Below are 228,841 nucleotides of genomic sequence, written 5' to 3'. Positions count from 1 at the left end.
CCTGGCCGCGCTTGCCCGGGGTGTGGTTGAACGCTATGCCGACCGGGCACTGGCCGCGGGTGTGGACCTGGGTTACGACGGCCCGGATGAAGGCGTTCAGATTCAGGGAGACCCGCAACTATTGCGCGAGGCGCTGGGCAACCTGGTGGACAATGCACTGCGCTATGGCGCCGTGCGCGGCGTGATCACGCTGGGGGTGCGCAGGGATGCCGACGGTGTGCAGGTGTGGGTGGACGATGATGGCCCCGGCATCACCGAAACCGAGCGTGGACGTGTCACCGAACGCTTCTATCGTTCCAGCAGCGAAGGCGACGGGTGCGGACTGGGGCTGGCGATCGTGGCCGAGATCGCGCAGCGGCATGGCGCGATGCTGGCGATCGATACCGCCCCCATCGGCGGCGCACGGGTCAGCCTGCGGTTCGCCTGACATCTACAGAACACCCCCCTGTAGAGCCGAGCCCACGCTCTGCTGCCGTTGGCGGCGTACCTGGATAGGCGCCAGCCTTGGTTGGCGCCGTTGATCTCCCGCGTGCCAACCAAGGTTGGCACCTACCAAAGCGGGGTTCCTCGGTAGGCATGCTCCAGTAGCGGCCAATCCTGGTTGGCCCCCACCACAAGCGGGGATCCCCGCATGCCAGCCATCGCCACATCACCGGCTCATCGAATATGGCGCCTGCGCACCCTGCCCCGGCCAGTCCTTGTTCGCTTCAGCCTGCATGCTGAAGCGCAGTTCGCCGCCGGCCAGAATCTCGTCGTGGCGCAGGAAGGTGCGCTGCAGCGGCTTGCCGTTGAGGTTCACACTGCCTACATAGGTGTGCTTGTCATCCAGACCATCGGCCACGATGGTGAAGGTCTTGCCGTTGGGCAGGCGCATCGCGGTCTTCGGCAGGAACGGCCGGCCCAGGATGTACTCCCCCGAACCCGGCGCCACCGGGTAGAAACCCAGCGCGGTGAACACATACCACGCCGACATCTGGCCCACGTCGTCATTGCCGGCCAGGCCATCGGGCCGGTCGGCGTACTGGGTGTCCATGATCTGCTTCAGGCGCGCCTGCGTGCGCCACGGCTGGCCGGCGTACGAGTACAGATACGCCACATGGTGGCTGGGTTCGTTGCCGTGCGCATACCAGCCGATCAGGCCGGTGATGTCTTCCATGTGCGCGAAGATCGACGGATCCACCTTGGCGTTGAACACGTCGTCCAGCCGCGCCAGCAGTTTGTCACTGCCACCGTGCACTGCGGCCAGGCCGGCCACGTCCTGCGGCACGTACCACGAGTACTGCCAAGCGTTGCCTTCGGTGTAGTCGGTGCCGTAGCCGCTGGCACTGGGGTCGAACGGGGTGCGGAAGCTGCCATCGCGCTTGCGCGCGCGCATGAAGCCGGTGTCCTTGTCGAAGGCGTTGCGCCAGTTGCCGGCGCGCTTGTCGAAGGTTGCCGCCACATCGGTCTTGCCCATCGCCTGGGCCATGCGCGCGATGGTCCAGTCGTCGAACGCGTATTCCAGCGTCTTGCTGGCCGCTTCGCCTTCTTCATCAATCGGCACGTAACCCAGCTCGCGGTACTGCGCGATGCCGTCATAAGGGCCGTAGTTGGCGGTCTCCACCATCGCCTTCAGCGCCTTGTCGGCATCGAAGCCACGAATGCCCTTCACGTAGGCATCGGCGATCACCGGCACGGCGTGGTAGCCGATCATGCACCAGTCCTCCAGCCCGTGGAACGACCACACCGGCAGCATGCCGTAGGGGCTGTGCTGGTGGTGGGCCAGCATCGAATTGATGAAATCGCTGTTGCGCTTTTCCGGCTGCACCAGGGTCAGCAGCGGGTGCAGCGCCCGGTAGGTGTCCCACAGCGAGAACGTGGAATAGTTGGTGTAGCCCTTGGCCTGATGCACGGCATTGTCCGGGCCGCGGTACTGGCCGTCGGCATCCATGAACAGCGTCGGCCCCAGCATCGTGTGGTACAGCGCGGTGTAGGCGCTGCGCCGCGCGTGTTCCGGCGCGTCGATATCGAGCACCGACAGCGCCTGGGTCCATTCCTGCTTGGCCTGCGCGCGCACGCGGTCGAAATCGAAGTCGGCCACTTCGGCATCGAGGTTGGCGATGGCACCAGCCTCGCTGACCGGCGAAATCGCCACCTTCACCACCAGCGGTGCATCCAGCTTGCCGAAGTTGAAGGTGCCGACCAGCTGCCGGCCCTCGATCTGCGCACGCTGTGCCGGGTCCTTCTCGCCCGGCGGCGGGAAGCCCTTGTAGACGATGTCCTGCTCGGTGTTGTGCAGCGCGTGGCCCGACAGTGGGCGCGAGAAGCGCATCGCGAAATACAGCTGTCGGCCCGGCGCCCAGCCACGGGTTTCACGGAAGCCGGTCACGGTGCCATCAGCACGCACGCGCACCCGCGACCACAGGATCTTGCCCGGGTAGTCGTACATGCTGGTGCGCATGTCCAGCAGCACCTTGGCCTCGGTGCCCTTGGGGAAGGCATAGCGGTGCACACCCACGCGCGCACTGGTGGTCAGTTCGGCGCGCACCTTGTAGTCGTCCAGGGTGACCGCGTAGTAGCCCGGCTCGGCCTTCTCGTCGTCGTGGCGGAAGCGCGAGGCATAGCCGCTGCGAGGTTTTTCTGGATCACCGCGCTCCAGGCCGGGCGTGCCGGTGAACGGCATCACCAGGATGTCGCCCAGATCGGAATGCCCGGTGCCGGAAAAATGCGTGTGCGAGAAGCCGACGATGCTGCTGTCGTCGTAGCGGTAGCCCGCAGCCCAGCCGTAGGCCTTCTCGCGCGGCTGGATGCGCGTGTCCGGGCTGAGCTGGACCATGCCGAACGGCACCGTCGCACCCGGATAGGTATGGCCTTCGCCGCCCGTGCCGATGAACGGGTCGACGGAGGCGTAGGCGCGTTCTGCGGCGGATTTCGGCGGTGCCGCCAGGGCCGCGCCGGAGGCGAGCATCGCGGTAGCGGCGACAGCGATCAGGAGACGACGGTCCAGCATGGGCATCGGCATTTGGATCGATTCAGGTGGTAGTCAGATCCTAGCACCGGGCCTGCCCTGTCGCATGCTGCAGTGCAGCCGTCGGAAACGGCACGATGCTTTGCACGTAATTGCATGGCCGGGCGGCGAATCGCCTCGTAGCCTTGCCGTTTCCATAGTCCTGATAGGTGCCTATGCGCCAATGGATGTCCATACACGCACCTTTGAAAGTCCATGCCTTCAGAACGGCAGAAACCGAAACGAACCATCAATTGGTGAACAGCGCCGTGACCTGCACAGGATGGCGACGCAGCGGATATCCCGCTGCCGGGATTGGAACCCCGTTTTGAGCTTTGGGATCTGCTTGCCGTGACTACGGCGGGCGGTGCGCGGCGGCCGCATGGCCCTCCGGCTTTTCCCAAAGCTCAGCCGAAGTTCCAACCTCGCATCGCCCGCCACCCTTGCGGTGGCCTTTGCTTCCCAAGGAGTTCCCGCATGACCCAACGTCCGCTCAGCCCGGCCATGGAGTCACTGTTCCAGCGCATCGAGCATGCGCTCAACAGTGCCGAAGGCATGGCCATCCTCATCGGCGAGCAGTACGGCCGCGAGCCGAAGCCGCCCGCACCCATGGGCTACAACGCCAAGCAGATCGCCAATGCGATGGTCATGCTGAGCCAGCATGGGCGTTGCCTGCTGCAGGAATTGCGCGCGGAAGCGCAGAAGGTGACGTATCACTGAGGCCGCAGAGGGGAGAGCCGGGCATGGACTCGGCTCTACAGCAGAGTGATCGCCCCCTATGCGGCCAACGCCTTCTGGATATCCGCCAACGGTGCGTTGGTCAGGTCCTTTGCGATATCGCCCAGCAGGCGCGCCTGGACCTCCTTGTGCAGCAGCGGCCGGATGCGGCCCAACGTGGTCGGGTCGGCCACCAGCACCAAGTGGGCGTAACGGTTGTTCAGGGCGTCGTCGTTGAGCTGCTCGGCCACCTGTTTGGCGAAGGTGGCTTCGTTGAGCTGCGACACGGACATATCCTTCGGCACGGCACCGGCCGGGCCCTGCCCCGATACGCCCTGCGCGCTGATGTCCTGCAGGCGCAGTTCGCCTTCCTGCTTCAAGGTGAGCTCGCGATCGCTGCCCACGTTGGTGAACACACGGGCCGAGCCGCCATCGGCGACGACAATCAGGGTTCCTTCGGGAATGGTACGGGCCATTGCAATCTCCAGCAGACAGTGGATGTGGGGTGAGCTCCAGCCTAGGCAGCACGATGTAAGCGCAACGCGCACGGCCTGTGATGCACGCCTCGCAATCTTCAACCGGGGCTAAATTCGCGCGTTGCGCGGCCGCTATGGCCTGCATCTTCGCGAGGTACGTCTGTGTACGCTGGCTCCGTGTTCCCCGTTTCCCTTGCCACCAGCGTGGCCATTGCCGGCTGTGCCGGTTGCATCCATCAGTTCCTGCGCGGCGAGCCGCTGCTGGCATTGGCCATTGTGTTTTCGATGCTGGCCGTGGTGGGCGCGGCGTTGGTCAGCCGGCGGCTGACGGTGCCGGCTTGGCTTGCGTTGGCCGGCACGGTGCTGGGCATGGTGGCCCGCGCGGGTTGATTCAAGCGTGCGAACCCAGGTTCGCACTCACCAGAGCGCTTGGCTGCACCCACCACACTTCCCTGCGGTCAGTCGTGCGCGCTGTTCAATTCCATGGCGCGCATCACGATGGGCTTGGCCCAGTCCGGGGTGTGCAGCAGCTCAGCCACGGACTCCGGGTACTGCAGCCGCCCGTGTTCCATCGCCAGCACCGGCAGCGGCTCGACGCAGCCTTCGGCGTCGGCCGGGGCGCTGTTGTCGTAGACGTGCAGCTCGGCCAGATACGGCAGCAGATCCAGCAGGTTCTCGCGTGCCGAATCGAAGCGGGCGTGGATCTTCTCCACGGGGATATCGTGGCCGCCCGCCGCCACCCGCGCGGCGACACGGGCGATGTGCAGCTCTACGGTTGCCAGGCCGCAGAACCAGATGGCCACCTGGTGGTGATCGCAGGCCTCGCGCAGCAGGCGCGGAATGGTGTTGCCGCCCAGCGTGGTTTCGAACGCGAAGTCGCTGCCCTCGGCCATGGCCTGGCGCAGCCGCCGGGTGCCTTCCTGCCACGCCTCGGCGTTGGCCTCGGCCAACGGCCAGCCGGCCTCGACCAGGCGACGGGTGAAGCTGTCGGGGTTGAACCAGGCCAGGCCGTCGGCTTCCAGCCAGGTGCCCAGCAGCGAACTCTTGCCGGCGCCATTGACGCCGGCCAGTACCAGGATCCGCCCCATCGGTCAGAGCGGGCGGCCGAGGGCCACCTTGCGGCCGCGGCGGATCGGCTTGCCCAGCACCTTGCCCAGGCCCTGGCCGCGCTGCAGCCCGGCCAGGGTCTGGTCGAACTCGGTGCGCAGGCGCAGCAGTTCCTCGCTGCGCTCATCGGCATCGCCACCGGCGGCCTTGGCCAGCAGTTCCTGGTAGGTGCGGATGTCCACGATCACCGCTTCGGGGTGGTTGTGGTTGGTGATGACCAGCGCCTGCTTCTCGCGCACGGTACGCATCAGGCTCGGCCAGCCACGGGTCTTCACCGACGAGGCAGGGGCCTTTTCCAGGCCAGGCAGGTCCAGCGGAAGGGTCATGGCACGGCTCCAGGCGGGAACGATTGAGCCCATTATGCCCAATTTGGCCAAATTGGGGATAAATGCCCCATTCCCCCTGCCTCAGCCCCCAGACCGGGCCTGCGGGGCGTCGGTCTGCAGCAGGCTGCCGCGTTCCCGCAAGGGGAAGCCGATGCGGGCATCCAGGCCCTGCGGCCCGAAGCGCAACTGGCCGCTGCCGGCCAGCTCGTACGGCACCCGCTGCTCGATCAGAGCCCGGCCCAGGCCACGCTGGCGCGGCAGCGCCCAGCCCTCCACCTCGGCATGGCGCTCGCACCAGTGCAGTTCCAGCCAGGGCTCACCCTGCCGCTCCTGCAGCCGCCAGCTCACCTGGATGCGGCCGTCTTCATGGGCCAGCGCACCGTGCCGCAGCGCATTGCTGGCCAGCTCGTGGATGGCCAGGGACAACACTTCGGCCGCCTTTGGCGGCAGCAGCACATCCTCGCCCTGCAGCTGGCAGGCCGCCGCCGCAGGCACCTGCGCGGCGATCTCCTGCTCCAGCATGCCGCGCAGGCAGACGCCGGCGTTGGCACCGCGGGTGAGCAGGCTCTGCGTGCGCGCCAGCGACATCAGGCGCCCACACAGCCGGTCGGCATACTCATCCACGCTGCCGACCGATTCGCGGGTGCGCCAGGCGATGGCATGGATGGTGGACATGATGTTGCGTACCCGGTGCTGCAGCTCGGCCAGCAGCACCGACTGGCGCTCGGTTGCGCGCTTGAGATCGTCGATGTCCACGGCGATGGCAAACACGCCGCTGACCTCACCGTCTGCATCACGCAGCGGCGCGGCCGCGACCCGTGTCCAAAGGGTGCGGCCATCATCATGCAGGAACTGGAACTCCAGCCCCGGCACCACAGTTTCGCCGCGCATTGCCCGCGCAATGGCGAAATCCTGCGGTTCGATCGGTGTGCCATCGGCATGCCAGCCACGCCAGCGGTACTGGTTGGCGGTGTCGGCCGAGGGCACCTTGCCGGTGGGCAGGTAGGCACGCATCTGATCGTTGGTCAACTGTATGTGGCCCTGCAGATCGACGATGCACAGGCCCACCGGCAGTACCTTGAAGGCCAGTTCCAGGCGCCGTTCGCTCTCGCGCCGGCGCTGCTCCTCGCGTTCGCGCGCCGCCAGCGCCTGATGCGCGGCGGTGGTCTCGAACAGGGTCACCAGCACCCCACAGATGCGCCCTTCCCCGCCACGGATCGGGCTGCAGGTCAGGGTGAACCAGCGGTCCTCCAAACGGCCCTGCCGCGCCAGCGGAAAGCGCTTGTCCTCGAAGGTGAGTGTTTCGCCCTGCCAGACGCGCGTGTAGAGCGGGCCATTGATGTGCCACACCTCCGGCCAGCATTCGCGGGCTGGCTGGCCGAGCCCCGCAGGGTGGCGGTCGGCCAGGATCTCGGCATAGCCATCGTTGTACAGCTGCACCAGCTGTTCGCCCCACAGCACGATCATCGGGAAGCCGTGGGCGAGCATCAGATCGACCGTTGCGCGCAGATGCGGCGGCCAGTGCTCGATGGCGCCCAGCGGCGTGCTGGACCATTCGTGCTGGGCAATGCGTGCGGCCATGCCGTCGCGGCGCGCGCGCCGATGCAGCGGTGCGGGCATCGACGCCCGCAGGCCGTCGATATGTATGTCATCGCTACGGCGTGCCATGCGCTGCGATCAACGCACGCCCGCAGGCACCTGCGGAGCTGCCACCAACCCGGCCAGCTGCTGGACCAACGCCTCGATGTGGTAAGGCTTGGTGCAGCGCGGCGCCGCCGCGAAGCGGCTGGGCAGATTGTCGTCGTAACCGGAGGTGAGCAGGAACGGCGTGCCGGCTTCGACCAGGCGATCTGCCAAGGGATAGACCTGTTCACCTCCCAGGTTGATGTCAAGCAGGGCCACGTCGATGGGGTGGGTATCGACCAGCTGTCCCAGCGCCTGCAGATCACCGGCCGGCCCGACCACCTGCGCCCCTTTCAGTTCCAGGTAGTCCACCAGGAACATCGCGATGGCGAACTCATCCTCCGCCACCAGCACACGCAGCCCTTTCAACCCGTCCGCTGTGTTCCCTGCATCCCGCACGCGCCGCACTCCTCGGTACCCGCGGCCTGTCGCGCCGCAACGTGGGCAGGATGCGCGAACTGGACTACAAGGGCGCGTGACGACCGACGAAGATCACGCCCACGGCGCATTCACTCAAGGCACGCAGACAGCTCAGAACGCACGCTCCCACTTCAGGCTGAACAGGCTGCGGTCATGGCTGTACAGCCAGCCGACGTTGCTGTCGATACGGGCATAGCGCAGGCTCAGGCTCGGCACCAGGCCCGCCACGGCCAAGCGCTCGCTGCGCACGATGGCGATCAGGTTCTGTTCGTCGTCCTGTCGGCGCGCCTCCAGCAGCGGGCTCCAGGCGTGGTAGTCACGTTGGCGCAGCGAAACGAACACGGTGGCGGTGGTGCCGCTCCACTGGCGTGCCGCGCCCAGCCGCACGCCGCGCTGGCGGTAACCGTTGGCGTCGGCGGCGGCATGACTGTCGGTCAGGTCCACGCCGGCAAACGCGGTCCAACGCGGGTTTAGCGCGCCGAACCAGGTCGCATACAGCGCGGCCAGCTCACCATCGTAGTTGTCGGCCAGGCCCGGCTGCCGATAGCGCTGGCGCTTCCAGTCGGCCTCCAGTTTCAGCAGGCTGCGGGCATCGAGTGCGTACTGCCACTCGCCATGCACGCCGCTGCCGCCCTGCAGGGCGTGGTTGCCCAATGCCTGGTAGTCGTAGCTGGGCGCCAGCAGCACGGTGTGCCGCGCACTGCGCCAGCTGTACCCCGCCTGCACACTGGTGTTGAGTTCGTTGTAGGCGCTGTGCCCGCGCCACACTTGGCCGAACGCGAGCCCACGCACGTACAGGCCATGGTGGCCGGCCAGCGCCCAGCGCCGCTCCAGGCTGGCATCGTAATCCAGGCCGACGGCGTGCTGCGCCTTCGGCAGTGTGCGTTCGATGATGCAGTTGTCGCCCACGCCGAACAGGCAGGTGCGGCTGGCCGAGCTGCGGTTGATGTTGTCGCTCCAGGCAGGCCCGGCCGCGAGCGCGCCTTTCCAGCGCTGGCGCGCCTGCAACGCGGCCAGATAACCATCGACCCGTGCGCGCACGCCGGCAGTGGCCGGATCGTCGCTGTCGATGCCGGCCGCGATCGCCGCGAACAACGCCGCCGCCTCACGGTCGCGCTGGTCCTCGGCGTAGACGCGCGCCAGTTCAAGCCGGGCCGGCAGGAAGTCCGGCTGCGCCTCCAGCAGGGCTTCATACTCGCGTGCGGCACCGCGATGGTCACCGGCCACGCGGGCCAGCGCGCCCTGTGCGTAGTGGCGCAGCAACGGGTCGTGCCCGGGCAGTTCGATGTACTCGCTCAGGAACGCTGCGGCGGCCTGCCATTGCTGGTGCTGCAACGACAGGTACAGGGCCTGGCCGAGGTCGTCGATGGTGCGCTCCACGCGCATCGTCTGGCCGTCGATGGTGATGGTCGGGCGCTGTGATTCAGCCTGTTGCAGGCGCTGCTGGTCCTGCTGCTGATGGCGCAGTTCGCTGCCCTGTTCAAGCACACGACGCAGATCGTCCTGCTGGGCGCGCACATCGGCGGCGGCCAGCAGCAGGACGAGAAGGAAGATGGGATGGCGCATGGTCGATCCGTGATGATGCATGCAGCGGGCCGAAGCAGGGACTGGCGGATCGCGGCTTGTCCCTGCCCTGCCCCGTCAAGGGCGTGGCGATCAGTTCTTGCTGCCGCCGAAGGCGGTGTCGTACTGGCTGTTGCCGGCGAAGGTAGCGATGCCGGCCAGGGTGGCGGCGTTGGCGCCGAAGAACTGGCCTTGGGTGGTGCCGGTGACCGAGCCGTTGGCGGTGGCCGAGCCGGCGAACGAGGCGTTGGCGCTGTTGATGGAGGCATTGACCGCAACCGACAGGCCGCCGCCGCTGATGCCACCGGCCAGCGTGCCGTTGCCGAAGTTGGCGCGGAAGGTACCTGACAGCAGGTTGCTGCCGTTGAACTTGTTCAGGCCCGCCACGCTGTAGGTGGCCACGCCGGCCGGCAGCGTGGTGCCGGTGCGGTCACCGACGAAGTAGACCTGGCGGTTGTTGAAGCCACCGGCGGCGCCAGCCTTGGACCACTCGCCGAACCACACATCGCCGCTGCCGACCTTGACGAAGTTGAAGTGGCCCATGCCCGAGTGGCTGCCCGGCGCGCCGGTGATCGGCATGGCCAGGGTGCGCACGGTGGTGCCGTTGACCGTGGTCGGCACCGAGTAGGCCGACAGGCCCTGGAAGTCGACACGGCGGGCGCCGGAAACGGTGCCGACGCCGATACCGGCCTTGCCGGCCGAGTGCGGGCCACCGTTGACCTGGGAATCGCCGACGGCCACATACAGCTCGGCGTCGGTCACCGGGCTGGCGGCACCGACGATATCGGCAGCCTGCGCGGCACCGGCCAGGGCAAAGGTGACTGCAACGGCAAGCACCGAACGGGAGATCATCTTCATGGTATTGCTCCTTGGGTTGTGGGAACTACGGGTGAAACACTTGAACGCGGAAGGTCAGAAGCGCGCGGTGACGCCGAGCTTGATCGTGCGGCCCGGCGCCGGCAGCGTGGAGCGGGTGGCCGGGTCGACGTAGTAGCGGTTGCCGATGTTGCTGCCGACCAGCTCCACGCTGGCGTGCTCGGTGAAGCGCCAGCGCGCATAGGCATCGACGGTGGTGATGTTGCCCCAGGTGAACGGCACGTTCTGCCAGAGCAGGCTGCTGCCGCCGGCCAGCAGTCGGTCGCGGTAGGCCTGCAGGTCCGGGTTGTCGTGGCGCCGGTAGTGCACGATGCGGCTGCCCAGCTCCAACCGCTCATCGAACAGGCGGGTGCCCAGCGACAGGTTCACCGACAGTTTCGGAATGGCCTGGGTCAGCAGGTAGCCACCGACGAAACCATCCTGCACGCAGTTCGGAACCAGTCCACGGTTGGCATCGAGCAGCACCGCGGTGCTTTCGTCGCACACTTCATTTTCCAGCGTGCGCGCGATGCCCAGGTCGGTGAAATAGCGGCGGTTGTCGAAGCGCGCCTGCAGCTCGATGCCGCGGATGGTCTGCTTGTCGATGTTGTCGAACAGGAAGTACGCATCACGCTCGATCACATCGCGGGTCTTGTGCACGTAGTAGGACAGCTTGACGTCGGCGTCGGCGGTGTTGCCGAAGAGTGCGGACAGGTTGTGCACGTAGGCCAGCTCGTAGTTGTAGGCGTGTTCCGGCTTGAGCGCATGCAGCGGGTTGAGACTGCTGGAGAAGGCGATGGTGCTTTCGAACATGCTCGGGAAGCGCACCGCCTCGCTGTAGCGCAGGTAGACACGTGCGGCCGGCGACAGGTTTACCGTAGCCGAGAAGCTGGGCAGCCAGGCATGGTCACGAAGGCGTTCGTTGCGCCCGTCCACCGGTCGCGACTGCAGGGTGCTGCCGATGCTGCAGACCAGGTCGCTGCCCGCGTAGAGCGGCAACGCACCGGGAATGCCCGCCACCTGGCCATTGAGGCAGGGGTTGGTGGCACGGCTGTAGTTGCCATCGGCATCGGGCTGCCAGGCGATGCGGTGCTCCACCGCCTGGGGGGTTTCGTAGTAGGCCAGCAGGCCACGCAGCGAATCATCGACGAACCAGCCCATGCCGATGCTTTCCCAGAACTCGCGCTCGGATTCCAGCGCATCGATCTGCGCCTGCAGGCTGGCCGGGCGTTCGGGCAGCTCGTTGGTCCGGTAGGTTGCTTCCTTGCTGCCCACGCCCTTGGTCAGCAGCTCCGGATGCGCCTGCAGGAAGTCGTCGAACGCCCAGTAGCGGCTGTAGCGCACTCCCGCATTGAGGGTGAGGAACTCGAACGGGCGCCATTCCAGGTTGAGGTAGCCCTCGCCTTCCTGGCGGCGGCCGGCACGCGGGAACATGCGCCAACCATCGGAAGGACCGAAGTACGGGTCACGCGAGCCTAGCTTTTCGTACTGCCAGTTGCCGCCCACGGTCAGATCCAGGGTGGAATGCAGGGCGAAACGGTTGCTCAGGGTCAGGCCGGTGCGGTCGTTGCGCGCATTGGCAAGCGCGGTGTTGCGCAGGATCGGGCTGGCGTCCGGGTTCCAGGCCGGGTTGCCCGGCGCGAAGTTCGGAAAACCGCCTGCGGTGTAGGTGTCGCTGTCGGTCTCGGTGCGCCACAGGTTGGCGTACAGGTCCAGCCAACGGCTGCCGGCTGGCTGGAAGCGGTATTCCAGGTTCCAGGCATCGGAGGCGACGCGGCTGAGCGGCCACTGGATGCGGCCGTAGTCCGGCGCCGACAGGATGCGCGAGGGCATGATCTCGCCATAGTGCGACAGCGTTCGCCGCCATGTGGCCTTCAGCTGCTGGTCGTCGTTGATCTGCCAAGTGCCCTTGAGCAGCCACGATTCCTGTTCGCTGGAAGTGTTGGGCACCTCATCACCGGGCTTGAAGTAGCGCGCCAACGTGGTGATGTAGTCGATGCCCTGGTACTCGTACTGCTCGCGCGGGTCCTGGTCGTAGTAGGCGCTACCCTTGCTGCCGGAGAAGTAGTTGCCACGCTTGCGCCAGGCATAGGCCGCCATCAGGTCGACGGTGTCGCCACGGTAGCCGAGCGCCAGGCGCCAGGCCTGGTCCTCACCGTCGAAGGGACTGTTGCCACTGCGCGACTTCACCGGCACCACCAGGGTGCGGTCGTCATAGGGCGAGGCCGGCGAGCCCTGCGGGAAGCCGGATACCGTGCGGTAGTCTTCGCCGGTGTGCAGGCGTGGCAGGCGCGGCGCCACTGCATTGCTGCTGCCTTCGATCTTCAGCTCCCCGCCGAAGCGCTCGCCGGCGGCCACGATGTCATCGACATCGATGGTCTTGATCACCAGCGCACCGCCGATCCCGCTGTGCACATCGCGCACCAGCCCTGGCCCCTTGATGACCTGGATGCCACCAATCAGGTTGGGATCGATGTAGTTGCGGTTGCTGACCCCGTTGTAGCCGCGCCAGACGGTGAGCGCCTGTTCGCCACCATCGATGCTGACCGGCACCCGCCCCGGCCCCTGGATGCCACGGATGTTGATGTCCAGCGCGCCGCTGTTGCGTGCGTCGCCACTGAACACACCGACCAGATCCTTGACCACGTCGGCCGGATTGGAGCCGCGATAGCGCTCCACCCGGTCACGCCCCGAGTACGCCGTGGTCAGGTCGAGCGCGAACACATCATCGTAGCCACGCCGATCGCGGGCCTCGCCCCCCTCCGCTTGCAGGCGACCGGCCACGTCCAGTGTGTCGGTCACCCGCACCCCCTCCCCCTCGGTTGCCTCCGCAGCCGCGCGCAGGCTCCAGGTGCCATCGATGCCGCGCTGCGCGCGCACCCCGCTGCCGCGCAGCAGCTGCTGCAGGGCCTGCATCTGGCTGTACTCGCCGTTCACCGCGCTGGAGCGGCGGCCTTCCACCAGATCGCTGCGGAACACCACCTGCACGTCGGCCTGGCGACCGAACGCCCGCACCGCGTCGGCCAAGGGTTGATCCGGAATGGCGTACGTGCGCAACGGCGCGACGACCGCCGGTTGCGCCTGCGCGCTCGGCACCCAGGCCATCGGCAGCAGTGCGGTGGAGATGGCCAGGGCCAGAACGGTGGCGCGACGGTGACAGGCAGATGCCGTAGACGGCATGGACAGGAACTCCTCAAGCGGGGCGGAACCACGGGCAGATCCGCTGCCGGCGGTGGGTCTGGCTTGAGGAGAAACGGTGTTTCGCTCTGGCTATACCTATATAGACAGCGGGGTGTGGCGGCTGCCCACGGTTTTTTCATGTTTTTTCATGCGGCCGATTCGTCCACGCTCCGCCCCAATCACCACAGCACCATGGCACCGCCTGGCAGGCGCTGCACACGCAGGCCGGCCTGCGCGGCCACGGCATCGATGGCGGTCTCCGGCTGCTGCACATGGAACAGGCCGCTGACCCGCACCTGCGCACCCTGCCCGCCCAACACCCACACCGGTGCACGGCGATAACGCGCCAGATCGGCGATGGCCAGCGCGGCAGGGCGATCATCGATGGCCAGTTCGCCACGGCGCCAGGGCGCGATGTCCTCCGGCACACGCTGCTGCACCGGCAGCAGCCAACGGCCGTCACGGAACGTCCGCGCCTGCCCGGCGTGCAGGCGCTGAGCGCTGCCGTCGCCCGGACGCACCTCGACCACGCCTTCGCTGACCTCGGTACTGACGCTGTGGCCGTGCAGGGACACGCTGAACGCCGTGCCGATATCGTGGACCTGGCCGCCACCGGCCTCGACCCGGAACGGCCGCGATTCATGCGCCACCTGGAACCAGGCCTGGCCGCGCAGCAGGCGCAGGCGGCGCTGCCCACCGTCGAAGTCCAGCGCCAGCGCGGTGCCCGCATCCAGCACGGCGGTACTGCCGTCATCCAGCTGCACCACACGTGGGGCGTCGCTGCTGCGCAGGTCACTGCGCGCCAGCAACAACGCGTGCGGTGCCGCTGCGACCATCAGGACCACCGCAGCCGCGCTGGCCAGCAGCCAGGGCAGCCGACGACGCGACGCGATCGCGCGCAGGCCCCGGTCATCGGCAGTCAGCGCCGGCAGCGCCGCCAGCACATCGGGCCCGGCGGCATCGAGCCGCTGCCAGAACGCCTGTTGCTGGCGCCAGGCCTGTGCATGCTGTGGATCAGCCTGCAGCCAGCGCTGCAGGGCTCGTTGCTGGCGATCGGGCAGCGGGCCTGCACTGCACCGTATCACCCAGCGCAACGCCTGCCTGGCCTGACGCGGCGAGGGTTCGGACGTGATCATGGTTGTGGCCTGCCGCACCACGAACGGGTGCGCCTTCCTGTTGTGACAACGGCGGGGGCCATCTGCCCACGGCAATCTTGGTTCATGGGCGTGCTCCCTGCTGGTGCTGCTGGATCAGCAGCGCCGCGCGCAGCACGTACTTGCCGACCACGCTCTTGGAAATGCCCAGGCGGGCGGCGATCTCGCGCTCGCTCAGGCCCAGGTAACGGTTGAGCACGAAGCACTCGCGCACCTGCGCCGGCAAGGCAAGGATGGTCCGGGTGATCTCGCGCAGCTGGGCCTGGTCCAGCGCGTGGGCTTCGCCATCGTGGCCGGCATCGGCCATGTCAACGGCGTACTCGGCCATCGCACGCCGCTCGCGGGCGTCGGCCTGGCTGCGGTTGAGCGCGTGGTGGTAGGCCATCCGGTACAGGTAGCCGCGCGGCTCCAGGATCGGCGGATCGCCGGGCACGCTGCTGGCCTTCAGGTACAGGTTCTGCAGGGTGTCCTCGGTACTGGCCGGGTCGAGGTAGCGTGCGATGAAGCGTGACAACGCACGGCGCTCGCGGATCAGCAGTTCGACCAGCGCCAGGGCATTGGGAGACATAGGTGCCAAGGCCGGACCGGGGAATGATGGGCGTGATGGCGACGGTCCGGAGGTGGATTGTGGGCCGCGCGGCCGCAGGCGGCAAGCAACGCCTTGTAGAGCCGAGCCCATGCTCGGCTGTTGTACGCCAACGGCAGCCGAGCATGGCTCGGCTCTACAGTGGATCCACGCCACGCATGGATGGGGGCCTACGGCTCGTCCAACGCTTCGAAACGCTCGACGAGTCAATCGGTCAACGCGCCACTGGCTGCACGGCCGGCATCCAGTTCTCGTACGATCGTACCGAGTGAGCGCCGTCGAGCACGGCTCGACGCTACAGACAGAAGGAGACCCCGATGGCTTACGCACGCGTTGTTTCGACCGCCGACAATTACCTGCACCACATCAGCAATGGCAGCTTCGATGTGGACGCGGACGAGCCCGCCTCACTGGGCGGCCAGGGCAAGGGCTTCGCGCCCTTTGATCTGTACCTGGCTTCGCTGGCGGCCTGTACGGCCATCACCCTGCGCATGTACGCACAGCGCAAGGGCTGGGACCTTGGCGAGTTCCATGCCGAACTGCGCTCGGAGCGCGACGCCGACGGACGCTTCCACGTGCACCGCGTGCTGCACGCCAGCGCCGAACTGAGCGATGCGCAATGGCAGCGCTTGCTGGAGGTGGTGGAGAAGACGCCGGTGACGCTGGTGATGCGTGAGGGTGCGCGCATCACCAGTGAGCGCGGGGCGACCGCGTAGCCCCATCCACGCATGGCGTGGATCCACTGTAGAGCCGAGCCCATGCTCGGCTCCGCAGCATGCCGCCGGGCATGGGCTCGGCTCTACAGGCCGCTCAGCGCCGTGAGTGCAGCACGGTGCGCTGGCGCATGGCGTTGAATTCCTGTTCCACCTGCTGGATGTCCTCGGCCTGGAAGCCGGCCGCATCCAGCAGCTGATCGGCCGCCGCAGCTGCCAGCGGATCGTCGTCACGCTGGCGCCAGCAGCGCGCCGGCAGGAAATAGCCCACTTCGCTGCGCCCGCGCATGATCACCACCGGCCGGCCCGCATACAGCAGGAACTCCGCCAGGTGCTGGCGCAGGCCCTCCACCGAGACGTAGGCCGGGCCGATGCCCAGCGACTGGCTGGACGGCTCGGGACTCTCGAACAGTTTGCGACGGCTCATCCACTCCTCCTTTTGAACAACGCGTGGTCTCCTCTCCTTAGACGGGCGCATCGCTGCGCCCCCGCCACGTGCCACGTGACCGCCATCACGCCCGCTGTCTAGAACCCGGTGTTGAACTCCAGCTGGAAAACATCGATCGACAGCGGCGCACCGGACACCTCCTTGGCCGCCATCCACTTGCCGCTGATCCAGCTGCGCGCATCCAGCGCGTAAGCGCCGCCCACGTAGTAGCCGCGCGCATTGGTGCCACCCAGGTGGAAGTTCGGATCGTTGTAGGCATCGGGCAGCGCGTCGGCCTCGATCCGCTTGTAACCCAGCAGCGCCTGCCACTGGCCCTTCTCCCTCAACTCGGTGGCGCCGAAGGTGGCCTGCAGCATCCACGCGGTATCGCCACTGCGGAAGGTATCGATACTGGCGGCACCGCCGGCACCGTAGTTGTTGACGATGCCATTGTTGGCGCGGTTGAACATCGCCTGCTTGTCGTAGGCAAGATTGCGGATATAGTCGCCGTCCAGGCGCAGTCCGACGCCCTGCGCCAGCTGCGTATCCCAGCGCAGGTTCAGCGTGGCCAGGCGGAATGCCGACGCCAGACCGACGTACTGCGGGGTGGGCGTGTTGGCCGGATCCAGTGGGTTGCGCGCGATGTCGCGGATCAGCATCAGGGTGTTGCCCTTCTGCATGAACGCCGGTCGCGACCAGTCGGTATCGCAGCCGTCGGCGCCGGCATACAGCAGGCACGGTGAGGACAGCCGGCCGCTGATGTTCTTGAAATCGTAGTAGCCGACTGCGGCGCGCAGGGCATTGTCTTCATTGAAGCGCCAGTTCACGCCCACCTGCGCGCCCGACAGCCACTTGTTCTCGTTGGGTGTCTTCACCTGGTTGCGGTTCGGCGCATTGTCGGAGGTGTACTCCAGCGGGACCACCGCAAGATTGCCGAACACATCGAGATCACCGCCGTCGAAGTCGTACTTCAGGTTGGCGGCCAGCCCATCGAAGTTCAGATCGTTGGAGAACAGCGTGTCGCTGGTCCAGAACGGGTTGCCGAAGCGACCACCCCGCACCGTCACCCAGTCGGTCGGGCTGTAGGCCAGCCACGCCTGGTCCAGCCACACGTCCTTCTTGCTCAGGCCGCCGCCCAGCTGTTCGGTGGTCGATACCGGGCCGTTGCTGCTGCCGCTGGCCAGGCGTACGCCGGCGGTGGTGTGCTGGCCGATGGTCGCCTCGATACCCAGGCGGGCGCGGATGCGCCACAGGTTGCGGCGGTCCTGGCGGGTGTTGAGCAGCGGCGGCAGCTGCAGGTTGGTGTTGGTGTTGGTATCGAAGCCGCTGCCGGAGTTGATCGCCGCCCAGTTGCTCACGATGTCGCTGTTGCGCTCGGAGTAGAACCGCGATTCGCTGCGCACGCGCATGTCACCGGTAACCTTGATCCGCTTGGTCCACTCGGCCACCTCGTTGGGTGCTGCCCAGCCTTCCGACTTCGCCTGGGCCATCACCTCCTGGCGCACTTCATCGCGGATGCCATCGCGCACGCTCTGCGGCACATAGGGCACGCGTACATCGCCGGCCTCCAGCGCCACGCCGCCGCTGGCGGGGGCTCCACTGGTGGCTGCAGTGCGTTGTGCCGCAGCGGCTTCAGCCTCAGCCTGCACCAGCAGTGCCTGGCCGTCTTCCGGCTTCAGCGCACCGCTGGCGATCAGCCCCTTGATCAGCTTGACCATGGTGGTCTCGGCGGCCATCGCACCAGCCGGGGCGGCCAGGCTGAGCAGCACGGCGCAGCACAGCAGCGCCCGTCGGGCCGGCCGCGGGCGGCGGGAGTCGGTACGTGCGCGGTGGTGGTCGTTCATCACGGTTCTCATCGAAAGAAGGGAAATCACGGAAGTCGGGAATCAGGCGCCGGGACGGCGGCCCTGGATCAGCACGCGTGCGGGGAAATCGAGCGAGGGCGGCGGCGCCTGGTCGACCTTGCCGATGCGGCGCAGGGCGTCGAGCACGGCCGCGTCGGCCTCCTCGTTGCCACTGCCGCGCACCAGCTCGACCTTTTCCAGGCGGCCGTCCGCGCCCAACCAGACATTCACCTGCAGCTGGAACGCCAGCCGCTTGACCTTGTCGTCGCGCGAGATCGCCTGCTGCATGAGGTAACCGAGGTAGCGACCATAGGTGGCATTGCCGGCGCCACCGCGGCCGACGCCGGATGAACCGCCGCCACTGCCGGACTGGATGCCGAAGTTGTCACCGCCGGCCTGCGCGTCGGCGTTCATCGTCACCGGGTCGGCGTTGTCCGGCGTCGGCGTGGGCTCTTCAGCCGGCGTCGGCTGATCCAGCGGTTCCGGCTCGGGCATCGTTTCTTCCGGCGGTGTCTCCGGTTCCGGCGGCCTCTCCGGCGGCGGCGGTGGCGGCGGAGGGGGTGGCGGCAGCGCCAGCATTGGCGGCTGCACCACTGGCCGGCGCGTGCTGGCGGTGTCCTTGAACAGCAGCCACCACACCGCGATGCCAAGCACCAGCAACGCGACCAGCACCAGCGCGACGGTCACCAGCAGCTGGCGACCGCGCATGCCGGGCTCTGGCCGAGGGGGTTGATGGGCGGTCATGCCTCAGCCCTGTGCCTTGCCGGTGACCAGGCCGACCTGGGCCAGCTCCAGCCGGCGCAGCAGGTCCAGCACCTCGACCACGCGGGCGTACTGCACCTGTGCATCGCCGCGCACGATCACCGGAAAATCCGGCGCGGTCGCGCGCTCGGTGCGCAGGCGGTCCTCCAGCTCGGCCATCGTCACCGGGTACGCATCCAGAAACACCTGGCCGCTGGGGTCGATGGTGATCGCCTTGGTCTTGGGCTTCTCCAGTGCCACGCTGTTGCTGGCCTTCGGCAGGTTCACCTCGATGCCGGGAATGGAGGCGTTGCTGGTCAGGATGAAGATCACCAGCACCACCAGCAGCACATCGACGAAGGGCGTCACGTTGATGCCCTTCTCGCGCTTCTTGATGCCGAACTTCGCCTTCTGGCCCATGGCGCGCCCCTCAGCCCTGGACCGCGGCGGGGCCGCGCCCGTCCTGCTCTTCGGCCAGGCGTGCGGCGAACTCATCGATGAACACCGCCATATCGGCGCCGATCGCCTCGGCGCGTGCGCCCAGATAGTTGTAGCCGAACAGTGCCGGGATCGCGACACCGAGGCCGGCCGCCGTACACAGCAGCGCCGCGGCCATGCCCGGTGCCACCGAGTTGATGTCCACCGCGCCGGCCATCGCCGCCACCACGAACACCAGCATGATGCCGATCACGGTACCGAACAGGCCCACGTACGGCGCACCTTCGATGGTGGTCGACAGCCAGTTCATGCGGCGGGCCATCGCTTCCTGCTCGCGCACCATCACCGCATCCATCGAGGCGCGGATCGCGGCGATGGTGGCCCCACTGAGGTAGCCACTGTTGCCGTCGCGCTGATGGCGCTGCTGCATCTCATCAATGGCCACCTGGTAGATGCGCCACAGCGAACCGTCGTGCATCGCAGTGGGCGCCTTGCCCTGGCGATCCATGTCGGACAGGGTGCGCAGCGGCACGCCGGACAGCTTGCCAAAGCTCTCGGTGAACACCGCATTGGCCTTGCTGGTGCGGCCGAAGTGGCGGCTCTTGGCGATCATGATCGCCCACGACAGCAACATCATCAGGCCAAGGATGGCGACCACCACCCAGGCATCGAACGGCATCGCCTTGAGGATGAAGGCGAAGTGGCTCTGTCCGGCCGACTGTTCGTCGGCGCCGTAGCTGATCAGGCGCGAATCGGCCCCCTGCGCGGTGGCATCGGCCAGCAGCAATGCTGCCGGACGCGCGACCCGCGAGATGCGCAGCTCATCCAGCGCGCCTTCGAAGTTGGCCAGTGGCTGCGTCGCGCCGGGCGCGTCGGCACCCAGCACCGGGGCGGTGGACAGCGCCGGAAGATCACCACTGAGCTGCGCCACCACGCGACCGTTGAGATACAGCTGCACGGCGCCCTTCTCTGCGGTGATGGCCACGTGCGCCCACTGCCCTTCCGGAATCGGTTGCGCCGGCGTGCTGCGCTGGCCATTGAGCTGCACGAACGGCACCCGGTTGTCGAGGCCCAGCACCAGCTCGGACGCGCCGTCACGGCGGGCGTAGATGGCTTGTGCAGCGTTGTTGCTGCCCGGCTTGATCCAGGCCGAGACGGTCAGCGGTGCGCCCGCCTCCTGTGCCAGCGAGGCGCTGGCCGGCAGCGGCAGCGGCCCGGTGCCCAGCTGCACGCCACGGCCGATCACCGAACCTTCCGCCGGCGGCGCCACCGCACCGGCATTGTTGCCGTAGGCGGTGGTATCGCGCGCCGGGGCATTGGCCTCGGCAAAGTGGTAGACCAGCGTGTAATCCGGGTCGAACACCTGCTGGCCGTTGCCGCTGGCCGGGGCCTTTTCGTTGCCGTAGTACATCCAGATCGTCTGCGGCACGGTGGCGCTCAGCGCCGGCACGTCCACCCAGACCAGGGCAAGGCCCAGCGTGGGATCGAACTGCTCAATCTGGTGGGCCAGCACGGTGCGGCCATCGCCCGAGACGAAACGCAGGTCGTTGCCCGCATCCTGGGTGCCGTCGAAACCGAAGTTGCCGGTATGCAGGCGCAGCAGCAGCGGCGTGCGGCCCGGGTCACCGGCCAGGCCCGCGCCCTGCGGGCCAGCGTCGACGGTGATCGGCTTGCGGTACTTCCATTCGGCCTGCCACCAGTTGGCATCGGCCGCTGTGGCGGGCAACGCGACCAGCGCGGCCAGCAGCAGCAATACTCGGGAAAGCAAACGGTCCATGCGAAGGGTCTCCGGAGAACGCATGTTCAAGGAAAGGGTCAGTAGCTGGTGCTGATATTGAAATGCAGGCGCGGGTCGTCCTTGCGCGTGACCGGGCCATCGGCGTAGGGCCAGGCGTAGTCCAGGCGCAGTTGCAGGTGCTCGCCCAGGCGCAGCTGCGCGCCCAGGCCGACCGAGGCCAGGTTGTACTTGTCACGCTGCTCGGGCAGCGGCTGACGCAGGCGCAGGTACGCCGCATCAGCAAAGCTGTAGACGCGCAGATCGGTGCCGCTCCACAGCGACCACGCCGGGGTGCGCCATTCCAGGCTGGCCAAGCCGCCGTAGTCGCCGATCGCCTCGGCCGACAGGTAACCGCGCACGGTGTACATGCCGCCGGCGGCGAACTGTTCGGCCGACACCAGCGGCGCGTCGGTCACCTGCAACGAGCCGCGCGCGTACCACTGCCAGTCACTGCCGAAGGTGTGGGTGTTGGCCACATCGGCCTTGAACGCCACGAAGCTCGGGTCGGCCCAGTAGCGCTTCTGGCCGAACGCGGTGGCATCGCTGCCATAGCCGAACAGGCGCCGGGTGCCGGCCACCAGCTGGGTATTGATGCTCAGCTGATCGTGCTCGCCCTGGCGCACACCGACGAAGCCCAGGGTGACCGGGGCGTACTTCAACGGCGTCTTCAGGCTGTCCTTGCCCATCTGCGTATCTTCTTCGGTGTCCTTGAAATCCACACCGAGGCTGAGCTGGCGCCACCACTGGCTGCTGCCGGCCAGGCGGTAGTTGAGCTTGAGGCCGATCGAATGGCCGTTGCCGATCACATTGGTGCCGGTGCCGGTACCGACCTGGCCGCCTGCATTGAGCACGCGGCTGTCGGACTTATAGCCGGACGCCTCCAGGCTCCACGGCGTGCCCTCGAACGGCATCGTGTATGACGCCGAGAACACCTTGGCCTGCGTGGTATCTTCCGGCGCCATGTAGACGCTCACGCTGGCACTGTGGCCGCGCTTCCACAGATTGTCGTAGGCCAGCGACGCGCTCAGCCGCAGCTTCTCGGTGTCGGCGCTGTGGTCGTTGTTGAGGGCCGCACTGGCGCGCCACGGCGACTTCTCCTCCACCTGCAGATCCACGTCCATCGTGCCCGGCACCTGGCCCTCGCGCACCAGCGGCATCACCTGGCGGCGTCCGCCTTCGTTCAACGCGGTCAGTTCCTTCTGCGCCTGGTCGAAATCCGGCACCTTGCCCTCGGCCAGCGCAGGCACGCGCTCGCGGATGCGGTCGGGGGACTCATGCTTCGTGCCCACCACGCGCAGCTGGCCGATCGGGGTCTGCTGCACTTTCAGCAGTACCACGCCGCCACTGACCTGCTGTTCCGGCAGCTCGACCTGGACCGACTGGTAGCCGGCCTGCTGGTACAAGGCGTTCACCGCATCGCGCGCCTTCTCGACATCGGCCAGCGTCTTGCCAGGGCCCAGGAACGGCTCCACCGCGCGTTCGATCTGGCGTGGGTCGAGTACCGTGTTGCCACGCACGATGTACTCGTTGATGTTGACGCTGGGCGCCGGCGCCACGTCCTGCGCAAGCAGTGGCAGCGGCAACGCGGCCAGGGCCAGTACCAGCGGATGCAGGCGCAGCGTGAGGCGGTCGGCTCGGCACGGAACAGGAGTCATCGAAGGCATCGCGTCGTATCGAAGGGAATGGCCAGGGAGCGGCGCGTGGGTCTACCAACAGGACGTGTACGCCGCGTCAAAGCCGCCAACAGTTTTGTGACAGCACTGTCATCTTTTGACAGCGCCGAAACGCCTGCCGGCGGACCCTGCCTTCGCCACACGTCTTCATTGCAGAACGTCAATTGCTGCGGGAGATTCGAGATGCGTGAATCGTTGATGGCGTGCCTGCGCGCCGCCCTCTCCCTTGCTCTGCTGCTGTCGCTGCCGTCGGCTCGCGCCGATGAGACGAAGAAGCAGGAAGACGCCGCGCCCTGCATCGAAGTGCAGGTCAACGGCGAGCGCGTCCCGGCGTGGGAGTGCCTGCAACGCAAGCTGGCCCCGACTGCGAACGCGGCCAAACCGGCAACGCTGCCCGAGGCCGAACGCGTGATGCACTTACCGGGAAACCAGCGCATGCAGTACAACCTGGAAGGCACGCGGCAGCGCATGGGCGATGCCTTTGGTCGCTCGGTAGTGCCGCAGCGACCTGCGCGCTGAACCATCGCTCGGCAGGAGTCTGTAGCGTCGAGCCATGCTCGACTGTTCTCGCAGACGCAGCCGAGCGTGGACCCGGCTCTACCGTGCGGCCGGCACGATGCCATCGGTCGGCATCGGGGGCAGCCCAGGCACCGGTAGACTGCGTGACTGCCCGGCCTGTGTCAGTTCCACGTTACTGGCGCTGACGCTGGCCAGCACCGTAGACGGGCCCAGCCGTTGCCCAGGCGCGTAGGCCTCGGCGGGCCGGCCATCCACCGAAAGCAGCGCCAGCGGCGCGTGGTCGCCGGCCATTACGCCCAGCACGACAACGTCGGTCTGCACCGCGCCCGGTGAAAGCAGCCGCACCAGCGGCATGCTTGCAGCCGCATCGAAGGCGGGCCGTGCGGGAGGCCCGGCGTGCGCTTCGCTGGCGGCGGCGGCCGCTACCGGCGCGGCCAGGGTCACGCCCCAATAGACCACCACCGCCAGCAGCAGCGTGGCTGCCAACAGGGTCAACACCCGATTACGATCCCAGCGCTTGCCATCCATGTTCCGCACCGTCGCCACCTTCGTGTATGCCCACGCTAGCAGCTGCCGCTGACGCTTTTGTTTCATCATGGGCGCGTACGCTGCCAAGCGTCGGCAAGGACAGGAGGCGATGTCGATGCAGCGCATTCCGCGCGGCTTCACCCTGCTGGAACTGATGGTGGTGCTGGTGATCGTCGGCATCTGCACGGCCGGCATCGGCCTGGGGCTGGGCAGCCTGCTCGACCCCAGCCGCCAGCTGCGGCAGGAGGCTGAACGGCTCGCGCAGCGCCTGCAGGTGGCGCGCGACGAGGCCCGTATCGATGGCAGGGCCCTGCGCTGGCAGGCCGATGCCTCCGGCTATCGATTCAGCCGCCGCGATGGCTTCCGCTGGGGGGACGTGCAGCGCGACGATCTGCTGCGGCCGCAACGCTGGCAGACGGCAGGCGTCACGGTACAACCCACTACCGCCATCGAACTCAGCCCGGAATGGATCGGAGTTTCCTGGGAACTGACACTGTCGCTGGACGGCCGCAGCGTGCGTCTTCGTGATGATGGCAGCGGACAGTTGCAGGTCATGCAATGAAGCGGAATGCGGGCGGATTCACCTTGATTGAAGTACTGATCGCACTGGCGATCGTTTCGATCGCGCTGGCCGCGGTGATGCGCTCGGTGGCCGTGGCCACCGACGATCAATCACGCTTTCGTGATCGCCGCCTCGCGCTGCTGTGCGCGCAGGATCGCTGGCAGGAACTGCGCCTTTCCGGGCAGGTGCCGCAGCAGGGGCAGCAGCGCTGCGTGCAGGGGCGTGGCAGCTTCCTGGTGCTGCAGCAGCTGGGGCCGGGAGCGGACGGGCAAGCGCAGCTGGAACTGAGCGTGGTTGCCGAGGATGCGCCGGCGCAGGCGCTGGCACGGCTGCAGCTGCCGTGGACATCGCCGCCATGAGACGTCCTGCCGGCGGGTTCACCCTGATCGAGGTGATGATCGCGATCACCATCATGGGCGTACTGGCACTGATCTGCTGGCGCGCGCTGGACAGCGTGGCCAGCAGCGACCAGCGTCTGCGCCAGGCCGATGCCGAGACCACCACCGCGTTGCGGGTACTGCAGCAGTTCCAGCGCGACATCGAAATGCGCGCGGACGACGCGCTGATGAACGGCGCGGTGCGCCCTGCGGACCAGCCGCAGCGGCTGCTGCCACCTTCGCTGGCGAGCGAGCGGCATCCGGATGGCAGCTTCGCGCTGGAGATCACCCGCAGCGTGGGCAGCGACGGGCTGCGCTGGCAGCGGGTGCGCTGGTGGCGGCAGGGCAACACGTTGTGGCGGGCCAGCGGTGCAGCCACCGACCGTTATCCTCTGCCGGCACCGGAGCCTTCGAAGGGCATTGCCGTGGCGCGCGATGTACAGCGGTTCGAACTGCGTGCCTGGCAGCCCGGTGCGGGCTGGGCGGTGTTGCCGGGCCAGGCTGAGGTGTTGCCCGCCACCGGGCTGGAACTGCGGCTGGGGCTGCGCGATGGGCGTGGGCCGTTGAGCTACCGGCGGGTGTTGGCGCTGTAGGATTCTTCCCTGGCAACGCCTCCACGCATGGCGTGGATCTACCTCCCTCCTGCCGCCGGGCGCACTCCTGCACCCGGCGGCGCCCTGTCGGTGGTCCTCACCGCCGATGGCCGCTCCCTGCCCTCCGTGCCGTCCTGGCTGGGGCCGCTGCCGTTCCGTGGCGGCTGGCCCGATGCTGCGTGTTCCTGCAGGTTGGTCGCATCCACGCAGGGCGTGGATCTACCGGCGCTGCGTGCCCTCCTCGGGGTTCGCCTGCGGGAACTGGAAGGCGCTGTTGCTGTCGTAGCCGCTGCTGACCTGGGTGCCGCGCGCCGGTGGAGCAATGCTGCTTGTTCCGCCGCCAAAGCCCAGAATCTGCACGCTGATCACCGACGGCTGGTTGCGCCGCGCATCATCCTGGCTCTTGCGCATCACGTCCTGTGCGGCCTGGCTGGCGCTGTTGGCGGCCGCACTGGCCGAGGCCAGCGCGTTGACGTTCACCGTGGCCAGCACCGGCAGGCCCTTGCTTTGGCCCTGTACCTGGATGTTGGCGGCGTTGAGCACCTGCAGCGCGGCAAGGTTGATGTTGCCCGACACGCGGATGCCAGCCTCGCCTGCATCGATGGTGCCCAGCGGTGCGATCAGGTCGACGTCGCCCGGCGGCACTTCGGCAATGGGATTCAGGGTCGCGATGCCTGCACCGCTGGCCGGGGCCTGCGGCGACAGGATCACGTTGCCCCAGCCGTCATAGACGCGACGCGGTGGCGTGTACAGCAACGTGGTCTGCGAACCACGACCGGCATTGATGTCACCCTGCTCCGACCAGGCCAGGATGTCTCCGCCGAACGTTGTCATCACCCGCGACAGCCCCAGCAGAACGCTGTCCTGGCTGAACAGCCGGATGTCACCCTGCCCCTGCGTCACCAGCCCGGCACTGGCCGGTGGCACCACACCCTGCACACCGACCACGATCTGCCCGCCCGGTGCCATCAGCTCGATGTTGCCACCGGCTTCGGTACGCACGCCCGAACCGCCGTACATCACGATGTCGCCGGTACGCTGGACCGATGCGCCCGTGGCAGCCTTGTCAGGCATCAGCGTGGCGATCGCTTCGCGACCGCGCAGGTAGGAACCCGAACGCGGGCCTTCGGCATCGGTGTATTCGCGCCCACCTTCACGCAGTTCAGCGTAGTAGACCTGGCGCAGGAAGATGCGCTGCTGTTCCTTCGGCAGCCGGTCGAACGCTGCCAGGGCCTCGGCGCCCTCCACAACTGATCCGAAGCGCTGCTGCAGCCACTGCCTCAACTCCTTGTCGTAGATCTTCACCGCCTTGCCCGGCTGTGAGGCCAACGACTGCGAGGCATCGGCGAGGTTGGCCGGATCCAGGTAGCGGGTGCGCACTGCGTCGAAATCAATGCCCTGGTTGCCCGCCGTCAAGGCAATGCTTGCGCCCGGGCGCGTATCGCCCTGCACGATGCCGCCCAGGCTGACGATGCTGCCCGCCTCCTCCTGGCGCAGCTGGCGACCGGCGCTGACCTCGACATTGCCCGGGCCGGCCACCGTCAGGTTGCTGCGGATGATGTCCCGGCCTGCCTCGATCCCGCTGATATCGGTACCGCTGGTGTTGAGCGCGGTGACATCGGCGCCGATGACATCGCGGCCGGCGCGCAGCCGTACCGCCGAACCCGCCTCAAACCAGTCAAATACGGTACGCCCATCATTCTGGCCATTGCGCGAGAGCTGCCGCCTGCTGCCGCTGCCCAGCCCGATGATATCGCCGGCCACGGCATAGAACCGGCTGACCGCAGTCGGCGTAGCCGGCAACAACGCACCCAGCGCGGTATTGGGACCGAACGCGAAGTACGGCAGCACGGTGCCGGGGCTGGCCGCATTCCCATCGACGGATACATTGCTGCGCACGGTTCCGGCGTTTCCGGGACCCTGCGCGATGAAGCCGGGATCGAACGGGCCCGGGATGCGGGCATCACTGCTGGAGCGCGCGATCTGTGTCGCCCGGTTGGCAGCCAGGATCGATCCTCCCGCCAACACCTCCAGCCGCCCCGACGCCGACGGCGCCAGCAGGATGACGTCCTGGGCATCGGGCACACTGCTGCTGCGCAGATTGGCGAGATTGATGTTGCCGGAGGCCGCAATGGCGGTGAACCGGGAGGGATACAGCCAGTAGTTGAGATAGATGTCGCCATTGCTGGCGTTGCTCTCAACCACCTCCCTGGCCTGGTTGCTGCCGCTCGCATGCTGCGTGCCCACCAGGCCCGGCGAGAGATTGCCGCCGGCGGAGAACAGGTCCAGCGCGGTGCGCGGCGTCCATAGCGAGAACCAGCTTGTGCCAGACGCGCGGCTGCCATCATCCAGCACGATGGTGTTGAAATTGGCCACGGGAACCCGGCCTGGATCGGCGGCACTACCCAGCACCACGTCACCGCGCGCCTGCAACTGCGCGGTTGAGTCGCCCAGCACCAGCACCGGTCCGGCCATCGCAACCGGGCTGTCGGCCACCAGCGGATCCTTCAGGCCCAGCTGCCCATAGCTGGCCTGGACGGCACTGAGGCCACCGATGCGCGCAGCGTCGATGCGGGTATTGCCACGAACATTGGTCACCACGCCATTGACGTCCAGGTCCTGCTGATCCGATGTGCTGCCACGACTGCTGGCACGCAGGCCCGGATTCAGTGCCCCCGCGCTGCGCAGGGCCATGTCACCACCGCCGGTGACATGCAACTGGCCATCGACCACACGCCCGGTTGATCCGACCGCGACCGAAAGCGCACCCGAATGCGGCGAGATCTCGTACCCCAGCGCGTTGCCCATGCTGTCCAGCATGCCCATATGGCGGCCTGCGTCCAGGCTCAGATTGCCGCCCCCCAACGTGCCGAACCCGGTGAAGCCCACCAGGCGGGGGGTTGCGTCCAGTTCGGGCCTCACCGTGCTGTAGGTTCCGAAGTTGATCCACCAACTGGTCGGCGTCTGCACGACACCACCGGTGGTGCCCGACCCCTGCCGCCACAACCAGTTGCCCACCGCTGCGCTTGAGTGGCCAGCCTGGTCGCGCTGGACCGTGCCCGATTCCGCGCGGAAGCTCCATGTATCGCCGATGATGTCGCGCCCCGCCTCGATGCGCAGGTTGCCACCCTGGTCTGGATACCACGCCTGATAGCTGGCGAGGGCCGCGTCGTAGGCCCCGGAGGCCTGGGTCGAACCGAGCAGCACGGTGTTCTCCGGCTTCGGCGCACGCGCCGCATTGAAGCGCGGATCGCTGCCATCGCCCAGATGGGTGGGCGTACCTGCGGTGTAGACACCGAAGCCGGATTTCATGCGCACGTCCTGCGCCGCCAGCAGCGCCAGGTCTCCCTTGCCGGTACGCAACACGCTCCAGGCCGGCGAGCCCAGGCGCTTGCCGTAGGTGGTGACTTCGGTAAGCGTGCCGCCGCCGTAGCAGTAGCCGGTAACCGCACAGATATCTTCCTCGGACATGCCCATCTCGGCGCCAAGTTCCGATGCAGGCCTGCCGACCCAGGACTCGTCGCCCCACCACATCAGTGAACCCTCCTTGTCCACCAGGCGTGGCGCCGCGCCGCAGAACGGCCCCAGTTCGCAGATGTCACCTTCGGCGACACCGAGCATTTCCGCCGCCTCCCGCGGCGACTTGCCGACCAGACTGTCGTCTCCCCACCAGAACAGCGAACCTTCCAGGTTGACGACACGATCGCCTTTCCATTCCGTCGTGGTGGTCACCGTACCGATGGTGCTGTAGTGGCTGTCGGCGAGCACGATGCTGCCGTCACTGCCCCAGCGGCGCGTGCGCGGATCGGCAGACGCCGTATCTGCACCGGCCACCGCGGTCAGGTCCCATGACGTGGTCCCTTCGGGCAGCATCGCGGCCAACGCCCAATTGCGCCCCTGTCGGCCGCTGGCGTCGGCCACCCGCAGCTTCACCGGAGCGTCGCCAGCCAGTTCCACCTTGGTCATCGAGGGGATGATGGCACCGGCATGCAGATCCAGTGCGCCAGAAAGCTTCATTGCAATGGGCAGTGCGACACCGGCCGGCCACACCTGTGCGGCCACCGGCGCCGGCGTGCGCAGGCGGAAGCCGGCACCCAGCTGTGCGCCTGCCTGCAGGGTAAGCGCCTGGGCCAGCACGGTGCCTGCTGCCAGCACCTGGCCGCCATCGGTGGTCACCGCCGCTCCCAGCACACTGCCGGCGGGCAGCGTGAGCTCTGCCGACAGCGTCATGGCCGCCGGCAGCACCGTACCGGACGGCAAGGTCAGCGCCTGGAACGGCAGCGCGTAATTCAGTGTCGCTCCGGCGCGGAACTCGGTGCCACTCTGAAGCTTGACCCCCTCGCCGGGCACGATCAGATCGCCGCCAAATGCGGTGTTCGGCGAGCCTGCGCTGCGCCCTTCCAGCAGCATCCAGCCGTCTTCATCCGGGTTGGCAGGCGGCGGCGCGAATCCGTCGTTGATGCTGCCATAGACGTTGATATCGCCCTCGGCACGCAGCACCAGCGCTGCCGACTCGCCGAATCCACGGCGTGCAGGATTGAGACGGTTCGACTGCGGTCCGTAGCGGTAGCCGGACAGATCGATATCGCCGGCCACCACCAGGTCACCACGCGGATTGTCGCTGCTGCTCCGCGCCACCAGCTGCACACCGGGGCGCAGGCGGTAGCTGCCCAGGGCGGCGGTGCGCTGCTGCAATCCGGTATTGGCCAGCGCGGCGTTCATCCACAGGCTGTTGTCCGGGTCCACCACCGTATCCAGCCATTGCTGGTTGATCACCTGCGGACGATGGCCGTGCACATCTGGAGCGCTGGCCAGCGGCGCCGAATCGTAGCTGCGGAAGGCGTTGACCTGGAGGTCGCCGGCACCGGCAATGCGGATGCCGCTGGCCACCTCGATCGCTGCATCGTTGCTGCCCACGCGGGGCACGTTGAGCTTGACGCTGCCGCGTGCGCGGCCGTCGTTCCGGCCCGGGCCGCTACCGGTGGCCACCGAAGTGCCGGCGCGCAGGTCCATCGAGGCCGCCGCACCCAGCTGCAGGCTGCCGTTGGCCGAGGTCAGTTCGATCATGGCCCGGTTCGGGCTGTCGATGATCTTGCCGTAGCTGTCCACGCGCAGGCCGCTGCCATGCGCATCCAACGTGCCATCGATACGCAGCACATCGCGGGCCGACAGGCGGATGCTGCCGACCTGTTCGCCACTGGCATCGATGCGGCCCGAGACCTGCAGGCTGCCGCCATCGACGCTGATATCGACATTGCGGGCTTTCACCTCATCGCCGATCAGCAGGTCGCCTTCACGCAACTGGAAGGTCCGGCCACCGGTGATGCCACCGGCGGTAAGCCGAGTGTTCAGGCCGGAGAAGTCCTGCAACTGGCGTGCACGCAGCACCAGCTCGCCACCGTCGTAGGGCACTTCGGTGCCACCGGCGTCGTAGCGGCCGCTGGCGCCGCCCAGCAGGATCCCGGCCAGATCGACGCGGCCGCCCTGCGGGCCCAGCGCAGCGACAGTCAGGCGGCCGCCGCGGTTGTTGCGGGCGGACAGGTCGATACGCGACCCGGCGTCGGCAACGATGTCACCTTCGCGGCTCGTCAGCGCCACGTCGCCGCCCCAGCTGTACTTGTCCACATCGAACAGGGTGACCTTGCGTCCGGCCATGTCCAGCACCGCGTTGCTGCCAAGCGCCACGTCCTGGCGGGCATTGGCTTCGAACCGGCCGGACGCCAGCGCCACCCGGCTGTCGATGCCGATCCGTTCGGCCGTTATCGACAACTCCGCACCCAACGCATCGCTGCCCGCGGTCGCCGCAGCACCGCGCAGCTGCACCGTTCCGCCATTGCGGATGGCCAGCTGCGCACCCGCGTTGCCGGTCAGCAGCGGGGTGACGATATCCAGCGCGCCGCCGCTGAACTGCCAGCCGCTGCCTGCCACGTAGTCGCCCTGGCGCTGGAAGACGTCCAGGCTGCCCTTGCCGGAGAACAGCATGCGATCCGACGCCGCCAGCGTAACGCCGGCGAAGCCGAGCACCTGGCGATCTGCGGCCACCGACGAGCTGGGCCGGGTGAAGGGCGCACGCCCCAGCTCCAGCACCCGCGTACTGATCTCCAGCTGTCCTTGGCCAAGCCGCCCCACCATCGCCTCGCCGGCCGGTTGGGTCTGCTCACCGCCGGCCAATGCGGTGCCGGCCAGCGTACCGTCCCAGACCAGCGTATCGGCGAAGATGCGCGCGCGATCGGTAGCGCTGCCGTAACCGTGGATGGCCGGTGCGCCCAGCACCAGGCTGCGCAGGCTGCTGCGACCGGTTGCGCCCTCACGGGTGTCCAGGTCCACGCTGCCGAAGACGTTGATGGCATCGCGCGCAGTCAGGCTGAGCGCCTCCAGCGCCGGCGCGCCGGTGGCGGTGTTTCCGCGCAGCAACCGCTGCAGCACCTCCTGGTTCATGGTCATGCCAGCCGGCAGGCCACCGGCCGCCGTTGCCGCCGCAATGGCTTCGGCGCTGCCGAGATTGAGGGCCGACATGCCCAGGCCGAGCTGGCGCGTGCCATAGCTCACCGCGTCGCCAATGTTCAAGGCGCCGTCGGTGACCACATTGATGCTGCCTGCCGACAGCAACCGGGTCTGGCCATTGCAGCCCACCACGCATCCGCCGATGTCGATCGCCACCGGACCGGCGGCAGTGCCGCCCTGCGCACTGAGCGCCGTCAAGCGCTGGTTCGACACGGCAAGCAGGCCGCCCGACACCAGATAGGGCGCCGTGGGCTGCACAACGAGCGAGGGATCGGCCGCGGTCAAGGTATCGATCGAAGCACCCTGCTCGACCAGGATTCCCTTGCCCCCGAACGCGGCCGACAGCAGCACTTCCTGCGCCGTCAGGTTGACGCCGTTGCGCACCACGATGTGCTGCGCGCTGCCCTCCAGCGAATAAGTCGTCGCGTCACGCCGCAGCACGCCGCCGATCAGCATCGTTTCCGGGCGGAACGCATTGAGCGCCGAATCGAAGAGGGTGGCGCCGCTGCCGCTGCCGGCACTAGCGCCCTGGGTGGCAATCTCCAGCATCGCCTCATTGGAAGCGAGCAGATTGACCGAAAGGGTGCCGCCCCGTCCGTCATTGCTGCCGGCGTTGAAGCGTGACACGCCCTGGAAGTTCGCGGCCGGCACGCTGGAACGTCCGGCGCCATCGCCCAGCACCAGATTGAGGTTGCCCGCGTCCGTTGGCCGCCAGCGCAGCGCTTCACCACGCCGCTCGGCCACGCCCTGTACGAACGCGCTGTAGGGGGTCTCGTTGTAGCTGGCATGGCGGCGCACCACATCCGCCGGCGTCAGCACCAGATCGGTGAGCAGCGATGAGACTGCACCACCCAGGCTCTGCGCCTGGTGTCCACTGACGCGCCAGGAGCCGGTGCCGGTGGCCACGGGCTGGCGGCTGCCAACGGCGCTCTCAGCCCCGACTTCGACGCGGAACGCGCCCTTCTGCAGTGCGTAGCTGGCCGGCAGCAGCGTGTAGGTTCCCGCCGGGAGGCCGGGAACCCCGGCAGGAATGACAATCAGCTGGCCAACGCGCGGATCGGCGCTGCTGTCAGCGATCGCCTGCGGCGCCTGCGTGCCCGAGCGTCCCGGCATGATCGCGTAGACCGCATTGTCACTGCCGCTGAAGCGGTAGCGCGGGTTCGCGTCCGCCAGCGCGTGCCGCAGGATGTCCACCGAACCGCCTCGCCCGGCCACGAATGCGGCACCGGACAGCTCGCCGCCGCCAGACACGTCCAGCACGCTGCCCGCCACGCCATTGAAGGCGTTGGCCACGATGTCGATACCGATCGGGATGTTGGTCGAGCCGGGGCCCAGTACATCGAAGTCGGCACCATTGCGGCGCCAGCCCACACCATCGACGGTGCCGCCAAACGGCAGCTGCAGGCCCGCTCCGCTCACCGACGTCACGCTGCCTGCAAGCAGGTCGACGCGGCCGGCCACATTGGCGTTGAACTGCCGGCCACCGAGCTGCACACGGCCCCACGGTGCCTGCACATTGCCGCCCTGCCCCACCGTCGCCGCCACCAGCTCCAGGCTTCCGAACGCAGAGTCCGGTGCCGGTTGCGCGCCGCCTGCAACGCCATGGATGCGCAGCACGGCGTCGGGGTTCTGCCAGAACGGCTCGCCCGAAGGACCGATGTCGGGCACGCCGGCCACGATGCGTCCCTTGGCCCGCGCCGCCGGGTACAGGCGTGCGGCGCTGATGTCGATCGAACCCGGGCTTGCCAGCGTGGAGACCAGTGAACTGCTGGCGACCGGGGCCAGCATGCGGATGTCACCGCTGCTGCGCAGCGCGACCTGATCGAAGCCCGCCAGCCAGGTCACATCGCGCAGGTCGATCAGATCGGCGCCCACCTCCAGGCGATGCTGCCGGCCGGAGTCGAGGGGCGCCTCCAGCGGGCGCAACGTGCCTTCGCCGGCCGGTTGCCACCAGCGGCCCTGCGCAAGGCGGACATACGGCGCGGCCAGTTGCAGGTGGCCGCCCTCGCTGCCACCCGGGACGAAGCCGAGGTAACGCTCGTTCAAGCCCTGGATGCGCAGGCTCTGGTCCATGCGCAGATTGACATCCCCCTGCGTACGGATGTCACCGAACAGGGCCAGATGATCGAAACCACCGGCTTCGATCTGCTCCACCGACAGTGCCGCATGTCCGTATTCCAGGCGTGCGGGCAGGTCTGCCGCCTGCGCGGCGTGCTGGGTCAGTGAGATCACCCGCGGTGCCAGCACGTCCTTGCCGTTTGCCGCCCTGCCGTAGGTGCCACCACCGAAGGCAACCCCCAGGGTGCCGCCGCGCGCGCCGTCGCCGCCGGCCGCGGCGTCCAGTTCACCCTGCAGGTACAGGGCATTGCCGGTGCGCAGCACGATGCTGCCGCCGTCGCTGTCCACGCGGGTGCGCCCGCTGCCATCGATATCGAGCAGCGCCGAGGTACCGGAGGCATCCAGCCGCGCCCCACGCTCCACCACCACGAAGGTATCGGGCGGCAGGTGGCGTACGTTGTCCTGGTCTTCCCAGTCCAGCGCGCCCCCGATCTCGATCGTTCCGCCCTTGCGCACCTGCCCGCGCAACGTCCCGCGCGCGTCGGGCAGCGAAACGGTATCGCCACTCACGTCCAGCAGTGCGCCACCGGCGATCGTCCACTGGCGCTCGCGGCGTGCATCGCCACGTACACCGGACGGATCAAATGCCTCGTCCAGGCGGATGCGACCGCCGGCCGCCTTCAGACGGCCGGCCACGCTCAGGTTGCCGGCGCTGAACAGTTCGATCGACTGGCCCGGGTCGACCTCGATCCTGGCGCCCTTGCCAACGCGCAGGTCGGCCGTGGACAGCAGATGCCCCGCGCGCAGTGTCAGGCTCGCGCCGCCGCGCTGCGATACGCGACCACTGCTCGGATCGGCCTCGTACAACGATGGCGTCCAGGCCTGCACGCCCTGCTCGCGGGCCAGGGCCTGCGCTGCGCCGTCGGCCAGGCGCAGCCCAGGTCGCTCCACCTGCAGCTGGGTGCCCTGTTCAACCGTCAAGCCGTTGTGACCGGCGATGTCATAGCCGGCGAAGCCGCTGTTGAACAGCGCTGCCTGCAATCGCAGCGAGGCTGCCGATGCATCCGTGCCAGCCGCGCCGATGGACACCGCACCGCCGGTTGCCAACGTGAAGTTGCCGCAGCCATTACCAAGCGCGCTGAAGCGCGCGCCCTGGCCGAAGCGCAGCCGGCCGCTGCCGTCGGTGGCGACCTCGGTGCTGGCCGCGAGCAGACTGACGCTGCCGCCCTTGCCGACGCGCCCCTTGCCGTTGGCATCGATCGCGCCGCCGGCATCGACCAGAATCGTCGCTCCCTCGCCCACACCGATGTCGTGGCTGCTGTTGAAGCGCACCTGTCCGCCGTCGATCCACGCCTGTGCCGGACCGCCCTCCGGCGCTGCAAGCGCGTTGCTCCAGCCACCGCCAAGATCAATCCGCGCGCCCGCCGCAACGTCCACCGCGCCGCGCCCGGACCTCAGCAGCGCCGTGGGCCCGCCAAGCGCCGCAAGCAGGTTGCCGGCGTCCACCTGCCCGCCGGCAATCTGCACCGTTCCACCGAAGCTGACGCGGCTTGCGGTGAGTCCCAGCCGGCCGCCTTCCTGCAACCTGAGCGTGCCATCAAGGTCGATACGGCCCGCCGAAGCGAGGTCCACCTGCCCCCAGCGCTGGGCGCTCAGCATCTGACTGTCCAGCCACACCGTATTGCGCTGTGCTTCCGCGATCGGCGCCTGCAGCGTCCACGGCCGGGGGTCGGCCTGGATCTCTCCGATGCGGACATTCGAATCGAACACCGCACTGCGACCGGTGTTGTCGAAGCGCCCGAGCCACAGCTGGGCGTTGCGGGCCGCGGCCGTCTGCGCCTGCGCGTACCCGTCCTGCACCGGGTCGGGGCGGCGCGTCTGCTGCAGGCCCTGGAAGGCCGCCGTATCCACCTGGCCCTGCAGCACCGCTGTCGGCGCCGAGATCAGCAAGCGGCCAGCATCGCGTCCCACGGTGTACCCATTGTCGAAGCGTTGACCGGGGGCGACCAGCGGGTTGCGGAAGGATTCGGTGACGCCCCAGCGCTCCTGCTTCAGTTCGTAGCCCTGGTACAGACCGTCGTACAGCATCTCCGCCGGTGCATCGTCAAGGCGGTACAACTGGCCATTACGGCCACGCAGCCAGCTCTGCTGCACCACACCGGACTGCACGTCCAGGCTGCCACCGGCCAGATTGATGCGTGAACCGGCGTGGCTGACCACTTCCTTGCCTGCCAGCTGGACGGTGCCGCCCTGCGCCGCCCATTCGCTGATCGAATGCCCCTGATTGTCCAGGTAGCCACCCACTTCCAGCAGGCCGCCACCGGCATACCAGCGCGTGCCTTCATAGCCACCGGTACCGGCGGCGACTTCGGTCAACTGGCGGCGGTCGATCCACACCTCGCTGCTGATCAGCTTGCCGCTGTCACGGTTGTCGGGCGAATCGCGCAGCTCGTTGCCCTGCACCTTCACCTTGACGTTGTTGCTTTCCATCGCCACCTGCACGCCCACCGCACCGGAGACGTCCACGCGCGCGCCATCATCCAGATAGCTGCGGCGGCCGGCGTCGGCGATCACCTGGCCGCCGGTGGCCACTGCCAGCGAGCCGGCCTGGAAGTTCACATCGCCGCCGGAGACGACTTCGATGCGGGATTGCTCGCGGCGGTCCTGCAGGCGCGAGAGATTGTCGAAGGTGCCACTGTTGCTGGCACCGCGAAGCTTGTCCTGCTCGGCCGACTCCTTGATGAGGGCATCGCGCTGGCTGTCCAGCGCCGTGCTCTTGCGATCGTCTTCCAGCAGCACGGCCGTAGTCGAACCGGAAGCCAGGGTCACGCGGCCCGCCGCATCGGACGCCGAGTTCAGCAGGTGTACGGTGCCGCGCTGATTCAGCGTAGTGGTGGCAACCGCAACGCCGGCCTGTTCCACCGTGCGACCGGCCAGCGTGATGTCGCCCTCGCGGGCCTGGATCACACCGCTGTTGCGAACGCTGCCGGCCGTGCTGTCGGCGACGAAGCGCGGTGCGATCTCGTTGCCACGGGTGGTCGATGCAGTGTTCTGCGCCGTGCCCGCGCCACGGCGGATCACGAAACTGTCGCCGGAGGCAAGCTGGGTCTGGCCCTTGCGCGTCTCGATCTGGCCCGCGTTCTCCACGCTGTGGCCGGCCAGCAGCACGTAGCCACCGCCCCGCGTTGCCGTGGTGGGTTCGTGGGTGGTGATGCGTGCACCGCGTTCGACCATGACCTTGCCCAGGGCGTCGGTCAGCGCCGAGGTGTTCGCGTCGGCACTGTACAGACCCTGCTCACGGAACTGCGCGTCGCTGATGCGCGCCGCCGCCGCCACCAGGTTGCGGACATTGACCTGGCTGGTGTTGCCGAACACCACGCCATTGCGGTTGGCAACGAACACGGTGCCATTGGCCTTCAGCAGGCCAAGGATCTGGCTGGGCTGTGCGGCGGGATCGTTGACCCGGTTCAGCACGGCCCAATCGGCGTTCTGCAGGAAATTCAGCGTGGTGTTGCCACCAATGTTGAAGGTTTCCCAGTTCAGGATCGCCTGATCGGCGGTCTGCTCGATGTTGACCAGCACCCGCCCGTCGGCCGCCTGCGACTGGATCGCTTCGCGGGCATTGATCCAGCCACGCGTCAACGGATTCTCGTCAACCTTCAGGCCATCCTTGCCCAGGCCATCGGCCACTACGAAGCCCGCCTCGCGGCGCGTCTGCCGTGCCTGCTCCTGCAGGCGCTGCTGCAGGGCAATGGCTTGCGCGGCCGTGCCGAGGTTGTCAATGGACTGCTGCAGCTTCTGCCGCGCCGCATCCTGCTGCTGCGCGGGCAGCTGGAACTGGATCGGCACGCCATTGGGCATGCGCCCGCTCTGTGCCGCCGCGCCCTGCGCCGCACCGCGTTCGGCGAACCAGCCGGGGCTGAACGCCTGCTGGGCCTGGCTGGCCGGGGCCACCACGCTGCCCAGGGCCACGGCAACGGCCCAGGCCATCGGGTGGCTGCGCCACAGGGCAGCAGGGAAGCGGGCGGTGGGCGAATGCGGGTGCGACATCGGGGACCTCGTCAACCTGATGGGCCGCGTCGGCGGCGGCGTATACGGATGGGCCTGCGCCAGGCACGCCCTGCACCCCATAGACGGTGCTGGCGGCGTGAAGGCGACATGCCCGTCACTGTCATGCGGCGGACATACGCAGAAGGCGCCGGCATTGCTGCCGGCGCCCTTCTGCATCTCCTGCAACTACAGAAGCAATTGCAGTTACAGCGGACGACCGATGCCCGAGCAGGTGCTCGGATTGTTCACCGCACCGGCATTGCTGGCGGTGGCGAAGCGCGTACGGACGGCATCACGCCAGGCCTTGGTCAGCGGAATGAACTTGTGCGCGCGGATCGCGTCGTCATTCGGGCCCTTCTCGACGCCGTTGGCATCGACGACGCTGCCGTAGTGACGGGCCAGGAAGGCACGCACGTTGGCGCCCACAGTGCCGTTCTTGTAGCACTGGCCGAACACGAAGTTGGTGTAACCGGCAATCGGATAGCCCGCGTTCGGGTTGCCGAACACCGGCACCCAGTTCGCCGGGTTCTCGGCAGCGGCACCGGTCGGCGGCGCAGCGGTTTCCAGCGTGGCCTGCACGCTCACTTCATCCGGCGAGAAGCCCTTGACCTTGGCGATCCTGGTGGCATCGGTCAGGCTCGGGATCACGTCCGGACCGACGTAGCCGACGCGGCCGTCAACGGCATAGACGGCGTTGTACAGCGAGGTGCCACCGGTGGCCGGTGCGGCGATGAAGTTCGACGGCACGGTGGTGAACAGGTTGGCGAAGGTCGACTGTACCGAGAATGCCGGCACGCCGTTGGTCAGCTTCAGGTTGGTGCCCGACACGTCAGCCGGCTGGCAGGCGCTGGTCAGGAAGCGGCTCAGCAGTTCGCTGGTGCCGCTGCTTTCGCCGCGGTAGACAACCTGGATGGCGCCGGTACGGCCCAGGCCCGCCAGCTGGCTCCAGTTGTTGATCTTGCCGGAGAAGATGCCGCAGATCTGGGTGACCGACAGGTCAACCGCCGAACCGGCCTTGTTGAACGGAATGGTGACCGAGGTGGCGACCGACGGGATCTGCACCAGTGCGCCATAGCGGTTGGCATCGCCGGACACGTTGTAGGTGCTGTTGTAGGTGCTCAGCTCGGTGCCGCTCAGCACCGAGTCGCTGCCGGCGAAATGCACGGTGCCGGTGGCCTGGAACAGGCTGGAGTTGTTTTCCAGGAAGGCCTTCTTGCCGGTGCCCGAACCGGTCACGGCGTAGCTGAAGTTGGCCGGCAGGATGCTGTCGGCCTGGCCCTTGTACAGGTCGGCCGGCAGTGAGGCGCCGCCGCCGGTGACGGCGGTCTGGGCCGAGGCGGCACCGGCGGTGGCCAGCAGCGCGGTGGCAACCAGCGCGGCCAGGGTCTTGTACTTGTTCATGATCTTCTCCTGAAGGGTTTACTGCGAAGGTGAAACACCAAGGGAGGAACGGTCACTACACGCCTGCTGCCGCCGAGGGCCTCCCAGCCCACTCTGCGGCGACGTGGCTATGCTGGTCCGCGCCGATGACAGGCCGCTTAAGAAACCTGTGGAGGACCGGAAAAAGGTGTGGAGCTTTGTGTGGAGAATCGAAAGCGTGGCGACATGCCAACCGTGACTGTCGTGACGGGTAGCGTCCCGCGTCGACTGTGTAGAGCCGACTGTTGGTCGACTCGCGCGCGAAGCGCAGGCCTTTGACGCCATCTGCGCATCATTGCACCAGCTGGTTCATTTCCATGATCGGCATCAGCACCGCCAGCACGATGGTCAGCACCACGCCGCCCATCACCAGAATCATGGTCGGCTCCAGCAACGCGGTCAGTGCCATCGCACGGCGTTCGATCTCGCGCGAGATGGTCTGTGCGGCGCGATCCAGCAGCGATGCCAGCGCGCCGGTCTTCTCGCCGCTGGCCACCAGATGCACCAGGATCGGCGGATACACCTTCTGCACCTTCAACGCCGCGCCCAGTGCCGCGCCTTCGCGCACCCGCGTGGACACGTCATCGGCGCAGCGCGCCAGCAATGCATTGCCAAGTGTCTGCCGTGCCGCCTCCAGCGCACGCAGCAGCGGCACACCGGCATCGAGCAGGATCGCCAGCGTCGAGGCAAAGCGCGCACTGTTCACGCCCAGCACGAAGCGCCCGATCATCGGCACCCTCAGCAGCAGCGCATCCCAGCGCAGGCGCAGCTCGGGCCGGCGCAGCGCCAGCCGCCACGCCACCACCAACGCGGCAAGGCCCAACCCCATCCACACGCCCCAGCTGCGTACGAATGCGCTGGCCGCCAGCATCACCTGGGTCAGCATCGGCAGCGTCTGCCGCGCCTGCACGAACGCGGTCACAACCTGTGGCACCACGTAGCTGAGCAGGAAGATGACGATGGCCACCGACACCAGGCTGATCGCCGCCGGGTAGATGAACGCGGTCAGCACCTTGGCCTGCAGCGCGTTGCGCTCTTCGATGTAGTCAGCCAGGCGCTCCATCACGCGCGCGAGGTCGCCGGAGTCTTCGCCCGCACCCACCAGTGCCCGATAGATCGGTGGGAAGTCGCGTGGGCGCGCCGCCAGTGCTACCGTCAAACGCTGACCTGCACGCACGTCGGCGCGCACAGCGGTGAGCGCCTGGGAAACATGCGGGCGTTCGGCCTGTTCGATCACCACGCTCAACGCCGCTTCCAGGGGCAGGCTCGCCGCCAGCAGGCTGGCCAGCTGACGCGTGGCCCAGGCCAGCTCGCTGGCAGACAGCCGTCGCGCGCCCCAGCCGGCACCGGCACCGCGTGCCGCGCTCACCTGTACCGGCGTCAGTCCACGCCCGCGCAGCAGCTGGCGAGCGCCGCGCGGGCTGTCGGCATCCAGTTGCCCCTTCTCGATGCGCCCCTGTGCGTTGGCCGCCTGATAGTCGAACAGTGCCATGGCCGCCTCAGCCGTCGCCGGTGACGCGCAGGATTTCTTCCAGCGTGGTCACCCCGCTGTCAACCCAGCGCTGGCCGTCCTCGCGCAGATTGCGCATGCCGGCACGCCGCGCCGCCTCGCGCAGCGCGGGCTCGCCCTGCCCTTCATGGATCAACGCACGCACACGCTCATCCACCACGAACAGTTCGTGGATGCCGGTGCGGCCGCGATAGCCACTGTTGGCACACGCCGGACAGCCCACCGCACGCCACACCGTGCGGCCCTCGTCATCCACCTCGGCACGCCGGCACTGCACGCACAGCCGCCGCACCAGCCGCTGCGCCAGCACGCCGCGCAATGAAGAGGCCAGCAGGAACGGCTCCACCCCCATGTCGGCCAGACGGGTTACCGCCGAGATTGCATCGTTGGTGTGCAGCGACGCCAGCACGCCATGGCCGGTCAGCGATGACTGCACCGCAATCTGCGCGGTTTCCAGGTCACGGATCTCGCCGATCATGATGGTGTCCGGGTCCTGGCGCAGGATTGCGCGCAGCGCGGCGCCGAAGCTCATGCCGATACGCGCATTGACCTGGATCTGGCCGATACCGGCGAAGTCGTACTCCACCGGGTCTTCTACGGTGAGGATGTTGCTGGTGCTGCTGTCCAGCTGGCCCAGCGCGGCGTACAGCGAGGTGGTCTTGCCGCTGCCGGTCGGCCCGGTGACCAGCACGATGCCGTGCGGTTGCCGGATCAACCCGGTGAATGTGGCCAACGTATCGTCGGCCATGCCCAGGCGCTGCAATTGCAGGCGGCCTGCGTCCTTCTCCAGCAGGCGCAGCACGGCGCGCTCGCCGTGCCCGGTCGGCACGGTGGAGACACGGATGTCCAGCGGCCGGCCGCCGAGCCGGATCGCGATGCGCCCGTCCTGCGGCAGTCGCTTCTCGGCAATGTCCAGGTGGGCCATGATCTTGATGCGCGACACCAGCGCTGCATGCAAGGCGCGGCGCGGCTGCACCATGTCGCGCAGCGTGCCGTCGACGCGGTAACGCACCACCGAATGGGTCTCGAACGGTTCGATGTGCAGGTCGCTGGCGCCGTCGCGCGCAGCCTGTGCCAGCAGCGCGTTGATCATGCGGATCACCGGCGCGTCGTCCTGCGCATCCAGCAGATCGGTCACCTCCGGCATGTCCTGCATCAACCGGTCCAGATCCACTTCACTTTCGGCGGCACCGACCACCGCTGCGGCATCGCCACCGTCACGGTACTGCTCGCCCAACCGCTGCTGCCATGTGGCCGTGTCCAGCGCCTGGAATGGCAGCGGTCCGTGGCGGCGACGCAGCTCGGCCACCGCCCACGCGGCGGTGTCGGCCGTGCCCAGCAGCACGGCCTCGCCCCCCGCTTCGGCCAGCATCACGCCATGGCTGCGCACCCAGGCGTACGGCAGTGGCGCGGGCGCGCTCACGGCCCGATCACCAGTTCCGGGGTGTAGCCCAGCCCGCGCAACTGCTGCAACGCCGGGTCCAACCTCGCCGGATCACGCGGCAGGCGCACCCGCAGGCGCTGGCCCGTTTCACCCGGCGTGGCCTCGGCATAGGCCTGCAATCCCAGCGCCCGCACCTGCGCCACGCCTTGGCTCGCGCGTGCCGGGTCCAGTCCCTGCGCAAACTGCACCAATTGCGCATCGCCGTCGCCGGCCGGATACAGCGCGGCCAGGCTGGTGTTCTGCAGCGGCTGGCCCTGGCCATCGCGCGCGTTGCCCTGGCCGAGCACGGACAGATCCTGCGGCGGCAGCTGTGGCGCCGACAATGCCGGCAACGCCCAGCTCTGTATCGGCTGCGCACCCGCCTGTGCGTTGCGCATGTAGTCGTAGCGGTCGCGGGTCAAGCGCTGCCCGGCGGCCGGGTCGCGCACCACGTGCGGGCGCAGGAACACCATCAGATTGGTCTTGGCACGCTTGCGGGTGTCACTGCGGAACAGCGCCCCCAACACCGGGATCTTCCCCAGGCCCGGCACCGCATCGCGGCCATGGCTGACGCTGTCTTCCAGCAGGCCACCGAGCACCATGATCTGGCCGTCGTCCAACAGCACGCTGGTGTCCAGTGCGCGCTTGTTGGTGATGATGCCGGCCGTACTGTTCGCGCTCTGCGCATCGATGCTGCTGACTTCCTGGTAGATGTCCAGCTTCACCGTGCCGCCTTCGGAGATCTGCGGGCGCACGCGCAGCTTCAGGCCCACGTCCTCGCGCACGATGGTCTGGAACGGATTGTTGCTGCCGCCGCCGCCATCGGTCACGTAGCGGCCGCTGACGAACGGCACGGTCTGCCCCACCATGATGCTGGCTGCCTCGTTGTCCAGCGTCATCAGGTTGGGAGTGGACAGGATGTTGGCGCCGCCCTTGCTCTGCAGCGCATTGGCCAGGGCCTTCATGTTGAGGATCTGGCCGACCCCGGGCAGGTTGACGGTGCCGTCGATCACGCCGATCTTCAGGCCATCCTTGGGCAGCACGTCCAGGGTGGTGCGCGCGGCGGTGTTCAAGCCGCTGCCACCGGTGGCGCCACCGAAGTGGGTACCGCCGAAGGCGCGCCCATTGCCCAGCATCCACTGCACGCCCAGTTCGGCCGCGTCGGTCTGGTTGACCTCCACGATCAGGCTTTCCACCAGCACCTGCGCGCGGCGCTGGTCGAGCTGGTCGATCACCCGGCGCAGATTGCGGTACACCGGTTCCGGCGCCGAGATCAGCAGCGTGTTGGTGGCCACATCGGCCTGCACCGAGATGCCGTTCTGGCTGAAACCGGTGCTTCCGGCATCGATCGGATCACGCCGGTTGGGATCCAGCCGCTGTGATTCCAGCGCATTTCCCCCGCTCTTTGCCTGCTGTGGCTGCGTCGGCTGTACCGGCGGGGTGCGGCCGGCGTCGCCGGGCAGCGGCGTGACGCCTTCGGTGCTGCCCATCGCCGGCGCATCACTCTGCCCGGCCACCACCCCACGCAGCACGCCAGCCAGCTGGTTGGCCTGGGCGTTGCGCAGATAGACCACGTGCAGGTTGCCCGACTCGTCCTGCGCGCGATCCAGCTTCTCCACCAACTGCCGGGCCAGGCGGGTGCGGCCAGGGCTGCTGGAACGGAGCAGCACGCTGTTGCTGCGCGGATCGGCCATCACCACCACCTTCTGATTGGTTTCGGCCCCCTGCGCATCCAGCAGCGGCGCGACCATCGCCGCCACATCCACCGCGATGCCCTGCTGCAGCTTGACCACGTCGGTGTCCATGCCGGCCGGGGTATCGACGCTGGCGATCACCCGCGCGATGCGCTCAAGGTTGTCCGCATAGTCGGTGATCACCAGCGTGTTGTTGCCCGGATTGGCGGTGATCGGATTGTCCGGGCTGATCATCGGTCGCAGCACCGCCACCAGCGCGCCAGCATTCTCGTAGCGCAGCGCGAAGGTGCGTGTGACGATCTCACCGCCCGCGCCGCCGCCCACGCGTCCGCCCAGCAGCTTGGCGTCGGCCTGCGGCACCACCCGGCTGACGCCGCCGTTCTCGACCACGGCAAAACCACGCATGCGCAGCGCCCCCAGCAGCAGCCGGTAGGCCTGGGTACGGCTGACCGGGCCGTCGGAAACCACGGTCATCTTGCCGGTCACGCGTGGATCGACCAGGAACTGGCGGCCAGTGAAACGGGCCGCCATGCGCAGCACGCCTCCAATATCGGTATCGACCAGGTTCAACTGCACAGGCTCATCGTGGGCGTCCTGCGCCCATGCCGACGCCGGCGCGTGGGCCATGCCCACGATCAGCGCCAAGGTAGTGCTCCAGGCAAGGCTGCGCATCGCCCTCATGGATGGCCACCGGTAGCGAGCGCCATCACGATGTTTCCGGAAATCCGTGCCGCCGGCATGTTCGCATCCCCTGTGCGTGTCAGTTGCAGCTGCTGAAGCTCGATGGCCGGGTCGGCCAGCAGCGGCAGCAGCCAGTTCCACAGCGCGTCGGCGGGCACGGCCTGCACCTGCAGGTGCCAGCGCCCTTCACGCGCTTCGATGTGCAGGCCGTCGGCAAGACCGGCCACCTTGATGCCATTGCGCAGCCCCGCCAGCGTCGGGCGCTGGCCCTGTGCCTGTTGCTGGCGCTCGCGGGCTCGCAGCAACGGAGCCAATGCACGGGCCTGTGCCTGCAAGCGCGGCAGCTCGGCCTGCCAGTGGCTGCGCTGCTTCAGCAGCGGCTCCAGCCAGAACGACCAGAGCCCTGCGGCCAGCAGCGCCACCACCATCACCCCCAGCATCAGGCGCTCGCGCGGTGGCAGGCGCTGCCAGCGCTGCGACAGGCCGGCCAGCCAATCACCGAAGCGCGCAGCACGAGTGGTCACTGCCCGCCTCCGCTCACGCGCAGGCGTCCACTGCGCTCACGCGCCAGCTGCAGGCCCTGCGCCTGCGTCGCCTGTTGCCACTGCTCCAGCCGCTGAGCGTCGTCGGCCACGGCCTGCGCATCGGCATCCAGTTCCAGTTCCAACTGCCCGGGTTGGTAGTGCAGGCCACGCACCCGCCCGGCCAGCGCCGGGATCGCCTGCAAGGTGCTGGCCGCCTGGCGCTGCACCGGCGGCAATGGCACTGCCGGCAGCGGCACCGCCAACGCCCGCCGCGCCTGCAGCACCGGGTCCACCACCTCGGTGATCTCCGGGAAGTGCGCACTGAGCTGCCGTGCCATGTCCTGCTGCAGCGCCTCTCCTTCGCTGCGCCAGCGCGACACCTGCAACTGCAGGCCAAGCGCTGCCAGCAGCATCGCCGCCAGCGCCAACCCGATCGCCAGCCGCGGCGACTGCCGAGCGTCGCCGGGCAAAGGCAGAGACCAGCCGGGCAACGGTCCACACGCCTGCTGTGGCTGCCCGACCGCCGTTGCCGGCAGCGTCGTCGGCCATGCCGATGGCACGCTGCCGATCCATTGCACCGTGTGTGCACCGGTCTGCTGAAGGCGCGCGGCCAGCGCCTGCATCACCGCCGCCGCGTCACGTCCGCCACACCACTGCACGAAGCCGCGCTCGCGCCCGCTGCGCACCAGCAGGTGTTCACCACAGGCCTGCAACGTGGCCTGACCCGGCGCCCACGGCAGCAGCAACGGCGTGGGATACAACGCACGCAGCTGCAATCCGCTGGCGGCCAGCACCTGCTGGGCCTGCATGACTGCCTGCTGGCCAAGCCAAGCCACCGGCACCGTGCCATCGACGGCCTGGCTGCCATGCGCCAGCGCCACGTCCTGCAGGTCATCGAGCAGCATCGCTTCCACTTCGCCGTGCAGCGCCGCTTGCAGCCGGCGCCCGGACAGCGGCGGCAGCGCCAGCTCCAGCAGGATCAGATCGTGCGCATCGAGGCAGGCCAGCACCTCGCCCCGCGGGTGCCGCTGGCCCAGCACCGCCAGGGCGTCACAGCCATGCGCCAGCACCTCGCCTTTGCGCATCAACGCCCACGCCACCGGACTGTCGCCACGCAGCTGTTCCAGCACCGGCAGGCGTACCCGTAGCTGAGCGTTCATGCACCGATCCTCGTCCACACCCGCTGCACGCGCACCCCGTCATCCCGGTACTCGCGCCAGATCAGCGCGCGGAACTCGACCGCACTGCCGTCGGCCTGCACCTGGCCGACCGCAAGAAACCATTCACTATGGATACCCAGGGGAAGCATCGCCATCTGTTCGTCGCTCAGTTGCAGTCGGTTGGCGATGTCGCCACGGTTGAGCAGCCAATGGCCACCATCGCGGTCGCCCAGCAAGGCCTGCAGCCGCCCGCGCTCGACGCCGGGCGCAACGGCCTGCAGCACGCTGATGTCACTGGTATTGGCGTTGATCAGCGTTTGCGCCGGCAGTACCACCGTGCGCCGCGACAGCGCCTGCACGACCGTCGGGTCGGAACCGGCCAGCGCCTGTTCGATCAGCGACTCACGTGGCAACGGCGCCTGGGCCTGCATATCACCATCACGCAGGCGCGCCTGGATGTAGTCGGCAGCGCTGCCGCACGCTCCCTGCCCCAGCCCCTGGCTGCTGCACAGCGCCACGAACGCACGGCGCGCGTCGGCATCGGTCTGGCCGTGCGCGAGCAGGTTGCGCAGGTTGAACAGCGACTGCGCGTCGACCAGCTGCAGCTGCACCGGCAACGGCGCCTGCAACTGCAACGGGCGCGCCCACCGGCCACTGCGGACCGTGGTCAGCTGCTCGCGCACATCCTCACGCAGCTGCTGCGCGGCGCGCTCCAATGTGGCATCCACCGCCATGCGCACCTGCGCGCGCAGCTGGTCGCCACGCAGCGCGCGCAGCTGGGCGGCCTGGCGGGTCAGCAGGGCGGTGGCAATCACCGCCACCAGCGCCACCACCAGCATCGCCACGATCACCGCCATGCCGCGCTGATGGGCAAACCGAACCGAACGCTTCCGGGGTGACATCGACCCGCCTCACAGCTGCCAGGAGCCGATGTCCGCGTTTCCGGCGTCGCCGCCGGGCTTGCCGTCCGCGCCCAGCGAAAAGACGTCGATATCGCCGTGGCTGCCGGGAACCTGGTACTGGTACGGATGCCCCCAGGGGTCATTCGGCAGCCGGTCGAGGTACGGCGTGGCCGACACCGCGCCACTGCCCTGCGGTGGCTTCACCAGCGCCTGCAGGCCCTGTTCGGCACTGGGGTAGCGCCCATTGTCCAGCTTGTACAGTTTCAACGCCTGCATCAGGGCGGCAATGTCCTGACGCGCTGCCACCATGCGCGCCTGATCGGGGCGATCCATCAGGCGCGGCACAATCAACGCGGCCAGAATGCCGATGATCACCACCACCACCATGATCTCGATCAGACTGAAACCCTGCTGCCGCGCCCTGCGGCCACCCAACTGCCTTGCCATTGTTCCGCCCTCGTCATCCTGGAAGAGACCGCTGCACCATGGTCAGCGGTGCATGTGTCAGTACGATAAACATCCGCCTGCAATTCGCTGCGCAGGTGCCTGCGCTGGCGTGCCACGCGCACGCTGGGGGCACACCGCCTCCAGCAGATGCGGTGAAACGGCGGCCAGCGCGCTGTCGATGCAGTCGCGCAGCAGTGGCTGCGTGCAGGCGTGCAGCAGACGCACACACTGCATCGGCGACCAGGCCGTGCCGTGGTCGAGACCGATGAACTGCCGGTAAGCCTGGTGGTAGCGCAGGTCGTCGTACACGCGCTGCGCGCTGTCCAGGCCCTGAAGCATCACCAGCAGTGCAGCTCGCTGCAGCGTGCGCGGGTTGCCTGCCTCAAGTGGCAGAGCGCTCATGGCCGCGTCGGGCCAAGGGTGCAGCTGCAGATCGAGGGCACTGCGCAGCGCCATCAGCGGGTGCGAACTGCTGTCCAGTGTGGCCCAGCGTGCGGCATCGGCCCAGGCGTCACTGGATAGCACCCAGACCCACGGGTGGCCGTAACGCTGCACATTCAAGGGCGCGTGCCGCGCCTGCTCCAGTGACTGGCTCAGGTGGCGATCCAGTTCCAGCATGCTGATCCTGCGACTGTCTGCCATCGGCGTCGCCTGTGCTCCGCGACGCGGATGCGCCGTACTCTGGAGAAGACGTCAGCAAGGCAGGTGAAGCGACAGCGCAATCGCAGCGGTGTGCGTTGGGTGGCGATTCATCGGTACTGTCACCGCAACGTCATCCGCCTGCAGGCTTCGCGCTCCAGCCGTGGCGCATCGCCACCGCAGCGGCGCGCCAGCATCGCCACATCACTGCGGGCGGCGAACGCGGCCAGCGCATCGGTCATGCCTGCGTCGTCGCAGCACGCCGCCATTGCAACGCGCAGCGCTGGCAGCTGCCATCGGTCCATCACGCCACGGGAGCCGGCCACGAACCAGTGCCACAGCCGATGGTGCAGCACCTGCTCGTGCAGCTGCGCCAGTGTGTCGACGCCGTGCATGCCTGCCAGCAGCAGTGCGCGGGCAAGCGCTGCGGGCGGCAGCACACCGCCTTCAGCCAGCGGCAAGGCCTGTTGCTGAAGGCGCAGCAGCATCCCCAACGGATGCGACTGGGGATCGAAGTCCAGCAGTACCGCCTGTTGCTGCCACAGCGCGTCGGACACTACGCACACCCATGGCGAGCCGTAGCGATGCACCATCAATGGCCGTCGTTGCGTGGTTTCCAGCAACGCCGACAGATTGCGGCGCAGATCCAGCACACCGATGGTCTCGTTGCGCATCCTTGGCCTCCCTTGCTTGCAACAACCGTCCGCGGCGCGCACGGCCAGCGTCTTCACCTAACCAAGGACGGCAATGCCACCTGGAAAGCGACGCAGATCCAGCGACATCGTCAGCCGCAGCTGCTCCAGCGCCGCCTCCGGATCATCAATGCGGAAGCGGCCGCTGACCGGGGCACGCGCCAGCGCCGACCCGCCCAGCAGCACCTTGCCACGTCGATAGCGGTTGATCTCGTCGACCACCTCGCGCAGCGGTGCGCGGCGGAACACCAGCATGCCTTCGGTCCAGGCACTGGCTTCGGACGCCACCGCTTCAGCCACAACCCCGCTGAGGCGCTCGTCATACCGGGTCTGCTGACCGGCCTGCAGTTGCAGGCGGCCCTGCGGGTGTTCGATGCGGACCGTACCCTGCAGGCAGGTCACCCGCACCTGGGCGTTGGTGTTGCGCACGTCCAGCCGCACCGGGCCGTCATCGACGATCACGCACCCCGGCCCGGCGAACAAGGCCAGGTGCAGGCCAGCCCGGGTCTCAATCGCGGCCTGTCCCTGCACCAGTTCGAAGCCTTCACCTTGTGCGTCAGCGCGACGGCGCAGGCTGCTCTGCGTATCCAGGTCGATCTTCAGCTTCGGCGAGGGCGCGAACTGCAGCCGTTCACCGGTGCCGGTGTGGAAATCGGCGGTCATCGCCGTCACCGACGGCCACAGTCCCAACGGTGGGCGGATCGCCGCCACCACCACCAGACTGGCCGGTGCGGAGATGGCCGCACCGAGGAACGCGCGGCGGCTCCAACGCTGCACCTGGGTGGGAGCCACCGGCTGGCGCGCGGCCGCCGGCAGCTGCTCCCCGGCCAGTCGCACCTGATCCCATTGGCGGCGCGCGCGGCCGAACGCCTCGCGATGACGCGGGTCGGCCTCGCACCACGCGCGGAACCTGCGTCCATCGGCAGCGGTCGCTTCACCCGAGGTCAACCGCACCACCCACGCGTGGGCCTGACGCTCGACGGCATCCAGCGGGCGTTGCGGGCGATCGTCAGCGTCCATGGGGGCTCATGCCGGACCCGCACGCTGCGGGGTTCTGCTCGGCGTCAAAGTGTAGACGGTTGCCGTCGCTCAGAACCGCACCTGGCGCCCCTGCCCATTGCGCTCGGCCAGGTAATCCTGGGCCGCCTTCAGCTCGCGCTGCACCAGCCGCAGCGACACGCCCAGGTGGTCGGCCACATCGCGCTGCTGCAGGCCATCGACGCGGATCGCCAGCAGGATGCGGCGGCGGCGCTCGGGCATGCGCTGCAGCAGGCCGACCATGTCCTCCAGCGCGAAGTCCAGCTCGGCCGCCTGCGCCGGGCCCGGCGCCGGGTCGGCCATGTCCATCAGCGTGTCCACCTCTTCCAGGCTCAGCAGGCGGTGGTCGGCGCGCTGGCGGTCGATCACGGTGTTCATCGCCATGCGCAGCAGGTACGCCGCCGGGTTCTGTACCGCGTCCAGACGATCACGGCGCGCGCTCAGGCGCATCCAGGTGTCCTGCAGCGCGTCGCCGGCCAGCTCCTCCGAACCCAGCTTGCGCACCAGCCGGCGCTTCAGCTCGTCGTAGGCCCCCAGAAGGTGATCCATCAGGTCAACTGCCCCAGCCGTACCGTTGCTCATGTTCGAATCCTTGAAATCATGGAAGGGGCAAGCGCCGGCCACAGTCGTGGTCGGTGCCGGAAGGACGGATCTGCAGCGTCACCGGCTGCGGCAGCGCGGCGGCATCGGCCGCCACCACCAGGCCCTGCAGCGCCTGCAGCAGCCGCGCGTCACGGCGGGAACTGCCACTGCCGGACACCAGTTCGGGCGCCTGCACCCGGCCTTTGCTGTCGACACCGAAGCGCAGCGTCGCAGCGTAGGGGCCAGGGGAGATCCAGGGGTCATCACAGAACGCTTCACGCAAGCGCTGCTGCAGGCCGCCGTAACGGCGCCGGCGCTCGGCCTCGCCAAGCCCGCCGTCGAAAACTGCGTCGGCCATCGGCTGCGAACCCCGTCGCAGCACCACGCGCTGCTCACCGATCACCTCGGCCTCGATGCCCGAATCCTGCAGCAGGGCCAGCAGCGCGGGCAGCGGCGCCAGGCTGGCGCGCAACGCATGGCTGCTGCGGCCTGCGGCAAGATCGCCCGGGTACATCACCGACCACCCGCTGATGACGCTGAAGCGCTCGATGGCCTGTTCCAGCGGCTGCGCGGGCATGTCGTAGGCGTGAACCGCGTCCTGCGCGACCGCAGCGGCAGAGGCCAGCAGCAGCCATCCGGCGATGGCCAGCCTCCACGTTCTGATCGCACGGTGTCCATTCAGCCCCCTGACGTAGAACACATGACCCTCGGCAGCGACAGCAGCTGCAAGCGGGACACACCGTACCGGGGGCACATGTCATTGCGATGACTGCCGCCGGCGGCCAACGATCAGGCCAGGCTCCCCGGAGCCAGTCACGCATCTCAACGAATCGAACAGGCCTGCGTCCGCGCCTGGGATCAGATCGCGGGGAACCGTCGAAGGCGGGGGGGGGGCGGTGCACCCCTGCCAGGCGCCCCCTCAGAGCGGCAGCTGGGTGGTCTGCTTGATCCGCTGCATCGGGATCTCGGTCTTGGTGTTCTGCACCCCGGCGATCCGATTCAGGTGCTGCATCTGGAACTGGCGGTAGGCGTCGAGGTCGGCCACCGCCACCCGCAACAGGAAGTCGCAGTCACCAGCCATTAGATGACATTCAAGCACTTCCGGGAAAGACTTGATGCTGTTGATGAAGTGGTTGGTGGTGTCCTCGTCCTGCCCGCGCAACCACACCCGCACGAACACGGTGAAGCCACGGCCCACCTTGGCCTCGTTCAACAACGCCACATAACGGTCGATATAACCGCCCTCCTCCAGCAGCCGCACCCGGCGCAGGCAGGCCGAGGGCGAAAGCCCCACCTGGCGGGCCAGTTCCAGGTTCTGCAGGCGGCCGTCGCGCTGCAGGGCATCGAGGATGCGGCGATCCAGATTGTCGAGCTGGTAGTGCATGGCATTTCACTCGTGGCCGGATGGGCCGCATGGAATGCCAATATTCCTCAAAGTAATGGCAGCAACGCAACCCGATTTCGCGAACGGACCGCTAGCATGGGCCATCCCCACTTCGTTGCTGCTTCATGGACGCCCGTACCACCCTCCCCCTGCCGGATGCCGCCTGCGATACCGCCCCGCGCGCCGAATTCCTGCGCGGCCTGCGCGCCGCCGTGCCGGTGATGATCGGCTTCATTCCCTTCGCCCTGGTGCTCGGCGCCCAGGCCGCCCAGAAAGGCCTGAGCGCACTGGAAGTGCCGCTGATGACCGGCCTCAACTTCGCCGGCGGCTCGGAATTCGCCGCCGTTGAACTGTGGACCTCGCCGCCGCACATCGCGCTGATCGTGGCGATCACCGCGCTGGTCAACAGCCGCCATCTGTTGATGGGGGCCAGCCTGGCCCCGTTGCTGCAGCACCTGCCGCGCCGCCGCGTGCTGCCGGCATTGTTCTTCATGTGCGACGAGAGCTGGGCGCTGGGCGTGGCCGACGCACGCCGCCGCGCCCTGGGTTTCAGCCTGGCCTACTACCTGGGCGTCTCGGCCGGCCTGTACACGGTGTGGGTGGCCTGCACCGCGCTGGGCGCGATCATCGGCCCGATGCTGGGCGATATCCACGCCTATGGCTTCGACATGGCCTTCCCCGCCGTGTTCCTGGTGCTGCTGCGCGGCATGTGGCAGGGCATGAAAGCGGCGCGGCCGTGGCTGGTGAGCCTGGTGGTGGCCGCTGCCACCTACCTGCTGATCCCGGGCGCGTGGTACGTGGCCAGCGGTGCACTGGCCGGCCTGGCCGCTGCCTGGCTGCTGGCGGAGGACGCGGCATGATCTTCAACGGACTGATCCACTGGACCTCGGTGCTGACCATCGTACTGATGGCCGCCGCCACCTACCTCACCCGCATCGTCGGCTTCCTCGCGCTGCGCAACCGCACGCTGAGCAAGCGCGCGGTCACCGTGATGGAAGCCGCGCCAGGCTGCGTGCTGATCTCGGTGATCGCCCCGGACTTCGTCGCCGACAAGCCGGCCGACCTGGCCGCGCTGGCGATCACCCTGCTGGCCGCCACCCGCCTGTCGATGCTGCCGACCGTGCTGATCGGCGTGGTCTCGGCGGGTGTGCTGCGCTACCTGATGGGCTGAAACGCTCACCCCACCTGTAGCGCCGAGCCCATGCTCGGCTTTCGCGAACCGCAGCCGAGCATGGGCTCGGCCCTACAGATCGAATCTGCCCTGCGACACCGCGTCGCAGCCCATCGCGCCACCCGCTTGACCAATATCAAAACGCCCGCCGCCGTGCGGGCGTATCTCTATGCAGGACCCGAACACGCCGGCGTTTCCGGCCTCCACAAGGACCCTGCGATGAGCTACACCCCCGACAACGCCCAGCTGCTGAATGCCCTGCAGAACGTCATGGTGATCTCCACCACCGACCTGCAAGGCAACATCACCTATGCCAACGACCTGTTCTGCACGCTCACCGGCTTCGCCCGCGAGGAGCTGATCGGCCAGCCGCACAGCATCGTGCGCCACCCGGATGTGCCCAAGGCGGTCTACAAGGACATGTGGGACACCATCAAGGCCGGCAAGATCTGGACCGGCATCGTCCCCAACCTCGGCAAGGGCGGCGTGCTCTACGTGGTCGATACCACCGTGCAGCCGCTGTTCGACACCGAGGGCAACATCGCCTCCTACATCAGCATCCGCCGTGTAGTGAACGACCTGATGCAGAACTACGACCTGGTCGAGTTCAGCAAGGACAAGTTCGACGACTTCTACGAGGCAGCGTGAACGCCCTGCCAGCACACTCGCCCATCAGCCGCCTGCTGGTGGGCTTCGCCTCCGAGTCGGGCAATGCCCGCGCCCTGGCCCAGCGCCTCGGCGCGGGCCTGCAACCCCATCAGCCGCAGGTGCTTGCGTTCAACGACATCGATGTGGCCAGCCTCGGCCAGGGCGATGTACTGCTGGCGATCTCCAGTTCGTTCGGTGACGGCGAACCGCCGGCCAATGGCGAACAGTTCTTCGAAGCCCTGCGGCAGACGCCGACCCTGAACGGGCTGCGCTACGCCGTGTTCGGTCTGGGTGACACCGGCTACCCCCGCTTCTGCGGCTTCACCAAGGCGCTGGACAACGCACTGAGTGAGCGCCAGGCGCAACCACTGCTGCGCCGCGTGGACGCCGACCGCGGCTACGAGCAGTTCTTCCAGCAATGGCAGCCGGTGCTGGGCCAGGTGCTGCAGGGCGACCTGGGCGCTGGTCGTGACCTGCGCCTGCAGGTCACCGCCTATGCTGAAGACAACGCCTTTGCCGCGCGCGTGCTTGAACGCCGCCGTTTGAACAGCAGTGACCCTGGCGCCTGGCATCTGCAACTGGATATCGCCGGCAGCGGCATCGCCTACCGCGCAGGTGACACCCTGCATGTGGTGCCGGAGAACGACCCTGCGCTGCTGCAGGGGCTGGCGGACTGGTACGGTGATGCCAGCGCCGTGGCCACGCTGCACGACCGCGAACTGCGCCTGCTGGGCAAGGGTGTGCTGCGCGAAGTAGCCAAGCTCGGTGGCAGCGAGGAGCTGAAGGGCCTGTTGAAGGTCAGCCAGAAGCGCGAGCTGGAGGCCTACCTGCACGGCCTGGACCTGCTGGATGTGCTGCACGACCACGCCACCCCGGACAGCCTGCCGCTGGCACGCCTGCGCGAGCTGCTGTCGCCGTGCCTGCCACGTGCCTATTCGATCGCCTCGCACCCGCGCGACGGCCAGCTCAGCCTGTGCGTGCGCGAGGTGCGCTACACCCTGCGCGGTCGCGAACGCTGCGGCACCGCCACCGGCAGCCTGCTGCATGGCGGCACGCATGCCCGCGTGTACTGCCGTTCCAATCCCGACTTCCATCTTCCTGATACGGATGAAGCGCCGTTGTTGCTGGTCGGTACCGGCACCGGCATTGCACCGCTGATGGGCCTGATACAGGAAGTGCAAGCCAATGCCGGCCAACACGAGGTGCATCTGGTGTTCGGCGAGAAGCATCGCGCGCACGACTTCCTGTACCGCGAGCAGCTGCAGGACTGGCAGGCAGGCGGTGTGCTAGCCGGCCTGCATACCGCGTTCTCGCGCGATGGTGCCGAGAAGGTCTATGTGCAGCATGTGCTGCAGCAGCGCGCTGGCGAGGTGCGCGACGTGCTCGCCCGAGGTGGGCATCTGTACCTGTGCGGCAACAAGCGCCATCTGGAAAGCGCGGTACGCGACGCCATCAATGCCATCGGTGATGAAGGACGGTGGGATGAGCTGCGCAATGAAGGCCGCATCCATTGCGAGCTGTATTGACGTGTCCATGGGGTAGAGCCGGCCGCTGGCCGGCTGTCCACGATTTCCCGGTTGCCGGCCAGCGGCCGGCACTCCCCGCCACCGCTCAGCCGCCGACGATGCGACCGTCCACCACTCGCGCCACCTGCTGGCCGAACATCGCCACGTCCTGCGGGTCGTGGCTGATCAGCAGCAACGGAATGCCCGTCTTGTCCAGCACGGCGGCCAGTTCCTGGCGCAGGTGGTCGCGCAGGTCATGGTCCAGCGCAGCGAACGGCTCATCCAGCAGCAGCGCCTGTGGCTGCGTCACCAACGCCCGAGCCAGGGCCGTGCGCTGGCGCTGGCCGCCAGATACCTGCGAGGGCAACAGATCGCCCACACCGTCGATGCGGAACGCCCGCAACCATTGCTCCGCGGCATCGAACCGCTGCGCGGGGCGCGGATTCAACACGCCCTTCCGCAGCCCGAACGCCACGTTCTGGCGCACGCTCAGATGCGGGAACAGCGCGTAATCCTGGAACACATAGCCCAGCCGCCGGCGCTGCGGCGGCAGATCGACACCACGGGCCGCATCGAACAGGGCGTGGCCCTGCAGGTGTACATGCCCCTGGTCAGGCCGCAGCAATCCCGCCACCGCCTTCAGGGTCAGGCTCTTGCCGGCACCAGAGGGGCCGCACAGCACCACCTGCCGCTGCGTGCACTCCAACGCCACGTCCAGCACGAACTCCTGGCCCGCAGCCCGCAGTCGACGCTGCACCCGCAGATCAAGCCACATCGCGCAGCTCCCGGCGGCGTCCGCCCACCAGCCGCGCAGCCAGCAGCAGGATCACGATGCAGACCACGGAAGTCAGGATCACCAGCGCATTGGCCCGGCCATCCTGACCGGCCTGCACCGCCTCATAGATCGCAATCGACAGCGTCTGTGTGCGGCCGGGAATGCTGCCGGCCACCATCAGCGTGGCGCCGAATTCGCCCATCGCACGTGCGAAGGCCAGCAGCAATCCAGCAAGGATGCCGCGCCAGGCCAGCGGCAAGGTGATGCGGAAGAACACCGCCGCCTCGGAAACCCCCAGCGTGCGCGCCGCCTGCTCCAGTTGCCCGTCCACTTCTTCGAAGGCCGCCCGCGCCGGCTTGAATACCAGCGGCAATGACGCGACGGCGGCGGCAATCACCGCCGCCTGCCAGGTAAATACCAGATTGATGCCGAACCACGACTGCAGCCACGCACCGATCGGGCCGTTGCGCCCGATCAGCACCAGCAGGTAGTACCCCAGCACCGTCGGTGGCAGCACCATCGGCAGGGTCAGCAGCGAATCCAGCAGCTCGCGCCCGGGGAAGCGACGGCGGGCCAGCAACGCGCCCAGCGCCACGCCCAGCACCAGATTGATCGCGGTGGCCCATCCGGCCACCTTCAGCGACAACCCCAGCGCACTCCAGTCCAGATCCATGCCTCAGGGCTTGCCGAACCCATGCCGGGCCAGGATTGCCTGGCCCGGTGCCGAGCGCACGAAAGCGGCGAAGCGTTTCGCCTCCGCCGGCTGCGCGCTGGCCTTGATCACCGCCAGCGGATAGGCGATACGCCCGGCCACCGGCACCGCGAAGGCGCGGCGCACACGGTCGGGCATCGCCTGCGCATCGGTGGCGTAGACGAAGCCGGCGTCGACCTCACCGCGTGCCACATAGTCCAGCGACTGGCGCACGTTCTGCGTGGTGATGGCCTTGCCCTGCACTGCCGGCCACAGCCCAGCCGCTTCCAGTGCACCCTTGGCATAGCGGCCGACCGGTACGCTGTCCGGGTTGCCCAGTGCGACGCGTTGCACGCCGGTACCGGCCAGGTCCTTCAACGTGCGCGGCGCCGCTTTCGCCTGTGGCGGCACCACCACCCAAAGTGCATTCACCGCAAACACCTCGCGGGTGCCGGCGGCCAGCAGGTCCTGCTGCTGCGCCTGGTCCATCGTGGTCTCATCGGCCGAGGCGAACACATCTACCGGCGCACCGCGGCTGATCTGCTGCAGCAGCACCCCGGAGGCGGCGAAGTTGAAATCCACCTTGGTGCCCGGGTGCGCCTTCTCATAGGCCGTGCCCAGCTCACGGAAGCTCTCGGTCAGGCTCGATGCCGCCGACACCGTCAGCTCGGCCGCCCACGCGGGCATCGCAGCCAGCATTCCCAGCAACAACAGTCCCGCGCGCTTCATGGTCGGCCCCTTGGCTGTCTCGTCAGTCCGGATCGGATTCCCTGGCCACGGCCAACGCCGCCAGCCGTTCGGGTTGCAGCAACAGCATCTCACGTTGGTTGACGGCAATCACACCTTCATCGCTCAGCCTGCGCAACACCCGGCTCACGGTTTCCGGCGCCATCCGAAGGTAGTTGGCAATCTCGGTCCGGGCCATGCTCAGGTTGAAGCGGGTGGCCGAGAAGCCACGCCGCGCGTAGCGCTGGGAAAGATCCAGCAGGAACGCCGCCATGCGTTCCTCGGTGCGGTGGTTGGCGGCCAGCGTGGCGACCTTGCCGATTTCGGCACTGAGCAGGCTGAACAGCCGTGCCTGCAGTCCCGGCATGCGCGTGGCCAGCAGGCTCAGCCTGGGAAACGAGATCCTGCACAGATACACCGTATCCAGCGCCACCGCGTTGCAGGGGAAACGCGCGCCATGGATGGCATTGAGCCCGATCACCTCGCCGGGCAGGCTGAAACCCAGCACCTGCTCGTTGCCATGGCTGTCGTCGACGAAGGTCTTGACCATGCCCGCACGCACTGCCGCGATCGAGTCGAACGGATCGCCGGCACGGAACAGGTAGTCACCGGCCTGGAACGGCCCCACGTGGTCCACCAGCACATGCAGCTCACCCAGCGCGGTCTTGTCGTAGCCCTGCGACATGCAGGCATCGGAAAACGCGCAGGTGCTGCAGAAATGCAGTGCGTCGCCATCATCGGCCGCCGCCGGGTTCGGCGTGGCCGCTCGGGGCAAGGAAGGAGCAGGTGGCTTGAGAGGCATTGCAGCAACGCAGGAACGAAGGACACCATCATACGACAGCGCCGCACCGCCCCCTGTGCAGCGCGCACCTACTCCGGCGTGGGCTCTGGTCGCCGATGCGGACCACGCTGGCGCACGCTGTCGCGCACGTCCACGTCGAACTGCAGTTGCAGCAGGCTTTCGTCATCCAGCGCGATGCTGAAGCCCAGGCCGTCGCGGCAGGGCAATCGCTGCGCCAACGCCTCGACCTCTGCACGCGGCAACACCAGCCGGCAGAACGTGCCACCGTCGAGCAGCACCGCCTGCTCCCCGGCATGCAGCGACAGCGCCACACCCCAGCCACCACTGCCGCCGAAGCGGGTCAGGTTCTCCAGCGACTCGCCGGCCAGCAATCGTGCCAGATCCTGTTCATCCACGCGCAGGCGCATCGATTGCTGTTGCAGCTGGACTTTCATGGTGCGATGGACTCCCACTCCGACGGGGTATTGCAGTTGAGCAGCAGGGCGCGATCCTCCGCCGCAAGGGGCAGCCGGGTCACGCCCAGGTGCTCCTGCAGCGCGCGCAGTGAACGGCGCGCAGTGGGATCTTGAATCAGTTCCTGCAGCACGCGTCGGCAATGATCATCGATCTGCAACCGCATCGGCAACGGTTCATCGGCAAACACCGTGCAGGATGTGCTGGTTTCCACGCGTAGTCGTTGCAGCAGCGCCGCGCACAACAGCGGCGTATCCACCGGCACCACCCAGGCGGGCCCATCCGGCATCTGCATCGCCACGCTGTAAAGCCCGCCCAGTGGACCGCAACGCGCGACGCTGTCCGGTACGCCACCGAAAGCCGGGTAGTTGCCACTGATCCAGACCCGTCGTGCGCCGGCCTGCAGCAGCAGGGTCTGCATGTGTTCCAGCAGGGCGCGCCCCTGCCATGGCAGCAGCGCCTTGTCGCGCCCCATGCGGGTGGACAGGCCACCGGCCAGCACGATGCCGTCGATGGTCCCGCTCACGGCAGGGCCCCATCCACGCATGGCATGGATCTACTGGCGTCAGGGGCTGTGGCTGTGGCTGTGCGCATGCGCCGGCCCGTCGTCCGCGTGGCACAGGCTGCAACCCTCGCTCCACGCGCTGTCGCCGTCCACGTAATGCTCCTGCTTCCAGATCGGGCACTGGTGCTTCACCGCCTCGATCAGCTGCCGGCAGGCGCGAAACGCCTCATCGCGGTGTGGGCTGCCTGCGGCCACCACCACCGCCACATCACCGATGCCAAGCCGGCCCTGGGCATGGGCCACATACAACTTCAACTTCGGGCCGAAGGTGGCCTCCACCTCGGCGGCCAGGCGCTTGAACTCATTCAGCACCAACGGCTCGAACAGATCGTAGGTAATGCCGGTCACCGCGCGCCCAACGTTGACGTCGCGCACCTTGCCGATGAACACATCGATGCCACCGAATCCCGGATCGGACACCGCAGCAATGCCCTCGGCCGGATCGATCGCGGCCTGCGCGCGGTCCACCACCCTGGCGATGATCTTCTCGCTCATCGCTCAGCCCCCACTGACCGGAGGCAGGATCGCCACTCGGCCATCGTCGGGCAGCGCCTCGTGGTCGCGCAGCACGCGTTGCTGGTCGGCGAACGCCGAATAATCCAGCAGGCCGGCGCGAAACGCTGGCCAGCGCACCGGCAGCAGTTCACGCAGTGCCTGGCGCAGATCGGCCACGGTGCCACCGCTCACGTCCACCGCAATCTCGCGCCGGGCGTCCAGATCGGAAAACGCACCGAACAACTGCACTGTCACCTGTTTCATCACGACTCCTGGCCTACCAGCCGCACCGGTTCGTGGTGGCCCCAGCCCTGCACACGCACGTAAGTGCCGGCGCGGGCCAGGTCACCGTCAGCCTCCAGCACCACCCAGGCATTGGCCTGCAGCATGGACATCAAGCGGAACGATTCCTGCCCGGACAGCACGCGCGCACTCAACCGCCCCTGTGCATCCACCTCCACCCGCGCCCGCGCGTGGAAGCGCAGACCCGGCGGCTTGCGCACGTCGGCCTGCAGCGGCAGCTGCAACACCGTTTCCGGGGCCAGCCCCAACAGGCGGCGCAGCACCGGCTCGACGAAGAAGCGTTGGCCCACGGCCGCCGATACCGGGTTGCCCGGCAGGCCGAAGTACAGCGCGCCATTGGGCAGCACCGCAAACAGCAGCGGCTTGCCCGGACGGATCGCCACCTTGTGGAAGACGATGCGTGCGCCACGCCCACGCAACGCATCGGGAATGAAGTCGTAGCGACCGGCCGAAACCGCGCCGGTACTGATCAGCAGCTGCGCGCCAGCGCCCAGCGCCTCATCCAGCACCGTATTGAAGGTGGCCTCGTCGTCGCCCACCGTGCCCTGCCAGACCACCGCAGCACCGGCCGCCTGCAGGCGACCGACCAGGTAGGGCCGGTTGCTGTCACGAATCTGGCCCGATTCCAGCGCCTGCGCCGCTTCGGTCACCAGCTCCTTGCCGGTGGCGATCACCGCCGCCTGCGGCTGCGCCACCACCGCCACCTGGCCCACGCCGAGCGCGTGCAGCAGCGTGCGGGCATTGATATCCAGCGTCTGCCCCGCCTGCAGCACGCGATCACCTGCACTCACATCCTGGCCGCGCAGGCGCACGTTCTGGCCCGGCTTCACCGTTGAGGTCAGTGCGATGCGGGTCGGTCGGCCCGCTTCGCTTGCAAGGATCTGCACATTCTCGACCGGCACCACCGTATCCAACCCGGACGGCATGCGTGCACCGGTCATGATTTCCCAGGCACCCTCGCCGCCTTCGGCGCTGGCATCACCGGCGGCCTGCCAGCCCTGCACCGCAAATTCGGTACCCGGCTCGAACACCCGGCCTTCGGCGCGCAGCGCAAAGCCATCCATTGCCGAGTTGTCGAACGGCGGCAGCGACTGCGCACTGTGGATGTCACTGGCCAGGATGCGGCCCGCCGCCTCATGCAACGGCAGGTGCTCGGCCGGCAGCGGCGTGGCCGCGTCCAGCAGATGCTGCAACGCTTCACTGTAGGCAATCATGCCGCGCTCCCATCGGCGTGGCCACCGCCATCGACCATCGCCAGTGCGTGACCGAGCACCGGCGCCAGGATGTCCAGGCACTGTGCCGCCGCCTTCGGGCTGCCCGGCAGCGCGAACACCAGCATGCCACCCAGCTGCACCACCTCGGCACGGCTCAGCCAGGCCATCGGCGTGTGCTGCGCACTCAGCGCGCGCACCATCTGCGCCAGGCCATGCACCGGCCGCGCGTTCAACGAACGCAGCGCCTCCGGGGTCAGGTCACGTGGGCCCAGACCAGTGCCGCCGGTGCACAGGCACAGGCGCACGCCCTGGCCCGCCAGCGCCTGCAATCGGCTGGCCAACGGCTCGATGCCATCGGGCAGCACTTCGTTCGCCACCACTTCTCCGCCCATCTTCTGCAGGCCGGTCACCAGCGTCGGGCCGGATACATCTTCATAGGTGCCATCGGCGGCGCGGTCGCTCAGGGTGATCACCGCGCACCTGGCTCGCTCAAGGCCCTTCGGCGCGCGCGGCTTGAAACGCGCGCGCTCGGCCTCGTCCATGCCCTCGGGGTGCAGCCAGACGCCGCGTTTTCCACCCTCCTTGAACAGCAGGCGGATGCCTTCGATGCGCAGCGCCGGTTCCATCGGCTTGCTCAGGTCATACAGCGTCAGCAGCGCCGCGTTGACCCCGGCCAGCGCCTCCATCTCCACGCCGGTGCGCGCCTCGCTGGCGCACTCGCACCACACGCGGATCGCCTGCCGTTCCGGCACCGGCGCGCAGAACACCTGCACCAGTTCCAGCGGCAACGGGTGGCACAGCGGCATCAGCATCGAGGCCATCTTGGCGCCCTGCAGGCCGGCAATCTCGGCCATCACCAGCGCATCGCCCTTGGGCAGGCGGCGCTCGACAATCAGCGGATACGCCACCGGCCCGGCATGCAGTTCGCCCACTGCCACCGCGCGGCGGCGGGTGATGCGCTTGTTGCGCACATCGGCCATGTGAAACGCCGCATTCCATTCCCCACTCATCGTGTTGCTCATCCTCCGATGGAGGCCAGATGCGGGGTCAACCCGGTCTGGCCCTGGTGCAGGCCATGCCCGGCCGCCTTCAGGCCAAGCTGGGTGGTGATGCGCGCCAGCAGCGCGTCATGGTCATCGTCGTTCTGCAGCAGCGGCCGCAGCGGCACGCCGAACTCACCGAACAGGCACAGCCGCAGGTCACCCTTGGCGGTCACCCGCAGGCGGTTGCAGCCCTTGCAGAAGTCACGCGAATACGGCGCGATGATGCCAATGCAGCCGCGATGGCCCGGATGGCCGAACTCGCGCGCCGGGCCGGCGTCGGCCGCGCGCGGTCGTTCGTGCCAGCCGGCCGCCAGCAGCTGCTCGATCACCACGTCGGCGCGCAGGTGATGCCGCTGGAAATAGGCCTCGTTGTCGCCGGTGCGCATCAGTTCGATGAAGCGCACGCTGAAGGGGCGCTCGCGCAGGTAGTCCATCCACTGCGGCAACTCATCATCATTCAGGCCACGCAGCAGCACCGCATTGAGCTTGATCGACGGCAGGCCCAGTGCCTGCGCCAGCGCCAGGCCCTGCTCGATTTCCGGCAACCGGTCATGCCCGGTGATGGCTGTGAAGCGCTCGCGCTGCAGGCTGTCCATGCTCACGTTCAACGCAGTCAGCCCGGCCCGGTGCCAGCCCGGCAGGCGCCGCGGCAGCAGCGTGCCATTGGTGGTGATGGCCACCTTGGCGATGCCCGGCACCGTCGCCACGGTAGCAATGATCTCGTCCAGATCCTTGCGCAGGCTTGGCTCACCGCCAGTCAGGCGGATCTTGCTCATGCCCAGCGCGGCAAACGCACGTACCAGGCGCGCGATTTCATCCACCTGCAGGAAGCGCGGGCGGCCGTCGGGCTGGTAACCGTCGGGCAGGCAGTAGCTGCAACGGAAGTTGCAGGCCTCGGTAAGCGACAAGCGCAGGTACGGGAAGCTGCGTCCGAAGCTGTCGGTGAGTTGGCTCATGGCTGTTCCACCTCCTGGCACCACCCTGCAGCCTGCCCCCTGAACGGGTTGTCGACCCCAGTGCGCAGAGTGCGCTGGGGCGTCGAAAGCGTCAACCCGGGGAGCACCCGGCTGAATTGGGATGCTTTGTCGCTATCGACTCGGCTGGGCCGCCGCACCGTCCGCCACGATCACGACACCTGTCGCAGATACCCGAGCACACAGGGATGCCTGCGCCAGCCAGTGCTGTCAGCACTCAACAGTGTGGAACAATGCCAAACGCGTCTTCAATCAGAACCATTTTGCAACTCTCCTGATGGGCATGGGACCGCATCGGGGGTTCAGATGGCACGCCACCGAAAACGGGTGGCCGGGTTTCGAATCCCGAGTTGGTCCTGAGTGATTTGCGCTTGCCAGCCGGCGTCCACGTTCCGTGACACCGGCTGGCAATCCGTCTGCCGGCCATGGCGGGCGGTGCGTTGGGGGCGTTCGCGCCCACCGGCTTGGGACCAACCCGGATTCGAACCACGTACCGCCCGCCACCCTCCGGGTGGCGGCTACCGATTGCCTTGCACGGAGCCTTGCCATGAACGAACCGGACCTGCCCTATCCGCGCGCCAGCCACCACCCGGCCGACGCGGACCCATCAGCCGCCCCCGCAACGCCCGCTGACAGCAATACCTTCCTTGGCCATCTGAACCGCATCCGCTTCGGTGCGGCCGCCGACGGCCAACCGTGGCCGGAACGCTACCTGCTGCCCGGGCGCCGGCTGGCGCTGGCCGACGCCGACTGCGCATTGGCTGGCCTGCGCGTGGTGCACGAACTGCTGTTGGCCGCCGAGCGCACCCGGCAGAACGGCGAACCCGACCAGTACGTGGGCGACCGCGTGATGGAAGGACTGAAACAGGCGGCCCTGGCACTGGGTGCGCAGGCGGTGGTGCGGTTGCAGCCCGACCCCTAGCAGCCAGCCCCCAATGCAACATGTCGCAATTGCCGCGATTTGCCCGCGCGCCCGCACCGCCTGAAGACGAGGTCGTCTGCACTATGCGGAGGCGCGCGGGCCTTTTGCGTCAGAACCTGCAGTCCTTCCGGTTACCTGCCGGACAATACCGCCGGGGCTGCCCTGTTACCCAGGCGGCAGTCCTCGCCCATATTGGTTGCCGGGATGGAGTGATCAAACCGCAATGCCCATGCTCAAGTACTTCCGCACTTCACTTGTTGCAGCCGCCTGCTGGATGGCCATTGGCACTGCACATGCGACTCAACTCGTGGAAGGACGGGCCGAGATCGCGCTGATCAATGGCACTCCCGCGATCTGCCTGCCGAAGGACGCGCCGCGGTCGTTCGCAGTGTCCAGCGTACTCTTGATGGAGAGCCAGTCATTCCCGCCGGGAATGTGGAGCATTCGCCTGAAAGAAGGCGCCAGGCCCATCAGGCTCGGGCCAGGACAGTGCTTCCCCTATGGCTCGGTGCCCGAGGGCTACCAACTCGAACCACGGGGCGTGAACAGCCGCCCCCTGAGGCTTGAAACGAACAATGGCTACTACTTCAGAATCAGCCGAGGAGGAAGGTTGTGGAGCATCTCGCAGATTGGATACTACTCAGCCGACTTCAGTATCAAGGAAGCCGCGAGTGGTTCCGTCAGGGTGCGGAGCGTATCGGTGTGTGCCAATGCCAGCAGATGAGCCACATTGCTGCTGACCGCAGCCAGCGTCTGCCCGCCACGTGTACTGCAAGAGAATGACGATGACACGAACGCCTGCGTCCCTGCTCGCACTGCTGCTACTCATGGGCTGTAGTCACACCAGAGACTACAGCCTGTCGCCCACCACAGACGCGGGAATGGTCAGCGTCACGGTCAAGGTACCCAACGAGCTGGTTGCCGCCGACATGAAGGTGGTCTACCGCTCAACGACCTGCACGTCGACCTTTTATTCGATGCTGGATGGAGAGCGTTACACGCGCGACAACTATACGCGACTGGTTCTACAACCTGTGCGCCTTGCAGACACGGACATCTACAAAGCGACGCTTGCCATTGATGGCGGCGGGGCCTGTCACTGGCGGCTCATCAGTGTGGATTTTGGCGTGCAATATGCAACCCCCTCCGCGTTTGGTGAAGGTGTAACTCAGGGTTGGGGGGGCAGGATCACCGTAAGATTTGATTCGATGGGTTCGCCTTATGGCCGGCGCGAGTCCAAAGTGGATCGCGACCTGTCGATCCGCAGGGACTATTACCCTTGGTTGAGCGAACGGTTCCCAGGGGGCCATATCAAGACAATCGCCCTCACAAGCCGCAGCCCTCACTTGGTAATTTATGCAACAGAGAATGCGCGCAGCGTGCATTTCGAACCCGTTCTACATCCGCAGTTCCTTACCCGATCCGTGGCCCCCAAGGTCAAAGCCAAAGGCAACAAGACGATCTACTACTACCCAGATGGCAGCAATGCGTTCGAGCCCTATCAACCGAATTTCCTGAAGCTCGAAGCGATCAGGATAGCTGCCGAGGCACAGTCTCAGGGCGGTTAACGCTTCTCACGGGCTCTCCTTGCTCAGCCACTCCTAGACACGGGGCCGGATTCCCGGCGCAATAGAAACGCGCTTGCCCGGCTGCAGTGGATCGGGCACCCGCATCCCGTGGTCGGCCTCTGGGTACACCCAGTAATCCAGATTGCTGCGGCCACGGGAGAGGAAGGCGACCATCGCGAAGTCGGTGTTGATAATCGGCGCCTTGTCGTCATCGCCGCCCTGCACCAGCAGCAGCGGGATCTCGAGTGCCAGCATGTCATCCACCACCGCATGCGTACCGAACCCGGACCAGCGCCGGTTGGTCTCACCCATGAAGGCCTGCTCCAGCCCAAGCGGATCGGCATGGATCGCCTTGATGGCGGCGAAGACCCCCTCGACGGATGCCTGCGCCTGGGCGCGGGAGATCTCGCCACGTTCGGCACGCAGCCGTTGCTCGATGATGAAATCGTGATACTGCGGCAACGCCAACCCGCCCCACCCCACGGCCTTGTCCGCGCGTGCCAGGCCCGCCACCGCAAAGACGTACTGCGCGCCTTCGGAGCCGCCAATGATCACGATCTGGTCGACCCTGTCCCCAAGGGCGCGACGTGCCGCAGCAATGGCCAGCACCGTGCGCGCGATCAGGCTGTCGCGCGAGAGACCAGCACGGTAGGCGGGGCCATCCAGCGGAACCGGTCGCCCCTTGGCCGGCTCCAGGCGCATGTCCGCCGAGAACGGGATGCCAGGCTTGTCGACCAGCAGGAAATGCGCGCGATCGCGGAATGCGAACAGATCGCGCGGGAAACTGGTTCCCCGGCGGCCGTCGCTGAACTGCTGGAAGTGCGGGAACGCCCCGGAGCCGGGTAGCCACACCACCAGAGGCCCCTTCTGCTCCGCATTGACGTTGTCAAGATGCCAGCCGATTTCACCCAGCACCGGATCGCTCAGCATGTGGCTGTCGAACTGCTGCGGCGTTGCCGCCGCCATCGCCATCGCCGGGCCTGCCGACACCGCCAGCATCATTGCCAGAATCAACCGCATGCCTTCCTCCTGTTGGCCGTTGCACCGGCAACCGTTGTGGCGACGCTGGTACATCCAGGCCCGGCGGAACCGGGCCTCAGCGCCGGGATCGCCTCTTCTTGCCCCGCTTGCGCCCCCGCTTCGGGGCAGGTTGCGTGCTCAGTCCTTCGGACAGAGCGGTACGCCCAGCCAGCAATGCACCACCAAACATCGCCATCGCCGAAGCCACTTCGTAGGCCCGCCAACCGAAGTACTGGCTGATGGCAAATCCAATCCCACACAGCCTTCCACATCGCGTACTGCCCGGGCCCATACCATAGACCAGCACCAGCACTCCCCCCACAATGCACAGCGCCGCCAAGGCCAGGCACGCAACGAAGATGAAAGGTCGGTGGTTACGCATGCGCTTGCGTCGGTTTCCCGGTGTGAGGGCCAGTGCAACCAGACAGCCAACCGACAGGGAGCTTCCGGCTCCCACATCATCCTGGACAGTTGCCTCCTTGCAACGCAGGCACCCATCATCCCTGCACGCCGCGCCCGACGTCAACGCGCCGGCACTGTTGAAGCCACACTGTTCCGGACCAGGCCTCCGTGCTAGCGTGCGCCGGCAATCGCTTCATCTGGTGCACGGATGCGCAGGCGCACCTGTCCATGTTGATGCGCCTGCATACCCGTCCTCATCAGTATGGACATGCCGATGCCCAGTAAATATGCGCGCTTCGCCACCCTTGCTCTCTGCCTTTCCGTCTGCCTGCCCGCCTACGCCGCACAGAATGCGCCTGCGGATATCCACGCCATCGAGCAGGTCGTGGAGTCCTTCCGCACCTCGCTGATCAACAAGGACAAGCCGACCTACATGGGCCTGTTCTTCTCGGACAAGCCGGAAGACATCGGCTGGCAGTTCGTGTCCGAGGACGTGCGCCTGCAGGACATCCGCAAGGGCAAGCCCGATGCGATCAAGGCACGGCAGATTCCCGCCAACAACTTCATCGCGCTGATCGACGGCGCCGTCGCGTCGCCGAAGCCGAGGGAGGAAAAATTCTTCAATACAAAGATCGAAACCGATGGTGACGTGGCTTCGGTGTCCTTCGACTACAGCTTCCATGACGACGGCGAGAAGACCAACTGGGGCAAGGAGCTGTGGCAGCTGATCCGCACCGAACAGGGCTGGAAGATCTTCTCGGTGGTGTACTCGATCCGCGATTCGCGCAGCCCGGCCGGGTAAACGGCCTGCGGCCATCCGACGATTTCCCGACGCACGCCTGTCCATGCTGGTGCGAGGTCATTCATCGCAAGGTCGGCATGCAGCCCCCTCATCCCAGGGACAGCGGCAAGTACCCGCACGGCAGGACCGGGCTTGCCCGCATCCTGCACACGCTGATCCACTCACGCGACGGCTTCATCGCCACCTTCCGTGGCGAAGCCGCGTTCCGCCAGCTGTTGCTGCTGCACGCACTGTTGATGGTCGCCGCCTTTGTGCTCGACATCAGCACCGTCGAACGCGCGGTGGTGCTGGCCGTGTGTTTCATCAGCCTGCTGGTGGAGCTGCTCAATTCAGCGATCGAAGCGGTGGTCGACCGCATCTCGCTCGATCATCACCCGCTTTCCAAGAACGCCAAGGACATGGGCAGCGCCGCGCAGACCACCGGACTGCTGATGGTCGGCGCAGTGTGGGGCGTGATTCTGCTGGGCTAGACCACATACACGCCGGGCATCGCCTGGCGCTACCGATGCGGCAATGGCTTACTGCGCGGCCAGGGCGAAATCCAGGCCCGCACACACCGCCGCCACCTGGGCGTCGTTGCATTCCTGCGGGCTGGTACGCGGGCTGTCCGGGTAGACCTCGGTGGTGGTGGCAAAGCGCGCGTCGGTGAAGCCGGCGCAGGCGCCGATCGAACGCGACTCGCCCCATACCACGCCCGGCGACTGCAACGGCAGGCCGACCAGGTTGCCCTCGGCATCGGCCGGGGCGATGTGGGTGACCGGCGCGACCGCCGCGATCAGCGCCTTCTGGAACTCGGCCTGCGGATCTTCGCTGTTGCCGATCACGTAGAAGCCATCGGGAATGGTGTCGCGCTCGAACGGCTTGCCGTCGCGGGCACAGCGTGCCGGGTCGAACTCGTGCAGGTCGCTGTCGGTGGTCTCGTGCAGGTCCAGGTGCACCAGCAGGTTCGGCTTGCGCTCGGCCACCCAGCGCATCAGCGCGGCGGCCTCTTCGATCAGGCCACCGTCACGGAAGCTGCGGTTCGGATCGATCGCATCCGGGTTCCAGCGCTGGATGCGCTCGTAGCCCCAGGGGCTGACGCACGGCGCCACGATCAGGTTGAGCCGGCCCAGGTAGCGCTCGGCCTGCTGTTCCAGGAACTGCAGGGCACCATGCACGCCGCTGGTCTCGTAGCCATGCACGCCGCCGGTAATCAGCACGGCCGGCAGGGCCGGGTTCCAGTCGTGGTTGACCACGGCAAACAGCGGGTAGTGGTCCGGGGCATAGTCCAGCTGGCCATACTGGATCACGTCGAAGACGCTGTCGTCCAGGCGCTCAAGGGCCGCCACCACGTCGTCGTGGTAGCTGCGCTGGCGCTGCTGGCGGGCCCGCCACTGTGCGCGTTCCGCATCGCCCCAGGGCTGTCCGGGGGTGCCGATCGGATAGAACTGCGCAACAGTCATGGGGTACTCCAAGGGTCGAACGGGTGGGTGCAGCCGGTCATTCTAAGCCTTGTCGCGCCTGCGGGTGCTGCCTTGCCGACGCCCCTTCATCCAGCCGGGGTCATCTGGTTGTAAAATCAACGGTTTTTGGCCCCTCACCCCTTGATGGCGAACGCAGCGCAGCCGGTCCTGGGTGGACCGGAGTTCCTCCGCCTGCTCGCCCGTCTCAGCGACGGCGCGATGCCGGCCAGCAGTCCCGCCCTGACCGATCGCCTCGGCCAGTGGGTGGACTGGAGCCGCGCCGTGGCCCTGTCCGGGGCCCTCGGCGGACGCCTGCCCGAGCCCGGCGAGGCCACCGAGGCGGTCGAGGATGTGCTGGCCGACTGCGCCCAGGCCCAGGCCAGCCTGCGCGCCTCAATCAGCGAGGATGCCGAGGCCGAGCGCCTGCTTGACCTGGCCGAGGCCGCCGCCGCGCCCAACTTCGCTTCGCTGCGGCAGCGCTACCGGGTGCTGCAGCAGGCCATCCAGACCGCCACCGGGCGCCTGCGCGGGCGCCTGCGCGACCAGCTGGTACAGGCGTCGCCGGAACAGGCCCGGCTGGCCGAAGTCGACGCGGTGATGGAGCAGACCCTCACCCCGCGCGAACACAGCCTGCTGGCCACCGCGCCGGCCGTGCTCGGCGCCCGTTTCGAGCGCGTGCACGGCCAGCCCGGCTGGCGTGCGGCCTTCCGCCACGACATGCGCACGCTGCTGCTTGCCGAGCTGCAACTGCGCTTCCACCCGATCGAAGGGCTGCAAGACGCCCTGCGCTCCCACTGACCGGAACACCATGTCCAGAACTGCTTTCCATGTCGTTGTCTTCCTTGTCGGCCTGCTGGCCGTGTGCTGGATCGGCATTGGCTATGTGTCGGTGCATCCCCTGGGTGCGGCGGTGGCGGCGATCATCGCGGCCTGCTACATCGCCGGCGGCGTGGAGCTGTACCGCTATCGCCAGGCCAGCAACGGCCTGCGCAGTGCACTGAGTGATCTTTCCGCTGCGCGGGAAAGCCTGGCCCCCTGGCTGGAGCGCGTGCCGGTGGGCCTGCGCAACGCCGTGCGCCTGCGCGTGGAGGGCGAGCGCACCGCCCTGCCTGCACCGGTTCTGACCCCGTACCTGGTCGGCCTGCTGGTGCTGCTGGGCATGCTCGGCACCCTGCTGGGCATGATGGATACCCTGCGCGGCACCGGCCTTGCCCTGCAGAGCGCGACCGACATGGCCGCCATCCGTGGCTCGCTGGCCTCGCCGGTGCAGGGCCTGGCGGTGGCGTTCGGCACTTCGATTGCGGGTGTCGCCAGCTCGGCCATGCTCGGCCTGCTGGCCGCCCTGCTGCGCCGCGACCGCCTGCAGGCCGTGCAGCAGCTGGACCGCGCCATTGCCGGCGACCTGCATCCGTACTCGCAGGCCTGGCAGCGCGCCGAATCGCTGCGCCTGCTGCAGGCGCAGTCCGCTGCGTTGCCGGCGCTGGTGGACCGCGTGCAGGCGATGACCCAAACCTTTGAACAGCACAGCACGGCCGCCAACGAGCGCCTGCTGGCCGGCCAGGCCGAGTTCCTGACCCAGAGCCAGGCGCTGCAGGAACGCCTCGCGCTGTCGTTGCAGCAGTCGCTGCGCGAAGGTGCCGAAGCCAGCGCCGCCGCCATCGGTGGGGCGCTGCAGCCGATGGCCGAAACCACGCTGGCCGGCCTGGCTCACCATGGCGAAGCGCTGCACGCCCGTGTCGAGCAGGCCGTGCAGGCACAGCTGGCCGGGCTGGCCGATGGCTTCGAGCGCAGCCGCGTGGCCACCGAAGCCAGCTGGGCCAAGGTCGTGGGCGAACAGACCCAGGCGCAGCAGACGCTGGTCAGCGATCTGCGGCAGCACCTGCAGGGCTTCAGCGAGAGCCAACGCACGCAGGCCGACGCACTGGTCGCGCGCCTCGGCGAGCGCCTGCAGGCCGATGCCAGCGGCAACGCCGAGGCCTGGCGCAGTGCCGCCGAGCAGCAGCAGGCGCTGAACAGCGCGCTGGTCGAACGCCAGCAACAGGCCCTGCTGGCCGCCAGCGAGCAGCTGGACGAGCGTGCGCAGGCGCTGCTGCAGGCACTGGACGAACGCCATGCCGCCAGCCAGTCGCTGCTGCAGGACCACGAGCAGCGGCGCTCGCAGGACTGGCAGGCCGCGCAGGCCGCCGCCGCGACCGCACATGCCGAGCTGCAGGCCAGCCTGGACCGCCGTGAACAACAGCGCCAGGCGCGCTGGGACGCGGTCAGCGCCGAACTGCAGCAGGCGCACGCCACGCTGCATTCGCAGTTGCAGGCCGGCGATGAGCAGCGCCTGCAACACTGGAGCGACGCATTGCAAGCCATTTCCCGCGATCTGGCCACCCAGCAGCAGCAGGTCTGCGACACCCTGGCAGCGACCGCGCAGCAGATCGGCGACAACGGCCGCGCGCAGGCCAACGCCACCCTCGCCGAAGTCTCCACCCTGCTGCAGACTGCCGCCGAAGCGCCGAAGGCCGCCGCCGACGTCATCAATGAACTGCGCAGCACGCTGTCGGAAAGCCTGGTGCGCGACAACGCGATGCTGGAAGAACGCGGCCGCCTGCTGGCTACCGTGCAGACCCTGCTTGATGCGATCAACCACGCCTCGCACGAACAGCGCACCGCGGTGGACGCGCTGGTCGGCGGTTCGGCCGAGCTGCTGGAACGCGTCGGCAACCGCTTCACCGACCATATCGCCGCCGAGACCGGCAAGCTTGATGGCATCGCCGCAGCACTCAGCGGCAGCGCCGGCGACGTGGGCCAGCTGGCTGGCGCCTTCGGTGAAGCGGTTGCGCAGTTCGGCAGCGCCTCCACCGAGCTTTCCAGCCGCCTTGAACTGATCGGCGGTGCGCTGGACGCCTCGCTGGCGCGCAGCGACGAACAGCTGGCCTACTACGTGGCACAGGCACGCGAGGTGGTCGACCTGAGCCTGCTGTCGCAGAAGCAGGTGATGGAAGAGTTGCAACAGCTGGCCACGCGCCGCGGCAAGGCCGGCAGCGCATGAGCGACGAGCTGGAGGTCGATGGCGGCTCGCACGCCCCGATCTGGGCCGCCTTCGGCGACCTGATGTCGGTGCTGCTGGGCGCATTCGTGCTGATCCTGGTCGGCGTGGTGGCCGTGCAGCTGGAACTGTCGCAGCGGCTGGACCAGGAAGTGAAGCAGCGCCAGGCCGAAGCCAAGCGCCTGCAGACCCTGGAACAGGCACTGGCCGGCCCGCTCGCCGCCGGCCGTGTGACCCTGGTTGATGGCCGCATCGGCATCAGCGGCAGCGTGCTGTTCGCATTGAACTCGGATCAGCTGCAGCCGGAAGGCCAGGAACTGCTGCGCAGCCTGGCCGCTCCGCTGGCCGCTTACCTGGGCAGCCGCGAGGAGATCCTGATGGTCAGCGGCTTCACCGATGACGCACCGGTGCGCGAAGGCAATCGCCGCTTCGCTGACAACTGGGAGCTCTCCGCGCAGCGCTCGCTGACCGTGACCCGCACCCTGATTGCCGACGGCGTACCCGCCGACGCCGTGTTTGCCGCCGCGTTCGGCAGCGAGCAGCCGGTCAGTTCCAACGCCAGCGAGGACGGCCGCGCACGCAACCGCCGCGTCGAGATCGCGCCGATTCCCAAGCCAAAGGCGCCGGATGGCAAGTAAGCCGCCCGCATTGGAAGACCTGCGCGCCCTGGTACGCGATCTCGATGCGGGATCGCGCGCCTTGGCGCATTACCCGCAGGTGCCGATGCTGGCGCAGGCACAGCGCGAATGGTCCGAGCTGCGCAGCGAACTGCAGGTGCGTCGCTCGCTGCGCGCCGAAGCCCCGGCCGACGGCGGCCCGCTGAATTCGGCGGTGCTGGTGCAGCGCATGCTGGACACGATGCAGGCGACCAGCCCCGGTTACCTGCGGCATTTCATCGATTACGTCGACACCCTGTCGTGGTTGCAGGCGCTGCAGGACGGCGCCGCCAGCGGCGCTGATACCGCCAAGCCCAAGCGCACGCGCAAGCCGCGCCAGACGCCGAAGGGGTAGTGCCGTCGCGTGCCATTGTAGAGCCGAGCCATGCTCGGCTCAGGCCAGAGACAGCCGAGCATGGGCTCGGCTCTACAGGTCAGCCCTCGCAACGGATGAACATGTCACCAGACAGTCATCTGTCTAGCGCACCATTTTCACGTTGGCCCACGGCGCCTGCAGCGCTGCCGGTCGCATCGGCTGTCTCCCCTTTTGAACTCCATGAGCTCCGCACCCACGCGGTGGCTCTTGCCTGCCTGAGTGTCGGTAACATGACCAAGACTTTGTTGGCCGCTGCGCTGTCCATTGCGCTTGCCCCCGCGGCCTGGGCGCAGGATGCTGCCCCGACCTCCAGCAGCACCTCCGCTACTGAACTGGACGCCGTCTCAGTGATCGGCAGCGGCGAAGCGCGCCAGGTGCAGCGCATCACCCGCGAGAACCTCGACATCCTGCCGCCAGGCACCAGCCTGCAGAAGACCCTGAACCTGCTGCCGGGCGTCAACGCGCAGTCGGCCGATGCGCTGGGCACCAATGAGCAGTCGATGACCCTCAGCCTGCGCGGCTTCAACTCCACCCGCCTGGGTTACACCCTGGACGGCGTGCCACTGGGCGATGGCGCATACAACAACTACAACGGCCTGACCATCAACCGTGCACTGATCAGCGAGAACATGGCCGGCGCCGAACTGGCGGTGGGCATCGGCAGCCTCGGTACGCCGTCCACCAGCAATCTCGGCGGCACGATCTCCTATACCTCCGACCGCCCGGCGCAGGAACTCGGCGGGCGCGTGGTGCAGACCTTCGGCAGCGATGCCAACCGCCGCACCTTCGTGCGCGTGGACAGTGGCGAGTACAACGGTTTCTCCGGCTACGTCTCTGGCATGAACGCGGTCTCGGACCTGTGGAACGACCAGACCGCCTACAACCAATCCATCACCAGGCAGTTCAATGGCAAGGGCGTGTGGAACTTCGGCCGCGGCCAGATCACCGGTTTCGTCGATACGTCGCGCACCACCCAGGCCGACTACTTCTATTTGTCCAAGGACGAGATGTCGCGCGGACTGGGCTGGGACTGGGGCGGCTACGCGCCGGACTGGAACAAGGCGGTGGCCAAGGCCTACTGCAATACCGCCAGCTTCAATGCGAAAAAGTGCGACAACAGCGGCCCGGACAAGGATGCCGACGGCGCCTTCACCGCCGGACAGATCCTGCGCGATGACAACCTCTACTACCTGGCCGGTGACTTCTTCCTGGCCGATGGTTTCAGCCTGCGGGCCCTGGCCTACCACCATGACGACCGCGGCGAAGGCCACAACTGGAACAGCGGCGCGTGGTCGAACAAGGGCACCGCGCAGGAAATCCCGATCATCTTCCGCAACACGATCTATACCATCGACCGCGATGGCGGCACGCTGTCGTTCGATTGGGAACTGGGCGCGCACCGCATCGAGGGTGGCGTCTGGTACGAGCGCAACACCAGCAGCGCCGAACGCTACCAGACCGCCGTGGACGGCCCGCGCGACCTCAGCGGCATGAACACCCTGCCCTCCGATGTCGGCGTGTTCGCCCAGCGCACGCGTTGGAAGACCCATCAGTTCTTCCTGAAGGACACCTGGCGCGTGCTCGATGATCGCCTGACCCTGGAATTCGGCGCCAAGAGCCCGCATGCCACCTCCGACGCGCAGGCGCTGCCAGGCGATGCGAAGACGCCGATCTCGCCGACCTCCAACAATCAGTTCGCCACCGGCTCGCTGAAGGCCAGCAAGGATTTCCTGCCGAGCGTGGGTGCCAACTTGCGCCTGGCCGAGCATCACGAAGTGTTCGCCAGCTACGCCGAAAACATCGCCATGTTCCAGGGCGGCTTCAAGCTGGGCCCGCAGGCGGTCAGCCAGGCCACCTGGAACGCGCAGGGCAACCTGAAGCCGGAAGAATCGCGCTCTCTGGAAGCGGGCTACCGCTTCGTCACCGACACCCTGCAGGCCTCGATCGCCGCCTACAACGTACGCTTCGACAACCGCCTTCTGCAGTACAACCCCTGCGACTCGCGGCAGCCGGTCGGCCCGACCTGCGGCAACCGCTTCTACAACGTGGGCGGCGTCGACAGCCGTGGCGCCGAGCTGACCGTGCTGTGGACCCCGAACGAGCACTTCAGCTGGTACACCTCGGCCTCGCTGAACCGTTCGACCTATGCGTCGAACTACGTGCAGGCCGGCGTCGAACAGCAGATCAAGGGCAAGATCCAGACCGATACCCCCAAGCAGCTGCTGGCCACCGAGATCACCTGGCGCGACAACGGCTGGTTCGCCAGCCTGCGTGGCAAGTACACCGGCGAGCGCTTCTACACCTATACCAATGACCAGGGCTTCGGTGGCTTCACCCTGTTCGATCTGGCCGGTGGTTATGACTTCGGCCAGTTCAGCTTAGCCAAGGGCGTGCGTCTGTCGTTCAATGTGACCAACCTGACCAACAAGCGCTACGCCAGCAACCTGGATTCGAGCGTGTTCGCACCGAGCGATCCGGCCGGCAAGCTGTACGTGTTCCATGCGTCGGCACCGCGCCAGGTGTTCGGTACCCTAGACCTTCGCTTCTGATCGACGGCCGGGAGTCCACTGATGCTCGCAACCGCCCTGCTGCTGGCCACATTGTCGGCCAGCGGATACTCCGCCCCGCATGAGGCCAGCGGCGCGCCGCCGCGCGCCCTGCAGCTGGGCGGTCGCACCTATGTGGACAAAGGCCTGGTTGCAGCCGGGCGACTGCCGGCGGGCACGCTCGACTTCCTCGGCGACACGCTGGGCTCGTTCTCGTCGCTGGCGGTACAGCCCGGCACCTGGAAACGTACCGCCAACGGCTACGAGGGCGTGCTGTGGACCCTGCCCGACCGTGGCCGCAACGATCCCGAGGCCGGCTTGTTCTACGACTACGCCGGCCGCGTGGAGCGCATGCAGCTGCGTATCGACACGACGCAGGGCAAGGCCGGTGCGCTGGGTAGGCTGACGATGGTGCCGGACAAGGGCGTTGTGCTGAAGGACTTCAACGGTCAGCCATTCACTGGCGCCGACCCGGGCGACCACACGATCACCCAGCGCGAGGTGGTGCTGCCCTCGCCGGCCAACGGCCCCGGTGCGGGCAAGGTCTCGCTGGATGCGGAATCGCTGCAATTCACCGCAGACGGCCATTTCTACATCGGCGATGAGTACACCGCCAACGTCTACTACTTCGATGCACAGGGCCAGCTGCAGGGCGTGATCGTGGCACCGCCGGCGATCAGGCCGCAGCGCGATGGCAAGCCGGCGTTCGGCTCGCTGGCCCCACCGCAGAGCGGGCGCCGCAACAACCAGGGCGTGGAAGGCATGGGCTTTTCGCCCGATGGCAGCCGGCTGTTCGTGGCCCTGCAGAGCGCGACGATGCAGGACAGCGCACAAGGTAATGCCGCAGGCCGCATCAATACCCGCGTGCTGGTCTACGACGTGACGTCCTCGCCTACGCCGCAGCAGCCGATCGGCCATTACGTGATGGCCCTTCCGGCCTACGCCCACGACGGCAACGGCAAACTGGACCGCACCGCCGCGCAGAGCGAACTACGCGCCTTGGACGCGCACCGCTTCCTGCTGCTGGCCCGCGATGGCAATGGCCTGGGCAAGGACAGCGATGATCCGATCGTCTACAAGTCGGTGCTGCTGGTGGATGTGGCCGGTGCCAGCAACCTGGCCGGCTCCCCGTATGAAACCGCCACCACATCGCTGCTGGCCGACCCGACCGGCACCGCGTTGAAGCCGGAGATCATGCCCGCGCGCAGCGACGAACTGCTGAACCTGCTCGACCGACCGCAGCTGGCGCGAGCCGGGCTGGATCTGGAAACCCGGCGCGGCCCGCACGACGGCCTGCTGTCGGAGAAGTGGGAGGCGATGGACCTGCTGCCGGCGCTGGACCCGCAGCATGCGAACGATGTGCTGCTGCTGATCGGCAACGACAACGACTTCATCGCCCGTCATTGCCGCATGCAGGGCGAGGTATGCGACAGCGCCTACGACAACGACAACCGCGTACTGGTGTACCGCCTGACCCTGCCCTGACCGCCCACCAGGATTCACCCGCCATCTCCCGGTAGTGCCGGCCGCTGGCCGGCATCACAGCAAACGGATACTCCCCGATCGCTCCGGTCCGCCCCTCGCCGCGTGGTCAAAAGAAGATCCCGGAAATTTGACTGATTCTGCCGGCCAGCGGCCGGCACTACCTGCAGTCACCCGCCCTTCCTCGGTAGTGCCGGCCGCTGGCCGGCATCAAACCAAACCGACCATGCAAACGGATACTCCCCGATCGCTTCGGTCGGCCCTCACGGCGTGGTCTAGGGAGATACCGGAATACCGGATGAGGTTGCCGGCCAGCGGCCGGCACTACCTACAATCACCTGCCCTCCCTCGGTAGTGCCGGCCGCTGGCCGGCATCACAGCCAAGCCGACCATGCAAACGGATACTCCCCGATCGCTTCGGCAAGCCCGGCCCTGATCGGATTCCCCATGATGTACAGGGCCTGCCGCTCAAGCGACTCCGCGGCCCTCAGCGCGTGGTCGTAATAGCCGGACTGCCATACCACACCCCGACGATCGGCCAGCCGGTTCAATGCCAGCGAGCTGAAGGACTTGAGCCGGCGCGCAACATCGGCCAGGTTCGCAGACGTCAGCTCCAGCATCCAATGCACGTGATCCGGCATCACCACCCAGGCCAGCGACCGTGCAAGCCCTCGTTGCTCGATGTAGTGGAATTGATCGATCACGCAACCGGCGGTGGCTTTGCTTGCAAAGAGCCGGCGACGCTGATGCGTCGTTGTGGTCAGAACGTAGGCCTGGTCGATGATCGAATGACGGCCCAGGCGTAGGCGATGGCTGCTCATGGCCCATGGTGGATCGGACGAATGGGCTTGAGTGTCGGGGCGGGCCTTGTTGGAGGCAGGGAGATGCCTGAAAGCTGGATGAGGTTGCCGGCCAGCGGCCGGCACTACCGGCATCTGTGGGTTGCCGGCCAGCGGCCGGCACTACCGACATGTGTGGGTTGCCGGCCAGCGGTTGGGCACCGGCGGATGTTGCACGGTCAGGGTTCAGCCGCGCAGGGTGGCGCCACCGTCTACGTACAGGTCACTGATCGCCACATGGCCGGCCTGCTCGGACAGCAGGAACATCACCGAATGGGCGATGTCTTCGGGCGTGGCCAGCTTGCGCAGGGGAATGCCGGCCTTGTAGGTCTCCAGGTTGCCGGCGATCACCCGCTCGGCGCCGTGCGCGTCCTGCCACATGCCGGTCTGCATCGGGGTCAGCGTGGAACCCGGTGCGACGATGTTGCAGCGGATGCCGAGCGGCGCCAGCTCCAGCCCGAGGCAGCGCGTGAACATGGTCGCTGCCGCCTTGGACGCGGCGTAGGCCGCCATGCCGTGCCGGGGCACCCCGGCAGCGTTGGAGCTGACGGTCACGATGGCCCCCGCACCGCGCGGCGACATGACACGCGCCAGTGCACGCCCGACATGGAACACGCCATCGGCATTGACGGCGAACACGCGATGCCAGTCGGCATCCGACGTCGCTGCCACCGCGCCCACATGCAGCACCCCGGCCACGCTGGCGGCCAGCTGGATCGGCCCGATATCGGCCTCCATGCGGTCCACCAGTGCATCCACGGCCGCGCTGTCGGTCACGTCCAGCGCGAAAGCCTGCACGCGCGCTCCGGCCACGGCAGGCACTTCGCGATCAGTCGCCACCACCGTGCATCCGGCCTCGGCCAACAGCCGCACCAAGGCCTCGCCGATGCCACCGGCAGCACCGGTCACCAACGCCACGCGGCCTTCAAAACCGGTCAACTGCATGTTGCGATCTCCTGTTGTTCATCCCATTGGCGCAGACGCGCCGACAACCACGGCGCCAGCTGCGCCACCGCATCGCGTCCGGTCAGTTCGGCATGCAGGAACGGCAGTTCCAGCGCCTGCACCTTGTGCGCGTGTGCACGCCACAGCGCCGACTGCAGCTGCGGCCGCGCCTGGTGATCGCGACCGGCGCGAACATGCACCAGGGTGCCGATGAATGGCCGGTGGTGATGTTCGCGGATCAGCCGGTTGGTGCCGGTCACCGCACGCACTACGCCGTCGAGCACCACATCCGGCAGGCTGCCCAGCGCACTGCCGCCGCGACGCAGGAACGCCAGGATGCGCTCACGGCTGTCCAGTTCCGGATGCGCGTCGGGGTCGTGCCCGGCGATGGCCAGCAGCGCACGCAGCGCTGCAATCGGGTCCGGTTCGGGCTCGGCCCGCCAGCACTCGCTGGGATAGGCGTCGAGCAACACCAGCTCACCCACCTCGCGACCGATCTCGTGCAGGCGCACCGCCATCGCCTGCGCCAGGATGCCACCCACCGACCAGCCCAGCAGATGCACTGGCCCGTGCGGCTGCAACGCAATCACGCGCTGCACGTAGTCGTTGGCCATCGCCTCGATGCTGCCAGGCAGCGGCTGCTGTGCGTCCAGGGCCGGCGATTGCAGTCCATACACTGGACGCGCCGGTTGCAGCGCGCGCGCCAGGGTGCGGTAGTTCCAGGCGATGCCACCGGCCGGGTGCAGCACGAACAGCGGTGAAGGCTCGATGGCGTCGGTCGCGGCCAAGGCGATCACCGGCCCCAACGCGTGGTCGGCCAGCGCCGGGGGTTCGGCGATGCGTACAGCCAGCGCGGCCACAGTCGGCTGCGCGAACAATGCGCCCAAGCCAAGATCACAGCGCCAACGGTGTTCAATGGCCAGCAACAGGTGCACCGCAGACAGCGAATCGCCGCCCAGGCTGAAGAAGTCGGCGTCGACCGCTACCGGCTCGGCGCGGCCCAGGGCCTGGGCGAACAGGCCCGCCAGCTCCCGCTCCAGCGGTGTACGCGCGGCCAGCCCAGCCACCGCCTGCTGCGGGGGTTTCGGCAACGCGTTGCGGTCCAGCTTGCCGTTGGCGGTCACCGGCCAGTGATCCACGCCCACGACGGCCGATGGCACCATGTAGTCCGGCACGCGTGTGGCCAGATGGCTGCGCAGCACCGCCGCGTCGGCCAGCGCGGCCGGCACATAGGCCACCAGCCGCGCATCGTTGGGCGCATCGTGGCGCAGCAGCACTTCCACCCGGTCCATGCCCGGCAGCTCGCGCAACGCCGCTTCAATCTCGCCCAGTTCAATGCGCAGTCCACGCAGCTTCACCTGATGATCGCTGCGGCCGAGATACTCGACCGCGCCATCGACACGCCAGCGCGCCACGTCGCCGGTGCGATAGATGCGCTCGCCCGGCTGGAACGGATCGGCGAGGAAGCGTTCGGCGGTCAGGTCGTCGCGGCCCAGGTAGCCACGCGCCAGCTGCACGCCGCCCAGATACAGGTCACCGGGCACGCCCACCGGCAGCGGTTGCATCCGCGCGTCCAGCACGTACAGGCGTGTGTTCCAGACCGGGAAGCCGATCGGCACCGGCCGTGACCGATCCTGCGAAGATGCAGGCCAATAGCTGACGTCCACGGCCGCTTCGGTCGGGCCATACAGGTTGTGCAGTTCGGCCTGCACACGCGCGTGGAAGCGATCGCGCAGCGAGGCGTCCAGCGCCTCGCCGCTGGTGAACACCCGGCGCATCTGCAGGCCGTGGGAGGCCGGCGCCGCCAGGAAGGCATCCAGCATCGACGGCACGAAATGCGCCGTGGTGATGCCTTCCGCCCTGATCAGTCGCGCCAGCTCGGTCGGATCACGATGCGCATCCGGCGCAGCGATCACCAGCGTGGCACCGCACAGCAGCGGCAGGAAGAACTCCCATACCGAGACATCGAAGGTGGCCGGCGTCTTCTGCAGAATCCGGTCGTCGGCGCGGATACCGTAATGCTCGCGCATCCACAGCAGACGGTTGACGATGGCGCGGTGCTCGATCACCACGCCCTTGGGTTCGCCGGTCGAGCCGGAGGTATAGATCACGTAGGCCGCATCATCGGGTGCCGGGTCGGCCCAGGGCGCGGCAAAGCTCAGCGCGGTCCATCGCTCCGGTACAAGAACCGGCACGCCGGGCATGCGCATCTGTGCGTCCGCCACGGCAAGAACACAGGCCGGCTGCGCAGACGCAAGGATGCGCGCCAAGCGCTCATCGGGGTGGGCAAGATCCAGCGGCAGGTAGGCCGCCCCCGCGCGCAGCACCGCCACCAGTGCAATCACCAGTTCCAGCGAACGCGGCAATGCCACCGCCACCACGCTGCCGGGGCCGACGCCCGTCGCACGCAGCTGTGCCGCCAGTGCGAAGCTGCGCGCTTCCAGCGTGGCATGGTCCAGCGCCGTTTCGCCGAACACCAGCGCGGGCGCCTGCGGATCGCGATCCATGCCCTGCTGCAGCAGTTCGACCAGCGTAGTCTGCGGGAGTGCGCGCGTGGTGGCATTGAAGCCGAACACAACCTGTTCTGCCTCTTGGTCGGTGGCCAACGGCACCGTTGTGATGCTTTCCGACACAAGTGCCGTCGACACGAAATGCAGCAGCCGCGCCGCATGCGCTTCCACATCCTCGCGACTGTAGAGTGCGGGATTCGCTTCGATCTCCAGATCCAGCAACGTCTGGCCGTCGCCGCGGAAGCCCAGCGTCAGATCGTCAACCGGGCCGGTACACAGCACCTCCAGCGTCGCCTGTACACCCGGCAGCGCCAAGGGTTTGTAGAACGGCTGCACGTTCACCATCGGGCCGTGCAGGCGCTGCTGCGCGCCGACCAGGCCCAGATCGCGGCGCAGCTGCTCACCCCGGTAACGACCATGCTTGCGACTCTGGCTGAGTTGCCGGCCCAACGCGAGGGTGAAGGCCTCGACGCTACCCTCGCCGGCTGCCACACGCAGCGGCAATACGTTCATCACCATCGCCGGCACCCGCGCCGACGCGCTGCCGAGGCGGCTCATGTAGGGCACGCCCAGCACCACTTCGTCGGCCGCGCTCATCCGCCTCAGGTACTCAGCCGACAGCGCAGCCAGCACATCCGGCCAGGGTTGCAACCAACCTGCCGACACCTGCAGCAGGCGCTCACGGAACGCCGCCTCCAGCGGCTGCACCCAGCGCAGCGCGTCGCTGCTCGCCTCCAGCGGTCCGGCCAGGCCAGCGCCAGCCGGGGCGCCCTGCATCTGCTCGCGCCACCACTGCCCAGCGGCTGCACGGCGTGGATCGGCCCGGTAAGCGGCATCATCGGCCAGCACCGCTGCCAGTCCTGGCAGCGGCTCACCCGCACGACCGGCGTACAGCGCGCAGACGCGATCGGTGAACAGCGCCATGCCGTAGCCATCGGCGGCAAGGTGGTGCACGCGCAGGTACCAGACCCAGCGCTGCCCGCCCAGGTCGAACAGCACCTGCTGGCTGATCCGGTCGCGGGTTGGATCGACCGCACTGAGCCGGTCAGCCTGCATCAACGCACGTGCCACTGACGCGGGCTGGGCCTCGGCCGATACATCACGTACCGAAAGCCGTGGCACGTGCGCCGGCTCATGCCACTGCACGGGCTGGCCATCGGCACGCTCGGCAAAGCGCAGCGCGAAGGCCTCTGCCTCGGCCGCCGCCTGGTCGACCGCCGCAAGGAACGCCGCCACATCCAGCGGCCCGTCGATCCACACCGCATGGGCAGTGTTGAAGGATGGATTGTCCGGCGCCAGCCGCTGCGCGAACCACAGTCCGGCCTGCGCCTCGGTCAACGCCACCGGTGTGGCCAGCGCAACGGCATTCATGCGTTCTGCGACGCCTGCAGTGTCTGCACCACACCCCACCACTGGCGCAGCGTGGTGTGCTCGGCCAGCTGTGAGAACTCCAGCGGCAGGCCGGTGTTGCTCCAGGCCAGCACCAGGCCGAGCATGCGCATTGAGTCCAGGTCCAGATCCATCAGGTTGTCGTCGTCACCGATCTCGGCCGGCATGCACTCCAGCACCCGCGCCACATCGGCGCGCATGCGCTCCAGGTCCAGCGCTTCACCCGTGGCCGCCATCACAGAACCTCCAGCAACTGGTCGGTGGTCATCGGCACACCGCTGGTGCGCGCGATCCAGTGCAGCGCCTGATCATGGTCGGCACGCGAGAAGTCGGCCACCGCATCGGCGGCAATGAACGCTTCGATGTCGCGCTGGAAGGCCTCCACCACCGTCGCGGTGCAGCCGATGTGCGCATACACACCAGTCACCAGCAGCTGGTCGCGGCCACGAACCCGCATCAGCGTTTCCAGGTTGCTGCGCTGGAACGCGCTGTAGCGGTGCTTGACCAGCACATGCTCGCCCGGCTGCGGTGCCAGCGCTTCGATGATCGGCTCGTGGTCGGCACTGCGGCGCATGCCCGGGCCCCACAGGTCAGCCTGCAGGCCACGGTCACGACGATCCTGGTCGCCGTGCTGGGCGGTATAGAACACGGGAATGGCGTGCGCGCGGCAATGGGCCAGCAGTCGCGCGATGTTGCCCACCGCCGGCCGCAGCGGCGCGTTGCCGGCGTCGAACGCAGCCAGGAAGTAGCGCTGCATGTCATGCACCAGCAGCGCGATGCGATCACGCTGCGGGCGCCACGGGCCGCGTGCCGGCGGCAGTTCGGCAGCCGTCGGCAGGGGATAATCGGTAATACGGGGCAGCGCCATCAGCGCGTTCCTCCTGACTGTTGCAGATGACGCGCGCGCAGCTGCGCGCGCAGTTCGCGGCGGCTGATCTTGCCAACCGCAGTGGTATCGAAACTGTCGACGAAGACGATCTGGTCGGGCACCTTGAACGCGGCCAGGCCACGCCCGCGCATCCAGGCCTTCAGCGCCGGCGCCTTGAACGGCTCGCCCTGCGGTATCACGAAGGCACAGCTGCGCTCGCCCAGGTACTCATCGGGAATGGAGACCACGGCGGCGTCGAACACGCCAGCGTGGGCCAGCAGGTGGTCCTCGATCTCCTCGGCGGAGATCTTCTCGCCTGCGCGGTTGATATGGTCGCCGGCACGGCCCTGCACCACCAGGTAGCCACCGGGCAGCTGCTGCACGCGATCACCCGTGCGGTAGAAGCCGTCGTCGGTGAACGCGCGTGCGTTGGCTACCGCATCGTTGTGGTAGCCACGGATGGTGTACGGACCACGGGTCAGCAGATGCCCGACCTCGCCTTCGGCGACCGGCTGGTCGTGGTCATCGACCACGCGCACTTCGTCATGCTCGCTGATCGGCCGGCCCTGGCAGGCCACGATCAGGTCTTCCGGATCATCCAGCCGGGTGTAGTTGACCAGGCCCTCGGCCATGCCGAACACCTGCTGCAATGTGCAGCCAAGACCCTCGATGACCCGCCGCGCCGCCTCCGGCACCAGCTTGGCACCGCCCACCTGCAGCACCTGCAGGCTGGACAGGTCGTGCTTGGCGGTGGCTGCGGCCTGTGCCCACAGCAGCGCCAGCGGCGGCACCAGGCCACAGCAGGTCACCCGCTCGCGGGCGATCAACGGGAACGCCGCGTCCGGGCCCGGACCGGGGCTGAGCACCACGCGGGCGCCGGCGTACAGCGCGCCGAAGAAGCCCGGCGAACTCATCGGGAAATTGTGCGCGGCCGGCAGCGCGACCAGGTACACGCTGTCGCGGTCGATGCCGCAGATCGCGTTGCTGGCGCGGAACGAATAGATGTAGTCGTCGTGGGTGCGCGGAATCAGCTTGGACAGGCCGGTACTGCCACCAGAAATCTGCAGGAAGGCCACCGACTGCGGGTCCGGGTCGGCTGGCAACCGGGCGCGGTCGCCCTGCAGGGCATCCAGCGCGGTGAACGCCTGTGCATCGCCATCGATCACCACCTCGCGTATCGCCGGCACTGCGGCCTGCAATGCCTGCGCCAGCGCCCGGTGATCGAAGCCATCGTGCAGGTCGGTGGTGATGTAGGCACTGGCCTCGGCCTTGCGGGCGAAATGCACCAGTTCGGTGATGCGGTGGGCGGGCAGCGCGTACACCGGCACCAGGCCGGCGCGGAACAGCCCACAGACCGTGGCGATGAATCCTGCCGTGTTGCCCAGCTGCACCAGCACCCGCTCACCCGGCTGCAACCCGCGTTCCAGCAGGCCCGCGCCGATACGCCCGGCTTCGTGCCAAAGCTGCGCATAGCTCAGGCGCACGTCGCCGGCGACGACGGCGATGTCATCGGCATAGCGCTCGGCACGTTCGCGCAGGAAGCCCGGGAAGGTTTCGCCGCGCCAGTGGCCGGCCTCGCGATAGCGCGCCACCAGGGGCTCGGGCCAGACCTGCTGCAACGGCAGGCGGGAGGAAACGTTCGGTGTGTTCATGCGGCGGGCTCGATCGCGGGCGCTGTGTCATGCACGCCCAGTGCGTTCAACAGGGCAGCGAACTTCGCTGCGGTTTCGGCCACTTCGGCCTCCGGCTGCGACTCGGCAACGATGCCGGCACCGGCGTACAGGCGCAGCTGGGTGCCCTGCAGCCGCGCACAGCGGATCGCCACGTACCAGTCGCCGTCGCCTTGTGCATCCAACCAGCCCACCGCGCCGGCATAGAAGCCACGCGGCACCGGCTCCAGTTCGCGGATACGCTGCAGCGCGGCCGCACGCGGCGTGCCGCAGACCGCCGGCGTGGGATGCAGCTGTGCCAGCAACTCGGCGGCCGAGGTCTGTGGATCCTTCAGCGTCGCATGGATGCGGGTGCCCAGGTGCCACATGCTGGCCGTGGCGTGCAGTGCGGGACGAGGTTGCGCGTCGATGTGGCGGCAGTACGGTGCCAACCCATCGACAATCGCCTCGACCACGTGGCGGTGCTCGTCGTGATCCTTGGCCGAGGCCAGCAGCGCCTGTGCCGCGCGCTCGTCTTCGGCGGCATCGGCACTGCGTCGCGCCGAACCGGCCAACGGATGCGACAGCAGCTGGGTGCTGCGCTTGCGCAGCAGCAGCTCCGGCGTCGCCCCCACCAGCCAGGCCGGGGCCTGACCCAGCTCCACCGGCAGCGGCACCGCATAGGTCGCCACCGAAGGATCGGCACCCAGCCGCGCCAGCAGTACCTCCGGTGACAGCGCATGGCGGGTGTGCGCCAGCAGGCTGCGCGCCAGCACTACCTTGTGCAGATCGTGTTCCGGTGCGCGCAGCACCTGCACCGCGCCCGCCACGGCCGCCGCGTAGACCTGCGGCGCTGGCTCGGCCCGTAGCGTACCGTCCAGCGGCGGTGCTGCCTGCGGCTGCAACGGCAACGGCGGCAGCAGGCGTTCGGGCTGGTACAGCGCATCGTCGGCGCGCGGCTCGAAGGGCACCGCACCGACCAGCAGGCCCGGCCCACCGCGCTGTTGCGCGAAGAACGTGCTGGCACGTTCGGCCAGCGTCGCCAGCGCCCCAGCGGGCAGTGCCGCGCGGCAACCACGCGCATGAACATGCTGGCCGGCGTGGTGCAACAGGAACAACGAGGCGTCGTCCGAGGTTTCCAGCAGCGCTGGCACAGCCTCCGGCCACGCGCCCTGCATCAGGGAATCGTTCATGCGGTCTCCTTCATCCGATGCGCTGCGGCCAGCGCGCACAGCAACAGCAACAGCGCGCCCACCAGCAGGTAAGGCAGGCTCGGCCCGCCGCGATACAACAGCGTGCCGAGCATCGGCCCGGCCACCATGCCCAGGCCCTGGGCGGCGGCCACGGTACCGGCGGCGGCGCCTTGCTCCTGTGCCTGCACCGCATCGGCAGCCAGCGCCTGGAACGAGGGGAATACGAAACCCATGCCGAAGGCCGCCAGCGCGTAGGCCGCCGGCAACTGCCAGGCCTGCTGCACGCCCGCCACCGAGGCGAAACCGATGCCGGAAGTCAGCGCGCCCAGGATGATCCAGCGGCGCGGGTGCACGTCCAGCTTCATCACCAGCGCCTGCGCCAGGATCAGGCCGACGCCGACTGCGGTGAGCGCGATGCCCGCCATGCGCGCACCGGCTGCTGCATCAAGTCCCAGACGGTCGATCGCGAAGAAGCCGACCGTGACCTGCGCGATGGTCACCGAGACCATGGCGATGAACGCCGCCAGCTGCGGCAGGCGCAGGCGTGGGTCGAGGCGGCGCATCGGTGGACGGCGCGGCGCGGACGCGCCAACCACCGGTTCGGTGGCCGGCAGCCGCCAGGCCAGCAGGGCCAACGCCAGCAGCGGCAGCAGTGCGGCCACATACAGCGCCAGGGAAAGATTGGTATAGGCCAGCCAACCGGCCGCGGCCGGGCCCAGCACCATGCCCAGCGCGTTGGCGCTGCCCAGCCGGGCCAGGAACCTGGCACGTTGCCCGGTCGGCGCCTTGTCAGCGATCAGCGCCGCGGCCGTGGGCGGCACCGCGGCGTAGAACAGGCCGATCAGGCCGCGCGCGCCGACCAGCACCAGCACCGAGACCAGCACCGGCGGCACCGTCTGCAGGGCCACATCGATGAACACCGCCAGCGCGATGTAGACCACGGTGTAGGCGCTCATCGCCAGCATCAGCACGCGCTTGCGGCCGATGCGGTCGCTGAGCTGACCCCAGGGGCGCGCGGCCAGCATCCACAGCACGCCGGCGGCCGTCACCGACAGGCCGGCATGCCATTCGGACAGGCCGAGCAAGCGGACCACCGGGCCGATCACCGCGACAAAGGACATCATCGCCATGGTGCCGATCAGGGCCGCCAACACCAGCGCCGGCAAGCCGGGAACGACGGGACGTGCGTGCATGGAACACCAGCCGTAACAGGGAAGGATCACCGGACACGCTGCTGCGCCCGGCCCGGCATCCGTTCCGTTCGGGACCGGACGCCACCCTCAAATGATAACGGCTCGTATTTGCATTTGATACCCATTCTCTTGAATGGGCATGCAACAGCGGGTTCAGCGCGTTGCACGCAGACCCAGCAGGCCGCGGCGCTTGAACCACCACTCCAGCGGCAACGTCACCAACGGCGGAACCGCTGCCAGCAGCGCCAGCGCACTTGCCCACCACGGCCAGCGCAGGCGTACTGCGGCAAACAGGGTGACCGCCACGTACACCAGGAAGGCCACGCCGTGCAGCGGGCCGAACAGCTTCACCAGCGCCACGTTGGCCATCGGCCCGTACTTCATCCACATGCCGATCAGCAGGCCGGCCCAAGTGATGGCCTCGATGAAGGCGACCGCGGCAAACAGCCGCCCGCTCGGGTGCATGGGGGGTGATGGGGTCACGCAGAACTCCGGAAGCGGGATATCAAATGCGAATGATACGCAGATGCAGGCTCGATGTAGAGTCGAGCCATGCTCGACTGCTTGTCCGCGAAAGAAACATCGGCCGCAACGGCAACCCCGTGTCGACCCAGGTGGACACCTACCGAAGCAGGTCCGGCAGCACGTGCTCGCCGATCTCGCGCAGCACCTGCTCCACCGGCCGCCCGTTGTCGACCAGGTTGAACATCACATGCGCCACGCCCTGCGCGTGCACGCGGTGCAGGTAGTCGCGCAGCCCATCGCGGCCGACCTTCAGCCCCAGCGGCAACGGCTCGGGCGGCGCCTGCGGGTCGGCCTGCAGATCCAGCAACATCGACTGCACGAACGGTTTGGCCGGTCCGCCCTGCTGCGCCAGCGCCTGCTGCCACAAGCCGATGCGGCCTTCCTGCGCCGCCTCTTCGCGATGGTAGGTGGCCCAGCCTTCAGCCTCGCGCGCGATCCACTGCAGGCTCTGCCGCGCGGTACCCACCACCAGCATCGGAATGCGCGTGGTGGGCGCTGGCAATACATCGAAACCACCGGTGGCCTGCCGAACCGAAGCCCGTTCCTCCGCATCGACGGACAGCGCGGCGCGCAGCAGTGACCAACGCTCACGGAACGTCGCCCCCCTGCCCTCCAGGTCTTCGCCGAACGCCGCGAACTCTTCCGGGCGATCGCCCGAGCCCAGCCCCAGCACGAAGCGCCCGTCGCTGATCCGCTCCAGGCTCAACGCTGACTTCGCCACCTGCAACGGCTGCCGCAGCGGCAGCACGATGGCTGCGCTGCCCACCGCGATACGCTCGGTGGCCGCCGCCAGCATGCCCAGCCACAGGAACGGATCGTCCAGCGCGCTCGCGGTCGCGTCGGGCCCCTGCGGCACCATCAGCGGCACGTCGCGCGTCCACAGCGCGGCAAAGCCGAGGTCATCGGCCAACCGCGCAATGCGTCGTGCCACATGCGGATCGGCCAAGCCCTGCGCCGCCACCGGCGTCATCAGACCCAGGCTCAGGCCCTGCCGCGGAAACACCAACGCGTGTGCCGCATTGAATTCACTCATGGCGACAGCTTAGCGTGCAGGGCTGCGGCGGCGATGACGCGCCGCCCACCACAGGAAGAACACTGCATGCCGAGGATCCGCCCCGCCCACGTCGATGATCTGCCCGCGATCAGCGAGGTATGCCTGGCCGCCTTCACCACCGCCGTCGCGCCTTCCCTCAGCGAGGTCGGCATCGCGACCTTCGGCAGCGTCGCGACCGCCGATGCATTCGCTGCGCGCCTGTACGGCGACAACCACATCCTGGTGGCCGAGCACGAAAACCGCATCGTCGGCGTGGTCGAACTGAAGGAAGGCCGGCACCTGGCCATGCTGTTCGTCGATCCCGCCTGCCAGGGCCAGGGCATCGGCCACGCGCTGTTCGAGGCGATACTGCCGCAGGTGCGCGAACCGGTACTGACGGTTCGCGCCTCGCTCAACGCGGTGCCAACCTACCAGCGCTACGGCTTCGTGCTGGACGGCGACGTCGGCGAGTTCAACGGGCTGGTGTACCAGCCCCTCCGCTACGCCGCGCCCCGGTAACGGCGGCGATCAGACAAACATGCCACCGGAGGCTTCCACACGCTGGCCGTTGACCCAGCCGGTAGCCGGCGACAACAGCGCCACCACCACCGGACCGATGTCATCGGGCCGGCCGGCACGACCCAGCGCGGTGATCGACGACACCATCGCATTGACCTGCGCATCGTCGCGCACCCGGCCACCGCCGAAGTCGGTCTCGATGGCACCCGGTGCCAGCGTGTTGGCGCTGATGCCACGCGCGCCCAGCTCCTTGGCCAGGTAGCGGCTGAACACCTCGATGCCGCCCTTCATCATGGCGTAGGCCGAGCTGCCCGGCAGCGAAAAGCGCGCCAGCCCGCTGGATACGTTGAGGATGCGGCCGCCATCGGCGATCAACGGCAACAGCGCCTGGGTCAGGAAGTACGGCCCCTTCAGGTGCACCGCCACGGCATGGTCGAACTGGGCCTCGGTGGTGTCGGCGATGGGCGCGTACAGGCCCTCGCCGGCATTGTTCATCAGCCCCTGCAGCGTATCGGCTCCCCACGCCTGCAGTGCGTCACGCAGGCGAACGGCGAAGTCGGGAAACACTGCGCTGTCGGCCACGTCCAGCGGCAGCGCCTGCGCGCGACGGCCCAGTGCCTGCACCTGCTGGACCACCTCGGCCGCCGCCTCGGCCTGGGCGCGGTAGGTGATCACGATATCGGCGCCGTCGGCGGCCAGCGCGAGGGCGGCGTTGCGGCCCAGGCCGCGGCTGCCGCCGGTAATGAGGACAACACGGGAGGAAGACGTCATGGCCAGGCACCGGGTAAGGAGAAGGTGCGTCCAGACTATTGGGATTGCCGTCGCGCATAAATCGCGCGATCCTGATTTTACTGTTCAACCCAGGTGAACAATTGATGGACCGCCTCGACACCCTGCGCGTGTTCCTGCGCGTTACCGAGCTGGGCTCGTTCACCCGCGCCGCAGACAGCCTCGGCCTGCCCAAGGCCAGCGTGTCGCAGGCCATCGCCCGACTGGAAACCGACCTGGGTACCCAGCTGCTGCACCGGACCACCCGCCGCGTCCACCTCACCGCCGACGGCGCGCAGTTGCAGCAGCGCGCGCACGATCTGCTGGACGACATGGAGGAACTGCAGCATCTGTTCCGGCGTCAGCCCAGCGAACTGAGTGGGCGCCTGCGGGTGGACATGCCCGGCGGCATGGCCCGCAACGTGGTGATCCCGCAGCTGCCAGCCTTTCTGGCGCTGCATCCGGGCCTGGAAGTGGAACTGAGCGCCACCGACCGGCGTGTGGATGTGGTACGCGAAGGCTTCGACTGCGTGCTGCGCGTGGGCCATCTGGACGACAGCAGCCTGGTGGCCCGTCCGCTCGGGCAGATGCGCATCGTCAACGCAGCCAGCCCCGGCTACCTGACTGCACACGGCGTACCGCAGGTGCTGGCCGATCTGGACCAGCACCACCTGGTGCATTATGTCGGCACCCTCGGCCAGCGCTCGCCGGGTTTTGAGTACTTCGACGGCCAGCGTTACCAGAGCTGGCCGATGCGCGGCGCGCTGACCGTCAACAGCGCCGATGGCTACAGCGCCGCTGCGCTGGCCGGGCTGGGCATCATCCAGGTACCGGAACTGGGCGCCCGCGATGCACTGCGCACTGGACGCCTGGTGGAAGTGCTGCCCGACTGCGTGGCCGAGCCGATGCCGGTCCATCTGGTCTATGCGCAGCGCCGCCACCTGCCCCGCCGTGTCGAAGCCTTCATGACCTGGATGGCCGGCGTGCTGGCCGCGGAGCTGCAACGCCCGGGTTGAGCGCAGGGCGCATATGCCCTGCTCCTTGCAGCTCATGATCAAACTGAATCAATGCAGCCGATCACCCTTCCTACAATGCCGGCCTACCCTGCCTCTTCGAGATGCTGCCGATGCGCGCCGCCTTTCCCCTGTTGTTGCTGGCCACGGCGCTGAGCGCCTGCTCCCCGGCGCAGGCGCCCATTGCCGCGGTGCAGGCCTCCGAGCCGGCAGCGGCCAACGCCATCGCCTGGCGCCAGGGCGATGTCGACGATGCCTTCGCCGAGGCCGCCGACAGCGGCAAGCCGGTGCTGCTGTACTGGGGCGCAGTCTGGTGCCCGCCCTGCAACCAGCTCAAGGCCGGCCTGTTCAAGGACCCGGCGTTCATCGCGCTGACCGGCAAGTTCGTACCCGTCTATCTGGACGGTGACGAGGAAGGTGCACAGGCCTGGGGCGAGCGCTTCGGCGTGCGCGGCTATCCGACCCTGATCGTGCTGGACCCCAAGCGCAACGAGATCACCCGCGTGGCCGGTGGCAACGACGCGGCCGAGCTGACCCGCGCACTGACCCTGGCCGCAAGCCGCCGCAGCGCGGTGGCCTCCACGCTGGCCACGGCACTGGCCACGCCGGACAGGTTGGCCGCCGAGGACTGGCAGGTGCTGGGCGACTATGGTTGGGAAGTGGACGCCAACCGCCTGGCCGGCGAGCGCGGCAGCGCCGACGTGCTGCGGCAGCTGTCCAGGGTGGCACCGGATGCAGCGCTGCAACGTCGTTTCGCACTGCTGGCGCTGGCGACTTCGGAAAAGCCAAGCACCGCCCCCACCCAGGTGCGCGAACTGCTGCAGGCGGTCCTGGCGCAGCCAACCGAGGTCCGTCGCAATCGCGAACTGCTCGGCTATGCCGGCGCGCAGCTGGTCAAGCAGGCCAGTGCCGGCCCTGCCACCAGCAACACATTGGGCCAGCAACTGCTGGTGGCGCTGGAACGTGCCGACACCGAGCGCGGTGACCGCGCCGACGATGCGCTGTCGCGCGTGCTGACAGAAGTGTCACTGGCGCGCCAGGCGCAACCCAAGGGCGCGTTGCCGGCCGCGTTGGTCGAACGCGTGCAGCAGCGCGTGGCTGCCGCCGATGCCGCCGCCAGCGATGCGCATGCGCGGCAGGCCACGATCAGCAGCGCGGTCTACGCCCTGCGCCAGGTCGGCGACGATGCCGGCGCCGAGGCACTGCTGCTGGCCGAGCTCAAGCGTAGCGAGCAGCCGTACTACTACATGCCCGAACTGGCCGAACTGGCCGAGCAACGCGGCGACAACGCCGCCGCACTGGAATGGCTGAAGCGTGCGTACGACAGCGCGCAAGGGCCGGCCACCCGCGTGCAGTGGGGCGTGCTGTACGTCGAAGGCCTGCTGAAGCTTGCACCGAACGATGCACCGCGTATCGAACAGGCCACCACCGCGCTGATCGCCGAACTGGACGCCCAGCCGTCGGGCTACCACCAGCGCACGCGGCAGCGTTTCGAGCGACTGGCCGGCCAGCTGAAGACCTGGAGCAGCAAGCACCAGGGCGCGCAGACGCTGGCCCGGCTGCAGCAGCGGATGCAGCAGGCCTGCGGCGAGCAGGCCGATGGCGCGTGCAGGGAATGGCTGAGCTGATTGCGGTAGTGCCGGCCGCTGGCCGGCATCCCGATGTTGCCTGATTGCCGGCAAGTGGCCGGCACTACCGCGCCTCCACGCGGCGCTTGACCTCAACCAATGTTGAGGTGCGATAACGATCTCCGCACCGGCCAGCCCCCCTGGCCTTCCCCACGGAGATCGCTTCAATGTCGTACTCGCTTCCCCCGCTCCCCTACGCCTACGATGCCCTTGAGCCGCATTTCGATGCGCGCACGATGGAGATCCATCACAGCAAGCACCACCAGACCTACGTCAACAACCTCAACGCCGCCATCGAGCAGGCCGGCCTCGCCGAACAACCGGTGGAAACGCTGATCGCCCACCTCGATGCTGTGCCCGAGGCTCAGCGCGGCGCCGTCCGCAACAATGGCGGCGGCCATGCCAACCACAGCCTGTTCTGGACCGTGCTCAGCGCCGACGGCAGCAGTCCGGACAACGAACTGAGCGCTGCGATCGAGCGCGATCTCGGTGGTTTCGATGCCTTCAAGGAGACCTTCAGCAAGGCCGCGCAGACCCGCTTCGGCAGTGGCTGGGCGTGGCTGACCACGGATCGCGACGGCCACCTGCAGGTCGAAAGCAGCGCCAACCAGGACAGTCCGTTGATGGGCGCTGCCGTTGGACTGTCCGGCAACACCCCGATCCTGGCGCTGGATGTGTGGGAGCACGCCTACTACCTGCACTACCAGAACCGTCGCCCCGACTACATCGGCGCGTTCTTCAACCTCATCCACTGGGCCGAGGTCGGCCGGCGTTACCGCCAGGCCCGGGCCTCATGAGCGGCGAGACACTGCCCTACGCCGGGCCGTGGGCGGGGGTGTTCCCCGCCCCGGCCCCGGTGCCGTCGGTCGAGATGCCGCCGCGCGCCCTGCGTCGGCTGCTCGGCCATTTCCCCACTGGCGTGGCCATCGTCTGTACGCGCGATGCGCAAGGCAAGCCGGTGGGCCTGACCATCAATTCGTTCGTGCCGGTCTCACTGCAGCCGCCGCTGGTGCTGTGGAACCTGGCACTGCACGCGCAGAGCCTGCCCACCTTCCAGCGCGCCACCCGCTTTGCGATCAGCGTGCTCGCGGCGGGCCAGGAAGCGTTGGCCCGCCGCTTTGCCGATCCACAGGCGCGCGATCGCTTTGCCGGCCTGGCACTGCTGGAGGACGCCGACGACGCACCGCCGCGCATCGCCGGTGCGGTCACCCATCTCACCTGTACCCGCCATGCGATGTGGCCGGTCGGCGATCACCTGCTGCTGGCCGGGCGCATCATCGAAGTCAACGAGAACGGCGGCGCACCACTGCTGTTCCATCGCGGCCGGTTCCAGCCAGGACCGGCCGAACTGCTGGTGGAGGTGCGGCCATGAACATCGAAGCACTGGAATGCATGCTCGCCACCGGCAAGGACGGCGCACTGCTGCGCTTCGGGTTGGGCAAGGGTTGGCTGGATGCGGGAAACCCGGTGCGCGCGGCGACCCATCTGGGCCGCTGCGTGGTGCTCGACCCGCAGTATTCGGCCGCGTGGAAACTACTGGGCAAGGCCTGGCTGGCCAGTGGCCAGCCGCAGGCGGCGCGCGAGGCGTGGCAGCGCGGGCTGAGTGTGGCCGGCAGCAAGGGCGACCAGCAGGCACGCAAGGAAATGCAGGTGTTCCTGCGTCGCCTGGACCGCGAACAGGCGGCCCTGGCGAAGACGGGCTGAATCGATCAGCCTGCGTTGGCCGATGCCGGGGCGGACATGATGTCCGCCATCGGCAGGCGGCGCGGCTTGCTCGGGAACGCGTGGCGCAGGATGCGCCAGACCACCTGGCCGAACTGGCGCGGCAGCGAGCCGTTGTTGTAGTGCTGGCCGTAGCGGCGGCAGATGTCCTTCACTTCCTTGGCGATGGCCGCATAGCGGTTGGCCGGCAGGTCCGGGTAGAAGTGGTGCTCGATCTGGTGGCTGAGGTTGCCCGACAGCACGTTGATCAGGAAACCGCCGCTGATGTTGGACGAACCACGCAGCTGGCGCAGGTACCAGTGGCCACGCGATTCATTGCGCAGGCATTCCTTCGGAAAGGTTTCCGATTCGGCGGTGAAGTGGCCGCAGAAGATGATCACGTAGGTCCAGATGTTGCGCAGGCCGTTGGCCACCATGTTGCCCAGCATCACGGTGAGGAAGAACGGGCCGGCCAGCAGCGGGAAGAACACGTAGTCCTTCAGCACCTGGCGGGCCATCTTGCGCGCCACCGGGCGGGTCTGCAACCACATGGCACGGGCACTCATGCGGCCCTTCAGCCAGCGGCCCAGGCGCAGGTCCTGCGCGGCCACGCCCCACTGGAACAGCAACGCGAAGATCGGCGCGATGATCGGCTGCAGCAGGTAGAACGGCTTCCAGCGCTGTTCCGGGAAGATGCGCAGCAGGCCGTAGCCGATGTCATCGTCCATGCCGCGCACGTTGGTGTAGGTGTGGTGGCGGAAATTGTGGGTCTTGCGCCAGTTGTCGGCGGTGGCCACGATGTCCCACTCGTAGGTGTTGCCGTTGAGCTTGGGGTCGCCGGTCCAGTCGAACTGGCCGTGCATGACGTTGTGGCCCAGCTCCATGTTCTCCAGGATCTTCGACAGCGCCAGCAGCAACGTGCCGGTGATCGCGGCCGGCCACAGCAGCGGCATCCAGAACAGCGGCGAGAACGCCGCCAGGAACAACAGGCCACGGCCACCTACGCCGAACCAGCGCACAGCGGCGGCCACGCGGCGGATGTAGCGGGTATCGGAGGCGCCGAGGCTGCCGATCACACGGTCGCGGATCGCGTCGAGTTCCTCACCGAAGGCCTGCATCTCGGCAGTACTCAGGGCACGGTCGGTAGCGCGGGTCATGGCAGGCGTCCTCAGAGATCCAGGGTCAGGTCGGTGGTCGGTGCGCTCACGCAGATCCGCACCGGCTGTGCCGATTCGGACTGCAGGTCGCCGGTGCGCAGGTGGCGGGTAGCGCCACTGACGCGATCGCAGGTACAGGTGTTGCAGATGCCCATGCGGCAGCCATGCTTGGGCTTGATGCCATGCGCTTCCAGGCTTTCCAGCAGCGAGCGGCCACGCGGCACGCTCAACTGGCGGCCACTGCGGGCCAGGGTCAGCGACACTTCGCCCTGGCTGTCGGCATCATCGATCGGCGCCGGCGGGGTGAAGGCTTCGGCCTGGAAGCCGGCGACCTGCTGCGCCAGCCGCGCACGTGCAGCGGCGACGAACCCATCCGGGCCGCAGGCCAGCACGTGGCGCTGCGCCAGTGGCGTGTCATCGCCCGCGACCTGCAGATCGTGGGTATCAATGCGCGCGGCCGGCACCTCGCCGTCGCGGGTGCTCAGCAGGTGCACGCGCAGGTTCGGCTGCGCCGTGGCCAGCGCCTGCAGTTCATCACGGAACTGCAGATGGGCCGCGGTGCGCTCCCAATAGAACAGGTCCACCGGCGCCGCCAGCGGGCGCTGGCAGGCCTCACGCAGCAGGCTGCGCATCGGCGTGATGCCACTGCCGGCGGCCAGCAGCAGCACCGGGGCGGCGGCCGGCATATGGAATTCGCCAAAGGCGGCATCGAGTCGGAACAGCTCACCCGGCTGCGCGTGGTGGACCAGATGCTGGCTGACCCGGCCGCCTTCGACCGCCTTGACGGTGATCGCCAGTTCACGCCGCCCCAGCACGGTCGGGCTGTAGCTGCGCTGCCACTGGCGGCCTTCAATCTCCACGCTCAGGGTTACATGCTGGCCGGCGCGCATGCCGGCCCAGTGCCGGTTGGTGCGCAGCACCAGGGTCGCCGCGCCCTCGCCGGCCGGCTCGCGCCGGACCAGGCGGGCCATCGGTGCGCGCAGGGTCCACAACGGATTCAGCTGGCCCGCCCAGAAATCGAACAGCGACGGCGAGACCCAGCGGTATGGAGAGAACAGGGACGGACGGACGACAGCGCTCATGGGCGCACTATACGGGCGCACATACACCTGTGTATACATGTGTATATTGAACCGGATTGGGTATGATTCAGCCTCGCCGCACCGGAACCCCCATGGCCGCCGCCACCGCCCTGACGCCGAACGAAGATGCCAGCAGCCCGGCCCGCCGAACGGTGAGCCGCGAGGATCTGCTGGCCGCCGCGCTGAAGCTGATCGGGCCGCACCGCAGCCTGTCCACCCTGAGCCTTCGCGAAGTAGCACGTGAGGCCGGCATCGCGCCGAACAGCTTCTACCGGCAGTTCCGCGACATGGACGAATTGGCCGTGGCCCTGATCGACGTGGCCGGCCGCTCGCTGCGCACCATCATCGGTGAGGCCCGCCAGCGCGCCACCTCCAGTGCCACCAGCGTGGTGCGGGTGTCGGTGGAAACCTTCATGGAGCAGCTGCGCGCCGACGACAAGCTGCTGCATGTGCTGCTGCGCGAAGGCGCGGTCGGCTCGGACGACTTCAAGCACGCCGTCGAACGCGAGCTGCACTATTTCGAAGAAGAACTGCAGCACGACCTGGTGCGCCTGGCCGCGCTGGATGGCGCGGTGCTGCACAAGCCGGAACTGGTCTCGATGGCGATCACCCGCCTGGTGTTCGCGATGGGGGCCTCGGCCATGGACCAGCCCCCCGAGAAAGACCCGGAACTGGTGGAACAGATCTCCACGATGATCCGCATGATCATCGTCGGCGCCCGAAGCCCCGCCGCCTTCCGCCGCGGCTGATCGAAGCCGGATCCTCGGGGTCGCCCCCCCCTATCCGCAGGACAGGGCTCTGACCCCGTTCCCCTCCGCAGCCCCAGAACGACATGACCACCGGCACGGTTGTTGCGCTTTAATGTAATGTTATAACACCACTGCGATCTACCCGCCGGCCAGGCCCTCGCGCCGATCCCATCATGCATCCATATAGCAATTGCTATATATCAAAGCACCTGCTCTTATATGCGCCAGCCAGGCCGCCCTCGCCGCCCTCCCTCCCCAAGGACGACGCCCTCATGCCGCGTGACTCCCGCCTCCCCCGCCCCCTGCAACTGACCGCCGCCATCGCGCTCACGCTGCCGCTGCCTACCCTGGCCGCCGCACCCCAGCCAACCGAATTGGACCGCGTGCAAGTCAAGGTCAGCACCGCCACCCGCAGCGAACGCCTGCTGTCGGACGTGCCGATCCGCACCGAAGTGCTGCGCAAGGAAGACATCGCGCTGCGCGCGGCCACCGACTTCTCGCGCGCCGCCGAGCTGATCAATGGCCTGCGCGTGGAAAGCAACTGCCAGAACTGCAACACCAGCGAAGTGCAGCTGCTGGGCCTGCCCGGTGCCTACAACCAGCTGTTGTTCGATGGAATCCCGCTGCTGTCCACGCTGGGCAGCGTCTATGGACTGGAGCAGATTCCGGCCGGGTTCGTGGACCGCATTGAAGTGGTCAAGGGCGGCGGCTCGGCGCTGTACGGCCCGGGTGCGGTGGCCGGCGTGATCAACCTGATCCCGCCGCTGCCGGCGCGCAGCGGTGGCCATGTGCAGGCCGGCGTGGACGTGTTGAAGGGCACGCCGCAGAAGAGTGCCGACGTGCGGCTGGACCTGGTGGCGAAGGACGCCGACGCCGGGCTGTCGGTGATCGCCCAGCGCAACTGGAACAGTGGCATCGACTACAACGGCGACGGCTACACCGAGATCACCCGCAAGAACCTCAAGGTCGGCGGGCTGCAGGCCTGGTATGCACCCACACCCGGCACGCGGCTGCGGCTGGACCTGCAGGTGACCGATGAAACCCGGCGTGGAGGCAACCGGCTGGATCAGCCGGAATACCTGGCCAACATCGCCGAATCGCTGGATACGAAATACCGCCGCGGCAGCGTGTCGTGGGACCAGGAAATCAATGCCGACGTCGACTTCCGCCTGGCCTACGCCTTCGCCGATATCGACCGCGACAGCTTCTATGGCGGCCTGGGTGATGTCGTGACCGATGCTTCGCCCGGCTATGACCCGACGCAGCTGGATCCGAACGTGGCCGGCAGCGCCGCCTCACGCTCGTGGCGGCAGTATGGTCGCACCCACAACCCGCTGCACTACATCGACAGCCAGTTGAACTGGCGACTGGGTGCGCACGCACTAGCGTTCGGCGTGCAGTACAAGCACGAGGGGCTGCGCGACGACAACCGCACCGGCGACGGGCAGCGTATTGCCGTGCTGGAGGATGCGACCTTCCACAACGTCGGCGCCTTCATCCAGGACGAGTGGAGCCTGCGCGACAACGTCGACCTGGTGCTGGGCGCACGCGTGGACAAGAGCTCGGAGCTGGACAACGCGGTGTTCTCGCCGCGCATCGCGCTGGCCTGGCAAGCGACGCCGAACCTGAAGTGGCGGGCCGGTATCGCCACCGGCTTCCGCGCACCGGAGATCTTCGTCGAGGATGTGCACGTCGATACCCTCGGCGGCGAACAGGTGCGCGTGCGCAACACCGATGGCCTGAAGGAAGAACGCGCGCTGACCACCCTGTTCGGTTTCGACTGGCGATCGGACCCGGCCAATCCGGTATGGAGCTGGGATGCTACCGCCTCCTATGCACGCATCCGCGACACCTTCGCACTGGGAGAGATCCAGCGCGGAGACGATGGCCAACTGAGCCAGCTGCGCTACAACGCTTCCGGCTCCAACGTGCTGGGTGCGGAAACCAACCTCGGCTGGCAGCCGTCGCCGCAGTGGCGCCTGACCGCCGGTGCCTCGTGGTACCGCTCGCGCTTCCGCGAACCGCAGCGCATCTTCGACGACACCGGTGACGGTGGCGACACCGTCATCGATAGCCGCGACTACCTGAAGACCCCGCGCTGGACCGGTCTGGCCCAGCTCAGCTGGATGCCGGCCGAGCCGTGGGAGACCTTCGTCGCCCTGCGCCACACCGGACCGATGTCGGTGCTGAACAACCGGCTGGGCGAGCTGCACCGCACGCGTTCGTTCCTGGTCACCGATCTTGGTGCGCGCTGGCACCGGCATCTGGGCGCGCAGGCACAACAGGAAGTGTCGGTGGCCGCAGGCGTCAAGAACGTGTTCGACCAGCGCCAGAAGGATCTGGAGGTGGGCGCGCTGCGAGACAGCGACTATGTCTACGGGCCACGTTTCGCGCGCTCGTGGTACGTCAACCTGCGCTATGCGTTCTGAACCACAGCGCAGGTTGCTGATGGCCGCTGCGCTGCTGTTGGCGGCGCCGGCCATGGGCGCGGACCTGCATGCGCAGGTCTCCGCCTCGCTGATGCGGCCCGAACAACGCTCGTTGCGACCGATGCAGTGGTCGCCACCGCCGAAGCTGGTCGCGCTCTACTTCGGTGCCGACTGGTGTGCTCCCTGCCATGCCTTCATGCCAACCCTGCGCAGTGTGCGCGATGCATTGCGCCAGGCCGGTGCCGACTCCGAGGTGGTGTACGTCAGCCTGGACGAAAGCGAGGCCACGCTGCGTCGCTACATGCACGCGCAGGACATGCCGTGGCCGGTACTGGACCCGCGCCGTGCCGCGCGCATGCCGGCGCTACAGGCCCTGGCCGGGTTGGGCCCACCAAACCTGGTGCTGATCGACGCCGACGGCAGGGTGCTGGCCAATGGCTGGCACGGGCGCCGCTACGAAGGCCTGCAACCGGTATTGAAGGAATGGACGAAACGGGCGTGCGCGCAGCAGCAGGCGCGATGCCCCAACGGCGCCATCCAACCACGGTAGCGCCGGGCCATGCCCGGCGAAAACCATGAAGACGGCGACGCGCCCGCCAGGCATGGCCCGGTGCTACCGCTACGTTGCCCCGCCCTCGGCCTTGCGCACGAACGCTTCGAACAACGCCAGCGTCTGTTCGCTCACATGGTGCTCGATGCCCTCGGCATCACGCCGGGCGGTATCCGCGTCCACGCCCAGCGCCAGCAGAAAACGCTCCACGGTCTGGTGCCGCTGTCTGCTGGCATGGGCCAGCGCCTCGCCTTCCGGGGTCAGGAACACGCCGCGGTACGGGCGCTGCACCACCCAGCCATCGCGGGCCAGCCGCCGCAGCATCTTCGCCACGGTCGGCTGGGCCACGCCCAGGCGCGTGGCGATATCGACCTGGCGGGCCTCGCCGCCGTCGGCCAGCAGGTCCGAGATCAGCTCGACATAGTCCTCCACCAGCTCCATCCGGTGCGCCTCGCGCACTTGCCGGAAGCTCTCGACCTGACGCTCGGCCTCGATCAAGGGGGTGCTTTTCAGCGATGTCGAATCGTCGGTCTTGCCCACGCCTGCGCCTGTCCTTCCGGTGTACTCCGGGGTTGAACCTGAATTCTGGACCAGTGACGCGATAAAGACGATTGTTTCACATTGCTAATGACTATAGCAGGAGCTATATTCGGATCCATGAACACCCTGGCGCCCCGCGACCCATCGGCCTCCACCCCGGCCAGTCTGGGTGCGCTCAATGCCTCCGTGGCTGTGCCCGACAAGGGCCACTGGTGGTTCCGCCTGCTGGCCTTCCTCGGCCCGGGCTACATGATCTCGGTCGGCTACATGGACCCGGGCAACTGGGCCACCGATCTGGCCGGCGGCTCGCGCTTCGGCTACCTGCTGCTGTCGGTCATCCTCATTTCCAACCTGATGGCGGTGATCCTGCAGGCGCTGTCGGCGCGGCTGGGCATCGCCACCGGCATGGACCTGGCGCAGGCCTGCCGCGCCCGCTACCCGAAGCCGGTGAATCTGGCGCTGTGGGCGCTGTGCGAGGCGGCGATCATCGCCTGCGACCTCGCAGAGGTGATCGGCACCGCGATCGCGCTGAAACTGCTGTTCGATCTGCCCCTGCTCTGGGGTGCGGTGATCACTGCGCTGGACACGCTGCTGGTGCTGCTGCTGATGAACCGTGGCTTCCGTGCACTGGAAGCCTTCGTGATCGCGTTGCTGATGGTGATCTTCGCCTGCTTCGTGGTACAGATCGCAATGGCGGCGCCGCCGGTGATGGCGGTGCTGGGCGGCTTCATTCCGCGCGCGCAGGTGGTGACCGATCCGCATGCGCTGTACATCGCAATCGGCATCATCGGTGCCACGGTGATGCCGCACAACCTGTACCTGCATTCGTCCATCGTGCAGACCCGCGCCTACCCGCGCACCGATGAAGGTCGCCGCAGCGCATTGCGCTGGGCGGTGACCGACAGCACCCTGGCGCTGACCCTGGCGCTGTTCATCAACGCCAGCATCCTGATCCTGGCGGCGGCGGTGTTCCATGCCAACGGCCGCTTCGATGTGGAAGACATCGAACAGGCGCACCAGTTGCTGGCACCGATGCTGGGCGTTGGTGCGGCGGCCACGCTGTTTGCCATCGCGCTGCTCGCCTCGGGCCTGAACTCGACCGTGACTGCCACGCTGGCGGGGCAGATCGTGATGGAGGGCTTCCTGCGCCTGCGCCTTCCGCCCTGGCTGCGCCGGCTGTTGACACGGGCGCTGGCGATCATTCCGGTGGTGGTGGTGATCGTGATGTTCGGCGACCAGGGCGCGGTGAAGCTGCTGGTGCTGAGCCAGGTGGTGCTGTCGATGCAGCTGCCATTCGCGATCATTCCACTGGTGCGGATTGTTACCGACAAGGTGACGATGGGCGCGCTGGTGGCACCGCGCTGGCTGGGCGGCATCGCCTGGGTGATCGCGCTGGTGATCGTTGCGCTGAACGTGAAGCTGCTGCTGGATACCTTCAGCGGAGCCTAGCGCGGAATGCCCGCGATGCCCCGGTAGATCCACGCCATGCGTGGATGCCTTTTCCGCACCGCGCGGAGAGCGGCCGAGCATGGTTCGGCTCTAAAGAAGCAGGAACCCGGCGCCATCGGTACACCCACCTCCCTACAGATGCAACGCGATCGCCGCTTCGATCTGCTGCGGCGACTGGAACCCAGCCAGGCGCGTGCGTTCATCGCCGTCACGGAACAGCGCCAGCGTCGGTGTCTGGCGCAGGCCCAGCTGCCGGAAGAACGCCTCGCCCAGCACTTCCAACTGCACGCGCAGCAATGTGGTGCCCTGCCCCGCCACGCTGTTGGCTACCCGATGCAGCGACATTTCCAGCATCCGGCAACCCGGGCACTGGTCCTTGTGGAAATCCACCAGCACCCGTGGATGCTCAGCCAGCACCTGCTGGAACTGCTCAGGCGTGGTGGCGTCGATGATCTGCATCGGTGTTGCTCCAGTAGTGGGCCAGAACCACGTCGGTCCAGGCGCCGATAGCTTCGGCATGACGCTCGCCATGCGGCATCTGCTCGATCTCAAGCGGCGGGTAGTCGCTGCGGAAATAGCGGATCAACCGACGCACGGCGCCGCAGTAGTACTCCTGCCCCCACTGCGTCTCGCCGGTACCGAACACCGCCAACTGCCGGGGCCGCTCGCCGCGCTCGGCGATACCGGCCACCCAGGCCTTCATCTCCGTGGGCGTACGTCCTGCGTTGTCGGTCCAGCTGCCCAGCAGCACCAGGTCGGCCTCGTCAGCCGCCAGGACAGGCATCTGGCGCAGGTCGTCGGCCTCCTGCCAATGCACGGCATGACCGGCGGCCCGGCAGCGCTCGGCAATCTGCCGGCCCAGTTCGCGGGTGTTGCCGCTCAACGAGGCCACCACCACCAGGATCCGCAGTGCCCCGCGCGGCTCAGAGATCGTCGAAGCCGTTGTCGACGTTGGTCTTCTTGTAGCTTGCATTGCGCATCTCGAAGAAATCGGTCTTGGTCTCGGTGAAGTTGTCGGCGTAGGCCTTGATCCATGGCATCACGTTGTCGGTGGTGTCGCTGTACAGGCGCTCGATGCCGAGCATGCCGGCCATCTTGTTGGCGCGGTACTTCACGTAGCGCACCATCTCGTCCACGTCGATGCCATCGATGCCGTCCAGCACTTCCGACGACCACTGGGTCTCCAGCTCGATGGCGTGCTGGAAAGCGCCGTGCACGTAATCGGTCAGCTCATGGGTCTGCAGTTCCGGGTTCTCGCCGATGATCGCGCGGATCAGCTCGCTGATGAACTTGGTGTGGGCCAGCTCGTCGCGGTTGATGAAGCTGATGATCTTGCCGGTGCCGGTCATGCGGTTCTGCCGCACCATGTTGTAGAAGTAGGCAAAACCGGAGTAGAAGTTGATACCCTCCAGGATCGACGACTGGATCAGCGACTTCAGCAGGGTCTCGGCGGTTTTCTCGCGCATGAAATCGTCATACGCCCCCATGATCGGCGCGTTGCGCTTGATGATGGTCGGGTGCGTGCGGGCGATCTCGAAGATGCGGTTCTGGTTCGGCAGATCGGTGATCGAGGCGAGCACATAGCTGTAGCTCTCGTTGTGTATCACCTCCTGCTGGCCGATGATCGCCGCATTGGCATGCGCCGCCGGGTCGGTGATGTACTCGGCCACGTTGTAGATGAAACGCGTCTGCGGCGAGTCCAGTGTGGCGAGCAGGCCGATGATCGAGTCGTAGGCATTCTTCTCACGCCCGGACAGCTCGCCGTACTGGCGCGCGTCCAGCTTCATGTCCACTTCGTCGGGGATCCAGAAGTTGGTCGACAGCTCCTTGTAGGCCCGATAGAACGACGGATACGGAATGTCGTTCCAGTTCAGGATGCCGCTGGTGCGGCCATTGATGATGCCGGTGCTGCGGTTCGGGTGGCGCGGTTCGAGGATCTTGATGCGGTCGAGCGGGGTTGCCATGGTCGTCTGCCTTCGTTCTTTTCCCACCGGGTTGCCGGCCAGCGGCCGGCACTACCATTGATCAGCTGGCGCACCATTCGCATTCGCTGATGTCGATGTCGTTGGAGCGCACGTAGTAGGTGGTCTTCAGACCCTCGCGCCACGCCGTCAGATGCAGTTCCAGCAGCGTGCTGGCGCGGATGGTGCTGGGCACGTACAGGTTGAAGCTGATCGACTGGTCGACATGACGCTGCCGCCGCGCGTTCTGGCGCACGCTGGCGAACTGGTCGACCTTGTAGGCGCCTTTCTCGTAGTACGGCCAGGTTTCCAGCGACAGGCCCGGCGCAGCCACCGGCCGCCGGAAGTCCTTCTTTTCCTCGTAGTAGAACGCGCTGTAGATCGGGTCGATCGATGCAGTGGAGCCGGCGATCTGCGCGGTGCTCATGTTCGGCGCCACCGCCAGCAGCCAGCCGTTGCGCAGGCCGTGCGTGGCAACGTCGCGGGCCAGGCTGTCCCAGGCGGCACCGCTGTAGTTGCGGTCACGGAAGTAGCGGCCATTGTGCCAGTCGCTGCCGGCGAACATCGGGTAGCTGCCCTTCTCTTTGGCCAGTTGTGCGCTGGCCTGGATGGTCAGGAAGTTGATGCGCTCATACAGGCGGTCGGCCAGCTGCTCGGCGTCCGGCGATTCCCACTGGATCGCCTGCTGCGCCAGCAGGTGATGCCAGCCGAACGTGCCCAGGCCGATGGCGCGGTACTTGCGGTTGGTGATCGTGGCCTGCGGCACCGGCAGCGCGTTGAGGTCGATCACGTTGTCGAGCATGCGCACCTGGATCGGGATCAGCCGCTCCAGTACGTCGGCCGCCAGCAGGTCATCCGGTGCGCTGATCGCACGGCCGAGATTGATCGAGGACAAGTTGCAGACCACGAAGTCACCGGCCCGGCGGGTGGTGACGATCTGGTCGCCGCTGACGATCTCCTGGATCATCCGCGTCGGGCTCATGTTCTGCAGGATCTCGGTGCACAGGTTGCTGGAATAGACCATGCCTGCGTGCTTGTTCGGATTCCTGCGGTTGACCTCGTCGCGGTAGAACAGGAACGGGTTGCCGGTCTCCAGCTGGCTGAGCATGATCCGCTTGAACAGGTCGATCGCCTTCACCGTGCGGCGGCTGATGCGCTCGTCGGCCACCAGTTCGGCATAGCGGTCGCGGAAGCTGCCCGCGCCGCGCTTCTCGTCGTAGAACTCCTGCAGGTACCAGCCCTTGGCGCACTTCACCTCATGCGGGTCGAACAGGTACCAGTCGGCGCGGCGCTCCACCGCCTCCATGAACAGGTCGGGCACGCACACCGAGGTGAACACATCGTGCGCGCGCAGGCGTTGGTCGCCGTTGTTCAGGCGTAGATCGAGGAAGGCCTCGATGTCGCGGTGCCAGATATCCAGGTACACCGCCACCGCGCCCTTGCGCTGTCCGAGCTGGTCCACCGACACCGCGGTGTTGTTGAGCTGCTTGATCCACGGCACCACGCCGCCGGAAGAATTCGGCACGCCCCGGATCGGCGCACCGCTGCTGCGCACATAGCCCAGGTAGGCACCGACACCGCCACCGTGCTTGGACACGCGCGCGATATCGGTGTTGGAGTCATAGATGCCCTGCAGGCTGTCATCCACCGTGTCGATGAAGCAGCTGGACAGCTGCCCACCCACCTTGCCAGCGTTGGCCAGGGTCGGCGTGGCCACCGTCATGTACAGGTTGGACAGCGCCCAGTACGCCTCGCCGACCAGCTGCATTCGGCGCTCGCGTGGCTTTTCATCCTGCATCAGGTACAGCGCGATGGTCAGCCAGCGCTCCTGCGGCAGTTCGTAGACCTCGCGGCTGCGATCGCTGGCCAGGTAGCGCGTGGCCAGCAGGTACAGGCCGTTGTAGGCGAACAGGCGGTCGCGCTCCGGCTCGATCATCTCGCCGGCCTGCTGCAGTTCTTCCTTGGAATAGCAGCGCAGGATGTCGTTGCTGTAGATGCCACGGTCGGCCAGGCTTTCCTGCAGGCCGACATACGAGCCGTACTTCAGGCTGACATCGTAGAAGCGGTTGCGGCTGGCGCGCTTGTACAGGCGTCGCAGGTAGATGCGTGCAGCGAACTGCTCCCACTCCGGTGCCACCAGGTCCACGCGCGACTCAGCCTCGCGGATCAGCAGATCGACCAGGTCATCGGCACTGAGGCTGGGCTTGCGCTCGACCATCGCCTGCACCACACGGCGGTAGTCGCTCACATCCAGCTGCGGAAACTCGGCATGCACGGCATCGATGCTGCGTTGCAGGCGTTCGGCGTCGAACGGCAGGCGACGATTGCCGGCCTCCTTGGTAATCCAGGTCGGCACGCGCTCGCCGCCAGCACGCAAGGCGTCGCCGGCGCCGGCCAGGTCGGCCACGCGGAAGGTACTGTCGGTCATGGTGGTGAAACTCCAGGCTCGCACGCGATGTGGCGGTCGATGCCGTGGCGGCCTTGTACGCGATACCGGCGCACGGGGCGGTCGGGGTGGGATGCCATAGCGCAGGAACACCAGGTCGTCGGCATCTGCCTGCGCCTGCGGCCGGTATCCGGGCCGTGGGGGCGATCTGGGTCCGCGCGATGGCGGCCGCGTCGACACGGCAAGCCTTCAGGGGCGGGCCGCGGGACGTTTGCTGCATGTCCGGCGGCGGCGGCTGACCGGGAGTGACGGCCACAACATAGTGGGGATATTTCGAGCCGTCAACACAAGATGCGGTAATCACCATATACCGCGACGATCAGTCGCAGGATGCCGTGTTGCACCGCCGTCGCCTTGTCGACGCCGCCTGCGTCCCCAGTTCGTTACAACCTCACTTTTCCCCTGGAACACCCCCTATGCGCGCAGCCCTGTATTCCTCCTTCGGCGATCCGGCCGATGTCCTGGCCATCGGCGAAACAGCCCTGCCTGAGCCCGGCCCGGGCGAAGTGCGCATCCGCACCGTGCTGGCCTCGATCCACAACCACGATCTGCTGACCGTGCGCGGCCTGTATGGCTACAAGCCGACGCTGCCGGCGATCGGTGGCAGTGAAGCGCTGGGCGTTGTCGATGCACTCGGCGAAGGCGTCGATGGCCTGCAGCTTGGCCAACGCGTTGCCGCCGCCTCGGTGCACGGCACCTGGGCCGAGGCGTTCATCGCACCGGCGCGGATGGTGATTCCGATGCCGGACGCGATCGCCGACGAAACCGCGGCGCAGCTGATCGCGATGCCGCTGAGTGCGCTGATGCTGCTGGAATTCCTGCATGTCGAAGCGGGGCAATGGATCGTGCAGAACACCGCCAACGGCGCGGTCGGCAAGTCGCTGGCGATGTTGGCAAAGGCGCGTGGCGTGCATGTGGCCAACCTGGTGCGCAACGCTGCGGCGGTTGCACAGTTGCAGGCGCTGGGCATCGATCATGTGTTTGACACCTCGGTGGAGGGCTGGAAGGATCGTGTGCGTGAAGCCACTGGCCAAGCACAGGCCGCAGCCGCGGTCGATTCCATCGGTGGTGAGGCCAGTGCCGATCTGGTCGAGCTGCTCGGCCTCCACGGCACCCTGGTGTCGTTCGGGGTGATGAGCGGCGAGCCGATGCGCATTCCCGCCGGCGGCCTGATCTACAAGGAAGCCACGGTGAAGGGCTTCTGGGGCAGCAAGGTCAGCCAGGCGATGGCGGTGGAGGACAAGCGCCGGTTGGTCGGCGAGCTGCTGAAGCGTGCGGCGCAAGGTGAATTGACCCTGCCGGTGGAGCAGGTTTTCGCGCTGGACGATATCGCCCAGGCAGCGAAGGCCGGTGCTGGGTCGGGGCGTAACGGCAAGGTGTTGCTGCGCCCATGACAACCGGGGTCAGGTCGCTTTCCGTTGGAAAGGGATCTGACCCCCAGGAGGAGTGCGGACCCACGGTCCGCGCCCACCGAGCCGGCTCGTTAAGAACCTGTGATGTATAACTGAATGCGCTTTCGTCATTGGAGGGCGCAGGCGCTCGCATGCGGTACTGGGGGCTCCTCCCCCGTTCGGCGCTGTCGCTTCCATGTACCGCACCACCCTGAACCTGCTTGCCGGCGCCATCGCGCTGAGCCTCACCGCTGGCGCTGCCGGCGCCGCTGAAACCGCCGCGTCCGGCAAAGACAGCAGCACCCTTGGCGCCGTGCTGGTGACCGGCTCCAACATCAAGCGCAGCGATACCGCCGGGCCCAACCCGGTACAGATCGTCAGCCGCGAACAGATCGAACAGACCGGCCGCTCCACCCTCACCGACGTGCTGCGCAACCTGTCGGCCAATGCCGGCAACAGTTTCGACGAGCAGTACACCGGCAGTTTCGCCGCCGGCTCGGCCTCGATCGGCCTGCGCGGCCTGTCGCCGAAGAACACGCTGGTGCTGGTCAACGGCTACCGCGTGTCCAACTTCGGCTTCGCGCTCAACACCCAGGACACTTTCGTCGACCTCAACGCACTGCCGATCAGCGCGGTCGAACGCATTGAAGTGCTGAAGGACGGCGCCTCGGCGGTGTACGGCTCCGACGCCATTGCCGGCGTCATCAACATCATCCTGCGCAGGAACTTCCAGGGCGTGGAGGTCGGCGGCGGCTTCGGTACTGCCACCCAGGGCGGCCTGGACGAACGCAAGGCCAACCTGCTGGCCGGCTTCGGTGACCTCGAACAACAGGGCTGGAACGTGCTGTTCGGGCTGGACCTGCTCAAGCGCGACCGCCTCGACGCCGACCAGCGCGCCTACACCCGCAGCGGCGATTTCCGCGACAAGCCCGGTGGCCGCCTGGCTGGCTGGTCCACCGCCGGTGGCAACTGGCTGTCCAACCCGCGCGCGCCGCAACCGTTCGCCAACTGCCCCGATGGCAGCCAGCTGCGCCCCTACAGCGACTTCGGCAGCACCCTGCCCGGACAGGCCTGCGCCTTCAACGCGCAGCCATTCAAGACCCTGCAGCCCGGCGCCGAGCGCCTGCAGGCGTCATTGAGTGCGACCTACCGCTTCAATGACAGCGTCGAGGCCTTCGCCGATGTGCTGTACAGCCACAACAAGGCCGACCAGATCTTCAGTGCGCCGCTGACCGTCGGCCCCGGCCTGCGCGCGTACAACCCGGCCACCGGCACGCTGATCGACGTGCCGGCGGTGCTGCCGGTCGGCCATCCCGACAATCCGGGCATCGCGCCGCTGCCGTTCGAGTACACCTTCTTCGACCTCGGCCCGCGCCTGAAGGACAACACCCAGGTGTTCTACCGCGCCCTGGCCGGCGTGCGCGGCAGTGGCGAGCGCTGGGACTGGGAAGTGGCCGCGCTGACCTCGCAGAGCGCGCAGCGCGAGTACGTCGACAACTTTGTCAATCGCTATGCGTTCGAGCAGATCCTGCGCGACGGCAGCTACAACTTCCTCAACCCGTCCAGCACGCCTGGGGCACTGGATGCACTGCGCCTGCAGACCAAGCGTCCGGGCTGGTACAGGTTGCACTCGCTGAACGTAAAGGCTTCGACCTCGTTGTGGGAGCTGCCGGCCGGTGCGGTTGGCTTCGCCTGGGGCGCTGAGTTCCGCAAGGAATCGCTGGACGCGCGCACCAGTGCCCAGGTGCTTTCGGGCACTGAACTACGCCCTGCGATCAACGTGGTCAACGGCGAGCGCCAGGTCAGCGCCGCCTACGCCGAACTGAGCGTGCCGCTGCATCGCACCCTGGAATTGCAGGTGGCCGGTCGCGGCGATCACTACGATGACTTCGGCAAGGCCTTCTCGCCCAAGGTGGCGCTGCGCTGGCAGCCGCTGGACAGCCTGTTGCTGCGCGGCTCGTTCTCGCGCGGTTTCCGCGCGCCGTCACTGCCGGAGATCGCGCCGGGCCAGACCGTCAGCTATGGCTCGGTGATCGATCCGCTGGATCCGCTGCAACCGGGCGGCAGCCGCGGCGTGACCAACATCCGCACCGGCAACCCCGACCTGAAGGCCGAGCGCTCGCGCAACTTCAACGTGGGTGCAGTGTGGTCGCCCGATGGCGATACCAGCATCGGCCTGGACTGGTACCGCATCGAGCAGGACAACCTGGTCAAGCCGGACAGCGCGCAGTTCATCGTCGACAACCCGTCCCTGTTCCCGGGCCGGGTGCAGCGTGACGCGCAGGGCCGCATCCAGTTCATCACCAACCAGTACGCCAACCAGGGGGAGCTGACCACCTCCGGCCTGGACCTGGACGCCAGCCGCACCTTCCGCACCGACGGCTGGGGCAACTTCACCGTGGCCGGCAGCTGGACCCACCTGCTCAGCTTCAAGCAGCCGCTGGTGGTCGGGCAGGCACCGTATGATGGCGCCGGCAACAACCGCCACGGGGCGCTGCCCCGCACTCGCGGTACCACGTCGCTGAACTGGGCCGCTGGCGACTGGAGCAGCACGCTGAGCCTGCAGTACGTGAGCGGCTACGACCAGCGCGTAGCGACGGCGACCAGCAACCCGGGCCTGCGCGACCGCGTCAAGCCGTATCACCAGCTGGACCTGTACGTGGCCTACGAAGGCATTGCCAACACCACGCTGTCGCTGTCGGTGCTGAACCTGACCGACAAGGATCCGCCGTTCGACCCGGCTGGTGGTTCCAATGGTTTCGACATCAGCCAATACAACCTGCGCGGGCAGTTCGTCTCGCTGGGCGCGCGCTACCGGTTCTGATGCGATATCGGGGCGGCGGTGATGCGCCGCCCCATTCGTGCTGCCGGCCAGCGGCCGGCACTACCACCGACCGCCGGGCCAAGCCCGGTGGTCTTGCATCACCGGCTCAGGTGCAGGAACTGCAGGTGCCGTTCGTACTGGCTGATGATGTCGTTGATGATCTGCTTGCGGCTGTACCCCACCAGGTCGTAATCCTGGCTGCCTTCATACAGGTGCACTTCGGCGCGGTAATAGCGCTGGTTGCGCAGCTGCTGTGCGGCGAACGACGGGGTCAGGTAGCCGCTGAGGATCACCCGGTACAGGAAGTCCTGCTGCTCACCGTGATTGACCGACAGCTCCATGTCGCCCGCTTCGAAACGCGTGGCCACATCCCAGCCCTGCCCGCGCAGCTGCTCGGCCACCGCCTCCATCGCCGGCTTCACCGTGTCGTCCATGAAACGGTAGACCTGGTCGCGTACCGGGAAATGCATGGCCTGACTCAGGCGCTGGCGCCAGCCCTGGTGGTGGCGATCGTCACCGATCAACGGTGATGGGCGGTACTGCAACGCGCGCTTGCGGTGCGACTCGTCGCTGAAGGCGCGGGTCAGGCCCCACATCATCAGCAGCAGGATCGCCGAGAACGGCAGTGAGGCCAGCACCACCGCCGATTTCAGTGCGTCGATGCTGCCGGCCAGCAACAGGCCTGCGGTCAGCACCGCGATCACCGTGCCCCAGAACACGCGCAGCCAGCGTGGGCCATCGTCCTCCGGCGCCCCGCCATGCGACGACAACGTAGACAGCACCACGGCACCGGAGTCGGCTGATGTCACGAAGAAGATGAAGCTGACCAGCACTGTCACCGTGATCACCGCACGGCTCCACGGATAGCCGTCGAGCAATGCGTACAGCACCGTCGGTGGATCATCCACGGCCAGCTGCGCCAGCTGCTGCTGGCCGTGGTGCAGCACCTGGTCCAGCGCACTGTTACCGAAGATCGACAGCCACGCCAGGGTGAAGCCGAGCGGGATCAGCAGCACGCCGAACACGAATTCGCGGATGGTGCGGCCGCGCGAGATGCGCGCGATGAACAGGCCCACAAACGGCGCCCAGCCGATCCACCAGGCCCAGTAGAACACCGTCCAGCCGCCCAGCCATTCCGGCCGGCCGCCGTAGGCGTACACGTCGAAACTCTTGCCGACCACGCTGCCCAGGTAGTCGCCCAGGTTCTGCATCAAGGTGCTGAACAGGTACTGCGTCGGCCCGGCGAACAACATGAACAGCACCAGCGCGATCGCCAGCAGCATGTTGATGTTGGCCATCCAGCGCACGCCCTTCTCCACGCCGGACACCGCGACCGCCACGGCGGCGCCCATCATTGCCACCACCAGGAGGATCTGCACCAGGTTGGAGTGCGGCACGTTGAACAGGTGCGACAGGCCAGCGTTGAGGTGCAGCACGCCAAAGCCCATGTCGGCGCCGATGCCGAACACGGTGGCGACAATGCCCAATGCATCCACGGTGTAGCCGATCGGCCCATTGATGCGTTTGCCGATCAGCGGATACAGCGCCGAACGCAATGCCAGCGGCAGGTTGTGGCGGTAGGCGAAATAGGCCATGGCCATCGCCGCCAGTGCGAACACGCCCCAGCCATGCAGGCCCCAGTGCAGGAACAGCAGCTGCATGGCCTGGCGCGCACCGGCCTCGCCTGCCGCCGGATCGCCCTGCGGCGGCTGCAGGTAATGGGTCAGTGGTTCGGAAACACAGAAGAAGAACAGGGTGATGCTGATGCCCGCCGCGAACAGCATGCCGGCCCAGGAGAGGTAACTGAACTCCGGTTCGTCATGGTCGGCGCCGAGCTTGATGCCGCCATACTTGGACAGCGCCACGCCGACCACGAACACCAGGTACAGGGTCATCGCCAGCAGGTAATACCAGCCGACATTCAGGGCGGCCCAGTCCTGTGCCTTGAGCAGAAGGCGGCCTGCCCCCAGTGGGAACAGGCTGACGAACAGCGCGAACGCCACGACAACGATCGCCGCGAAGGCGAACACAGGCCGAAGGGTGCGCACCGGGGATTGTTGCGGCTCCAGTACATCCATGGGGCGGCGTTCTCCGGTAGATCAAGGAATTAGCCGACCGATTCTGGCTGAACCGCAGTGGACAGAGCATGAAGTTGCGGCCTGCTGTCACGGCCGGCGCGCGTGGTTTCGTGCTATCACGCGCGCGCCGCCTGCCCGCTGTGCGTCACGACATCACATGCACCGCGCACAGCTTGTTGCCATCGGGATCGCGCAGGTAGGCCAGGAACAGCTGGCGGCCGGCCATGTTGCGGATACCAGCCGGATCTTCGATGGCAGTGCCGCCCTGCGCCACGCCAGCGTCCTGCCAGCCACGCACAGCCTCGGCGCTGTCCAGGGTGAAGCCGATGGTGCCGCCGTTGGCGTGGCACGCCGGCTGACCATCAATCGGCGCGGTGACGATGAACATGCGGCCGTCCTTGAAATAGACCAGGCGCCCCTTGTCGTCGAACACACCCGGGCGTGCGCCCAGCGCGGTGAACAGCGCATCGTAGAAGCGATGCGCGACATCCATGTTGTTGGTCCCAACGGTAACGTGGCTGAACATGTGGCACTCCCTGCGGAAAACCGCAGTGTCAGCGAGCCCGCCGAGCATCGCAAATGGGCCCGCCACCCCACTGCGCGCTGCGCAACGTTTGTCGAGTGCCGCCCCATCACCCTATAATGGGAATCATTCTCATTAATGACCGAAGCCGATGGCTGTGCCCGCCGTCTCCAGCGCCGCGCTGGCGGGGTTCTACCGTGAACATCATGGCTGGCTGCTCGGCTGGCTGCGCCGCCGCACCCATAACGCCGAGTGTGCCGCCGACCTGACCCAGGACACCTTCCTGCGCCTGCTCAGCCGCCGCGTTGACCCGGGGCAGCTGCGGCTGCCACGCGCCTACCTCAGCACCATCGCCCACGCCCTGCTGGTCAACCATTGGCAGCGCGCGGATCTGGAGCGCGCCTATCTGGCCGCACTGGCCGCACAGCCGGAACCGGTGCACCCCTCGGCGGAGGAGCGTACCCAGGCGTTGCAGCTGCTGCATGCCATCGCCGGCATGCTGGCCGGCCTGCCCGAGCGCCCTCGTCGCGCCTTCCTGCTTGCGCGCCTGTCCGGCCTCGGCTATGCCGAGATTGGCCAGCAGCTGGGCGTGTCCGAACGGATGGTCAAGAAGTACATGGCGCAGGCGATGCTGCATTGCCTGCGCCTGTCCGGCGATGCCGCCGCATGAGCACGGCATTGGCCAGCCCCGCGCTGGAACAGGCCGCCGAGTGGTTCGCACTGCGCGAGCACGGATGGAACGAAGACGAGCAACAGCGCTGGCAGGCCTGGCTGCAGGCCGATGCGAGCCACGCCCACGCTTGGCACCGGGTCGAGTTGATCTGGCAGTCGTTCGCACCGCTGTCGGCCCCCGCCGCCGCAAAGGCGCTGGGCACCGCTGGCCATCGGCGTCGGCAGGCACTGCGCGGTCTCGGCGGTGCACTCGGCATCGGCGCCGTTTCGCTGCTCGGCCTGCACGCGCTGCACCTTCAGCGTAGCGTGCACACGCAGCGCACCGGCGCCGGCCGCACCGGGCACTGGACGCTGGCCGACGGCAGCCAGCTGTGGCTCAACGCCGGCAGCGAAGTGGCGATCCGCATGGGCGACGGCCAGCGCGCCGTGCATCTGCTGCGTGGCGAGCTGCTGTTGCAGACCGGTCACGCCGCCGCCTTCGCCGGCCTGCCATTGACCGTGCACGTGCCCGGCGCCCGCCTGCAGCCGATCGGCACCCGTTTCGCGGTAGGCCGCGAGGCCCAGGGCAGCCGCCTGGATGTGTTTGAAGGCGTGGTGCGCTGCCTGCCGCAGTTCAGTGCGGCACGGGATGTACCCGCCGGCAGCGCCGTGCAGATCGGCCCGATGGGCGGACTTGCAACGGTCGAGCCCGATCCGCTGCGCGGCGATTGGCAGGACGGTCGCCTGCAGGTGCAGGACACTCGGCTGGTCCGTGTCGTCGAAGAGCTGGCCCGCCACCATCGCGGCTACCTCGGCTGCGATTCCGCTGTAGCAGCGCTGAAGGTCACTGCGGTGCTGCCGCGACTGCACAGCGCACAGGCCCTGCAGTTGCTGACGCGTGCGCTGCCGATCCGCATCGAACAGCGCTGGCCGTGGTGGACCATCGTGCATCCGCGTTGATGCGCGGTTCCCCTTTTGCGCGCTCACCGGGCAGTACAGGGGAACCCATTGCGGACGTTGCCGCCCCCATGAAACTGCCCTGCCCCTCCCCTCGCCCCCTGGCCATTGCGCTGTGCCTGGCCCTGGCCAGTCCCTGCCTGCTGCCCGCCACCGCCTTTGCGCAGAACTCCGCAGCGACGCTGCGCTGGCAGATTCCAGCAGGCCCGCTCGACCAGGCGCTGACCGCATTCGGCCAGCAGTCCGGCCTGCCGATTGCCGCCGATGCGCGCCTGACCCGTGGCCGCCACAGCAACGGCGTGCACGCCACGCTGGGCACCGATGCCGCCCTCGCGCAGCTGCTGGCGGGCACCGGCCTGACCTTTCAACGTGATGCCAGCGGTGTAGTGCTGCGGACCGCACCTGCCGCCGACGCCGGCGTGCGCCAGATCGGCACCCTGCGCGTGGCCGGCCAGGCCAGCGAAGGCGCCTCACCGTGGGGCCTGGCCGATGCCGACGCGGTCTTCCGCGACAGCGGCTCGCGCGTGCACCTGGACCGCCAGCAGCTGGAGCGCTTCCGCGGCCAGTCGATCGGCGATGTGCTGGCCGGCGCCGTGGGCGTGCATACCGCCGACGTGCGCAATGGCGGCGCACTGGACGTGAACATCCGCGGCCTGCAGGGCCAGAACCGGGTGCCGGTGATCATCGACGGTGGCCAGCAGGCCATCGACGTCTATCGGGGCTATGCCGGCGTGCAGCAGCGCAGCTACCTCGACCCGGACCTGATCAGCTCGGTCAGCATCGAGAAGGGACCAAGCCTGGCCGCCAACGCCGCCAGCGCGATCGGCGGCGTGGTCTACATGGAAACGCTGAACGCCGATGACATCCTCGACGACGGTCAGGCCTGGGGCCTGCGCGTACGTGGTGGCGTGGCCGACAACAGCATCGACCGCACCCGCACGTTCAAGCAGATTGCGCGCGGCAGCGACAACCGCAACAGCCTGCGCGATCCGCGCGACTGGAACGGCAGCGTGGCCTTGGCCCAGCGCGGTGAGGACTGGCAGCTGGTGGCCGCCTACGCGCGGCGCCGCCAGGGCAACTACTTCGCCGGCAGCAACGGCGCCCATCGCTACGACGACCAGCACCTGTCCAGCGGCGGCACCGGCATGTCCAGCCAGGCGGTCTCGGACATGTACCACCCGGGCGACGAGGTGCTCAACACGCATACCGACAATGAATCGGCGCTGCTGAAGTTCACCTGGACGCCCAACCCCGACCAGCGCCTGGAGCTGAGCCACCGCTACTTCAACTCCAGCTTCGGCGAGATCATGCCGTCGGCGATCGGCCGTGTCGGCGAGTCCAACGAATGGGTGACCTACGTGGACAAGGCCAACACCATGTTCCAGTTCGAGCCCGGGAAGATGCGGCTCAATGCCACCTCGCTGCGCCACCGCTACCGGCCTGAAGCACACCCGTGGCTGGATCTGAGCAGCACGCTGTGGTTCACCACCGCCACCAGCCGCATGTTCAACAGCAACATCGCCAACACGCCGCTGTTCAAGGACGTGCCCAACGACCAGATGCCGGACACGCTGGGCGAGACCTATGGCCCCGGCCTGCAGTCAGACGTGAAAACCCGGCGCTGGGGCGTGGACAGCAGCAACACCACCCGCTTCAACAACCGCCTGGGCGACTGGACGCTGCGCTATGGCGCGGCCTTCCAGCACGAGGACACCGCACCGAACTCGCCGGTGCTGCCGGTGGACTACAACAACAACCGCTACCTGCGCTCGGGCACGCGCCGCGAGGCCAGCGTTGTCGCCTCGCTGCAGTGGCAACCGTGGGACTGGCTGTCGCTGACCGCTGGCGGCCGCTTCATCGACTACCGCACCCGTGACCGCAACCGCGTTGCCTTCGTCAGTGAATCGCGCGATCTGCGCTACACCTTCGCGCGCCTGAGCAAGGGCGGGCAGCTGCTGCCCGGCTGGTACAAGGAGTGGTACCCGGATGCACAGGGCAACTACACCTACGACTCGCTGCGGGCCACGCCCTACCGCGACAGCACGCTGGGCCAGAGCTACGACTTTGATGGTTTCATTGCCGACCCGCGCGGCGCCAACGGCTTCTACACCAAGCAGATTCCCACCGCCTGGGGCTACAAGCCGGCGATCCGCCGTTCCGGCCACGGCTTCGCGCCGTATGCCGAGGCCCGCTTCAACCTCGATGCGGACATGTTCTTCTACGTGAAGTACGCGCAGGGCTGGAAGATGCCCAGCCTGTTCGAATCGACGCTGGGCAACAGCACCTCGGCACCGGTGGCCGACCTGAAGCCGGAGAAGAACCGTTCCTGGGACATCGGCTTCAGCCTGCTCAAGCAGGACCTGTGGCGCGATGGCGACCGCCTGGCGTTCAAGGTGGCCTGGTTCAAGAACGATATCGACAACGCGATCACCCGCCGCTTCGATTCCAGCAACTGGGCCTTCTACGTCGACAACGTCGACAACTACACGGTGTCGGGCTACGAGCTGCAGTCCGGCTATGACGCCGGCATCGCCTACCTGGACCTGTCGGCCAGCTACTACCAGCGTGCGCGCACCTGCGATGCGGCCACCGCCAAGCGCCTGCGCGAAGACCCCTATGCGAAGTGGAGCAAGCTGGACACCACCCCTGACTGCGTGGATGGCGGCTTCGGCACTTCGTTCGTCAACGCGCAGAATCCGCCGAAGTACTCGATCCACAGCACACTGGGCTTCCGCCTGTTCCACAGGCGGCTGGATACCGGCATCCGCCGCACCTACAACAGCGGCCCCACCCATGAACTGGACAAGCCCTGGAACACCACCGGCTCGACCGGGTTGCAGAACATCTACCTCCCCACCGCGATCTACGACTTTTACGCGCGCTGGCAGTTCACTCCGAAGGCCGAGGTGGAACTGGTGGTCAACAACCTGCGCAACACCTACTACATGGACACGCTGGCGATGAGCCTGATGCCCGGCCCGGGGCGCACCACGCGACTGAATTTCACCGCACGCTTCTGAGTCCGTCGGAAACGGCAACGCCCCGGGGAGATCATCCTCGGGGCGCTTGCAAGTGGCGGCTCACGCTCTGGCAGGTAGCAACCCGGGTTGGCACAGCGCCTCAGCACGTGTAGATGCCAACCTTGGTTGGGACAGCGAAGCTGTCACTTCGCAGTACTCAGCAGAAGCACCGCCACGGTGACCAGCGCGATGCCGACCCAGCCGATCGGGCGCAGGCGGTTGCCGAACAGCAGGCGACCGCAGGTGGCGGTACCGATCACGCCGATCGCACCCCACATCGCATACGCAGTGGCCAGGTCCATGTAGCGCACCGCCTGGCCCAGCAGGGCGAAGGCGATCCAGACCATGACGATCGCGCCGACACCCCAGCGCCAGCGGCGGAACCCCTCCGACTTGGCCACCATCATGTTGGCGGCGACGTCGATCAGCGCAGAACAGATCACGAAGAACAGGGCGAGGGTATTCATCAGTGCGCCTCCCCGAGGGTGACACAGACGATGCCGGCCACCGCCAGCACCAGGCCAGCCAGCTGCTGCAGCGACAGGCTCTCACCGAACACGGTCAGGCCAACCACGGTCAACAGGGTCAGGCCCAGGCCTTCCCACACTGCGTAAGCGACACCGACCGCGATGCGGCGCACCGACAGGGCCAGGAAGTAGTAGGACAGTGCCAACGCGCCGGCCATGATCAGGTAGCCGGTCCAGCCGCCGTCGCGGGCGGCATGGGCCATGAACGAGGTGCCGACCACTTCGGCGACGATCGCCACGGTCAGGCAGGCCCAGGCGACCAGCGCGCCACGGGCGGGAACAGTACGGGGCATGTGAAACTCCTTGCGGGACGGGGACCGCGCCCCGCCATCAGTAGATCCACGCCATGCGTGGATGATCCGGAACGCCCCGCTGACAGGGGCGACGGCGGCCATTATCATCGCCTTTTACGGTCGATTAAAAATGGATTCCATCGACAGGAGCGATGGATCAATGCCCTATTCCCCTGAATCCCTGCAGGCGTTCGTCGAAGCGGCCGCGCTGGGCTCGTTCTCGGCAGCGGCACGCCGCCTGCGCAAGACCCAGTCGACGGTCAGCACTGCCATCGCCCACCTGGAGGCCGACCTGGGCGTGAGCCTGTTCGACCGCAGCGGACGCTACCCACAGCTGACCGAAGCCGGGCGCCAGGTGCTCGGCCACGCACAGGAAATCCTCGCCGCCGATGCACGGCTGCAGCAGTTGAGCGTGCGGCTGGCGGCGCCGGTCGAAGCGCGGCTGACCGTGGCGTTCTCCGATGTGTACCAGCTCGATCCGGCGCAGCATGTGTTACAGCGCTTGGCCGAGGCGTTCCCGGAAATCGAACTGGAATGGCTGGATGCCGAAGGCGATGACGTGCTGGAACTAGTCGGCAGCGGCCGCGCCGCGCTGGGCCTGTTGCCGCGACAGGAATGCTATCCGGACGCCCTGGTGGCACGGCCGTTGGCCCATCACAGCGAACTGTCGGTGTATGTGGCGCGCGGCCATCCGCTGGCCGACGCCGGCCGGCGCGCGGCTGCCCAGCTGGCACGGCACCGGCAGGTGCGGTTGAGCGCGGAGGTCGACCCTGCGCGCCCGGTTACCGGGCTGGCCTGGACCGCCACTGATTACCTGATGGTGATGGAGATGGCCGAGGACGGCATCGGCTGGGCCGAGCTGCCACGCGCGCTGGTACAGCGCTACGACCGCGGGCAGCTGGTGGAATTGACGCTGCCCGGCTGGCCACGGCGCATCCACAGCGACCTGTTGTGGCGCCGCGACACGCCGCCGGGGCCGGCGGCGCTGTGGTGGGCCGACGCATTGGGGTGACACAAAAAGGGGACGGAGGGGATCAAGTCGTTTGTGGCACAAACGACTTGATCCCCTCCGTCCCCTTTTTCATCAACGATGGGCGAGCGCGTAATCCAGCGCCGCGCACACTGCTACCACCTGCGCGTCGTTGCACTGCTGCGGGGTGGCCCGCGGGCTGTCAGGGTAGACCTCGGTGGTGGTGGTGTACTTCGCACCGGTAATGCCTGCGCACAGCGCCAGCTTCACCAGCGGGTACTCGATCACGCCGTGCGCCACTACCGGCGAACCGATGATCTCGTTCTTGTCGTCGGCCGGCGCGATATGGGTCACCTTCTCCACTGCGGCGATCACCGCCTGCTGGAACGCAGGCTGCGGGTTCTCGCTGTCGTCCACCAGGTAGAAGCCATCGGGAATCAGGCCCGGTTCGAACGGCTTGCCGTCGCGCGCCGCCAGCGCCGGGCGGAACTCGCTCTCGTCGCTGTCGGTGGTTTCGTGCAGGTCGATATGCAGCACAAACTGGCCCTTGTACGGCGCGATAAGGTCGATGACGGCGGTCGATTCGCGGGCCGGGCCGTCGGCACGGAAGTTGCGGTTCGGGTCGATCGCATCGAAGTTCCAGCGATTGATGCGCTCGAAACCCCACGGGTTCACGCACGGCGCCACCAGCAGGTTGGCCTTGCCGGCATAGTCGGCGGCATGCTTTTCAAGGAACTCCAGCGCGCCCATCACGCCGCTGGTTTCATACCCATGCACGCCGCCGGTAACCAGCGCGGCCGGCAACGCCGGGTTCCAGTCGCGGCTGCGCAGGGCGAACAGGGTGTAGGTCTCGCCAGCGTAGTCGAGCTGGCCATAGGCCACCTTGTCAAAGCGCGAGGCCAGCGCCTCGATGCGCGGCAGCACCTCCTCGTCGTAGCGACGCAGGCGCTGCTGGCGGCCCCGCCACGCCTCCCGTTCCGCCGCTCCCCACGGCTGGCCAGGAGTTCCGACGGGGTAGAAGGCAGCTTGGGACATGGCGGATCTCAACGGGTCTGGGAGCAATCGCCCACTCTACCACCGGGGTAACCGCGTGAACCGGTGACGCATTCCATTGGCGAATGGAATCAGCAATAATTCTCATTTACGACCTTCCACGACCTGCACCGATGCCCACCCACGCCCCGCAACCGGCCCGCCTGCCGTTGGCCGCCGCTCTCGCCCTGTGTCTGCTGCCGGCCGCCACCGCCTTCGCCCAGGACAGCGCCACCACGCTGGACAGCATCCAGGTTTCCGGCAGCTGGCTGGGCACCGGCCTGCATGACAGCGTCAAGAGCTTCGCCGGCGCGCGCACCGTGGTCGACCGCCAGCGCATCGAGGCCAGCGGCGCGGCCAGCCTCGGCGATGCCATGCGCCGCATCCCCGGCGTGCAGGTCACCGACAACTCCGGCACCGCCGGTAGCTCGGTGTCGCTGAACATCGGCGTGCGCGGCCTCACCGGCCGCTACTCGCCGCGCTCGACCGTGCTGCTCGATGGCGTGCCGCTGGCGGTGGCGCCGTATGGCCAACCGCAGCTGTCGTTCGCGCCGACCAGCCTGTCCAACATCGAGTCGATCGACGTCGTACGCGGCGGCGGCGCGGTGCGCTACGGCCCGCAGAACGTGGGCGGCATCATCAACTTCAGCACCCGTGCCATTCCCACCGAGGCCGGCCTGCACGGCGAAGCCGGCGTGCGTTACACCGCCTACGACCACGGCGGCGGTGACAGCACCCAGTACAACGCCTTCCTCGGCGGCACCGGCGACAACGGGCTGGGCGCCGCCCTGCTCTACTCCGGCCAGGATGGCCGCGGCTGGCGCCAGGGCAGCGATGACCGCTTCAACGATCTGGCGCTGAAGTTCGCCTACGCCATCGACGAACAGCAGGAGCTGCGCGCCAAGCTGTCCTACTACGACGTTCGCTCGTTGACCCCGGGCGGCCTGACCCGCGCCCAGTACGAGGCCGATCCGTTCCAGAACACCCGTCCGACCGACTTCTGGAAGGGCCACCGCACCGGCATCGACCTGGGCTACACCAACACGCTGTCGGCCAACAGCGAGTTCGAAGTGCTGGCCTATTACAACGAGAGCACCCGCGCCAGCTCGCTGATCAACGCCGCCAACACCCAGTTGACCGTGCAGCCGCGCGACTACCGCGTGCTCGGCATCGAGCCGCGCTACACCCAGCGCCTGCACTGGGGCAGCACGGTGCATGACATCACCGCCGGCTACCGCTTCCTGCGTGAGCGCGGCAACGATCGCAGCTACACCGTCACCCGCCGCACGGGCGTGGCCAGTGCCACCACCCGCTTCGACAACGCCACCGACGCGCACTCTTTCTACATCGACGATCGCATTGCGATCGGCCAGTGGCGGATCACGCCCGGCGTGCGCATGGAATGGATCGACATGGACCGTCGCCAGTCCGGCGGCACGGCCACCTTCAGCAGCCGCAACGACAAGGCCCTGCCCTCGCTGGACATCGCCTACCTGCTGACCCCGCAGCTGACCGTGTTCGGCAACTACACCACCTCGTTCGGGCCAGTGCAGAACATCCAGCTCAATTCGCAGAGCGCCAGCAACCCGTTGAACCCGGAAGTGGCGAAGACCACCGAACTGGGTGCGCGCTGGCAGGACGGTGCACTGCGCGCGGAAGTGACCGTGTTCAAGATGCGCTTCGACAACCAGATCCTGCAGGTCCCGGGTATCACCCCGCCGACCTTCCAGAACATCGGTGCCACCGACCACAAGGGCGTGGAGAGTGCGCTGGAGTACCACTTCGCGCAGGACAGCGCGCTGGCCGGGCTGGAGCTGCACGCCAACTACACCTGGACCAAGGCGATCCAGCAGTCCGGCGACAACCGCGGCCTGGACGTGCCGTTCTACTCGCGCGACACCGACAGTATCGGCGCCCGCTATGCACTGGCCGGCTGGACCTTCAACGTCTCCAGTACCCACCAGAGCGGCCAGTTCTCCGATGCAGCCAATACCTGGGAAGAGACCGCCGATGCCCGCGTGGGCCGCGTGCCCGGCGTGCGCCTGTGGAATGCCCAGGTGGCCTGGCAGGTGCCGGGGCTGGGCGACAGCGAGATCGCGCTGGGCGTGAACAACCTGGCCGACAAGCGCTGGTATACCCGCAACGTCGATGGCAACGCAGGCCGCATGGTGGCCGCGCCGCGCACCTTCTACGTGCAGGGCCGCTACCGCTTCTGAGCCGGTAGCCGCCCGATGCGGTGACGGTGGCGCTCACGGTGGCGGCGTATCATGCCGCCACCATGTCTTCGCCCGTTTCGCCATCGCGCCTGCATCTGGCCTTCCAGGGCCTGCGCCTGCGCCTGCGCGGCAGTGACCTGTGGTTCATCGCGCTGGCGCTGCTGGTCGGGCTGATCGCCGGCTACCTGACCCTGCTGCAGTCCGGGATCGCGCGCTGGCTGCAGGGCACGTTGTACGGGCTGGACGACGGCATGCGCCTGAGCTCGCTGCCCTCGCTGACCTGGACCGCGCTGCTGGTGCTGCCGCTGGGCGGCCTGCTGGTGGGCCTGGTCAGCATGGCGGCGACACGGCTCAAGCGCCCCCTGCTCGATGCGGTGGAAGCCAACGCGCTGCACGGTGGCCGCATGTCGATGCGCGACAACCTGATCGTGCTGACCCAGACCCTGCTGTCCAACGGCTGTGGCGCGTCGGTCGGCCTGGAGGCGTCATACACGCAGATGGGCGCCGGCAGCGGCTCGCAACTGGGCCGGGTGATGCGCCTGCGCCGCAACGACGTGCGCATCCTGGTCGGGGCCGGTGCCGCCGGCGCCATTGCTGCGGCGTTCGGTGCGCCTTTGGCTGGCGCGTTCTATGCCTTCGAGATCGTGATCGGCGCCTACACCCCGGCCGCGCTGGCGCCGGTGGCGGTGGCCGCACTGGCCGGCGCGTTCGTGGCCGACCAGGCCGGCATCGAGGCCTACCTGCTGCCCGCCGCCTCGACCATCGACGTGCGCGCCGCCGACTACGCCATCTACGGCCTGCTCGGCTGCTGCTGCGCGATGGTCGGCATCGCCATCATGCGGCTGATCGCCTCGATTGAAGGCACCGTGAAGCGCAGTCCCCTGCCCGCGTGGGGACGGCCGGTGGTCGGTGGCCTGCTGCTGATTCCCCTGGCCCTGGCCAGCCCGCAGGTGCTGTCGTCCGGGCACGGCGCGCTGCACCTGGACCTGACCACGCACCTGCCGCTGATCTGGATCGGCGGCCTGCTGACCCTGAAGTGCCTGGCCTCGGGCATCTCGCTGGGCTTCGGGTTCCGCGGCGGCCTGTTCTTCGCCTCGCTGTTCATGGGCACCCTGGTCGGCGCGTTGTTCGCCGGCCTGCTGGGCATGGCCACCGGCGTGCCGGTAATCGATGCCACCTCCGCCGCGCTGGCCGGCATGGCCGCACTGGCCGCGGCCGTGGTCGGTGCACCGATGACCATGGCCATGCTGGTGCTGGAAGGGACCCACGACTTCCTGTTGACCAGCGTGGTGATGAGCGCGGTGCTGGTGTCCAGCACGCTGGTGCGGCAGTGGTTCGGCTATTCGTTCTCCACCTGGCGCATGCACCTGCGCGGCGAAACCATCAAGAGCGCCCGCGATGTCGGTTGGGTGCAGAACCTCAATGCCGGCCGGCTGATGCGCAAGGGCGTGGCCACCGCCCCTTCCGACCTCGATACCAGCGCGTTCCGCCAGCGCTTTCCGCTGGGCTCCGGAACCCGGGTGGTCCTGATCGACGGCGAAGGCCACTACGCGGGAATCGTGCAGGTTCCGCATGCCTATGGTGACGGCGTGAAGCCCGACACACCGATCGGGGAACTGGCGCAGAACCGCGATATCTCGCTGGCCCCCTCCTCCGACGTGGTCAGCGTGATGCAGCGCTTCGACCAGACCCAGGCCGACGAACTGGCCGTGGTCGGCGCCGACGGCCAGGTGCTCGGCGTGGTCTCCGAAGCCTTCGTGCGCAAGCGCTACGCCGAGGAACTGGACAAGCGCCAACGCGAGCTGATGGGCGAGCGCGTCGAGGACACCGACTGACCCCGAAAAAAGGGGACGGAGGTGATTAAGTCGTTTCTGGCGCATCCCTATATCCACGCGTGGCGTGGATCTACTGTCACGTCGGCGGAGTAGACTCCGGGCCATGCGCTTCATTGAAACCTTCCAGGCCGGCCCCTTCGCCGATACCGTGGTCAGCCTGCTGGCTGCCTTCGTGCTGGGCACGCTGATCGGCGCCGAGCGCCAGTACCGGCAGCGCACCGCTGGGCTGCGCACCAACGTGCTGGTGGCGGTGGGCGCCGCCGCCTTCGTCGACCTGGGCATGCGCATTGCCGGCAGCGCCGAAGCAGTGCGGGTGATCTCCTACGTGGTCTCCGGTGTCGGCTTCCTCGGCGCCGGCGTGATCATGAAGGAAGGCATGAACGTGCGCGGCCTGAACACCGCCGCCACGTTGTGGTGTTCGGCGGCGGTAGGCAGCTGTACTGGTGCGGACATGTTGGCCGAGGGCGTGCTGCTGACCGTGCTGGTCATCGCTGGAAACACCCTGCTGCGACCGCTGGTGAATGCGATCAACCGCATTCCGATCAATGAAGCTGCCACCGAAGCCACCTATGAAGTCCGTCTCAGCGTGGACGCCGAGGCCGTGCCGCGGGTGCGCGAGCGTCTGGTCGACGCACTCGAAGCGGCGCAGTACCCGGTCGGCGATGTGCAGGTGGTCGAGCATGCCGATGCGCCTACCGACGTGATCGCGGTGCTGGTCAGCACGGCCGTCAGTGCCGAGGAGCTGGACGTGGTGCTGGCGCGAATGGAACAGGTACCGGGCGTGCTGCATGCGAACTGGGAAGTCAGCACCCGGGATTGAGGGGGTTCCGGTGGTTCATCCACCCATACGCTGCTGAACGCGCAGTAGTTTCCGGAACGAACCGCACTTCCGGGCATCCTCTGCCTGCGGGCAAGCGGCAGCGCGCTGCAGGTGCCGGCGCACCCGCTGCAGCTGGGTGATCTGTCGCTGCAGCACCTCGGCCTGCGCCAGCAGTGCCTCGCGATCCAGGGTGATGCAACCCTGCTGAGGCAACGACAGCCCGATCTGCTGCAACGACAGTCCGGCCGCCTGGCCCAGGCCGATCAGCGCCAGCCGTTCCAGCACCTGCTCGTCGTATTGCCGGCGCAGGCCACGACGACCCAGAGTCTGCAGCAATCCCAGCTGTTCGTAGTAGCGCAGGGTCGAGGCCGGTACGCCGCTACGGCGTACCACCTCGCCGATATCCAGTTCACGCATGGGCTTGACCTCAAGTCGCCTTGAACCGCCAAGCTATGGGCAGGTTCCTGCAGAGACAAGGCCATGACCCGTACATCCCCTGTTGATCAGAACGCCCTGTGGAACGGCCCAGGAGGCCAGGTCTGGGTCACCCAGCAGTCCATTCTTGATGGCCTGTTCCAACCGATGGCCGACCTGCTCGCCGCCGAGTTGCCGCAGACCGTCACGCACCTGCTGGATGTCGGCTGCGGTACCGGTGCCAGCCTGCTGGCCGCGGCCACTGCCCGCCCGTCTGCCCACTGCACCGGCCTGGACATCTCCGCACCCATGCTGGCGCTGGCCCGGCAGCGTGCGGACAGTGCCGGGCTGGAGGCAGACTTCATCGTGGCCGATGCCGAGCGGCACCCGTTGCCGTCCGCGCACTTCGACTGGATCCAGTCACGGCTGGGTGTGATGTTCTTCGAGGACACCGCCGCAGCCTTCAGCAACCTGCATCGCGCCGCACGGCCCGGCGCCGGCCTGCGTTTCATCGCCTGGCGCGGCGCCGACGAAAACCCGTTCATGACCACCGCCGAGCGCGCGGTGGGCAATGCACTGGCGCTGCCGCCACGGATGGCGGGCGCGCCGGGGCAGTTCGCCTTTGCCGATGGCCAGCGCGTGCGGCACCTGCTTCAGGTGTCTGGCTGGAAGCAGGCGGAAGTGGTGGCGGTGGAGGTACCGTGCTCGATGGCGCGCGACGATCTGCCGGCCTACGTCGGCCAGCTGGGCCCGGTGGGCCTGGCGCTGCGGGCACTGCCCGAAGCGGAGACCGCCGCGCTGCGCGACCAGGCGCTGGCGGCATTCGCACCGTTCATCGAGGGCGACCGCGTGCGCGTGGACGCCGCCTGCTGGTTGATACGCGCGCGCGCCTGACACGAAAAAGGGGACGGAGGGGATTAAGTCGTTGATGGCCCAGCTGCGCCGAGAACGACTTAATCCCCTCCGTCCCCTTTTTGTGCTACAGCGCTTCGCCGGCGTCGGCCAGGCGCGATTCGATCAGCGCGTACCACTGCTGCAGCACGTCGATCAGCATGTCCAGCTCGGCATCGGTGCGTTGCGCGCGTCCGCTGCGCAGGCAGGCCTGCGCCTCCTGCAGCTGGGCGAGGAACCCGGCCACGGTATCGGCCTGCAGGATCAGCCCTGGCAGGCGCCGCCCGGGAATGCGCACCACCGCATGGTTGCCGAGTTGGCCGTACACGCTCAGCGTCGTTTCCGTCTTCATGGCAAGGGGCAGGAATTGGGCGTTCATGGCGTGCACCGTATGAAAACCTGAGCCGCCGGCAGGCGTGGAAGACGGGGGAGACGTTGCCACGTCCTGCCGGCGATTCAGGGGGACTCGGGATGCCGGGGCGCTGCCCCGGCACAGGACGTCAACGAGGCTGCGCGACCCCAGCAATCTGCACCCGCCGGTTCGGCGCCAGGCAGGCAATCAGCTCGCGGCGGTTGCGCTGCGCGCATTGCACCATCGGGTCGGCCGCGCCACGGCCTTCGGCGCTGATGCTGGCGGCCGGCACCCCGCCTTGTACCAGGGCGCTGCGTACCGCCTCGGCGCGGCGCAGTGACAACGCCTGGTTGTAGCGGGCACTGCCGATGCGATCGGTATAGCCAGTCACGCGGATGGACTGCACCTGGCTGGCCTCACGCACCTGCGCCAGGATGCCCTGCACGGCCTGCTGCCCTTCGCTGCTCAGCACCGCGCTGTCGAAGCCGAACAACGCATCGGCAGACAGGCGCAGGGGCTGCTCCGGCAGCGGCGCCGGAGGCGGCGGAGGCGGCGCCGGGGGCCGCGGCGGCTCGAGCACGGCGGCGCACGATTCGGGCTTCCAGTAGCCGCCCTGGGCAATGCCCTTGCTGTCGAAGCGCACCTGGAACTGGCAGGTGAAGTACTCCGCGCCTTGCGCCGTGCGGAAGTTGAACAGGTAATTCCACTCGCGCACGCCCCACATGCCTTCATTGAAATGCGGCGTCCCCAACAAGGTGTACAGCTGGCGCTTGCTCATGCCCGGCGCGAAACGGCGCACGTCGGCAACGTCCGGATAGATGCCCTCCTTCAGCGAGGCCTTCGATGCCTCCGGGAAGTGCACGGCGGTGGCTTCGGCCGGACCGTCGGCTGCCGGTGCGTGGCTGCGGCAGGCGGCCAGCAGGCCGATTCCCAGTACCAGGCCCAGCGCGGCGGCGAGCTGGCCGGCGCAGGCGATGCGATGCTGATTCATGTCATTCCCCCTGTAGACGTTTCCGCGATGCCGGGCCGCCTCTGCGGCCCGGCGGCGGGGATCACCACTGGATGCCGGCACCGACGGCCACACCTGCCTCGCCGCGGCTGTTGGTCGAGCCACTGAACTTGTAGATCCAGCGCCCACCCTCGGAGACACCCGAGATACCCAGCGCGACACCGGACTCACCGTTGTAGCTGCCGGCCGCGATCGAGGCCATGCTGCGACCCGCTTCGCTGGGCTGCGGCAGCGCTGCAGTGGCCATCGCCGAGGCGATACCGGCCGAGGCACGGTTGTCGGTCTTGCGCAGGTCGCGCTCGAAGCCGCCCATGCGCTCGTCGGTGTAAGCCTTCGACCAGTCCAGGGTCTGCGCCATGCCCGACTTCAGCTGGTCCACGTTGACCGCGTCGGTGCCCGCGGTGCCGGCGGCGACGTTGCGCACCGTGGTCGGGCCGCTGTTGGTGCTGCCCAGGGTGACGCTGTTGTAGTTGGTAGCACCGTTGACGGTGGTGTCGTAGCGGATGGTGCCCTGCTGCGATGCCTGCAGCTGGCGCACGTTGACCGCGTCGGTCGCCTGGCTGCCATCGGCCACGTTGACCACCTGGCGCTCGGCCCCGCTGGCGCCGACCGAGACCGTGTTGGCCCGGTTGGCGACGGAGCCTGCACCCAGCGCCACCGAGTTGTCGGCCTGCGCCTGCGAGCCATTGCCCAGCGCGGTCGAGTTGGCTCCGGCTGCGGTGGAACCTGCACCACCGGCGGCCGAGTTGGCACCGCTGGCGGATGGATCGGCCAGGTTGTTGGTGTTGTTGGCGCGGAAGCTGCCGGCCACGTTGGTGATGTTCTGGATCTTCTGGTCGGTATAGGACTTGGACTGGTCGATGGCGTAGTTCACGCCATTCTTCAGCTGGCCGACGTTGGTGGCATCGTGGTCATCGGAACCATCGGCCACATGAGTGATCTTGCGCTCGCTGCCGGTGCTGCCCACCGACACTTCGCCGGCCGAGTTGCTGGCACCGGCCTGGCCATAGGCGGCGGTGTAGCCGCTCTGCGCGCCCACGCTGGCCACCGAGCCGGCACCCAGCGCGACACTGTTGCCGGCGCTGCTGCTGGCACCGTTGCCGACCGCCACGCTGTTGGCGCCGGCGGCGCTGGCCTGCGGGCCCACCGCCACCGCTTCGGCGCCGGCGGCCGTTGCCGCCGCAGCCGTCGAATTCACGGCCAGGTAGGCACTGGTGCCACCGTTGGTGATGCGCTGGTTGAGCACCCTCAGCGAGCCGTCCACCGCAGTGAAGGCAGCGGTGACATTGTTGTAGTCGCCGGTGCTGAAGGTACCGTCGGTCGCAATGGTGGAGATGCTGAACTTCGGCGCGGTCCACACATTGGTGGTGCCGTTGTAGGCCGTGTCGCCACCGAAGTAGTTGGCAATGGTGCTGTTCGTACTGAACAGCTGGTCGCCGGTGATCGCATCACTGCTGCCGGCCAGGATGCTGCCGGCGGCGACGTTGGTCACCTTCACCGCACCGGTGCCGGTGCCCTTCAGCGAAACACTGTTGATCACGTTGCCACTGCCATCGACGTCGTACTTCACCGCCAGCTTGTCGATCTCGCCGGTCTGGTCGGCGACGTTGGCCAGCGAGTTGCTCACTGCATCGAAGGCGGTGCCGACGTCGTTGTAGCTGCCCTGGCTGATGCTGCCGTTGGCGGCGATGTTGTTGAGGGTATAGGTGGGTGCGGTCAGCACGCCGCTGGCATTGACCGCCGCGCCGCCGCCGAGGTGGGTGGCCACGGCCTGGTTGGCGGCGAACAGCTGCGCACCGTTGATGGCTTCGCTGCTGGTGGCGCTGACCTGGCCCGGGCCGAGGTTGCGCAGGGTGGTGGCCGTTCCGCTCTGGCCCAGCGTGGCGCTGGCGTAGTTGACGCTGCCATCGCCATTGAGGTCATAGCGCAGCGCGCCCTGCTCCGAGGCCTGCAACTGGCCAACGTTGACCGCATCGGTGGCCGCGGTACCGGCGGCCAGGTTGGTGACCTGGCGTTCGGCACCGGCTGCACCGAGCGAGACACTGTTGGCACGGTCAGCCAGGCTGCCGGCGCCGACCGCGATGCTGTTGGCGGCGGTGGCGCGGGCATTGGTGCCGACCGCGATCGAATCGGTGCCGGTTGCCAGTGCCTCGGTACCGGTCGAATTCACCCGCAGGTACTTGGTGCCGCCGTTGCGGATGTCGGTGATCTGCGTATTGAGGTTGACCAGCGAGCCATCGACCGCAGCGAAGGCATCGGTGGTGTTTTCGTACAGCCCCTTGGCAATGGCACCGGTGGTGGAGATCGTGCTGATCTCGAACAGCGGCGCGGTGAAGGCACCACTGGCCGGATCGAACGCAGCGCGGCCGCCGAAGAAGCTGGCGATGGCCGTGTTGGTCGCCGCAAGCTGCCCTCCGTTGACGGCTTCCAGACTGCCCGCGGTTACCGCACCCGCAGCGAGGTTGCCGATGGTGGTGGTGCCGGTACCAGCGCCGAGCGTGACGCGGCGATAGTTCGGATTACCCGCGCCATCCAGGTCGTAGGTCACCGCTGCAGCCGCCACATCGTTGATGAGGCTGATCGCGCCCTTCAGCTGGACCACATTGACTGCATCGGTATTGGCGCTACCGGCAGCAACATTGGTGATCTGGCGTTCGCCGCCACCGGCCGTACCCACCGACACTTCACCGGCGGAGACCTGGGGAGCAGTCAGGCCGTAGGCGGTGTAGCTGGCCTGTGCGCCGCGCAGTGCCGCCGAACGGTAGCCCAGGGCAACCGAATTGGCCTGGTTGGAGGTGGACTCAGCACCCAGCAGGGTCTGGCCGTTGGCGGTGCCGACGGCACTGTCGCCGACGATCACCGAATGGCCCATGCGCGCAGCATAGTCGGCCGTGGGCACACCGGTCGGGTTGCTCGGATCATTCACGCCATCGCCGGGGAAGGCCACGTTGGCATCGACCTTGGGCAGCTCGTGGCGTGCGTTGGCGCCGATCACCACTTCCTTCGAGCCGTTGGCGAAGGCGCCATCGCCCATCAGCACCTGGTAGTCCTGCGCGGCGTTGACCGCCCAGCAGGAGATGTCGGCCAGGGCGATATCCAGGCACTTGGCGGCCCAGGCCGGCGAATCCTTAGGCAGCAGCAGGCCCAGCAGGCCACCCGGATTGCCGTTGTTGATGTTGTAGATGTAGCTGTCGGAGGTGACACCACCGATCAGCGTCAGGTGCGAGCTGCCACCGGTGACGGCGCCGCCCAACCCATTGAGCGTACTGCCGACCGGCGACAGGTTGACCACGGGCAGGCCCAGCACGTTGACCGTCGAGTAGGTCTGCATCACGTTGGCATTGCTGAGCTTGAGGTTGCCGTTGCTCAGATAGCCGTTGCCGCCGAACAGGCTGGTCGTGGTCGGCCCGATCAGCTGGCCGACATTGCCGACCAGGCCACCGGTGCCGATGATCAGGCCCGCGTTCGGGTCGGCCGCAGCCGGGGCTTTCGGGCTGGTGGGCGGGATCGCGGAGGGCTTGGTCAGGCCAAGGCCGCTCAGCGTGCCACCGACCAGGCCACCCACGGCACTACCGAGATTGCCGACGGTGCCGGTGAGATTGCCGTTAAGCAGATTGCCCACGGCGCCGCCGACATTGCCGAGGGTGTTGCCAAGCAGACCGCCCAGGCCGCCGGCCGTCGTGCCGTTGAGCACGCTACCGATGGTCGTGCCGACCGTGCCGACCGCGTTGTTCAAGGTCCCGCCAACGGCCCCACCCACCGCACCGACCGTGTTGTTGAGCGTGCCACCCACCGCACCGCCCACGGTGCCGACGGTACCGTTCAGTGCGCCGCCCACTGTGCCGCCGACTGCGCCGACCGTGTTGTTGAGCGCGCCACCCACGGTGCCGACGGTGCCATTCAGTGCACCGCCCACTGCGCCGCCGACAGCACCGACGGTGCTGCCAACAGCGCCTACTGTGTTGTGGAGCGTGCCGCCCAGGCCGCCACCCACGGTGCCGACGGTGCCATTCAGTGCGCCACCCACAGCGCCACCCACAGCACCGACAGTGCTGCCAACAGCGCCTACTGTGTTGTGGAGCGTGCCGCCCAGGCCGCCACCCACGGTGCCGACGGTGCCATTCAGTGCACCGCCCACTGCGCCGCCCACAGCACCGACGGTGCTGCCAACAGCGCCGACCGTGTTGTTGAGCGTGCCGCCCACGGCACCGACAGTGCTGCCAACAGCGCCGACCGTGTTGTTGAGCGCACCGCCCACGGCACCACCCACGGTGCCGACGGTGCCGTTCAAGGCGCCACCCACTGCGCCGCCCACAGCACCGACGGTGCTGCCAACAGCGCCGACCGTGTTGTTGAGCGCACCGCCCACGGCACCACCCACGGTGCCGACGGTGCCGTTCAAGGCGCCACCCACTGCGCCGCCCACAGCACCGACAGTGCTGCCAACAGCGCCTACTGTGTTGTGGAGCGTGCCGCCCAGGCCGCCACCCACGGTACCAACGGTGCCGTTCAAGGCACCGCCCACTGCGCCGCCCACAGCACCGACAGTGCTGCCAACAGCGCCTACTGTGTTGTGGAGCGTGCCGCCCAGGCCGCCACCCACGGTACCAACGGTGCCGTTCAAGGCACCCCCCACTGCGCCGACTGCATGGCCGACGGCCGCTACGCCGCCGTTGACCAACCCACCCACGCCCAGCGCGCTGTTCTGCGCGGCAACGGTGGCCTGTCCGGCCAGCTTGAGATTGCGATCAGCCACCACTTCCTGGCCGTCCGGCGCCTGCACGCGCACCTTGCCGGCAACGCCGGTGTCGAAGGCGGCACGGATCGCGCGATCATGCGTTTCACCCGGCAGTTCTTCCTTGGCCGGCAGCTCAGCGGCCACCACCGCCTTGGCCTGGCCCTGTCCGCTGATCGTGTGCCCGGCCAACGCCAGGCGCGCATCGGCGTCGCCGCCGACCGCCGCCTTCACGCCGGATAGCGAACCGTCAGCAGGCCGGCCGACGTCGGCCCGGACCTGGGCTCCGGTGTCGAGCGTGGCGATGGGATTGCCGGCAATTTTTGCTTTGGCGCCAGCACGTGCGGCCACGCCCGCCTTCGCGCTCAGCGAGGCGTCGATGCCAGCCGAAGCAGCCACCGCACGCCCCACGCCAACAGTGGCCCGCACGTCGGCGGCCAGGCCCGGTACCGGCACCTGGCGCGGTGCCGGGTTCGCCGACAGCTTCACTTCCACACTGGCCGGCAGGACGTCGCGCACCACCGGCAACGAAGCGGTGTTCAGCTGCAGGCCGACACGCGCATCGGCGCTGATCGCCGGGCTGCTCTGCGCCTGCCGGGCTGCCGCGGCCAAGGCCACCTCCGCGTCGATCTTGACCGGCATCGGCTGTGCGTACTTGGCGGCCAGCGCCTGTAGATCGCGCAACGATTGATTGGTTTCCGATGCGCCTGCGTGCCCACTGGCCAGCGCGCACAGCAGTGCCAGCGCCAGGGTGGTGGGCATCAGCAGGAAGGCGCGCGGATCACGCGCGGCGCTGCCGCCGCTATCGCCGGTGGCCAGTTCCGAGGCCACAACCAGAGCATTGAGCTGGCGGTTCCATACACGCCGGTAGATGCGGTTCATGAGCATTTCCCCCGTAGACGAACAGCTGGAATGACAGTGGACTTGCCGTTAGGCAGGTGACTGACATTTCAGCGGTTGTCACGGCGGGCGCGCACTTCAATCCGGCACGGCAATCGCGCATTCCGGCAAATCCACGGCCGGAATCGGCAGCCGGTTATGCAGAAGCGGCAACGCTATCGGCAAGCACATGGGCATTTCCGGCAGAAACCCGCCGGGAACCCTTGATACACCTGGCTCAGGCAGGCTGGCCGATCTGCGCGGGCGCGCGCATCAGGGTATCGCGTGGCAGCTCGCCGAATACCTTCCGATAATTGTCGGCGAAGCGTGAGAGATCCCACAGGCCGCAGCTGAGTGCGATGGCCTTGACCGAACGGCGGCTGGAATCGGCCATCGACAGGCTGCGGCAGGCCGCGCACAGCCGCAGCATCGACAGGTAGCGGTTGGGCGAGGTTCCGAACAGATCTTCAAATGCATAGCGCAGGCCGCGCTCGCTGACGCCAGCGGCATCGCAGATCTCGTTCATGTAGATATTGCGGCGCAGATTCAGCCGCATGAAGTTCTCCGCCCGCTGCGCAATCAGATAATGCGTGCGTCGGGCACGGCTGCAACCCGGGCGATCAGCACTGCCGGCCGCCAGCAGTGCCTGCACGTGCTCATGCAGCAGGCGCTCGGTTTCCTCGGGCTGCAGGCCGGCGCCCTGCCCCAGCTCCAGGTGCAGCTGCTGGTAATGGCGTGCCAGCGGTGCCGTTTCGCTGGGCAGATTGAACAGGGAAAGTGCCTGCCCGGCCGGCGGCGTGTTGCGTAGGCTCAGCTCGGTCAGTTTGCGCTGCACGCGCGCCACCGGCACCAGCATCAGGGTCATGTGCGTGCCCGGGCTCAGGGTGAACTCGCTGATGCCCTCCGGCATCACGGTCAGCGCCATGCCGGTGGTCAGCGGCACGCCGTGGCACCAGCTCAGCGTCTCGTCGGTAGCGTGCAGGTAGCCCAGCATTGCCCAGTCCGGCGGCAGCATGAAGCGGCCGCGGCAATGGAACCCGCAGCTGATGCTGCAGAACAGGGCTTCCTCGTGTACGCGCGAAACGAATGCCGCCCGCGGCCCGTTGCCATCGAGCAGCAGGAGCTCGACATCACATACGCGAAGCACGCCGCTCAACGTCGCCAGGTCTATCGACCGCAGGTCGCCGTCGCCGCTGTCTCCCACCCCACCATCGACCATGACAGTGTTGTCCCCCGTTGATCCGCATTGCGTTGCGGCCCCCACTGCCTGACAGGGCGCGCAGCGTTCCTGGAACCGCCACTGCTGCCGGGCTGGCTGCCGCCGATGCGGCAAACACCATCCGGGTAACTACTGCACCTTGAATACGAGTATGCCCGATAATCCACGCTGGTAAACCCATGGGCCGCATTGAACAAAATCGATACACAGGTGAAGAAAATGTCTTCGCCAGTGGCATGGTTTTCGCATGCGAAAACCACGCGGCCCATTATCTACACATCGATGAATCGTTTTGCCAGGAAACGGATTTGCGTCACATAAATAGTATGAAGACTTAAGAGCCGGGCATTTTCTGCCGAATTTGCATATAGGTTCCGGTTGCAGCGGACTGCCATTCAGGCAAAGTCGATATCACGGTGATCGGGCCGCGCGGAAGCGGCCACACCCAGGGGGACAGCATGACCATGCACCGATCGCACGACCTTCCAACCCGCGGCCCGGCGCCGCGCGGCAGGGTGCGCGCGAAGGGTGTCCCATCTGGAGCCGATCACCCTGCTTGAGCACAGCGGGCCATTGCCCGCAGTGCCTCCTCCGCCAGGATGTGCGGAGGTCCACGGACGATCCCGGCGGAGCCGGGCCACCGCCCAACGCAGGTGTCCTGTCGAAGACAGGTAGAGGGAGACAACCGTCATGAACGCTTCCATCCGCAGGTTCCTGAAAGAAGAAGACGGCGTGACCGCACTCGAATACGGGCTGCTGGCCGCGGTGATCGCCGGCGTCCTGATCGCAGTCGGCAACGACAAGATCAAGGGCTTCTTTGAAACCCTGTTCGACAACCTGTCCGCGCTCGCCACCAAGGCCTCCGGCTCCGCACCCAAGTAGTGCGTCGGCGCACAGGTCGCGGGCCTTGGCCCGCACGCGAAGACTTGGGCCTTGGACAGACCGTCCAGTGACGGACGATGGGGTGTGCGATGACACTGCTGGGATTGTTGGCCATCGGCGTAAGCCTGCGGATCGCCATCAGCGATCTGTATGCCCGTCGGGTGCCCAACGCCTGGCTGCTGACGGCATGCGCGATCTCCATTGCACTGATCATCGCCGGCCAGTTCAGCGCACCGCGCCTGCCGTGGGGACCCCACGTCGCCGGCGCGGTGCTCGGCCTTGTCGCCCTGCTGCCGTTCTACGCCATGCGCTGGATGGGCGCAGGTGACGTCAAGTTCTTCTCGGTGCTGGGGCTGATGCTGGGCTGGCAGGCATTGCTGCCGGTCTGGATCGCCGCAAGTCTGGCCGCGGGCCTGCATGCGGTGCTCATTCTGGTGTCGCGGCAGCTCGGCGCCGTCCTGCCACTGGGCCTGCAGGGCCAGGTCGACCGCGCCAGCGCGCAGTGGCAGTCGCACCCGGCGCTGCGCGACATGCTGGCCGCCCGCCAGGGACGGCGCGGCATTCCCTATGCCGCGTATCTGGCACTGTCGGCCATCGGCTGGGTCCTGATACGCACCTACGGAGACGTGTCATGAGCAGGCGCAGTCCTCGTCGGCAACGTGGCGTGGTCAGCATCGAATTCGCACTGATGCTGATGCTCGGCCTGCTTCCGTTGCTGCTGTTCACCTTTTCCGGCGTGATGATCATGGCCGCGCAGCAGACCCTGGCCACCGCCTCGGCGGAAGGGGCCCGAGCGTCGTTGCGCTACGGCACTGCGGGCGAGCGCCGCACCGCAGCCTGCGTGGCGGCGCGCACCTCGATGCAATGGCTGTTGCAGTTTTCCAGGCAGGCCGTTGACTGCAGCAACGGCGGCAGCAACGCCATCGTGGTTTCGGCGCAGGCCCCCTGCGAAGGCCTCGCCACGGCGCAGTGCATGACAGTGACCGTCAGCTACGACTATGCCGCATCCCCTTTTCTGCCCGGCACCGCCACGCTCTACAAGTGGGTGATGCGGGCGCCCATCCGTAGCGTTGCGGTCGCCCAGCTCGACCTCGGCAGCGGCAACTGACGATCGGTACAGGAGACGCATCCATGCTCAAATTGACCCGCATCGCTGCCATCGGCCTGATCGGTCTGGCTGTGCTGCTGGCGCTGATCGCCTTCATGATCGGGCGCAAGCCGGATGCGCCTGCCACGGTCACGCCGACCGCGCACGGCCCGGCCGAGACGATCACCGTGGTGGAGGCCGTGGCCCGCCTGCCCGCCGGTGAACCAATCACCGCCAACGGACTGCGCCTGGCGCAACGCACCACGCCGGTGGCCGGTGCGGCCACCTCCCTGGCCGCCGTGGTCGGCAAGGTTCCCGTGCAGGACATCGCCGAAGGCACCGCCATCAGCGGCAGCGCACTGGCGCAGGGCTTCTCGCTGCAGCTGCGGCCCGGCGAGCGCGCACTTGCGGTGCCGGTGGACGAGCTGGTTGGCGCGGGAAACCGCATCCTGCCGGGCGATTTCGTCGATGTCTTCCTGAACCTGCGCAATGCCCAGCCCAACGTCAGCAGCCCCGGCGAGGCCGCGCAGACCCGTCTGCTGCTGTCGCGCCTGCGCGTGCTGAGTTACGGCCAGCAGGACATCGCACCGGTCGCCGCCGAGGTCGCCGACAGCAACGGTACCGACACCCGCAACGACCCGCGCGCGGCCGATATCACCAGCGGCAGCACCAGCAGCCACGGTAATGCCAGCGAAGCCACCCAACCGGCACGCAGCGCGGTGCTGGCGGTGCCGGTGGCCGATGCCAACCGGCTGCTGCTGGGCGCCCAGCAGGGCAAGCTGTTCCTGGCGCTGCGCAATCCCGCCGATACCGGCTTGCCTGATCTCGCCCTGTTTCCGCAGTCGCGCGGCGTGATCGATCCAATGCGCGGGCTGGATGCGGAGCAGCAGCTGGCGCTGCAACGCCCGGAAAACCACGCGTTTGCGGGCCTGGACAGCGATGCGCTGGCCGGTCGCGGCGCTGCGCCGGCGCGCACCGCCAACGATGGCCCCGCCCGCGCACCGGCCCCACGTCGCAGCGCCCCGCGCGCGTCGGGCATCGAAATCATCCGCGGCGACAGCTCTACGCCCCGCGGCTCCCTCTGACCTGCATCGAGCGCCTCCATGACCGAACGTCGCCGCAGTCCACGCCCCTCCACCCGCCAGCGCTGGCTGGCCCTGCTGCTGGTGCTGCTGGCACCGGCAACGAGCGTGGCCGCCGACGATCTGGTGCTGCAGGCGCGCGAGCAGCGCCCCTGGACGCTGCCGACGGATCTGGAGCGGGTTGCCATTGCCGACCCCGGCGTGGCCGACCTGGTGATGCTGCGCGGCCAGCGCCAGGCACTGCTGGTGGGCAAGATGCCCGGCACCACCACCCTGCTGCTGTGGCACCGCAAGCAGGCCGAACCGCAGCGCGTGCAGGTGCGCGTGCAGAGTGCGGTACAGGGTGCGGCCGGCAGCGGCGGCAACGATCTGCTGTTCACCCAGCAGGACCAGCAGGGCCTGTTGCAGGGAAGCACCGACAGCATGCTTTCACACATGCAGGAACAGCGGACCGCGGCGATGGCGCTGGGCAAGGATGGCGCGCTGGTGGATGCCTCCACCATCAGCAGCGGCGGGGTCGTGCAGGTTGAAGTGAAGGTGGTGGAATTCAACAAGACCGCCATGAAACAGATCGGCATCAACTTCCAGAACCGCAATGGCGGCTTCGCCTACGGCTTCGCGCGCCCCGGCTCCACGCTGCCGGGCAATACCGGCCTGCTGCCCGGCATGACCGAGGGCGAAAGCAGCAACGAAGCCAGCTCGCCGATCTCCTCCGCCTTCCGTCTGGTGTTCGGCTCCACCAAGGGCCTGTGGAACGCCGATGTCGAACTGCTGCAGAGCAATGGCATGGCGCGCGTCCTGGCCGAGCCGACACTGGTTGCGCTGTCCGGGCAGAGCGCCAGCTTCCTGGCCGGTGGCGAGCTGCCGATCCTGGAGCCGCAGGGCCTGGGCACCACCACCATCACCTACAAGCCGTTCGGCATCGGCCTGACCGTCACGCCCACGGTGCTGGCGCCGAACCGCATCGCGCTGAAGGTGGCACCGGAAGCGAGCGACCTGGACTACAGCAACGCCATCGTGCTCAACAACGTGCAGATTCCTTCGATCACCACCCGTCGCGCCGACACCACCGTCGAGCTCGGTGATGGCGAGAGCTTCGTGATCGGTGGGCTGGTCAGCTCCAACATCGTCTCCAACGTCAACAAGATTCCGTTGCTGGGCGATCTGCCGATCATCGGCTCGTTCTTCCGCAATTTCGACTACAAGCGCCAGGACAAGGAACTGGTGATCATCGTCACCCCGCGTCTGGTGCAGCCGCTGGCACGCAACACCGAACTGCCGCTGCCCGGCGAGCGCGAAGCCAAGCCGAACCTGCCCGAGTGGGGCGCCTGGCTGCTGGGCCCGGTGAGCCGGGACCCGGTGCCGGGCTTCTCGCGCTGATTCCCCAATGCCTGCGACCCCACGCCCATGCCCTACGCCACCGCCCAGACGCTGCATCCGCAAGGCCCGCCGATGAATCTGGTCCTGTACGGGATGGATCGCGAGTTGCTGCCCCGGCTGGCGGCCAAGCTGCCGCCGACCACTACCCTGCATTGGCAGGACAGCGGCGCACCGACCTCCGCACAGGACCTGCAGCGCGGTCCGCAAAGCCTGGTACTGCTGGACTTCAGGCCCGAACATGCGGCCGCGTCCAGCGTGCTGGCGCAGCAGTTGCAGCAGACGCAGCCGGAGCTGACCCTGGTGGCGGTCGGGGCCACCGGTGCCGGCCAGGTCGAAGGCGTGGTCATCGCCCTGCGCGCCGGCCTGCGCGATGTGCTGGATCTGGACAGTGACAATGCCGGCATCGAGGCGGCGCTGCGCCGTGCCCTTTCGCCGCGCCCGGCGGCGGTGGCACAGCACGCGCACAAGGCACGCCTGATCGTGCTGCTGGGCGTGCGCGCCGGAATCGGCACCAGCACCCTGGCCGCGCATCTTTCTGTGCTGGCACAGCAGACCCGTGCGTTGGCCCAGGGCGACGGCGCGCAGCAGGATGGCCTGCTGGTGGAACTGGCACAGCCCTCCGGCGACCTGGCCCTGTATCTCAACCTGGACAGCCGCTTCCACTATGAAGATGCGCTGCGCAATGCCAGCCGCATCGACGCCACCCTGGCGCGCACGGCGATGGCGCGCCACGACTCGGGGCTGGTGCTGCTCGACCGCGCCTGCGGCAGCGATGCGTTGCCGCCGTCCGACCCCGGCGCGCTGCTGCAGCGCCTGCGCGCGGTGTTTTCCAGCGTCCTGTGCGACGCCGGCGGCAGCCCGCTGCGGCAGCTGCCGCCGCTGCTGCTGGACCAGGCCGATGAAATCTGGCTCATCACCGACGCATCGATCGCCACCCTGGTTTCGCTAGACCAGGCGCTGAAGCATCTGGCCGGTCAACGTGAGCGTGAGAAGCGCCTGCAGCTGGTGATCAACCGCCATGACGACAGCAGCGGCATGAGCCCGGAACAGATCGCACGACGCTTCGAGGTTCCGTTGCTGGCCACCCTGCCCGAACGTCCGCGTGTACGCCTGGCCGCCAGCCAGGGCCATCTGCTGCTGCAGGATGCACCGCGCGACCCTTATCTGCGTGCCCTCGCCCCGCTGGTCTCGCGCCTGGATCCGGCAGCCTGCCCGGTCCAGGCACAGGGTCTGCGGGAAAGACTCTCCCTTGCTCTGGGTGGATCGCAATGGAAGACAAGGTAACTCCGTTCCCGCACGCCGTGGCCCGCCCGATGCAGCCTGACAGTGCGCCGGGCCACCTGCCGTTCGCGCAGACCGAGCAGTACCAGAAGGTGCTGTCGGCCGCGCACGAGCACCTGCTCAACAGCATCGAAGATGAGCGCATCGACATCGACTCGTGGGCCCCGGACACCATCGCCCGTTGGGTGCAGGTGCAGACCGTGGGCTTCATCCAGGAATGGCGCATCCCGATCAACGAAGAGGAGATGCAGGTGGTTGCCGAGGGCCTGGTCAAGGAATTGACCGGTTTCGGGCCGCTGGACGATCTTCTGCACGATCCGTCGATCGAAGACATCCTGATCAACGGCTTCAAGGATGTGCACGTTTCCCAGGGCGGCCAGCTCAAGCGTGCCACCCAGCGCTTCACCGATGACACGCATCTGCTGCGCATCCTGCGCCGCATTCTTGCCCCGCTCGGCCGTCGCCTGGACGATTCCAACCCGATGGTCGACGCGCGCCTGCCCAACGGCGGACGACTCAACGCGATCATCTCGCCATTGGCCGTGGATGGGCCGATGGTGTCCATCCGCAAGTTCCGCAAGGACCCGTTCACGCCTGACGAACTGCTCGCCAAGGGCACCTTCGATGCCCCGATGCAGGCGCTGCTGAAGGCCATGGTCCTGGGCCGTTGCAACATCCTGGTGTCAGGCGGCACCAGCTCGGGCAAGACCTCGCTGCTCAACGCACTGGCCAGCTATGTGCCGGCCAACGAGCGGGTGATCACCGTGGAAGACACCGCCGAGCTGTCGCTCAATCATCCACACGTGGTGCGCCTGGAAAGCCGCATCGGCGGTGCCGAAGGCCAGGGTGCGGTGAGCATCCGCGATCTGGTGCGCAACAGCCTGCGCATGCGCCCCGATCGCATCGTGGTGGGCGAGGTGCGCGGGGCCGAGGTGCTGGAGATGCTGCAGGCGATGAACACCGGCCACGATGGCTCGATGGCCACCATCCATGCCAATTCGCCACGCGACTGCCTCTACCGCATCGAGATGCTGGCCGGGTTCGCCGGCTTCCAGGGCAGCGAGGACAGCCTGCGCCGCCAGATTGCCAGTGCCATCGACTTCATCGTGCAGATCTCGCGCCTGGGCAGCGGCCGCCGCGTGCTGGTGTCGATCACCGAAATCACCGGCGTCAGTGACAATCTGATCACCACCCAGGAGATGTTCCGTCACGAAGTCCAGATCGACGGCACTGGCCGCGAAACCGATCGCTGGATCGGCCTTGGCTTCCATCCACATTCGCACAAGTTGGAGCCGTTCCGGCAGCAGCTGCGCGAATCGCTGTACGGAGACTTCTGAGCATGGGTGCCGGCCTGCTGCTGGGTGTGCTGAGCATCATCTCGGTGCTGCTGGCGCTGGCGGCATGGCTGTGGGGTACGGCCAGCAGCCGCGAGCAGCGCCAAGCCTCGTTGCAGCACACCGAGCAGCAGTTGGCGCGCGGCAGCGGCGCCGGCACGGTGCCAGCTGGTGCGTCCATCGGCGCCGCCAACGATCCGGCCCGTCCGGCGTCCAGCAGCCGCCGTGGGCTGCCCTGGGATGGGCTGCTGCAACGGGCGGGGCTGGCCCCGGGCTGGAAACTGCCGTTGCTGCTGGTGGTGCCCGGGCTGGTGCTGTCGGTGGTCGCGGCGATGCGGCTGGGAACCGCGTGGATGTTCCCATTGACCCTGCTGCTGTATCTGCTTGGCTGCTGGCTGTGGGTGATGCGGCGGATCACCAAGCTGCGCGCGCAGCTGCTGCACCAGATGCCCGACTTCCTCGACAACCTGGTACGCCTCACTGCGCTGGGCAACAGCCTGCAGGCCGCTTTCCAGGTCGCCTCGATGCAGACCAGTGCACCGCTGCGCGGCCTGCTCGACACCACGGTGCGCTATGCCCGCAGTGGCATGGATCTGGACCGTGCGCTGGGCCTGGCGGCGCAGCCCTACCGCATGGACGTGCTGAAGGTGCTGGCGGTGGTGATCGGCGTGAGCGTGCGCATCGGTGGCCGCGCCGACCAGATCCTGCAGCGCATGGGCGACTTCATGCGCGACCTTGAACAGGCCCAGCAGGAACTGGCGGCCACCACCTCCGAAACGCGCATGTCGGCCTGGGTGCTTGGCCTGCTGCCGCCGGCCAGCGCGGTACTGATGGCCATTTCCAGCCCCGATTTCTTCCAGCCGGTGCTGCACGATCCGCTCGGCCACAAAGTGCTGCTGATCGCCCTGGGACTGGAGCTGGTCGGCGGCTTCCTGCTGTACCGACTGGCCAAATCGCTATGACTGCCCGCTGCCGCCCGGAGGGTGCCCGATGAGTGCCAGCGTCTGGTTCATGCTCTCGCTGCTGGTGCTTGCCGCCGGCGTGGCCCTGCTCGGCATCGCCGGCTGGATCCGCAGCGACCGCGAGCAACGCACGTCTTCCACCCTGAAGACCGCACTGCAACCGCGCGACGAAACCCGCGAGGCCGAGGCCACGCGGCGCGATTCGCTGGGCTGGCTGGAACGTTTCGGCCGTGCGCTCAGTGGCGGCCGCCTGGAGGCCGCGCTGCTGGCCAACGAGGACCGCCTGCTGCTGGACCTGGCCGGCTGGAACACCCGCCGCGGCACGGCCATCTACCTGGGCCTGCGCCTGCTGCTGGCGCTGCTGGTATTGGCACTGGCGCTGGCGTTCAGCGATGCGCAGGGCCTGGGCAAGGTCATGGTGGTGATCGGCGCACTTGCCGCCGGCCTGCTGCTGCCCAAGCTCGTGCTGTCTTCCTGGGTCAAGCGGCGCCGGCGCGCGGTCGACAACGAACTGCCGCTGCTGATCGATCTGCTGCGCCTGCTGCAGGGTGTGGGATTCAGCATGGACCAGAGCCTGCAGACGCTGGGCGACAAGCTGCGCGATGCACTGCCGGTGCTGGGCGGTGAACTGCAGGACGCCAATGTGGCCTACACCCACGGGCGCACCCGCGCGCAGTCGCTGCGGCGGCTGAGCGAAGTCTACGGTGATGACGACCTGGCCAGCCTGATGCAGCTGATCCTGCAGGTGCACGCGCACGGCGGCGCGGTGCAGGAGCCACTGCGGCAGTTCAGCATCCGCCTGCGCGAGCAGCGCCGGAACACCTTGAAGGAGAAGGTCGGCAAGCTGTCGGTGAAGATGACCGTGGTGATGATGCTGACCCTGTTGCCAGCCCTGATGCTGGTGCTCGCCGGTCCGGCGCTGGTTGCGCTGGCCACCACCATGTCCAAGATGGGATCTGCCTGATGCCTGCCCTGCGCACCACCTGCCTGCTTGCCTTCAGCCTGGCCACCTTGGCCAGCGGCTGCGCCTCGACCACGCCCAAGTACCTGCGTACGCCCACCCTGGCCGCTCCCGAACCCGCCCCGCAGGACAGCCGCAACGCCTACCTGGAGCTGATCGGGCGCATGCAGCTGCAGGGCGCCTGGTATGCCTCGCTGGCCCACGTCGATGCGTTCCGCCAACGCTATGGAGACCCCCCGGCGCTGCGCCTGCTGCAGGCCGACGCACTGCGCGAGACCGGCCAGGCTGACGCTGCCATCGCTCTGTATCGCGAACTGTCCAGCGGTCCGCAGGCGGCGGCGGCCGCGCACGGGTTGGGCCTGATCGCCGCCCGTCGAGACGATGACACCGGCAGCGAACAGGCGCTCGAACGCGCCACCCTGCTGCAACCGTTGAATACCGACTATCTCGGCGATCTCGGCTACGCCCGCCTGCGTGCGGGCCGGTTCGAGCAGGCCCGCGAGCCGTTGGCCAAGGCGCTGGAACTGTCGCCCGGCAACGCCAAGGCCACCGCCAACCTGGCGCTCTGGGCAGTACTGCGCGGCGACAGCGCCACCGCCGAGCGACTGGTTGCGCAGGGCAACCTCAACGAGGACACCCGCCGCAGCATCCAGCAGCAGGCCCAGCAGATCCGCCTGCGCCTGCAACAGCGAAGCGCATCTGTGGCGGCAGAGACAACGGCCCCCGCGCGCGCCGTCGCCGTCCCCGCTGCCGTATCCGAGCGAGCCGGCAGCAGCAACCGGGTCGCCTCCGAACCGCGCCGTGAGCAGCGCGACACGCGCGATCCGCAGCGCCTGCCCCCCTCGATGCTGGAGCGATTCAGCACCGCCACCCCCACAACCGGGAATACGCCATGACCGCGACGCCTCTGATTCGACGCCTGCTGCCTGCGCTGGCGTGTGCGCTGGTCACCAGCGTCGTGCATGCCCAGCAGCCGCCGCTGACCGGGCAGATGCTGGGTGGCCCGGCTCCGGCACCGACTCCGCAGCCGATCCAGGCCGATACAGTGGCAACGGTGGATCTGACCACACCGGGCGCGCCGCCGCCGGCCATTGCGTCGGCGCCGCCGGCCGAGGCCGCAGGCAGCCCCCTGCCCACGCCTCGCCGCGAACCGCTGCGCGACGGCGACACCACGCGCAACCTGTTCCGCCTGCAGGCGTCCGGGCAGCGCGCCGGGCAGCGGCTGCCAATCCTCGGCGACCAGGCCACGCTGAGCTACGCCCGTTATCTGAAGAGCTTCGAACACGAGATTCCCGACTTCTTCGAAACCGATGTCGCCAGGTCCAAGGACGCATCCTCATCCGGACGCTGAGGTAGGCCATGAGACGCCCACGCCAGTTCAGCTTCAACCGCCCACGCGGCGGCATGTCGATCACCATGATGCTGGTCATGCTGGCGATGCTGGCGATGCTCGGCCTGATCGAGATCGGCTACCTTTTCTGGGCCAAACGTGATGCACAGAAGGTGGCCGACCTGGCCGCGCTGGCCGGCGCGCAACGCCTGGAACTGTGCAGCGCGGACAACAGCGACAACAGCGCCGCACGGCAGAGCGCGGTAACCCAGAACGGCTTCGCCGGCACGCTGCAGATCCGCTGCGGCAACTGGAGCGCCAGCCGCGGCACCGGCAATCGTTTTGCCGCCACCGTGGACGCCAGCAACCCGCGCAATGCAGTGCAGGTTGTCGCCGAGCGCAGCGTGCTGCCGTTCTTCGGCCAGAACACGAGCCTGCCCACGGTCAGCGTGGAGGCGGTGGCCCGCCGCTCCGAACCCACCGCGGTGTTCGCGGTCGGCTCGCAGCTGCTGCGTACCAAGGGCGACTCGTTGCTGCTGTCCACCCTGCGCATGGTCGGCCTGGATGTGACCAACGCCACTGTGCTGTCCTACGACGGCCTGGCCCAGGCCAACGTCACCCCGTCGGGTCTGTTGAAGGCATTGAACATCCCGGTCACCGCCAACCTCAGCGTGGCCGACTTCAATCGACTGCTGTCGGTGAACAAGATCTCGCTGGCGCAGCTGGTCGACGCCACCGCCACCGTGGTCGGCCGCGATACCACGGTCGGCCTGCAGCTGCGGGCACTGTCGGATCTGGTCGCCACCCAGCTGGACATCAACAAGCTCAACATCGTGCTCGGCAGCCAATCCGGCGGCGGCGGTCTGTTCGCCGAGGTCGTCTCGCCCGACGGTACGGTCGGCAGCGCGCTGGAATCACAGATCAACGTTCTCAATCTGGTCACCACCGCCATCTCCATCGCCAACGCCGGCAACGCCGTCACCGTACAGGGCCTGAACCTGCTCGGCATCAACGTGCAGGCAGGCGTGGTCGAACCCCCGTCGATCGCGATGGGCGGCGTCGGCACCCGCGCCTACAACGCCCAGGTGCGGCTGATGGTGGATGTGGACAGCAACAACCTGTTCGCGCTCGGCCCGCTGCTGAATCTGCTGGGCACGCGGCTGCACCTGCCATTGCACGTGGACGTCGCCAACGCGATGGGCACGCTGACCGGCATCCAGTGCGGCGCCAGTCCGCCGAAGGCAACCATCCAGGTGGACTCTTCGGTGCTGCGCGCCTGCGTGGGCAATGTTGCGCCCGCACAGCGCTTCTCCAAGAGCAATGTCTGCGACGCCACGCTGCAGAACGAGCAGCTGCTGAAACTGCTCGGCCAGCCGTTGATCACCGACAAGATCACCCTGCCGGCGCTGACCAGCTCGCAGAGCCTGACCCTGGCCGCCGGAGAGACCGGCTCGACCCAGATCAATCCATTGGCCCTGGGCAACGCGGTCTCCGACCTGGTCAATGAACTGCTGCGCGTACTGTCGGGCATGCTCAGTTCACCCAAGCAGGGCATGAGTGCCAACGACACCGCCAAGGCGCTCGCGGATCGCTATCTGCAGGCCACCTTCCCCCCCAACACCCGCTACGACGTGGACAAGCTGATTCCCCTGCTGCGCGACGGAGACCCCAGCCGGCAACTGGCGCCGCTCAACAGCTGGAACGTGCCCGGTGGGCTGCCCTATGCGTGCGGACTGCTGAACCTGGCCACCTGTCACAAGGACGGCCCGGTCTGGGATGCATTCAAGGTGACGGTGACCGGCCAGGGGCTGGGCGTCCTCGACGGCCTGCTCGGTTCCCTGGTGGGTGGCCTGCTGATCAACCGCTGCGACAGCCTGCTCGGCAACCTGATCGACTACAACGGCTGCGTGCGCAACAACCTGGCCTCCTACATCCAGACCGCGCCGGCCGGCTTCCTCGACGGCACCGGCGGCAGCGGCGTCACCAATCCCGACGGCACCGTTAGCTGCAGCGGCCTGCTGTGCACGCTGCTCAAGCCGGTGCTGGCCGCACTCAAGCCGGTCCTCAACAGCATCGGCACGCTGCTGACCAACCTGCTGGCCAACGTGCTGGGGCTGGAGCTGGGCCGCACCGACGTCAACGTGCAATCGATCCAGTGCAGCGCCGCCCAACTGGTGTATTGAGCCGTGACGGGCGCCCTTGGCGGCGCCCGTACCCATGCTAGACTCCCGGCGGGGAACCACCTTCATCTCAACCCACACTTCACCCGTGGATGGTCTAGACATGCGAGAAACTTCAGGGGGCGCGGTCTTCGCCCGGCACGCGCGCAGCGCGGCAGTGCTGGCCGTGGCCATGATGCTGGTGGCACCGGCGGCCATGGCGGCCCGTGGCGACCGCGCCGCTGCGACGGAAGAACCGGCGGCCCGCACTGCCCCGGTCGTGCGCAACACCGTGGATGAGCTCAAGCAGTTGATGGATGCGCGCCAGCTGACCGAGCTGCGCACCACCTACAACGGCAACTACGGCGCCAGCCTGCTGTTCAACGCCAGCACACTGACCTACTACGTCGCGCTGTTCCAGGAAAAGAACTTCTGGCGCGTGATCAAGACCGACGCCGTGGACAATGCCGAGCGCGTCTACCGCACGTTCGCGCAGCAGTCCGAGCAGCTGGCGCAGGTCTATATCGACACCACCCGCCTTGAAGCAGGCAAGCGCTACACCGAGCGTCTGGTGGCCTACAACGAGGCACGCCTGCGCACCCTGCAGCAGGAAATGGAACAGCAGCAGGCGCAGTCGGCACAGGTCAGCGCCGCGCTGCAGCAGGCCCAGCAGCAGGCGGTCAGCCTCAGCACCGACGTGCAGAGCACCAACAGCCAGCTGGACGCCCTGCAGCGCCGCATCCAGATCCTGCAGGCCGAACAGGGCAACCCGGAGTTGAGCCTGCCCAAGCCGGAGAGCGTGCCCTCACCGGCACCGGCTGCGGCCAGCGACGGTCGCTGAGCGCCGGTCTTCACCCCCTCGCACAACGGCGCCCCAGGGCGCCGTTGTCGTTTCTGGCCTCCGATCGGTTCCGGTCAGCGGCAGGCGTCGTATACCGCATCATCCAGCTGGCGACGTTGCACCAGATCCAACCGGACGCGCCTGGCCAGCGCCGCCTGCCGTTGCCGGCGAGCGCGATCACAGCCGCCGGGATCGGCACTGATCGCGATCAGCGCCGCCTGTGCACGCCCTGGCGGCATCGCAGCCGGTTTCGGCCGGCTCTCCCTGCGCTCCGTCACCGCCGCAGCCGACGATGGCCCGGGTTCGGCAGCAACCTCCCAACGCCACTCGGCCCGGCCCTTGCAAGGCGTCTGCTGGTAGACCGGATGCGGTCCGTCCACGCACTTGTAGACGTTGGTCTGCGCCTGCACGTTCGCGACCAGCAACAGACCCGGCAGCAGCCATGCGCACGTTTTCAGCATCCGATCCACACCCGATGACCCGGCCGCCATCGTCGGTCCCGGGCCGCCCGTGCGCCAGAGCGAGAGGCGTCATGCCGGCAGCAATCCGGCACACCGGTGCAAGCCACCCGCGCGGTGCTGCGCTGTACTGCCCAGGGCCCGGCACTCCGCCCGGCGCCCTCCTCCCTTCCGCCAAGGAACCTGCAATGAGCAATTACGTCACCGTCGCCGATGGCGCCCGCATCTTCTACAAGGACTGGGGAACCGGCCAGCCGATCGTGTTCGCCCATGGCTGGCCGCTCTCCGCCGATGCCTGGGACCCGCAGATGCTGTTCATGGGCCAGAATGGTTACCGCGTGATCGCCCACGACCGCCGCAGCCACGGCCGCTCCAGCCAGACCTGGGACGGCAACAACATGGACACCTACGCCGACGACCTGGCCGCGGTGATCGAAGCGCTGGACCTGAAAGACGCCATCCTGGTCGGCCATTCCACCGGTGGCGGTGAAGTGGCGCACTACATCGGCCGCCATGGCAGCAAGCGCGTGGCCAAGGTGGTGCTTGTCGGCGCCGTACCGCCGCTGATGCTCAAGACTGCCGGCAATCCGGCGGGCACCCCGCTGGAAGTGTTCGACGGCATCCGCAAGGGCACCGGCGGCGATCGCTCGCAGTTCTTCAAGGACCTGACCACGCCGTTCTTTGGTGCCAACCGCGATGGCAACAGCGTCACCCAGGGCATGCGCGATGCGTTCTGGCTGCAGGGCATGCTGGGCGGCGTCAAGGGTCAGTACGACTGCGTGCACGAGTTTTCGGAAGTGGACTACACCGATGATCTGAAGAAGATCGACGTGCCGGCGCTGGTGGTACACGGCGACGATGACCAGATCGTGCCGTTCGATGCCTCGGCCAAGCTGTCCTCGCAGATCATCGCCAATGCCGAACTGAAGGTCTACGCCGGCGCCCCGCACGGCCTGACCGTGACCCACGCCGACCAGTTCAACGCCGACCTGCTGGCGTTCGCACGCAGTTGATGTACCGCGGCGGCGCCTCACCGCGCCGCCGCCCCATCGGTAGTGCCGGCTCTACCAGGGGCCGCTCAGATGTCGTTGTGGTGCCGCCGCCTCTTCGGTAGTGCCGGCCGCTGGCCGGCAACCCGATCAATCCATTGCACTCTGCACAGCCGGCCAGCGGCCGGCTCTACCCGGGGCCGCTCAGATGTCGTTGTGGTGGTGCGGGACCCCAGTCTTGGGCAACGGGTCGTGGCCGCCGACGAAATGGCGCACCACCGGTGCGCGTTCACCGCGATGCAGCCCGCGCAGCACTTCCTGGATCGCCTTGTCATCGGCGGTGATGCGTTCGTGCTGGCGCAGATGCTCCAGCCATGACGGGGTCACGAAATACTCCAGGTGAATGCCGGGGCTGGCTACATCCTCGACCACACCCCAGACCACCGCGCCATCACGGCGGCGAATGGTTCCCAGCGCACGCATCTGCGCCTGGAATGCAGCGCGATCACCCTCCTCGATGCGGTACTCGATGGTCACCAGCACCGGGCCACGATCATTCGACACCGGCACCGACAGCTCCGGCGCCGGCCAATGCCCGGCCGGGCGCAGGTTCAGATCCTCGGTACCGGCAATGCGTACGCGCCACACCAGCAGCCCGCCGACCACCGCTCCGGCCGCCGCCACCAGCAAGGCCAGTTCCGGTGAGGTGCGCTGCGCCAGCGCACCCCAGCTCAGGCCACCGGCGGCCATGCCTGCGGAGAACACCACGATGTACAGCGCCAACGCACGTGCGCGCACCCAGGCCGGCACCGCGGTCTGCGCCGCAATCTGCAATGACGACAAAACGGTGATCCAGGCAAACCCGTTGACCAGCATCACCAGCGGCAGCACATACCAGCTACGGGTCAGCGCCAGACCGACCAGGCTCAACGCCAGCGAAAGCGTGGCCAGCAGCACCAGCAGGTCACGGTCCAGCCGCGCGCGCAGCTTCGGCAGCAGCAGCGCACCTCCCACCGCGCCGATGCCGATGCAGCCCAGCAGCATGCCGTACTGCCCCGCCCCGCCGTGCATCTGCCCACGCACCACCACAGGCAGCAACGCGTTCATCGCCGCAGCGAAGAAGAAGAACCCGACCGACTTGATCAGCACCGCCTGCAGCCGCCCGGCGCGGCTGGCGTAACGCAGGCCCGCCTTGAGGCCGGCGCCAAAGCCTTCCGGCGGCAGGCTCGACTGTTTCGGATCGCGCTTCCAGCCCCACACCACGAACAGCATCGCGGCGAAGGTGATCGCGTTGAATCCGAACGCCCACACCGCACCGAGCTGGGCGACGATCACGCCACCGATGGCCGGGCCGATCGAGCGCGCGATGTTGATGCCGATCGAGTTCAATGCCACTGCCGAGGCCAGCATCGGCTGCGGCACCAGCTCGGATACGATCGCCGCCTGCGCCGGCATCGCCATCGCCGCGCCGCAGCCCATGCAGAAGGTCAGCAGCACCAGCAGTTGCGGGGTCAGCAGATCCATCGCGGTCAAACTGGCCATCACCGCCGCCACCAGCAGCATCCAGCCCTGGGTTGCCAGCAGGTACCTGCGGCGATCGACGATGTCGGCCAGCGTGCCGGCCGCCAGCGCCAGCAGCACGATCGGTGCCGTGGTGGCCGACTGCACCAGCGCCACCATCAACGGTGAACCGGTGCGTTCGGCCATCACCCAGGCGGCGGCGACGTCGTTGACCCAGGTGCCGATGTTGCTGGCCAGGATCGCCAGCCAGATCGAGCGGAACATCCGGATCTTCAAAGGGGACCAGGCACCTGCGGCCTGTGCGGGAGGTTGCGACGCGCTTGCGTTCACCATTGCCATGCTCCAACGATCGAGGCGAACAGCGTGTCCTGGCCGCCGGCCTGCGTCAGCGCGGGTCCGGCGTCGACCCAGGCCAGCTGCAGCTGCCATTGCCAGTGTTCGCTGGCCTGCCAGCGGGTTTCGGATTTGTATTGAGTGCCGATCCGGCGTGCACCTCCGGCAGTGCCGGGCAAGGCCACCAACGGTGCCGGCGTGGTGTACACCGCGTCTGCGCGACGATGCTTCCAGGCCATCTGTACGCCCAGCTCCGTCGTCACTGTGTCGTGCAGGCGCAGCGACAGGGTCGGCTGCACGTCCATCAGGTTGGCCGGAGACAGCAGGCTGGCCTCGCTGAAATAGGCCGACTTCGGGAACAGCGCGTTGAACGTGCCCAGCCGCCCATCGCGCAGGTTGCCATCGCCGCTGGCGATGTCGGCCTTCAGTCCCAGCCGTGGTTGCAACGGCAGGCGGCTCCAGCGCCAACCGGTATCGGTGGCCAGCGTCCACGCGCGGATGTCGAGGTCGCCGGTGGCGGTGCGCAGTTCACCGCCCTGCGCGACCAGCTCGCTGTTCCAGTCCAGTGCGCCGGCCTGGCCGAACCAGCGCGCGCCGACGGTCTGTCGACGCTCGATGCCGGCACCGGCGGCGAAGCGCGCACCTTCGCGACGGTAGTCCAGCAGGTACAGGTCCCATTGACCGTGCCAACGGCCGCGCGCCGTGGTGGCATATGCGCCCCACAGGTGCGCCCCCGGCTCACCGCGATCATCGAACGCACCCGGCCGGTTCTCCACCGGTCGCAGTGCCATCAGGTCCAGCGTGCCCAGCCATCCCTTCCAACCTGCGCGGGCGCCATCGAAGGCCAGCCGGATGTTCGGCCCATCGCGCACCGACAGCAGGCGCGAGCTGCCATAGCCCGCTTCCTGCCGACCCAGCTGCAGGTGGAAGCTGTCACGCTGCCAGCGCCAGTACACCTGCTGCACGTCCAGTGCACTGCGGTCGGTCCGGCCCGGACCGCCCGCCTTGCCATCTTCGCCATGCAGGCCCAGCTGCAGCTTCGCCTGCCAGGTGTCCTCCACATAGCTGGCCGAAGCCAGCGCGCGCAGCAGGCCATAGCCATCTTCCGCGCCGCCGATGCCGAACCGGGTCGGGTCGTAGTACAGGCCGCGCACGCGCAGTGACGCGTCCCATTGCAACTTGCCGTCGCCAGCTTCGATGCAATGGCCACCTTCGCAGGCCAGCGCCAATGTTGGCGCAACCAGCAGCGCCAGGCTCAGAACGCGAAGCACGAGCATCCCATCGCGCCCCAGAACGCGGTCAGATCGTCGGTCGGTGCGGCATGGTGCGCCGCATGCCCGTGCGCGCCGTGGGTACTGCACGCAACGCCGTGATGATGGTGGGGGGCCGCCGCCAGGCCGGTGGCCGCGCCGCCAACGTGGTAACCCCCGAAGCGGTTCACCGGCGACCAGTCCGGCATCGCCGGCGGCAGCTGCGGGGCCAGGCCCGCATAGTCGGCGTCGGCGTGCACGATGCGACCACCAACCACCGTCAGCACGCTGGTGATGTCGGCGATCTGCGCGTCGTCGACGCGGAAGAAGTCAGCCGACAGCACAATGAAGTCGGCCAGCTGGCCAGCCTTCAATGTGCCCTTCACCGCCTCATCGCCGGAGAACCAGGCACTGCCCTGGGTCCACAGGCGCAGCGCCTGTTCGCGCTCCAGCAGATTCTCATCGCCGTACAAGGCCAGGCCACCGACGGTGCGCCCGGTCACCAGCCACGACAGCGCCACCCACGGGTTGTAGCTGGCCACACGGGTGGCATCGGTGCCAGCGCCGACCGGCACGCCCTCGGCCAGCATGCGCTTGACCGGTGGCGTATGCCGCGCCGCCTGCACGCCATAGCGCTCGACGAAGGCTTCACCCTGGTAGGCCATGCGATGCTGCACGGCGATGCCACCGCCGAGCGCACGGATGCGCTCGATGTTGCGCGGTGTGATGGTCTCGGCGTGATCGATGAACCAGTGCAGCCCGTCGAACGGCACTTCACGGTTGACCTGCTCGTAGACGTCGAGGATGCGGCTGATGCTCTCATCGTAGGTGGCGTGGATACGGAACGGCCAGCGCTTCTCGACCAACAGCCTGACCACATCGTGCAGCTGCGGCTCCAGCTCCGACGGCAGCTCCGGCCGCGGCTCGTTGAACAGCTCGAAGTCGGCGGCCGAGAACACCAGCATCTCGCCCGCACCATTGTGGCGAAGCAGGTCATCGCCCTGGCGGGGTTGCAGGATCTCGCTCCAGCCACGGAAGTCATCCACTTCCTTGCCCTTGTTCTGGGTGAACAGGTTGTAGGCGATGCGCACGGTCAGCTGGTCATCGCGATGCAGCTGCTCGATGACCTGGTAGTCCTCGGGATAGTTCTGGAAGCCACCGCCGGCATCGATCACCGAGGTGATGCCCAGCCGGTTCAGTTCGCGCATGAAGTGGCGGGTGGAGTTGGCCTGGTACTCAATCGGCAAGCGTGGGCCCTTGGCCAGCGTTGCATACAGGATCAGTGCGTTGGGCTTGGCCAGCAGCAGGCCGGTGGGGTTGCCCAGCGAATCACGCACGATCTGCCCACCCGGCGGGTCGGGGGTGTCCTTGGTGTAGCCGCAGGCGCGCAGCGCGGCGCGGTTGAGCAGCGCGCGATCATAGAGATGCAGCAGGAACACCGGTGTATCCGGCGCGATGTCGTTGAGCTCCTGCAGGGTCGGCAGGCGCTTCTCGTTGAACTGCGCGGCGGTGAAACCTCCCACCACACGCACCCATTGCGGCGCCGGGGTGCGATCGACCTGGGCCTTCAGCATCGCCATCGCGTCGGCCAACGAACGCAGTCCATCCCAGCGCAGTTCCAGGTTGTAGTTCAGGCCACCGCGGATCAGATGCGTATGGCTGTCGTTGAGCCCCGGCAGCAGGCGCCGGCCCTGCGCGTCGATCAGGGTCGCTTCATTGCCCCAGTCGCGCATGATGTCCGCGTCGCTGCCGACTGCGACGATACGCCCTTCCTGCACGGCCAACGCCTGTGCATGCGGCTGCTGCGGATCGAGCGTGGTGATGCGGGCATTGCGGATGACCAGCGTGCTCATGCGACGCTCCTTGGAAGTGGAATCGAGTGCGGCGCCGGCGCGGCCGGCCAGGCCCAGCGCCACGGCAGCGCCGCTGGCCAGCACCACGTTGCGGCGGCCGTGGTCGAATGGATCGTGACTCATGCTAAATCTCCCGCAAGGCGTTGGCCGTCCAGCGCCCAGGCGCCGGGGCCGGTCAGCGCCAGGGCCAGCAGGACCGCCGTCCACATCAACGGGTACTCCGTGCCGCCGCGCATCCAGAACCAGCCCTTGGGCAGGGCCAGCAGTACGGTGAAGCCGATGAAGGCGGCGGCAGCCAGGGCGGCAATGCGGGTCTGCCAGCCCAGCAGCACCGCCAGGCCGGACAACACCTGTGTCAACGCCAGCAGCAACGGCAATGGTGCGGCCGCCGGCAACCCGAAGCCGCGCAGCTCGGCCGCGAAGCCGGCCAGGCCCGGGCCGCCCCACCAGCCCAACAGCTTGCCCAGGGCATGCGGCAGCAGGAAGCCTCCCGCCACCACGCGCAGCATCAGCAGGGCCAGGTCGAGGCCATGGCCGGCCATCATGCTCAGTGCCCGCCTTCCTGCGCGCCGAACATGCGCTTGGCGTACTGGATGCCGATGCCATAGCCGCCGGCGTGGTCACCGGCGATGCCGGTGGTCAGTGCGTAGGTTTCACCCCGCGCCCAGTCACGCTGCAGCTCCAGTAGGTACTGCACACTGGTCATCGGCACCGCACCGGCCTGCACCATGCGGGTGATCGCGCGCTCGTGCGCTTCCTCGCTGACGTCGCCGCAGGCATCGGTGATCACGTAGACCTCGAAGCCCTGCGCCAGTGCCGACAGGGCCGGGCCCACGATGCAGACACTGGTCCACAGCCCGGCCATCACCAGCCGACGCTTGCCGATGCGGTTGATCTCATCGATCACCGGCTGGTCTTCCCAGGTGTTCATCGAGGTGCGGTCGAACACCGGCTGCTTCGGGAAGATCGCCGGCAGCTCGGGGAACATCGGGCCGGAGAACGAGGCTTCGGCCACGGTGGTCAACACCACCGGAACATTGAAACCCTTGGCGCCCTTTCCGATCAGCGAGACGTTGTTGCGCAGCGCGGAAATGTCGATGGTGTGGGTGGCAAAGGCCATCTGCGACTGGAAGTCGATCAGCACCAGAGCATGGTCGCTCGGCGACAGCAGGGACGGGGCGGGCGTGGCGGTGGCAGGGTTCATGGGTGGACTCCGTGGGAAACGTGGTCGGTAGGAAGACGCAATCCGGCATCGCCGGCCAGGTACTGCCCGGGGCTGCAGCCGGTCTCGGCGCGGAAACTGCGTACGAAATGGCTCTGGTCGAAGAAGCCCAGCTGCTGCGCCAGGCTGCACATCGGCAGCTGTGCGGAGGGAAGCAGCTGACGGGCGCGCTCGATGCGCCGCCGCCGCACATAGCGCAACGGACTGGCGCCGGTCCCGATGCGGAACAGCCGAACCAGATGGAAACGGCTGACGCAGGCCGCTTCGGCCAGTTCGGTCACCCGCAGGGGCTGCGACAGATGCTCATCGACATAACGCAGCGCACGCTGCAATGCCGCCATCTGGTGCGGAGACAAGGCAACGGCGGGCGAAACCGGTGGAGAAGCGATAGCCATCGGGGATGCCGCGAGGGGGTGGCCCATGGTGCGTGGCGTCGGCTTGACGCCCTACCCCCGACGGTCGGGTCCGGCACTTACCCGAATGGGGGAGGCCGACGGCCGAGCACGCGGCGCCCGAACCATCGCGCGTCCAGCGAATAGGCACCGGGCCCGAGCGGCAGCAGGGCCAGCGGCGTCAGCGCCACCGGCCATGGCACCGCCTGCGCCTGCAGGCCAAGGACAGCCAGCGCAGCCGCCAACGGGGTCAACACGCCCAGCACCAGCATCGCCGCCGCCAGCAGCCATAGCAGCGCCAGCCATCCGCCCTGCGTTCCAGGCAGGCACAGGGTGGCGGCCACGCACAACCGCAACCACAGCAGGCCGACGCCCGGGCCACGGTCGGGAAACATCACGAACAGGCGCTGCATCGCCGCGCTCCATGGGGCATGCCGGCGTGATAGCCCATGCAGACGCGCCACGCTTACCCCGTTAGGGTCACCCCGGCCTGCCCCGCACCTGCCAGAATGCGCCTCATGCGTGGCCGCCCCTTCCCGTTCCTGCGTCGCCTGCCGGCGCTGCTGACGTGCCTGCTGCTGTTGACTGCCCTGCCCGCGCTCGCCGTGCAGCATCCGCTGTCGGGCAGCGGGCTGCCCGGCTACGAGCACACTGCGTGGCGGGTCGGCCAGGGCGCGCCCGGTGATATCTGGGACATCGCCCAGGACCACGATGGGCTGCTGTGGTTGGCCACCGGTTCTGGCCTGTACCGCTTTGACGGGCGCCGCTTCGAGCGGCAGTCGCCCCCCGTGGGCAACCGCTTCCCGTCCACCAACATGGTCACCCTGGCCGTCGGCCGCGATGACACGATGTGGATCGGCTACTTCCAGGCCGGCATCAGCCAGCTCGCCGGCGGCCAGCTGCACAACTACGGCCGGCCACAGGGCGTGCCGGTCGGGGTGGTGCCGCATTTCAGCCAGGATCGCGATGGCCGGCTGTGGGCCGCGATCAACGGCGGACTGCGCTGGTTCGACGGCCAACACTGGCAGCCTCTGCCGAGCAGTGCCGGCCTGCCGGAACGCCGCGTGCAATGGGTGCTGCACGACAGTCGCGGCACTTTCTGGGTCCTGGCCAACCTCAGGATCTGGATGCGCCGGCCACAGCAGTCAGCCTTCGTCGACACCGGCATCGCGGTCTCGCAGATGGCGACGCTGGAGGAAAGCCCGAGCGGTGAGGTGTGGCTGGCCGACCGCATCCGCGGCACCTCGCCGCTGGCCAACGCGCAGGGCGTGCTGCCCGAGCGCGAGCGCGAGGCGCGACGCCTGCCGGAGCTGGTCGCGGCCCGCCTCCAGTTCACCGCCGACGGAGCCCTGTGGGCCACGATGAGCCCGCACGGCGGTGTGGCCCGGGTCACCTTCGAAGGCACCCAGGCCGTACGCATGGAACGTTTCGATTCGCCGCACGGGCTCACTGCCACCTCGGCCGTACCGATCATCGCCGACCGCGAGGGCAACCTCTGGGTCGGCACCAATCTGGGCCTCAACCGCTTCCGCGCGCGCAGCGTGCACACCCTCACGGTCGGCCCCAGCGATCCCTACCGCTCGCTGGTGCGCGCCAGTGACGGCCGGGTGTATGGCTACGGCGAAGACCTCAAACCTTACGACCTGCGCCGCAGTCTTCTGCAAGGCAGTGCCGCGCAGCTGCAGGCCGCTGCGCGGCAGGCGCCCACACCGATCTGGCAGTTCGACTGGATCAATCTCGCCCGCACCCAGGGCGGCCGTACCACACTGATTCCGCTGCCCGCACCGTTCACCGGCCAGCCCCTGCATGCGCTGCTGTTTCCTGATGATGCGCAGGCCTGGGTATGCACCGGCGAGCGCGGCGTGCTGCACTACCAGGCCGGCCAGTGGCAACGCGAGCGGCGCCTGCCCGAGCAGGCCTGCTCCTCGCTGGGCCTGGATGCCCACGGGCAACTGCTGCTGGGCTATGCCGATGGTGGCCTGCGTCGGATGGGCCCGACGGCCATCGACACCTTCGGCAGCGCACAGGGTCTTTCGGTAGGGCCGGTGACCGCCGTGCTGCAGCACCAGGACCTGCTGCTGGTGGCCGGGGAAGCCGGACTGGCCGCGCGCGTCGGCGAGGGTCGATTCGTTGCCGTGCGCACCGACATGGCCGGCGTGCTCGAAGGGATCACCGGCATGGTCGCCGATGCGCGCGGGCATCTGTGGCTCAACGGCAGCCGCGGCCTGGTGCGGCTGGAGAGCGCGCAGCTGCGCCGCGCACTGCGTGCCGGGCTGCCGGTGACGCCGCGCCTGTTCGATGCCGTGGACGGCATGCCCGGCATCGCGCTGCAGAGTGGGCCGATCTCCACCGCTACGTTGTCGGCGGACGGCCTGCTGTGGCTGGCCACCAACCAGGGGCTGGCGTGGCTGGACACCACCCGTTCGCACGTCAACACGATGGCCCCCAGCGTGCGCATTGGTGACGTGCTGTACGGCAGCGAGCAGCAGCCCTTGCGGGACGGTCTGCGCCTGCCGGCCGGCACCAGCCAGCTGCAGATTGATTATGTGGCCCTGTCCCTGGCCCGCCCGGAGCGCAACCGCTACCGCTATCGCCTGTCCGGCGTCGATGACGGCTGGCAGGACGCCGGCAGCAGCGCGCGCGCGTACTACACCAACCTGGCGCCGGGCAGTTACCGCTTTGAAGTGGAAGCGGCCAATGAAGACGGCATCTGGAGTGCGGCGCCGGCCAGCCGCAGCTTCCGTATCGCGCCCACCTTCATGCAGACCGTGTGGTTCAAGCTGTTGTGCGCGGCCATCGTGCTGACGCTGCTGATGATGGCCGTACGCATCCGCAGTGGCCAGTTGGCGGCACTGTTCCGCGCACGATTGCAGGAGCGCCACGGCGAACGCGAGCGCATCGCCCGCGACCTGCACGACACCCTGCTGCAGGGCAGCCAGGGCCTGATCCTGCGCCTGCACGCGATCAGCCAGTCAGCACAGACACCCGAGCCGGTGCGCAGCCAGCTGGAGTCGGCGATGCAGCTGGCCGAACGCAATCTGGCCGAGGGCCGCGAGCGGGTCAATGCACTGCGCGACGGCCCCTTCGCCGGCCGCGACCTGGCCTCGGCACTGGCCGACGTGCATGCCGAGTACGCCGGGCACGGTACCAATCCGCTGCGCCTGACCGTGGAAGGTACGCTGCCGTCGCTGCAGAGCGATGCCGCCGAGGAAGTGTTCCTGATCGGCCGCGAGGCCATCCGCAATGCTTTGCGTCATGCCCATGCCAGCGCGATCGAAGTGGAGCTGTCCTACGGCACGCGCTGCTTCCTGCTGCATGTGCGCGATGATGGCGTCGGTATTGCCGATGAGAACGCCGCGCATGGCCACTGGGGCCTGCAGGGTATGCGTGAACGCGCGCAGCGGCTCGGCGCCGAGCTGCGGTTGTGGAGCCGTCCCGGGCTGGGCACTGAAGTGGCGCTGGCGGTTCCGGCGCGACGCTTGTATCACCGCCGCGCGCCACGTTGGCGCTGGCCCTGGAGCAGACCTGAACATGACTGAGACCCCTTCCCCGATCGGCGTACTGGTGGTGGATGACCATCCGTTGCTGCGTGACGGCCTGGCGGCCTTGTTGGGCGCGCACGCCGACCTGCGCCTGCTCGGCGAAGCCGCCGATGGCGAAGAGGCCATCGCGCGTTACCAGCAGCTGCAGCCGGACGTGGTGTTGATGGACCTGCAGATGCCGCGCCTGGATGGCGTGGAAGCCATCGTGCGGATCCGTGCGATGGATCCACGCGCGCGCATCATCGTGCTGACCACCTACCGCGGTGACGTGCGCGCGGTGCGCGCCCTGCAGGCCGGCGCCAGCGCCTATCTGCTGAAGGACATGCTGCGCCACGAGCTGGTCGATACGATCCGCATGGTGGCGGGCGGTCGCCGCGCGCCGATTCCGCCGGCCGTGGCGGCCAGCATCGCCGCGCATGTGGTCGAAGACCGGTTATCCCCGCGCGAGACCGAAGTGCTGCGGCACGTGGCCGGCGGGTTGTCGAACAAGCGCATCGGCGAGCGCATGCAGATTTCCGAGCAGACCGTAAAGGCGCACATGAAGAGCCTGATGGACAAGCTCGGCGTCGGTGACCGCACGCATGCAGTCACCAAGGCACTGCGGCGCGGCATCATCAGCCTGGACGACAGCGGTCACGATTAGGGGGGGGGGGTCGGCAGGACTGCAAGGCCTACCAAACACCCGCTACTTCAAACGCAGCAGCAGACTGCTGCCTGCACACACCACCGCCAGCCAGGCCACGCCGTGCCATCCCCACTGCGCCAGCGCCAGGCTACCCAGCGCGCCACCGGCCGCCATACCGATGAACATGCCCGTGAACAGCAGCGCATTGAGGCGACTGCGTGCCGACGGCACCAGGCCATAGACCAGCGTCTGGTGCGCCACCAGCGCCGACTGGAACCCGAAGTCAAACAGCAGCGCGCTCACCACCAGCAGCGGCAGCAGCGCCGCGGCCGGCAGCCAGGTCTCGGCCAGCAGCAGGCCGAAACCCAGCAGCGCCACCGCGATCGCCAGCCGCGCCACCGCGGGACACCCCAATCGATCGGCGAAGCGGCCGGCGAACGGTGCGGCCAGCGCACCAGCCGCACCGGCAATGCCGAATGCACCTGCCGCCGCGCTGCCCAGCCCCAGGCGGGCGTGCAACATCAGCGCCAGGGTCGACCAGAACGCGCTGAAGCCCACGGCCAGCAACGACTGGCTGGCCACCGCGCGGCGCAGCTGCGGCTGCTCGCGCCACAACGCCAGCAACGAGCCCAGCAGCGCTGGGTAGCGCAACGTAGTGGTCGGTGCGAAACGCGGCAGTGCGCGCGCCATCACCGAACCCATCGCCGCCACCGACAACGCAGCCAGCACGAACTGGGTACGCCAGCCCCACGCCTCGGCCACCACGCCACTGACCACCCGTGACAGCAGGATGCCAAGCAACAGGCCGGTCATCACCCGGCCGACGATCTGCCCGCGCTGCGCATCCGGCGCCAGCACCGCAGCGGCTGGCACGATGTCCTGCGCCAGCGTGGCCATCAGGCCCACCAGCAGGCTGGCCATCAGCAGGCCCGGTAGGTGCCCGGCCATCGCTGCCGCGCCCAATGCCAGTGCCAGCAGCGCGGACTTCAACAGAATCAGGGTGCGGCGGTCGAAACGGTCACCCAACGGTGCCAGCAGCAGGATGCCCAGCGCATACCCCAGCTGGGTCAGGGTCGGCACCAGGCCGGCCGCGCGCTCCCCCGCGCCGAGATCCTGGGCGATCAGGCCCAGCATCGGTTGGCTGTAGTAGAGCGAGGCCACCGAGAAGCCGGCGCCGGCCGCCATCGCCAACACCAAGGGGGTGGACGGTGCGGCCGCGGGCACGGCGGCAACGGACAGCGAGGGGGTAGACATGGGGGCAGTTCCGTGGGAGAAGTGGGCGTATCGTGCCGGTATTCATCCAACGTCTGTAGTAGGCTGGATCACATACCTTTCATACCTCTTACGCATGACTGACCTCGCCACCGGCGCCGATCGCCTGGACCTGCTGCGTACCTTCCTGCGCATCATCGATGCGGGCAGCCTGTCGGCCGCGGCCGTGCAGCTGGGTACCACCCAGCCCACCGTCAGCCGCCGCCTGCAGGCACTGGAGCGGCAGCTGGGCCTGCGCCTGCTGCAGCGCTCCACCCACGGCCTGCAGCTGACTGAAGATGGCCTGCGCTGCCAGCGCCATGCGCAACGCGTGGTTGACGAATGGGAGTCGCTGCAGGCCGAACTCCAGGGCGAACCAGAAACGCTGCGCGGACGCCTGCGGGTGATGGTGCCGCATGCCTTTGGCCAGGCGCAGCTGCTGCCGACCATGCTGGCCTTCCTCGCCCGGCACCCGCAGCTGAGCCTGGAGTGGATCCTGGAAGACCGGCGCCCGGACTTCATCGCAGAAGGCATCGACTGCGCGGTGCGGGTGGGCCCGGTCGACGAACCACGCATGGTGGCACTGCCACTGGCCGAGGTGCCGCGCATCGTCGTAGCGGCGCCGTCGCTGGTGCAGGACACGGCGGTGAGTTCGCCGGAACAGGCGCAGTCCCTGCCGTGGATCTCGCTGGTCACCTACTACCGCGAACGCCTGTTGCTGCACGACGCGCAGGGGCGTGCGCACACCCTTTCGATCAGCCCACGCCTGCTCAGCGACAATCTGTTCGTGGTGCAGCAGGCCGCGCGCGCCGGGTTGGGCGCGGCCGTGGTCTCGGCCTGGCTGGTCGCCGAGGACCTGGCACAAGGGCGCCTGGTGCAGCTGCTGCCGGACTGGCAGGCGCCGGCACTGCCGGTCCACGTGGTGTTTCCTGCCGCGCGCCAGCAGCCGCCACGGCTGCGCGCCTTCATCGATGCGATGAAGGCCGCACTGCCGCAGCTGCACGGAATGCGGCCGGCACCGCATTAGCGCCCGCTCACAACGCCTCGGCCAGGAACGCCAGCACGGCCGGGCCCACTTCACGGTCGGCGCGCGCATGGCCTTCGGCGGTGCCCCCGACTTCAAGGAACGGACCCACGTCATGGCGATGGGAACTCGGCTGCAGAATGGGCGTGATCAGATGTCCCGCATCGGGGTAGTAGAGGAACCGGTCGCGATCACCTCGCCCTGCCTCGGCCAACCGACGCTGGGCAACGGCCATCATCACGCCGGAGTCGCCCAGGCGGTCATCGCCGCCTCCAACCCACAGCGTCCGTGCGGCGATCGTTTCGATCGGGAGCATCGCCGCCTGCAATGCCGGCGCCCACTGCGGCCCCGGTCGTCCCCAGTCCACTTCCTCCCGATACGGCAGCCACGCCAGCGGTTTGCCCTGCCAACTCAGGGGTGAGCGATCCACGGCCCTGAAATCGGCCGGGGCAACGTCGCGCGCAATGCCACGGAACGGAGCCGGACTGCCCACCCAGGACACCGCCGCACGCAGCGTGGGCAGATGGACGGCGGTGGCCATGGTCGCAATCCCGCCCCAGGAACCGCCCAGCAGACCGACCCTTTGTGGATCCACGCCAGGCTGCCGCTGAAGCCAGCGCACCGCATCAGCGATGGTCTCCAGCGGCACGTCAATCAGGTCCTTGGGCACACCGGGCCCGCGATACCAGGCAATCGACACGGCGATGTAGCCATTGCTGGCCAACCAGGCGGCGTACTGGTCGCCGCCCTCGAAGCCGCCTTCCGCGCCACCCAGCGTCACCAGCGCCGGCCCTCGTGTCCGGGCGGGCCTGTCCGCTGGCAGGTACAGATGCGCCTCGCGCCCGCCGATATCGACCCGTTGCACCCGCACCCCAGGCAGCATCAGGTGACGTTGCAGGGTCTGCCGTGCAACGACTGAACCGGCCTGCTCCACTTCCAGTTCGAACGTCTGCGGCAGGAAGCCCATGCCATCGGCCGCGCGTTGCCAATGCAGCGGCAGTGCACTGGCGCGCCCCTGCTGCGGCTGCATCGACCAGATCAGTCCGCCCGCATCGATGCCCCGGTAGCTTCCCTGCTCCGATCCGCTGCCGGTGGTATCGACCCGGCCACGCAGATCGGCACGCAGCACGGCCTCCGACTGCCAGCGCTGGCCCCGGCTGTCCTGCATCGACAGGCGCAGGCGCACCGTCTCGGCGACGGCAAGGCCCTCGACCTTGATCACCGGAATACGATCGGCACGCCCGTGCTGGTCATCAACCTCAACGCGGACATCGGCCATCGCCGGGATCGCCAGCGCACACAGCAACCACCCCCACCCCGCTCGTTTCCGCATGTCCTGCCCTCGTCCGTAAAAGGGATAGGGTGCCCGGAGGGAGCGGCATGTACCGCAGGAACCGGCGTCGATGGTTCCAACCGTGCCGCGGCTGGCCTCAACCGTGTTTCAGCCGCGCCTCCAGAGCGGACGCCAAGGCGGTGCGATAGCTGCGACTGACCGGCACCTGCACGCCTCCGGCCAGCTCAAGCAGCGCATCCCCGTTGTGACGCTCGACCACGCCCTGCACGCGCAACGGATTGACCAGCACCGAGCGATGCACGCGCAGCAGGCCGCCCGGCGCCAGGCGCTCGGCCAACCGCGCGATCGTCTCGCGCAGCAGATGCAGGCGCTGCCCGACGTGGACGCACGCATAGTGCCCGGCCATGTCGATGTAGTCGATCTGCGCCAACGGTACGTACTGCGTTCCACCCACGGCCGGCACGGCCAGAACCTGCGTGTTGGCCTGCCCATCGTCGAGCAGCCCGGCCAGGCGACGCACCCGCGTGATCGCTTCCTGTAGTCGTGGCAGCGCGACCGGCTTGAGCAGATAGTCGGCCACCCCCAGTTCAAAGGCCTGCAGCGCATGCTGTGGCAGCGCCGTCACGAAGATGGTGTGCGCGGCCAGCGCAGGCTGCTGCGCCGGCAATTCCCAGCCGCGGCCATCGGGCAGTACCAGATCCAGCAGCAACAGATCGAAGCGTCGCCCCAGCAGCCGCTGTCGCGCCTGGTCCACGCTGGCCGCTTCAGCATCGACCCTGACCTGCGGAATGTGCGCCAGCAACTCACGCAGGCGGTGACGTGCCAATGCCACGTCATCCACCAGCAGCACGCTCAATGGGCGCATCATGCCGCTTGTTCCGGCAGGAACAGGCAGACCCTGTAGCCGCTGCCGCTGTGGCCGGCCTGCAGATGGCCACCGATCATCGCCAACCTGCGCTGCAGTGTGGCCAGGCCACTGCCGAGGCCTTCGTTGCGCGCAGCACGCAGGCAGGGATTGAACACGAACACCTCCAGCACGCTGCCCTGCACCTCCGCTGTCAGTTCGATCTGCAGCAGCGGGTCTCCCGCCTGCCAGCCACTGTGCAGCACCGCGTTCTCGATCAGCGGCTGCAGCAGCAGCCCCGGCACCGGCCAGTGCAGGGCCTCGGCGCTGGCCTGCAGGTGCAGATGCAACGCCTCGTCATGCAACAGCGACTGCAGGGCCACGTAATCCTGTGCAGCGCCCAGCTCATCCGCCAGCGGACGTTGCGCCGGGCATTGCAGGGTGTCGCGCAGCAACGAGGACAACTGCACCAGGGCCGCGTCCGCCGCCAGTGGACGCAGCAGCGCCAGGCCACCGATGGCATTGAGCGCGTTGAACAGGAAATGGTGCTGGAGGTGTTGACGCAGTGCGACTTCGCGGGCCAGCCGCAGGGCCTGCGATTGTGCGTTCAGCCGCTGCAACCAGGCCAGGCCGTGACCGGTACCGGCCACTGCGATGAAGGTGGGAAAGGCGAACAGCGTGGTAATGCCGATTGCTCGGGCCACCTGGCGCGACGACGGCAGCGGCTGCGCCTGCCACAGCTGCAGCAGCAGATGGCCCAGCCCCCAGCCCAGCGCAGTCAATGCCGGTGTCAGCAGCAGGCCCAGCAACAACCAGCCGATCAGGGGGCGCCGTCCCGGCAGGGGCCAGCGCCGGCAGGCCGCCCACAGCGCCGGCGTCGCCAGCATCCAGGGCAGCTCGGCACCGACGATGAACAACGCCGCTGGCACCAGGCCACCCGGTTGCTGGCTCAGGTGCACCGCCGGCACCGCGGTGGCGATCAGCAGCGCCCACAACCCCAGCATGACCACGCGTGGGCGCGGCAACGACAACGGTGCTTCGGGGGCAGGCAACACACAGGCGGGGGCAACGGACATGCACGGCGTCGAACGGGAACCGGCCACCATGCTAGGCGCCCGTGCCCGATCCTTCCCGTGCCGGAAGCAAGGGCGTCAATCGATGAGGGGGGCGGATCCCTTTCCGAAAGAAGGGGATCCGACCCCAGGGCCATCAGTTTGCCTTGGCAGACTCGGCATTCCAGGCGGCCACCTTGGCCTTGGTATCGGCCAGCATCTTGTCCAGCGCTGCTCGGTCATACACGTTGCCGCGCAGGATCACGCTGTCGATCTTTTCGGTGGCGGCGATGTCCCGCAGCGGATTGGCGGTCAGCAGCACCAGGTCGGCCGCCTTGCCCTGCGCGATGCCGCCGTAGCGATCCATCTGTCCGAACCAGGCCGGACCGGAACGGGTTGCCGCCGACAGTGCCTGCGGTGCGCTCAGGCCCTCCTTCACGAACAGCTGCAGTTCCTGGTGCAGGGCGATGCCCGGGAAATTGTATGAGTTGAGGAAGCCGGCATCGGTGCCGGCGATGATCGTCACACCGGCCTCCTGCAGCAGCGGCAGCACCGCCGCCACCTGGTGGTACTGCGCGTGCCGGGCTTCGATCTGTGCCGGCGTGGCCTTGGCCGCACGGTCCACGCGCCATTGGTAGGTCGCGCGCAGGCCCGGGCCGATGTAGGCCAGGTACGGATCGTTGGCATGGTCATCCTGGTCGAGGAAGTCGAGGATGCGGCCACCGTTGAGCGTGGGGGTGACGAACACACCACGCTTGGCGAAATCACGATAGGCGTGCATCGCGGTGTCGCGGTCGAAACTGGCGTCGAGCCGGCGGTTGGCTTCAGCACGGTCGATGCGGCCGGCACCGAAGTCAGCGGCGATCTGCGCCTCGTCCTTGCTGCCGGCCTTGAATGCGTAGTCCAGATGCTCGATCGAGGCCAGGCCGGCATCGACCGCCTGCTCCACGGTCAGTGCCATCGGAATATGGCCTGAGGCCTTGAAGCCGGCCTTGCGCGCGGCGCTGGCCGAGTACAGGAACAGTTCCGGCTTCAGCGTGCTGTCGGTGATCTTCACGAAATCGACCTTGTCGTGCTGCAGGCGGGTGATGGCCTTGTCCACATCGCCCTCGCTGCCCACTTCGATCGTGCCCTTCCAGACCGGCTTGATGCCTTCGATCTTCGCGCCCGAGCTGAGCAGGCGCGGGCCGAACAGCGTGCCCCTGGCGATCTCGCCACGCCATTGCAGCACCTGCTCGGGCAGGTCGCCGGAGCAGTCACGCACGGTGGTGATGCCATGGGCGATATACAGCGGCAGCAGCGCCTTGTTCTCTTCGATCAACGCCGGGCCACCGCCGAAGTGCACATGCATGTCCCACAGGCCGGGAATCAGGTACTTGCCCTGCGCATCGATCTGGCGGGCGGTCTTCCACTGGGTACGCAGCTGCGCGTCCGGGCCGACCGCGACGATGTCCTCGCCACGGATCACCACGCTCTGCCCCGCCAGGCTGCGGGCGTGCTCGACATCGACCACGGTGGCATTGCGGATCAGCAGGTCGGCGCGCTCGGCCGCTGCAGCCGACAGCGGTGCAACAGCAAGAAGAAGGGCGAAGGACAGCGGACGGTAACGGAACATGGACAGCATCCTGGTGGGCACGGCCAGCGTGCAGGGTGGAAGGGGTCGGACTTCAGCGTGCCGCGCCGTGCTGGCGCAGCAGGGTTTCAATCTGCGAGTAGCCACGCTGACGCGCGTGGGCCAATGGGGTCACGCCATCGCCATCGGCCAGCTCGGGGTCGGCGCCGCCGTCCAGCAGCAGCTGCACGATCTGCACATGACGCGGCCCGCCATCGCCGAGCAGGATCGCTTCCAGCAGTGCGGTCCAGCCCAGGCGGTTGACATGATCTACCGCCACGCCTGCGCGCAGCAGCGTGCGCACGGTGGCGACGTGGCCGCACTCGGCTGCCGGAATCAGCGCGGTGCCGCCATAGCGGTTGGTGCTGCGCAGGTCGGCGCCGTGCGCCAGGGTCATCACCAGGATCTCATCGAGGCCACGCGCGCCGGCATACAGGTAGGCGCTGTCCTGCAACGCATCCTTGGCGTTGACGTCGGCCCCGGCCTCGATCAGTTCACGCGCGGCATCCACGTTGTTGCCATGGGTAGCCAGCAGCAGTGCGGTGCGCCCCTGCCCGTCGCGGGCCTCCAGATCAGCGCCCTGCGTGATCGCCTCGCGCACGGCCCCGGCATCGCCACGGCGGGCGGCATCGCGCAGCTGGGCATCGGCCTCGGCCCTGGAGGTGGCGGTGCAGGCGGGAGTCACCAGAGCCAGCAGGCACAACAGCAGCACACGCGGCAACGGCGCCAGCCAGGCAGGGCAACGATGAAAGCGCATGTCGGTGTCTCCTCCTGGCCGGTACCGCGCGGCGCGCGCGATGGCCGGGCATTGCCGGTCGTTGTCCCGCATGGTAGAAGTCGGCCCGGGTATCCAGAAGTGAAATGTTCAAATGCCAGACAGTGCCAAATCGAATAGAACACTGTTCGAGCTGGACCTGCTGCGGGCGCTGGTGATGGTGGCCGACTGCGGCAGCTTCACCACAGCCGCCACGCGCCTGCATTCGACCCAGTCCACGGTCAGCCAGAAGGTGCGGCGTTTGGAGGAACTGGCCGGGCATCGCCTGCTCGAACGCGGCCACCGCGACGTGCACCCGACCGACGCCGGCCACACCCTGCTCGGCTACGCGCGGCGCATGCTCGACCTGAACGAGGAAATGGCCCAGGCCCTGGCCGGCGCCACCGTGGAAACCGCCGTCCGCATCGGCGTGCCGGAGGACTTCGTCAACGCGCAGACCACGCGGATGCTGGCGGCCTTCAGCCGCCGCCACCCGCAGGTCAAGCTGGAAATCAGTAGCGGCCTCAGCCGCGACCTGGCCCACGGCTTCGACCATGGCGAACTGGACCTGGTGCTGGTCAAGCAACGCCGCAACAGCCGCCAGGCCGTGCATTGCCGGCGCGAACCGATGCACTGGATCGACAGCCTGCGCAGCAGCTGCCTGCTGCAGGACCCGCTGCCGCTGGTCACCTTCCCGCCGCGCGGGCTGTACCGCGACGAGATGATCCACGCGGTGGAAGCGCTGGGCCTGCGCTGGCGCATCGCCTTCACCAGCTCCTCGCTCAGCGGCATCCAGGGCGCGGTGGCCGATGGCATCGGCATCAGCCTGTTGCCGCGCCGCGCGGTCAGCCGCGAGCACCGCATCATCGATGGAGAACGCGACCTGCCGGTGATCGACAACTACGAGATCGGCCTGCTGCATCGCGCCGACGCGGATGACGCGGTGCGTGCGCTGGCCAGCGAGCTGTGGCGCCAGGTGCAGCGCGAACCGGATTGACCGCGCTGTGCGGTCTACTGCCAGCGCCCGTCGATCACCACGCGGCGTTCCACCGGCACCCCTGCCACCGCCGCTGGACCATGGTCGGCGCGTACCGCCACGAAGGTCGCCGGCAGGCCTTCGGCCACGCCATGCTGCGGCAGGCCGATCACCTGCGCGGCGTGGGTGCTGACCATGTCCAGCGCCAGCATCAAGTCGGTGTCGGTGTAGAACCCGGAGCGGTAACCGAGCAGCATCGCCCGCTGCAGCAGATCGCCATTGCCATACGGCCACCAGCAGTCGCGGATGTTGTCGTTGCCGGCGAACACGCGCACGCCGGCGTGATGCAGCGCGCGCAACGGAGGGAACGGATGGTCACCCGGTGCATTGCTCATGATGGAAACGCCGGCCGTGGCCAGCGCCTCGCCCACCTGCAGCGCGCGCGCCAACGGCACCTCGCCCAGTGCGTACGCATGGCTGACCGCCACCCGCCCCTGCAGGCCTGCGGCACGGGTACGCGCGGCGATGCGCAGCAGCTGGGCCAGTCCGGTCTCACCTGGCTCATGCAGATGGATGTCCAGCTGCACCGCATAGCGCTCGGCCAGCCCGAACAGCAGCGCCAGCTGGCCTTCGGCGTCGCCGTCCAGCGTGGTCGGGTCGATGCCACCGAGCACTTCCACGCCCGCCGCCAGGGCCTGTTCCAGTACCGCCGCCGTACCCGCACGGGACATCACCCCGGCTTGCGGGAACGCCACCAGCTGGATGCGCATGATGTCAGCGCAGCGCAGTGCCGCCTCGCGCACCGCCTGCAGATGGTGCAGGCCGGTGCTGCCATCGACATCGACGTGGCAGCGCATGGCCACCGTGCCGAAACCGCTGCACTGGCGGATCAGGGCTTCGGCACGATCGGCCATCGGTGCGGCGGTGGCCAGTGCAGCCTTCTCCACCGCCAGCCGCTCGCGCAGCGTGTTGACCGGTTGATGCGAATGCCAACGGTCACCGACAAAGCTCTTGTCCAGGTGGATATGGCCATCGACCAGGCCGGGCAGGACGCTGAAGCCGGTCAGATCGACGCATTCCGCACCTTCGGAGGCCTGCGCGGCACCATTGAGATCGCGGATGCGGCCATCACGGATATGGAAATGCAGCGGTGCGCCATCGCGGTCGACGCCACCGTGGACGAACTGCAGGGTCATCGGGAACTCCCGGGAAAGCCTAGTCAATGGACGTTATCGTGCGCGCCACGGCGGCCATCGGCCAACGAAATATATGGATGCCACGCATTCGAAGGAACACTGAATGCTTCCGCCGCCGCCGATCGCAGCTACGCCCCGGACACCCCTGAACGGGTACCATAGGCGCCTGTTTCCGCTGTGATGCCGCATGGGCCCGTCCGACCGCCACGATCGTCTCCGCCGCTGGCAGGCCGCGTCGCTGCTCGCTGCCGCCCCGATCGCCAGCCTGTCCGCCACCGATGCTGCGGCCGCGGCGCCGCTGCAGGCGCCGCCGGGCCAGCAACGCATCGCGCCGGCCGCGCTGGTCGAGCGGCTGCACCAGCGCGTGCTGTCCGGGCAGAGTGCAACGGCCACCCTGGAGCACTGGTGCGCCGAGCACGGCCTGGCCGAGCAGGCACGGGTGCGCGCGGTGCGGGTGCATGGCCAGGACAAGCCGGCCCCGGCCGACGTCCTGCGGGCACTGGGCGCAATGCAGCCGGATACGCCCCTGCGCTACCGCCGCGTGCAGCTGGTCTGCGGCAGCCGCGTGCTGTCCGAGGCCGACAACTGGTACCTGCCCGGTCACCTCAGCCCGGCCATGAACCAGGTGCTGGACAGCACCGACGAACCGTTCGGCCGCGTGGTCGGCCCGCTGGGCTTCCAGCGCCAGACCCTGGCCGACCAGACCTTCTGGCCGCCGCGCGGTGAGGGCGACCACGGCGTCATCCTGGAAGTGCGCGCCCTGTTGCGCGACCGCCAGCAGCAGCCCTTCAGTTACGTCATCGAGTCGTACCTGGTGCAGGCGCTGCCGTAACGCGCCGCTACTGACCCGTGATTGTGTTGGCAGCCGGGTCCACCGAAAACACGAAACGCCCGCCGTGCTGGTCCCTTCCCCACGTCATCGGCGCCGTGGTCAGGCTGTAGACCGGGCTCGCCTTGTCCATGCCGAGCGCCTCGGACCAGGCGCTGAAATCCTCCTCGGTACGGCTGCGGATCTCGCCGACGCACAGGCTGTAGCCGCAGGCAAAGGACACCAGCGTGCCATCCCTGCCGATGAGCCGGGTCGCAGCGTCCTTGTAGAGACCCGTCAGGTCCTGCACCTCCGGGCGGCTGGACGCGTCGCGCTCGAACTGGCCGATCGCCTGCGCGAATGCCTTGTCGGACCCCAACACCGCCTCGCTCTTCTGCGCAGACACCCCGCCGTCAGCCATCAGCAGACGCTCACCCTCGAGGAAGTGACCCTCCACGTTCGCGGACCCGTGGGCAGCCGTTGCGCCCGCCGTTGCCGTCGCTGTTGACGCACGCGGTGATCCAGCATCGCTGGCTGCGACCGACTGGGATCGCACCGCCGCCGCAACGGGCGCTTCCGCCGCCTCGTCCACGTTGCCCACCTGGCTGCCGCTGCAGCCGGCCAGGACCACCACTGCCATCACACTCCACACCCTGACATCCATGCGCCTGCTCCTCCGTGTAGCGCAACAGCATGCCACGCTCATTGCCGCCAGGCCGGTGCAACGCACAAAGAAAAGCCCGGCAATGCCGGGCCTTTCGCTTGCCACCGGATCAGCGGAACCGGTAGTCCAGCTGCACCCAGTACTGGCGGCCGTACGGGTCGTAATTGCCGACCGGATAGAACGGCCAACCACCGCCATTCCTGTCCGCCGGCGGGCGGCTGTCGCGCAGGTTGTTGACGATCACGCCCAGCGACAGGTTCTCGCCAAACTGGCGGAACACGCTGGCGTTGTAGGTCATGTACGGCGCGATGCGGCCACTGCCATCACTCTTGGGCAACGAGCCGAAGCGATTGCCGTACAGGGTGGTGGTCCAGTCACCCTGGCTCCAGGTGATGCTGCCATTGGCTTTGCTGCGCCACTGCCAGTTGTCGAGCGAGTTGCGGATGTCACGCTCGGGGTCATCGGCGAACTGCCTGTAGGTGTGGTCCAGCACCACGGTATAGGCCAGGCGCGTGGTGAAACGCCCATAGCGACCTGCGTCGAAGCGCCAGTTGCCCTTCAGGTCCAGGCCGCGCACCGATTCGGACGCCGCGTTGATCGGGTTGATCAGCACGCGGGTCACCTGGTCCGGCTGCACCGTCGCGTTGGACGGATTGCGGATCACCCGTGACAGCGCGTCCTGGCACAGCGGCGAGCCGAGGTCACGCGTCTCGCCGCCCAGCGTGCGGCCGAGGCGGCAGTCGGCCTCATCACGCAGGATGCGGCTGGTATCGAGGCTGGTGACCTCGTTGTCGATGCGGATGTCGTAGTAGTCAGCACTGAAATCCAGCCCGGCCAACGGCGACCAGACCACGCCGAACCCATAGGACTTGGCGGTCTCCGGCTGCAACTGCGGATTGGCGCGGTTGCTGTAGTCGATCGACAGGCCGTTGTAGTCGCAGTTGTCATACGACTGGCCGGCGGTACGGCAGCGCCAGTAGTCGGTCATGCCCGGGTTATAGCCGCGGGTCTCGGTGGCGAACACGTAGTTCATGTCCGGCGCACGGAAACTGGTGGCGGCCGAACCGCGGATCAGCAGGCTTTCCACTGGGCGGAACTCGACACCGACGCTCCAGGTCGCCTTGCCGATGTGCTCGCCGCCTGCCCGGTACTGGTCATAGCGACCGGCCAGGGTGGTGGTCAGCGACTGCAGCAACGGCAGTTGCAGTTCAACGCCCGCCGCGTAACGATCGCGCTCACCGCCGGCACCGATGCCAGCACTGGTGTTCCAGAACTCCCCGGTGCCCAGGCGCGGGTCCGGGCGGTTGCGGTAGCCCTGGCTGCCGGCCTCGACCACCGCCGCCAGCGCGGCGTCACCACCGGGCAGCGCGAACAGGCGGCCGTTGATGCTGGCACTGAAGGTCTGCAGCCACGCCGCATTGCGGCTCTCCTGATAACCGGACAAGCCCTGGTATTCGTCCGGGGTCAAGGGTTGGAACAGGCGCGCCGGATCCGGCGCATAGACCTCCACGCCGTTGCGCACGCCCAGCCTGGGGCCGAGCAGGTACTCGTTGATGCCGGCCAGCAGCACCGGGCGACGGGTACGGTTCTCGTAGCGCGAGCGGCTGTAGACCGCCTCGTAATCCCAGCCACTGTCGCCGAACTGGCCACGTGCGCCGACGTTGAACGACCACGAATTTTCCAGGAAGCGATTGGCATTGCGCGGCAGGCCGCCAATCTCTTCCGGTGCAAACCGGCGGTACCAGCTTTCCAGGTTGCCGGTGGTCTGGTTGTAGAAGTAATTGCGTGCCGAGGTCCAGGTGGGCGCGCGCGTATTGTTGTAGATCTGCGCACTGCCCACGGCCAGATCGGCGAACAGATCGGTGCGCTCATCCAGGTGGAAGGTCAGCAGGCCGTAGCCATTGAGATTGCGCTTCTGGGTCTGCACGGTCCAATAGCTGGCGGCCGCTTCATTGCTGCCACAGTACGCGCCCTGGCGTGGATTGTTGGCACGGAACACGCTGCCGCCATAGATGGCCGAGGCAGCGTCGCACCCGTTCACGCCCGGATCGATGTTGCGCCCGGTGGCGGCATTGCGGCGATAGGCGATCGCAGTGGCCTGCGGCGCTTTGCCGGTGGGGTCATCGTCGAGCGAGTCCATGAAGTCGCGCTGATGCGCGTGGATCGCCTTGCGCACATCGAACTCGAGGCCGAACACGCCTTCCCAGCGCTCGCCGGAACCGCCGCCAACCACCTGCACGCGCTGGTTGTCGCCGCCGCCGCGCTGGGTACCGCCGGCACGCGCGTTGACCTCCACACCGTCGAAGCGGTCCTTGAGGATGATGTTGACCACGCCGGCGATGGCGTCAGAGCCGTACACCGCCGACGCTCCGGCGGCCAGCACCTCGATGCGCTCGATCAGCGCGCTGGGAATGTTGGCCAGGTTGACCACGTTCACCGAGCCTTCGTAGGCCAGCGGGTAGTCGGACTGGCGGCGACCGTTGACCAGCACCAGTGTGCGGTTGGGCCCCAGGCCGCGAAGGTTGATGGTGTTGGCGGCCGGCGTGAAGGTGTTGCCGAAGTCCTCGCCCTGCACGTTGCCGGTGTTCTCGGTCAACGCACTGAGCGCGTCGAAGGCATTGCGGTAGCCCTGCGCGTCAATCTGCTCGCGGCTGATCACCGTTACCGGCGACGGCCCTTCGACGCTGGCACGCGGAATACGCGAGCCGGTGACCTTTACTTCCTGCAATGAGGTGGGTGCGCTTTCCTGCGCGAGGGCCGGCAGCGAGACCAGCATCAGGGACGACAGCGCGAGCACCAGCGGACGCGGGCGCAGCGCCTTGGGAGAGGCGGACATGGGCTTCCTGGGGACGATGGGGTGGTACGGGAGGACAGCCGCCGGTGCGGCGCATAACGATCCCGTAACGAAAGTGTCCTGAATGGGCAGTTTCAGTGGAAATGATCAGCCTTGATGGGCTTATGCCTGAACCGAATCAGACCTGGCGCCCCTGCCAAGCCGCTTTTGCAACGAATTGAATGGTGCCGTGGCAGGCGTCCTCGCATCGTGCGGGGCATGAACAACAGTGCCCAACCTTCCTGCCTCCCACCCCTGCATCCGGTCCGGCGACGCCACCTGCTGCACCTGCAGGCCGCACCGGTGACCCTGCGCTCCTTCCTGCGCACCGACCTGCCCCGCTGGCGCATCTTCGATGACGCCCGGCGGCGTGGCCACGTGCATGTGCCTGGCATCGATGAGGAAGCGCGGTTCCTCGCAGGCATGCACCGCTCCTGCCTGGAATACGACCACGATCAGCTGCAGCTGGGCGTATTCGACGACGTGCATGGAACCCTGCTGGACCAGGTGCACGTGCGCCTGCAGTCCGCGTATGCGCGTTGCGCGGAAATCCAGTCACTGCAGCATCGGCACGCCTATCCGCAGGCGGCATTGCAGGCGCTGTGCGCGTTCCTGTTCGAGAACGTCGGCCTGCATCGCATCTACGTGCTGCTGCCGCCGTCATGCACCTCGCCGTTCGCCGACGCCCTGCGTGCCACCGGGTTCGAATGCGAAGGCGTGCTTCGCGACCAGCACCTGGACGCCGCGGGCTGGCACGATCGCCAGCTGCTGGCATTGACCGCGCCCGGATGGCGCAATCGCCAGCAGGCGATACGTTAGCGCACCCGTTCCAGCGCCTGCCCTGCGCCGGTCACGGCGGCGCAGGCGTGATCCTGCAGTTCCTCGCCACTGGCGTCATTGCCGCTGGCGGCGTCCACCCGCGTGGCCAGCAGGATGAAGCCCGGCCCGCCCTGTACGTCATCACGTCCAGCCACGACCAGACTCCATTGGCCGACATCGGTCACGCCACTGAGATCGTAGGCCAGCAGATTCAGCGGGTTGGCGGTCAGCGCGTCACCCGGCAGCAGCCGGGCCTGGTAGCGGTGGCCGCGCAACGGCGTGGCCAAGGGCGCCCAGCGCTGGCCCAGGGTGCCGGCCTGCGCATCCAGCGCCTGCAGCACGTCGGCGCGCAGGCAGTCGACATGGATGTGCAGCTGGTGCTGTGAACGGCCATGCGGCGAGTTCAGCGCCAGGCTGGCCACCTCACGCGGCAGTGGCTGGCCCAGCGCCTGTTCGGTATGGCCGCGCGCCTGCCAGGCCGCAGCGAAATAGTTCGGCGCGCCACGCTGGTACAGGCTGCGGTTCTCGATACCGCTGACCTTGTCCAGCGGCATCAGCAGGAACTGGTAGTCGCCGTGCGCATCCTTGACCAGCACGTCACGACGGTCAGCCGCGCTTTCCACCCGCAGGCAGTCACCGCGCGGTCCCTCTGCGCCGCGGCAATCCCGTTCGATCAGCCGCCACAGCGCGTCGGAGTGGGCCGGCGGCGGGGGCGCACTGGCACAGCCCACCAGCGCCGGGAGGGACAAGGACAACAGCAACGGCAGACGGGGCACGGCACTCACATCGATGGCTCGGCCCACGGCCGCGGCGCATAGTGTAGCCCGCCCTCTCAGCCAGGCACCGCCTCGGTGGCTTCGGCCTTCTCCTCCACCTTGCCCGGCGTGTACTTGGTGGCACCGAAGTACAGCACCCGCCACTGGCTCAGGTTGCCGATGAACCAGTGTGCCACCGAGTCGTGGCCGTAGCCGTCGAAGAAGGCCTCCACCTCCGGCGGCAACAGCGTGGTGTTGTCCCACGACTCCAGGGTCACCCGCTCGGCCATCGTCAGCGTCGCGCCCCGCTCGCGGCGGCGGCGCAGGCTGACGATCTTGCCCAGCATCGTGTCGTTCTCCTTCTCCAGGCCGCGGCGCTGCTTGCGCACCGCCGAAAGCTCATCGTCCCGCGCCTTCAGTTCGTCGGACACCCGGTTCCATTCGGCCGTCCTGTCCGCATTGCCCTGGTCGGCCAGATGCAGGTTGTCATTGCCCCATGGCGATGGCAGCTGCGACTGGCGACGGCGCAGGGTCCGCACCTGTTCGCGCAGCGCGTCCTCGCGCGCCGCCAACCGCTGCATCGACGGCAGTTTGTCACCGCGCGCCACGCGTACCCGCAGCCAGCGGTACAGCAGCTCCATGTGCGAGGCCTGCACGTCCTCCATGCGCCCGCGCTTGACCCGCACCGCCTGCAGATAGGCGTTGAACACCGCCTGCAGCTCCGGATCCTGCTTGTCGAACTCGGCCTTCAGGAACGGCTCCAGTTCACTCACCGGATGGAGCAACACCCCACCGGCCTGCGCCATGTCGTACATCTCGTTGAGGGCAAAGCGCGCGATGCTGTTCTGGCGCCCCTGGTGTTGCGGGTCATAGCCACCGCCCACATCCGAGTGCACGCCGGGGAACCAGATTTCCACCGTGTTGGCCGGGTACAGCCCGTGCTCCCGCGTTGAATCCAGCGGAAACTGGCCGCGCAGCTCATGAGCAGCGGTCATGTGCACCGACTGCTCCACGATTTCCGGAACCGCCATGCCCTCGGCCCAGCCGGTATGTCCATTGCGGTAGTTCACCGCGGCGGCCGCCAGGCTGGGCCACACCGAGCACACCGTATCGAACACGCCCATGAAACCAATCCGCAGCGGAATGCGCTCGCGGTACAGCCAGGTGCCATCGGCCTGGCGCCGGCAGCGCGCGGCCAGGTCGCGGGCGAACGCGCGTGCCGATGCCGCGCCGCGCGAAAAACCCAATACCGACACGCTGACCACCAGGATGCGCATCGGCTCGGGCTGGCTGTCGATCAGCTCGTCCAGTGCCTGCAGCGCGAAGTCGATGCGCTCGCGACCGCCCTTGCCGATCGACAACCCGAGCAGGCCGCCGCTGTCACCGACTTCCGGGCAGGGCGTACCGACGCCCGCCAGATACTGGCGCTTGATGTTCCGCGTATCGTCCTTGTGCGAAATGAACAGCCGGGCGATGTTCGACAGAGCGCGCTCTTCCTCCCCCTTGGCCAGCTCTTCATCGCGATTGTTGCCGGTACCATCGAAGAACACGCTCAGGTGCAGGCTCTGGGTACAGCCGGTGGTGGCTGCTTCCTTGTCGGGCACCGTGCCGCACATCGCTTCCTGGCGACGGCGACGCTCGGCATCGCTCAATGGACGCGTGCCACGGGCCAGCCGCGCGGTGCGCGCCGTGCCCTCAGCCTGCGCGATCGGATCAGGGGTACCGGGTTCGAGATCCACCTGGCCCGGAATCGCGGTCGGATCAGTACTGGTCATGGTCCTTGTGCTCCTTCGGCACCGGCATGCGTCGCACGTCCCATTTGTTCACGCCCTTGTCCAGCAGCTCGGCCTCGACATGGCCGTCGGCATAGAAATGCAGCAGCAGCGTGGCCGGGTTGGGCGGATACGGCGTCTTCAGTTGCACCACCGCTTCGCGCGGCACGCGGTGCCCTTCGCTCAGGTAGCGGTTGGTGGCCAGATCGTAGCGGTTGGCCTCGATCCAGCGCACCCGCACGCTGTCCGGCCCCTTGCCGCGCGGCGCGCGCGGCCCCATCCCGGAGCCGCCGTTGGTGTAACCGCTCACCCCTCCCAGAAACTGCCCATCGACCCGCACATCGGCCAGGTAATACGGGCTGTAGTTGAACGCGAACAACGACATGACCGGCGTCTTGCCGCGCGCCATCGCCCGGCTGCAGCCGACACCCACCACCAGCAGCGCGATCACCGCCAGCGCGCTCCACCACAGGTACTTGTTGCTCATCATCGCGATCTCGCTCCGTTCAATCCCAGCTTTCTTCCAGCGGCCAGACTTCATCGCCGATATCGGCCGCACTGCGCCGGCCACTGGCGAAATCCTGCAGGCGCTGCTGCCAGGCCGGATCCTCACCGAGATCGGTGCCAGCCAGCAGCGCCCAGGTCGCCACCATCACCACACGACGGCTGTCCTCAATGCCGGCCGCCGCGGCCGTTGCCACCACGCGCCGGAAGAAGGTGTACCAGCGCGCGCGTTGCAGGCGCGCCAACAGCTCGGGGTCGGTCAGCTGGAAATGGTCGATCAGGGTGTAGGGGTAGCTGGCGTCGATCAGCGCACGCCGCTGCGGCGCCTCCAGCACCCACGGCGGGTCATGCGGATCCGGCACGACATCGGCCAGTTCCAGCCGCGCCCATTGCAGGTCATGGCGCAGATACCACCAGCATTCGCCCAGGGCCAGGAAGGCACGGCACTGCGCCTCGTCCAGCACCTGTACCCACCAGGGCAGTACACGCGCATCAAAGAAGCGTGCCAGGAACTCCTTGCCATTGGGGTAGCAGGCATCGAGGCGCCGTTGCAGGCGCTGCTGCAGTGCCTCACCGGTCAATGTCGTTTCGATCACGCTGAGCAGGCCCGGCGAACGCGCCTGCGCCGCCGCCCGCTGCAGGAAGCGGTCGATGTCGATGTCTGCCGGCAGCCGCGCCAGGAACACGCTGGCATCATCGGTGCCGTCGGCCAGCAGGCCATCAAACAACCGTAGCGGCGCCCACGGCAGCGCACGCAGCAGCTGCAACGGCTGATCGCACTGCGCGCCATCGAGCAGCACGAAACGCTGCGCGTCCGCGTCCAGTGGCGGCAGCGCAAGTGGAGGAAAATGCCAGTCCCTGCGCATGCTCAGCCCCCCTTCGGGGTCAGCGCTGAGGCCCGCTGCGCCGCCAGCAGCAGGCACTCCTTGCATACCGACTGCGGGAACACCGGCAGCGGGTAGCGACCGCCGCCGCCGGGAAGGAACGACTTGCGCCCGGCGTGCACGGTGATGCGCCCCGGCGCGTTGAAGACGATGTTGCCTGCACTGAGGGTGACGCTGGCGCCGCCCGCGGTGGAGATGTGCAGCGTACGCCCGGCGCCAAGTTCGACAGCGGCCTGCGCACTGGCGGCATGCAGCGACTGCCGGGCCTGCACCGCCACACGGTCCTGCTGCGCCAGGATGTCCAGCTGCTGCGTGGCGCTGGCAAGGGTCAGCGTCGGCGCCCGGGTATCGGCGCCGGTCTTGGCGGCCGCCAGCACACCGATCGCCTGCCGCCCGTGCCAGCGCGCCTGTCCCATCACCGTCGCATCGCTGTGCTGGCCGCTGCCCAGCACCAGGGTTTCACCCTGGGCCCAATGCAGCCCCTGGCCCGCCACCATCACCACACCCTCCGGCGCGGCCAGGCCCATCAGCGCGTCGCCGGTATGCGGCACACGACCGTCGCCTGCATCGCCGCTGCGCTGCGCGGCGGCGCCAGTGGCCTCCTGCAGATCCGCCCCCGGCACCGTGCTGCGCACACTGGCCAGCAGCACCGGCACCGGCGCACGCGTACTGTCGAGCCTGGAGCGCTGCGGCGACTGCACGCCCAGATGCGAGGCCGGTTGTACGGTCAGGTGGGTGCGCGCCGCGTCGGCCTGCTGTTGCACCAGCGTCGCCACCTGCTGAAGCAGTGCCGCCGGCTGTGCCGCGGATCCTGCCGGTTGCGGGTCACGATGGGCGTAGGCATCCAGCCACAACCCACGCTGCCCGCGCACGCTGCCCCATGCATCGCTGCGCAGTTCAAAGCCGCTGCCACGCAGGCTGCCGCGATGATTGTCGGCCTGGTGCCGCAGGTGGCCCAGGCTCAGTGCCGAGTGCTGCTGGCTGCTGGCCAGCTGGGTGCGCAGCTGCTGGTCGCTGTCGTCGAACAGCAGCCGGTTCCAGCCCTGTCCCTGCCACTCGCGCGACTGCACGCCCCACAGCGCACCAGGATGCCGGTGCGCCTGCTCGCCGCCAGCGGCCGCATGCCAGGCCGGTGCCTGGCCACCACCGAGGTTGGCCTGCGCACTGCCTGCACCATCGCGGGCCTGGGCAAACGGCGTGGTATCGGCTTCGGCGCTGGCGCCTGCCGGCGTCGGCGCCACCCCGGCCTCGCCACGCCCGTTGTAGAGCGCGCCCAGTACCAGTGGCCGATCGATGTCTCCTTCGAGGAAGCCGACCAGCACTTCCTGGCCGATCCGCGGCAGGAACTGGCTGCCGACCCCGGGCCCGGCATAGCGCTGCGCCACCCGCAACCAGGCGCTGTCGGCGCCCTCTGCGCCGTCCTGGAAATGAAACCGCACACGTACCCGTCCCAGCGCGTCGGCATGCACTTCATCGCTGGTACTGCCCTGCCCGGCCACCACGATCGCCGTCTGGTAGCCGGGGGCCAGGGGGCGTGGATTGCGCCGCGCACCGGTGCCATCGCGCAGTACCGGCCGCCAGTGGCGGTCACGCGCAAGCGCGGTGAATGCCTGGCTGTAACCCTGGGCACGCGCCTGGGCTGCGAGCGTGTCGCGCTCTGTGCTGACGGCTTCGGGTGCCGTCACTGCCTGGCGCAGATCAACCGGCAGATTGTTGACACCGGCATGCTCTACGCTCACCAGCATCAGCTCCGCCGGCCGCTCGCCCGGCAGGCCGGTCAGCACCCACACCTGGCCGGCATCGGCGCTGCGCACGCTGCCACGGCCCTGCCATTGCAGCGCCTGCGCCTCCATGGCCTCGACCACCCGGTGGGCATGGTGCTGCAGCTCGGCGGCATCGGCGAAGGCATGTGCGCCGATGGCATCGTAGTCCTCGCGCGGCGCCTCGCTGTCGCCCTGCAGCGGCAGCTGCCCTGCCAGCGAGCGGACGCTGCGGTAATCGCTGCTGTGCAGCTGCACCCGCGTACTGTGCAGTCGTCGGTGTTGCCCAAGCCGCTGCACGCCGTCGCTGCGTTCGCTGGCATCGGCGCGGTGGAAGCGGATCCCGCCGCCACTGCGTGACTCCTGCGATTCAGGCAGCACCGTCGAATCGGCGAACAGCAGCATGCCATGCCCCGCAGCGGCGTCCTGCGCTTCCTGCACGCACCAGCCCAGCCCTTCCTCGGCCAGCAGGCGCTGCACGAAGGCCAGGTCCGATTCGCGGTACTGCACGCAGAAGCTGCGAGGCCGCGACGCCGCCAGGAACGCATCGACCTCGTCGGTCCAGCGCCAGTGCGCCAACGGCGCATGCCCCTGCAGCACGGCGTCGACGATTTCGCGCACGCTCTGCTCCTGGAACACACGGCTGCGCCGCGCCTGGTCCATCCACCAGGTCCAGTCGCGCAGGGTGATCCGGTAGCGCGCCAGGCCTCCATCACTGCCGGTGCAGCGCGCATCGGCAATGACGCCGTGGCGCGGCCACGGCTGGCCGTCGGCCAACCGCACATGCAGGCACGCGGGCTGCCCCAGCCAGTCGGCCAGCGGCAGCGAAGCGTCCAGTGCCAGTACATCAATCGTCAGATGCCGCCCCTGCGAGAGGGCGTCATGGCCATGCCAGTGATCGACAACGACCGCTGGCAGGCCGGGTAGCTCCAACCGATACAGGCGGCTGTCGGCATCAAGGCCGGCTGCCTGCACCATGAGGTTGCGAATCGCTTCCATGGCGTCCCCACCGTTGCTGCCCGCGCGGCGGCGGCGGGCAGGTCCTTCCCCTGTAGGGCGACGGTAGCAGATGGACTACGGCGGTGCACGCGCACGCCGTCACACCCGAATGACGCGCTGGATCAATAGGTTCCGTAGGAGACTTCGACCACCACCGGCTTGCCGGCACCCTGCGCCGGTTGCAGGGTGAAGCGGTCCAGCGCGCTGCTGTCATCGCCCAGCGGCGTGCTGCGGAACTGCAGGCGATAGGTTGCACCCGCCTTCACGCTGCCATCGGGCAGCAGGCGCGCGTCGGCGGGCAGCAGCAGCCCGCCCAGGTCGCTGTAGGCCTCGGGCGCATCGCTGAAACCGTAGTCGACCAGCTCGCCGATACGGCGCATTTCATAGACCCGCGTCGGCCAGGGCCGCGCCGCACTGCGGCCATTGCGCAGGTCGGTCACCCACTGCTCGGGCAGCTGATAGACCTTGCGCAGCGCGGTGTCGTCAAGTTCGGCGCTGGCCACCTGCAGGCAGCACACCAGCCGCTTGCTCTCGCGGTCGTAGATCGAGAAGCGCGCATCGCTGGCCACGGCCGCCGGCAGCACCGCGAACGGGATGTCACGCAACGCTGGCTCGGCGCCGTCGCGAGAGTCCAGGTTGCGCCAGCCGCCGAAGACCGGCTCGCCCGCCTGTACCAGCGGCGCCGCCAGGCACAGCGCCAGCGCAAGCCCGCCGGCCGAGCGTCCGATCCAGTTCTGCATGTCGTTCATCCGTCGATGGCACCTGGCCAATCAGTTTCGTGAGGATGCCATGAAGATGACGCCGTTGCCATGCCATCCCCCGGCGGTAGCCAAGCCAGGGCAAGGCCGCACCGATCTCGGCCTACGCCCAGCCCGGCGTGCACAACAACTGCGATTTCTGTGGATTGTCACCCTGCGGGCCCAGCTGCGGCCGCTCACCGCGCGCGCTCCGCGCATCGTGCGGAAACCCGGTGCCCAGCGCCTTCCGTGCACGCCTGCGCGCCTGCTCCACGGGCAGATCGATCAGCAGACCCATGGGTGTGGGCGCGGTGCCGAGGTGGGTCACCACCCTGTAGACCGGCAGACCGTGGAAATCGGCATTGACGCAGAAGTAGGCGATCCCGAAGGCCTCATCGCGCTCACAGGGCTGCGGCGCGTGGCGGGCCAGATAGGGATTGGCCGGCCGCCCGGACTCTGCACTCAGATACCAGCCCTTGGGCTGGCAGGTGAGCAATCCGTCAAAGAGCGTTTCGGTACGGTCCGGATCGCCCGGCAACGGCGGCGCTCCCTGCACGGCATGCGCGTCGGCGGCCATCTGCGCCTCGATGGCAGCCTGCGCGGAGCGTGCGGCGTCGGCCTGTTCGACCGCCTGCGCGGGTGCCTGCCTGCACGCTGCCAATGGCAACAACAGGAAGGCCAGCAGCAGCGGGCACACGGCCCGTCTCCCTGGGGTAGCGCACGTGCTCGCGCGACTGCGCATGCTCAGCCTCCCATTGCCGTTCCAAGCTGCTGGAACGCGCCGCCGATGGACGGGACATTCGCCGGTGGCAGGGTCGCCGGATTGCGGCACTCCTGAGCCCGCCTGCCGGCCACACTGAACACTTCGCGATAGCGCAGATAGCCATAGGTGTTGAGGCGCGGGATGTTCAGCTCCGTCCACTTCATCATGTAGAAGCCGGCCAGCGAATCGTGCATGTAATTGTCGAACAGCGTGGTGCTGACATCCGGCACCGGCGTCGCGTTGAGCACGAGGTCCAGCAGCGTACTGGTCTCGGCGGGAATGCCGGCGTAGGTGTAGGCCGCGGCGGACGCTCGCGGCGTCGGCTCGAACACCGGACGCCCGGCCTTGCGCCCGGCGTCGATGCGCTTCTGGCTTTCATTGAGCTGACTGCGGTAGGCCGCCATGTCGCTCTTGCCCTGGGCCAGTTCGGCGACCAGATTGGCGAAGTCGCGCTGCGCGTTGGCCAGATCCACCTGGTCCTCTGCATCGGACTGCTTGAAGAACGGCTGCTGCAGCAGGCTCTGTGGGCCGTTGGGCAGGCGCTTGCCCTTCCAGGCCACGTACTGCCGGCAATGACCGGTGATCTGCTGGGTGTGCGCGCCTGCGGGCACCCCATGGCCGGTCAGCCAGGCGTTGTAGTCCCGGATCAACTGCGGATGGCAGCCGAAATGCGTGGCATAGGCCGGGTCCTGGTTGAGCTCGGTGATCGTCTCCATCATGACGCCCGCCTTGATGGCTTCGTGATGCATGTCGATCAGCGGAATCTGTGACAACTTGGCCTTGCCGTTGGCTGCGCCGGACACGAAGTCCTTGCCCTGGCCGCCGGGCGAGTAGCCACCACCGACATCGGAATGCATGCCGGGGTAAAGCACTTCGCGCCCGCTGGTAGCCAGATCCAGCGGGAAATTGATGCGCTGCTCATGCAGGGCAGCGAAATGCACACATTGCCGGGCTTCGGGGTGAATGCTCATCATGTCACCGGCGGCCCAGTCCCATTTGCCCTTTGATACCCGGCTCATGGCAGCAACGCCTACCGAAGCCACGGTGTCGAAGATGCCCATGAAATTGAGGTAGAGCGGAACACCGGCGATGTTGTAGCCACAGCCGCTGCCCCAGGCCTCGGCGGTTTCATACAACCGATGCACGAACGCCCGCGCCTGCGCGGCACCGCGCGAGAAGCCGAACACCGACACGTGAACGGAGGTGACGCGACGCTGGTGGCTTTTCACCACCTGCTCCAGGCGTTGCGCGATTCCGGTCAGCATGGCGCGGCGCGTCATCCCTTCCAGCAGGCGCGTTTCGCTCATCGAACCGACCAGGATCTTGGCTTCAGCCGGCGTGATCAGATCACTGGATTTGAGGTACTGGTGCACCGAGTTGATGACCTGCAGGATCGCCCAATGGATGCGATCGGCACCGTAGCGTGCGGCACCGCCGCCGAGCGTGTCGCCATCCTGGTTGGTATCGCCCACCTCGGAAAACGGCGTCCCCACCCCAGGCACATAGACGCTGAAGAAGCCATTCTCCGGTTCGGCCAGGCTGGCGTCGTACAGGCGTGCCACATTGCTGTGGCCGTTGCGCGCAAGCTGGGTGCGGGTGGCCCGTGTCTTGCCGGTCACGAAGGTACCTGCCCACTCACGGTTGTTGCCGGTTCCATCGAAGTAGATGCTCACATGCACCTGGCCCTGGCACTGCGACCCCTTCTCGCGCAGGCACGCCATCGCTTGCGCCCGTCGTTGTGCCTCAGCGCCGCTCAATGCGCGCTGTCCATTGGCGGGCATGGGCTGCGCGCCAGTCGCCGTGCGTTCATTCATGTCCTTGCCTCCTGGTTCCGATATCCGTCCCTGCCCGGTTCCTTGTCCTTGTCGATCCCACCCGACCTCCACTCAACGGGTGGGCGGCCGCCGAAGGTGCTCCCACACGGGATTCTCACCCTCACGCAACGGCGCCTCCGGTCCCGTCAACGGATAGTCCGGGTGCCCCAGTATCAGGTTGGTCACAAATACCTTGACCTGACCATTGCGCAGGAAGTGAACCGCGAGACTGCCAACCTCGTTGTACCTGGGGATGGATACCGTCGCCTTCTGGTAGGTTTCCAGGTCGGTTGTCCATTCGATCTCCACCTTCAGATCTGGAGTCCATCGGTCAGGAACGACAGCGCAGCAGACCGTGCCGCCTGCCGAGTGACGTCGAGCCGACCCTCCGCTTCCACCATTCACCTGGAACTGCGCAATGGAATGGTCGGTGTGGTTGTAGCCCCGCACTCCCACCGGTGTCGACGCAGGCTGCCCCTTGCAGGCGGCCAGTACCGGCAGCAGAAGCAGTACAACCAGGGCGCACAGCGGCGGAATACGCATCTTGTACACAATCATTTCTTCAGGTCCTGGAGGGTGCCGCAACAGCCTGCGACGCAACGCGGGTGGCGTCCCACAGCGGAACGCCGGTCAACCAGATGTCTTCCGGCAGGGCCAATGCCCAGTCCGCGAAAGGCACCTCGCAGGTTCCTGCGTGCTGCGCCAACCGTGCCTGCACAGCAGGATGCGCGCGGCAGGCGCCGGAGGTATACAGCGCCAGCAGCAGGTACTGCACGTGATCGTCCACCTGGTCCACGCCGTGGGCCATCGTGTCCTGCAGGTGGTCGACGATGAACGGATACAGCGATCGGTACGGCACCTTTTTCATCTCATCGGGAATCACCCGGCGAAGCTGCGCGATCGCCACATCCGGCTCGCACGCATCCAGCAGACGTGCGTACTGATGCTCGTCCAGGCGCAAAGGTGGCAGTGCCGGCAGACCCGCCTCGCTCATTGCGTCCAGTGGCCATTGCTGCAGTTCGCCGAAGCGATCGAAGTACTGCAGGCGCTGCACGTTTTCCAGCAGGGCCGCACGCTGATCAGGCCGCAACAGGTCAAGCAGGGCCGGCAGGATGCGCGTGTCATACCAGCGCAGCAGCATTTCGCGGCCGCCCTTCTCGGGCACCCTGGCCAGATGGAAAGCGCGCAGCTGGCGCGCCAGTTCATCCAGTTCCAGCGCGCTCCACAGCAGGCTGACACCCGGCTTCTGCGCACCCATCTGCCCGATCTCCGTGTCCAGCGCGGTGCGCGCCGCCTCCGGCCAGGCCACCAGCAACGGCGCGATATCCAGCAGGCCCGCTTCGGCCGTGCCCTCGAACAACGACCGATAGCGCGCGCCCAGGCGCTCCAGCCGCGCATGGAAATGCGGTCTCTGTGCGCTGTCGATCACGGCATAGCGATGGATCACACCAGCACTCCCGGTGTTCCCTGGCGCATCGCGTCGAGAATGCAGCTCTTGCAGCTGCTGCGCGGGAACTGCGGCAGCGGATACCCCTGCTGCGCCGGCCCGACGAACGACTTGCTGGCCGCATGCACGGTAATGGTTCCGGGGCAGTCGATGGTGATGTTGCCGCCTGCGATGGTCAGGCTGGCGCCGCCGGACGTCGCCACACGCAGCACCGTGGCAGCGGCCAGCTCGACGGGCGCCTGCGCGCTGGCACCCCGCAGCGCAGCGCGCGACCGGATCCGGATCTGATCTGCGTGCGCCTGCATGTCGAGCATTTCACTGCCGGCCACCACATCCAGCGCGGTCGATCCGGCGCCGGCCCCCTCGACGACGCAGGCCAGCACGCCGATAGCCTGCCCCGCATGAAGCCGTGCCTGCCCCATCACCACCGCTTCGCTTTCAGCACCGCTGGCCAGCAGCAGGCCCTCACCACTGCTCCAATGCAGGGTTTGTCCCGCCACCTGCGCCAGTCCCTTTGGTGCCGCCAGGCCCAGAAGCGGGTCGCCTGGATGCGGCACCCTGCCCTGACCCGGGTCAGGCCTGCGCTCGGTCGCGCCGCTTTTCCCGGCCTCGAACTCATCGCCGCCAGTGGTGGTACGCACGCTGGCCAGCATTGCCGGAACCGGCGACTGGTCGGCCACCAGCCGGGATTGCCCGGCCGCCTTTGCACCCTCCTGCATCGCCAGCGGGCTGGTTACATGCGTGCGTGCGGCGCGCGTGAAACGCTCGCCCAGCGTCTGCAGCTGGGCAAGCAGCGCAGAGGGTTGCACCGCTTCACCCGCCGGTGCATTCGGGCGCCGGCCATAGGCGCTGAACCACGCGCCCGCCGGCGCCCGCACCGCGCCCCATGCGTCACTGCGCAGTTCGAAGCCGGTGCCACGCACACTGCCGACGTAGTTGTCGGCCTGGTGGCGCAGGTGGCCCAGCGTCAGTTGCGAAACCTGCTGGCTGCTGGCCAGCTGCGTACGCAGCTGCTGGTTGGAATCGTCGAACAGCAGATGGTTGCTGCCTTCACCACCGTCCCATTCGCGCGAGCGGATGCCCCATAGCGCGCCGCCCTGGCGGTGCGCCTGTTCACCGGCACCGCCGGCATGCCAGGCCGGCGCCTGGCCGCCACTGAGATTGGCCTGCGCGCTGTTGCGTGCATCGGCGGCCTGGCCGTAGGCCGACACGTCGCCTTCGGCGCTGGCACCGGCAGGCGTAGGCGCCACACCCGCTTCGCCGCGGCCGTTGTAGAGCGCGCCCAGCACCAGGGGCCGATCGATATCACCGTCGAGGAAGCCCACCAGCACCTCCTGGCCGATGCGCGGCAGGAACTGACTGCCGACCCCCGGGCCCGCATAGCGCTGCGCTACACGCAGCCAGGCGCTGTCATGGGCGCCATCGCCCTGCCCCTGCTGGAAATGGAAGCGCACGCGTACACGGCCGTGGCTGTCGGCATGCAGGTCCTTGCCGGTGCTGCCCTGGCCAGCCACCACCACGGCGGTCTGGTAGCCGGGCACGGTCGGGCGTGGATTCAGGCGCGCGCCGGTGCCGTCGAGCAACCGTGGCCGCCACGGCAGGCTGCGCTCGACCGCATCGAAGCGGTTGCCATAGCCCACCGCTTCGGCCTGCTGCCAGAGCGCGGCGTCATCGCCCTCGGCCGGCGCCACGCCCAGCGCATCCTCCAGGCTGCGCCGCAGGTCGGTAGGCAGGTTGTTGATGCCGGCGTGATCGACGCTGACCAGCAACAATTCCGGCGGTGTGGCCCCGGGGGCCTGCTGCAGGCGCAGCCAGCTGCCCGAGTGCAGGCCGCGCACCGTGCCGTGCCCCTGCCAGTGCCGGCTGTGCGCTTCGCTCGCCTGTGCCAGCAACCGGGCCTGGCGCGACGCGGCAGCACTGTCACTGAAGGCATAGGCGCCGACGGCATCGAAATCTTCGCGTGCCGACTCGCTGCCACCGCCGTCCATCGGCGACTGCCCCGCCAGCGCACGCACCTGGCGGTAATCATCGCTCTGCAGGCTGACCGTCGTGCTGGCCAGGCGCCGGCACAGGCCAATGGCCTGCACGCTGTCGCTGCTTTCGGTGGCATCACTGCGATGGAAACGCACGCCGATTCCCGCGCTGGTGGCGTCTTCGGGCAGCGCAACGCTGTCGGCGAAGATCTCCATGCCATTGCCGCAGGGCGCCTCTTCGTCGGCATACAGCCGCCAGCCCAATCCCTCTTCGGCCAGCACCCGTTGCAGGAAATCGCGATCACTTTCGCGGTACTGCACGCAGTAGCTGCGCACACGCGTACCGAGGAAGGCGTCAACGCCTTCGGCCCAGCGCCAGCGTGCGATATCGGCGTGCCCGGCCAGCACGGTGTCGACAATGGCGCGAACACTCTGCTCCTGGAACACGCGGCTGTGGCGCGCATGCTGCAACCACCAGGTCCAGGACACCAGTCGCAGCCGGTAACGCACCAGCCCGCCATCGCCGCCGAGCCGGGCGGCATCAGCCACCAGGCCGCTGCGCTGCCATTGCCCGCCGTCGGCGAGCTGGGTGATCAGGGTGGCGCGCGTGGCCGGCAGCGCAGCCAATGCCACACCCGCGTCGGTGGCCAGCACATCGACCTCGGTCCATGCGTCCTCGGCCAGCGCGTCACGTCCACGCCAGCGTTCCACGGTGCAGGCGGTAAACGCACCGGACTGCAGACGATACAAGCGCTGGCCGTCATCAAGACCGGCGGCCTGCGTCATCAGGTAATTCAGCTGATCCATGCCATTTCCAGAGTGGAGACGCCAGACTCTCGGCACATGGCGTCGGTTTCCAGCCTTCAAATCTATCAGATCGAGGTGTTCGTCAAAATCACGACGCAGAATGACGCGACAAACTGCGCTTTCCGTCACATAACCACCGGGAAGCCGTATTCAGGCATCGGGACTTCCCCCGAACCCGCAACGGCATTCACATTCAACGGCTAGAATCATCGGCAGTCCCCAACGAGACCTGCCATGCTGGATCAGGAAGCCCTGCTGGCCCCGATTTCGGACCACGCCCCGACCGGTGAAGACCTGTCGTTCTCGGCGGAGTTCGATCGGATCATCGAAAACCGTCGCGCCGACGACCCGACCCTGGACCAGGGTGCGTGGCAGACCGACATCAAGTACGCCGACTGGAGCAGCGTGCTGCGCGACTCCAGCGACCTGCTGCAGACCCGTACCAAGGATCTGCGCCTGGCCGGCTGGCTGAGCGAAGCGGCCACCCAGCTGGAAGGATTCCAGGGCCTGGCCGCGGGCTACCGGGTCACCGCCGGCCTGTGCGATCGCTACTGGGAGTCGGTGCATCCGCAGGCACCGGATGGTGACTTCGAGGAACGCATCGGCAACCTCAGCTGGCTGCTGACCAACTCGCTGCAGTGGCTGCGTGCGGTGCCGATCATCGCCGCGCCGCAGGGGCGCTTCAGCCTCACCGATTTCGAGCATGCGCACGCGCGCGCCAACAGTGGCGAGGATGACGATGGCCGCCCCGGCCTGGACATCCTCAACGCCGCCCGCCGCGATACCCAGCACGGCTTCTACCGGCAGTTGGCCGATGACCTGCCCGATTGCAGCCAGGCACTGGCAGAACTGCAGGCCGCAGTGGACAACCGGCTGGGCCTGGACGGTCCCAGCTTCAGCGCGGTACGCGAGCAGCTCGAGCACCTGCAGCGCACCGTGCAGCGCTTCGCCCGCGATGCCGGCGTGCTGCTGGACGGCGAGACCGAAGCCGCGCCTGATGGCGCCGGTGACACCGGCTTTGCCGCTGCGCCGATCAGCTTCGACGCGCCGCCGGCCACGCCGGTGCGTGGTCCTGCAGGCGCGCCCGGCTCACGCAAGGAAGCGCTGCAGCAGCTGCGCCAGGTCGCCGAATTCTTCCGTCGCACCGAACCGCACAGCCCGGTGGCCTATCTGGCCGAAAAGGCCGCGCGATGGGGCGAGATGCCGCTGCACGTCTGGCTCAAGCGGGTCATCAAGGACCACGGCACGCTGGAGCAGATGGAAGAGATGCTGGACGTCAATCCGGACGATTGAGCCGGCGGCGCTTTCAACAAGGGAGCGGGCCTGCCCCGCTCCCTGCTGCCATTACTGGATCTTGAACTCGATACGACGGTTGCGTGCGCGCCCATCGTTGCTGGTGTTGTCGGCCACCGGCTCGTCCGGCCCCTTGCCCAGCACGTCCATGTGGCTGCCCGGGATGCCCTTGGCCATCATGTAGTTCTTCACCGCCAACGCGCGTGCGTGGCTCAGTGTCAGGTTCGACTCGCGCTGACCGACATTGTCGGTATGGCCGATGATCAGGAAACGGCTGTCCGGCATCTGCGCCATCTTGGCCACCATCTCATCAAGGATGCTCATGCCGAAGGGCGTCAAACGCGCGCTGCCACTCTGGAACTCGATGATGCGGTTGGCCAGGGTCTGGTCCAGCACATTCTGCTGCGAGCCCACCTTCAGCGCATTGGTCACCGTGTAGCTGGTGTTGCTGGCCAGGCTGAGGTCACTGGCAACCTGCTGGCGCAGGGCCTCGTTACCCACTTCACCGGTGATGCGCACGGCCTGGCCATTGACCTCCAGCTTGCCCGGCGATACCCGCTTCAGACCCGGGTTGATCATGCCGGCGACATAGTCACCCCAGTTCGGAGGGGTGGCGATGGTTTCCACCTGGACGCGGTCGACCACCCGCTCGGCCCCGTACACCGCCCGCAGGTTGTTGAGCAGCTTGGCCTTGGTCGCCTGATCGGGCACCACGCCCTCGATCACCACCGGCCGCTCGCCGGCCGCCGTTGCAGCCGGCGCGTTCTGGGCAGCCAGTGGAGCGGCGGCCAGCAGCAGCGGCAGCACGAGATGGAAAGAATTGCACAGGCGCATCGTCAGGTTCCCAGGAAAGTCTCGCCAAACAGCTTTCGTGCGGTGGCCAGCGCCAGGTCGTCACGATCGAGGAAGCTGCCGAAGCGGTTGAGGTTGTAGTCGCCGCGCAGGTAGTCGTCCACCCACTCCGAATGCTGGATACGGATCAGGAAGTCACCGGCTTCAGCCGGGTCCAGCACCGCGCGCAGCACCTGGCGATCGGCGCCGTTGAAACCGACGATCATGCTCGGTGCGGCGTCGTTGCGGATCAGCACGGCCAGCTCGAAATCGCCGCGGGCGACGAAACTGGACAGCAGATCCAGCCAGAACGCAGCCACCAACGGGCGGTAGGCCGGCTCGCGCACGAGCGGGAACACCAGGGCCTTGTCGATGTTGACGTCACCGCCACTGAGTACCGGCTGCAGCAGCAGGCCCAGGGCAGGCAGGACCTGGCGCAGGGCCACGTCGCCATGGCCGGAGTCGCGCAGCCGCTGTTCCAGGTCCGCCACGGTGGTGCTTTCCAGGAAGTCCTGGAAGCTGCCGTTGTAGTCGCCCGGGTCGGTGCTGATGCTGAAACGCGCATCGGCCAGCTGCGCCAGCGCCTGCGCCGCATCGCTGTCCTGGTAAGCCTGGCGCGCCAGCCGGGCCAGGCCCGACCAGGCGTTGGACATCGCCAACGGACTGCGACCGATGAACGGCAACGGCTCGGGCGCATCCAGGCGCAGCGCCGACAGCAGCGGGAAGCGCCGTTCGGACGCGTCGCGGCTGGCCAGGAAGTGGCCGCACAGCACCATCTTGCTGCGTGAACCGAGGAAGGCGTAGTGGATCTCCGGCGCCTCGTCGTAGCGCTGCTTCCAGTCCGGGCTCTGGCTCAGCAACTCCAGGCTCTCACCGGCCCAGCGATCGAGCCAGCCCAGCAGCTGGTGATTGTCGGCCGCACGGACGAAATCGCCGCGCGACGGCACCTTGCCGAAGTAAGAGACCCCGGCACTGACCACCCGGCTCATCGCGCACCTCCTGCGGCCGGAGCCGGTGCAGCGGGAGCCGTGGCCGGCGTACCGGCGGCCGGCGCCTGCGGCGCAGCAGGCTCGCCACCTGCCACACGCTCGGGCAACTGCAGCCCGCGCTGCCAATCGCCGCCGCCCTGTGCCGCTTCGCCGGCGCGACGCACGATGCGCATTTCCACCGGGACCGATACGCCATTGCCGGTCCAGGTGATCCGGCTCGAATCATCCAGGCGCTCGACCTGGCCGGCCGACATCAGGCGGTTGACACCATTGGAGCCTGGCGCACTGAACACTTCGACGGTACGCCCGTCGCCGGTCACTGCGGTGATCTTTACACCCGGCACCTGGCCGACGTTCGGGTACTGCATGGTCGTCCACTGCGGCGGCGTGTTGCGGTAACGCAGCACCTGGCCGTCGATCTCGATGGTGTATTCCAGCGCGCCGGCGGCCGGCGAAGGCAGCATCTCGAAGATGGTGGTGTCCTGCGCGGCACCGGCCGCCGAACCGCTGACCCAGTTGCCATAGTTGGCCACCAGCTCGGCCGACAGGTTCACGCCCTGCCCGGCCCAGCGCCGGGTCTCCAGCAGCGGGCCGCGCTGGATCACCAACGTACCCAGGGCTTCCTTGTTGAACGCGGCGATGCTGCCGCTGGCACCGAAAATGCCGGCGATGTCGCTCGGTGCCGCGTCCACATCGGAGCTCAGGTTGAACGGGTACTGCTGGCCGATGCGCGCCTTGAACGGATCGTAGACCTGCGCCTTCCAGGTCTTGTTGACCTCCGCCTCGGTCGGCGGGATCAACGCGCTGAAGGTCTGGGTCAGCGGGCGCAGCAGCAGCGGGCGCAAGGCTTCGCGCTGCTTCTCATCCAGCCCGGTCAGCACCTGCTCGTCGACCAGTGCCAGGCCCACGCTCAGCTCGGAGCCCTCGTTGCTGAAGGTGTCCTGCATCAGCTTGCGGGTGCCCACACCAATCTCGCCCTGGCTCTTGATCGCGTTCAGGCGGGCGCGCAGCTTGGCCAGCGTTTCAAAGTAGGCGGTCATCACCGCCGGCTGGTCGCCACGCTCGCTGGTCAGGCGGGCGATGCCCTCGAAGGCCTTGCCGATCGGACCCACCGGCTGCGCCGCCGCTGTTGCAGCCGGGTCCTTGCGCAGGATGGTGCGCTGGAACCAGGCCACGAAGCCCTTGCGCGCCTTGCTCGAACGCGCCAGCGCCTGCGGGTTGTCCCACACCGTCTCTTCGTTGATGCGCTCAAGCAGGATGCGCAGCGGCGAATTGCTGGCGTCGCCCAGCTTGTTGATGCGCGCCACGGCCTCATCGAAGGTGCTGAACTCGGCCACGCTCAGGCCCTGCACGAACTTGCTCCACTCGCGTGCATAGTCGTTCTTGTACATGTTGACCAGCTCACGCGAGACGTGCTCCGGGCTGCCGGCCAGCGAAAGGTCACTCTGCTCGGTGGTGCCCAGCACCCAGTCGGTGGTGCTGAGCTGGGTGTTGGCCGCCTCCTTGATCGCGTCCTGCACGTAGTCTTCCCACGCCTTGCGCGAGAACGCACCAGAGATCGCGTAGTTGCCGTTGATCATCCGGCCATTGCGCTCGACACCGATCAGGTTGTCGACCGTGGTGGTGGTGAAGCGTGCGCCGGCGCGCGCCTTGATCTGCGCATACACCCGCTCCATCGCCGGCTGGCCCTTCATCACCTGGCCCAGCGCCTGACGGGTGTCGGAGACCAGGGTGACCTTGTTCTGCACCTGCGGCCAGCTCGGCGCGCCGGCCTGTGCCACGTAGAAGGTCATCAGCTTCTCGGCGGCGCGCACCATTTCCTCGCGGCTCATCTGGCCACGGTTGGCTTCCAGCCAGGTGCGCCAGAACAGCGTCAGCTGCTGCGACAGGTGCGCGCCTTCCACATACTTGGGATTGCCCAGCATCAGGTAGGTCTTGAGCGCGTTGTAAGCGTCGTTGGTGCTGGTCGGCGAGGCGTTCTGGTACAGCACTTCACTTTCGGCGGCGGTGCTGTTGCCCTGGCCCAGCTTGTCACGCTCGGCCACCACCTGGCCCAGGTAGTTCTCCAGGTTGGCCACGGTCGGCGCCAGCATCACCTGCTGCATGCCGTGGTTGTACTCGCGCAGCAGCTTGTCGCGGATCGCCGAGCCCTGGTACAGGCCCAGGCGGGTGGTGATGCCCCCGTCCTTGCCGTAGCGGTCCAGCTGCTCCATGCGGTCCTGCAGCAGCAGCAACGCATCGATGCGCGACTTCAGATCCATGCGGTCCTTCTGCACGCGCACGGCCTGGTCCAGGTCCTTGGTGGCATTGGCCACCAGCTGTGCGTTGGTGGTGTAGGACCACGTCCACAGGCCCAGTGCCAACGCCAGTACGCCCACCGCGCCGAGGAACACGCCATAGCGCAGGCGGTTCTGGTGCGGGCTGGAGTACTGCCGCACCAGCTCCTTGTCGGCGAAGATGACCTTGCGGAACAGATCCTTCAGGAAGAACGCGGTATGCCCGGTCGGTGCCTCGTCCACGTTCGAGCCACGCTCCAGGTTGAACTGGCGGCCGACGCGTTCGGAGGCGTGATGCACCGAGCGCCCTTCCTGCAGCGCGCTGGAGAAGTAGAAGCCACGGAACACCGGCTTGAACTGGTAGGGGTTGTCCTCGAACAGGGTGGCGATGAAGGTACGCAGCGCCGGCTTGATGCCGACGAACTCCAGCGGCAGCGACAGCAGGCCCGGCGACACTTCGCGGCCACGCTGCATCGCCATGTGGGTCAGGCTCATCTCCTTGATGCCTTCGGCCAGCTCATCGAAATGGCTGTCGAACGCCGCCAGCGCGTCACCCTGCTGCTGCACATCGAACGGCAGCGTGGCGCCCCACACGTGCTCGCGCTCGCCCGGATCGAGGTTGCGGAAGAACTCGCTGAAACCGGCGATCAGGTCGGCCTTGGTGAACAGCACGTACACCGGCGCGAATACTTCCAGACGCTCGGTGATTTCCTGCACGCGCTGGCGCAGGTTCTTGGCCAGCTCGATGGCAAATTCCGGCTTGCTGCCGGACAGCTCGGCCAGGCTGGCGGCGATGATCACGCCATTGATCGGCGCACGCGGGCGGTTCTTCTTCAGCAGGCCGAGGAAGGTCAGCCACTCCATGCGGTCCTCGACGCTGACCGAGTAGCGGCCGGCGGTATCGAGCACGATGCCGTTGGTGGTGAAGTACCAGTCACAGTTGCGGGTACCGCCGATGCCCTGCACCACGTTGCCGCGGTTGTCCTCGAACGGGAACTGCAACCCGGAGTTGAGGATGGCGGTGCTCTTGCCGGCCGCCGGGTTGCCGATGATCACGTACCACGGCAGCTCGTACAGCGCGGCGTTGCCCTTCAACACGCCCATCCGCGAGGACTTGATCTGCTTGACCGCATCCATCATCCGCGAGCGCAGCGCCTCGGTATCGGCGCGCTGCGCCGGCTGGGCGCCGGCCACCGCCTTGTCCGCCTCATCCTTGACCATCGCCTCCACGCGCTTGGCCGCGCGCCGGGCGAGGATCCGCTTGATGATCCAGACCAGCAGCGCCAGCACCAGCAGGCCGGCCAGCACGATGGCCACCCAGATGCCGATCTGCCGCGCCTCGGCCTCACCGTAGTGGGCCAGCGCAGCGGCACCGACCAGGCCGATCACCATCCACAGGCGGTAATCGCGCAGGTAGTAGCTGAAATTGCTCAAACTCATGCAGGGATCCAGAGGTCAGGAGGCCGACGGCGCATCGGCCGCCAGCGTCGGGGAAGGAAGTGGGTCGACCAGGCCGAACAGGCGTTGCTGGTTGTCGGCCACGCCGAGCAGCAGCACCGGTTCGCTCTGGCGTTGCAGTTGTGCGTGGGCCAGCGCCAGCTGGGCCACCGGCAGCACCGGGCCCAGCTCGCCGGCGCTGAGCGCCAGGGCCAGGCTCTGCGGACTGAAATCGAGATCGGGGGCCAAAGTTGCGGCGATGGCGGCGGCATCCACCATCAGATCGCCGCGATGATCGGCATCGTGCAGTACGAACCGGGCCTGGCCGCTGTCAGCGCCCAGCGCCGCATGCCACTGGCTTGCCAACGCCGCCAGCTGGCGGCGCTGCTCGGCCGGGCGCTGGCCTTCAATCTGTTCGGCGCGCACCAGCTGCGGCCGCCACAGGCGGCCATCCCCCTCGCGCGCGGCGTGCGTGCTGGCCAGCAGGACACCCGAGGCGCCCTCACCCGGCACGCGCCCGTCAGGATCCTTGGCCGTCGCCAGCACACCGCTGGCCTCCCAGGCAGAGACGATGCCCGGATCGATGCTCGACGACGACGCCAGCAGCAGATGCCAACGCGGCGCGGACGACGCATGCAGCGCGTCGATCACCCGCTGCAGGTGCGGCCAGACCTCGCGCGCGCCGTCGAGCGTGGTGACGCATACGTCGAAGCGGCGCGCATCCAGGCCTGCCGTGCGCGCCTGTTGCAGCAGCCAGTCCTGCACCCACGGCCGCAGCGCATCGGACCAGCTGCCCGGCACCAGCAACTCGAGGGTGAGCACATTCTCCACACGCTGCTCATCGCGGCGGCGCAGGCCGGCCACCACCACTTCTTCGGAGGCTTCGATCTCCGGCAGCGCCGTGAAGGCGACCTCCAACAGCCGCTCCAGCACCGGCTGCAACAGCGCCAGTGCGCGGCGCTCGTGCGCGGCGGTATCGATGCCGTCCTGGCGCACCTGCAGCACCTCGAATTCGTCCAGGCCCGGCGCAGCGCTCATCCGCAGCGGCAGGTTGTAGTTGTCGCGGAAGCGGCCATCGAGCGCGGGACGTGGCGGCGCTGCCGCCACCGCCAGCAGCGCCTGCGGGTCGAGGTCGACGCCCAGCTTCAGTTCGCCGGCCAGCAGTGCAACGGCTGGCACCTGCTGCGCAGCCTCCGCCGCAGGACGGGGCGCGCTCGTTACCGGACCGGGCGCGTCATCGCCGGCCTTGGCCAGTGCTGCATCGGCACCACGCCGCGCCGCACTGCGCAGCATGAAGCCGGCGCCGCTCAGGCCGACCGGCAGCAGGCCCAGATAGGCCAGCATCTGCATGCCGGTCGGTACCGTGCCGCTGTTGCGCCAATAAAGAATCGTTGCGCCCCAGGTGGCGATGAAGACCATCACCACCGACGCTGCCTTGCCCAGCCATCCCGCCATCAGTTGCCGTGCTCCATGCGCTGCTCCCGTCGACCGCGTCGTTCAGCGCAGGCCAGTAGTGGCCTGTGAGGCCATCAGTGTCGCCCCGCACGCGGTGCGGTCGCCATCGCGCGCCACCGGCTGACCGTCGATCATCACCGTGGCATCGCCACTGACGATCGTGGTCGCGCCATGCACGGCGCACACGGCACGGTCGCCCACCCGGGCCACCGGCTTGCCATTGATGTCGGTCTGGCCGGTGCCTGCCACCACGCTGCCTCCGTGGCTGAGCTTGTCACCGACGACGATAAACGGTCGTGCCATCCATCATGCTCCTTGATCCTGTGTGACCTGGCGCTCCATCGCCCCCTGTTCCCCGGCGACCCAGATCATCGCCGTAACCATACCAGTACCGCCCGGTGGTTATCACCCTTGGCGTGACAGTTCTTCACGCTTGGCCGCACGCGCCGCGCGGCAACGCGATGTCATTTCCACGTGAACATAATCCTTGATGCTGCGCCAGTTCCCACCCCAGTCCAGCCCAGCCTGTTCAGCCAGCTCGCCGTAGAGGAAGTAACCGCGCTTGGTCCATTCGTCATTCATGTCCCACTGCAGCTTGCCATCGCGGATCGGCGCACTGTCCACACCGAGCCCGTACTGGTGGCAGCTCTGCCATGCGCCAGCGCGTGTCGCCTTGCCCCCGGCCATCAGCTCGGCCTGCCGCTGCGGGCTGCGATAGCCTTCGATCAACACCATTTCGTAGCCGTACTGGCGGCGCATCACCTCGTAGATGGCCAGCACGCGCTGCTGCAGATCGGCATCGATCTGGTCCCACTTGCGATCTGCCGTCACGATTTCGGGCCGCAGACGACGCACCTCGGCGGTGGTGAATACTTCCGGCGGCGGCGGTGGCGGCGGGGTCAGACGCTCGCCCCGCAGCAGCTGCGCCACCATCGAACTCGACTCTGCTAAATCATCGCCGCGAAAATCTTCGAGCACCACCGTCTGACGTGTGATCAATATCACAGTTGGCGGAATCAACAGCGCCGCCGCCGCGATCGCGATAATCGGCCAATGGCGGCGAAGGGCACTGTGTGCGGCACCGGCTTCTTCACGAACCCCACTGCGCACCCGGGTCACGCCGTGACCGACTTTATCCCCCACCCGGCCCGCCCTGCGACGGAATCCACCCAGCCGGCGCGCCAGCGCTTCGCGCAGCGATTCCACCGTTTCGGGAAACAACAACACCCAGCACACCACGGCTACAAGCACTACAGCCGCAATGGCAGCAACCACGATTGGCAACACCGGTCCTCCCTGACACGTAATCTGGTTGACGCCCCACCGCCTTTCACTAAGAATGCGGAAATTCGCTTCGGCAGATGCCGACTCAAACCAAGGGCTGGATGCACTTGAATAATGGCGGAATCAATCGGCCAAGTCTGCTCTCAGGGGGAGCGCAGGCAAAAGGCCAGGCCCCGAATTCGGGCCGTATTCTGGCAGACATGGAGGGCCGGCAGGCAACCGCGTCGCCCCGTGCTGCGCGCGTATCGTCAGGCGGCAACCGTCGCCTCGGCCTATGGCTGGCCATCGCGGGGACCGTGGCGGTCATTGCCGGGCTGACCGTCTGGGGCATGTCCGGCAGCGATGACTATCGCGAGCCCGGCGAGTATTCCCTGGCCCCGGAAACGCCCCATGCCACCGGCCATCCGGATATTCCGGCAGGCACCCCACGTGATGGCGCCGCGATGATCGTCGATGCACCGACCGCTGCGGGTGATCCGGCGTTGCCCGCACCTGCACCGATGGAGAACGCGACCGCTCCAGCCGAAGCTGCTGCCGCGACGGCCGCTGCCGGTGCCTCGACCGCTGCCGCAGCGCCAGCGGCGTCTTCACGTGGCGCGGCGCGCAGCAGCAGCCGCAGCTCTGCGCCAGCGGCCGGCAGCAAGGGCAAGCAGGATGAAAACCTGCTCGGCACCCTGCTGGGCATCATCAAGGAAGAAGACAAGACCAAGGCGAAGGCCAAGAGCCAACCGCAGAACATGGATGACCTGATCGCGCAGATCGAGGCCGACCAGCGCAAGCGCACCGAAGACGAGCGCGCGGCCTTCGAGCGCGTGGCCAGCAAGAAGTCCGCCTCCACCGAATCGAACATCCAGGCCCAGCTGCGCGCCTGCCCGAGCCCGGCATCGTTGAAGGGCGTCGATTGCCGCCGCCGGATCTGTGCAGCGGTGAGCGGCAAGGACCCGGCCTGCCCGGCGATGTGACCTGCTTTTGTAGAGTCGAGCCATGCTCGACTCGGCTCATTCCGATCGCATACACGCAGCCTCCGCGGGATCGCACAAGCGAGTCCGTGCCCAGCGGCAACCCAAATCAAGGTGATCGCCTGCGCGTCCTCACACCGCAGCGCGGCGGTCGTTTGGCGCGCTGCATCGACTTCCAGCGAGCACGGCCCGACCAAAGGAATCGTTCATGTCCACGCCTACCCTCCGCACTGCAGTGCTGTTGGCCATCCTCTCATTCACCACGTCCACATCCGCCCAGGTGGAAACATCCCCCACCCAGGCGAAGCGCGGCTCCGGTGCTGAAACGCAGCAGAAGATCATTTCAGACCTGGTTGCGATCAAGGGTGGCACCTTCCTCATGGGCGATTTTGGCCCCGTGCATAACGAGGACAAACTGCCCTACAGCGGAGAAATGAATGATGACGTCCTCCGCAGGATCACGCTGGACGGCTTCTCGATCATGGCCCACAAGGTATCGATTGAGGATTTTGATGCTTTTACGGACGCGACTGGCCGCCCGAGGGTAGGCACTTCGAGGATTGACGCAAAGCGATATCGCGCCGATCCCAAGGCCGCTGCCGGAGTGAAGTGGCAGGACGCCATGGACTTCTGCACGTGGGCCGGAAAGGCATCAGGTCGGAAGCTCACACTTCCAACCGAGGCACAGTGGGAATACGCGGCGCGATCGGGAGGCAAGATGGTTTTGTTCGCGACCGACACAGGAGACATTGATGATGGTCGCAATGTTGCAAGTTACTCCCAGTACCAAGACGGGAGCGGGACTGCTTTGGGCAAGTTCCCTCCCAATCCGGCTGGACTCTACGACATGACCGACCATGGCTACGAATGGGTCCAAGACTGGTATGAGGAAAGCTACACCGCTGGAGATGCAAGCAACCCTCTCGGTCCGAAGAAAGGAACGGAGAAGGTCATTCGAGGGAACGACAGTCACGGTGGTGATTCGCTTGTATTCGTAGCCATGACGTTTGCGCGGGATCATCGCCCCCCGAATCCTCCGAAGTTTAGAGACACCGATGGGAGTGAGATTGATTCCAACCAGAACGGAAGCCACGGATTCCGTTGCGCCGCGAAGGACTAGGGTCTGACCATTCTCGTTTCTGTACACTCCCTCACGGGCAAGATGCGGCGATCTTGAAGACGTCCGTCACAGAAGACCCTTTGCCCCGGCACAGTGTTACTCACGGCAATGCGGCCGTTGCCAATATGCGAGCCTCGGCCAAAGGAATCCTTCATGTCCATGTTCTCGCTTCGGACAGCTGTCCTGTTAGCCATCCTACCGCTCACTACCTCGGCGTGCGCCAAGGAGGAAAGGTCATCCCCCCAGGCAGAACGCGGCTCAGGTGCTGAAACGCAGCAGAAGATCATTTCGGACCTGGTTCAGATCAAGGGCGGCACGTTCCTCATGGGCGATTTTGGCCCCGTACACAACGAGGACAAACTGCCCTACAGCGGAGCAATGAATGATGACGTCCTCCGTAAGATCACGCTGGACGGCTTTTCGATCATGGCCCACAAGGTATCAATTGAGGACTTTGATGCCTTCACAGACGCAACCGGCCGCCCAAAAGTAGGGACGTCAAAAATCGACGCTGATCTGTATCGTGCTGACCTCAAGGCTGCCGCCGGAGTGAAGTGGCAGGACGCCATGGACTTCTGCACATGGGCCGGGAAGGAGGCAGGCCGGAAGCTTACGCTCCCAACCGAGGCGCAGTGGGAATTCGCGGCGCGCTCGGGAGGCAAAATGGTTGTATTTGCGACCGATACAGGCAGTATCGATGATGGTCGCAATGTGGCGAGCTATCCCCAGTACGATGACGGTAGCGGAACTTCCTTGGGGAAATTCCCTCCAAATCCTGCTGGACTTTACGACATGACGGACCATGGCTTCGAATGGGTGCAGGACTGGTATGAGGAGAATTATTCCGGAGGTGACGCCCGCAATCCTTCAGGCCCCAACGACGGCATCGAAAAGGTCTTGCGCGGGAGCAGCGAACTTGGCGGAGATTCTCTTGTACACACTTCAATGACGTTTGCGCGCGATCACCGGCCACCGAATCCTGATAAGAGCAGAAATGCCAATGGCGATGTGATCGATGTCAATCAGAATCGAACCTTCGGATTCCGCTGTATCGCAGAGAACTGAACGGCCAAGCCGGCGGTCGCCAGAAGATCGCCCCCCCCGTACGATCATAGAGACGTACCAAATGAGAAATGGGCGAGCGCTGCCGGAGCCTGCTGACTCGTCGGAATGCGCCAACTGTTGACCATCGCACCGCCCTGTCGGCCAGACAACACCCAAGTTTTTCAAGCCGCCGTATCGATCCACGCGGCTGGCCCATTCGAACCTGCCGACCGTATTGCGAGCAACCTTCATGCCGGGGGCGGCGATCGATTCCTGGCGACGGAAAATCCTTTCGGTGTCGTTCCGAAAGCACGTGTCCAGGCTGTGGCTTGCGCGGCTCTGCACACAGCCCCGCCCACTACATAGATCCACCCGGAACCCGATATCGATCGAAGCTCAACAATGACAGGGCCGAAGCAAAGGTTCACTCAAGGATTCCCCTGACGCTGCTAGCATCTACAGATTCGGAGAAGGAGCTGAATGTGCGTAGTTGTCGACTGTGGCCCATTGGGATCCTCGCCCTCCTTCCCTTAGCCTCTAGTGCATGCGCTGGCGGACCCACCAACAGCGCCCCCCAAGCTCAGGAGCGCGAACATGCAGGCGCAAGTCTTCAGCAGCAGATCACCCAGGATCTGGTTCGAATGAAGGGTGGAACCTTTCTGATGGGTGACTTTGGTCCAGTACACAACGCCGACAAGCTTCCTTACAGCGGCGAGACCAACGACGATGTTCTTCGCAGGATCACGCTGAGTGACTTCTCGATAACTGCTCACAAGATATCGGTTGAGCAGTACGATGCGTTCTCCGATAGCACTGGACGCCCCCGGATCGGCACTTCCGAGATCGATGCAGGTCTCTATCGAAAGGATGTGAAGGCATCAGCGGGCGTGAGCTGGACTCAGGCACAAGAATTCTGTGCCTGGCTGGGAAGCAAGACGGGTAAGCGAACCACACTTCCAACCGAGGCAGAATGGGAGTATGCCGCACGCTCGGGCGGAAAGATGGAAATCTATGCGACTGACAATGGTCGGATCGACGATGGTCGAAACGTGGCCAGCTTCGATCAGAACATGGATGGAAGTGGCGTTGCTCTGGGCAAGTATCCACCCAATCCCGCGGGACTCTACGACATGATCGATCATGGTCATGAATGGGTTCAGGACTGGTACGAAGCCAGCTATGCGGAAAAGGACCTGCGCGACCCGCAAGGTCCAAAGAATGGGAGCGAAAAGGTCATTCGCAGCAGCACCAACCAAGGAGGGGACTCACTCGCACTTGTGTCGATGACGTTCACGCGCGCGTCTCGCGCGCCCGGTGCGGCGGCACGAAAGGATCCCAAAGGCAACGATATTGAGGCCAATCAGAACTATGGATATGGTTTCCGATGCGTAGTTCGCGATTGAGCAAGCGCCAACAGCATTCACTCACAGCGATACGACCGTTGCTAATAGGCGAGCCTCGGCCGAAGGAGTTCTTCATGTCTACGTTCTCACTTCGGACGGCTGTCCTGTTAGCCATCCTGCCACTCACTACCTCGGCGTGCGCCAAGGATGAAAGGTCGTCGCCCCAGGCAAAAAAAAGGCTCCGGCGCTGAAACACAGCAGAAGATCATTTCGGACCTGGTTCCGATCAAGGGTGGCACGTTCCTCATGGGCGATTTTGGCCCCGTACACAACGAGGACAAACTGCCCTACAGCGGAGCAATGAATGATGACGTCTTCCGCAAGATCACGCTGGACGGCTTTTCGATCATGGCCCACAAGGTATCGATTGAGGATTTTGATGCTTTTACGGACGCGACTGGCCGTCCCAGGGTGGGCACCTCCGATCTCGTCGCAAGGCGATATCGCGCTGACCCCAAAGCCGCTGCAGGAGTGAAATGGCAGGACGCTGTGGACTTCTGCACGTGGGCCGGAGCGGCATCTGGCCGGAAACTGACACTTCCCACCGAGGCGCAGTGGGAATTCGCAGCGCGCTCAGGCGGAAAGATGGTTGTGTATCCGACCGATACAGGCACAGTCGAGGATGGTCGCAATGTCGCAAGCCATTCTCAGCACCAGGATGGTAGCGGAGTCGCTCTGGGCAGGTTTCCTCCCAATCCCGCTGGACTGTACGACATGATTGATCACGGCTACGAATGGGTCCAAGATTGGTATGAGGAGGCTTACTCTGGCGGCGACTCCAGAAATCCTTCCGGCCCAAAGAGCGGCACACAGAAGGTCACCCGAGGGAATAGCAATCGCGGTGGTGATTCGCTCGCTTTGCTTTCAATGACCTTTACTCGCGATCATCGCCTTCCGGATCCTCCGAAGAATAAGGACATCGATGGCAGTGAGATCGATTCCAATCAGAACAGGAGCCACGGGTTTCGCTGTGTCTCCCAGAACTGAGGCCTGAGCACACCCGTCGGAGGCGCTCGGTGGGCGGCAAGTTTCTGCCGCCCACCAGTGCTCATGCAAGCATGGCTTGATCGTCCCGCTCTAGCCAGAGTCCTGGGGGATCTATCACCGCGAACGTCTGCCGACAAGCACCATCCGACCCAGCCGAGTTGCACAGGGTCCTGCATGCCACGACATCGCCATGGCCATATCTCAGGCGCTGATTGACTCCTGCTGGAGTTGCCTCCGAACCTCGTCATTGCGAGCCTTCGCGGCGGCAATCGACTCTTTCCAGAAGCGCTCCATCTCGTCCGCCCGCCCTCCTTCTCGATTCACGCGCCCATAGACAGCAGGTGCGCGAAGCGGGGGCATTCCGGAAGTCGAAGATGCTCCACGTCGGAGCACAGACGCTGGCCAAACCGGCTTCCTGCACAGCTTCATCGCCAGGAAGCGGAACAGCGCCCAGGGCAACGTCAGCGGCAGCGCAATCCACATCAGCCCTGCGCCCGCGGAAGAGACATGAATGATGAAGGCATTGCGGAAGCTCGGCACCACTGAGGTGTAGAGCTGCAACGGCGGGAACGGAAGCGCGGAGCGCCCTTCCTCCATAAAGCGCCTGATCATCTCCCAGTGTGCAAGGGTGATCGCCGGACTAGAACCGCTGTCCGATCCGACCGCAAATGTATGAACAACCTGATCCCCTCGCATCACAAGCCCACGAAGGTCATAGGTGTGCCCCTCATCTGGGCCTAAGGGTTTGTCTCTGCCAATAACGAATTTCACGTCCTGCCAGGATGCCGAGACGGCCTTACCACGCTTGCCGGTGAAGACATGCACCTGTTGTGCAACCCGATCAAATCTCACTGGATAGTACTGATAGCGCAGAACGTCTCGTAAGAGCAGCTTCCAGAAGATGAACACCAAGAATCCGAGAACGAGGGCGACCAGGCCCGCGATCGCGCATGTATCACCTGACTCCAGCGGACCGACTCGATCAACCAACGATGCGGTTGCATGCAAGATCGCGACGACAAATATGAGACCAAGCGCAATGAACACGCTCGCCCCCATCAACGCCCAACCTCGATATAGAAAGTGACGATCAACATACTCGATGGAATCATCATCAATGGAGATGATTCCCTTATCGATCGGCGTGAACGTGGACGAATCAAACCGGCGCACATCAGCGCGCTTTTCATACTCAGTCAAGGGACGCTTGTTGCGATAGCGCTGGGCCAGCCAGCCGGCAAACTGGCTCATCGCCAATCTTCCACGTGCGTGAAAGCAAAGTTGCATCCGGACGGCACCCGGCGAGCAATACCGTGTTGATGAACATTCATCCCAACGAGCGCTCAATCGAATAGATGATGTAGAGGCCCGCCCCAACGCCAAGCGCGGTACAGATCAGTGGCCATGGTCTCTCCAGGAATCCAAGCTTGGGATTGTCCCGCCAGCTCCGGTACCAGCGATCCTTTCCAGTAGCGGCATCATCATGCCCGATCTCGTTCGGCCATGCAGGAATACGGCAGGTGGACGTTGCCACTCAACGCCCGATAGCGATGAAACTGAAAGGCAAGCATGAGACGAGGTGAAGCCCAAGACGGAAGCGGGACCGCTTTGGGCAAGCTCCCTGCCAATCTGGCTGGGCTCTACAACATGACCGACCATGGCTTCGAATGGGTCCAAGGCTGGTATGAGGAAAGCTTCACCGCAGGAGATGCAAGCAACCCTCTCGGATCGAAGAAAGGAACGGCGAAGGTCATTCGAGGAAACGACAGTCGCGGCGGTGATTCGCTTGCATTCGTATCCATGACGTTTCTGCCCATTCCCGCCTCTGCACTCGCCCTCACGGGCATGATGCGGCGATCTTGAAGACCCCCGTCACAGAAGCCCCACAGCCCCGGCACAGCGTTCACTCACGGCGATGTGACCGTTGCTAATATGCGAGCCTCGGCCAAAGGAATCCTTCATGTCTATGTTCTCGCTTCGGACAGCTGTCCTGTTAGCCATCCTACCGCTCACTACCTCGGCGTGTGCCAAGGAGGAAAGGTCATCCCCCCAGGCAGAACGCGGCTCAGGTGCTGAAACGCAGCAGAAGATCATTTCGGACCTTGTTCAGATCAAGGGTGGCACGTTCCTCATGGGCGATTTTGGCCCCGTACACAACGAGGACAAACTGCCCTACAGCGGAGCAATGAATGATGACGTCCTCCGTAAGATCACGCTGGACGGCTTTTCGATCATGGCCCACAAGGTATCAATTGAGGACTTTGATGCCTTCACGGACGCAACCGGCCGCCCCAAAGTAGGGACGTCAAAAATCGACGCTGATCTGTATCGTGCTGACCTCAAGGCTGCCGCCGGAGTGAAGTGGCAGGACGCCATGGACTTCTGCACATGGGCCGGGAAGGGGTCAGGCCGGAAGCTTACGCTCCCAACCGAGGCGCAGTGGGAATTCGCGGCGCGATCGGGAGGCAAAATGGTTGTATTTGCGACCGATACAGGCAGTATCGATGATGGTCGCAATGTAGCGAGCTACTCCCAGTACGATGACGGTAGCGGAACTGCCCTAGGCAAGTTCCCTCCCAACCCTGCTGGACTTTACGACATGATGGACCATGGCTTCGAATGGGTACAGGACTGGTATGAGGAGAATTACTCCGGGGGTGACGCCCGCAATCCTACAGGCCCCCAAAATGGCATCGAGAAGGTCTTGCGCGGAAGCAGCAAACGCGGCGGCGATTCTCTCGTACACACCTCAATGACTTTTGCGCGTGATCACCGCCCCCCCAATCCGGAAAAAATTCTAAACTCCGATGGTGATGTGATTGATGCCAACCAGAACGCGAGCTATGGATTCCGTTGCGTCAGTCAGGACTGAGCGCTGAGAACTCCTTCCGGAAGTAGCAGGCGGGCGACAGAGTACTGTCGCCCGCCCCCGCCCTTCAGGCAAGCATGGTCTGATCGTCCCGGTCCAGCCAGAGCCCTGGGGGGTCCATCATTGCGAATGTCGGCGACTCAGTGCCGTCCAATGCGGCCAATTGGACCGGATCTTCGATGCTCATGATCTGAGCGACTTCATATCCCTTCGGGAATTCGTTGAGCAGCTTCGAGCGCTTCTCAAGGAACGATTGCAGATAAGAATTTCCCACATCTCCAACCTTGTCGCGGGAGTGCTTGTTCATCGTTCCGAACACGCTCGGGAGATCGTTGTTCAACGAATAGCCGTAGTCGAGGAAGCGCACTACGTCGCCTTCCGCCTTTCCTCCGTCGGGCCGTCGCTTCCCCTCAATCGTCATGTGCTGCATGACATTCATCCACTCCGGCCTGGATGTGACAGGCTGCAGAATATTCAGTACCGCCTGCTTGTGCCCTGGTAGTGCGTGGATCTCGATGTCGCCCCAACCCGGAGAGACCTCGGGAAGATTGCGCGCATGGGATTCAGGGTAGTGCCGTGTAACGGCGTAGAGCAGCATCCCTCTGGTTTCGGGCGTCGCGTAAATGAGCCAATCTGGTTTGCTATTGATGCGATTGACGAGCGCATCGCGGGCACTGGCACGCTCCAGCCGACCTAGCAGATCCTTGAATTTTATATCTATAGCCTCAACACTAACCGCCAGCTCCTTTCCCAGCTCACTATCTTTTGCAATGATTATAAACAGGAGCTTCGAGAGAGATTCGAATGCATCTTGGGCAATATAGGTAAGCCTGATAAATCCTGCGTGGGCCAATTGATAGAAGACCCACTTTACAAACTCCTTCATCCCTCCCACATCGACGGCAAACTCAACGGCGCCCTTGGCCCCCACCCCCCAGCACAACCGCGCAGAGGCCCTGATGCGGAACCTTCCATTGTTGAAGAAGATGTGCAGCTGAGCACTCGCGCCGGCGCCAGCGTTCACTGCAACGTCCAAGGCGATCTTGGCGAAGCTCACGGGTTCCTTCCGATCTGGCGGCAACCAGCGCAGATCCCCAGACGGCGTGATCCCGCCTTCAACACCGGCAAAGACCTCCGCATTGATGTGGACGCCGACACCGCTTTCCTTCGCTGCTGACTCGTTCATACCGAACATGCGGACCCGCCGCGGGTCCATCTGTGCACGCGGCAATCCTCGCTGCGTATCAAAATTTTCCGCCAAGGAGTCAGAGCGATCACGTTGAACTGCGGTGGCGACAGGCTTCTTCTGCACATACTTGATCTCGGCGGAGCCGGCCAAGGTTCCCTTCGCGCCAACGAATCCGTACAGGTCGCAGGACAGGACAAACACAATGGCGCCAAGATCCACGTCGCCAAACTGCATCTGCCAGCCCTTGATACTCGGCACGGAGTAGCTATGCGTCCATTTTCCCTCAAAGAGAATCAACTTGGCCGACGCACTGGCCTCGGCCTTTGCTGAGGCAACCCCCTTTTTGGGATCCCATGTTGCAGCGCTGCTCGCGCCAGCACCCGCAACAAAGCGAAGCCATTGCGAAGCGCTCGCAACTTCATAGGAATCACTCTTCTTCACGTGCTCGACGAACTCATTCCCACCGGTCTCGATGATGTCGAAGACGAACGGATCCATCTTCGTCTCGGCCTTAGCAGAGAGCGTGATCGTACGGAGCGACTTCTTGAAGTCCTCCGCATCGAATGGCTTGGTTCCGGTTACCTCGTGCTTCCCCTCGCTCGAGCCACTTACCGGACCGCCCTTGACCTTGGTTCCGATGGAAGTATTCACCGCAGTGGGAATGCCCATGATCCGGCGTTTCTTGATCTCCTCGTACTTCTTGGCAGGAATGTAGCGACGGCGCAGACCCGAGCGCTCCGCCATGTTGCTTCCTGCATGACGTCCCTTGTCATACGTCTCGAAAGTAACGACTTCCTTCAGGTCAGTAAGCTTCGAGAAGTTCTCATTGAGCATCTTTGCTACATCGTCTTCGGCGATGCCCAGCGCCTTCTCCGCAGCTGCAACCGCATTCGCATCCCGTCCCTGAAGCGCATTGTCGAGATTGGCGCGCGATCGGTGCAGGCCGGCCATGGTATTTTCGATCATGCCACTGAGCTCTTCGAACTCACTCCAGACATCCGGAGTCAGCAACAACAGCTCCCGCGCCTCGGCGTTAAGGATCGCCGGTGCACTGATCTTCCCGTCAACTCTCGCAGTACGGCCCTGGCCTGACTCGCTCATCGCGACCTGGCTCTTCATTCCAAGCACGTACAGCGTGGTGGACTGGCCCTTGATCAGTGGATCCAGCATGTCTGTGCTGCGGCCGACTTTCGCCCCGCCGAGATTGAAGTGGAACCGACGACGACCGTTGCAGGTGATGCGCGGCGTCATGCCGTTCTTGTCGGTGTTTCCCTTGATGGGGCGGCCCGCGGCGTCGTTACCGGCAACTTCACGCCCCTTCGCATCCACGCCATAGGCCAGATAGGGCGCATTCGGGATCGCCTTCTGGTCGGCCTGCATCTGGAACTTCACCCGGAAGTACGGCTGCAGCTCAAGCGCGCACTGGATCGGCGCCATCGTCATGATGGTGCTGTTGAGCTGAAGCTCGATATCGTGCGAGACCGCCTTCTTCTGGCGGCCGGCGAAATCCGGTTGCGCCCACTTGCGCTGGTCGAAGTCCCAGACTTCCAGTTGGAATCGAATTGTTGTGGGCGGAAGGAATGGGACCTGCGTAGCAGGTTTGACCCCCTTGTCCAACGGGTTCTGTAACGGATTCGGCGTGGTGTTCACGAACTTCGTGAGGCCCTGCGCGTCGGTGGTTCCGTTGACGACTTCGTTGCGATCAGGCAGCTGCAGGATCCGGTAGCGGACCTTCGCGGCGGGACGCTGCTGGCCGTTATCGGCCAGATAGTAGAGTCTGAAATTTCCGGTTGCCATGGTGTCTTCCTTGTCGCGCGGCGGTCGTCAGCGCGCTTACGCTTCGTCGTTGAGGTAATAGCCTTCGTGCTTGGTTTCACCGTCGCCGACGAAGAGATGGATGTTCTGCGGGCCTTTGGTCACCACCTGCTCGGTTTCACCCTGCGCATTGGTGGTGCCCTCCCGTGTACTCCCATCGGGCATGACCAGAACGTACGGCGAGTTCGGCATCGGCTGTCCCGCATAGTCGCGAAGCACGTACTTGAGCTTGTAGGCATCTGCAGGATTCGGCAGAACGAGCGGCGCAGTAACACTCGCCGGCCCCACCCAATCGCGCTGGCTGGCCTTGAACTCCACCTTGCCCGGCGCGCCCAGCTCGATGTTGTCGCCCTCAATGCGGATGTAGGCACCGGCCGCCGTCGCCAGCAGATGCTTGCTCGGTGCCGACAACTGCACATCCGCTTCGGTACTGGCGATACGCACCTGGGTCTTGGCCGCCACGACCATCTGGTTCTTGTGCGCGCGCGCACTCACCTTGCCCTGCGCGGCGTGCAGCGCGATGCCGCGCTCCTGGTTCGGGCTTTCGCCGCTGGGCTGCACGCCGGCGGTGTACAGCACCAGCCCGCCGGCCACCGCCATCGTCAGTGAGCCCTGCGTCATCCAGTTCAGCGCCACGCCGCTGGCCAGCGTGGTGTGGGTACCGCTCACCCACACCTGGTCGGCCGGGGTCAGGCTCAGCACGTCGGCCACGCCACTGCCCAGCAGTACCGGCGCGCTCCAGCCCGGCGCTTCGCCGTCACCCCCGGCGATGCTGCCGGCGGCACTGCCGCTGTGGGTGGCGCGCAGCGTCTCCTGCAACTCGGTCAGCGTCGCGTCCACCGGCAGTTCAGTCGGGTCGTTGGGCAGCTGCGCCTGCTGGTTGACCGCCGATTCGGCCAGCTGCTGCAGCAACTGCTGGCTTTCCTGCAGCTGGCTCAATGCCTGCGGCGCGGCCATCTGCGGCGTGCCCTGCTCGGTGGTCAGCAGCAGGCCACGGCCGGCGCGCAGCGCGCCCTGGGCCTGGGTGGACAGCTCCACGCCAAAGCCGCGCTCGCCCTCGCGCATGTTGTCCTGGCCGCCCTTCAGGTGGCCCAGGGTCAGCGTGGTCTCGTGCTGGGTGGTGGACAGCTGCGCGCGGCCCTGCCCGGGCGTGTCGTCGAAGCGCAGCTGCTGGTAGCCGCCGGTACCGCCCTGGCTGTCGGCCAGCGCCTGGCTCTTGAAGCCGGTGTACACCGCGGCGTGGTCATTGCCCTCGAACCAGGCGGCGGCGTTGCCGGTGGCGCTGGCGCCGCCGCCGTTGATCTGGTTGTGCGGTGCGTCCTGCTGGCCACGGCCGTTGTAGACCGCACCGACCACCACCGGGCGGTCGATGTCGCCTTCCAGGAACGCCACCAGCACTTCCTGACCGCGCCGCGGCAGCACCACGCCACCCCAGTTGTCGCCGGCCCAGGGCGTCATCACCCGCACCCAGGTCCAGGCGCCACCGTTGGCCGGGGCGTTGTCGTCGCCACCGGGATGGGCCAGCCCGCTGCTGGCGTTGCCGCCGCGCTGCCACGGGAACTGCACCTTGATGCGGTGGTCGCGGTCGGACAGCAGCGGCTCGCCGTCACTGACCACGATCGCGCTGAGCGTGCCGGTGATGGTCGGGCGCGGATGCAGATGCGCGCCGTGGCCGTCCTCGGTCTGCGGCCGGTAGCTCACCTCGGCCGGAATGGCGACGAAACGGTTGTCGTAGAACGCGGTGGACACCTCGCCGGGGGCATCGCCGTAGGCCAACCCGGACAGCGCGCCCGGCAATGCCGGCGCGGCCACGCTGGAGGGGCCCAGTGCCTGCTCCAGTGCATCGAACACGTCGGCATCGAGGTTGTTGCGTGCCTGGTGGTGCACCGACAGGCACAGGAACTGTGCGTCCTCGCCCACCTGCGGATGCTGCGACAGGCCGAAGCGCGCGCCCGGCGCCAGTGCCCGCCATTGGCCGGCACCGTCGATGGTATGCGCGCGCACGCGCAATGCGTCCAGGTGCTGCTGCGCGCGGCGCTGGCCGCGGGCGTTGTCCTGCCAGCCGTAGGGCCCGCAGGTATCACGATCGACGATGCCCAGGTCGTTGCTCTGCGCGGCCTCGGCGCTGGCCTGGCGGCGCTCCAGGGTGCGGTAATCCCAGGTGGCGCGCTCGACCTTGCCCGGTCGCCAGCGGTGCGCGGTGGACCACTGCTGCACGCTGTCACTGCGCTCGCTTTCGTCGCGGCGATGGAAGCGCACGCTGCCCAGTTCGGCGGTGTCGTGGCTGTGGTCGGCCAGCACCAGCGTGTGCGCGCCGAAGTCCGTGCCGCCGGGCTCGCCGGCATGCTCGAACCAGTAATAGATGCCCTCTTCGGCCAGCAGGCGCTGGACGAAGGCCAGGTCGCTCTCCTGGTACTGGGTGGTCAGGCTGCGCCGGGCGTACTGGCTGGCGTCACCCAGCGACCAGCGCCAGGCCGGCGCCAGCCCGCTGTAGTCGGCGAACAGGTCCTCGACGATCTCGACCACGGTCTTGTCGTGGAAGACGTAGCTGTCCACCCGCTGCGACAGGAACGCCAGCCACGGTTGCAGGCGCAGCCGGTAGCGGGCCAGCCCGCCGTTGCTGCCCAGCCGCTCGGCGGCGGTGATGCGTCCATGCAGCGGGCGCACGCTGCCATCGGCCTGCTGCAGCTGCAGAAGCGCGCCCTGCCCGATCAGCGGTGCCAGCGCCAAGCCCGCGTCCAGCGACAGGGCGGTGATCGTCCACTGGAAGCCGAGGCCGTCGATCTGCTCGACGCCATCGAGGGTTTCGGCGACCAGCACGTCGCTTCCCAGCGGCGTGTGCAGCCGCAGGAAGCGCTGTGCGTGCGAGGGGCCGGCCAGGGCCGCCCGCAGGTTGTTTACCAGGTCCATGGTGTTTTCCCGACGTCCCCTACTTCAAGGTGGTCTGCATGCGACGTGCGCATCGGTTGCCTCCGCTTCCCGCTTCCGCGCGGCCTGCGTCCCGACCGGGGCGCAGGCACGCACAGCCATCAGGCCGCCTGGACGATCTCTTCCAGCTGCAGGCGGACGCCCTCGCTGATCTTCAGGCGGTAATCGCGGCCACCGGCGGTGATCTGCAGCTCGCGCACATTGCTCACCAGCTGCGGCTTGCCGACCACCGGGGCGTCCATGTGGATGCGCCAAGAACCGCGGCTGATCTGTGCGGCGATGTTGCGGGCATCCTGGCGGGCCGCCGGCACGGCGGTGTCCAGCAGTTCGATCACATGCTCCGGGCGCAGCCGGTTCCAGGCACGCACGCGGTCCAGCTCGCGACCCAGGCCCAGCTCAAGGCTGTCACAGTGGTTGAGGGCCGCTTCGCGGTCAAATCCATAGAATTCCATCAGCGTTCTCCTTCTGCTCAGTGTCATGACACTTTGTATTTGAAGTCACCCTTCTTGCCGGCGGTGACCTTGATGGCGTTGATCCGATTCCCTTCGGCCATTGCCGCCAGCACGCTCTCGGCGATCTCCGGCAGCAGGGTTCCATTGAGGATGTGGTCAACGTTGCGCGCACCCGAGTCCACTTCGGTGCAACGTGCAAGCACGGCCTCCACCAGGCTGTCGTCCCAGCTGAAGGTGGCCTTGTGATTGGCAATGACGCGGTCGCGGATGCGGCCGAGCTTGAGCGTGATGATCTGCGCCAGCACGTCATCGTTGATGGGGTAGTACGGCACCACCTTCAGGCGGCCGAGGAAGGCCGGCTTGAAAGTGCGCATCAGCACCGGGCGCAGCGCTTCGGACAGCGCCTCGGCAGCGGGAATCTCTTCGGCCGGCTTGTTCAGGCAGGCCTGCATGATCTGCGAGGAGCCGATGTTGGAGGTGAGGATGATCAGCGTGTTGCGGAAGTCGATCTCGCGGCCCTCCGCGTCATCCATCATGCCCTTGTCGAACACCTGGAAGAACATCTCCAGCACGTCCGGATGGGCCTTCTCGACCTCGTCCAGCAGCACCACGCTGTACGGGTTCCGGCGCACCGCCTCGGTCAGCACGCCACCCTCGCCATAGCCCACATAACCCGGCGGCGAGCCCTTCAGGCCCGACACACTGTGCGCTTCCTGGTATTCGCTCATGTTGATGGTGACCAGCTTGCGCTCGCCGCCGTACAGGATGTCGGCCAACGCCAGCGCGGTCTCGGTCTTGCCGACGCCGGACGGGCCGACGAACATGAACACGCCGCGCGGCTTGTTCGGGTCTTCCAGCTTGGCGGTCGCGGTGCGCACGCGCTGGGCGATTGCATCCAGGGCATGGTCCTGGCCGATCACGCGTTCAACCAGCAGCGTGCCCAGGGTACGCACGGTGCGGATTTCATCCTTGACCATGCGGCCCAGCGGCACGCCGGTCCAGGCCGAAACGATCTCGGCAACCACGGTGCCATCGACCTGCAACGGCACCATCGGGGTTTCGCCCTGCAGCTCGCGCAGTTCAGCCTGCAACCGCGCCAGCTCGGCGTGCTGCGGCGACAGTTCCGGCGTGGCCTTGCCACGCTTGGTGGCCGGCTTGGCCACAGCCACATCGCCGTCGGCGTCGTCGGCGGCAGCGTCGGTGTCGCGCGTCTCATCGCCGCCCTGCTCCAGCTGCTGGCGCAGCGCGGCGATCCGGCTGGCCAGGTCGCGCTCGCGGCCCAGACGCTCTTCGTTGCTGGCCAGCACGGCCTGCGCCTCGGCCTGCTGCGTATGCAGTTCGGTCAGGCGTTCAGCATGCTGGTCGCTGCCGCCGGCGGTTTCGCGCTGCAATGCTGCGATTTCCGCCTGCAGGCGGTCCAGATGCTTGCGCGTATCTTCGATGATGGCCGGCGTGGCGCTCTGGCCCAGCGCAACCTTGGCGCAGGCGGTGTCGAGCACGCTGACCGCCTTGTCCGGCAGCTGGCGGCCGCTGATATAGCGGTGCGACAGGCGCACGGCCTCGGTCACCGCCTCGTCCAGCACGCGGATGTTGAAGTGCGCTTCCATCAGCCCGACCATGCCACGCAGCATCGCTGCGGCCAGCGCCTCGCTGGGCTCTTCGACCTTTACCACCTGGAAGCGGCGGGCCAGCGCCGCGTCCTTCTCGAAATACTTCTTGTACTCGCCCCAGGTGGTCGCAGCGATGGTGCGCAGCTCGCCGCGCGCCAGCGCTGGCTTGAGCAGGTTGGCCGCGTCGTTCTGGCCGGCGGTGCCACCGGCGCCGATCATCGTGTGCGCCTCGTCGATGAACAGGATGATCGGATGCGGGCTCTTCTTGACCTCGTCGATCACGTTCTTCAGGCGGTTTTCGAACTCACCCTTGACGCTGGCGCCGGCCTGCAGCAGGCCCATGTCCAGCGTGTGCAGTTCCACGCCCTGCAGTACATCGGGAACATCCTTGTCGGCGATGCGCCGGGCCAGCCCTTCGACCACGGCGGTCTTGCCGACGCCGGCCTCGCCGGTCAGGATCGGGTTGTTCTGGCGGCGGCGCATCAGGATGTCGATCACCTGGCGGATCTCGCCGTCGCGACCGATCACCGGGTCGATCTTGCCCTCGCGCGCCCGCTGGGTCAGATTGGTGGTGAACTGGTCCAGCGCCGGCGTCTTCGACAGGCCGCCCTTGGCCTCGCCCGGCACCACGCCCTCTTCCTGATCGCCCTCGCCCGGCGCCGAGGCGTCGGCGAAACGCACGGTCTGCACCGCTTCCTGCGAGCCCTCGGTGAGCTTGGCGAAATCGTGCTTGAGTTCGTCGCGCTTGAAGCGCACGAACAGCTTCGAGCCGCGGTAGGCCAGCTGCGAAAGATCCGGCTCGGTCAGCAGCGCCAGCAGCAGGTGACCACTGCGGATGCGGGTGGTCTCCGAATCCAGTGAGGCGATCAGCCAGGCATGCTCGAACAGCTTGGGAATGTGCTGGGAGAACACCGGGGTGCGGCTGTTGCCGGTCTTGAACTGGCTGATCTCGTCGTTGAGGTCACGTTCCAGCGATTCGGGCAGGATGCCGCTGCGCCGAGCGATCAGCACGAAATCGCTCTGCGGCTGTTCAAGCAGGGCCAGGAACAGGTGCTCCAGGTCCACCTCGTAGTTGCCGCGCGCCATGCACAGGTTCGCCGCCCGCTCGGCCGCCAGCCGGCAGGTGTCGTCCAGTTTGCTGATCAGGGTCTTGAGGTTGATGCTCATGCGGAAACACGCACTCCTTGCTGGAACCGTTCGGGGGCCGGCGGCGCGGACGCCACCGGCGCTGTGTCATTGCAACGTGTGGATGCCATAGGTGGTGTCCTCACGGGAAGTGGACTGCTTCTGGGTACACAGGTAGCTGTCCCAGCCAAGGCGGACGCCACCACCGCCGCCGAGTGCGCTGCCCTGCACATCCTCGGCGCGAAGCACCAGCCGCACTTCGTATTCAAGAACGCCGCCGGTCAGCAGCGACAGCCATTTGCTGAGCGCCTCGGCGGCACTGCCACCGGGCAGGAACGCGTCGAACTGGTCGCGGCGCAGCGGGCCGATGCGCAGGCGCAGGCGCAGGTCGCGCTGCCATACGCGGTCACCGGCCAGCGCACTGGCGCCCAGCACGGCATTGGCCTGGCCCAGGCGGGTGGCCTGCCCCGCCGGCACGCGGTACCAGGCCCCGACGAACTGCTCCAGGTGCAGCGGCACCTGGAAGTAGTCCGACAGCACCCGCTGCATCAGCATCGCCGACACCGGGCGCTGGCGCACCGCACCCGCGTAATAGGCCACGGCCTGGTCGAAGATCTCGCCCTCGCCTTCGTGCAGGCGATCGCGCAGCTCGCTCATGCCCATGCCGAGCAGCGACAGCACCAGCGGCAGAAAGCGCTCGCGCCGGTCCAGTTCGTACTGCAGCGCCAGCCGGTGTTTCTTCCAGGCAGCGTAGTGCAGCGACACCGCGCGGGTGGAGAAGATATCCAGGAACGCACGCGCGGTGCGGTCGCGCTGGTACAGCTCGCGCAGCTGCAGGGTCTCGGTGTAGTGCAGCGGCAGCGCACCGGCCGTACCCAGCAGGCCCATGAACTGCGGGGTCAGATGGACCTCGGCCAGCTCCTCGCCATGCAGGGCCTGCTCGATGGCTTCACGTCCCTGCAGACGCTCGCCCTTGAGCGAATAGACCTCGCCGTCGGCCGACAGCTCGGTGGCGGGAAAACCCAGCGACAGCGAGTTGCGGAAGCGCACCCGCATCGGCACGGCCTGGCCGGGCTTGACGCCCTGGCGCTGGAACACCTGCTCCAGCAACCGCACCGCCTGGAAGAACTGGAAGCGGTGCGGTTCGGTGAGCAGCTGCTGGGCTACGCCAGGATCGATTCGCCGCTGCGCGCTGGGCATCGGACGATCTCCTCTCCGCTGTCGCCGGACACCAGCACCAGTCGGGTAAAGCTGTTGGCATGCACATACAGTGCAAAGAAGTGGTCCATCACCTGGGCGAAGGCAGCCACACCGGTACCCACGAAGTGGGCTTCATTGAGGGTCAGGCGGATCTCCAGGCCACGCACCACCGAGGCGAACTGGCGGCCATGCATCCAGGTGGTCACCGGGGTCTGCTGCAGTTCAAGGATGCCGTCGATCTGCCGTGCCGAGACGGTGCTGCCGGACAGGTCGTACAGGCGCAGCATCTCCTTCAACGCGGGCAGGCCGCTGGCGGTCAGTGACAGCTGGTTCAACGACAGGTGCGAGATCAGGCGCCATTGCGCATTGCGACCATGACGGAACCGCAGCGGCTTGCTCGGCTTGCGCAGCAGGCTGATCGCCCTGGCCGGGCTGCCGCCTTCGATGTTGAGATCACCGCCAGCGACGCCAAAGGCGAGCTGGTTGGGCAGGTCGCGATTGCTGCAGGTCAGCTCCAGGCTGACCGTATCGGTCTGCGGCAGCACCGGGTTGAACGAGAGGTCGACGAAGCTGATCTCGGTCTCGAAGCCCGGGCTCTGCCGGGCGATGTCCTCATCACGGCGCGCCACCCAGTACTGGCCAGTGCGCTCGGGATCTTCGCCATGATGCAGTGAATAGAACGGGCGGAAGGCCTGGATCAGCTCGCCCTGCGGCGTCTGCCGGATGCGGTGCACCGAATCGATCGAGTGCACCTCGTAGGCGAAGGCACGGCGCGCGTCGGCCAGCACCGGATAGTTCACCGTGCGGTGGGTGACCCGGATCGGTTCGCCACTGGTCTGGAACAGGTTGACGATGGGGGTGCAGCCCAGGCGCAGATTGTGCGGCCCCAGCTCCTCCAGCACCATCGTGTTGTCACGGTCCTGGCCCTGCGCCTGCAGCACCAGATGCAGGGTGAAGCGGCGGCTGGCACTGGCGGTCAGGGCCGGCAGGTGCAGGTCGACGAAACCGAATTTCTCCGGATAGGCGAACAGTTCGGTCAGCAGCCGGTAGGCCGGATGCGAGCGCGCCGGGAAGTCGATCAGGGCTTCATCGTCGGCAAAGCCGACCGGGCTCAACGGCACGTTGTCCAGGCGCCGCCAACGGCCGTCGCCATCGGATTCCACATAGGCCGCCTTGACCCCCAGCATCAACGCATCGCGCAGCGCGGCGCGCACCGACGGCTCACCGTCGAGGAACAATCGCAGGCGATCGGTGCCCAGCTGGTGGAAACCGAGCTGGTCGGACAGCAGCTGGAACCCCATCGAGATCTGGCCGCCGCTGCCGGCGGGCAGCGTGGTGGCCATCGGCGCATCAGCCACGCTGCGGTACACCACCTGCTGCACGCCGATCGGCGCCAGCACCACGTCGTAGGCGGTGCGGAAATCGCAGGGCACGCCCCGCACCGGGCGGCTCTGCAGGGCGGTGCCACGCGGCACGCGCACCGGCGCGCTCAGTTTGGAGGCCACGCCTTCCATATCGAAATGGGCGATCGAGCAGGACGGAAACGGCCGCAGGTAGTGCGGATACAGCACGTCCAGCAGCGCATCGGTGAACTCAGGATAGTCATCCTCGATGCGCTTGGACACGCGCGCACTGAGCAGCGCGAAGGCTTCGATCAGGCGCTCGACATGCGGGTCCTGGCTGCCTTCGGCAGACAGCTGCAGGCGCCCGGCGATCTTCGGGTAGCGCTCGGCGAACTCACGCCCGTAGCGACGGAGATAGGCCAGTTCGCGTTCGTAATAGGGCAGCAGATCCTGCATCAGGCGGCCTGCGTACGGCGTGCGCGGGTGACCTGGTACTGCAGGGTCGACGGCTGCAGCATCGCATCGAAACTGACCGGCTCGCGCGCCGGCTCCAGGTCCAGCAGCGCGTGGATGGTGAAATGCAGCCCGCCGGCGAACTGGTTGCCTGCATCAAGATGCACGTTGACATTGCGCAGGCGGCGCTCATGACGCGCCACGGCCTGCTCCAGCGAACGGCAGATGGCCGCCCGGTCGTAGGCATTGGCCAGGCTCATGGCCGAGAAATCGGCCAGCCCGTAGGTCAGCAGCGACTGCCGGCAGTTGGGAAATTCTTTCATGTCGCCCTCCTGGAACGCGGCGCGCGAGTTCAGCAGCCCCTCCAGGTCGCGGGCAATGGATTCCTTGTACTGCTCAAGCGAGACGGACTTGAAGACCGGCCCGGCGCCCGGTTGCTTGGGGGCGTCGTCGAACAGTTTTTCCAGCAGGCTGGGTTCGAGTCCCTTCATTGGAAGATCCACTCAGGTTCGGCATCCGTGCGGGCGGCAACGGTGCAGCAAAGGCGAGGCCGATCCTGGCCCCACCCAGCGATCAGACTGCGATGGCGCACTAGGCGCCATCGCAGCGACACAACATCACACGGTGTAGTTCGGGATGTTCTTGGTTGCGCTCCACTGCGCCACGGTCTTGCCACCAACGCCGCCTTCCGGCTTCTGCTGCTGGTAAGTCCACTTGATGGCGCCGAAGCTCAGCTGAACAACTTCCTGCGGCATGCCTTCCTTGTCCACCGTCGTGGTGACGCGATGGACCAGCACGTTCAGCAGTTCGACCGTGTAGTAATTGATCGCGTTGCCGTCCTTGTCGGCGCGCATGAACTGGATCTGCGCCTTGGGGAAGGTGGTGCCGTTGGAGGCGGCCTGGTTCAGGGCCGTGGAGGCGAGGTCGATCGACTTGGTGATTTCGATCGGGGACAGGTTCACGCGGGCAGCGGTGGTGCCGCCGGAGGTCGACGCGGTGGCCGAACGCGGCTGCAACAGGTCCTGCGAGAACGACTGGATTTCGATCCAGTCCTTGTGCTTGTCGTCGTGCGACTCGCCCTTGATGGTGTCAATCGAGAGGAAAGCGTGCTGCATATCTGGTCTCCTAAATTCCGTTCTTCCGTGAGATTTGATGTGCCAGGCGCGGGCCTGGCGGTTAAGGGGGGCTACGCCCTCTTGAAATAAGCGTCACTGCAATCCGGGGAGCGGACTCCCCTGGACGCTTCAGTTACAGCAAACCGTTACGACTTTTTCGCGGACGCCGGCAGTTCGGCGACCAGACGCAACGAAACAGACAGCTCATCGAGCTGGAAATGCGGCCTGATGAAGGCCACCGCGCGGTAGACGCCAGGCTTGCCCGGCACCTCCGAAACCTGCACAGATGCTTCGCGCAACGGGAACTGCGCCTTGGCTTCCTGCGACGCGTTGTCGTCCAGCAGCACGTACTGGGCGATCCAACGGTTCAGGAATTCCTCGACGTTGCCCGCCGAAGCGAAGCTGCCGATCTTCTCGCGCATCATCGCCTTGAGGTAATGGGCGATACGCGAGACCGCGAAGATGTACTGCAGCTGTGCAGACAGGATCGCGTTGGCATTGGCCGAATCGGTGTTGTACTTCTTCGGCTTCTGTGCCGACTGTGCGCCGAAGAACGCGGCGTAGTCGGTGTTCTTGCAGTGCACCAGCGGCATGAAGCCGAGGTCACTGAGTTCCTTTTCACGACGGTCGGTGATGGCAACCTCGGTCGGGCATTTCAGCGCCACTTCACCATCGTCGGTACGGAAGGTGTGGGTGGGCAGATCCTCGACCAGGCCGCCGCCTTCCACGCCACGGATGGCAGCACACCAGCCGAAGCTCTCGAAGGCCTGGGTCAGACGGGCACCCATGGCGTAGGCGGTGTTGCACCACAGGAACTTGCTGTGGTCGGCCGCTTCGATCTCTTCGACGAAGTTGAAGCCCTCGACGGTGGTGCCGTCCTTCGGATTGTACGGCAGGCGGCCGAGGAAGCGCGGCATGGTCAGGCCCACGTAGCGGCTGTCCTCGCTCTCGCGGAACGACTTCCACTTGGCGTATTCGACGGTGTCGAACACCTTGGCCAGGTCGCGCGGCTTGCCCAGGTCGGTGAAGGTCTCCAGGCCGAACATGCCTTCGCTGGCAGCGGAGATGAACGGCGCGTGCGCCGCGGCGGCCACGTGCGACATCTGCTCGATGAAGTACATGTCCTCCGGCTGGCGGCCGAGGAAGTAGTCACCGATCAGCGCACCGAACGGCGCACCACCGAAGGTACCGAATTCTTCCTCGTAGACCTTCTTGAACAGCGCGCTCTGGTCGAAGTCGATGGCCGACTTGAAATCCTTCACCAGGTCCTTCTGCGGCGAATTGAAGACCTTGATCTTCATGTTCGGGCCGGTGGAGGTCTGCTGGCACAGGTAGTGCAACCCGCGCCAGCTGCCTTCCAGCTTCTGGAAGGCATCGGCGTGCATGACCGCGCTGAGCTGCTCGGAGATGATCCGGTCGATCTCGGCGATGCGGGCATCCAGGGTGAGATTGAGGTTGTCGGAGACCACCACGGTGCCGTCCAGAACTTCCTTCGCCAGCGCGGCGATGATGTCCTTGGCGCGGTCATGTTCGGTCTGCGACTTGGCGACCTTGCTCTTCTCGACGATCTGGTCGAGCAGGCCCACCTCTTCGGCGACGGCGGCCTGGGTGGCCAGTTGGCTGGCATCGGCTGACATCGGTCAGTCCTCCTTGGTCACGCCGAGCTTCTTCAGCTGCTCGGTGTTGTTGAGCACATCGGTCAGCAGGTCTTCCAGCTTCTCGTTGCCGGCCAGCTTGTTGCGCAGGTCGGCCAGCTTGGTACGCGACTCGAGCAGGCGACGCAGCGGTTCGATCTGCTGCACCACCGCCTCCGGGCGGAAGTCCTCGATGGAGTTGAACTTCAGCTCGACGCCGAACTCGCCGCCGTCGTCACTGATCTTGTTCGGCACGCGATACACCGCGCGCGGCGCCACGCCCTCCATCACTTCATCGAAGTTGTCCAGATCGACGTTGACGAACTTGCGATCCTTGACCTTCGGCAGCGGCTGCTCCGGGTTGCCGCTGAAATCGCCCATCACGCCGACCACGAACGGCAGTTCCTTCTGTTCGATCGCGTCGCCCTTCTCCACGTCGTAGGTGAGCTGGACGCGCGGCGGGCGGATCTTCTGCAGCCGCTTCTGGATGCTTTCCTTCTTGGCCATGAGTGTCTCCTGACTGGGGCCGGTTCCGGATCAGTTGCCGATGTTCTGGAACGGATCGGAGGTGTTGGAGCGGGCGGCAGGCTTGGCCGGCTGCGTCGCGGCGGGCTGGGCGGCGGCGGCCGGAGCGACGGCACGACCGGCGCGGGTACGGGCGCGCGGCTTGGGCTTGGGCGTCGGGTCGAGAATGGCGTCACCCATGGTGTTGCGCAGGGTGGTGGCCAGGGTCTGCGCTTCCTTGCGGGCGGTATCCGACGCCAGCGCGCCACGGCCCTGCAGGCGGGTGAGCGACTGGTTGGCGACGCGGAAACCGGCAACGGTGATCACACCATCGGCAACCAGGTCGTTGGGATCACGCTGGAGCACCTCTTCGGCGGCAACGATCGCACGGGCGTACTGGCCCTGGTCGAACTGCAGCTGTGCGATGCGCACCCACGGTTCCTTGCGCGTCGGGTCGGCCTTGGCGGCCAGCTCGAACGCGCTGATCGCGGCATCGGCGCCGCCAGCGGTGACCTGCGCCTCCGCATTGCTCAGCGTGGTTTCGAACGGCACGACCTCGGCCTTCTTCGGTGCCGATGAGCAGGCCGCCAGGCCCGACAGCATCATCAGCGCGAACATCGGCCGGTACACAGCCTTCCCCATTGCCTTCACTTCCATAGTGATCCCTCGTCGAAATTAGTTCCTAAAGGGAGCCGAATCTCCGCCGATACAACGCACGGGATTCCTGCCCCTGTCGTCGGCAGTGTACATTCGCGAATACGCGTCGGTATAGTGAATTTCGTCAAGAATATGGCGAATTTGATAGACACACTCTTCACATCCCGATGTGATATTCGCGAGCAGAAACCTTTATACGCGCACCTTTCACCCCCGCACTCCGAGCCCGCCGACTGCACATGAATGCGCAACTTTTCCGACTCCACCGCGTGATATCCGTCACGATTTTCTCCCTCATTATCTCCAGCTCACTGTCCGGATGCGCCAGTGACAGCAAACTGGGTAAAGCGATGGACAAGACATTGCAGGCGGTCGGCATCCGCGAGGAGAAGCCCGAGGCACCGCCAGCGATTCCGCTGCGCCTGTATGCCGGCAGCAACCTCAATGCCGGCAATGACAAGCGGGCCACGGCGGCGGTGGTCAAGATCTACCACCTGCGCAGCCTGCAACGCTTCGAACAAGCCCCGTTCAATGCCTTCCTGGACCAGGCCGGCGAGCAGGCAGCGCTCGGTGCGGACCTGCTGTCGGTCAACGAAGTGGTACTCACCCCCGGCGCCCGGCAGGAATTGTCCGAGCAGCTGAGTGAAGGAAGTGCAGTGCTCGGCGTGGTTGCCCTGTTCCGCGCCCCGGCCGAGAATCGCTGGCGGCTGGCCTTCGACACCAAGGGCAAGACGCTTCCGCAGGACGGCGTCACCATCGGCGTGCATGCCTGTGCACTGACCAGCGACAGCAAGGCCTTGTTGACACGTATTTCCGGCGATCCAGGCAGTCTTGCATCGATCCGCTGCGCAGGGGCGAAGTAATTCCGCGCCGGAATTCTGGCACTCGATTTCGCCGATGCGATAGTATCCCCTGATGCAACGTTTGCCCCCGCGTGCTTAATGTGAGATCCAACTCACACTTTCACATTGCTGGATAGGGGTTCTCGCCACAGGGGAAGGTGAGAATGGCGGGATCGGCCCTCGCGGACGATATTTTCGAGCTATTTCCAAGGATTGAACGTGGCTTATGTAAGCAGGATGTCGAAGGTTCTCTGGGGTGAAGGATTGTTCCTGCGCCCCCAGCATTTCCAGCGTCAGGACGCCTATCACGAAGCGCGGCTGCAGGATCTTTCGCAGACGCTGCATCCGTATGGCTGGGGTGCGCGCCGGGTGCGTTTCGATCCCCATGCGCTGTCGGGTGGGACGCTGCGCCCGCTCGACCTGTCGGCTGTGTTCCCCGATGGCGAGACCTACGATGCGCCGGCCCATGACAGCCTGCCCGATGCGGTCTCGCTGCAGGATCTGCCGCCCGGCGTGCAGTCCACGGTGGTCTACCTGGCACTGCCATTGCTGCGCGACGATGGCGCCAACTGCGCCGATGCCGAAGGCACCGTGCTGGCCCGCTATCGGCAGGCCAACCGCGATACGCAGGATCTGTTCACCGACGCGGTGGAAGCCGAGCTGGCCTTCCTGAGCAAGGCGGTGAAGCTGCTCACCGACGACCAGCCGCGCGATGCCTATGCCACGGTGCCGGTGGCACGCGTGCGCCGCACCTCCAGCGGCGGCTTCGAACTGGACGATGAGTTCATCCCGCCGTGTGCGCAGTTGCAGGCATCGCCGTTCCTGCATCGCGAACTGCGCGCCGTGCTCGACGCGCTGCAGGCCAAGGTGGACGCGCTGTACGGCCTGCACCGGCAGACATCGCAGAACATCATCGAATTCCGCTCCGGCGATATCGCTTCGTTCTGGCTGCTGCACACCATCAACAGCTCGTTCAGTGCACTGGCGCACCTGCTGCATCATCCGCAGCTGCATCCCGAGCGCCTGCACCAGGAGCTGCTGCGCATGGCCGGTGCGCTGCTGACGTTCTCCAATGCGTACCAGCTGGGCGATCTGCCGGTGTATCGCCACGACCAGCCGGAGGCCTCGTTCCGCAAGCTGCTGGAGATCGTGCGCGCCCTGCTGGATACGGTGATCTCCACGCGCTACTTCAAGATCGCGCTCAACGAGATCAAGCCGTCCTATCACCTGGGTCGCCTCGATTCGCAGCGCATCGATGGCAATGCCTCGTTCTACCTGTCTGTGTCGGCCTCGCTGCCGGCGCAGGAGCTGATCCAGAGCGTGCCGGTCCGCTTCAAGGTCGGCGCGCCGGACGACGTGGAGAAGTGCGTGCTGTCGGCGCTGCCCGGCGTGAAGCTGGTGCATGCCGCGCAGGTACCGGCGGCGATTCCGGTGCGCCCGGGCAGCCACTACTTCGAGTTGGACGCGCGCGGCGCGCTGTATGAGCGCATGCTCAAGGCGCAGTCGGTGATGATCTACGTGCCGGCCGGCATTGCCGAGCTGAAGATGGAACTTGTGGCGGTGACCTCATGATGAACTCTCCCCTGCCCCCGACCCCGGGCCCGATGCCGTCGCTGACCGCCAATGGCGCGATGGTCAATCCCACGCCGCAGGCGGCCAATCCACAGAGCCTGCAGGACCTGATGTCCGACGGCTTCTACCTGCTGCTGCTGCTCAAGCGCGGGCAGCTGCCGCACGATGCCGAAGGCTTCGTGCAGACCGTGCAGAAGTTCCTCGATGGCGTGGAGCGCAACGCGATGCGCATGGGCGTGGCATCGGAGGATGTCTACGCCGCCAAATACGCCTTCTGCGCCGCTGTGGACGAAGCGATCCTGTCGCAACCTTCCCCGCTGCATGAGACCTGGGAGCGCAACCCGCTGCAACTGCGCCTGTTTGGTGAGCACCTTGCCGGCGAGCACTTCTTCGACCGGCTGGAAGAGCTGCGCCGCCAGGGCGCGGCGCGCCTGCCCTCGCTGGAGGTCTACCACTACTGCCTGCTGATGGGCTTCGAGGGCAAATACCGCCTGGAAGGCACCGAGAAGCTGGGCTACCTGACCGCACGCCTGGGCGATGAAATCGTCTACCTGAAGGGCAAGCGCCACGGTTTCGCACCGCACGCGCTGCCGCCGGACAACGTGCGTCACAGCCTGCGCCGCGTGGTGCCGCTGTGGCTGCCGGCGGTGGTGGTGGGCTGCTTCGGCATCGTCGCCTTCTTCGGCATGCGCACCTATCTGGGCCACGAGACGCGCCAGCAGCTGGCCGCCTACAACGATGTGGTGCAGATGCCCGAGCGCACCGCGCACATTACGATCACCTTGCCATGAGCCTGATGATATGGACATCCCAAGCTCCGCACTGCTCGCTTCCCTCGCCTCGCTGTCGCACCGCGACCGCCTGATCCAGCTGAAGGGGCCCGAGGCGGGCCTGGTGGTCGAGCGTTTCGAAGGTACCGAAACGGTCTGCGGCGACAACCGCCTGCAGATCGACTGCCTGGCCACCGATGCGTTCCTGGACCTGGACCCGTGGCTGGAACAGCCGCTGACCCTGCAGCTGCGCCAGGCCGACGGTGCGCTGCGGCAATGGCACGGGCTGTGCACCGAAGCGGCGCAGCTGGGCAGCGATGGCGGCCTGGCCCGCTACCGGCTGATCCTCGAACCGTGGACCGCACTGCTGCGCCTGCGCCGCAATGCGGTGATCTTCCAGGACCTGGACACCCGCGCGATCTGCGAGCAGATCTTCGCCGACTACCCCCAGGCGGTGTTCCGCTTCGACGTGCAGGCCGCGCTGCCGGCGCGCGCGATCACCACCCAGTACCGCGAA

The 228,841-nt window shown here is 67.2% G+C and carries 194 protein-coding genes and 1 pseudogene (1 of these 195 cut by a window edge); 75 read left to right on the top strand and 120 right to left on the bottom strand.

Features of this window, described 5'->3' with window-relative positions:
* Window positions 1–427: the 3' end of a sensor histidine kinase gene (locus tag AC5YGJ_RS03610; protein WP_496185747.1), read on the top strand. The gene continues 947 nt to the left of window position 1, outside the view; only the last 427 of its 1,374 coding nucleotides appear in the window; its start codon lies off the left edge, out of view; the stop codon is at window positions 425–427.
* 222 nt (window positions 428–649) lie between these two features.
* Here AC5YGJ_RS03610 and AC5YGJ_RS03605 read toward each other — a convergent pair whose 3' ends face one another.
* Window positions 650–3,001, bottom strand: coding sequence for a GH92 family glycosyl hydrolase (locus AC5YGJ_RS03605; protein ID WP_496185746.1), 2,352 nt, complete (start codon window positions 2,999–3,001; stop codon window positions 650–652).
* 462 nt (window positions 3,002–3,463) lie between these two features.
* Between AC5YGJ_RS03605 and AC5YGJ_RS03600 the strand changes: the two genes are divergently transcribed.
* The gene (locus AC5YGJ_RS03600; RefSeq protein WP_496185745.1) at window positions 3,464–3,706 is read left to right on the top strand and encodes a hypothetical protein; all 243 of its coding nucleotides are present in this window, start codon (window positions 3,464–3,466) and stop codon (window positions 3,704–3,706) included.
* Between the two features lie 56 nt (window positions 3,707–3,762).
* On the opposite strand, the gene AC5YGJ_RS03595 is transcribed toward AC5YGJ_RS03600, so the two are convergent.
* On the bottom strand, window positions 3,763–4,179 hold the full coding sequence (locus AC5YGJ_RS03595) for a host attachment family protein (RefSeq protein ID WP_496185744.1): 417 nt from the start codon (window positions 4,177–4,179) through the stop codon (window positions 3,763–3,765).
* Between the two features lie 177 nt (window positions 4,180–4,356).
* Here AC5YGJ_RS03595 and AC5YGJ_RS03590 point away from each other — a divergent pair, with 177 nt between their 5' ends.
* The gene (locus tag AC5YGJ_RS03590) at window positions 4,357–4,569 is read left to right on the top strand and encodes a hypothetical protein (protein WP_496185743.1); all 213 of its coding nucleotides are present in this window, start codon (window positions 4,357–4,359) and stop codon (window positions 4,567–4,569) included.
* Between the two features lie 68 nt (window positions 4,570–4,637).
* On the opposite strand, the gene AC5YGJ_RS03585 is transcribed toward AC5YGJ_RS03590, so the two are convergent.
* From AC5YGJ_RS03585 to AC5YGJ_RS03545, 9 genes are all read right to left on the bottom strand, one after another.
* Window positions 4,638–5,267, bottom strand: a complete 630-nt coding sequence (locus tag AC5YGJ_RS03585) for an ATPase (RefSeq protein WP_496185742.1) — start codon at window positions 5,265–5,267, stop codon at window positions 4,638–4,640.
* Between the two features lie 3 nt (window positions 5,268–5,270).
* Complete coding sequence (locus AC5YGJ_RS03580; protein ID WP_107230701.1) at window positions 5,271–5,612, bottom strand: type II toxin-antitoxin system prevent-host-death family antitoxin; 342 nt, start codon at window positions 5,610–5,612, stop codon at window positions 5,271–5,273.
* Between the two features lie 81 nt (window positions 5,613–5,693).
* Window positions 5,694–7,280 (bottom strand): PAS domain-containing sensor histidine kinase, encoded by a 1,587-nt coding sequence (locus AC5YGJ_RS03575; protein WP_496185741.1) that lies wholly within the window; start codon window positions 7,278–7,280, stop codon window positions 5,694–5,696.
* Window positions 7,281–7,289: 9 nt separating this feature from the next.
* Window positions 7,290–7,694 carry a response regulator gene (locus AC5YGJ_RS03570; protein WP_496185740.1) on the bottom strand — a complete coding sequence of 135 codons (405 nt, stop codon included), beginning with the start codon at window positions 7,692–7,694 and terminating at the stop codon, window positions 7,290–7,292.
* Window positions 7,695–7,826: 132 nt separating this feature from the next.
* Complete coding sequence (locus AC5YGJ_RS03565) at window positions 7,827–9,281, bottom strand: surface lipoprotein assembly modifier (RefSeq protein ID WP_496185739.1); 1,455 nt, start codon at window positions 9,279–9,281, stop codon at window positions 7,827–7,829.
* A gap of 90 nt (window positions 9,282–9,371) precedes the next feature.
* Window positions 9,372–10,136 (bottom strand): Slam-dependent surface lipoprotein, encoded by a 765-nt coding sequence (locus tag AC5YGJ_RS03560; protein WP_496185738.1) that lies wholly within the window; start codon window positions 10,134–10,136, stop codon window positions 9,372–9,374.
* 54 nt (window positions 10,137–10,190) lie between these two features.
* Window positions 10,191–13,313, bottom strand: coding sequence for a TonB-dependent receptor (locus tag AC5YGJ_RS03555; protein ID WP_496185737.1), 3,123 nt, complete (start codon window positions 13,311–13,313; stop codon window positions 10,191–10,193).
* A 179-nt stretch (window positions 13,314–13,492) separates the two neighbouring features.
* Window positions 13,493–14,449, bottom strand: a complete 957-nt coding sequence (locus tag AC5YGJ_RS03550) for a FecR family protein (RefSeq protein ID WP_309341019.1) — start codon at window positions 14,447–14,449, stop codon at window positions 13,493–13,495.
* A gap of 82 nt (window positions 14,450–14,531) precedes the next feature.
* Entirely contained in the window at window positions 14,532–15,035 is a 504-nt protein-coding gene (locus tag AC5YGJ_RS03545; protein WP_496185736.1) for an RNA polymerase sigma factor, read from the bottom strand.
* A 335-nt stretch (window positions 15,036–15,370) separates the two neighbouring features.
* Between AC5YGJ_RS03545 and AC5YGJ_RS03540 the strand changes: the two genes are divergently transcribed.
* Entirely contained in the window at window positions 15,371–15,769 is a 399-nt protein-coding gene (locus AC5YGJ_RS03540) for an OsmC family protein (RefSeq protein ID WP_496185735.1), read from the top strand.
* Between the two features lie 94 nt (window positions 15,770–15,863).
* Here AC5YGJ_RS03540 and AC5YGJ_RS03535 read toward each other — a convergent pair whose 3' ends face one another.
* From AC5YGJ_RS03535 to AC5YGJ_RS03510, 6 genes are all read right to left on the bottom strand, one after another.
* Window positions 15,864–16,193 (bottom strand): hypothetical protein, encoded by a 330-nt coding sequence (locus AC5YGJ_RS03535; RefSeq protein ID WP_049409507.1) that lies wholly within the window; start codon window positions 16,191–16,193, stop codon window positions 15,864–15,866.
* 98 nt (window positions 16,194–16,291) lie between these two features.
* Window positions 16,292–18,037 (bottom strand): putative porin, encoded by a 1,746-nt coding sequence (locus tag AC5YGJ_RS03530; protein WP_249843857.1) that lies wholly within the window; start codon window positions 18,035–18,037, stop codon window positions 16,292–16,294.
* A 42-nt stretch (window positions 18,038–18,079) separates the two neighbouring features.
* Window positions 18,080–18,745: a cell envelope integrity protein TolA gene (gene tolA / locus AC5YGJ_RS03525; RefSeq protein ID WP_496185734.1), complete on the bottom strand. Its 666-nt coding sequence runs from the start codon at window positions 18,743–18,745 to the stop codon at window positions 18,080–18,082.
* A 39-nt stretch (window positions 18,746–18,784) separates the two neighbouring features.
* A complete protein-coding gene (locus tag AC5YGJ_RS03520; RefSeq protein WP_496185733.1) occupies window positions 18,785–19,198 on the bottom strand; it encodes an ExbD/TolR family protein in 414 nt (137 codons plus the stop codon).
* Between the two features lie 10 nt (window positions 19,199–19,208).
* A complete protein-coding gene (locus tag AC5YGJ_RS03515) occupies window positions 19,209–20,993 on the bottom strand; it encodes a DUF2341 domain-containing protein (protein ID WP_496185732.1) in 1,785 nt (594 codons plus the stop codon).
* 38 nt (window positions 20,994–21,031) lie between these two features.
* Entirely contained in the window at window positions 21,032–22,648 is a 1,617-nt protein-coding gene (locus tag AC5YGJ_RS03510) for a ShlB/FhaC/HecB family hemolysin secretion/activation protein (RefSeq protein WP_496185731.1), read from the bottom strand.
* Window positions 22,649–22,849: 201 nt separating this feature from the next.
* Between AC5YGJ_RS03510 and AC5YGJ_RS03505 the strand changes: the two genes are divergently transcribed.
* The gene (locus AC5YGJ_RS03505) at window positions 22,850–23,185 is read left to right on the top strand and encodes a hypothetical protein (protein ID WP_496185730.1); all 336 of its coding nucleotides are present in this window, start codon (window positions 22,850–22,852) and stop codon (window positions 23,183–23,185) included.
* A 78-nt stretch (window positions 23,186–23,263) separates the two neighbouring features.
* On the opposite strand, the gene AC5YGJ_RS03500 is transcribed toward AC5YGJ_RS03505, so the two are convergent.
* Window positions 23,264–23,713, bottom strand: coding sequence for a hypothetical protein (locus AC5YGJ_RS03500; RefSeq protein WP_496185729.1), 450 nt, complete (start codon window positions 23,711–23,713; stop codon window positions 23,264–23,266).
* 115 nt (window positions 23,714–23,828) lie between these two features.
* Here AC5YGJ_RS03500 and gspH point away from each other — a divergent pair, with 115 nt between their 5' ends.
* Genes gspH through AC5YGJ_RS03485 form a run of 3 tightly spaced genes read left to right on the top strand, consistent with a single transcriptional unit; the run spans window position 23,829 to window position 25,245 of the window.
* Window positions 23,829–24,275 carry a type II secretion system minor pseudopilin GspH gene (gene gspH, locus AC5YGJ_RS03495; protein WP_496185728.1) on the top strand — a complete coding sequence of 149 codons (447 nt, stop codon included), beginning with the start codon at window positions 23,829–23,831 and terminating at the stop codon, window positions 24,273–24,275.
* Window positions 24,272–24,634 (top strand): type II secretion system minor pseudopilin GspI, encoded by a 363-nt coding sequence (gene gspI, locus AC5YGJ_RS03490; RefSeq protein WP_496185727.1) that lies wholly within the window; start codon window positions 24,272–24,274, stop codon window positions 24,632–24,634. The genes gspH and gspI overlap by 4 nt, the downstream gene beginning before the upstream one ends.
* Window positions 24,631–25,245 carry a prepilin-type N-terminal cleavage/methylation domain-containing protein gene (locus AC5YGJ_RS03485; RefSeq protein ID WP_496185726.1) on the top strand — a complete coding sequence of 205 codons (615 nt, stop codon included), beginning with the start codon at window positions 24,631–24,633 and terminating at the stop codon, window positions 25,243–25,245. Before gspI ends, AC5YGJ_RS03485 begins: the two co-directional genes overlap by 4 nt.
* A gap of 219 nt (window positions 25,246–25,464) precedes the next feature.
* Here AC5YGJ_RS03485 and AC5YGJ_RS03480 read toward each other — a convergent pair whose 3' ends face one another.
* The 15 genes from AC5YGJ_RS03480 to AC5YGJ_RS03410 form a co-directional block, all read right to left on the bottom strand.
* Window positions 25,465–37,857: a filamentous hemagglutinin family protein gene (locus AC5YGJ_RS03480; RefSeq protein WP_496185725.1), complete on the bottom strand. Its 12,393-nt coding sequence runs from the start codon at window positions 37,855–37,857 to the stop codon at window positions 25,465–25,467.
* A gap of 204 nt (window positions 37,858–38,061) precedes the next feature.
* A complete protein-coding gene (locus tag AC5YGJ_RS03475) occupies window positions 38,062–39,258 on the bottom strand; it encodes a substrate-binding domain-containing protein (protein WP_496185724.1) in 1,197 nt (398 codons plus the stop codon).
* Window positions 39,259–39,568: 310 nt separating this feature from the next.
* The gene (gene gspF / locus AC5YGJ_RS03470) at window positions 39,569–40,768 is read right to left on the bottom strand and encodes a type II secretion system inner membrane protein GspF (RefSeq protein WP_496185723.1); all 1,200 of its coding nucleotides are present in this window, start codon (window positions 40,766–40,768) and stop codon (window positions 39,569–39,571) included.
* A gap of 7 nt (window positions 40,769–40,775) precedes the next feature.
* Window positions 40,776–42,209, bottom strand: coding sequence for a type II secretion system ATPase GspE (gene gspE, locus AC5YGJ_RS03465; RefSeq protein WP_496185722.1), 1,434 nt, complete (start codon window positions 42,207–42,209; stop codon window positions 40,776–40,778).
* Window positions 42,206–44,584 carry a type II secretion system secretin GspD gene (gene gspD, locus AC5YGJ_RS03460; protein ID WP_496185721.1) on the bottom strand — a complete coding sequence of 793 codons (2,379 nt, stop codon included), beginning with the start codon at window positions 44,582–44,584 and terminating at the stop codon, window positions 42,206–42,208. The genes gspE and gspD overlap by 4 nt, the downstream gene beginning before the upstream one ends.
* Window positions 44,581–45,108 (bottom strand): type II secretion system protein M, encoded by a 528-nt coding sequence (locus AC5YGJ_RS03455; RefSeq protein ID WP_496185720.1) that lies wholly within the window; start codon window positions 45,106–45,108, stop codon window positions 44,581–44,583. The genes gspD and AC5YGJ_RS03455 overlap by 4 nt, the downstream gene beginning before the upstream one ends.
* Entirely contained in the window at window positions 45,105–46,268 is a 1,164-nt protein-coding gene (gene gspL, locus AC5YGJ_RS03450; RefSeq protein ID WP_496185719.1) for a type II secretion system protein GspL, read from the bottom strand. Before gspL ends, AC5YGJ_RS03455 begins: the two co-directional genes overlap by 4 nt.
* On the bottom strand, window positions 46,265–47,170 hold the full coding sequence (gene gspK, locus AC5YGJ_RS03445; RefSeq protein ID WP_496185718.1) for a type II secretion system minor pseudopilin GspK: 906 nt from the start codon (window positions 47,168–47,170) through the stop codon (window positions 46,265–46,267). The genes gspL and gspK overlap by 4 nt, the downstream gene beginning before the upstream one ends.
* A 9-nt stretch (window positions 47,171–47,179) precedes the next feature.
* Window positions 47,180–47,617, bottom strand: a complete 438-nt coding sequence (gene gspG, locus AC5YGJ_RS03440; RefSeq protein WP_249843842.1) for a type II secretion system major pseudopilin GspG — start codon at window positions 47,615–47,617, stop codon at window positions 47,180–47,182.
* 57 nt (window positions 47,618–47,674) lie between these two features.
* A complete protein-coding gene (locus AC5YGJ_RS03435; RefSeq protein WP_496185717.1) occupies window positions 47,675–48,259 on the bottom strand; it encodes a hypothetical protein in 585 nt (194 codons plus the stop codon).
* A 119-nt stretch (window positions 48,260–48,378) separates the two neighbouring features.
* Window positions 48,379–48,930 (bottom strand): hypothetical protein, encoded by a 552-nt coding sequence (locus tag AC5YGJ_RS03430; protein ID WP_249843840.1) that lies wholly within the window; start codon window positions 48,928–48,930, stop codon window positions 48,379–48,381.
* Window positions 48,931–48,987: 57 nt separating this feature from the next.
* Entirely contained in the window at window positions 48,988–49,968 is a 981-nt protein-coding gene (locus AC5YGJ_RS03425; RefSeq protein ID WP_496185716.1) for a FecR family protein, read from the bottom strand.
* 69 nt (window positions 49,969–50,037) lie between these two features.
* On the bottom strand, window positions 50,038–50,568 hold the full coding sequence (locus tag AC5YGJ_RS03420) for an RNA polymerase sigma factor (RefSeq protein WP_107230733.1): 531 nt from the start codon (window positions 50,566–50,568) through the stop codon (window positions 50,038–50,040).
* A gap of 16 nt (window positions 50,569–50,584) precedes the next feature.
* Window positions 50,585–51,268, bottom strand: a complete 684-nt coding sequence (locus AC5YGJ_RS03415) for a TonB-dependent receptor (RefSeq protein ID WP_496185715.1) — start codon at window positions 51,266–51,268, stop codon at window positions 50,585–50,587.
* A gap of 219 nt (window positions 51,269–51,487) precedes the next feature.
* Window positions 51,488–51,952 carry an Lrp/AsnC family transcriptional regulator gene (locus AC5YGJ_RS03410; RefSeq protein ID WP_107230735.1) on the bottom strand — a complete coding sequence of 155 codons (465 nt, stop codon included), beginning with the start codon at window positions 51,950–51,952 and terminating at the stop codon, window positions 51,488–51,490.
* 125 nt (window positions 51,953–52,077) lie between these two features.
* Between AC5YGJ_RS03410 and AC5YGJ_RS03405 the strand changes: the two genes are divergently transcribed.
* The 4 genes from AC5YGJ_RS03405 to AC5YGJ_RS03390 all read left to right on the top strand — a co-directional run bounded on the left by AC5YGJ_RS03405 (window position 52,078) and on the right by AC5YGJ_RS03390 (window position 55,297).
* The gene (locus AC5YGJ_RS03405) at window positions 52,078–52,812 is read left to right on the top strand and encodes an AzlC family ABC transporter permease (RefSeq protein WP_249843836.1); all 735 of its coding nucleotides are present in this window, start codon (window positions 52,078–52,080) and stop codon (window positions 52,810–52,812) included.
* Complete coding sequence (locus tag AC5YGJ_RS03400) at window positions 52,809–53,123, top strand: AzlD family protein (protein WP_005409898.1); 315 nt, start codon at window positions 52,809–52,811, stop codon at window positions 53,121–53,123. The genes AC5YGJ_RS03405 and AC5YGJ_RS03400 overlap by 4 nt, the downstream gene beginning before the upstream one ends.
* Window positions 53,124–53,342: 219 nt before the next feature.
* Entirely contained in the window at window positions 53,343–53,771 is a 429-nt protein-coding gene (locus AC5YGJ_RS03395; protein WP_309341076.1) for a PAS domain-containing protein, read from the top strand.
* A complete protein-coding gene (locus tag AC5YGJ_RS03390; RefSeq protein WP_496185714.1) occupies window positions 53,768–55,297 on the top strand; it encodes a diflavin oxidoreductase in 1,530 nt (509 codons plus the stop codon). Before AC5YGJ_RS03395 ends, AC5YGJ_RS03390 begins: the two co-directional genes overlap by 4 nt.
* An 85-nt stretch (window positions 55,298–55,382) precedes the next feature.
* Here AC5YGJ_RS03390 and AC5YGJ_RS03385 read toward each other — a convergent pair whose 3' ends face one another.
* The 11 genes from AC5YGJ_RS03385 to moaA all read right to left on the bottom strand — a co-directional run bounded on the left by AC5YGJ_RS03385 (window position 55,383) and on the right by moaA (window position 63,299).
* Window positions 55,383–56,051, bottom strand: a complete 669-nt coding sequence (locus tag AC5YGJ_RS03385; protein WP_496185713.1) for a sulfate/molybdate ABC transporter ATP-binding protein — start codon at window positions 56,049–56,051, stop codon at window positions 55,383–55,385.
* Window positions 56,041–56,724 (bottom strand): molybdate ABC transporter permease subunit, encoded by a 684-nt coding sequence (gene modB, locus AC5YGJ_RS03380; RefSeq protein WP_049455117.1) that lies wholly within the window; start codon window positions 56,722–56,724, stop codon window positions 56,041–56,043. Before modB ends, AC5YGJ_RS03385 begins: the two co-directional genes overlap by 11 nt.
* A gap of 3 nt (window positions 56,725–56,727) precedes the next feature.
* Window positions 56,728–57,471 (bottom strand): molybdate ABC transporter substrate-binding protein, encoded by a 744-nt coding sequence (modA, locus tag AC5YGJ_RS03375; protein WP_496185712.1) that lies wholly within the window; start codon window positions 57,469–57,471, stop codon window positions 56,728–56,730.
* Window positions 57,472–57,493: 22 nt separating this feature from the next.
* The gene (locus AC5YGJ_RS03370; RefSeq protein WP_496185711.1) at window positions 57,494–58,270 is read right to left on the bottom strand and encodes a helix-turn-helix domain-containing protein; all 777 of its coding nucleotides are present in this window, start codon (window positions 58,268–58,270) and stop codon (window positions 57,494–57,496) included.
* Between the two features lie 68 nt (window positions 58,271–58,338).
* Window positions 58,339–58,704 carry a hypothetical protein gene (locus AC5YGJ_RS03365; RefSeq protein WP_496185710.1) on the bottom strand — a complete coding sequence of 122 codons (366 nt, stop codon included), beginning with the start codon at window positions 58,702–58,704 and terminating at the stop codon, window positions 58,339–58,341.
* Complete coding sequence (gene mobA, locus AC5YGJ_RS03360; protein WP_496185709.1) at window positions 58,701–59,249, bottom strand: molybdenum cofactor guanylyltransferase; 549 nt, start codon at window positions 59,247–59,249, stop codon at window positions 58,701–58,703. Before mobA ends, AC5YGJ_RS03365 begins: the two co-directional genes overlap by 4 nt.
* Before the next feature lie 39 nt (window positions 59,250–59,288).
* On the bottom strand, window positions 59,289–59,783 hold the full coding sequence (locus tag AC5YGJ_RS03355; protein WP_496185708.1) for a molybdenum cofactor biosynthesis protein MoaE: 495 nt from the start codon (window positions 59,781–59,783) through the stop codon (window positions 59,289–59,291).
* 3 nt (window positions 59,784–59,786) lie between these two features.
* Window positions 59,787–60,047, bottom strand: a complete 261-nt coding sequence (locus tag AC5YGJ_RS03350; protein ID WP_249843826.1) for a MoaD/ThiS family protein — start codon at window positions 60,045–60,047, stop codon at window positions 59,787–59,789.
* Entirely contained in the window at window positions 60,047–61,300 is a 1,254-nt protein-coding gene (locus AC5YGJ_RS03345; protein WP_496185707.1) for a molybdopterin molybdotransferase MoeA, read from the bottom strand. Before AC5YGJ_RS03345 ends, AC5YGJ_RS03350 begins: the two co-directional genes overlap by 1 nt.
* Window positions 61,297–62,310: a bifunctional molybdenum cofactor biosynthesis protein MoaC/MoaB gene (moaCB, locus tag AC5YGJ_RS03340; protein ID WP_496185940.1), complete on the bottom strand. Its 1,014-nt coding sequence runs from the start codon at window positions 62,308–62,310 to the stop codon at window positions 61,297–61,299. Before moaCB ends, AC5YGJ_RS03345 begins: the two co-directional genes overlap by 4 nt.
* 8 nt (window positions 62,311–62,318) lie before the next feature.
* On the bottom strand, window positions 62,319–63,299 hold the full coding sequence (gene moaA / locus AC5YGJ_RS03335) for a GTP 3',8-cyclase MoaA (RefSeq protein WP_496185706.1): 981 nt from the start codon (window positions 63,297–63,299) through the stop codon (window positions 62,319–62,321).
* A gap of 565 nt (window positions 63,300–63,864) precedes the next feature.
* Here moaA and AC5YGJ_RS03330 point away from each other — a divergent pair.
* The 3 genes from AC5YGJ_RS03330 to AC5YGJ_RS03320 all read left to right on the top strand — a co-directional run bounded on the left by AC5YGJ_RS03330 (window position 63,865) and on the right by AC5YGJ_RS03320 (window position 65,807).
* Entirely contained in the window at window positions 63,865–64,239 is a 375-nt protein-coding gene (locus AC5YGJ_RS03330) for a hypothetical protein (protein WP_496185705.1), read from the top strand.
* Window positions 64,240–64,468: 229 nt separating this feature from the next.
* Window positions 64,469–64,963, top strand: coding sequence for a hypothetical protein (locus AC5YGJ_RS03325; protein WP_496185704.1), 495 nt, complete (start codon window positions 64,469–64,471; stop codon window positions 64,961–64,963).
* A gap of 61 nt (window positions 64,964–65,024) precedes the next feature.
* Entirely contained in the window at window positions 65,025–65,807 is a 783-nt protein-coding gene (locus tag AC5YGJ_RS03320) for a hypothetical protein (RefSeq protein ID WP_496185703.1), read from the top strand.
* A 33-nt stretch (window positions 65,808–65,840) separates the two neighbouring features.
* Here the strand turns inward: AC5YGJ_RS03320 and AC5YGJ_RS03315 are convergent, their stop codons facing one another.
* Complete coding sequence (locus AC5YGJ_RS03315; RefSeq protein WP_496185702.1) at window positions 65,841–66,827, bottom strand: hypothetical protein; 987 nt, start codon at window positions 66,825–66,827, stop codon at window positions 65,841–65,843.
* Window positions 66,828–67,503: 676 nt separating this feature from the next.
* Between AC5YGJ_RS03315 and AC5YGJ_RS03310 the strand changes: the two genes are divergently transcribed.
* Entirely contained in the window at window positions 67,504–68,031 is a 528-nt protein-coding gene (locus AC5YGJ_RS03310) for a Cif family virulence factor (protein ID WP_496185701.1), read from the top strand.
* Window positions 68,032–68,108: 77 nt separating this feature from the next.
* Window positions 68,109–68,501, top strand: a complete 393-nt coding sequence (locus tag AC5YGJ_RS03305) for a diacylglycerol kinase (protein ID WP_496185700.1) — start codon at window positions 68,109–68,111, stop codon at window positions 68,499–68,501.
* 48 nt (window positions 68,502–68,549) lie between these two features.
* Here the strand turns inward: AC5YGJ_RS03305 and AC5YGJ_RS03300 are convergent, their stop codons facing one another.
* Window positions 68,550–69,473, bottom strand: a complete 924-nt coding sequence (locus tag AC5YGJ_RS03300; protein ID WP_249843816.1) for a M14 family metallopeptidase — start codon at window positions 69,471–69,473, stop codon at window positions 68,550–68,552.
* Between the two features lie 144 nt (window positions 69,474–69,617).
* On the opposite strand from AC5YGJ_RS03300, the gene AC5YGJ_RS03295 reads away from it, so the two are divergent.
* The 6 genes and pseudogenes from AC5YGJ_RS03295 (at window position 69,618) to AC5YGJ_RS03270 (ending at window position 77,573) form a co-directional block, all read left to right on the top strand.
* On the top strand, window positions 69,618–70,271 hold the full coding sequence (locus AC5YGJ_RS03295) for a DUF3348 family protein (RefSeq protein ID WP_249843815.1): 654 nt from the start codon (window positions 69,618–69,620) through the stop codon (window positions 70,269–70,271).
* Window positions 70,272–70,281: 10 nt separating this feature from the next.
* The gene (locus AC5YGJ_RS03290) at window positions 70,282–72,513 is read left to right on the top strand and encodes a DUF802 domain-containing protein (RefSeq protein ID WP_496185699.1); all 2,232 of its coding nucleotides are present in this window, start codon (window positions 70,282–70,284) and stop codon (window positions 72,511–72,513) included.
* Window positions 72,510–73,148, top strand: coding sequence for an OmpA family protein (locus AC5YGJ_RS03285; protein WP_049457422.1), 639 nt, complete (start codon window positions 72,510–72,512; stop codon window positions 73,146–73,148). Before AC5YGJ_RS03290 ends, AC5YGJ_RS03285 begins: the two co-directional genes overlap by 4 nt.
* Window positions 73,126–73,521 (top strand): annotated as a pseudogene (locus AC5YGJ_RS03280) (DUF2894 domain-containing protein); the annotation flags it as partial. The gene AC5YGJ_RS03285 and the pseudogene AC5YGJ_RS03280, both read left to right, overlap by 23 nt.
* A 251-nt stretch (window positions 73,522–73,772) precedes the next feature.
* Window positions 73,773–76,091: a TonB-dependent receptor gene (locus AC5YGJ_RS03275; RefSeq protein WP_496185698.1), complete on the top strand. Its 2,319-nt coding sequence runs from the start codon at window positions 73,773–73,775 to the stop codon at window positions 76,089–76,091.
* A 21-nt stretch (window positions 76,092–76,112) separates the two neighbouring features.
* Entirely contained in the window at window positions 76,113–77,573 is a 1,461-nt protein-coding gene (locus AC5YGJ_RS03270; protein ID WP_496185697.1) for an esterase-like activity of phytase family protein, read from the top strand.
* 371 nt (window positions 77,574–77,944) lie between these two features.
* Here the strand turns inward: AC5YGJ_RS03270 and AC5YGJ_RS03265 are convergent, their stop codons facing one another.
* The 10 genes from AC5YGJ_RS03265 to AC5YGJ_RS03220 form a co-directional block, all read right to left on the bottom strand.
* Complete coding sequence (locus AC5YGJ_RS03265; protein ID WP_496185696.1) at window positions 77,945–78,391, bottom strand: REP-associated tyrosine transposase; 447 nt, start codon at window positions 78,389–78,391, stop codon at window positions 77,945–77,947.
* 204 nt (window positions 78,392–78,595) lie between these two features.
* Window positions 78,596–79,354, bottom strand: a complete 759-nt coding sequence (locus AC5YGJ_RS03260) for a 2,3-dihydro-2,3-dihydroxybenzoate dehydrogenase (protein WP_496185695.1) — start codon at window positions 79,352–79,354, stop codon at window positions 78,596–78,598.
* Window positions 79,345–83,235: an amino acid adenylation domain-containing protein gene (locus AC5YGJ_RS03255; protein WP_496185694.1), complete on the bottom strand. Its 3,891-nt coding sequence runs from the start codon at window positions 83,233–83,235 to the stop codon at window positions 79,345–79,347. The genes AC5YGJ_RS03260 and AC5YGJ_RS03255 overlap by 10 nt, the downstream gene beginning before the upstream one ends.
* Entirely contained in the window at window positions 83,232–83,489 is a 258-nt protein-coding gene (locus AC5YGJ_RS03250) for a phosphopantetheine-binding protein (RefSeq protein ID WP_249843806.1), read from the bottom strand. The genes AC5YGJ_RS03255 and AC5YGJ_RS03250 overlap by 4 nt, the downstream gene beginning before the upstream one ends.
* A complete protein-coding gene (locus AC5YGJ_RS03245; RefSeq protein ID WP_496185693.1) occupies window positions 83,489–84,121 on the bottom strand; it encodes an isochorismatase family protein in 633 nt (210 codons plus the stop codon). Before AC5YGJ_RS03245 ends, AC5YGJ_RS03250 begins: the two co-directional genes overlap by 1 nt.
* Window positions 84,121–85,773 (bottom strand): (2,3-dihydroxybenzoyl)adenylate synthase, encoded by a 1,653-nt coding sequence (locus tag AC5YGJ_RS03240; RefSeq protein WP_496185692.1) that lies wholly within the window; start codon window positions 85,771–85,773, stop codon window positions 84,121–84,123. The genes AC5YGJ_RS03245 and AC5YGJ_RS03240 overlap by 1 nt, the downstream gene beginning before the upstream one ends.
* Window positions 85,770–86,963, bottom strand: a complete 1,194-nt coding sequence (locus AC5YGJ_RS03235) for an isochorismate synthase (protein WP_496185691.1) — start codon at window positions 86,961–86,963, stop codon at window positions 85,770–85,772. Before AC5YGJ_RS03235 ends, AC5YGJ_RS03240 begins: the two co-directional genes overlap by 4 nt.
* Window positions 86,960–88,156 (bottom strand): MFS transporter, encoded by a 1,197-nt coding sequence (locus AC5YGJ_RS03230; protein ID WP_496185690.1) that lies wholly within the window; start codon window positions 88,154–88,156, stop codon window positions 86,960–86,962. The genes AC5YGJ_RS03235 and AC5YGJ_RS03230 overlap by 4 nt, the downstream gene beginning before the upstream one ends.
* A gap of 153 nt (window positions 88,157–88,309) precedes the next feature.
* On the bottom strand, window positions 88,310–88,621 hold the full coding sequence (locus AC5YGJ_RS03225) for a DUF3817 domain-containing protein (protein ID WP_249844988.1): 312 nt from the start codon (window positions 88,619–88,621) through the stop codon (window positions 88,310–88,312).
* Window positions 88,622–88,778: 157 nt separating this feature from the next.
* Entirely contained in the window at window positions 88,779–89,714 is a 936-nt protein-coding gene (locus tag AC5YGJ_RS03220; RefSeq protein WP_496185689.1) for a TIGR03571 family LLM class oxidoreductase, read from the bottom strand.
* A gap of 66 nt (window positions 89,715–89,780) precedes the next feature.
* Between AC5YGJ_RS03220 and AC5YGJ_RS03215 the strand changes: the two genes are divergently transcribed.
* Window positions 89,781–90,233 carry a GNAT family N-acetyltransferase gene (locus AC5YGJ_RS03215; protein ID WP_496185688.1) on the top strand — a complete coding sequence of 151 codons (453 nt, stop codon included), beginning with the start codon at window positions 89,781–89,783 and terminating at the stop codon, window positions 90,231–90,233.
* 9 nt (window positions 90,234–90,242) lie between these two features.
* Here the strand turns inward: AC5YGJ_RS03215 and AC5YGJ_RS03210 are convergent, their stop codons facing one another.
* The gene (locus tag AC5YGJ_RS03210) at window positions 90,243–91,004 is read right to left on the bottom strand and encodes an SDR family NAD(P)-dependent oxidoreductase (protein ID WP_496185687.1); all 762 of its coding nucleotides are present in this window, start codon (window positions 91,002–91,004) and stop codon (window positions 90,243–90,245) included.
* 38 nt (window positions 91,005–91,042) lie between these two features.
* Between AC5YGJ_RS03210 and AC5YGJ_RS03205 the strand changes: the two genes are divergently transcribed.
* The 5 genes from AC5YGJ_RS03205 to AC5YGJ_RS03185 all read left to right on the top strand — a co-directional run bounded on the left by AC5YGJ_RS03205 (window position 91,043) and on the right by AC5YGJ_RS03185 (window position 95,346).
* Window positions 91,043–92,017, top strand: coding sequence for a LysR family transcriptional regulator (locus AC5YGJ_RS03205; protein ID WP_496185686.1), 975 nt, complete (start codon window positions 91,043–91,045; stop codon window positions 92,015–92,017).
* Window positions 92,018–92,118: 101 nt separating this feature from the next.
* Entirely contained in the window at window positions 92,119–93,642 is a 1,524-nt protein-coding gene (locus AC5YGJ_RS03200; RefSeq protein ID WP_496185685.1) for a thioredoxin family protein, read from the top strand.
* Between the two features lie 167 nt (window positions 93,643–93,809).
* Window positions 93,810–94,439, top strand: coding sequence for a superoxide dismutase (locus tag AC5YGJ_RS03195; protein ID WP_496185684.1), 630 nt, complete (start codon window positions 93,810–93,812; stop codon window positions 94,437–94,439).
* Window positions 94,436–95,014, top strand: coding sequence for a flavin reductase family protein (locus AC5YGJ_RS03190; protein ID WP_496185683.1), 579 nt, complete (start codon window positions 94,436–94,438; stop codon window positions 95,012–95,014). The genes AC5YGJ_RS03195 and AC5YGJ_RS03190 overlap by 4 nt, the downstream gene beginning before the upstream one ends.
* Entirely contained in the window at window positions 95,011–95,346 is a 336-nt protein-coding gene (locus AC5YGJ_RS03185) for a tetratricopeptide repeat protein (protein ID WP_249843794.1), read from the top strand. Before AC5YGJ_RS03190 ends, AC5YGJ_RS03185 begins: the two co-directional genes overlap by 4 nt.
* A 5-nt stretch (window positions 95,347–95,351) precedes the next feature.
* Here AC5YGJ_RS03185 and AC5YGJ_RS03180 read toward each other — a convergent pair whose 3' ends face one another.
* Together AC5YGJ_RS03180 and AC5YGJ_RS03175 are read right to left on the bottom strand one after the other, a co-directional pair.
* Window positions 95,352–96,500, bottom strand: a complete 1,149-nt coding sequence (locus AC5YGJ_RS03180) for a fatty acid desaturase family protein (protein ID WP_309333853.1) — start codon at window positions 96,498–96,500, stop codon at window positions 95,352–95,354.
* Between the two features lie 11 nt (window positions 96,501–96,511).
* The gene (locus AC5YGJ_RS03175) at window positions 96,512–97,582 is read right to left on the bottom strand and encodes a ferredoxin reductase (protein WP_309333851.1); all 1,071 of its coding nucleotides are present in this window, start codon (window positions 97,580–97,582) and stop codon (window positions 96,512–96,514) included.
* A gap of 92 nt (window positions 97,583–97,674) precedes the next feature.
* Between AC5YGJ_RS03175 and fabR the strand changes: the two genes are divergently transcribed.
* From fabR to AC5YGJ_RS03160, 3 genes are all read left to right on the top strand, one after another.
* A complete protein-coding gene (fabR, locus tag AC5YGJ_RS03170; RefSeq protein ID WP_249843791.1) occupies window positions 97,675–98,331 on the top strand; it encodes an HTH-type transcriptional repressor FabR in 657 nt (218 codons plus the stop codon).
* Between the two features lie 272 nt (window positions 98,332–98,603).
* Window positions 98,604–100,760 carry a TonB-dependent receptor plug domain-containing protein gene (locus tag AC5YGJ_RS03165; protein WP_496185682.1) on the top strand — a complete coding sequence of 719 codons (2,157 nt, stop codon included), beginning with the start codon at window positions 98,604–98,606 and terminating at the stop codon, window positions 100,758–100,760.
* On the top strand, window positions 100,750–101,310 hold the full coding sequence (locus tag AC5YGJ_RS03160; protein ID WP_496185681.1) for a thioredoxin-like domain-containing protein: 561 nt from the start codon (window positions 100,750–100,752) through the stop codon (window positions 101,308–101,310). Before AC5YGJ_RS03165 ends, AC5YGJ_RS03160 begins: the two co-directional genes overlap by 11 nt.
* 69 nt (window positions 101,311–101,379) lie before the next feature.
* On the opposite strand, the gene mntR is transcribed toward AC5YGJ_RS03160, so the two are convergent.
* Window positions 101,380–101,850, bottom strand: a complete 471-nt coding sequence (gene mntR, locus AC5YGJ_RS03155; protein ID WP_249843788.1) for a manganese-binding transcriptional regulator MntR — start codon at window positions 101,848–101,850, stop codon at window positions 101,380–101,382.
* Between the two features lie 117 nt (window positions 101,851–101,967).
* On the opposite strand from mntR, the gene AC5YGJ_RS03150 reads away from it, so the two are divergent.
* Window positions 101,968–103,299, top strand: coding sequence for an Nramp family divalent metal transporter (locus AC5YGJ_RS03150; protein WP_249843787.1), 1,332 nt, complete (start codon window positions 101,968–101,970; stop codon window positions 103,297–103,299).
* Between the two features lie 132 nt (window positions 103,300–103,431).
* Here AC5YGJ_RS03150 and AC5YGJ_RS03145 read toward each other — a convergent pair whose 3' ends face one another.
* From AC5YGJ_RS03145 to AC5YGJ_RS03130, 4 genes are all read right to left on the bottom strand, one after another.
* Window positions 103,432–103,758, bottom strand: a complete 327-nt coding sequence (locus tag AC5YGJ_RS03145) for a thioredoxin family protein (RefSeq protein WP_107230785.1) — start codon at window positions 103,756–103,758, stop codon at window positions 103,432–103,434.
* Window positions 103,730–104,209, bottom strand: a complete 480-nt coding sequence (locus AC5YGJ_RS03140; RefSeq protein WP_496185939.1) for a flavodoxin — start codon at window positions 104,207–104,209, stop codon at window positions 103,730–103,732. The genes AC5YGJ_RS03145 and AC5YGJ_RS03140 overlap by 29 nt, the downstream gene beginning before the upstream one ends.
* A 13-nt stretch (window positions 104,210–104,222) precedes the next feature.
* Window positions 104,223–105,263 carry a ribonucleotide-diphosphate reductase subunit beta gene (locus tag AC5YGJ_RS03135; protein WP_107230786.1) on the bottom strand — a complete coding sequence of 347 codons (1,041 nt, stop codon included), beginning with the start codon at window positions 105,261–105,263 and terminating at the stop codon, window positions 104,223–104,225.
* Window positions 105,264–105,324: 61 nt separating this feature from the next.
* Window positions 105,325–107,688, bottom strand: a complete 2,364-nt coding sequence (locus AC5YGJ_RS03130) for a ribonucleoside-diphosphate reductase subunit alpha (RefSeq protein WP_496185680.1) — start codon at window positions 107,686–107,688, stop codon at window positions 105,325–105,327.
* A 434-nt stretch (window positions 107,689–108,122) separates the two neighbouring features.
* Here AC5YGJ_RS03130 and AC5YGJ_RS03125 point away from each other — a divergent pair, with 434 nt between their 5' ends.
* Window positions 108,123–109,100, top strand: coding sequence for a zinc-binding dehydrogenase (locus AC5YGJ_RS03125; RefSeq protein WP_496185679.1), 978 nt, complete (start codon window positions 108,123–108,125; stop codon window positions 109,098–109,100).
* 193 nt (window positions 109,101–109,293) lie between these two features.
* Entirely contained in the window at window positions 109,294–111,921 is a 2,628-nt protein-coding gene (locus AC5YGJ_RS03120; RefSeq protein WP_496185678.1) for a TonB-dependent receptor, read from the top strand.
* A gap of 98 nt (window positions 111,922–112,019) precedes the next feature.
* Here the strand turns inward: AC5YGJ_RS03120 and betT are convergent, their stop codons facing one another.
* Together betT and AC5YGJ_RS03110 are read right to left on the bottom strand one after the other, a co-directional pair.
* Window positions 112,020–113,999 (bottom strand): choline BCCT transporter BetT, encoded by a 1,980-nt coding sequence (gene betT / locus AC5YGJ_RS03115; protein WP_249843783.1) that lies wholly within the window; start codon window positions 113,997–113,999, stop codon window positions 112,020–112,022.
* Between the two features lie 145 nt (window positions 114,000–114,144).
* Complete coding sequence (locus AC5YGJ_RS03110) at window positions 114,145–114,525, bottom strand: VOC family protein (protein WP_107230791.1); 381 nt, start codon at window positions 114,523–114,525, stop codon at window positions 114,145–114,147.
* A gap of 148 nt (window positions 114,526–114,673) precedes the next feature.
* Here AC5YGJ_RS03110 and AC5YGJ_RS03105 point away from each other — a divergent pair, with 148 nt between their 5' ends.
* The 3 genes from AC5YGJ_RS03105 (at window position 114,674) to AC5YGJ_RS03095 (ending at window position 119,150) form a co-directional block, all read left to right on the top strand.
* Complete coding sequence (locus tag AC5YGJ_RS03105) at window positions 114,674–115,192, top strand: sigma-70 family RNA polymerase sigma factor (RefSeq protein ID WP_496185677.1); 519 nt, start codon at window positions 114,674–114,676, stop codon at window positions 115,190–115,192.
* The gene (locus AC5YGJ_RS03100; protein ID WP_496185676.1) at window positions 115,189–116,133 is read left to right on the top strand and encodes a FecR family protein; all 945 of its coding nucleotides are present in this window, start codon (window positions 115,189–115,191) and stop codon (window positions 116,131–116,133) included. The genes AC5YGJ_RS03105 and AC5YGJ_RS03100 overlap by 4 nt, the downstream gene beginning before the upstream one ends.
* A gap of 68 nt (window positions 116,134–116,201) precedes the next feature.
* Complete coding sequence (locus AC5YGJ_RS03095; RefSeq protein WP_496185675.1) at window positions 116,202–119,150, top strand: TonB-dependent receptor; 2,949 nt, start codon at window positions 116,202–116,204, stop codon at window positions 119,148–119,150.
* Between the two features lie 143 nt (window positions 119,151–119,293).
* Here AC5YGJ_RS03095 and AC5YGJ_RS03090 read toward each other — a convergent pair whose 3' ends face one another.
* Entirely contained in the window at window positions 119,294–119,617 is a 324-nt protein-coding gene (locus AC5YGJ_RS03090; protein WP_005409978.1) for a DMT family transporter, read from the bottom strand.
* Window positions 119,617–119,970 (bottom strand): SMR family transporter, encoded by a 354-nt coding sequence (locus AC5YGJ_RS03085; RefSeq protein WP_496185674.1) that lies wholly within the window; start codon window positions 119,968–119,970, stop codon window positions 119,617–119,619. The genes AC5YGJ_RS03090 and AC5YGJ_RS03085 overlap by 1 nt, the downstream gene beginning before the upstream one ends.
* Window positions 119,971–120,130: 160 nt before the next feature.
* Here AC5YGJ_RS03085 and AC5YGJ_RS03080 point away from each other — a divergent pair, with 160 nt between their 5' ends.
* A complete protein-coding gene (locus AC5YGJ_RS03080; RefSeq protein WP_496185673.1) occupies window positions 120,131–120,982 on the top strand; it encodes a LysR family transcriptional regulator in 852 nt (283 codons plus the stop codon).
* 72 nt (window positions 120,983–121,054) lie between these two features.
* On the opposite strand, the gene AC5YGJ_RS03075 is transcribed toward AC5YGJ_RS03080, so the two are convergent.
* A complete protein-coding gene (locus AC5YGJ_RS03075) occupies window positions 121,055–121,975 on the bottom strand; it encodes a M14 family metallopeptidase (protein ID WP_496185672.1) in 921 nt (306 codons plus the stop codon).
* Between the two features lie 131 nt (window positions 121,976–122,106).
* On the opposite strand from AC5YGJ_RS03075, the gene AC5YGJ_RS03070 reads away from it, so the two are divergent.
* The 3 genes from AC5YGJ_RS03070 to AC5YGJ_RS03060 all read left to right on the top strand — a co-directional run bounded on the left by AC5YGJ_RS03070 (window position 122,107) and on the right by AC5YGJ_RS03060 (window position 126,843).
* Window positions 122,107–124,188, top strand: coding sequence for a TonB-dependent receptor family protein (locus AC5YGJ_RS03070; protein WP_496185671.1), 2,082 nt, complete (start codon window positions 122,107–122,109; stop codon window positions 124,186–124,188).
* A 62-nt stretch (window positions 124,189–124,250) separates the two neighbouring features.
* Window positions 124,251–126,023: a chloride channel protein gene (locus AC5YGJ_RS03065; protein WP_496185670.1), complete on the top strand. Its 1,773-nt coding sequence runs from the start codon at window positions 124,251–124,253 to the stop codon at window positions 126,021–126,023.
* 103 nt (window positions 126,024–126,126) lie between these two features.
* Window positions 126,127–126,843: an MgtC/SapB family protein gene (locus AC5YGJ_RS03060; RefSeq protein ID WP_249843775.1), complete on the top strand. Its 717-nt coding sequence runs from the start codon at window positions 126,127–126,129 to the stop codon at window positions 126,841–126,843.
* Window positions 126,844–126,858: 15 nt separating this feature from the next.
* On the opposite strand, the gene AC5YGJ_RS03055 is transcribed toward AC5YGJ_RS03060, so the two are convergent.
* Window positions 126,859–127,260, bottom strand: a complete 402-nt coding sequence (locus tag AC5YGJ_RS03055; RefSeq protein ID WP_249843774.1) for a MerR family transcriptional regulator — start codon at window positions 127,258–127,260, stop codon at window positions 126,859–126,861.
* 63 nt (window positions 127,261–127,323) lie between these two features.
* Here AC5YGJ_RS03055 and AC5YGJ_RS03050 point away from each other — a divergent pair, with 63 nt between their 5' ends.
* Window positions 127,324–128,151 (top strand): class I SAM-dependent methyltransferase, encoded by an 828-nt coding sequence (locus AC5YGJ_RS03050; RefSeq protein WP_496185669.1) that lies wholly within the window; start codon window positions 127,324–127,326, stop codon window positions 128,149–128,151.
* Between the two features lie 85 nt (window positions 128,152–128,236).
* On the opposite strand, the gene AC5YGJ_RS03045 is transcribed toward AC5YGJ_RS03050, so the two are convergent.
* From AC5YGJ_RS03045 to AC5YGJ_RS03030, 4 genes are all read right to left on the bottom strand, one after another.
* On the bottom strand, window positions 128,237–128,527 hold the full coding sequence (locus AC5YGJ_RS03045) for a DUF6959 family protein (RefSeq protein ID WP_057495982.1): 291 nt from the start codon (window positions 128,525–128,527) through the stop codon (window positions 128,237–128,239).
* A 121-nt stretch (window positions 128,528–128,648) separates the two neighbouring features.
* A complete protein-coding gene (locus tag AC5YGJ_RS03040; protein ID WP_496185668.1) occupies window positions 128,649–129,491 on the bottom strand; it encodes an outer membrane protein assembly factor BamE in 843 nt (280 codons plus the stop codon).
* 61 nt (window positions 129,492–129,552) lie between these two features.
* Complete coding sequence (locus AC5YGJ_RS03035) at window positions 129,553–135,126, bottom strand: ESPR-type extended signal peptide-containing protein (RefSeq protein WP_496185667.1); 5,574 nt, start codon at window positions 135,124–135,126, stop codon at window positions 129,553–129,555.
* A gap of 235 nt (window positions 135,127–135,361) precedes the next feature.
* Window positions 135,362–136,342 (bottom strand): helix-turn-helix domain-containing protein, encoded by a 981-nt coding sequence (locus AC5YGJ_RS03030; protein WP_107230805.1) that lies wholly within the window; start codon window positions 136,340–136,342, stop codon window positions 135,362–135,364.
* 690 nt (window positions 136,343–137,032) lie between these two features.
* Here AC5YGJ_RS03030 and AC5YGJ_RS03025 point away from each other — a divergent pair.
* From AC5YGJ_RS03025 to AC5YGJ_RS02965, 13 genes are all read left to right on the top strand, one after another.
* Window positions 137,033–137,224: a Flp family type IVb pilin gene (locus AC5YGJ_RS03025; protein ID WP_107230806.1), complete on the top strand. Its 192-nt coding sequence runs from the start codon at window positions 137,033–137,035 to the stop codon at window positions 137,222–137,224.
* A gap of 89 nt (window positions 137,225–137,313) precedes the next feature.
* Window positions 137,314–137,859: an A24 family peptidase gene (locus AC5YGJ_RS03020; RefSeq protein ID WP_496185666.1), complete on the top strand. Its 546-nt coding sequence runs from the start codon at window positions 137,314–137,316 to the stop codon at window positions 137,857–137,859.
* The gene (locus tag AC5YGJ_RS03015; protein WP_107230808.1) at window positions 137,856–138,332 is read left to right on the top strand and encodes a TadE/TadG family type IV pilus assembly protein; all 477 of its coding nucleotides are present in this window, start codon (window positions 137,856–137,858) and stop codon (window positions 138,330–138,332) included. Before AC5YGJ_RS03020 ends, AC5YGJ_RS03015 begins: the two co-directional genes overlap by 4 nt.
* A 23-nt stretch (window positions 138,333–138,355) precedes the next feature.
* On the top strand, window positions 138,356–139,396 hold the full coding sequence (gene cpaB / locus AC5YGJ_RS03010; protein WP_496185665.1) for a Flp pilus assembly protein CpaB: 1,041 nt from the start codon (window positions 138,356–138,358) through the stop codon (window positions 139,394–139,396).
* 18 nt (window positions 139,397–139,414) lie between these two features.
* Window positions 139,415–140,773, top strand: a complete 1,359-nt coding sequence (locus AC5YGJ_RS03005; RefSeq protein ID WP_496185664.1) for a type II and III secretion system protein family protein — start codon at window positions 139,415–139,417, stop codon at window positions 140,771–140,773.
* Between the two features lie 27 nt (window positions 140,774–140,800).
* A complete protein-coding gene (locus tag AC5YGJ_RS03000) occupies window positions 140,801–142,057 on the top strand; it encodes a CpaE/TadZ family protein (protein WP_496185663.1) in 1,257 nt (418 codons plus the stop codon).
* Window positions 142,042–143,391 carry a TadA family conjugal transfer-associated ATPase gene (locus AC5YGJ_RS02995; protein WP_249843766.1) on the top strand — a complete coding sequence of 450 codons (1,350 nt, stop codon included), beginning with the start codon at window positions 142,042–142,044 and terminating at the stop codon, window positions 143,389–143,391. The genes AC5YGJ_RS03000 and AC5YGJ_RS02995 overlap by 16 nt, the downstream gene beginning before the upstream one ends.
* Window positions 143,392–143,393: 2 nt before the next feature.
* Window positions 143,394–144,350 carry a type II secretion system F family protein gene (locus AC5YGJ_RS02990; protein ID WP_409460130.1) on the top strand — a complete coding sequence of 319 codons (957 nt, stop codon included), beginning with the start codon at window positions 143,394–143,396 and terminating at the stop codon, window positions 144,348–144,350.
* Between the two features lie 28 nt (window positions 144,351–144,378).
* Window positions 144,379–145,314: a type II secretion system F family protein gene (locus AC5YGJ_RS02985; RefSeq protein ID WP_496185662.1), complete on the top strand. Its 936-nt coding sequence runs from the start codon at window positions 144,379–144,381 to the stop codon at window positions 145,312–145,314.
* Window positions 145,314–146,207 carry a tetratricopeptide repeat protein gene (locus AC5YGJ_RS02980; RefSeq protein ID WP_496185661.1) on the top strand — a complete coding sequence of 298 codons (894 nt, stop codon included), beginning with the start codon at window positions 145,314–145,316 and terminating at the stop codon, window positions 146,205–146,207. Before AC5YGJ_RS02985 ends, AC5YGJ_RS02980 begins: the two co-directional genes overlap by 1 nt.
* On the top strand, window positions 146,204–146,662 hold the full coding sequence (locus AC5YGJ_RS02975) for a DUF3613 domain-containing protein (protein WP_496185660.1): 459 nt from the start codon (window positions 146,204–146,206) through the stop codon (window positions 146,660–146,662). The genes AC5YGJ_RS02980 and AC5YGJ_RS02975 overlap by 4 nt, the downstream gene beginning before the upstream one ends.
* A gap of 8 nt (window positions 146,663–146,670) precedes the next feature.
* Window positions 146,671–148,824, top strand: coding sequence for a TadG family pilus assembly protein (locus AC5YGJ_RS02970; protein WP_496185659.1), 2,154 nt, complete (start codon window positions 146,671–146,673; stop codon window positions 148,822–148,824).
* Window positions 148,825–148,924: 100 nt separating this feature from the next.
* Complete coding sequence (locus AC5YGJ_RS02965; protein ID WP_409460134.1) at window positions 148,925–149,641, top strand: DUF2968 domain-containing protein; 717 nt, start codon at window positions 148,925–148,927, stop codon at window positions 149,639–149,641.
* Window positions 149,642–149,715: 74 nt separating this feature from the next.
* Here AC5YGJ_RS02965 and AC5YGJ_RS02960 read toward each other — a convergent pair whose 3' ends face one another.
* Entirely contained in the window at window positions 149,716–150,102 is a 387-nt protein-coding gene (locus tag AC5YGJ_RS02960; protein ID WP_496185938.1) for a hypothetical protein, read from the bottom strand.
* 185 nt (window positions 150,103–150,287) lie between these two features.
* On the opposite strand from AC5YGJ_RS02960, the gene AC5YGJ_RS02955 reads away from it, so the two are divergent.
* Complete coding sequence (locus tag AC5YGJ_RS02955) at window positions 150,288–151,112, top strand: alpha/beta fold hydrolase (RefSeq protein ID WP_279920608.1); 825 nt, start codon at window positions 150,288–150,290, stop codon at window positions 151,110–151,112.
* Between the two features lie 180 nt (window positions 151,113–151,292).
* Here the strand turns inward: AC5YGJ_RS02955 and AC5YGJ_RS02950 are convergent, their stop codons facing one another.
* The 7 genes from AC5YGJ_RS02950 to AC5YGJ_RS02920 form a co-directional block, all read right to left on the bottom strand.
* Window positions 151,293–152,942 carry an MFS transporter gene (locus AC5YGJ_RS02950; RefSeq protein WP_496185658.1) on the bottom strand — a complete coding sequence of 550 codons (1,650 nt, stop codon included), beginning with the start codon at window positions 152,940–152,942 and terminating at the stop codon, window positions 151,293–151,295.
* Window positions 152,936–154,219 (bottom strand): alginate export family protein, encoded by a 1,284-nt coding sequence (locus AC5YGJ_RS02945; RefSeq protein WP_496185657.1) that lies wholly within the window; start codon window positions 154,217–154,219, stop codon window positions 152,936–152,938. The genes AC5YGJ_RS02950 and AC5YGJ_RS02945 overlap by 7 nt, the downstream gene beginning before the upstream one ends.
* Window positions 154,198–156,045: an amidohydrolase gene (locus tag AC5YGJ_RS02940; protein WP_309340566.1), complete on the bottom strand. Its 1,848-nt coding sequence runs from the start codon at window positions 156,043–156,045 to the stop codon at window positions 154,198–154,200. Before AC5YGJ_RS02940 ends, AC5YGJ_RS02945 begins: the two co-directional genes overlap by 22 nt.
* 119 nt (window positions 156,046–156,164) lie before the next feature.
* The gene (locus tag AC5YGJ_RS02935) at window positions 156,165–156,590 is read right to left on the bottom strand and encodes a DoxX family protein (RefSeq protein ID WP_496185656.1); all 426 of its coding nucleotides are present in this window, start codon (window positions 156,588–156,590) and stop codon (window positions 156,165–156,167) included.
* Between the two features lie 2 nt (window positions 156,591–156,592).
* The gene (locus tag AC5YGJ_RS02930) at window positions 156,593–157,249 is read right to left on the bottom strand and encodes a hydrolase (protein ID WP_496185655.1); all 657 of its coding nucleotides are present in this window, start codon (window positions 157,247–157,249) and stop codon (window positions 156,593–156,595) included.
* A complete protein-coding gene (locus tag AC5YGJ_RS02925; RefSeq protein ID WP_496185654.1) occupies window positions 157,246–157,662 on the bottom strand; it encodes a helix-turn-helix transcriptional regulator in 417 nt (138 codons plus the stop codon). Before AC5YGJ_RS02925 ends, AC5YGJ_RS02930 begins: the two co-directional genes overlap by 4 nt.
* A gap of 77 nt (window positions 157,663–157,739) precedes the next feature.
* Window positions 157,740–158,072, bottom strand: a complete 333-nt coding sequence (locus tag AC5YGJ_RS02920; RefSeq protein ID WP_496185653.1) for a hypothetical protein — start codon at window positions 158,070–158,072, stop codon at window positions 157,740–157,742.
* A 96-nt stretch (window positions 158,073–158,168) separates the two neighbouring features.
* Here AC5YGJ_RS02920 and AC5YGJ_RS02915 point away from each other — a divergent pair, with 96 nt between their 5' ends.
* Window positions 158,169–161,198, top strand: coding sequence for a sensor histidine kinase (locus tag AC5YGJ_RS02915; protein WP_496185652.1), 3,030 nt, complete (start codon window positions 158,169–158,171; stop codon window positions 161,196–161,198).
* Window positions 161,191–161,844: a response regulator gene (locus AC5YGJ_RS02910; RefSeq protein WP_496185651.1), complete on the top strand. Its 654-nt coding sequence runs from the start codon at window positions 161,191–161,193 to the stop codon at window positions 161,842–161,844. Before AC5YGJ_RS02915 ends, AC5YGJ_RS02910 begins: the two co-directional genes overlap by 8 nt.
* 42 nt (window positions 161,845–161,886) lie before the next feature.
* Here AC5YGJ_RS02910 and AC5YGJ_RS02905 read toward each other — a convergent pair whose 3' ends face one another.
* Window positions 161,887–163,080 (bottom strand): MFS transporter, encoded by a 1,194-nt coding sequence (locus AC5YGJ_RS02905; RefSeq protein WP_496185650.1) that lies wholly within the window; start codon window positions 163,078–163,080, stop codon window positions 161,887–161,889.
* 94 nt (window positions 163,081–163,174) lie between these two features.
* Between AC5YGJ_RS02905 and AC5YGJ_RS02900 the strand changes: the two genes are divergently transcribed.
* Window positions 163,175–164,104, top strand: a complete 930-nt coding sequence (locus AC5YGJ_RS02900; protein WP_309340519.1) for a LysR family transcriptional regulator — start codon at window positions 163,175–163,177, stop codon at window positions 164,102–164,104.
* Between the two features lie 7 nt (window positions 164,105–164,111).
* Here AC5YGJ_RS02900 and AC5YGJ_RS02895 read toward each other — a convergent pair whose 3' ends face one another.
* The 5 genes from AC5YGJ_RS02895 to AC5YGJ_RS02875 form a co-directional block, all read right to left on the bottom strand.
* Entirely contained in the window at window positions 164,112–165,434 is a 1,323-nt protein-coding gene (locus AC5YGJ_RS02895) for an acyl-CoA thioesterase/BAAT N-terminal domain-containing protein (RefSeq protein ID WP_496185649.1), read from the bottom strand.
* A gap of 97 nt (window positions 165,435–165,531) precedes the next feature.
* Complete coding sequence (locus AC5YGJ_RS02890; RefSeq protein WP_496185648.1) at window positions 165,532–166,263, bottom strand: LytR/AlgR family response regulator transcription factor; 732 nt, start codon at window positions 166,261–166,263, stop codon at window positions 165,532–165,534.
* Window positions 166,260–167,315, bottom strand: coding sequence for a sensor histidine kinase (locus AC5YGJ_RS02885; protein WP_496185647.1), 1,056 nt, complete (start codon window positions 167,313–167,315; stop codon window positions 166,260–166,262). The genes AC5YGJ_RS02890 and AC5YGJ_RS02885 overlap by 4 nt, the downstream gene beginning before the upstream one ends.
* A gap of 133 nt (window positions 167,316–167,448) precedes the next feature.
* The gene (locus tag AC5YGJ_RS02880; RefSeq protein ID WP_496185646.1) at window positions 167,449–168,906 is read right to left on the bottom strand and encodes an amidohydrolase family protein; all 1,458 of its coding nucleotides are present in this window, start codon (window positions 168,904–168,906) and stop codon (window positions 167,449–167,451) included.
* A 52-nt stretch (window positions 168,907–168,958) separates the two neighbouring features.
* Window positions 168,959–169,660, bottom strand: a complete 702-nt coding sequence (locus AC5YGJ_RS02875; protein WP_496185645.1) for an ankyrin repeat domain-containing protein — start codon at window positions 169,658–169,660, stop codon at window positions 168,959–168,961.
* 112 nt (window positions 169,661–169,772) lie between these two features.
* On the opposite strand from AC5YGJ_RS02875, the gene AC5YGJ_RS02870 reads away from it, so the two are divergent.
* Entirely contained in the window at window positions 169,773–170,654 is an 882-nt protein-coding gene (locus AC5YGJ_RS02870) for a LysR substrate-binding domain-containing protein (protein WP_107230837.1), read from the top strand.
* A gap of 14 nt (window positions 170,655–170,668) precedes the next feature.
* Here the strand turns inward: AC5YGJ_RS02870 and AC5YGJ_RS02865 are convergent, their stop codons facing one another.
* Complete coding sequence (locus AC5YGJ_RS02865; RefSeq protein WP_496185644.1) at window positions 170,669–171,829, bottom strand: amidohydrolase family protein; 1,161 nt, start codon at window positions 171,827–171,829, stop codon at window positions 170,669–170,671.
* A gap of 187 nt (window positions 171,830–172,016) precedes the next feature.
* Between AC5YGJ_RS02865 and AC5YGJ_RS02860 the strand changes: the two genes are divergently transcribed.
* Complete coding sequence (locus tag AC5YGJ_RS02860) at window positions 172,017–172,661, top strand: hypothetical protein (RefSeq protein ID WP_496185643.1); 645 nt, start codon at window positions 172,017–172,019, stop codon at window positions 172,659–172,661.
* A 7-nt stretch (window positions 172,662–172,668) separates the two neighbouring features.
* Here AC5YGJ_RS02860 and AC5YGJ_RS02855 read toward each other — a convergent pair whose 3' ends face one another.
* Together AC5YGJ_RS02855 and AC5YGJ_RS02850 are read right to left on the bottom strand one after the other, a co-directional pair.
* Window positions 172,669–173,301, bottom strand: a complete 633-nt coding sequence (locus tag AC5YGJ_RS02855; protein WP_496185642.1) for a hypothetical protein — start codon at window positions 173,299–173,301, stop codon at window positions 172,669–172,671.
* Between the two features lie 109 nt (window positions 173,302–173,410).
* The gene (locus AC5YGJ_RS02850) at window positions 173,411–176,137 is read right to left on the bottom strand and encodes a TonB-dependent receptor (protein ID WP_496185641.1); all 2,727 of its coding nucleotides are present in this window, start codon (window positions 176,135–176,137) and stop codon (window positions 173,411–173,413) included.
* 216 nt (window positions 176,138–176,353) lie between these two features.
* Between AC5YGJ_RS02850 and AC5YGJ_RS02845 the strand changes: the two genes are divergently transcribed.
* On the top strand, window positions 176,354–176,953 hold the full coding sequence (locus AC5YGJ_RS02845) for a GNAT family N-acetyltransferase (protein ID WP_249843740.1): 600 nt from the start codon (window positions 176,354–176,356) through the stop codon (window positions 176,951–176,953).
* On the opposite strand, the gene AC5YGJ_RS02840 is transcribed toward AC5YGJ_RS02845, so the two are convergent.
* The 11 genes from AC5YGJ_RS02840 to AC5YGJ_RS02790 all read right to left on the bottom strand — a co-directional run bounded on the left by AC5YGJ_RS02840 (window position 176,950) and on the right by AC5YGJ_RS02790 (window position 191,168).
* Window positions 176,950–177,729 (bottom strand): CDP-diacylglycerol diphosphatase, encoded by a 780-nt coding sequence (locus tag AC5YGJ_RS02840; protein ID WP_496185640.1) that lies wholly within the window; start codon window positions 177,727–177,729, stop codon window positions 176,950–176,952. The genes AC5YGJ_RS02845 and AC5YGJ_RS02840 overlap by 4 nt on opposite strands.
* Window positions 177,730–177,785: 56 nt before the next feature.
* Window positions 177,786–179,483: a T6SS phospholipase effector Tle1-like catalytic domain-containing protein gene (locus AC5YGJ_RS02835; RefSeq protein WP_496185639.1), complete on the bottom strand. Its 1,698-nt coding sequence runs from the start codon at window positions 179,481–179,483 to the stop codon at window positions 177,786–177,788.
* Entirely contained in the window at window positions 179,470–179,967 is a 498-nt protein-coding gene (locus tag AC5YGJ_RS02830) for a hypothetical protein (protein ID WP_496185638.1), read from the bottom strand. Before AC5YGJ_RS02830 ends, AC5YGJ_RS02835 begins: the two co-directional genes overlap by 14 nt.
* A 19-nt stretch (window positions 179,968–179,986) precedes the next feature.
* A complete protein-coding gene (locus tag AC5YGJ_RS02825; RefSeq protein WP_496185637.1) occupies window positions 179,987–180,850 on the bottom strand; it encodes a DUF4123 domain-containing protein in 864 nt (287 codons plus the stop codon).
* A gap of 2 nt (window positions 180,851–180,852) precedes the next feature.
* Window positions 180,853–183,627, bottom strand: a complete 2,775-nt coding sequence (locus AC5YGJ_RS02820) for a type VI secretion system Vgr family protein (protein ID WP_496185636.1) — start codon at window positions 183,625–183,627, stop codon at window positions 180,853–180,855.
* Window positions 183,628–183,749: 122 nt separating this feature from the next.
* Window positions 183,750–184,367: a decarboxylase gene (locus AC5YGJ_RS02815; RefSeq protein WP_496185635.1), complete on the bottom strand. Its 618-nt coding sequence runs from the start codon at window positions 184,365–184,367 to the stop codon at window positions 183,750–183,752.
* 121 nt (window positions 184,368–184,488) lie between these two features.
* A complete protein-coding gene (locus AC5YGJ_RS02810) occupies window positions 184,489–185,061 on the bottom strand; it encodes a hypothetical protein (RefSeq protein ID WP_496185634.1) in 573 nt (190 codons plus the stop codon).
* A gap of 47 nt (window positions 185,062–185,108) precedes the next feature.
* Window positions 185,109–186,941 carry a T6SS phospholipase effector Tle1-like catalytic domain-containing protein gene (locus AC5YGJ_RS02805; protein WP_496185633.1) on the bottom strand — a complete coding sequence of 611 codons (1,833 nt, stop codon included), beginning with the start codon at window positions 186,939–186,941 and terminating at the stop codon, window positions 185,109–185,111.
* A 72-nt stretch (window positions 186,942–187,013) separates the two neighbouring features.
* Window positions 187,014–187,499, bottom strand: coding sequence for a DUF3304 domain-containing protein (locus tag AC5YGJ_RS02800; protein WP_496185632.1), 486 nt, complete (start codon window positions 187,497–187,499; stop codon window positions 187,014–187,016).
* 4 nt (window positions 187,500–187,503) lie between these two features.
* Window positions 187,504–188,388 (bottom strand): DUF4123 domain-containing protein, encoded by an 885-nt coding sequence (locus AC5YGJ_RS02795; protein WP_496185631.1) that lies wholly within the window; start codon window positions 188,386–188,388, stop codon window positions 187,504–187,506.
* Entirely contained in the window at window positions 188,385–191,168 is a 2,784-nt protein-coding gene (locus tag AC5YGJ_RS02790) for a type VI secretion system Vgr family protein (RefSeq protein ID WP_496185630.1), read from the bottom strand. The genes AC5YGJ_RS02795 and AC5YGJ_RS02790 overlap by 4 nt, the downstream gene beginning before the upstream one ends.
* Before the next feature lie 234 nt (window positions 191,169–191,402).
* On the opposite strand from AC5YGJ_RS02790, the gene tssA reads away from it, so the two are divergent.
* Window positions 191,403–192,461, top strand: coding sequence for a type VI secretion system protein TssA (gene tssA / locus AC5YGJ_RS02785; RefSeq protein WP_496185629.1), 1,059 nt, complete (start codon window positions 191,403–191,405; stop codon window positions 192,459–192,461).
* 51 nt (window positions 192,462–192,512) lie between these two features.
* On the opposite strand, the gene AC5YGJ_RS02780 is transcribed toward tssA, so the two are convergent.
* From AC5YGJ_RS02780 to AC5YGJ_RS02755, 6 genes are all read right to left on the bottom strand, one after another.
* Complete coding sequence (locus AC5YGJ_RS02780) at window positions 192,513–193,295, bottom strand: OmpA family protein (RefSeq protein WP_249843727.1); 783 nt, start codon at window positions 193,293–193,295, stop codon at window positions 192,513–192,515.
* Between the two features lie 2 nt (window positions 193,296–193,297).
* Entirely contained in the window at window positions 193,298–194,281 is a 984-nt protein-coding gene (tagF, locus tag AC5YGJ_RS02775; RefSeq protein WP_107230850.1) for a type VI secretion system-associated protein TagF, read from the bottom strand.
* Window positions 194,278–197,997 (bottom strand): type VI secretion system membrane subunit TssM, encoded by a 3,720-nt coding sequence (tssM, locus tag AC5YGJ_RS02770; protein ID WP_309340553.1) that lies wholly within the window; start codon window positions 197,995–197,997, stop codon window positions 194,278–194,280. Before tssM ends, tagF begins: the two co-directional genes overlap by 4 nt.
* Before the next feature lie 15 nt (window positions 197,998–198,012).
* Complete coding sequence (locus AC5YGJ_RS02765; RefSeq protein ID WP_496185628.1) at window positions 198,013–199,449, bottom strand: hypothetical protein; 1,437 nt, start codon at window positions 199,447–199,449, stop codon at window positions 198,013–198,015.
* Window positions 199,450–199,491: 42 nt separating this feature from the next.
* A complete protein-coding gene (locus AC5YGJ_RS02760; protein WP_249843724.1) occupies window positions 199,492–199,752 on the bottom strand; it encodes a PAAR domain-containing protein in 261 nt (86 codons plus the stop codon).
* Between the two features lie 102 nt (window positions 199,753–199,854).
* The gene (locus AC5YGJ_RS02755; protein WP_496185627.1) at window positions 199,855–200,736 is read right to left on the bottom strand and encodes a M15 family metallopeptidase; all 882 of its coding nucleotides are present in this window, start codon (window positions 200,734–200,736) and stop codon (window positions 199,855–199,857) included.
* 293 nt (window positions 200,737–201,029) lie between these two features.
* Between AC5YGJ_RS02755 and AC5YGJ_RS02750 the strand changes: the two genes are divergently transcribed.
* The 5 genes from AC5YGJ_RS02750 to AC5YGJ_RS02730 all read left to right on the top strand — a co-directional run bounded on the left by AC5YGJ_RS02750 (window position 201,030) and on the right by AC5YGJ_RS02730 (window position 206,246).
* The gene (locus AC5YGJ_RS02750; RefSeq protein ID WP_496185626.1) at window positions 201,030–201,695 is read left to right on the top strand and encodes a hypothetical protein; all 666 of its coding nucleotides are present in this window, start codon (window positions 201,030–201,032) and stop codon (window positions 201,693–201,695) included.
* A gap of 205 nt (window positions 201,696–201,900) precedes the next feature.
* Window positions 201,901–202,812, top strand: a complete 912-nt coding sequence (locus AC5YGJ_RS02745; RefSeq protein ID WP_496185625.1) for a formylglycine-generating enzyme family protein — start codon at window positions 201,901–201,903, stop codon at window positions 202,810–202,812.
* 153 nt (window positions 202,813–202,965) lie between these two features.
* Window positions 202,966–203,877 (top strand): formylglycine-generating enzyme family protein, encoded by a 912-nt coding sequence (locus AC5YGJ_RS02740; protein ID WP_496185624.1) that lies wholly within the window; start codon window positions 202,966–202,968, stop codon window positions 203,875–203,877.
* Window positions 203,878–204,338: 461 nt separating this feature from the next.
* Window positions 204,339–205,259, top strand: a complete 921-nt coding sequence (locus AC5YGJ_RS02735) for a formylglycine-generating enzyme family protein (RefSeq protein ID WP_496185623.1) — start codon at window positions 204,339–204,341, stop codon at window positions 205,257–205,259.
* Between the two features lie 147 nt (window positions 205,260–205,406).
* Window positions 205,407–206,246 (top strand): formylglycine-generating enzyme family protein, encoded by an 840-nt coding sequence (locus tag AC5YGJ_RS02730; RefSeq protein WP_496185622.1) that lies wholly within the window; start codon window positions 205,407–205,409, stop codon window positions 206,244–206,246.
* A gap of 201 nt (window positions 206,247–206,447) precedes the next feature.
* Here the strand turns inward: AC5YGJ_RS02730 and AC5YGJ_RS02725 are convergent, their stop codons facing one another.
* Window positions 206,448–207,497, bottom strand: a complete 1,050-nt coding sequence (locus AC5YGJ_RS02725) for a DUF6708 domain-containing protein (protein ID WP_496185621.1) — start codon at window positions 207,495–207,497, stop codon at window positions 206,448–206,450.
* A gap of 318 nt (window positions 207,498–207,815) precedes the next feature.
* Here AC5YGJ_RS02725 and AC5YGJ_RS02720 point away from each other — a divergent pair, with 318 nt between their 5' ends.
* Both AC5YGJ_RS02720 and AC5YGJ_RS02715 read left to right on the top strand, forming a co-directional pair.
* Window positions 207,816–208,109: a hypothetical protein gene (locus tag AC5YGJ_RS02720; protein WP_496185620.1), complete on the top strand. Its 294-nt coding sequence runs from the start codon at window positions 207,816–207,818 to the stop codon at window positions 208,107–208,109.
* Between the two features lie 97 nt (window positions 208,110–208,206).
* Window positions 208,207–209,118 carry a formylglycine-generating enzyme family protein gene (locus AC5YGJ_RS02715; RefSeq protein ID WP_496185619.1) on the top strand — a complete coding sequence of 304 codons (912 nt, stop codon included), beginning with the start codon at window positions 208,207–208,209 and terminating at the stop codon, window positions 209,116–209,118.
* A 64-nt stretch (window positions 209,119–209,182) separates the two neighbouring features.
* On the opposite strand, the gene AC5YGJ_RS02710 is transcribed toward AC5YGJ_RS02715, so the two are convergent.
* The 11 genes from AC5YGJ_RS02710 to AC5YGJ_RS02660 all read right to left on the bottom strand — a co-directional run bounded on the left by AC5YGJ_RS02710 (window position 209,183) and on the right by AC5YGJ_RS02660 (window position 225,140).
* A complete protein-coding gene (locus AC5YGJ_RS02710; RefSeq protein ID WP_496185618.1) occupies window positions 209,183–212,101 on the bottom strand; it encodes a DNA repair protein in 2,919 nt (972 codons plus the stop codon).
* Between the two features lie 36 nt (window positions 212,102–212,137).
* Window positions 212,138–215,029 (bottom strand): type VI secretion system Vgr family protein, encoded by a 2,892-nt coding sequence (locus tag AC5YGJ_RS02705; protein WP_496185617.1) that lies wholly within the window; start codon window positions 215,027–215,029, stop codon window positions 212,138–212,140.
* 119 nt (window positions 215,030–215,148) lie between these two features.
* On the bottom strand, window positions 215,149–215,499 hold the full coding sequence (locus tag AC5YGJ_RS02700) for a hypothetical protein (protein ID WP_008268344.1): 351 nt from the start codon (window positions 215,497–215,499) through the stop codon (window positions 215,149–215,151).
* 23 nt (window positions 215,500–215,522) lie between these two features.
* Complete coding sequence (tssH, locus tag AC5YGJ_RS02695) at window positions 215,523–218,276, bottom strand: type VI secretion system ATPase TssH (RefSeq protein ID WP_496185616.1); 2,754 nt, start codon at window positions 218,274–218,276, stop codon at window positions 215,523–215,525.
* A 66-nt stretch (window positions 218,277–218,342) separates the two neighbouring features.
* Complete coding sequence (gene tssG / locus AC5YGJ_RS02690) at window positions 218,343–219,434, bottom strand: type VI secretion system baseplate subunit TssG (RefSeq protein ID WP_496185615.1); 1,092 nt, start codon at window positions 219,432–219,434, stop codon at window positions 218,343–218,345.
* Window positions 219,398–221,233, bottom strand: a complete 1,836-nt coding sequence (tssF, locus tag AC5YGJ_RS02685) for a type VI secretion system baseplate subunit TssF (RefSeq protein ID WP_496185614.1) — start codon at window positions 221,231–221,233, stop codon at window positions 219,398–219,400. The genes tssG and tssF overlap by 37 nt, the downstream gene beginning before the upstream one ends.
* Window positions 221,233–221,721, bottom strand: a complete 489-nt coding sequence (gene tssE, locus AC5YGJ_RS02680) for a type VI secretion system baseplate subunit TssE (RefSeq protein ID WP_057496761.1) — start codon at window positions 221,719–221,721, stop codon at window positions 221,233–221,235. Before tssE ends, tssF begins: the two co-directional genes overlap by 1 nt.
* A gap of 126 nt (window positions 221,722–221,847) precedes the next feature.
* Complete coding sequence (locus tag AC5YGJ_RS02675) at window positions 221,848–222,345, bottom strand: Hcp family type VI secretion system effector (RefSeq protein WP_006465355.1); 498 nt, start codon at window positions 222,343–222,345, stop codon at window positions 221,848–221,850.
* A gap of 146 nt (window positions 222,346–222,491) precedes the next feature.
* Window positions 222,492–223,982 (bottom strand): type VI secretion system contractile sheath large subunit, encoded by a 1,491-nt coding sequence (gene tssC / locus AC5YGJ_RS02670; RefSeq protein ID WP_107230863.1) that lies wholly within the window; start codon window positions 223,980–223,982, stop codon window positions 222,492–222,494.
* A gap of 3 nt (window positions 223,983–223,985) precedes the next feature.
* Window positions 223,986–224,486, bottom strand: coding sequence for a type VI secretion system contractile sheath small subunit (tssB, locus tag AC5YGJ_RS02665; protein WP_107230864.1), 501 nt, complete (start codon window positions 224,484–224,486; stop codon window positions 223,986–223,988).
* A gap of 30 nt (window positions 224,487–224,516) precedes the next feature.
* Window positions 224,517–225,140, bottom strand: coding sequence for a tetratricopeptide repeat protein (locus AC5YGJ_RS02660; protein ID WP_107230865.1), 624 nt, complete (start codon window positions 225,138–225,140; stop codon window positions 224,517–224,519).
* A 239-nt stretch (window positions 225,141–225,379) separates the two neighbouring features.
* Between AC5YGJ_RS02660 and tssJ the strand changes: the two genes are divergently transcribed.
* The 4 genes from tssJ to AC5YGJ_RS02640 all read left to right on the top strand — a co-directional run.
* A complete protein-coding gene (tssJ, locus tag AC5YGJ_RS02655; RefSeq protein WP_496185613.1) occupies window positions 225,380–226,003 on the top strand; it encodes a type VI secretion system lipoprotein TssJ in 624 nt (207 codons plus the stop codon).
* Between the two features lie 216 nt (window positions 226,004–226,219).
* Entirely contained in the window at window positions 226,220–227,554 is a 1,335-nt protein-coding gene (tssK, locus tag AC5YGJ_RS02650; protein ID WP_107230867.1) for a type VI secretion system baseplate subunit TssK, read from the top strand.
* Window positions 227,554–228,345, top strand: coding sequence for a type IVB secretion system protein IcmH/DotU (icmH, locus tag AC5YGJ_RS02645; protein WP_107230868.1), 792 nt, complete (start codon window positions 227,554–227,556; stop codon window positions 228,343–228,345). Before tssK ends, icmH begins: the two co-directional genes overlap by 1 nt.
* 10 nt (window positions 228,346–228,355) lie before the next feature.
* Window positions 228,356–228,841 (top strand): contractile injection system protein, VgrG/Pvc8 family (locus tag AC5YGJ_RS02640; RefSeq protein ID WP_496185612.1); only part of this gene is annotated, 486 nt, incomplete at its 3' end.

This window comes from Stenotrophomonas sp. CS3K5 (assembly GCF_059515225.1).
This window is presented reverse-complemented; position numbering and strand designations above follow the sequence as displayed.

Excerpts from the sequence above, each read along its gene's own strand:
- gspF (WP_496185723.1), bottom strand. The coding sequence starts at position 40,768 with ATGGCACTGTTCGACTATCAGGCGGCCAACGCACAGGGGCGCATCGAG.
- AC5YGJ_RS03105 (WP_496185677.1), top strand. The coding sequence starts at position 114,674 with ATGGCTGTGCCCGCCGTCTCCAGCGCCGCGCTGGCGGGGTTCTACCGT.
- AC5YGJ_RS02975 (WP_496185660.1), top strand. The coding sequence starts at position 146,204 with ATGACCGCGACGCCTCTGATTCGACGCCTGCTGCCTGCGCTGGCGTGT.
- AC5YGJ_RS02765 (WP_496185628.1), bottom strand. The coding sequence starts at position 199,449 with ATGGCGGGATGGCTGGGCAAGGCAGCGTCGGTGGTGATGGTCTTCATC.
- AC5YGJ_RS03285 (WP_049457422.1), top strand. The coding sequence starts at position 72,510 with ATGAGCGACGAGCTGGAGGTCGATGGCGGCTCGCACGCCCCGATCTGG.
- gspD (WP_496185721.1), bottom strand. The coding sequence starts at position 44,584 with ATGAGGGCGATGCGCAGCCTTGCCTGGAGCACTACCTTGGCGCTGATC.
- AC5YGJ_RS03520 (WP_496185733.1), bottom strand. The coding sequence starts at position 19,198 with ATGGGCCAGAAGGCGAAGTTCGGCATCAAGAAGCGCGAGAAGGGCATC.
- AC5YGJ_RS03145 (WP_107230785.1), bottom strand. The coding sequence starts at position 103,758 with ATGCAGATCATCGACGCCACCACGCCTGAGCAGTTCCAGCAGGTGCTG.
- icmH (WP_107230868.1), top strand. The coding sequence starts at position 227,554 with ATGAACTCTCCCCTGCCCCCGACCCCGGGCCCGATGCCGTCGCTGACC.
- AC5YGJ_RS03475 (WP_496185724.1), bottom strand. The coding sequence starts at position 39,258 with ATGAACAAGTACAAGACCCTGGCCGCGCTGGTTGCCACCGCGCTGCTG.
- AC5YGJ_RS03420 (WP_107230733.1), bottom strand. The coding sequence starts at position 50,568 with ATGAGCAACGGTACGGCTGGGGCAGTTGACCTGATGGATCACCTTCTG.
- AC5YGJ_RS03220 (WP_496185689.1), bottom strand. The coding sequence starts at position 89,714 with ATGAGTGAATTCAATGCGGCACACGCGTTGGTGTTTCCGCGGCAGGGC.
- AC5YGJ_RS03605 (WP_496185746.1), bottom strand. The coding sequence starts at position 3,001 with ATGCCGATGCCCATGCTGGACCGTCGTCTCCTGATCGCTGTCGCCGCT.
- AC5YGJ_RS02995 (WP_249843766.1), top strand. The coding sequence starts at position 142,042 with ATGGAAGACAAGGTAACTCCGTTCCCGCACGCCGTGGCCCGCCCGATG.
- AC5YGJ_RS03120 (WP_496185678.1), top strand. The coding sequence starts at position 109,294 with ATGTACCGCACCACCCTGAACCTGCTTGCCGGCGCCATCGCGCTGAGC.
- AC5YGJ_RS02830 (WP_496185638.1), bottom strand. The coding sequence starts at position 179,967 with ATGAGCAACAAGTACCTGTGGTGGAGCGCGCTGGCGGTGATCGCGCTG.
- AC5YGJ_RS03250 (WP_249843806.1), bottom strand. The coding sequence starts at position 83,489 with ATGGCGGCCACGGGTGAAGCGCTGGACCTGGAGCGCATGCGCGCCGAT.
- AC5YGJ_RS03065 (WP_496185670.1), top strand. The coding sequence starts at position 124,251 with ATGTCTTCGCCCGTTTCGCCATCGCGCCTGCATCTGGCCTTCCAGGGC.
- AC5YGJ_RS03355 (WP_496185708.1), bottom strand. The coding sequence starts at position 59,783 with ATGAGCGAGAAGATCATCGCCAGGGTGGTGGACCGCGCGCAGGCCGCG.
- betT (WP_249843783.1), bottom strand. The coding sequence starts at position 113,999 with ATGGATGTACTGGAGCCGCAACAATCCCCGGTGCGCACCCTTCGGCCT.
- AC5YGJ_RS03530 (WP_249843857.1), bottom strand. The coding sequence starts at position 18,037 with ATGAACGACCACCACCGCGCACGTACCGACTCCCGCCGCCCGCGGCCG.
- AC5YGJ_RS03310 (WP_496185701.1), top strand. The coding sequence starts at position 67,504 with ATGCCCAGTAAATATGCGCGCTTCGCCACCCTTGCTCTCTGCCTTTCC.
- AC5YGJ_RS03345 (WP_496185707.1), bottom strand. The coding sequence starts at position 61,300 with ATGATTGCCTACAGTGAAGCGTTGCAGCATCTGCTGGACGCGGCCACG.
- AC5YGJ_RS03085 (WP_496185674.1), bottom strand. The coding sequence starts at position 119,970 with ATGCCCCGTACTGTTCCCGCCCGTGGCGCGCTGGTCGCCTGGGCCTGC.
- AC5YGJ_RS02855 (WP_496185642.1), bottom strand. The coding sequence starts at position 173,301 with ATGGATGTCAGGGTGTGGAGTGTGATGGCAGTGGTGGTCCTGGCCGGC.
- gspI (WP_496185727.1), top strand. The coding sequence starts at position 24,272 with ATGAAGCGGAATGCGGGCGGATTCACCTTGATTGAAGTACTGATCGCA.
- AC5YGJ_RS03385 (WP_496185713.1), bottom strand. The coding sequence starts at position 56,051 with ATGTGGCTTGATCTGCGGGTGCAGCGTCGACTGCGGGCTGCGGGCCAG.
- AC5YGJ_RS02965 (WP_409460134.1), top strand. The coding sequence starts at position 148,925 with ATGCGAGAAACTTCAGGGGGCGCGGTCTTCGCCCGGCACGCGCGCAGC.
- AC5YGJ_RS03165 (WP_496185682.1), top strand. The coding sequence starts at position 98,604 with ATGCCGCGTGACTCCCGCCTCCCCCGCCCCCTGCAACTGACCGCCGCC.
- AC5YGJ_RS03350 (WP_249843826.1), bottom strand. The coding sequence starts at position 60,047 with ATGAAACAGGTGACAGTGCAGTTGTTCGGTGCGTTTTCCGATCTGGAC.
- AC5YGJ_RS03290 (WP_496185699.1), top strand. The coding sequence starts at position 70,282 with ATGTCCAGAACTGCTTTCCATGTCGTTGTCTTCCTTGTCGGCCTGCTG.
- AC5YGJ_RS03125 (WP_496185679.1), top strand. The coding sequence starts at position 108,123 with ATGCGCGCAGCCCTGTATTCCTCCTTCGGCGATCCGGCCGATGTCCTG.
- AC5YGJ_RS02980 (WP_496185661.1), top strand. The coding sequence starts at position 145,314 with ATGCCTGCCCTGCGCACCACCTGCCTGCTTGCCTTCAGCCTGGCCACC.
- AC5YGJ_RS02970 (WP_496185659.1), top strand. The coding sequence starts at position 146,671 with ATGAGACGCCCACGCCAGTTCAGCTTCAACCGCCCACGCGGCGGCATG.
- AC5YGJ_RS03160 (WP_496185681.1), top strand. The coding sequence starts at position 100,750 with ATGCGTTCTGAACCACAGCGCAGGTTGCTGATGGCCGCTGCGCTGCTG.
- AC5YGJ_RS02705 (WP_496185617.1), bottom strand. The coding sequence starts at position 215,029 with ATGGACCTGGTAAACAACCTGCGGGCGGCCCTGGCCGGCCCCTCGCAC.
- AC5YGJ_RS02905 (WP_496185650.1), bottom strand. The coding sequence starts at position 163,080 with ATGTCTACCCCCTCGCTGTCCGTTGCCGCCGTGCCCGCGGCCGCACCG.
- AC5YGJ_RS02895 (WP_496185649.1), bottom strand. The coding sequence starts at position 165,434 with ATGCGGAAACGAGCGGGGTGGGGGTGGTTGCTGTGTGCGCTGGCGATC.
- AC5YGJ_RS03090 (WP_005409978.1), bottom strand. The coding sequence starts at position 119,617 with ATGAATACCCTCGCCCTGTTCTTCGTGATCTGTTCTGCGCTGATCGAC.
- AC5YGJ_RS03185 (WP_249843794.1), top strand. The coding sequence starts at position 95,011 with ATGAACATCGAAGCACTGGAATGCATGCTCGCCACCGGCAAGGACGGC.
- AC5YGJ_RS02780 (WP_249843727.1), bottom strand. The coding sequence starts at position 193,295 with ATGCGCCTGTGCAATTCTTTCCATCTCGTGCTGCCGCTGCTGCTGGCC.
- AC5YGJ_RS02825 (WP_496185637.1), bottom strand. The coding sequence starts at position 180,850 with ATGCGCAGGGACTGGCATTTTCCTCCACTTGCGCTGCCGCCACTGGAC.
- AC5YGJ_RS03025 (WP_107230806.1), top strand. The coding sequence starts at position 137,033 with ATGAACGCTTCCATCCGCAGGTTCCTGAAAGAAGAAGACGGCGTGACC.
- AC5YGJ_RS02950 (WP_496185658.1), bottom strand. The coding sequence starts at position 152,942 with ATGGTGAACGCAAGCGCGTCGCAACCTCCCGCACAGGCCGCAGGTGCC.
- AC5YGJ_RS03300 (WP_249843816.1), bottom strand. The coding sequence starts at position 69,473 with ATGACTGTTGCGCAGTTCTATCCGATCGGCACCCCCGGACAGCCCTGG.
- AC5YGJ_RS03195 (WP_496185684.1), top strand. The coding sequence starts at position 93,810 with ATGTCGTACTCGCTTCCCCCGCTCCCCTACGCCTACGATGCCCTTGAG.
- AC5YGJ_RS02960 (WP_496185938.1), bottom strand. The coding sequence starts at position 150,102 with ATGCTGAAAACGTGCGCATGGCTGCTGCCGGGTCTGTTGCTGGTCGCG.
- AC5YGJ_RS02940 (WP_309340566.1), bottom strand. The coding sequence starts at position 156,045 with ATGAGCACGCTGGTCATCCGCAATGCCCGCATCACCACGCTCGATCCG.
- AC5YGJ_RS03040 (WP_496185668.1), bottom strand. The coding sequence starts at position 129,491 with ATGAATCAGCATCGCATCGCCTGCGCCGGCCAGCTCGCCGCCGCGCTG.
- AC5YGJ_RS03515 (WP_496185732.1), bottom strand. The coding sequence starts at position 20,993 with ATGGACCGTTTGCTTTCCCGAGTATTGCTGCTGCTGGCCGCGCTGGTC.
- AC5YGJ_RS03080 (WP_496185673.1), top strand. The coding sequence starts at position 120,131 with ATGCCCTATTCCCCTGAATCCCTGCAGGCGTTCGTCGAAGCGGCCGCG.
- AC5YGJ_RS02740 (WP_496185624.1), top strand. The coding sequence starts at position 202,966 with ATGTCCATGTTCTCGCTTCGGACAGCTGTCCTGTTAGCCATCCTACCG.
- AC5YGJ_RS03315 (WP_496185702.1), bottom strand. The coding sequence starts at position 66,827 with ATGCGGTTGATTCTGGCAATGATGCTGGCGGTGTCGGCAGGCCCGGCG.
- AC5YGJ_RS03210 (WP_496185687.1), bottom strand. The coding sequence starts at position 91,004 with ATGACGTCTTCCTCCCGTGTTGTCCTCATTACCGGCGGCAGCCGCGGC.
- AC5YGJ_RS03255 (WP_496185694.1), bottom strand. The coding sequence starts at position 83,235 with ATGAATGCCGTTGCGCTGGCCACACCGGTGGCGTTGACCGAGGCGCAG.
- tssJ (WP_496185613.1), top strand. The coding sequence starts at position 225,380 with ATGAATGCGCAACTTTTCCGACTCCACCGCGTGATATCCGTCACGATT.
- AC5YGJ_RS02935 (WP_496185656.1), bottom strand. The coding sequence starts at position 156,590 with ATGATGGCCGGCCATGGCCTCGACCTGGCCCTGCTGATGCTGCGCGTG.
- AC5YGJ_RS03425 (WP_496185716.1), bottom strand. The coding sequence starts at position 49,968 with ATGGACGCTGACGATCGCCCGCAACGCCCGCTGGATGCCGTCGAGCGT.
- AC5YGJ_RS02910 (WP_496185651.1), top strand. The coding sequence starts at position 161,191 with ATGACTGAGACCCCTTCCCCGATCGGCGTACTGGTGGTGGATGACCAT.
- tssA (WP_496185629.1), top strand. The coding sequence starts at position 191,403 with ATGCTGGATCAGGAAGCCCTGCTGGCCCCGATTTCGGACCACGCCCCG.
- AC5YGJ_RS02875 (WP_496185645.1), bottom strand. The coding sequence starts at position 169,660 with ATGCGCTTTCATCGTTGCCCTGCCTGGCTGGCGCCGTTGCCGCGTGTG.
- AC5YGJ_RS03535 (WP_049409507.1), bottom strand. The coding sequence starts at position 16,193 with ATGAGCCGTCGCAAACTGTTCGAGAGTCCCGAGCCGTCCAGCCAGTCG.
- AC5YGJ_RS03000 (WP_496185663.1), top strand. The coding sequence starts at position 140,801 with ATGCCCTACGCCACCGCCCAGACGCTGCATCCGCAAGGCCCGCCGATG.
- AC5YGJ_RS03015 (WP_107230808.1), top strand. The coding sequence starts at position 137,856 with ATGAGCAGGCGCAGTCCTCGTCGGCAACGTGGCGTGGTCAGCATCGAA.
- AC5YGJ_RS02675 (WP_006465355.1), bottom strand. The coding sequence starts at position 222,345 with ATGCAGCACGCTTTCCTCTCGATTGACACCATCAAGGGCGAGTCGCAC.
- AC5YGJ_RS02710 (WP_496185618.1), bottom strand. The coding sequence starts at position 212,101 with ATGGCAACCGGAAATTTCAGACTCTACTATCTGGCCGATAACGGCCAG.
- AC5YGJ_RS03020 (WP_496185666.1), top strand. The coding sequence starts at position 137,314 with ATGACACTGCTGGGATTGTTGGCCATCGGCGTAAGCCTGCGGATCGCC.
- AC5YGJ_RS02760 (WP_249843724.1), bottom strand. The coding sequence starts at position 199,752 with ATGGCACGACCGTTTATCGTCGTCGGTGACAAGCTCAGCCACGGAGGC.
- AC5YGJ_RS02835 (WP_496185639.1), bottom strand. The coding sequence starts at position 179,483 with ATGACCAGTACTGATCCGACCGCGATTCCGGGCCAGGTGGATCTCGAA.
- AC5YGJ_RS03365 (WP_496185710.1), bottom strand. The coding sequence starts at position 58,704 with ATGAAAGTCCAGCTGCAACAGCAATCGATGCGCCTGCGCGTGGATGAA.
- AC5YGJ_RS03190 (WP_496185683.1), top strand. The coding sequence starts at position 94,436 with ATGAGCGGCGAGACACTGCCCTACGCCGGGCCGTGGGCGGGGGTGTTC.
- AC5YGJ_RS03245 (WP_496185693.1), bottom strand. The coding sequence starts at position 84,121 with ATGGCGCTGCCCCGTATTACCGATTATCCCCTGCCGACGGCTGCCGAA.
- AC5YGJ_RS02725 (WP_496185621.1), bottom strand. The coding sequence starts at position 207,497 with ATGAGCCAGTTTGCCGGCTGGCTGGCCCAGCGCTATCGCAACAAGCGT.
- AC5YGJ_RS02720 (WP_496185620.1), top strand. The coding sequence starts at position 207,816 with ATGAGACGAGGTGAAGCCCAAGACGGAAGCGGGACCGCTTTGGGCAAG.
- AC5YGJ_RS03030 (WP_107230805.1), bottom strand. The coding sequence starts at position 136,342 with ATGGTCGATGGTGGGGTGGGAGACAGCGGCGACGGCGACCTGCGGTCG.
- AC5YGJ_RS02945 (WP_496185657.1), bottom strand. The coding sequence starts at position 154,219 with ATGCTCGTGCTTCGCGTTCTGAGCCTGGCGCTGCTGGTTGCGCCAACA.
- AC5YGJ_RS03505 (WP_496185730.1), top strand. The coding sequence starts at position 22,850 with ATGCGTGAATCGTTGATGGCGTGCCTGCGCGCCGCCCTCTCCCTTGCT.
- AC5YGJ_RS03275 (WP_496185698.1), top strand. The coding sequence starts at position 73,773 with ATGACCAAGACTTTGTTGGCCGCTGCGCTGTCCATTGCGCTTGCCCCC.
- AC5YGJ_RS03070 (WP_496185671.1), top strand. The coding sequence starts at position 122,107 with ATGCCCACCCACGCCCCGCAACCGGCCCGCCTGCCGTTGGCCGCCGCT.
- tagF (WP_107230850.1), bottom strand. The coding sequence starts at position 194,281 with ATGAGCCGGGTGGTCAGTGCCGGGGTCTCTTACTTCGGCAAGGTGCCG.
- AC5YGJ_RS03430 (WP_249843840.1), bottom strand. The coding sequence starts at position 48,930 with ATGCGCAACGAGACCATCGGTGTGCTGGATCTGCGCCGCAATCTGTCG.
- AC5YGJ_RS03095 (WP_496185675.1), top strand. The coding sequence starts at position 116,202 with ATGAAACTGCCCTGCCCCTCCCCTCGCCCCCTGGCCATTGCGCTGTGC.
- AC5YGJ_RS03555 (WP_496185737.1), bottom strand. The coding sequence starts at position 13,313 with ATGCCGTCTACGGCATCTGCCTGTCACCGTCGCGCCACCGTTCTGGCC.
- AC5YGJ_RS03225 (WP_249844988.1), bottom strand. The coding sequence starts at position 88,621 with ATGCACCCGAGCGGGCGGCTGTTTGCCGCGGTCGCCTTCATCGAGGCC.
- AC5YGJ_RS02790 (WP_496185630.1), bottom strand. The coding sequence starts at position 191,168 with ATGGATCAGCTGAATTACCTGATGACGCAGGCCGCCGGTCTTGATGAC.
- AC5YGJ_RS03595 (WP_496185744.1), bottom strand. The coding sequence starts at position 4,179 with ATGGCCCGTACCATTCCCGAAGGAACCCTGATTGTCGTCGCCGATGGC.
- AC5YGJ_RS03600 (WP_496185745.1), top strand. The coding sequence starts at position 3,464 with ATGACCCAACGTCCGCTCAGCCCGGCCATGGAGTCACTGTTCCAGCGC.
- AC5YGJ_RS03480 (WP_496185725.1), bottom strand. The coding sequence starts at position 37,857 with ATGTCGCACCCGCATTCGCCCACCGCCCGCTTCCCTGCTGCCCTGTGG.
- AC5YGJ_RS03150 (WP_249843787.1), top strand. The coding sequence starts at position 101,968 with ATGAACACCCTGGCGCCCCGCGACCCATCGGCCTCCACCCCGGCCAGT.
- AC5YGJ_RS02845 (WP_249843740.1), top strand. The coding sequence starts at position 176,354 with ATGAACAACAGTGCCCAACCTTCCTGCCTCCCACCCCTGCATCCGGTC.
- AC5YGJ_RS03130 (WP_496185680.1), bottom strand. The coding sequence starts at position 107,688 with ATGACCGACAGTACCTTCCGCGTGGCCGACCTGGCCGGCGCCGGCGAC.
- AC5YGJ_RS02820 (WP_496185636.1), bottom strand. The coding sequence starts at position 183,627 with ATGGAAGCGATTCGCAACCTCATGGTGCAGGCAGCCGGCCTTGATGCC.
- tssF (WP_496185614.1), bottom strand. The coding sequence starts at position 221,233 with ATGCAGGATCTGCTGCCCTATTACGAACGCGAACTGGCCTATCTCCGT.
- AC5YGJ_RS03330 (WP_496185705.1), top strand. The coding sequence starts at position 63,865 with ATGAACGAACCGGACCTGCCCTATCCGCGCGCCAGCCACCACCCGGCC.
- gspG (WP_249843842.1), bottom strand. The coding sequence starts at position 47,617 with ATGGCAAGGCAGTTGGGTGGCCGCAGGGCGCGGCAGCAGGGTTTCAGT.
- tssH (WP_496185616.1), bottom strand. The coding sequence starts at position 218,276 with ATGAGCATCAACCTCAAGACCCTGATCAGCAAACTGGACGACACCTGC.
- moaCB (WP_496185940.1), bottom strand. The coding sequence starts at position 62,310 with ATGAGTGGGGAATGGAATGCGGCGTTTCACATGGCCGATGTGCGCAAC.
- gspL (WP_496185719.1), bottom strand. The coding sequence starts at position 46,268 with ATGAACGCTCAGCTACGGGTACGCCTGCCGGTGCTGGAACAGCTGCGT.
- AC5YGJ_RS03435 (WP_496185717.1), bottom strand. The coding sequence starts at position 48,259 with ATGGCAGACAGTCGCAGGATCAGCATGCTGGAACTGGATCGCCACCTG.
- AC5YGJ_RS02865 (WP_496185644.1), bottom strand. The coding sequence starts at position 171,829 with ATGACCCTGCAGTTCGTCCACGGTGGCGTCGACCGCGATGGCGCACCG.
- AC5YGJ_RS02715 (WP_496185619.1), top strand. The coding sequence starts at position 208,207 with ATGTCTATGTTCTCGCTTCGGACAGCTGTCCTGTTAGCCATCCTACCG.
- AC5YGJ_RS03175 (WP_309333851.1), bottom strand. The coding sequence starts at position 97,582 with ATGAGCGCTGTCGTCCGTCCGTCCCTGTTCTCTCCATACCGCTGGGTC.
- tssC (WP_107230863.1), bottom strand. The coding sequence starts at position 223,982 with ATGTCAGCCGATGCCAGCCAACTGGCCACCCAGGCCGCCGTCGCCGAA.
- AC5YGJ_RS03075 (WP_496185672.1), bottom strand. The coding sequence starts at position 121,975 with ATGTCCCAAGCTGCCTTCTACCCCGTCGGAACTCCTGGCCAGCCGTGG.
- AC5YGJ_RS03265 (WP_496185696.1), bottom strand. The coding sequence starts at position 78,391 with ATGAGCAGCCATCGCCTACGCCTGGGCCGTCATTCGATCATCGACCAG.
- modB (WP_049455117.1), bottom strand. The coding sequence starts at position 56,724 with ATGGATCTGGACTGGAGTGCGCTGGGGTTGTCGCTGAAGGTGGCCGGA.
- AC5YGJ_RS03405 (WP_249843836.1), top strand. The coding sequence starts at position 52,078 with ATGGACGCCCGTACCACCCTCCCCCTGCCGGATGCCGCCTGCGATACC.
- AC5YGJ_RS03575 (WP_496185741.1), bottom strand. The coding sequence starts at position 7,280 with ATGGCACGCCGTAGCGATGACATACATATCGACGGCCTGCGGGCGTCG.
- AC5YGJ_RS02700 (WP_008268344.1), bottom strand. The coding sequence starts at position 215,499 with ATGGAATTCTATGGATTTGACCGCGAAGCGGCCCTCAACCACTGTGAC.
- AC5YGJ_RS02850 (WP_496185641.1), bottom strand. The coding sequence starts at position 176,137 with ATGTCCGCCTCTCCCAAGGCGCTGCGCCCGCGTCCGCTGGTGCTCGCG.
- AC5YGJ_RS02925 (WP_496185654.1), bottom strand. The coding sequence starts at position 157,662 with ATGGCTATCGCTTCTCCACCGGTTTCGCCCGCCGTTGCCTTGTCTCCG.
- AC5YGJ_RS03045 (WP_057495982.1), bottom strand. The coding sequence starts at position 128,527 with ATGAACGCCCAATTCCTGCCCCTTGCCATGAAGACGGAAACGACGCTG.
- tssM (WP_309340553.1), bottom strand. The coding sequence starts at position 197,997 with ATGAGTTTGAGCAATTTCAGCTACTACCTGCGCGATTACCGCCTGTGG.
- AC5YGJ_RS02660 (WP_107230865.1), bottom strand. The coding sequence starts at position 225,140 with ATGGAAGTGAAGGCAATGGGGAAGGCTGTGTACCGGCCGATGTTCGCG.
- AC5YGJ_RS03585 (WP_496185742.1), bottom strand. The coding sequence starts at position 5,267 with ATGGGGCGGATCCTGGTACTGGCCGGCGTCAATGGCGCCGGCAAGAGT.
- AC5YGJ_RS03325 (WP_496185704.1), top strand. The coding sequence starts at position 64,469 with ATGCTCAAGTACTTCCGCACTTCACTTGTTGCAGCCGCCTGCTGGATG.
- AC5YGJ_RS03270 (WP_496185697.1), top strand. The coding sequence starts at position 76,113 with ATGCTCGCAACCGCCCTGCTGCTGGCCACATTGTCGGCCAGCGGATAC.
- tssB (WP_107230864.1), bottom strand. The coding sequence starts at position 224,486 with ATGGCCAAGAAGGAAAGCATCCAGAAGCGGCTGCAGAAGATCCGCCCG.
- AC5YGJ_RS03410 (WP_107230735.1), bottom strand. The coding sequence starts at position 51,952 with ATGCACTACCAGCTCGACAATCTGGATCGCCGCATCCTCGATGCCCTG.
- AC5YGJ_RS03060 (WP_249843775.1), top strand. The coding sequence starts at position 126,127 with ATGCGCTTCATTGAAACCTTCCAGGCCGGCCCCTTCGCCGATACCGTG.
- AC5YGJ_RS02890 (WP_496185648.1), bottom strand. The coding sequence starts at position 166,263 with ATGATGCGCCCATTGAGCGTGCTGCTGGTGGATGACGTGGCATTGGCA.
- cpaB (WP_496185665.1), top strand. The coding sequence starts at position 138,356 with ATGCTCAAATTGACCCGCATCGCTGCCATCGGCCTGATCGGTCTGGCT.
- AC5YGJ_RS02900 (WP_309340519.1), top strand. The coding sequence starts at position 163,175 with ATGACTGACCTCGCCACCGGCGCCGATCGCCTGGACCTGCTGCGTACC.
- AC5YGJ_RS03580 (WP_107230701.1), bottom strand. The coding sequence starts at position 5,612 with ATGACCCTTCCGCTGGACCTGCCTGGCCTGGAAAAGGCCCCTGCCTCG.
- AC5YGJ_RS03110 (WP_107230791.1), bottom strand. The coding sequence starts at position 114,525 with ATGTTCAGCCACGTTACCGTTGGGACCAACAACATGGATGTCGCGCAT.
- AC5YGJ_RS03050 (WP_496185669.1), top strand. The coding sequence starts at position 127,324 with ATGACCCGTACATCCCCTGTTGATCAGAACGCCCTGTGGAACGGCCCA.
- AC5YGJ_RS03370 (WP_496185711.1), bottom strand. The coding sequence starts at position 58,270 with ATGCCTCTCAAGCCACCTGCTCCTTCCTTGCCCCGAGCGGCCACGCCG.
- AC5YGJ_RS03215 (WP_496185688.1), top strand. The coding sequence starts at position 89,781 with ATGCCGAGGATCCGCCCCGCCCACGTCGATGATCTGCCCGCGATCAGC.
- AC5YGJ_RS03180 (WP_309333853.1), bottom strand. The coding sequence starts at position 96,500 with ATGACCCGCGCTACCGACCGTGCCCTGAGTACTGCCGAGATGCAGGCC.
- AC5YGJ_RS02885 (WP_496185647.1), bottom strand. The coding sequence starts at position 167,315 with ATGTCCGTTGCCCCCGCCTGTGTGTTGCCTGCCCCCGAAGCACCGTTG.
- AC5YGJ_RS03560 (WP_496185738.1), bottom strand. The coding sequence starts at position 10,136 with ATGAAGATGATCTCCCGTTCGGTGCTTGCCGTTGCAGTCACCTTTGCC.
- AC5YGJ_RS02870 (WP_107230837.1), top strand. The coding sequence starts at position 169,773 with ATGCCAGACAGTGCCAAATCGAATAGAACACTGTTCGAGCTGGACCTG.
- AC5YGJ_RS03485 (WP_496185726.1), top strand. The coding sequence starts at position 24,631 with ATGAGACGTCCTGCCGGCGGGTTCACCCTGATCGAGGTGATGATCGCG.
- AC5YGJ_RS03305 (WP_496185700.1), top strand. The coding sequence starts at position 68,109 with ATGCAGCCCCCTCATCCCAGGGACAGCGGCAAGTACCCGCACGGCAGG.
- AC5YGJ_RS03055 (WP_249843774.1), bottom strand. The coding sequence starts at position 127,260 with ATGCGTGAACTGGATATCGGCGAGGTGGTACGCCGTAGCGGCGTACCG.
- AC5YGJ_RS02805 (WP_496185633.1), bottom strand. The coding sequence starts at position 186,941 with ATGAATGAACGCACGGCGACTGGCGCGCAGCCCATGCCCGCCAATGGA.
- AC5YGJ_RS03200 (WP_496185685.1), top strand. The coding sequence starts at position 92,119 with ATGCTGCCGATGCGCGCCGCCTTTCCCCTGTTGTTGCTGGCCACGGCG.
- fabR (WP_249843791.1), top strand. The coding sequence starts at position 97,675 with ATGGCCGCCGCCACCGCCCTGACGCCGAACGAAGATGCCAGCAGCCCG.
- AC5YGJ_RS03550 (WP_309341019.1), bottom strand. The coding sequence starts at position 14,449 with ATGATCACGTCCGAACCCTCGCCGCGTCAGGCCAGGCAGGCGTTGCGC.
- AC5YGJ_RS03320 (WP_496185703.1), top strand. The coding sequence starts at position 65,025 with ATGACACGAACGCCTGCGTCCCTGCTCGCACTGCTGCTACTCATGGGC.
- AC5YGJ_RS03260 (WP_496185695.1), bottom strand. The coding sequence starts at position 79,354 with ATGCAGTTGACCGGTTTTGAAGGCCGCGTGGCGTTGGTGACCGGTGCT.
- AC5YGJ_RS03230 (WP_496185690.1), bottom strand. The coding sequence starts at position 88,156 with ATGCACGCACGTCCCGTCGTTCCCGGCTTGCCGGCGCTGGTGTTGGCG.
- AC5YGJ_RS03235 (WP_496185691.1), bottom strand. The coding sequence starts at position 86,963 with ATGAACGATTCCCTGATGCAGGGCGCGTGGCCGGAGGCTGTGCCAGCG.
- moaA (WP_496185706.1), bottom strand. The coding sequence starts at position 63,299 with ATGAGCCAACTCACCGACAGCTTCGGACGCAGCTTCCCGTACCTGCGC.
- AC5YGJ_RS02930 (WP_496185655.1), bottom strand. The coding sequence starts at position 157,249 with ATGAACCCTGCCACCGCCACGCCCGCCCCGTCCCTGCTGTCGCCGAGC.
- AC5YGJ_RS02985 (WP_496185662.1), top strand. The coding sequence starts at position 144,379 with ATGAGTGCCAGCGTCTGGTTCATGCTCTCGCTGCTGGTGCTTGCCGCC.
- AC5YGJ_RS03035 (WP_496185667.1), bottom strand. The coding sequence starts at position 135,126 with ATGAACCGCATCTACCGGCGTGTATGGAACCGCCAGCTCAATGCTCTG.
- AC5YGJ_RS03565 (WP_496185739.1), bottom strand. The coding sequence starts at position 9,281 with ATGCGCCATCCCATCTTCCTTCTCGTCCTGCTGCTGGCCGCCGCCGAT.
- AC5YGJ_RS03135 (WP_107230786.1), bottom strand. The coding sequence starts at position 105,263 with ATGGCAACCCCGCTCGACCGCATCAAGATCCTCGAACCGCGCCACCCG.
- AC5YGJ_RS02730 (WP_496185622.1), top strand. The coding sequence starts at position 205,407 with ATGAAAGGTCGTCGCCCCAGGCAAAAAAAAGGCTCCGGCGCTGAAACA.
- AC5YGJ_RS03005 (WP_496185664.1), top strand. The coding sequence starts at position 139,415 with ATGACCGAACGTCGCCGCAGTCCACGCCCCTCCACCCGCCAGCGCTGG.
- AC5YGJ_RS02915 (WP_496185652.1), top strand. The coding sequence starts at position 158,169 with ATGCGCCTCATGCGTGGCCGCCCCTTCCCGTTCCTGCGTCGCCTGCCG.
- tssK (WP_107230867.1), top strand. The coding sequence starts at position 226,220 with ATGTCGAAGGTTCTCTGGGGTGAAGGATTGTTCCTGCGCCCCCAGCAT.
- AC5YGJ_RS02800 (WP_496185632.1), bottom strand. The coding sequence starts at position 187,499 with ATGATTGTGTACAAGATGCGTATTCCGCCGCTGTGCGCCCTGGTTGTA.
- AC5YGJ_RS03545 (WP_496185736.1), bottom strand. The coding sequence starts at position 15,035 with ATGTCTCCCAATGCCCTGGCGCTGGTCGAACTGCTGATCCGCGAGCGC.
- AC5YGJ_RS02815 (WP_496185635.1), bottom strand. The coding sequence starts at position 184,367 with ATGCAGAACTGGATCGGACGCTCGGCCGGCGGGCTTGCGCTGGCGCTG.
- AC5YGJ_RS03295 (WP_249843815.1), top strand. The coding sequence starts at position 69,618 with ATGGCGAACGCAGCGCAGCCGGTCCTGGGTGGACCGGAGTTCCTCCGC.
- tssG (WP_496185615.1), bottom strand. The coding sequence starts at position 219,434 with ATGCCCAGCGCGCAGCGGCGAATCGATCCTGGCGTAGCCCAGCAGCTG.
- gspK (WP_496185718.1), bottom strand. The coding sequence starts at position 47,170 with ATGTCACCCCGGAAGCGTTCGGTTCGGTTTGCCCATCAGCGCGGCATG.
- AC5YGJ_RS02955 (WP_279920608.1), top strand. The coding sequence starts at position 150,288 with ATGAGCAATTACGTCACCGTCGCCGATGGCGCCCGCATCTTCTACAAG.
- modA (WP_496185712.1), bottom strand. The coding sequence starts at position 57,471 with ATGAAGCGCGCGGGACTGTTGTTGCTGGGAATGCTGGCTGCGATGCCC.
- AC5YGJ_RS03100 (WP_496185676.1), top strand. The coding sequence starts at position 115,189 with ATGAGCACGGCATTGGCCAGCCCCGCGCTGGAACAGGCCGCCGAGTGG.
- AC5YGJ_RS03510 (WP_496185731.1), bottom strand. The coding sequence starts at position 22,648 with ATGACTCCTGTTCCGTGCCGAGCCGACCGCCTCACGCTGCGCCTGCAT.
- AC5YGJ_RS02745 (WP_496185625.1), top strand. The coding sequence starts at position 201,901 with ATGTCCACGCCTACCCTCCGCACTGCAGTGCTGTTGGCCATCCTCTCA.
- tssE (WP_057496761.1), bottom strand. The coding sequence starts at position 221,721 with ATGAAGGGACTCGAACCCAGCCTGCTGGAAAAACTGTTCGACGACGCC.
- AC5YGJ_RS02920 (WP_496185653.1), bottom strand. The coding sequence starts at position 158,072 with ATGCAGCGCCTGTTCGTGATGTTTCCCGACCGTGGCCCGGGCGTCGGC.
- AC5YGJ_RS03240 (WP_496185692.1), bottom strand. The coding sequence starts at position 85,773 with ATGAACACACCGAACGTTTCCTCCCGCCTGCCGTTGCAGCAGGTCTGG.
- AC5YGJ_RS02880 (WP_496185646.1), bottom strand. The coding sequence starts at position 168,906 with ATGTTCCGTTACCGTCCGCTGTCCTTCGCCCTTCTTCTTGCTGTTGCA.
- AC5YGJ_RS03540 (WP_496185735.1), top strand. The coding sequence starts at position 15,371 with ATGGCTTACGCACGCGTTGTTTCGACCGCCGACAATTACCTGCACCAC.
- AC5YGJ_RS03400 (WP_005409898.1), top strand. The coding sequence starts at position 52,809 with ATGATCTTCAACGGACTGATCCACTGGACCTCGGTGCTGACCATCGTA.
- AC5YGJ_RS03500 (WP_496185729.1), bottom strand. The coding sequence starts at position 23,713 with ATGGATGGCAAGCGCTGGGATCGTAATCGGGTGTTGACCCTGTTGGCA.
- gspH (WP_496185728.1), top strand. The coding sequence starts at position 23,829 with ATGCAGCGCATTCCGCGCGGCTTCACCCTGCTGGAACTGATGGTGGTG.
- AC5YGJ_RS02990 (WP_409460130.1), top strand. The coding sequence starts at position 143,394 with ATGGGTGCCGGCCTGCTGCTGGGTGTGCTGAGCATCATCTCGGTGCTG.
- AC5YGJ_RS02860 (WP_496185643.1), top strand. The coding sequence starts at position 172,017 with ATGGGCCCGTCCGACCGCCACGATCGTCTCCGCCGCTGGCAGGCCGCG.
- AC5YGJ_RS03395 (WP_309341076.1), top strand. The coding sequence starts at position 53,343 with ATGAGCTACACCCCCGACAACGCCCAGCTGCTGAATGCCCTGCAGAAC.
- tolA (WP_496185734.1), bottom strand. The coding sequence starts at position 18,745 with ATGCGCGGTCGCCAGCTGCTGGTGACCGTCGCGCTGGTGCTGGTCGCG.